The sequence below is a fragment of the Mycolicibacterium rutilum genome (assembly GCF_900108565.1).
Taxonomy (GTDB): Bacteria; Actinomycetota; Actinomycetes; order Mycobacteriales; family Mycobacteriaceae; genus Mycobacterium; species Mycobacterium rutilum.
On the sequence record NZ_LT629971.1, the window covers coordinates 791,105 to 1,020,290 of the forward strand.

The following is a 229,186-nucleotide window of genomic DNA, read 5'->3' on the forward strand; positions in this document are numbered from 1 at the left end:
GTTCGTCGCCAACAGCACGGCATGCGTCGCATGGTTGGCCGCCAGCTCGCCCAGCGTCGGCATCGTCGCCAGGGCGGTCGAGTACGCCGCAGCGGCCGTCTCGTGCTGCACCGCGGCCGCGGCGCTGTTCGCGCTGGCCTGCGCCAGCCACGCCAGATACGGCGCGTGCGCGGCCACGTACTGCTCGGCGCTGGGGCCCTCCCATGCACCGCCCTGTACCGCACCCATGATGGAGGTCAGTTCGGCAGCGGCAGAGGAGTACTCGGTCGCCAGCGACTGCCACGAGGCGGCCGCGGCCAACAGCGAGCCCGGCCCGGGTCCGCTGCTCAGCATGGCCGAGTGCACCTCCGGCGGCAGGGCCATCCAGATGGGAGCGGTCATGGTCAGCTACCGGCCACCAGATACATCGTCGCCGCCGCCGCATCACCGACGGCGTAGCTGGTGCCGGACTCGCCGACGCCGACGCCGGACCGGCCGAGTTCCTCGACGCCCAGGGCGGCAACGGCATTGTGCTGCATCCCGTGTGCGCTCAGGCTCACCGCGGTCTGCAGCGACACCGCGTCGGCGGCGGGTGGCAGAACGGTGGTCACCGCCGGTGCGGCGGCCGCGTGCGCGGCGGCCAGTCGGGCGGTCAGCGCCTCGACGGCGGCGGCCGCCGCGGCCAGTCCTTCGGGAACGACGCGCAGAGTCATCAGTTGTACTCCCTTCCTCTGTTGCCCGGGGCTCCGGGAACAGCGTCGGCGATCGGGTTGACCAGTTGGAGGAACGTCGGGGTGTCGCCGTCGTCGAGCAGCATCGCCCGACCGGCCGGCAACCGGCGGAACCTGTGCCCCCGGATCTTTCCGCTGTCCTGCGGGTTGCCCGACAGCATCAGGATGGTGGCCTGCAGCTCGTTGAGCCGGCGCAACAGCGGCGCCGTCATCAGCGCGTGCGCCGAGCCGGTCGCCCGTGCGGTCACGATGACGCGCAGGCCGAGCTCACTGGCTTGCGAGAGCAGGCCGATGATCCCCGTCCACGGCCGCTGACCGGCGAACGGGCCGCTGACCGCGGGCGCATCCGGGATCTGGTCGACGTCGTCGATGATCAGGTAGTGGGTGTGGCCGCTCTCGGCGGACCGGTAGCTCCAGCCCGTCAGTTCCTGCGGGCTGAGACCGGCTGGTGGACGGCGCTTTTCGAGCAATGCGGTCAACCCCAGCATGGCCGGCGTGATCCGGTCGATGTTCGGCGTGTACTCGTTGTCGTCGAACAGCGGCTCGTCGACCAGGTGCAGGCGCCGGTCGATCACCGTGAACGCCACCTGATCCGGCGTCGAGTGCTCGCGGATCGTGCGGATCAGGTGACGCAGCAGCGTCGTCTTACCGGACTTGGCGTCACCGAACACCATCAGCAGCGGGTTGTCGTCGAACGCCACCGGCACCGCGGCGAGGTCTTCTTCGCGCTGACCGATGATCACCCGCTCCGGCGCCGGGTATAGCGGCGCCACCACCGCGGGCGCCAGGTCGGCGGGCAACAGGCGCACCGGCGGCGCGGTGACACCCGGATGGCGGGCGTTGATCACCGCGATGTCGCTGAGCGCCGGCTCGGCGAACAGGAAGTGTTCGGCGGCCATGGTCAGGCCGCGACCCGACTGGTCGGCGGGCACCGCTTCGGCGGGCCGACGCAGCGCACCGGTGACCCGCACGTTGCTGTCGCGGGCGTCGGGCAGCTTGAGCTCGAGGCGCAGACCGAGGCCGTCGCGCATGGCCAGCGGTACCTCGAGCCAGTTCGGCGTGGTGACCACGACGTGGATGCCGTACGCCAGCCCGGTGTTCACCAGCTCGGTCACCTTGGCCAGCAACGGGTTCCGCGTGTTGAACGTGTCGGTGTTGTCGCGGCTGAACGCGTACAGGTTGTCGATGACGAGGAAGACTTCGCCGTACTCGTCGCGGCGCTCACCGTTGCCGGCGCCGTTACCGTTGTGCCCTCGGGCCTGCCGTGCCCGCAACAGCTGCTCGAGCTCGCCGAAGGTGCGCCGGATGCGTTCGGGCTCCAGCTGGGACGCCACGCTGCCGACGTGCGCCAGGTCGGCCAGCGGAGCCAGCTGCCCGCCGCCGTAATCCAGGCAGTAGAACGTCACGTCGCGCGGCGAGTGCAGCGCCGCCGCCGACATGATGAACGTCTGCAGCGCGGTGGTCTTGCCGGACTTCGGGCCGCCGTGGATCACCAGGTTGGCCGCCGCCGACGTGGCATCGAAGATCAGCGGGTCACGTCGCATCGCGAACGGGCGGTCGATCTCGCCCAGCGGCCAACGCCACTGGCGCTCGGGCACACCGGTGCGGGCGAGCAGCTCGTCGAGCGGGATCGCCTCCTCCAGCGGCGGCAGCCACAGCCGCGGCGCCTTCGGACCGTAGTGGGCCAGCTGTCCGCCGATGGTGGCGATCAGCTTGCGCGGCGGACGGTCCTCGTGCGCGGCCGGATCGGCGACGATCACCGTGTCGGCGGGCGCCTCGACGTGACCGGCGGTGAACGGCTGCGGTACCGGGACCGATTGCACGACAACGGATTTCTCGGCGCGTGGCGGGTCGTAGATGCCGTCGACGTACGTGCTGCGGAACTTCACCGGCATCGCACCGGGGGTGGGCACCAGGTAGCCCTCACCCTTGTGTTCTGGGCCCGCTTCGATGTGGAACGCGTCCTCGACGCCGATGATCTGGCGGCTGACCGCCGGGCTGGCGACCTTGAGTCCGATCCGGTAGGAGGTGTTCTTGTCGATGTCCTTGATCCGTCCGACGTCGAGCGTCTGGGACGCGAACAGGATGTGGATGCGGAACGACCGCCCCTTGCGGGCGACGTAGTCGAACAGGTCGGCGTACTCGGGGTGGTCGGCCAACATCAACGAGAACTCGTCGGCGACCACCAGCAGCGTGGGCAGCGGCGGCAGGTCGTGGCCCTCGGCGATCGCGGCCTCGTACTCGCGCACCGAACTGAACGCGCTGCCCTGCACGCGGCGACCCGCCTCCATCAGCAGTTGCTCGCGACGGGCCACCTCACCGCGCAGAGTGTCGGCGAACCGGTCTGCCAGCGAACGCTTCTCGGCCATGTTCGAGATGACCGCGACCACCTGCGGGAAGTCCCGGAAGATGTCGGCGCCCGCCTCACCCTTGAAGTCGGCGTAGATGACGATCAGCCGGTCGGCGGAGTGGGTGGTCAACAGCGACAGCAGGATCGACATCAGCGTCTGCGACTTGCCCGAGCCGGTCATGCCGATCATCAGCCCGTGCGGACCCATGCCGCCCTCGGCTTCGTCCTTGAGGTCGAAGATCAGCGGTTCGCCGGTGGCGGTCACGCCGATGGGGACTCGGAGTTCGTCGGCCCGCGACCGCGGCGCCCACAGGCTCGCGACGTCGAGTGCGGCGGCGTCGGGGATCCCCAGCAGCGTCGAGAAAGTCGCCACCCCGGCGCTGCTGGTGCGCGCCTGGCTGGGGTTGGAGTCCCAGCGCGACAACCGTCGGGCGATGTGCCGGGCGCTGCCCACGTCGAGGTGATCGGCGGCGTCGACGTACGGCTGCCAGCCGCCGGTCTGCCAACGGGTCAGCTTGCCGTCGCCGATGCGCAGGATCGGTCGCTCGGGGTCGGGGTACTGCTCGCGGTGCGGTTCGGCGGCGCCGCGGTGGATCAACGTCACGCCGGCCAGCCCGCTGCGCGGCAGCAGTGCGGTGGGGTCGACGTCGGGATCGTCGACGACGATGAGCAGGTGTTTGAGTCCGGTCTCGGCGTCGCCGCCGAACGGCGGCCGGTCGTCGAGCGCGGACGCCAGCAGCGAGCGCAGCTCAGCGGGGTCGCTCGACAGGTAGCGCGCCGGGCCCGCGCCGTCGACGGCGCCGGGAACGTCGTTGTGCGGCAACCACTTCAACCAGGACCAGTCGTCGCTCTCGATGTCCGGCGAGAGCAGCGCGACACCGAGCACCGCCGGGTCGTGCCAGGTGACCGCCTGCGCGATCCACGCCCGCAGCGCCCCGCGGACATCGTCGGGCTCACCGAGCACCGTGACGCGCGAGATCTTGGCCAGATCCAGCCCGGCCGGCACGGCGCGCACCGTGCGTTGCACGTCGAGCAGTCCGCGTAACGTGCTGTGCGACACGGGTTCCAGATCCACCTCGTCCGCGCTGTCCTTGACCCGCAGGGTGGCGTTCAGCGGCGCGTCGTGCAATCCGGTGCGGATGACCAGGAAGTCGGCGTCGTGCGGGTCGCGCTCCCATTGCCTGCGGGTGTCGGGCACGTCGATCAGCAGTGTGGGGTCCGGATGCGACCACTCCAGCGCTGCACGCTGTTCGGCGGCGTGGGCGCGGATGTTGTCGCGGACCACCGACAGGTAGCGCAGGTAGTCGGCGCGTTCGGCGTCGACCTCCTCGGTGCGCATCTTGTTGTCGGTGCCGCGGTACAGCGCGGTGGCGGCCAGCAGCAGCACGAACGGGAAGAACAGCGTCGTCGGGGAGATCAGCCGCATGCCGGTGGCCACCAGCGCGACGATCATCCCGACGATCAGGATGACGATCAGATACGGCAGCACCCGGCGCAGCAGCGACGGCGGCACCATCCGCGGCAGTTCCGGCGGCGGTTCGATGGTGATGGTGCCCTTGCGCGTCGTCGGCACCGGGATGCGGCGACGCGCCTGGAAAATCAGCCGGCTCACTACGGGGTCTCCCTAATGACTGCGGGGCGTGGGTCGGCGGCGAGCCCGTCGTGCGCCAGCAACGCGTCGGCGCGCGACAGCGTCGGGCCGGGCGCGAACTGGCTCAGCAGCGACCACGGAATCGGGACCGCGGGCTCGGTGAGGCCGAGCGCGGTGATGGCTTCGGATGTGGGACCGTCGTCGGCGTCCTCGTCGAGGCCGTAGCGCACACCGGTGTCGCTGAGCCAGAAGTAGGCTCCGCCGGCCGGTGCCGTCGCGGCGCCCCCGCCGTCCTGGCCGACGCTCTGCACCAGGTAGCCCTGTCCGGGGGTCAGCACGACGTGGTCGGCGGCGGCGCCGGCTCCGGCGCCGACCAGCGCGACGGTGCGCAGTCCCTCGGCGACCGGCAGGGTGACCCCGGACCGCAGGTCCAGGCTCGCGCCGGTGGCGTCGGCGGGCCGCGTCCACTGCGCGCAGGTCAGCGGCGCGTCGGCGGCGTCGATCACCGAAAAGGGTTCGGCGGGATAGGCATTCGTGTCGATCGCGGTCGCGACCGGCAGCCGTGCGATGTCGTCGGCGCCCAGCCGCGGCGGCTGGTCGAGACCGAACGAGTTCGTGTTGCGCATGATCGTCGCCAGTACCGGCGAAATCGGTTGCAGCCCATCGTTGAGCACGGCGTAGTGGCGCAGCGTGTTGTCCGCGGCGTAGGCGGCGACCACGGAGCCGACCGGCGCGGCCACCGGCAGCGGGTAGCGCGGCGGTTCACCGGCGCCGGGGATCGCGGGTGGGGTCAGCGCGGGCGCCTCGGGTACGGCGTTGAACAGCCCGGGCGCGACGGGGCGCACGTCGGGGTCGGTACCGAGTCCCAGCGCGCTGGTGACCGCCCGGTCGGCGAGGTCGATCCGGCTGCGCCTGCCGTCCCACAGCAGCCAGGTGCCCGCGTTGGGGCCGCTCGGATTGCTGACCAGCACCGCTTCGTTACCGGCGAGCGGGGCGGCGCGTTCGCCACCGTCGGTGAGGGCGCCCGCGATCAGCGTCACCCCGGCCGCCGGGCCCGACACGCCGTCGCACACCGTCCACTCGGCGTCGTGAGTCGTGTTCTGCACCATGCGTTCTGGCGCACCGGGAATGCCGACCAGGTTGCCGCGCGGGAACTGGTCGATCTCGCTGGTCTTGACCTGCGTCGGGTTGTCGGGGCGGCCCGCGATCAGCCGGGCCGACGTCAGGTTCAGCACCGGGTGCACGGCGTCGCCGAGGCGGACGTAGAGCGCGGAGGTGGTGCGGTCGGCCAGGATTGCGTCGTTGCCCGCGACCCCGCCGGGCCGGATCAGGGAGAACACGAAACACCCGGCGAGCCCGGTGATCAGGACCAGCGCGCCGACCAGCACCGAGCGCGTCTGCGTGCGCAGCGGATCGACCAGCATGCGGGTGTCGTGCAGCGCGACGCCGGAGGCGATGCGGCGCATGACGAATCGCCAACCCGACACCTGGTGCCGGGTGACGAACCCGCGGCGGTACACCACGCGTTCGGGGTTGTTGTTGGCCGGCGTGCGCGACGTGAACGCGCGGCGGTCGCCGTCGTCGGGGGTGCTCATTCGGTCACCGTCAGGCCCAGGCCGCGCAGCAGCGGGATGGCGGACTTCGTGACGTCCTCGTCGGTGATGGTCATCAGCTCTTCATCGGTGAAGTCGTGGTCTTGTCCCAGTTGCGGTGAGTGGTCGAGGCGGTACTCGCGCTCCTCCTCGGAACGCTCGACCAGGTTGCGCACGAAGCGGCCGTTGCCGGCGATGTCGAGGTTGCGCCGCTGCACGCCGGCGGCGTCCGCCGTGGTGGCCTCGGCCAGTTGACCGAACAACGCTTCCATGTGTGCCAGCGCGGCGGGTTCGAAGACGCTGTCGCGCTTTTCGGCCATCCGCACCGCGATCTCGACCAGTTCGTGCGGCGTGTAGGAGGGGAAGTCGATGCTGCGGGTGAACCGCGAACGCAGGCCCTCGTTGGTGTCGAGGAACGCGTCGAGGTCCTTGCGGTAGCCGGCGATGATGACGACGAGGCGTTCGCGGTCGTTCTCCATGCGGGCCAGCAGTGTGTCGATGGCGACCAGGCCGAAGTCGTTCTTGGCGCCGGTCGACACCAGCGCGTAGGCCTCGTCGAGGAACAGCACACCGTCGAGCGCGCTGTCGATGATCGCGTTGGTCTTGGCCTCGGTTTCGCCGATGTGCTGGCCGATCAGGTCGGCGCGGTGCACCTCGCGGACCGTCTCCTTCTTGAGAATGCCCAAGCCGCAATAGATTTTGGCGACGACGCGAGCGATCGTCGTCTTACCGGTACCGGGCGGGCCCGCGAACACCAGGTGGTTGGTGCGCTGCGCGACGGTCAGCCCACGCTCCTGGCGGCGCAGCGCCATCGCCACCGAACTCTTCAACCGGGCGACCTGGTACTTGACCTCTTCGAGGCCGATGAACTCGGCGAGTTCGGCCTCCGCCTCGACCAGCAGGTGCGCCTTGCGCTCCTTGGCGCCGGGGTCGACGAAGTCGGCCTCGGTCGGCTCGGTCGCGGGGTCCCACGGGTCGATGCGGCCCTCGATGCGGGCGGCGGTGGTCGGGACGATGCCATACGAGCTGTCCGACAGCGCCAGCTCGACCTCGTGGTTCTCCGGGTTGGCGGCGTACAGCTCGGCCAGCACGTCGGCGGCCTCGAGGTCCTCACCCTGCGCACGCAGCGACAGCGCCTTGACCAGCGTGCCGTCCACGGTCGCGACGTCGATGGGGCCCGCCGGCTCCTCGAGATACGACAGCGCGGGGGCGAACATGCCCAGTCGGGCCAGCGAGGTGCCCAGCGCGACCCGCACGGCGTGCGCGGTGGTCTCGTCGAGCGTGTCGTCGGTGACGACCGGGGTCAGCAGGCGCACCACGTCGGACCAGCGCTCGGTGCGGAAGTACATGGCCGCCCGCACCCAGCGGGCCTGCAACCAGCTCGGCCGACGCGCGATCAGCGGTTCGACCAGTTTGTCGGCGCCCGCGTAATCGCCTGCGTCACATCGGGTCACCGCGTACGCGAGACAGAAGTCGTCGGACGTGGCAGCTGAGAACTGCAGATAGAGGCCGGTGTCGTACGTGAAGGCCAGATCGCCGTCGGTCAGGTCCACGTGCCGCTGCAACACTCCCGCGGTCGCGACCGTCTGCCAGACGGCTTCCAGCACCCGGGGGCTGGTGTCGCCCGCGGCGGCCAGGCCGATCCAGGCGTCGCACTGTTCGCGCGCGATGCGCGTCAACTCGGCGAAGCCGGACCGCGCGGCGGCCGGATCCGGTGGGCGTCTGCGGTCGTGGACGGACAGGCCCAGGGCCCGACAGCACGTGGCGAACCGATTCACCACGTCGTGGTCGACGCGCGAAGTCGCAGCAAATTCAGTTGGTAGCGGCACCCGCCGTGGTCTCCCCGTAGTTATCGCAGGCTAACTTTCCGCCCGAAGTTAGCATTGACTAAGCTAACTTGTACAGACGTACCCCGGGAACCGCGACCGGCGGCGTGCCCTATCCTTTGACGGCGCTGACCAGGCTAATTGTTCCCGTCATCACCGCAGCTTCGGAGCCCTCGGCCGGTACCGGGCGGCCGTTGATTCTTAGCCATTCTTGCAGCGGTGTGGCCTCGGCGCGCCACCCCCGGGCACCGAACCATCGGTCGGCGGGTTCGTGCTGCTCGTTGTAGACCAGGGTGAAGAACGCCTCGCCGCCCTCGGACTGCGCCTCTGCCCGCTTGGCCGCGAAGGCGGCGGCATCCATCGGCGCGGCCTCCTCCACCGCAACCCGACTGCCCGGCGCGGCCAGCGCGTCGATCCCGGCGAACAGCTCGCGCTGGGCGGCCGCGGGCAGATAGATCAGCAGGCCTTCGGCGATCCAGGCCGACGCCCGTGAGGCATCGAACCCGTTGTCGCGCAATGCTTTCGGCCAGTCATTGCGCAGATCGACGGCGATCTCGCGCCGGTCGGCGTTCGGGCGGCGCCCGGCCAGCACCTCCCGCTTGAAGTCGAGCACGCCGGGCTGGTCCAGCTCGAAGAGCACGGTGCCGTCGGGCCAGTCGAGCCGGTATCCGCGGGAGTCGAGACCGGCCGCCAGCAGCACGATCTGACGCACCCCGGCGGCCGCCGCGGCACGGAAGTAGTCGTCGAAATACCGGGTCCGGACGGCCTGGAAGTTCACGAAGTCGGCGCCGAACTGGCTCCTCAGCACGTGTTCGGGCGCCCCGCCGTCCAGCAAATCCGCCCATTCGCCGCCGACGGCGCGGCAGAAGACCTCGGCGAGCGGGTCCACGGCGACCGGGTCGGGCTTGTGCGCCTCCAGGGCGCGCGCCGCCGCGACGAACAGCGCGGTGGACCCGACGCTGGTGGTGATGTCCCAGGTGTCGTCATCGGTACGCATGCCGTCGGTTGTACGCCGCGACCCTGACAGTGCGCTCAGACCAGGGGACGACCTGTGCGCACGCGCCAGTCGAGGTCCTTGAGCAGCACGTTGAACGGGAACTGCCGGACGAACCGCGGCATCCGGTTGTAGACGCGGCCGACCGTCCACATGATCCGGTTGAACCGGCGCTGTTTGGCCGCGTCCCAGGGCAGGCCCATCTCGTCGCGGAACCGCTGCGGCAGGAACCCGGTGGTGATGAACAGGTTCACGGCGTCGGTGCGCTGCTGCAACCAGGCCGGCGGCTTGAGGTTGCCGATGCGGCCCGCCGCGATCGGCCACAGGTATTCGCGCACCGCGTCGTCGATGTGCACCTTGTCCAGCGACTGCTGCCAGTACTCGTCGAACGCCTTACGGTCGGCGGGCCACATCTCGGCGGGCACCTGCAGGGTGGTGCCGAGCGTCGCGCCCTCCCGGTAGTGGCGGTCGGCCGATTCGTCGTCCATCTCGCCGACGAAGATCCGGTAGACGTCGACGAAGCCCTTGTAGAGGCACGCCGCCACCCACAACTGCAGTTCCTTGTCGAACGCGTTGTATTCCACCGGGTCGCCCGGCCGCGAGTGCACCTGCGCATGCGACCAGTTGACCGCCCGCCGGTAGGTCGCCTTCTGCTCGTCGCTGCCGGCCAGCGCGACGGCGAGATACGTGAACGTGGTGCGCGCGCGCTTGATCGGGTGGCGGTCGGCGCGGCCCGACTCGACGCGGCTGTCCTTGACGCCGTACCCGACGCCGGGCCTGGCCAGTTCCATGATCACGTTCGCCGGACCCGACAGCAGGCCGATGCCGAGCATCGCGTCGGCCGCGGGCACGTTGCGCCGCAGCGGCCGGTCGGGCAGCGCCGCGTCGTTGATCGCGCGTCCGACGTGGTCGACCGGTTCGGTCATGGCAGCCCCTTCAAGCGCAAATGTGAGAACACGTGTTTCCTGATTCTGCTCCCGCCCGGTGACGGGTGTCAAGGCGCGGCCCGGGTGCCAAGATGGCGCTATGGCACAGGTCCGGCCCTACCGCGGCGTCGACGCGGCCGAGCGCCTGGCCCAGCGGCGGAACCGGCTGCTCGAGGCGGGCCTGGACCTGCTCGGCGCACGCGCGCAGGACCCCGCCGAGTTGACCGTGCGCGCGATCTGCGCCGAGGCCGGCCTCGGTGTGCGCTACTTCTACGAGAGCTTCACCGACAAGGACGACTTCGTCGGCCAGGTGTACGACTGGGTGATCGCCGACATCGCGACGACGACGCAGGCCGCGGTGGCGGCCGCACCTGCGCGTGAAGGTTCGCGCGCCGCGATGGCCAACATCGTGCGGACCATCGCCGCCGACCGGCGGGTGGGCCGGCTGGTGTTCAGCTCGCACCTGTCGAACTCGGTGGTGCTGCGCAAACGCGCCGAGTCATTCACGCTCATGGTCGGGTTGACGTTTCAGCACGCCGGGGCGCTGGGCGCCGAACGCAACGACGCGACCAGGGCGCTGGCGCACTTCGTGGTGGGCGGCGTCACCCAGACCCTGACCGCATGGCTGTCGGGCGAACTGGCGTTCGACGACGACGAGCTGATCGACCGGCTGGCGACCATGCTCGACGCGCTGGCGGCCTAGGCGGTCACCCGCGGCCTGCGGTCCGCGGTGGTCTTGGGTGCGGTGACGGTGTCGTCATCGGTGAATTCCTTGGTCCAGCATGCGAATTCGAGCGTGATGCCGTCCGGGTCGAGGAAGTAGAACGAGCGGACGTACACGCCGGGGTGCAGGGTCGACGACACCTGCGCGGGGCTCTCGTCATGGTTGAGCACGGGACCGACCCGCACGCCCTTGTCCTTGAGCCGTTGCCGGTACTCGTCGAACTTCTCGGCCGGTACGTGAAATGCCAGGTGGTTCATCGTGCTCACGGCGCTGACGATGTCGCCGATGCCGGGGATGGCCTCCGGCGAGGAGATGCCCGGCACCCGGTCCGGCGCGTCGGCGAACCAGAAGAACGCCACGCAGTCACCATTGCCCGCGTCGAAGAAGAAGTGCTGGCCCATCCCGCCCGGCAGGTCAAGCGATTTGATCAACGGCATACCGAGCACGTTGCTGTAGAAGTCCACGGTCCTCGCCATGTCCGAGCACACCAGTGCGACGTGGTTGATGCCACCGAGTTCGAATTCGGAATTGGGATTGTCGGGCCTGATCATCGGCGCCTCCTCAGGCGATTCTCTGGCCAAGAACGCGTTCTGAATCTAACATCGGGTTCAGTTCTCAAGCAATGAGGAACGGACCGGGCACTGCTATGACAATCGCATCTCGCGCACCGCTGCCGACGGTCCGTGGCGGGCACACCCGGACCGCGAGCGATTCGGTGGCGACATGACCAGGGCCCGCACCAGTTCCCAAACCCCCGGTGTGACACGCGAATTCGTGGGACTGGACTCCCCGACCGCCCGGCGGGCCGGCGCGGGAGGGCATCCGTGCCAGGGCCTCTACCACCGCGGCGTGGGGCGCAAGCCGAAGGTCGCGATGATCGCCACCCACTACCAGATCGACTTCTCCGAGCACTATCTCGCGGACTACATGGCCACCCGCGGCATCGGCTTCCTCGGCTGGAACACGCGCTACCGCGGGTTCGAGAGCAGCTTCCTGCTCGACCACGCGCTGGTCGACATCGGTGTCGGGGTGCGCTGGCTGCGCGAGGTGCAGCACATCGAAACCGTTGTGCTGCTGGGTAACTCCGGCGGCGGCTCGTTGATGGCGGCATACCAGGCGCAGGCCGTCGACCCACACGTCAACCCGCTGCCCGGCATGCGGCCCGCGGCCGGCCTCCACGACCTGCCGCCGGCCGACGGATACGTCGCCACGGCCGCGCATCCGGGCAGGCCCGACGTGCTGACGGCGTGGATGGACGCCGCCGTCGTCGACGAGAACGACGCGCTGGCAACCGATCCCGATCTTGACCTGTTCGCCGGGCACAACAGCCCGCCCTACTCGGCGGACTTCGTCGAGCGCTACCGGGCGGCCCAGGTCGCCCGCAACCACGCGATCACCGACTGGGCCGAAGCCGAACTCGACCGGGTCCGCGCCGCCGGCTTCTCCGACCGCCCGTTCACCGTCCTGCGGACCTGGGCCGACCCGAGGATGGTCGACCCCGCGCTGGAGCCGACCCGGCGGCCGGCGAATCTGTGCTACGCCGGAGTTCCGGTGCAGGCCAACCGGTCCGCGCGCGGAATCGCGGCGGCCACCACACTGCGCAACTGGATCGGGATGTGGAGCCTGCGACATGCGCAGACCCGGGCCGAGCCGCACCTGAACCGCATCACCTGCCCCGCCCTGGTGATCAACGCCGACCAGGACACCGGCGTGTTCCCCTCCGACGCGCAACGCATCTTCGACGCGCTCGCCAGCAGCGAGAAGACCCAGACCTCGATCGACACCGATCACTACTTCACCACGCCCGGCGCGCGCAGCGAGCAGGCCGATACCATCGCGAAGTGGATCGCGAAACGGTGCCGATAAGGGTTCTGGCGCACTATGTCGCCGGGCCGAAAGCGGCTGAAGTCGTTGCACCCGAGACGGATTGGCTCGACATCCGCTACAGCGCCGAGGATGACGACGACACGTTCTACCGCGAGCTCGCCGAGGCCGAGGTGATCTGGCATGTGTTGCGCCCGCTGTCGGCAGCAGACCTGGCCGCGGCCCGGCGCTGCGTGCTGGTGCACAAGATGGGCGCCGGGGTGAACACCATCGACGTCGACGCCGCCACCGAGCTGGGCATCGCGGTGGCGAACATGCCGGGGGCCAACGCCCCGTCGGTCGCCGAGGGCACCGTGCTGCTGATGCTGGCCGCGCTGCGCCGGCTGCTCGACCTCGACCGCGCGACCCGGGCCGGGCGCGGGTGGCCGTCGGACCCGAGCCTCGGCGAGACCGTGCGCGACATCGGCGGCTGCACCGTCGGGCTGGTCGGCTACGGCAACGTCGCCAAGACGGTGGAGCGCTACGTGAGCGCGATGGGCGCCCGGGTGCTGCACACCAGCACCCGCGACGACGGCCAACCGGGCTGGCGTCCGCTGCCCGACCTGCTGGCCGAGTCCGACATCGTGTCGCTGCACCTGCCGCTGACCGACCGGACCGCCGGGCTGATCGACCGCGCGGCGCTGTCGCGGATGCGCGACGACGCCGTGCTGGTCAACACCAGCCGCGGCGCGATCGTCGACGAGGCGGCGCTGACCGAAGCGCTGCGCGAGGGCCGGCTGGCCGCGGCCGGCCTCGACGTGTTCGCCACCGAACCGGTCGAGCCGGACAATCCGCTGCTCACGCTCGACAACGTCGTGGTCACGCCGCACGTCACCTGGCACACCGCCGACACGATGCGGCGCTATCTGCACCACGCACTGGACAACTGTCGCCGGCTGCGGGACGGCCGCGAGCTGGCCAACGTCGTGAACGGTATCGTGTCACCCAACCGACCGGTTAATAGGGACACTCCGTCACAGTGAGGTGCACGTATGCCCATCGCAATCACCCCTGAGCACAACGACCTGGCCGATTCGGTGCGGTCCTTCGTCGCGCGGGTGGCGCCGTCGGAAGTGCTGCACGAGGCACTCGAGACGCCGGTGAGCAACCCGCCGCCCTACTGGAAAGGCGCCGCCGAGCAGGGCCTGCAGGGCGTGCACCTCGCCGAGAGCGTCGGCGGGCAGGGCTTCGGCATTCTCGAGCTCGCGATCGTGTTGGCCGAGTTCGGCTACGGTGCCGTGCCCGGACCGTTCGTTCCGTCCGCCATCGCCAGCGCGCTGATCGCCGCGCACGATCCGGACGCCAAGCTCCTGGAAGATCTGGCGTCGGGCGAGAAGATCGCCGCGTACGCGATCGAGTCCGCGCTGACCGCGACCCGGCACGGCGAAGGCGGCGGCCTGGTCATCCGCGGTGAGGCCCGCGCCGTCCCGGCTGCCGCGCAGGCCGCGGTGCTGGTCCTGCCGGTCGCGATCGAGAGCGGCGAGGAATGGGTGGTCTTCGACGCCGATCAACTCGAGATCGAGCCGGTGACCAGTCTGGACCCCGCCCGCCCGATCGCCGATGTGCGCGCCAACGCCGTCGAGATCGGCGACGACCGCGTGCTGGGCAACCTGAGCCGCACCCTGGCCCGCGCGCTGATCTCGACGCTGCTGTCGGCCGAGTGCATCGGCGTGGCCCGGTGGGCGACCGACACCGCCGCGGCGTACGCCAAGATCCGCGAGCAGTTCGGCAGGCCGATCGGCCAGTTCCAGGCCATCAAGCACAAGTGCGCGGGCATGATCGCCGACACCGAGCGGGCCACCGCCGCGGTGTGGGACGCCGCCCGGGCCATCGACGAGGCGCGCGAGGCGGCGGGCGGCGCGAACGACGGCGCCGACGACAGCGCGTACGAGTTCGCGGCGGCGGTCGCCGCGACGCTGGCACCCGAGGCCGCGCAGCACTGCACCCAGGACTGCATCCAGGTGCACGGCGGCATCGGGTTCACCTGGGAGCACGACACCAACGTCTACTACCGCCGCGCGCTGGTGCTGGCCGCCGGCTTCGGCAGGCACGCCGACTACCCGCAGCAGGTCGTCGACGTCGCCACCAGCACCGGGATGCGCAAGCTCAACATCGACCTCGATCCCGAGACCGAGAAGCTGCGCGATGAGATCCGCGCCGAAGTTGCTGCGCTGAAAGCGATTCCGAGCCAGGAGCGCAACACCGCGATCGCCGAGGGCGGCTGGGTGCAGCCGCACCTGCCCAAGCCGTGGGGCCGCGCGGCCGGGCCCGTCGAGCAGATCATCATCGCCCAGGAGTTCGAGACCGGCCGCGTCAAGCGCCCGCAGATGGGCATCGCGGCGTGGATCATCCCGTCGATCGTCGCGTTCGGCACCGACGAGCAGAAGCAGCGGTTCCTGCCGCCGACGTTCCGCGGCGAAATGATTTGGTGCCAGCTGTTTTCCGAGCCGGGTGCCGGTTCGGACCTGGCCAGCCTGACGACCAAGGCCACCAAGGTCGACGGTGGGTGGCGCATCACCGGGCAGAAGATCTGGACCACCGGCGCGCAGTTCTCGCAGTGGGGCGCACTGCTGGCCAGGACCGATCCCAGCGCGCCGAAGCACAGCGGCATCACCTACTTCCTGCTGGACATGGCCAGCGACGGCGTCGAGGTCAAGCCGCTGCGCGAGCTGACCGGTAACGCGATGTTCAACACCGTGTTCATCGACGACGTGTTCGTGCCCGACGAGTTCGTGCTCGGCGAGGTGAACCGCGGCTGGGAGGTCAGCCGCAACACGCTGACCAACGAGCGGGTGTCGATCGGCAGCAGCGAGCCGCCGTTCCTGGCCAACCTCAACGGGTTCGTCGACTTCATGCGCGACGGTCAGTTCGACCAGATCGAGCAGAACCACGCGGGCCGGCTGATCGCCGAGGGGCACGCCGCCAAGGTGCTCAACATGCGTTCCACCCTGCTGACCCTGGCCGGCGGCGACCCGATGCCTGCCGCGGCGATCAGCAAGCTGCTGTCGATGAAGACCGGGCAGGGGTACGCAGAATTTGCGGTGTCCTCGTTCGGCACCGCCGCCGCGGTCGGCGACGGCGGGCAGCCGCCGGGCCAGTGGTCGGAGTACCTGCTGGGCAGCCGGGCCACCACGATCTACGGCGGCACCTCCGAGGTACAGCTCAACATCATCGCCGAACGGCTGCTGGGCCTGCCGCGCGATCCGTAGCAGCCGGCGGGCCGATTCGCGGATAGCGGTTGCCACCGGGCGTAACCTGGAATTAATCGGTTGCGTCAAGGCGTTTGGTGGTAGGTATGAGCAACCTCAAGAACCGTGTCATCCGCATCGCCGTGGGCTCCGCCGCGGCGGTGGGCTTCCTCACCGCCCCGACGCTTCTCGCCGGCCAGCCCGCGGTGCCGCAGGCCCAGCCCTGCTACAACGGCGTCGTCGTCGGCAACCCGTGGGCCACATCGTGCAACTTCGGTCCCCGGCCGCCGCGCGTGCGCGGCAGCGCCCCGGACCAGACCGCGATCATCGCCTGCCGCAACATCCCCGGCTGCCTGTCCTGGTACGTCAACGGCCCCTGGTGACCGTCCGCCAGGCGTTTAACGTCCTGCCCGACGGCAACCCGGTACGCATGGTTAACGATGTCGAGAAGCGCTGGGACCGGCCCGCGGCGTTCCGGGCCGCCGCCACCTACGCCGGTGTCGTCGTGGGGGTTGCGGCTGTCGTGTTCGTCGCCTACGCGCTGATCTCCAAGACCTCGATCGTGGCGGCGTCCGCCGTCCCCGCGGTGCTGTTCCTCGGCGGCCTCGGGGCGTTCGTGAAGACCTATCAGGTGTGGAAGGCGCAGGGCACCTGGGTGCCGTGGCAGGGCGCCGGTTGGTTCCTGCTCACCCTCATGCTGGTGTGCCTGGCGATCCCCGGCGCCGCCGCGATGGCTGATTAGGGCACGATCGAATCCACGTAGCCACCGTCGGCACGCACCGCGGCACCCGTCGTCGCCGACGCCAGCGGCGACGCGAGATAGGCCACCAGATTAGCGATTTCGGCCGGCTCGATGAGGCGCTGCAGCAGTGACTGCGGCCGGTGGTTGCGCATGAACTCGCGCTGCGCCTGCTCCCACGGCAGCGACCGGTCTACGAGTTGGTAGACGAAATCCTCAACGCCTGCAGTGTGCGTCGGGCCGGCGATCACCGAGTTCACCGTCACGCCGGTGCCTGCGGCGTCCTTGGCGAAACCCCGCGACAGCGCGAGCAGCGCGGTCTTGGAGACGCCGTAGTGGATCATCTCCTCCGGGATCACCAGCGCGGAGTCGCTGGCGATCTGGATGACCCGGCCCCAGCCGCGCTCCGTCATCGCCGGCAGATAGGTGCGGATGAGACGCGCGGCGGCAAGGACGTTGACCTCGAAGTACTTTCGCCACTGCTCGTCGGTGATCTCGCGGGCGGGCACCGCCCCGAAGATGCCGAGGTTGTTGACCAGGATGTCGACATCCGGCAGCTGCTCGACGAGTTCGGCGACCCCGTCGTCGGTCGTCACGTCGACCGCCACCCCGAACGCGTCGCCCGGCAGCGTGGCGACGGCCTCCTCGACCCGTTCGGGTGTGCGGCCGTTGACCGCGACCCTGGCGCCGCCGACTGCCAGCGCCTCGGCGATCGCCAGGCCGATGCCCTGGGTGGATCCTGTGACGAGTGCGGTCTTACCGCTCAGATCGATGTTCACGCCCACCTACTACCACCGGGCGGGCGCGGCTATTCCTTTTTCGACTCGGTGTCGAGCTCCATCTCGCGCAGCTCGCGCTTGAGGATCTTGCCGGTCGGGTTGCGCGGCAGTTCGTCGATGAACACGACCTCGCGCGGGACCTTGTAGCGGGCCAGGTGGTCACGCACGTAGTGCTTGATGTCGTCCTCGCCGATCGAGGCGCCGTCGGCCTTGACCACGAACGCACGCAACCGGTGGCCCCACTCCTTGTCCTCGACGCCCAGCGCGGTGGCCTCGACGACCTCCGGGTGTCCGCTGATCAGATCCTCGACCTCGGCCGGGAACACGTTCTCCCCGCCGGACACGATCATCTCGTCGTCGCGGCCGCTGACGTAGAGCAGGCCGTCCTCGTCGAAGTAGCCGACGTCGCCCGAGGACATCAGGCCGTCGACGATCTGCTTGTGCCCGCCGCCGGTGTAGCCCTCGAACGGGAAGAAGTTGCCGACGAAGATCCGGCCCACCTCGCCCTGCGGTAGCTCGTTGCCGTTGTCGTCGAGGATCTTGACCTTCACGCCCTTGACGACGGGCCCGACCGTGGCGGGGTTCTTCTTCAGATCCTCGGGCCGCGCGATCGTGGCGAACGCGATCTCGGTGGACCCGTAGAGGTTGTAGATCACCGGTCCCAGCGTCTCGAGCGCGCGGGTCGCGAGTTCCGCGCCGAGTTGGGAGCCCGAGACGAACACGATGCGCAGCGAGGACAGGTCCGGTTTGGTGTCCATGGCGTCGTACGCGTCGAGCATGCGCGACAACATCACCGGCACCACCACGATGCCGGTCACCTTGTGTTTCTCGATGTCGGCGAACACGGTGGCGGGCTTGAACTTGCGCCGCAGCACCAGCGTGTTGCCCAGCATCATCGCGATCGTCGCGTGCAGGAAGCCCAGCGCGTGGAACATCGGCGCCGGCAGCGACGTCAGTTCTCCGCCCTTGAACGGGACGTGCGAGAGCACCCCGCCGATCGGCGCGAGGGTCGGTGGTGTACTTCTGTTGGCGCCCTTGGGAGTTCCGGTGGTGCCGCTGGTCAAGATGATCACCGACGAGTGTCGGGTCGCCTTCGGCGCACGCTTGCCCGAACTGCGGGCGACGAAGTCCTCGAGGGTCTCGTCGGTGCTGCCCGACGGCTCGTCCTTCTCCGGGTTCACCCCGAGCGCACGCAGCTTGCCCAGCGGCGGGTCGGCCTTGGCCACCGCCTGGCAGTACTCGTCGTCGTAGATGATCAGCTTGGCGCCCTCGCGCTCGGAGACCTCTTTGATCTGCGGGCCGGAGAACTCGCTGTTGAGCAGGATGATGCGCGCGCCGGTGCGGGCCGCCCCGTAGAACGCGACCAGGAACCAGCGGTGGTTGCGGGCCAGGATCGCGACGCCGTCGCCGCCCTTGATGCCCTTCTCGAGCAGCCCGTTGGCCACCTCGTGCGCGGCCTCGTCGAGTTCGGCGAAGGTCATCTCACCGAAGTCGTCGATGATCGCGGTGCCGTTGGGGGTGCGCCGCGCGTTGAGGGCGGGGATCATCCCGAACTCGCCCCAGCGCCGGATGTCGGCGAGCATCGCGGCGACGTTCTGCGGTGGTTCGAGCTTGAACGCGCCCGCGCCGAACATCTTGGCGGCGTAATGCAGCTCGGCCGACCCCCGTTCGACGAGCTGCTGCGCCTTGGCGACTGCCTGCAACGGAAGATCGGTGAGCTTGGGGGTGCGAGCCATGAAGCCACAATATGTGACCGGCGTCGCACCGCGGCCGGGAAACTAGCATGACGGTATGGCCGCACCCCAGTACTTGGAGGTCGAGGGTCAACAGGTGCCGATCACCAGCCCCGACAAGGTGGTCTTTCCGGCCACCGACACCGCCGGGCCGGTCACCAAGTCCGATCTCATGCAGTACTACCTCAGCGTCGCCGACGGTGCGCTGCGCGGTGTGCGGGACCGCCCGATGATCCTCAAGCGGTTCGTCAAGGGCATCACCGAGGAGGCGGTGTTCCAGAAGAGAGCACCGAAGAACCGACCGGACTTCGTGTCGGTGGCCGAGCTCAAGTACGCGTCGGGAACGTCGGCCGCCGAGGCGGTCCTGCACGACGCGGCCGGGCTGGTGTGGGCGGTCAACAGCGGATGCGTCGACCTCAACCCGCACCCGGTGCGCGCCGACGACCTCGCGCACCCCGACGAGCTGCGCGTGGATCTGGACCCGATGCCCGGGGTGACCTGGCCGCAGATCATCGACGTGGCCTTGTTGTCGCGCGAGATCCTCGAAGAGCACGGGCTGACCGCCTGGCCGAAGACCTCCGGTTCCCGTGGCTTCCACATCTACGCGCGCATCGAGCGGCGCTGGCCGTTCAAGTTCGTCCGGCTCGCCGCGCAGGCGGTGGCCCGGGAGGTGGAACGCCGGGCACCCGAGATCGCGACCGCGCGCTGGTGGAAGGAAGAGCGCGAGGGCGTGTTCGTCGATTTCAACCAGAACGCGTTCGACCGGACCGTGGCCTCGGCGTACTCGGTGCGCGCCACGCCCGACGCCCGGGTGTCGACGCCGCTGCTGTGGAGCGAGGTGCGGGGCTGCCGGCCCGAGGCGTTCACCATCGCGACGGTGCCGGACCGGTTCGCCGAAGTCGGCGACCCCTGGGAGGGGATCGACGACGCGGCGGGTTCGCTCGACGCGCTGCTCGACCTGGCCGACCGGCTCGGTCCCGCCGAGAAGGCCCCGCGGGGATCCAGGCGGACGAAGGACGGTCGCCGCGAATCGACCATGCCGCTCATCGAGATCGCCCGCACCAAAACCAAGGACGAAGCGATGGCCGCGCTCGACGAATGGCGCCGACGTTACCCGTCGGTAGCCGAAATGCTGGCGCCCGCAGATGTTCTCGTCGACGGTATGCGCGGGCCCAGTTCGATCTGGTATCGGATCCGGATCAACCTGCAGCATGTGCCCGAAGACCAGCGGCCACCGCAGGAGGAGTTGCTCGCCGACTACAGCCCGTGGACCGACTATTCCGGGCCGCAGTGGATGCGCGGTGGCTGACGGGTTTGCTGCGTCGGGGTATTTAGGCTTCTTACCAAAGTATTAGCCACTGCTCCCAGTTGCCTTAAGTTGACGCCCTAACTTGGGTTTCACGTTGAGGTGCTTCGAGGGGAGGCAGTGATGTACGGCAATCCGTCATTCGACTGCGCAGGCGCCCAGATTCATGCGGTGTGTCGCCAACTGGCGACGGTCGTGACTGTCGATGGAACCATCGACGACACCAACATTGAACGGGTTTCCGCGCTGGCACGTCGGTTCGTGCTCACCGAGAAGCCCTTTGTTCTCGACCTGAGCGGAGTGACTTCGGCTGCGGGACAGCTCATCTCGATGCTCTACGACGTCGACGAGTCCTGCTTCCACGCCGATGTGGAATGGTCGGTGATCGCCAGCGACGCCGTGGCCCGCGTACTGCGCGCCTCCGGTGTCAGCTTCCCGGTCGCCGAGTCGGTGCCCGAGGCGCTCCATCAGTTCGCTGACAACATCGACCAGCGCCGCCGTCTGCTGCCGCTGTTGACCAAGAAGACCGCATAGCGGAAGGCGAAAGCGTGCTACTCGACATTCGTTGGCTCGGATACCTGCTCGGCCGCCGGCACACGCCGGCCAGGCAGGTCGGCCACTCAGCTCACTGACACTGCCCCGTCGGCCTGCGCCGTGCGGTGGATCGTCGACGGGATGAACGTGATCGGCTCCCGCCCCGACGGATGGTGGCGGGACCGGCACCGGGCCATGACCACCCTGGTCGAACGGCTCGAGCGGTGGCGACCCGACGGTGACGCCGTCACCGTCGTGTTCGAACGTCCACCCGATCCACCGATCGGCTCGTCGGCCATCACGGTGACGCATGCACCGCATGCCGCGCCCGACTCCGCCGACGACGAGATCGTGCGCCTGGTGCGGGCCGACGCCGACTCCGCCGGGATCACCGTCGTCACCTCCGACCGCGCGCTGGCCGAGCGGGTGCGTGCCGCCGGGGCGGCGGTCCACCCCGCCGAGCGGCTCCGTGACCTCATCGATTGAGTGACCTCATCGACTGACCGGCCGCCAGTCCGGCGACCGCCCGAGGTGGCGCAGCAACCGGTCCAGGTCGCCCGCCCCGTCACGCTGCACCAGCGCGTGCGCGAACGGTGAATCGTCCGCATCACGGAACTCCTCATCCGGAACGGCCAGGGCGATCGGCAGCACTGCAGCGAGGACCTCGGTTGGTGGTTCGAACGGCACGCCGAGGCTGCGAGCCACATCCCAGCCGTGCACGACGTAGTCGACGAAGTGGAACCCGATCGCCATGGCGCCGGGAATGGTTGCGCCAGGACCGAATTCGGGCATGGCGAACGTGGCGTCCAGCACCCCGGGTGCGCTGAACGCGTCCAACACGTCGGCGGCGGCCGCGGCGTAGGCACCTGCGGGGTCCGCGCGCACCGCGTCGGCAACCGTCGCCGGATCCCACACGGCCAGATCGTCGCCCCCGCCGCGGGCGGCCGCCGCGAACCCTCGGTGCTGCACCGTCATGTGCGCGAGGAGGTCGGCGAGATCCCAGCCCGCGCACGGGGTGGGGCGGGTGAGGTCTTCGGTCGTCACCGCCGCGACGAGGTCGACGGACGCGGCAACGGCCGCCCGGTGCAGCAGTCTGACATCAGTATTAGTATGCATGCGCTGACGATATGCATCTGCGTATGATCTGTCAACGCCTAACATCGCGATGTGCCACCGCAGCGTCGTCCCGACCTCGCGGCGATGCTTGCGCCGCTGATCCGCCGGCTGATGGCGGCCGAACGCCCGGTACTGCAGGCACACGGGCTGTCGATGTGGGGCTACACCGTGCTGACCGCGCTGGATGATTCGCCGATGCGCACCCAGGCCGCGCTCGCCGAAGCCATCGGCGCCGACAAGACCCGGATCATCGCGACGCTCGACGAACTCCAGGCCGCGGGCCATATCGAACGCCGGCCGGACCCCGACGACCGGCGCGTGCGCCTGTTGGCCATCACCGAGGCGGGCCGAGACCTCAAGGATTCGGTGCAGGCCGAGATCCAACGCGGTGAGGACCGCTGGCTGTCGGTGCTGAGCCCCGGTGACCGCGAGGCGTTCCTGCGCGCGCTACACGAGATGACGCGCGTCGACGGCACCCCATAGGGTCTGAGGAATGAATCGCCTGGACCGCTTCTTCGAGATCTCCGCGCGGGGCACCACGGTCGGAGCCGAGTTGCGCGGCGGCCTCGTCACGTTCATCGCGATGGCCTACATCATCGTGCTGAACCCGATCATCCTGTCGAGTTCCGAGGACGTCACCGGCACGCGACTGGAGTTCGCCCAGGTTTCGGCGGTCACGTCGCTGGCCGCCGGTGTCATGACGATCCTGTTCGGGCTGATCGCGCGGCTGCCGTTTGCGTTCGCCGCCGGGCTGGGCATCAACTCGTTCGTCGCGACGACGCTCGTCGGCGACCTCACCTGGGCCGAGGCGATGGGCCTGGTGGTGATCAACGGGCTGATCATCGTGATCCTGGCCGCGACCGGTCTGCGCCGGCTGGTGTTCGATGCCGTGCCGATGCAGCTCAAACTCGCGATCACCGCGGGCATCGGGCTGTTCATCCTGTTCATCGGCCTGGTCGACGCCGGGTTCATCGGCTCGACGGGCGTCGCCTCCCCACCGGTCGGCCTGGGGAACACCGGCGGCGGTTCGATCAGCACCGTGCCCACCGTCGTGTTCGCGTTCACGCTGCTGCTGACCGGCATCCTGGTGGCGCGCAAGGTGCGCGGCGGCATCCTGATCGGGCTCGTCGCGGGCACCGTCGTCGCCGTGGTCATCGAGGCGGTCTGGCATCTCGGCTCGGCGGTCGACAAACCGGGCGGCTGGAGCCTGTCGGTGCCGACGCTGTCGGGGTCGCCGTTCGCGCTGCCCGACCTGTCGCTCGTCGGCGCCTTCAGCATGGACAGCTTCGGCCGCATCGGGGTGATCGCCGCGGTCATGTTCGTGTTCACGCTGGTGTTCGCGAACTTCTTCGACGCGATGGGCACGTTCACCGGGCTGTCCCGGGAAGCCGGACTGTCCGACGAGCAGGGCACGTTCCCGCGGCTGAAGTCCGCGCTGATCGTCGAGGGTGCCGGCGCCGTGGTCGGTGGCGCGTCGTCGGCGTCGTCGAACACGGTGTTCATCGAATCCGGCGCCGGCATCGGCGAGGGCGCGCGCACCGGCCTGGCGAACATGGTGACCGGCCTGCTGTTCATCGCCGCGATGTTCATCTCGCCGCTGGCGTCGATCGTGCCGACGGAGGTGGCCGCCGCCGCGCTGGTCATCGTCGGCGCGATGATGGTGTCGCACCTGCGCCACATCGACATCACCGAGTTCTCGGTCGCGCTGCCGGTGGTGCTGACCGTCGCGACGATGCCGTTCTCCTACTCGATCGCGAACGGCATCGGCGTCGGGTTCATCGCGTGGGTGGTGCTGCGCTCGGCAGCAGGAAAAGCCCGCGAGATCAGCCCACTGTTGTGGGTGGTCGCCGCGGGCTTCCTGCTCTACTTCTCGCGAGGCTGGATCGAGTCGCTGCTCGGGATGTAGCTACCGGTCGGCCTGCCGCTTCTCCTTCTCGGCGTCGGCCAGGTCCTCGATCCGGTCCGCCTGGGCGCGGGTGACCGCCGCGTCCACGCGCTTGTCCTGCGCGTCCTCGAGTTTCGCGCCGGCCACCTTCGCCACCGTCTGCTCGGCGTCGGCGATCTCGGCTTCCTCGCGGCGCTTGGCGGACTCGACGTTCTTCTTCCGCTGGGCCGCGATGTCGTCGGCGCGCTTCTTGTCCTCGACGATCCGTTTTTCGGTGTCCTCGACCGCTTGGCGCTTGCGCTGCTGGGCTTCGGCCCGCGCCTGCTGGGTCTCGCGGGTCGTCTCCTGGAACGCCTCCTGCTTTTCCTGCGCGGCCTTCTCCTGGGTGGCCTTGAGGTCAGCCTCGGCCTGCTTGGCGTTCTCGGCGGCGGCCTCGTCGAGCCGGGCCGCGCGGCGCAGCGCGTCGCTGCGGTCCACCAGGGTGGCGCCGCGCTTGCGCAGCACCGGGTCGCCCAGGGCGCTACCGACGGCGGTGTCGAGCATCCCGAGGGACCGCTCGAAGAACAGCCGCGCGGGCGCTTCGGAATCCATCCGGGCGACGAACCGGTCATCGATCATCTGCAGTGGGAACCGAGCCACCTGATACTGCAGTTTCAGTACGGCTCTCGGTATCGCGGTCAAGCTCATGTCAAGCTCCTTAGTCGCCGAATCAGGCGTCGTTGTTGAGGTTTTCGGCCTGCCGCCGGATGCGGGCGGCTTCGGCTTGGGCCGCTGCCGACTCCTGGACGGCTTCGCGGTGGTCCTCCACCGCCTCGGCGAGCTGGCTGTCGGCGTCGCGGATCTCGGCACGCTGTTCGGCCTTGGCCTGCTGGGCCTTACGCTCGGCGTCCAGTTCCGCCTGCGCGCGCTCCTGCTCGAGCTTGCGGTGCGCGGCCTGCTCGGCTTCGCGTTTCTGCGCGGCCGCCTGGCTCTCGACCTGGCTCTTCTCGGCTGCGGCCTCGGCGTTGACCTGCGCACGCTCGGCGGCGCCCTCGCGCTTGGCCTCGACGAAGTCGCTGCGCGCCTCCTGAGCCTCGGCATCGGCGACCGCCTCGACGGTGTTCGCCTCCTTGCGCTGCTGGGCCTCGGCCTGCTGAAGCTGCCCCTCGGCGGTCAGCGAATCATTTCCGGTGACTGCGCCAAAAACCTCTTTGGCCTTGCCTTTCACCGTGTCCATCAGGCCTTCGCGTGCCTGACCAGCTTTATCGTGGTCCGTCATTCGGGCCCTCCTCTCGAGGGCTTAGGTTCCACGTCCGGCAGGGTCCGAAACCCCTTGTGCGCAGACGCACAGCAACATCAGCCGCGGCGCGAGTCGGGCGCTTCGCCGGTGCGGCCCAGCAGCAGTCCGAGCGCCAGCATCCCGGCCGCGAGCACCAGGTGCAGCCAGTTGTCGGCGGTGTTGAGCGGAACGAAGTTGGCCTGCGAGTGGTGGTCGATCAGCAGGCCGTAGAGCCACAGCAGCGCGTAGACCACACCGCTGCCGATCAGGTACCACTTCGCGGCCCTGAAGGTGCCCGACAGGGCGAGGCCGAGCACCCCGAACAGCAGGTGCACGATGTTGTGCAGCACCGAGACGTTGAACAATCCCAGCAGCTCGGCCTCGGAGTGATGCCCGGCGAACATCATCGTGTCGTAGTCCGTGGTGACGCCGGGGATGAAGCCGAGCACGCCGACGAGCAAAAACGTCGCACCGACCGCGACGGCGGCCCACTGCACGGGTGCGCGGCCCGCCGTGGGCGCCGCGCTGGGGGAACCTTGAGATCCGGGAACAGCCATCGCGGCGGGGTATCCGGCAGGCGGGGTCTGAAACCGGCGGGGCCGAAACGCTGCGATCATGGGTCGCGTGGTGGCCACGACTTCGAAGATCCCCGTCATCGCGCTCACGGGTTACCTGGGGGCGGGCAAGACCACGCTGCTCAACCATGTGCTGCGGCAGCCCGGCGCGCGGGTCGGCGTGGTGATCAACGACTTCGGCGAGCTCAACGTCGACGCCGCGCTGGTCACCGGTCAGGTCGACGAGCCGGCGTCGATCGCCGGTGGCTGCATCTGCTGTCTGCCCGACGACGGCGGACTCGACGACGCGCTGGCCAAGCTGGCCGATCCGAAACTCGGGCTCGACGCCATCATCGTCGAGGCCAGCGGGCTGGCCGACCCGATCGCAATCTCACGCATCATCCGCTACAGCGGTGTGGACCGGGTGCGCAGCGGCGGCATCGTCGACATCATCGATGCCGCAGCGCATTTCGACACCGTCGACGACGGGCGCACCCCGCCCGCGCGGTACGCCGCGGCCTCGCTGGTGGTGGTCAACAAACTCGACCAGATACCGGAGCCCGACCGCGCCGCCGCGCTCGAGGCGATCGGAAGCCGGGTGCGCGAACGTAATCCGGAGGTCCATGTCGTGGGCGCGGTGGCGGGCCGCGTCGACCCTGCGCTGCTCTACGACGTGACCGATGCGGCCCCCGGCGACGGTCAGCTGTCGCTGCGGGAACTGCTGGTCGACGACGAACACGCCGCCGATGCCGACGGGCACCCGCACGTGCACGCCGATGCGGTGACCGTGACCGGCGACGGCTGTGTCGACCCGGGCGCCGTGCTCGACCTGCTCGAGAAGCCGCCCACCGGCGTGTACCGGCTCAAGGGCACCATCGCGGTGGGCTACCGCGACCGGGTCCGCCGCTACGTGGTCAACGTCGTCGGGCCGTCGGTACACGTCGCCGCCGCACCGCCCGCCGCGCGGGTGAACAGCCTGGTCGCGATCGGCACCCATCTCGACACCGACGACGTGCGCACCCGCCTCACCGAAGCGCTGCGGCCGCACGACGGCCCGGCACCGGCGGCGGCGGTGCGCCGACTGCAGAGGTACCGCAGGCTCAGCGTGTAGCGGCCTATCGTGGGCGCATGAGCTCCGAGGCAGAGCGCGCCGGTGTCGAGCTGACCAACCTCGACCAACCGCTGAGCCCGGACGCCGGCGCCACCAAGCGTGATCTCGTCGACTACCTCGACGCGGTGGCCGACCGCATCCTGCCGGGACTGCGCGACCGGCCGCTGACCGTGCTGCGCGTGCTGCGCGGGCGGGCGCCGTTCATGCAGAAGAACGTCCCGAAGTACACGCCCGACTGGGTGAAGACGGTGACGATGTGGGCCGAGTCGTCGCACCGCGATGTGCGCTACGCACTTTGCGATGACCGGCGCACGCTGCTGTGGCTGGCCAACCAGCGCGCCGTCGAATACCACCCGACGCTCGGGCTGGCCGACGACATCTACCGGCCGACCCATCTGGTGCTCGACCTCGATCCCCCGCCGGACAGCAACTTCTCGGCGGTGGTGGCGGCGGCTGCGCTTGTCCGCCAAGCACTTTCGGATTGCGGCCTGAGCGGTGCGGTGAAGACCAGCGGCGCCAAGGGGGTGCACGTCTTCGTGCCGGTCGACGACAACGCACCGGTGGAGGACGTCGCGGCCGCCACCCGGGCGCTGGCCGCGCGGGCCGAGGCGCTCGACCCGGACTGTGCGACAACGGCTTTCATTGTCGAGGACCGTGCGGGCAAGGTGTTCATCGACTCGACCAGATCCGGCGGCGCGACCGTCGTCGCCGCCTACAGCCCCAGACTGCGGGCGGGCACCCCGGTGTCGTTCCCGGTGGACTGGTCCGACCTCGACCGCATCAGCCCGCGCGACTTCACCGTGCACACCGCACTCGACGCGCTGGCCGGGCGCGACCCGTGGCAGCAGGCGATGCCCGGCCCGCAGCGGCTGCCCGAGGACCTGATCGCACACGGCCGCACGATCCCCGTCGCGCGCGTCGCCGCGATGCACGAGGGCAAACGGCGGGCCAGGGCCCGGCGTGCCGCGGATTGACCCACCCCCGGAACGGGTATCGCCCAGCGCATCGGCGGGGAAGCCGCCCTGAGGGGGTCCGATGGTGGGCTGGCTGGACAGGCTGCAGCGGCGCCACCGGCGGCTGGGGCTCGTCATCGCGGTGATCTACAAATACATCGACGACCAGGGCGGATACCTGGCAGCGCTGATCACCTACTACGCGTTCGTGTCACTGTTTCCGCTGCTGCTGTTGATGACGACGGTGCTCGGCGTGGTGCTCGTCGGACATCCGGAGCTCCAGCAGCAGGTGTTGGCGTCGACGCTTTCGCAGTTTCCGGTGATCGGCGCGCAGTTGGAGCGGCCCGACGAGCTCAGCGGCGGCGTGACCGCGGTGGTGATCGGCATCGCCGGCGCGCTGTACGGCGGGCTCGGCGTCGGCCAGGCGCTGCAGAACGCGATGGACTCGGTGTGGGCGGTGCCCCGGCACAGCCGGCCCGATCCGTTCCGGTCCCGGCTGCGCAGCCTGCTGCTGTTGTTCGTGCTCGGCTCGGCAGCCCTGACCGCGACCGTGCTGTCCGCGGCGGGACACGCCACCGCCGGGCTGGGCTGGCCCGGCAAGGCCGGCATCACGGTGCTGACCATCGCGATCAACGCGGTGATCTGCCTGGTCGCCTTTCGCGTCACCACCGCACGGCACCTGTCCTACCGGGAGGTGCTGCCCGGTGCGCTGCTGGCCGCGGTCGTCTGGCAACTGCTGCAGTGGTTCGGCGCGGGCTACGTCGCGCACACCGTGAAGACGGCCAGCGCCACCAACAGCGTGTTCGCGTTGGTGCTGGGCCTGCTGGCGTTCCTGTACCTGATCTCGGTGACGCTGGTGATGTGCGCGGAGGTCAACGTGGTGCGCGTCGACAATCTGCACCCGCGCGCACTGCTGACCCCGTTCACCGATGACGTCGACCTCACCTCCGCCGACCGCCGCACCTACACCCGCCGCGCGAAGGCCGAGCGGGTCAAAGGGTTTCAGCGGGTCAGCGTGCGGTTCGACACCGACCGGGAAGCGGACTCGCCACACTGACTCCGGCAAATTAGCCGCACGGTAAACTCGGCGCGGGAGGCTGAGCCCACGCCTCACAGCAGTGTGCCGTGTCCGTGGGGGTGTGATGATTCCGAGTGCCGACGTCGTGTTCAACAGCGACGATCTTGGCGAGACCGAGGATTTCCTCAGCGCCGCCTACACCAAGATGTCGATCGGCGGTGACGCCGAGCGCCCGGGAGTCTCGATCACCCGTCGCTGGTTGGGGGACATCAACTTCGACGAGCTGGACTTCGGCTTCGACCTGTCCTTCGAAGCCGAAGCGCTGGGCAGGGTCACGCTGTGCCGCGTGCACCGCGGCCACCTCGAGGGGACGATCTTCGGCGCCACCGACGACGTGTTCAAACCCGGTGACGTCACATTGGCGTCCCCACCGGAGCTGCCCTACACCGGGCGGCTGGCCGCGGCGAACTACGACCTGACGATGTTCGACCCCGAGCTGCTCAACCGCGTCGCCTCGCCGGCACCGGGTGCCGACGGGGACCGGGTCCGGTTGCTCGGGCACCGCCCGGTCAGCGAGCAGGCGGCCCGCCAACTGGACGCCGCCATCGAGTTCGTCCGCGAATCGGTCGGCAACGACACCGGGGAGATCCCGCCGCTGGTCGCGTCGACCACCGCGACGCTGCTGGCGTCGGTGGTGGTCTCGACGCTGCCCACCAACGCGGTGCTGGACCCGGACGCGGCCGATCGGGTAGACGCGCGCCCCGTGCTGCTGCGGCGAGCGGTCGCATTCATCGAGGCCAACGCGCAATGCGATCTCGCGCTCGCCGACATCGCCGCATCCGTGCACGTCACGCCCCGGACCCTGCAGTACATGTTCCGCAAATACCTCGATGCGACGCCGATGGAGTACCTGCGCCGGGTGCGCCTCGACCACGCCCACCGGGACCTCCAGCGCGCCGATCCGGCCCAGACGACGGTCAGCACGGTCGCCGCCCGATGGGGCTTCATTCATGCCGGGCGTTTCTCCGGCCTGTACCGTCAGACATACGGGCGCGCCCGTCGGTCACGCTGCGCGGGTGAATCGAGACGTTCTGGTGCACGTCAGATGCGTCAGCCCGGTTGAGGAGGCCAGTCTTGCGCGATAAGGCTTCCATCGGTGACGGCATCGACGCCGCGTGGCGGTCGGTCCCGCACCCCGTGGTGGTCGCGGACGCGGCCGGCACCATCCGCGCGCTCAGCGCTGCGGCGCAATCCGTTCTTCCCGAAGCGACGCCCGGTGCGCCCCTCGCGGACGTCGCCGACTGGCTCGCCCACGCCCACGAGCAGTTCGTCCGGACCGCCCAGCCGGGCGACGCGGCAGGCACCCTCGACGGCACCCCGGTCGAGGCGCAGCCCACCGCACTGCCCAGCGGCCAGGTGGCCTGGTGGCTGATGGTCGGCGACACCGAACGCTTTCTTCAGCACGCCCACGACGCGCTCGAGCGGGAGCGGGAACGCGCGACGTTCCTCGACGACGCATCCGCGGTGCTGATGGCGTCGCTGAACTACGACCGGTGCATGGAGGCGACGGTCCAGATGGTGGCCCGGCACCTGGCCGACGCCGCCGTCGTCGTCGCCCCGGACACCGGCCGGGAGGTGCACCTGGTCTGCAGCGGATCCGAGGGCACCACCGAACAGCACAGCATCGCGGCCGACCCCGCCGACGTGCCCGGACTAAGCGAAGCGCTGCGCGGCTTCCCGCCGGTGCCGTCGCGCTGGATCGACCCCGCGCTGGTCCCCGGCTGGCTGATTCCGCGCCACTTCGCGGGACCGGTGGGTTCGGTCCTCATCACACCGCTGCCGGGCCACGGTGTGCCGGCGGGTGCGCTGGTCCTGCTGCGGCACACGTCGCACGGCGCCTTCACCGAAGGCGAGGAGCTGTTCGCGCGGTTGTTCGCGGCACGGGCCGGCGCGGCGCTGTCGGCGGCCCGGCTCTACGCCGAGCAGGCCGCGATCACCCGCACCCTGATGCGCGACCTGATGCCTCCCCAGCTGGAGCGGCTCGACGACTTCGAGCTGGCCGGCGGCTACCGAGCGTCGGCGGACCACGAACTGGTCGGCGGCGACTTCTACGACGTCCACCCCGCGGCCACGCCGGACGGCGAGACGCTGGTGGTGTTGGGCGATGTGTGCGGCAAGGGCCTGGAAGCCGCGGTGTTGACCGGCAAGATCCGCAACACCCTGCAGGCTTTGGCCCCGCTGGCCGACCAGCACGAGAGCGTGCTGCGGCTGCTCAACAGCGCGCTGCTGTCGCCGGACAACAGCCGATTCGCCACCGTCGTGCTCGCCTCGATCTCCCGCCGGGACGGTCAGGTCGCGCTGCGGCTGACCTGCGCCGGGCACCCGGCTCCGCTGATCGTGCGCACCGACGGCACCGTCGAGGAGGCCGACACCCGCGGCATGCTGGTCGGCGCGCTGCCGCAGTTCCGGGCGCGGTCGTTCGAGACGACGCTGGCGCCCGGCGAAACCTGCCTGCTCTACACCGACGGGCTCACCGAGGCCCGCGGCGGCCCGCTGGGCGCTGAGGTCTTCGGCGACGAGCGGCTGGAGGCCGCGATGGCGCAGTGCGCGGGCCTACCAGCCGAGGCGGTTGTCGAGCGGATGATGATGCTGGCCTCGGAATGGGTAACCGACCGGGAACATGACGACATGGCCGTCGTCGCCATCACCGCACCGCGGCGGACACATCTGAGCGCGGTCGACGGTCACACAGCAGGCAGGTACATCGCGTGAGCAGGCAGGGCGCCGACCGGCGGGCGGTAACGCCGGACGCCGCCGTCGTCCGGGAGCACCTCTGGGAAGCGGCGCTCGCCGCCGACGAGGACGCCGCTGTGCGCAGCGTCTTCTCCGCCGTCGAAGCGGGTCTGAGTCCCGAGGACGCGCTGCTCGAGGTGATCGCACCGGTGCAGCGCCGGATCGGCACCGAATGGGCGGCCAACAACATCACCGTCGCACAGGAGCACGCCGCCACCGCGATCAACGACCGCGTGATCGCCGCGCTCTCGCGGCACCCGGCAGCGCAGGGCGCCGCCGACGCGGGTCGGGTGACGGTCGCGTGCGTCGACGGCGAATGGCACGCGCTGCCTGCTCGGCTGCTGTCGGAGGTGTTACGGCTGCGCGGCTGGCAGGTGGATTTCCTCGGCGCTCAGGTGCCGACCCCGCACCTGATTGCGCACCTGCATCAACACGCGCCCGACGCCGTCGCACTGTCGTGTTCGATCCCGACCCGGCTGCCCACGGCGCACGCCGCGATCACGGCCTGCCAGGCCGCCGGTGTCGCGGTGCTGGTCGGCGGCGCCGCGTTCGGGGTGGACGGCCGCTACGCCCGGCTGCTCGGCGCGGACGCGTGGGCGCCCGACGCGCGCACCGCGGCCCAGTGCCTGCGGGCCGGTCTGCCGCGGCTCCGCCTCGCGGCCGGCCACCAACCGATCGACGATCTTCCGCACCTGGCCGACCAGGAGTACTCGATGGTCAGCTCCGCCAAGCCGAAGCTGGTCCGCACGACGGTGGCCGAGCTGGAGGAACTCTTCTCGCCGATGGCCGAATACACCGAGCAGCAGCGCCGGCACACGACCGAGGACATCGCGCACATCGTCGACTTCCTCGCGACGGCCCTCTACACCGATGACGACGAGCTGTTCACCAACTTCGTGACCTGGACCGCCAGCGTGCTCGCGGCCCGCGATGTGCCCGCGGGTTCACTGAACCCGACCCTCGACCTGCTCGCGGCTCAGCTGCGAGACTTCCCCCGCACGCAGCGGATGCTTGCCGCCGCGCGCACCGCCCTGACCACCCACGAGACCACCCCAACCGCATGACACTTTCACTGACCCTCGACTCGACCGCCCGATCGGCCTGCGTGCGCATCGCCGGTGACCTCGACTACGGGCACACCGACGAACTGCTCGACGCCGTGTCCGGCGTGCTGGCCGACGACGCCGACGTGGCGGCCGTGCACCTGGACTTCACCGATCTGACGTTCTGCGATTCGGTGGGGTTGTCGGCGCTGCTGCAGGTGCGCCGGTTGACGTCGAACGCGGGAGCACGGCTGCAGCTCGACAACCGGCCCGCGCATCTCGACCGCATCCTGGAACTGACCGGCGTGCTGGACTACCTCACCGCCGACCCGCAGGCCTCACCAGATTCGGAAGAGACCGAAATCGGTTGAGTTCGAGTCCCTTCGGAGACCTCACGTCAGCGCCGTTCGAGCTGCGTCGCGAGCTCCTCGAGGTCGGCGCAGACCACCGTCGGCTCCGGAACGCTGCTGCCGCCCCGCAGCGGAGCGTGGCCCGGCCGGGTGAGTAGTGCGCCGCTCAACCCGGCGCTCTGCGCACCGATGACGTCCCACGCATGTGTCGCCACCATCATGCACCGGGCCGGTTCCACCCCCATCTGCTGCGCGACGTCGCGATACAGTTCGGGCGACGGTTTGAAGACCCGCGACGCATCGACGCTCACCTGCCGCTCGAAGAACCGGGAGAGCCCCGCGTTGTCAAGCGGCGAGGCTCCGGCGCGGATCGGCGAATTCGTCAGTGCAGCAAGGTGATAACCCTGTCCCGACAGGCGCTGCAGTCCCGGGACCACGTCAGGATGAGCAGGCATTGTGCGCATCGCCTCGGCGAGCGACTCCCGGTCGTCGTCGCTGACCTCTCGGCCACGGACCTCGGCGAGCATGGTCAGAACCGACTGCCCCAGCGAGAAGTAGTCGAGGTAAGTACCCGCGACCGTCAGCGTCATCGAGTACAGAACGAGGTTCGTGAACCAGTCCCGCAGCACGGGACCGTCTCCCAGGACCCGTTCGAACAGTGGCGCCAGCACCTCGAGGTCCAGCAGTGTCTCGTTGACGTCGAAGACGAGCACCGTCGGCGGCCAGACGGGCTCAAGATGCGTCACCGCTGTCCCTCTCAGACGGCCGGGTGGGTTGCACGACCCAGAATGGCACAACGCTGCGCCTGTTGGAGGCCCGCCGCGACATGCCACCATCGAGTGGATGACTGAAACTCCTGTCGGCCGCGTGGCCGCGCTGCAGCGCTATCCGGTCAAGTCGATGCTCGGTGAACAGACCGACTCCTTACAGGTCGGGCCGTCGGGCGTCGCCGGTGATCGGCAGTTCGCGTTCATCGACGGCGAGACCGGCCGCGTCGCCACCGCCAAGCATCCGCGGCTGTGGAGCGCGCTGCTGCAGTGCGCGGCCGTCACCGAGGACGCCGGCGTGACCGTGACGCTGCCCGACGGCCGCGCCCTCCCGGTCACCGAAGCGGCCGGCCCGCTGTCGGAGATGCTCGGCCGCACAGTGCATCTGGCGGACGAGCGGGCGGCCGGCGCCGTGCTGGAGCGCTCCGACCCGCTCGAGGTCCTGGCGCACGGCATCGACGCCGAGTTCGATCCCGTGCTGCTCGAACTCGGACAGGGCGCGCCCGGCGGCGCGTTCGTCGACCACTCCCCCGTGCACCTGATCACGACGGCTACGCTCGACGCGATCGGCGTCGGCCTGGCCGAGGCGCTGCGCTACCGGCCGAACATCATCATCGAGACCGACGCTGCACCATTCCTCGAGAACGACTGGGTGGGCGCGAAACTTCGTCTCGGCGACGTCGTGCTGCGCGGCACACTGCCGACCCCGCGCTGCGCGGTGCCGACGCTGAAGCACGGTGACACCGAACGCCTTCCCGACGCGGTCCGGTATCTGCTCGACCACAACCGGGTCGAGGTGCCGGGCTTCGGCGGCAACCTGCCGTGTGCGGGCCTCTACGCCGAAGTCGTCACCGTCGGCGCGGTGACGGTCGGCGACGAGGTCCGGGTCGGAGCACCCTGACGCTCGCGACGGAGCGGGGCGGCCGCTGTCGTGACGGCCTCGGTCACCCGGGCGACGATCGTGCTGTCGAGCTTCCAGCACTGCCAGTACAGCGGGACGTCGAGATGCGCATCGGCGATCCGCACGAACGACCCGTCGGCGAGATGCGGCTCGGCGAGCGAGTCGGGGAACATGCCCCAGCCCCGTCCGGCGAGCACCGCCGCTCCGAAACCCTCCGCGGTCGGCACGAAGTGCTGCGGGCGGGCGATGTCACGGCGAAACACTTTGCGCACCAGCATGTCCTGCAGGGCGTCGTCGCGGTTCCACGCCAGCGACGGTGCCTGCGCGGCGGCCGCGGCGGTGAACCCGTCCGGCAGGTGTCGATCCCGATAAGAGGGGCTGGCCACCGGCACGTACCGCATCACCCCCAAGGGGCGGACCCGACACCCGGACACCGGGGCGCGTTCGGTCGTCACCGCGCCCATCGCCACCCCCTCGCGCAGCAGGCGCGCCGAGTGATCCTGATCCTCGATGCGGATGTCGAACAGCACGTCGTCGAGCGTGCCCAGCACCGCGGTGAACCACGTCGCCATCGAATCGGCGTTGACCGCCAACGCGATTCGCGGCGGCCCTGCCGATCCACCGCCGATCTCGGCCAGCGTCTCGGCCTCCAGCAGCGCGGTCTGCGTGGCCAGCCGCACCAGCGGTATTCCGGCCGTCGTCGGCACACACGGCTTCTCGCGCACCACCAGGACCTGGCCCACGCGCTGCTCGAGCGCCTTGATCCGCTGGCTGATCGCCGACGGCGTGACGTGCAGCTGGGTAGCCGCCGCGTCGAACGACCCCTGCTCGATCACCGCGGCGAAGGCAGCGAGCTGCTGGGCGTCGATCCTCACATTAGCGATGCTAATGCAGATGCAGTTTCTTTAGCTGTACTGATCGCAAGCCGCCCCATAACGTCGGGTTCATGAGTTCGCCCCTGGCCGTCGGTTTCCTGACCTCGTTCGCGCTGATCGCTGCGATCGGCGCGCAGAACGCTTTCGTCCTGCGCCAGGGCATCCGCGGTGAGCATGTGGCCGCGGTGGTCGCGGTGTGCACGGCCTCCGACATCGTGCTGATCGGCGCGGGCATCGCCGGTTTCGGGGTGCTGATCAGCGCACACCCCGGCGCGGTGGCTGTGGCGAAATTCGGCGGCGCGGCGTTCCTGCTCGGATACGGACTGCTCGCCGCCCGCCGCGCCTGGCGGCCGTCGGCGCTCACCCCGTCGGAGAAGGCGCCGGCGCGCCTGCTGGAGGTGCTCGTCACGTGCCTCGCACTGACCTGGCTCAACCCGCACGTCTACCTCGACACCGTGGTCCTGCTGGGCGCGCTGGCCAACGAGCACCGCGACGGCCGCTGGCTGTTCGGCGTCGGTGCCGTCACCGCCAGCGCCGTGTGGTTCCTCAGCCTCGGTTTCGGCGCGCGCCGGCTCGCCGGCCTGTTCGCCACCCCCGCCACCTGGCGGATCCTCGACGCGCTGATCGCGGTGACGATGATCGGACTCGGCGTGTGGATGGCAGTGTCCTGACGATTCATCGGCTTCGACGAAGAGTGTGTTCAGAGATCACCCCTTTTTCCATCCCGAACCTGCGATGCAGGGTGGACGCATGTCCTTCCCCAGCACGCGCTACCGCACCGCCAACATCGACGGCCTCGACGTGTTCTACCGCGAAGCCGGTGATCGTTCGAACCCCACACTGCTACTGCTGCACGGCTTTCCGTCGAGCTCGCACATGTTCCGCAACCTCATCAACTCGCTGTCGGACAGCTTTCACCTGGTGGCCCCGGATCACATCGGCTTCGGGCGCTCGTCGATGCCTTCGGTCAACCAGTTCACCTACAGTTTTGACCGGTTGACCGAGGTCACCGAGAGGCTCATCGCGCACTTGGACCTGGACAGGTTCGCGATCTACATCCACGACTACGGCGCACCCATCGGCCTGCGCATCGCCAGCTCCAGCCCTGAGCGCATCACTGCGATCATCACGCAGAGCGGCAACGCCTACACGGAGGGGTTCACTCCTTTCTGGGACATCCTGTTCGCGCACGCGAAAGATCGTGCCGCCCATGAGGATGCTGTCCGGCAATACCTCACCGCGGACAAGACGCACTGGCAGTACACCCACGGTGTGCCGGCCGATCGCCTGAACCGCATCGCCCCTGAGGCCTGGCTTCTCGACCAGGCCGGCCTGGATCGCAACGGCAACGACGCCATCCAATTGCAACTGTTTTGGGACTATCAGTTCAACCTCGACAGCTACCCCAAGTTCCAGGAGTACTTCCGTACGCATCAGCCGCCCCTGCTGGTGGCCTGGGGGAAAAACGACGAGATCTTCGGTGCCGCAGGCGCGGAGGCCTACCGGCGGGACCTGCCCGGCGGCGAGTTCCACCTGCTCGACACAGGTCATTTCGCGCTCGAGACGCACGGCGAGGAAATCAGCGTCTACATCCGCGAATTCATGAGGCAATTGCCCGGGTCATGAGCAAGCACTACCCGGCGCTCGCGTTCACCGACGACGTCATGTCCGTACAGCGCGCGTACGGTAGCGACACCTTTTACCGACGCAAGGTGCTGGCCGGCAAGGCGTCGGCCGGTCCGGATCCACTGACCGAGGACGAGCACGAGTTCCTCCGGGACCGAGACACCCTCTACGTCGCGACGGTGAGCCAGACCGGCTGGCCATACGTCCAGGTCCGCGGTGGGCCAAAAGGTTTCGTCCACATACTCGACGAGCACACCATCGCGTGGGCCGACTTCCGGGGCAACCTTCAGTACATCAGCACCGGGAATCTGACCGCCGATGACCGCGTCGCGATCATCGCGCTGGACTACGCGCGACGCACCCGCCTGAAAATTTTCGGCCGCGCGAAGATCGTGCCGGTGCAGGAGAACCCCGAACTGGCTCGCACGCTGATCGATCCCACCTACGAGGCGGCCGTCGAGCGCCTTGTGACCGTCTCGGTCGAGGCCTTCGACTGGAACTGCCCGCAACACATCGTTCCGCGCTTCAGCCTCGACGAGATCGAGCCGGCACTGACAAGGCTGCGGGACGAAGTCGAGGCTCTGAAAGCCGAGAACGCGAGGTTGCGGTCCGGCACCGCGCATTGATCGCGTCAGAGGATGAGCAGTTCTCCCGCCCCTATGATCAGCAGGTGGAGTTCCGCCAGCTGGAGGCATTCGTTGCCGTAGGTACCGAGCTTCACTTCGGACGGGCCGCCGAAAAGCTGCACATGGGTCAGCCGACGCTGAGTGAGCTGATCCGTCGGCTGGAGCGCGAACTCGGCACCAGCCTGCTGACCCGCACCACACGCCGGGTCGCGCTGACCCAGGCAGGCACCGAACTTCTGGGTCGCGCGAAGCTCATCATCGATGAGGTCGAAGGCGCCGTGGCTGCGGTGCGCCGGATCGCCGAGGGTGGGGCAGGACGCGTCCGGTTGGGCATCACGCCGCCCGTCGCACCGGTGCTCGCACCCCATCTCGCTGCGGCGCTGAAGGCGGCCGCCCCCGACGTCGAGCTCTCCGTCCGCCGGATGTGGCTACCCGATCTCCAACGGGTGGTTGCCGACATCGACGGTGAACTGGACATCGCGATCACGTGTGGCTTGGTGCCCGATCCGCCCGGCATCATCAGCGAGGTCTTCTGCGCCGAGCCGCTGATGGTGGCGGTGCGCCCCGATCACCGGCTCGCCGGCCAAGGCGCGGTGGATCTGACCGACCTGTCGAGCGAAACCCTCGGAGTGCACAGTGACGCGCTGTTCCCGGCGTGGACGTTGGCACAGCGGCAGGCTCTGGAGGCCGCGAACGTCTCGCCTCCGACGGTGGAGCTCACCGACACCGACCTGTCCGCCGGGCGGTGGGCCGCCCAACCGGATGTCGACTGGATTCTCACCACCAGGTCGGTTGCCGGCAGCCACATGTCGACACCCCTGCTGCCGACCTCGCCCGCGCGAATCGTGCCGTACACGCTGCAGTGGTGTCCGATCCGGGCGGCGACCGCCGCTGTCGGGCGCTTCGTGCACCTGGCCCTGTCGGTCGACGTACCACCAGGTTGGCTCACCCAGCAGGACCACCTGCGGCACGCCACGCACTGATCCCGGCGCGTGGATGGCGGTGTCCTGACACAATCACTGCCCATGGGGTCCTCCGGCGATGCGCGCGGTCTGCGGGACCGCAAGAAGCTGCGCACCCGCGAGACCATCAGGAACGAGGCCATCCGCCTCATCGAGCGCAACGGTTATGCGAGCACCACGGTCGAGCAGATCGCCGAGGCGGCCGACATCTCGCCCAGCACCTTTTTCCGGTACTTCCCGAGCAAGGAAGCGGTGCTGATGGGCGACGAGCTCGACCGTGTGACGATCTCCGCCCTCGAGCAGCAGCCCGCCGACCTCACGACACTGCAGGCGTTCCGGCGTGCGGTCGAGGCCACCATGGTCACGCTCTCGGAGTCCGACTGGTCCTTCGAGCGCAAACGGCTGCGGCTGGTGTTCTCGGTGCCTGAACTCAAGTCCGCACAGCTCGACGAGTACCAGCGCACGATCGTCGGGCTGGCCGACGCCGAATGCCGGCGTACCGGCCGGCCCACCGGCCACCTCAAGACGCTGATCTACTTCGGTGCACTCGCCGGGGGCCTGGTGGCGGTCCTGGACACCGAACCGGCCGCATGGGTGGACCGCATGCTCTATGCGCTGGATTTCATGGAAGCGGGTATGCAGCTGCCGTGACCACACCGAACGCAGACCGCAGGTCGGTCTTCATCACCGGCGCCGCCGCGGGAATCGGCCGCGCCACCGCGCTGACCTTCGCGCGCAAGGGCTATGTCGTCGGCGGCTACGACATCGACGAGGTCGGGCTCAAAACACTGGCCGACGAGATCGACCAGATGGGCGGAAGCTCTCAGACCGGGCATCTCGACGTCACCGATTCCGACGAAATGGCTAGGTGCGTCGGCGAATTCGCCGAAGCGGCCGGCGGCCGGCTCGATGTGATGATCAACAACGCGGGCATCCTGCGCGCCGGCCGGTTCGAGGAGTTGGACGTCGCGGGCCACCTCAAGGAAATCGACATCAACACCAAGGGCGTGGTGAACGGGTTGTACGCGGCCTTCCCGTACCTTCGGGACACGCGGAACTCGGTGGTGGTCAACCTGTCGTCGGCATCGGCGATCTACGGGCAGGCCGAACTCGCCAACTACAGCGCGACGAAGTTCTTCGTCCGCGGCATCACCGAGGCGCTCGACATCGAGTGGAGCCGCCACGGCATTCGCGTCATCGCGATGTGGCCGCTGTACGTGCAGACCGCCATGACCGACAACATCAAGACCGGCACCACCGACTCGCTGGGAATCCGGCTGACCGCCCAGGACATCGCCGACGCGATCGTGGCGGCCACCGAACCCTCGGCCCTGCGCCGCGCCCTGCACCAGGTGCACTTCCCGGTCGGCTCGCAGACCAAGGTGCTGGTCGCGGGTTCGCGGTTCTCGCCGGCCTGGCTGACCCGGCTGGTCAACAAGAAGCTGGCGCACTCCTGATGTTCTCGATGACCGTTGACGAGGTGTTCGCGATCCGCAACCGCGGTGTGGTGGCGACCGGCCGCGTCACGGCAGGCACGCTGCATGTCGGCGACACCGTGCACATCAACGGCGGTCCCGGCGTCACCGTCGCGGCCATCGAGAAGTTCCGCAAGAAGCTCGACGAGGCCGCCGAGGGCGACACCGTCGGCCTGCTACTCAAAGGCCTCGAGCGCACCCAGGTCAACCGCGGCGATGTGATCACCTCCTCGGGCGAGGCTGCGCCGATCGAGTCGGTGAACGTCGTCCTCTGAGGTTCGATTCGCACTGATCTCAACGGGTGACCGTGCGCGCCGTCCGGCATACGGTGCGCGACATGAACGAGGACTGGCTTGCTGTCATCGTCGGGCTGGCGCTGCTCGCGCTCGTCCTGCTCGGCGCGATCCCGGGAAGCGTGATCCCGTGACCGATCAGGACACCCGCCCCGCCGCGCAGACCCGTGGTGTCGGCTACGCCGTCGCCGGTGTGCTCGTGGTCGTCGCACTGGGTGCCGCGACCCGGTTCCTGGAAACCCAGGTGCCGAAGTGGGCCGACGGCACCGCGTTCGAGGGCGTCGCCAAGGCAATCGAATTCCCGGTCTACGCAATCGCTTTGGGGTTGATCGGCAACTTCGTACTGTCGCGGCTGGCCTTGCGCGACGCGCTCTCGGGTGGCTTCCGCACCGAGTTCTTCATCAAGACGGGCCTGGTGCTGCTCGGCGCGTCGATCAACCTCAAGATCCTGGTGACCGCCGCGGGCCCGGCCATCATCCAGGCACTGCTGCTGATCTCCATCGTCTTCGGCTTCACCTGGTGGCTGGGCGGGGTGCTCAAACTCGAGGACAAGCTGCGGGCGCTGCTGGCGTCGGCGGTGTCGATCTGCGGTGTCAGCGCGGCGATCGCGGCCGCCGGTGCGGTGCAGGCCAAACGTGAGCAGCTCGCCTACGCCGCGTCGCTGGTGATCGTGTTCGCGCTGCCGTCGATCTTCCTGTTGCCGTGGCTGGCAGACGTTTTCAACCTGTCCGACGCGGTGGCCGGGGCGTGGATCGGCGGCAACATCGACACCACGGCGGCCGTTGCCGCCGCCGGCGCCATCGCCGGCGAGCAGGCGCTGCAGATCGCGACGATCGTCAAGACCACCCAGAACGCGCTGATCGGCATCGTGGCGATTGCGCTCACCGCGTACTTCGCGCTGAAGGTGGAGCGCAAGTCGGCGGCCGAGGCCAGGCCGGGCTTCGGCCAGTTCTGGGAGCGGTTCCCGAAGTTCGTGCTCGGCTTCATCGCCGCCTCGATCGTCGGCACCCTGTATCTGCAGTGGGGCGGCGACAAATCGGCGATCAGCACGGTCAACGATCTGCGGACCTGGTTCCTGATCTTCGCGTTCGTCGCGATCGGGCTGGAGTTCTCGCTGAAGGGCCTCAAGGAAGCCGGCTGGCGGCCGGTGGCGCTGTTCGCCTCGGCCACCGTCGTCAACATCGTCGTCGCCCTGGGCCTCGCCCTCGTGTTGTTCGGGAACTTCCACGTCGGTTAGTCCCGCGACGACGAGTCGCGTTGAGGAGTTCGACGTCGAAGGCAGGCTACGCTCGGCGAGTGGCCACACGGCTGAGTCGACGCGGCTTCCTGACGATGGCCGCAGGCGCGGCACTGCTACCCGTGGGACTCGCTGCGGGCTGCGGCGAGGACAAACCGGGCACGGTCGCCAAGGACGGTTCGGTCACCGTCCGGCACGCGTTCGGCGAGACGAAGATTCCGGCGCCGCCGACGCGGGTGGTCAGCGCGGGCCTCACCGGGCAGGACGACTTGCTGGCGCTCGGCGTGGTGCCGATCGCGGTGACCGACTGGTTCGGCGCCGAACCGTTCGCCGTATGGCCTTGGGCGCAACCGAAACTCGGCCCCGCCCAACCAGTGGTGCTCAACCTCGCCGACGGTATCCAGGTCGAGCAGATCGCGGGGCTGCGGCCCGATCTGATCATCGCCACCAACGCGGGCCTGGATGCCGACACCTACACGCGGCTGTCGGAGATCGCGCCGACCGTCGCGCAGTCGGGCCGCGACGCCTTCTTCGAGCCGTGGCGCGACCAGGCCACCACGATCGGGCAGGCGGTCTTCAAGCACGACGAGATGCAGGCCCTGATCGCCGGCGTCGACGAGAAGTTCGCCGCCGTCCTCAGCGCCAACCCGTCGTTCGACGGGCGCACGGCCGCGCTGCTGCACGGCCGCCTCGACGCCGGCAAGGCGCGGGTGCTGACCCCGCCCTGGCGCGCCGAGTTCCTCACCGCCATGGGACTGACCGTCACCGACGACCCCGCCGCCGCCGACGTGGCGATCTGGGCCACCGAGAGCGACGAGGAGGCGGCCGCGCTGCTGGCCGATCCCGCGGTCGCGCAACGGGGTCGCGCCAACGTGTTCACCGGCAAGGAGCTCGCCGGAGCGCTGGCCTTCGCCTCGGTGCTGTCGTATCCGGTGGTGGCCGACCGGATGCCGACGCTGATCGCCGGTGCCCTCGGCTGAGAAGATGTCCCGGTGACCGCCACCGGACCGACCGCGCCCCGCGGCTTCGCGACCACCGGATCCGCCTACTACCCGACGCTCGTCGCGGTATTCACGGGCCTGGTGCTGATCTCCAACGTGGCGGCGACGAAGGGCATCGCGTTCGGCCCGATCCTCGGGGACTGGTCGCTGATCACCGATGGTGGCTTCATCGTCTTCCCGCTCACCTACGTGATCGGCGACGTGCTCTCCGAGGTGTACGGCTTCCGCGCGACCCGGCGCGCCATCTACATCGCGTTCGCGATGGAGGCGCTCGCCGCATTCACGTTCTGGCTCACCGCCGTGCTGCCCGCCGCCGACTTCTACACCAACCAGGCGGCGTTCGAGGCGGTCGTCAAACCGTTCACCCAGTTGATCATCGCGGGCCTGGCCGGGTTCATCGTCGGGCAGACGCTCAACGCGTGGGTCGTCGTCAAGATCAAGGAGCGGGTCGGCGAGAAGCAGCTGTGGGCGCGGCTGATCGGGTCGACGGTCGTCGGCGAGTTCGCCGACACCCTGGTGTTCTGCAGCATCGCCGCCGGCGCGATCGGGATCGCGACGTGGCCCGACTTCCTCACCTACGTCGCTCTGGGCTGGATGTACAAGACCGCGGTCGAGATCGTCGTGCTCCCGGTGACCTACCGCGTCATCGCCCACGTCAAGCGCAACGAACCGACATATCAGCCCGCCGATTGAGGCTTCGTTAAGGCTCCTCTGGCAAGGCTCGCAGAGCGCGTGTACCGGTAGCTACTCGCGGGTAAGTTCGGGCCATGAGCGTGACAGCCGATGTGGTGGACCGACGAAAGCTCGGCACCGTGCATGACTATGGCGACCAGGCGCTGCTGCTCGAGTTCGACAGCACCGCCGAAGTGTTGGCGTGGATGGACGCGATCCGGCGGGCCGAGTTGCTCGGCGTGCTCGACATCGTGCCCGCCGCGCGCACCATCCTGGTCAAACTGGCCGGCCCGCGGTATCAGGCGCCGACGCGGCAGCGCCTCGGCACCTTGCGGATCGAGGCCGACCTCGACGCCGAACTGGCCGCGCCGGGTGATCGCACCGCCGACGTCACCATCGACGTCGTCTACGACGGTCCCGACCTCGACGAGGTCGCCCAGCTCACCGGGCTGACCCCCGAGCAGGTCGTCGCCGCACACACCGGCAAGCTGTGGCGCGTCGGATTCGGCGGCTTCGCACCGGGTTTCGCCTACCTGGTCGGTGGTGACGAGCGGTTGGAGGTGCCGCGCCGCGCCGAACCTCGCACCAAGGTGCCCGCGGGCGCCGTCGGTCTGGCCGGCGAGTTCAGCGGCGTCTACCCGCGGGAGTCGCCCGGCGGGTGGCAGCTGATCGGCCGCATCTCGCAGGACCAGGCCCCGCTGTGGGACATCGACCGCGACCCGCCCGCGCTGCTGACGTCGGGGCTGTGGGTGCAGTTCCGGGCGGTTCAGGACGGAGCCGGGTCATGACCGCGACGCTGGAGATCCTGCGGTCGGGCCCGCTGTCGCTGATCGAGGATCTGGGCAGGCCCGGGCTGGCGCACATGGGGGTCGGGCGCTCCGGCGCCGCCGACCGCCGCTCGCACACGCTGGCCAACCGGCTCGTCGCCAACCCCGGTGAGCACGCCACGATCGAGGTGACCTTCGGCGGCCTGGCCGCACGCGTGCGCGGTGCGGGCAAGGAGGGCGTCGCGATCGCGGTGACGGGTGCGGACACCGACCCGGCCGTCAACGGGGTCCCGTTCGGCACCAACAGCATTCACTACGCCCACGACGGCGAGGTGATCACGCTCGGCGCGCCGCACTCCGGGCTGCGCACCTACCTGGCGGTGCGCGGCGGCATCGACGTCGAGCCGGTGCTCGGCTCGCGGTCCTACGACGTGATGTCGGCGATCGGTCCGCTGCCGCTGCAACCCGGCGACGTGCTGCCGATCGGCGCGCACACGGACGAATTCCCCGAACTCGATCAGGCGCCGGTCGCGGCGATCGAGAACGACATCGTCGAGCTGAACGTGGTGCCGGGCCCGCGCGACGACTGGTTCGTCGACCCCGACGTGCTGACCCGGACCAACTGGATGGCCACCAACAAGGGCGACCGGGTCGGCATGCGGCTGGTCGGCATGCCGCTCGAGTACCGCTGGCCGGACCGCCAGCTGCCGAGCGAGGGTGTGATGCGTGGTGCAATCCAGGTGCCGGCCAACGGTTTTCCGGTGATCCTGGGACCGGACCATCCGGTCACCGGCGGTTACCCGGTGATCGGTGTCGTCGCTGACGAGGACATCGACAAGGTGGCCCAGGTCCGGCCCGGACAGACGGTGCGGATGCACTGGACGCGGCCGCGGCGGCCGTTCGACGACGCCTGAGCGTTGGTACAGACAGCGGTGCCGTGCGCTGGTAGAACAACAGTGTGCATGTCGCTGACCCCCATGCTGCCGTCGCTCGGATCCACACCGCGCGGCTGATCCACACCTCCGACCTCGACAACGAGACCCGTGCGGACGCCAAGCGCATGGTGATGGACGCGTTCGAGGGTGAGTTCACCGACGCGGACTGGGAGCACTCGCTGGGCGGGATGCACGCGGTGATCTTCGACCACGGCGCGCTCATCGCACACGCCGCGGTGGTGCAGCGGCGGCTGCTCTACCGCGACACCGCGCTGCGGTGCGGCTACGTCGAGGCGGTCGCGGTGCGGGAAGACTGGCGCGGCCAGAGGCTGGCCCGCGCGGTGATGGACGCCGTCGAACAGGTGCTGCGCGGCGCGTACCAACTCGGCGCGCTGAGCGCCTCGGAAGCCGGTCGCAACATCTACATCGCGCGGGGCTGGCTGCCCTGGCGGGGCCCCACGTCGGTGCTCGCGCCGGCCGGGCTGACCCGCACGCCCGACGACGACAACGCGCTGTTCGTGCTGCCGGTCAGCCTCCCCGAGGGCCTCGAGCTGGACCCGGCCGCCGAGATCACCTGCGACTGGCGCGACGGCGATGTGTGGTGATCTGTGGTTCACAACGGGGTCGCGCGGCCGGTGAGAGGAAGTTCACGGCGGGGTCACGGCCAGGCACGTTGAGGCAATAATGCCTGCTTAACGTGGTTGCCATGAGTGTCCACGACCGGTCGACACGTCGGCGCAATTGCCGGGTAACCGCTCGGAAACATGCGCTGAATACACAGGGCACATGAGTGCGCCCGACTGGGCACCGCTCACCGGATTCCGGGTGGCGGTGACCTCCGCCCGCCGTGCCGACGAACTGAGCGCGCTGCTGCAACGCCGCGGCGCGACCGTCACGAGCGCCGCCGCGATCACGATGGTGCCGCTGCCCGACGACGACGCGCTGCGCTCCCACACCGAAGGCCTGATCGCCGCGCCGCCCGACATCGTCATCGCGACCACGGGCATCGGGTTGCGCGGCTGGATCGCGGCGGCCGACGGCTGGGGGCTGGCCGGTGATCTGATCACCGCGCTCGGCAAGGCCCGCGTCGTCTCCCGCGGCCCGAAGGCGACCGGCGCGCTGCGGGCGGCGGGGTTGCCCGAGGAGTGGTCACCGGATTCGGAGTCCTCGCGCGAACTGCTGCACTATCTCGTCGAGGGCGGCATCGCGGGTCAGCGCATCGCGGTCCAGCTGCACGGCGCGACCGAAGAGTGGGACCCGTTCCCCGAGTTCCTCGACGAGCTGCGCGCCGCCGGTGCCGACGTCGTGCCGATCCGGGTGTACCGGTGGCATCCCGCCCCGCGCAACGGCGACTTCGACCAGCTCGTCGCCGGGATCGCCGACGGCAAGTTCGACGCGGTGAGCTTCACCTCGGCGCCCGCGGTGGCGTCGATGTTGTTGCGCGCCACCGAGATGGGCATCGAAAACCGGGTGCTTGCCGCGTTGCGGGGTGACGTGCACGCGATGTGCGTCGGCCCGGTGACGGCGCGTCCCCTGGTGCGGCTCGGGGTGCCGACCTCGGCGCCCGAGCGGATGCGGTTGGGGGCGTTGGCCCGTCACATCACCGACGAGCTGCCGCTGCTGTGCGCCCGCACCGTGCGGGTCGCCGGTCATGTGCTCGAGATCCGCGGCACCTGCGTGCTGGTCGACGGTGTGGTCAAGGCGGTGTCGCCTGCCGGGATGGCGACGATCCGCGCCCTGGCCCACCGGCCCGGCGCGGTGGTGTCACGCACCGACCTGTTGCGCGCGTTGCCGGGCACCGGCACCGACACCCACGCCGTGGAGACGGCGGTGCTGCGGCTGCGAACGGCGTTGGGCGACAAGAACATCGTGTCGACGGTCGTGAAGCGCGGTTACCGGCTGGCCGTCGAGGACACCCTGGCGCAGGCGCAATGAGCCTGCTGTTGGTGGCGCACGGCACCCGCAAACGTACCGGTGTCACGCTGATCGGGTCGCTGGCCGAGCGGGTGGCCGAGACGCTGGACTCGCCGGTGCACGTGGCGTTCGTCGACGTGCTGGGGCCGACGCCGAGCGAGGTGCTGCAGACGTTGTCGGACCGCACCACCCTGGTGCCGGCGTTCCTGTCGCGCGGTTATCACGTCAGCACCGACATCCCCGCGCATGTCGCGGCCAGCGGGCATCCGGCGGTCACCGTCACCGAGGCGCTGGGGCCGAGCCCGCAGCTGGTCCGTGTGCTGGTCGACCGTTTGCTCGAATGCGGTTGGCGCCCGGGCGATTCGGTGGTCCTGGCAGCGGCGGGTACGTCGGATCTGCGGGCGCTGTCGGATCTGCGGCGCACCTCGACGCTGCTGTCGGCGGTGATCGGCGACCGGGTCGAACTGGCCTACGCCGCGACCGGGGAACCCAAGGTTGCCGACGCCGTGGCCCGGTTACGCCGCCGCGGCGCGCGCCGCGTCGTGGTCGCGTCGTACCTGTTGGCGGAGGGACTGTTCCAGGACCGGTTGCGGCTCAGCGGGGCCGACGCGGTGGCCGATCCGCTGGGCACACACCCGGCGCTGGTCCGGCTGATCGTCAACCGGTTCCGCCGCGCGCGGGTGCCCGTCGCGGCCTGACTTTCTCCGGCGAGCAGACGCAAAAGTGCCCCTTTTCGCCGGTTTTTAGGTAGTTTTGCGTCTGCTCGCGCCGGGAAAGTCAGGCGCCGATCTCCACGTGACCGTCGTCGGTCAGCCGCGTCGGGTACACCGGCAGCGCGACCGTCGGGTCGTCCAGGCACACCCCGTCGTCGAGGGCGAACGCCTGCTTCTTGATCGGCGACTGCACGGTCGGGCGGCCGCCGCGGTCCCCGACGATCCCGCGCGACATCACCGCGGCACCGGAGAACGGGTCGATGTTGCCCACCGCCCGCAGCGATCCGTCGTCGAGGCGGAACAGCGCCGCCTGCGCGCCGTCGGGCAGCAGCACCCCGACCCCGCGGTTGACGATCAGATAGTCGTACCTGCAGGCGGTGGTCCACACCTGGATATCGTTGGCCAGACTCATGATTGGGGCACCTTCGGCATTCCGATGGAAACAGGGACTCGTCGGCCCGCCGGGGCGGCGAACTCGATCGTCGGGTCGGCGACGTCGGGGGCATTGACGAACGACACGAAGCGCGACAGCTTGTCCGGGTCCTCGAGCACGCCCTTCCATTCGCAGGCGTAACCCTCGACGTGCCGCGCGATGGCCTCCTCGAATTCGGCGGCCAGGCCGAGCGAGTCGTTGCACACCACGTCGCGCAGATGGTCCAGGCCGCCCTCGAGGCTCTCCACCCAGGGCGCGGTGCGCTGCAACCGGTCCGCGGTGCGGATGTAAAACATCAGGAACCGGTCGATGTAGCGCACCAGCGTCTCGTCGTCGAGGTCGCCGGCGAGCAGTTGCGCGTGTCGCGGTGTCATGCCGCCGTTGCCGCCGACGTAGAGGTTCCAGCCGGTTTCGGTGGCGATCACGCCGACGTCCTTGCTGCGCGCCTCGGCACATTCGCGGGCGCAGCCGGACACACCCATCTTGATCTTGTGTGGCGCACGCAGGCCGCGGTAGCGCAGCTCCAGGTCGATCGCCATCTGCACGGAATCCTGCTGCCCGTAACGGCACCAGTCGCTGCCCACGCAACTCTTCACGGTCCGCAACGCCTTGCCGTAGGCGTGGCCGGACTCCATTCCGCCGTCGACGAGCCGGCGCCAGATCTCGGGGAGCTGGTCGACCCGCGCGCCGAACAGGTCGATGCGCTGCCCGCCGGTGATCTTGGTGTACAGGTTGAAGTCCCGTGCGATCTCGCCGATCAGGATCAACTGCTCGGGGGTGATGTCACCGCCGGGCACCCGCGGCACCACGGAGTAGCTGCCGTTCTTCTGGATGTTGGCCAGGAAGTGGTCGTTGGAGTCCTGCAGCGACGCCTGCTCACCGTCGAGGATGTGCTCCGAGCTCGTCGACGCGAGGATCGAGGCGACGACGGGTTTGCAGATGTCGCAGCCTTTTCCGCTGCCGAAACGCTCGATCAGTTCCGAGAAGGTGCGGATCGAGGTGGCGGTGACGATCTCGAACAGCTCGGCCCGCGACTGGGTGAAGTGCTCGCACAGCGCCTTGGACTGCGCGACGCCCTCGGCCTCCAGCAGTTGTTTGAGCAGCGGCACGCACGACCCGCACGAGGTGCCGGCCAGCGTGCACTTCTTCAGTTCGGGCACGTCGCAGCAGCCGCCGGCGATCGCCTCGGTCAGATCACCCTTCGTGACGTTGTTGCACGAGCAGATCTGCGCGCCCGCCGGCAGCGAGCCCACCCCGAGACCGCCTGCCCCCGAGTCGCTTCCGCTCGGCGCGATCAGTGCCATCGGGTCACCGGGCAGCGGCTCGCCGACCATCGGGCGGAGGATGCCGTAGGCCGAGGCGTCGCCGACGAGGATCCCGCCGAGCAGGGTCTTGGCGTCGTCGGAGAGCACCAGCTTGGCGTAGGTCTGGTTGACCGCGTCGTTGACGACCACCTCCAGGCAGTCGGGCGTCGTGCCCATCGCGTCCCCGAAGCTGGCCACGTCAACACCGAGCAGCTTGAGCTTGGTGGACAGGTCGGCCTCCCCGAACTCGGCGCCGCCGCCGAGCAGCCGGTCGGCCACCACCTCGGCGGTGGTGTAGCCCGGGCCGACGAGGCCATAGCAACGGCCGTCGATCGCGGCCACCTCACCGATCGCGTAGATGTCGGGATCGCTTGTCACACAACCCCGGTCGGTCAGCACACCGCCGCGCTCAGCGCGCGCCAGCTCCGCCTCGACGGCGAGCTCGTCGCGGGGGCGCACACCGGCGGCGAACACGACGACGCCCGCGTCGATCGTGGTCCCGTCGGTCAGCGTGACGCGCACCGAGTCGTCGTCGGCGGAGCGTCGCAGCGGCCGGTTGCGCTGCGCCGGGCGGATGCTCTCGGTGCCCACTCCGGTGTGCACGGAGATGCCGAGGTCGCCGATCATCCGGCCGAGCAGCGCGCCGCCGGCCTCGTCGAGTTGTTGGGCCATCAGCCGCGGCGCCATCTCCACGACGTGCGCGTGCAGGCCGAACGAGCGCAGCGCGTTGGCCGCCTCCAGTCCGAGCAGCCCGCCGCCGATCACCACACCGGCCGCCGGGCGCCCGCCTTCGAGTGCGGCGGCGGCGCTGACGCGGATGGCGTCGAGGTCGTCGAGGGTGCGGTACACGTGGCAGACCGGCAGGTCGCGGCCCGGCACCGGCGGTACGAAGGCATACGACCCGGTGGCCAGCACCAGCGCGTCATAGGGCACCTGCTGCCCGTCGGCGGTCGCCACGGTCTTCGCGGTCCGGTCGATCGCGGTGACCCGGCTGCTCAACCGCAGGTCGACGAGGCCGTCGCCGCGGTAGTCGTTGCCGGCCAGCGCGAGCAGCGCGCGGTCCCAGTGGTCGGTGTAGCCGGTCAGCCCGACCCGGTCGTAGGCGGCGTCGGCCTCCTCGGCCAGCACGGTCACCCGCCAGTCGCCGTCGGCGTCGCGGGCCCGCAGCGCCTCGACGAACCGGTGCCCGACCATGCCGTGGCCGATGACCACCACGTTCTTTGCTCCCTGCATGCCGCCGACGCTAAGCAGCCGATATTGCCGCAATGTCGCCTCGTGTGAAGCACCGATCACGGTGTGCTCACCAGCACCCGCAACGAGGTGTGAGTGTGCTTCGCCGACAGCGAACGGCGCTCCGGAACATGAGCGGGATCGACTCAAGTTCTATTGGGTAGCCGACCGGCGCGGGGCCGGTCCGTCACGCGAGGAGAAACAATGAGCACTCTGGCATTGCGCACTCGTCCCGCCTGGGACATCGACCGCTGGATACGCGACTTCTTCGGGCCGGCGACCGCCGACGACTGGTTCGCGGGCGCGTTCACCCCCGCCGCGGAGATCGTCCGCGACGGTGAGGACGCGCTGGTCCGCGTCGAGTTGCCCGGGGTCGACGTCGAGAAGGACGTCAACGTCGAACTCGAACGCGGCTACCTGGTGATCCACGGCGAGCGCCGCGACGAGCGCGCTCACGAGGAGGGCGGTCGCAGCCTGCGCGAGGTCCGGTACGGGTCGTTCCGGCGGGCGTTCAAGTTGCCGTCGCACGTCACCGGTGAGGCCATTTCCGGGTCGTACGACGCCGGCGTGCTGACGGTGCGGGTCTCCGGCGCCCACCGCGGCGCCGAGCCGCAGCGCATCGCGATCGAGAGCAAGTAGTCCCAAGGCGCGAGCCGGCGGGACCCTTCGGGGTGCCGCCGGCTCGTCGTATCAGCCGACGGTCGTCTCGGTCGTGGTCTCGTCGAAAGTATTTGTCGTTTCGGTGGTTTCGGGATCCGTCGTGGTGGTCGTCGTCGTGGTGGTCGTGGTGGTGGTCGTCGTTGTCGATGTCGTTGTCGTCGTGGCGGTCGTGGTCGTCGGCGACGTGGTCGTGGTCGTCGTCGTTGTGGTAGTCGTGGTCGTCGACGGGGTGGTGCGGGTCAGCGACGGCACCGGCGGCGGGATCACCTCAGGGGTCCTCGACGAGTCGGCGGTGCGGACGACGGCGTAGATGAGGATGACCATCAGGATCGCCAGCGCCACGCCGCCGGCGATCACCACCGGTTGCTGGTCATGCCAGTTGCGCTCGTCGACGTCGTGCTCGGTGTCATGCTCGTCGTGCTTGTCGGGGGGCACGCCCGCACCTTAGACCCAGCGCTGCAGCAGTTCCTTGGCCTGTGCCGACAGGGCGCGCTGCAGGAAGGGTCCGAAGCTGACCCGCGCGACGCCCAGCGGGCCGAACGACGCGGGGTCGTCCTGGTCCGGCACCCCGATCGCATTCACCGGAAGTGGTAGCTCGGATGTCAAGCGGCGCAACGTATCCGGGTCATGGCGGCCCACCGGGTAGAGCACGTCGGCACCGGCGGACGCGGCCTCGGCGAGCCGGGCGATCGCTCGCTCGACGCGGTCGGCCTCGTCGCCGTCCTGACGCAGGAACAGGTCGGTGCGGGCGTTGACCACCACGTGCACGCCGGCGCTGTCGGCGGCCTGGCGCAGCCCGCCGACGAACTCGGCGTGTTCGGCGACCGACCGCAGCCGGCCGCCCTCACTGTGCACGGTGTCCTCGATGTTCAGCCCGACGGCGCCCGCCTCAAGCAGGCCCTCGATCAGCCGGGCCGGGGTCTCGCCGTAACCGGCCTCGATGTCGACCGACACCGGCACGTCGACCGCCGCGGTGATCTGCTTGACGCGGGTCACCACGTCGTCGAAGACCATGCCCTCGTTGTCGGCCTTGCCGATCGAATCGGCCAGCGGATGACTGCCGACGGTCAAAGCAGCAAAGCCTTCGTCGACGGCCAACTTCGCCGACCATGCGTCCCAGACGGTCGGCAGGATCACCGGGTTTCCGGGTTGGTGGAGTGCCAGGAGCGCCTCGGCGCGCTGTTTGGCGACCTCGTCGGGCATCGGGCCTCCTAATACGTGTTTGACGTGATCTGTCTCACTCTGCACTGCATGATGTAGCTAGCATCGGGTGTCGTACTGTGATTCCCGACACCCTTCAGCCCAAGGAGGTCAATTGTCCAGCACTACCGAACTTGCCGAGCTGCACGAGCTAATCGGGAGCCTGCGGCGGTGCGTGACATCGCTGGCGTCGAGGTACGGAGACACTCCGGCCACGCGTCGCATCGTCAACGACGCCGAACGCATCCTCAACGACATCGATCGACTGGACATCGACGCCGAAGAGCTGGAGCTGGCCCGCGGCGTGGTGCACCACCATGCCGGTGACCGCATCCCGATCCCGGACACCCAGTACGACACCGATTTCTGGCGCGGTGTCGACGACGAAGGGCTCGGCGGAGTCCGCTGAGACATCGTCGCCCGGGACAACTCAACACCGAAAGGCAACAGTGAGCGCACCCACCGCCGACCGCAAGGCGACCGGCGTCTTTTCGCCGAGCCGTGCCCAGATCCCGCAGCGCACCCTGCGCACCGACCGGTGGTGGCAATCGCCGCTGATCGTGAACCTGGGCTTCGCCGCATTCGTGATCTACGCGACCGTGCGGGCGTTCATGCAGAAGTGGTATTACGTCGCCGACTACCACTATCTGACGCCGTTCTACTCGCCGTGCGTGGTCAAGTGGAACGCCGCCGAGCAGTCCGGCTGCCTCCCGGAAGCCAGCCATTTCGGGCAGTTCCTGCCCGACGTGTGGTGGCTGCCCTATGCGGCGGTGTCGCTGCCGTTCCTGCTGCTGTTCCGGCTCACCTGCTACTACTACCGCGGCGCGTACTACCGGTCCGTGTGGCAGGCGCCCACCGCGTGCGCGGTCGCCGAACCGCACGCCACCTACACCGGTGAGACGCGTCTCCCGCTGATCATCCAGAACACCCACCGGTACTTCTTCTACATCGCGGTGCTGATCTCGCTGGTCAACACCTACGACGCGATCGTGGCGTTCCGCTCCCCCGAGGGCTTCGGATTCGGTTTGGGCAACGTCATTCTCGTCGTCAACGTGGTGCTGCTGTGGACCTACACGATCTCGTGCCACTCGTGCCGCCACGTGGTCGGCGGCCGCCTCAAGCACTTCTCCAAGCACCCCGTCCGGTACTGGATGTGGACCCAGGTGAGCCGGCTCAACACCCGGCACAAGACCTATGCGTGGATCACGCTCGGGACGCTGATGCTCACCGACTTCTACGTCATGCTGGTGTCCAGCGGTGCGATTTCCGACCTGAGATTCATTGGCGCCTAGGTCTTTTCCAGAAACGGTAGTGAGGTTTATTTGATGGCGGAAACTGATGCTCTTCGCGCAAGCGGCTCATCGGAAATCGAACGGCACTCCTACGACGTCGTCGTGATCGGGGCCGGTGGCGCCGGGTTGCGCGCGGTGATCGAGGCACGTGAACGCGGCCTGAAGGTCGCGGTCATCACGAAATCGCTTTTCGGCAAGGCACATACGGTGATGGCCGAGGGCGGCTGCGCCGCCGCGATGGGCAATGCCAACCCGAAGGACAACTGGCAGGTCCACTTCAAGGACACCATGCGCGGCGGGAAGTTCCTCAACAACTGGCGGATGGCCGAACTGCACGCCAAAGAAGCCCCGGACCGGGTGTGGGAGCTGGAGACCTACGGCGCGCTGTTCGACCGCACCAAGGACGGCCGGATCAGCCAGCGCAACTTCGGCGGCCACACCTACCCGCGGCTCGCCCACGTCGGCGACCGCACCGGCCTGGAGATCATCCGCACCCTGCAGCAGAAGATCGTGTCGCTGCAGCAGGAGGACAAGGAAGAGTTCGGCGACTACGACGCTCGCATTCGGGTGTTCCACGAGACGACGATCACCGACCTGATCAAGGACGGCGACCGGATCGCCGGTGCGTTCGGCTACTACCGCGAGACCGGCAAGTTCGTGCTGTTCGAGACGCCGGCGGTGGTGCTGGCCACCGGCGGCATCGGCAAGTCCTACAAGGTGACGTCGAACTCCTGGGAGTACACCGGCGACGGGCACGCGCTGGCGCTGCGCGCGGGCGCGACGCTGATCAACATGGAGTTCGTCCAGTTCCACCCGACCGGCATGGTCTGGCCGCCCAGCGTCAAGGGCATCCTGGTCACCGAGGGTGTGCGCGGCGACGGCGGAGTCCTGAAGAACTCCGAGGGCAAGCGCTTCATGTTCGACTACATCCCGGCGGTGTTCAAAGGCCAGTACGCCGAGAGCATCGAGGAAGCCGACCAGTGGCTCAAGGACAACGACTCCGCGCGCCGCACCCCGGACCTGCTGCCCCGCGACGAGGTGGCCCGCGCGATCAACTCCGAGGTCAAGGCCGAGCGCGGCACCCCGCACGGCGGCGTGTACCTCGACATCGCCTCGCGGCTACCCGCCGAGGAGATCAAGCGCCGGCTGCCGTCGATGTATCACCAGTTCATGGAGCTCGCCGAGGTTGACATCACCAAGGAGCCGATGGAAGTCGGGCCGACATGTCACTACGTGATGGGCGGCATCGAGGTGGACCCGGACACCGGTGCGGCCAAGACGCCCGGACTGTTCGCGGCCGGTGAGTGCTCGGGCGGTATGCACGGTTCGAACCGGCTGGGCGGCAACTCGCTGTCCGACCTGTTGGTGTTCGGCAGGCGCGCCGGGATGGGCGCGGCCGACTACGTCCGCGCCCTCGGTGAGCGGCCCCAGGTGACCGACGACGCGGTCGACGCGTCGGTGAAGCTGGCGCTACACCCGTTCGAGGGCCCGTCCAACGGGGACGCCGCCGAGAACCCGTACACCCTGCAACTCGATCTGCAGGACACGATGAACAGCCTGGTCGGCATCATCCGCAAGGCCGACGAGGTGTCCGAGGCCATCGACAAGCTCACGGAACTGCGGGAGCGCTACAAGCGGGTACGGGTGGAGGGCGACCGCCATTTCAACCCGGGCTGGCACCTGGCGATCGACCTGCGCAACATGATCCTGGTCAGCGAGTGCATCGCCAAGGCCGCGCTCGAGCGCACCGAGAGCCGCGGCGGGCACACCCGCGACGACTATCCGTCGATGGAGTCGTCGTGGCGCAAGACGCTGTTGGTGTGCCGGGCAGAAGGCGACACCGTCGTGCCCGACATCGACATCACCCGCCAGGACCAGGTTCCGATGCGCGACGACCTGTTGGAGCTGATCGACATCGAAGAGCTGGAGAAGTACTTCACCTCCGAAGAGCTCGCCAACCACTCGTCTAGGAGAGGCGCATGAGTTACCAGGCAAAGATGCGCGTGTGGCGCGGCGACGACGACGGCGGCGCGTTGCAGGACTTCTCCGTCGAGGTCAACGAGGGCGAGGTGGTGCTCGACATCATCCACCGCCTGCAGCAGACCCAGGCCGGCGATCTGGCCGTGCGGTGGAACTGCAAGGCGGGTAAGTGCGGATCGTGCTCGGCGGAGATCAACGGTCGGCCCCGGCTGCTGTGCATGACGCGGATGTCGACGTTCTCGGAAACCGAGGTCATCACCGTGACGCCGCTGCGCACGTTCCCGGTGATCCGCGACCTCGTCACCGACGTGTCGTTCAACTACCAGAAGGCCAGGGAGATCCCGGCTTTCGCACCGCCGAAGGATCTGCAGCCCGGCGAGTACCGGATGGCGCAGGAAGACGTCAACCGGTCGCAGGAGTTCCGCAAGTGCATCGAGTGCTTCCTGTGCCAGAACGTCTGCCACGTCGTGCGTGATCACGAGGAGAACAAGCAGGCGTTCGCCGGTCCGCGCTTCCTGATGCGTCAGGCCGAACTCGACATGCATCCGCTCGACGTGCACTCCCGGCGCGCCGAGGACGCGCAGGAGGTGCACGGCCTGGGCTTCTGCAACATCACCAAGTGCTGCACCGAGGTCTGCCCCGAACACATCAAGATCACCGACAACGCGCTGATCCCGATGAAAGAGCGCGCCGCCGACCGCAAGTACGACCCGGTGGTGTGGCTCGGCGACAAGCTCTTCAGGCGACGGTAGGACCTCGGCACAACCGTTGACGATTACGCAACCGCAGGTACCCTGCGGGTAGCGGCCAATCAACGACGAAAGGTTGCACCGTGGCACTTCGGCAGCGACATAACGCCAACGACATTCGCACCGCGATCCGTGAACTGAGCGCGCGCGCCCAACTGGCCCGCCGGGAGGGACGCCCCGCCGACGCGGCCGAGCTGGAGCAGCGTATCGCCAACTACCGCGAGGAGCTCGGCGCCTGCCCCTAGGCCGCTCTAGTCTCCTGCGCCCAAGCGGCGAAACGTGCTGCGGTGGAACACGATCGGCGCGACATCGGGATGCACGGTGATGTCGCAGACCCGCAGCAGCACGATCGTGTGATCGCCGGCGGGCACCAGCTGCTCGATGGCGCTCTCCAGCCACACGCTGGTGCCCTCGACTAACACCGCGCCCGACTCCCGCGACACGGTCTGCAGGCCGGCGAAGCGGTCGCCGGTCTTGGCGGCCAGCGTGCGCGCGGCCGCGTCGTGCGCCTCGCCGAGCACGCTGATCCCCAGTGACGGCAGGTCCTTGAGCTTGGGCCAGGTCTCCGAGGTGTTCTGCACGCAGAACGACACCAGCGGCGGGTCCAGCGACACCGGAACGAACGTGCTCGCCGCCAGCCCGACCCGCACACCGTCCACCTCGGCGGCGATCGCGATCACGCCGGTCGGGAAGTGCCCGAACGCCTCACGCAGCGTCGAGGGGCTCAAATCTGTAGCGCTCATCGCTTCCATCTTCACACGATGGCGTGCGCAGCCACCACGGCCCGGTTCCACCTACCGGGCATCGACGGTGCATACGGCACCGGCGGGGGTCGGAATCGCGGTGAGCCCAAACCGGTAACCTGACGCGAACCGACCGCTCGGCCGAGGGACTGACGCATCGCATGTGGATCACGCTCTTGGTGATGGCCGTCGCGGTCAGCCTGGAGCCGTTCCGAGTGGGGATGACGGTTCTGATGATCAACCGCCCCCAACCGGCGCGGCAGTTGCTCGCCTTCCTCGCGGGCGGTTTCGCGATGGGCACCGTCGTCGGAGTCATCGCCCTGTTCCTGCTGCGGCCGGCGCTCGACACCGCCCGCTTCACGCTGCCGGTGGTGCAGATCGTCGTCGGCGTCGTACTGCTGATCAACGCGGGGCTGGTGCTCGCCGGGGTGTGGAGCCGCGGCCGGGACGTCGTCAACGTCGCGGACAGCCGGTTCGGCCCCGTCGCCACCCGGGCCCGGCGCGTGCTCGACGGCCGGTCGCTGTGGACGGCCGGGGTCGCGGGCCTGGGTATCGCGCTGCCCTCGGTCGACTACCTCGCTGCGCTGGCCCTCATCGTCGCCTCGGGCGCCGCGACCACCGTGCAACTGGGCGCGCTGCTGGCGTTCAACGTGGTGGCGTTCGCGCTCGTGGAGATCCCGCTGCTGTGTTACCTGGTCGCCCCACAGCGCACCCGGGCCGCGTTGTCCGCGCTCTACGACTGGCTGCGCGCGCAGGGCCGCCGCGGGGTCGGCGCGCTGCTGGCCGTGGTCGGTGCGGTGCTGCTGGCGGTCGGCGTCGCCGGGCTCTGACTCAGGGCTGCGGCTGATTGTTCAGCACGTACTGCAAACCCGACAGCAGCTGCGACACCGGGTCGGCGCCGCCGCCGAACGCCGCCTGGGTGGCGGGCGCGGTGACCTCCGCGGGGTCGTAACCGTTGACCGGGTCGACGGTGATCGGCGCGGTCAGCGGATTGTCGTGCCGCGAGTAGCCCGCGTCGACATACGGTTTGAGCACCGCGTCGAGCTTGTTGAGCGTGTCCTTCTCCACCCCGAGGTACTTGAACGGCAGCACCAGCGGCAGGTGCTCCTCGGGGATCATGAACGTCGTCGTCTTGGCGCCCCGCGAGTTGACGGCCGTGCGGATGTTCTGCGCCGGCACCATCTCCGGCCGGGTGAACGCGACCGCGGTGTGCCCGGTCGCCAGGCCGACGATCGCGTTGGCCACCGACAGCCAGTTGTCGGGGCGGTCGGGCCAGTCGGCGATGCTGTCGTAGGCCGAGACGAACTGGTAGGTGTCGTACTGGCTCTCGACCGGCGGCGGGATCCGGTAGTCCAGCGACGGCACCACGGCGCCGACCGGGAACATCTGGGTCAGGAAGCTCTCGCCGAAGGCATGCCGGGCCACCGGGTCGCCGTACATCGCGAAGCTCAGCTGATCCGGCGGCGGCGCGGCCGGGTCGTAGGCGAGTTTGGCCTGCACGTCGTTGAGCACCATCGCGCCCTCGGACAGCCCGATCACGGTGCCCTGCCCGCCCGCGCGGACCGCGTTGATCACGTTCGGTGTCCCGACGTCGACCGACTCGCCGACGCTGGGCCCGTCGAGGCCCAGCCCCGGCACGTAACGGTCCCCGAAGGCGCCGATGCCCGGGAACAGCCGCTCCAGGGTGTGCCCCTGCACCTGTCCGGCCGGGTAGTCGACGATCTGCCGGTCCAGGCCGGGGAACCAGTCCGATCCGGTGCGCATGATGTATTCGTCGTACGGGATGCCCAGCACGTGCGCGCCGCCCAGCGCGTACGCCCGGCCCGGCGTGCCCAGCGGCGGCGGCGCGTCGGTCGGGTTGACCGGCGGCGGCGGGGCGGGCGGTTCGTCCGCGGCGGCGATTCCGAGGCCGAAACTTCCTGCGGCGCCGAGGGTTGTCAGCACGGAGCCGAGGGCGAGAAATCGTTTCATGCCTGTGCGCACACCTCCCCGGCCTGTCGGCCGTACTGCCACCAAACCATACCCGGCGTCGTCACGACGAGGCCCCCGCTGCGGCGTCCACCCTGGGGAAGCCGTCGCGCCGGTACTGCTCGACGCAGGCCGCGCGGCGGATCTTGCCGCTCGTCGTCGTCGGGATCGTCCCGGCGGGCACCAGCACGAGATCTTCGACGCTCAGCCCGTGCGCGTTGGAAATCGCCGCGGTGACTTCGCTTTTGATCTCGCCGAGCCTGCGCTGCGCGGCCTCGTCACCGTCGGCGGGCGTCTTGACCTCGATGATCGTGACCAGCCGCTCGGCACCATCGACCGGGACCGCGATCGCCGCGACGCGGCCGCGGCTGACCTCCTGCACGGTGGCCTCGATGTCTTCGGGATAGTGGTTGCGGCCGCGGATGATCAGCAGGTCCTTGATGCGGCCGACGATGAACAGTTCGCCGCGGTGGACGAAGCCTAGGTCGCCGGTGCGCAGCCAGAGCCCGGCCGGCGTGCCCGGCGACGGGTCGACGAGCGTCGCCCCGAAGCAATCCTGTTCCCCTGCGGGCTTACCCCAGTACCCGTCGGCGACGTTGTCACCGTGCACCCAGATCTCGCCGACCACGTCCGGCGGGCACTCGCGCAGCGTCTCGTCGTCGACGATCCGCAGTGAAGGGTCCTGCAAGACACGGTATTTGACGAGTGCCACGCCCTTGCCTGCCGCACTCGGTCGAACCCGCCCGGCGCCCAGCTCGTCGGGGTCGAAGTGGACAGCCTCGCCGGAATCACTCCAGGTGCCGGCTGTGACGAACACCGTCGCCTCCGCAAGGCCGTACGACGGACGCAGCATGTGGCTTCGAAAGTTGAAGTGCGCGAACCGGTCCGCGAACCGGTCCAAGGTCGCCGACTCGACGCGCTCGGCGCCGTTGATGATGCCGCGCACTCCACCGAGGTCGAGCCCGTCCAGATCCCTGTCGGCGGTCTTACGGGCGGCCAGATCGAAGGCGAAGTTGGGCGCCGCAGAGAAGGCGCCGGGGTTTTCGGCGAGCGCCCGTACCCACCTTGCGGGTCTCTCCAGGAACGCGGTGGGGCTCGTCAGCACACCGGGAATGCCACTGAGGATCGGTGCGCAGACGCCCAGCACCAGCCCCATGTCGTGGTAGAAGGGCAACCACGACACGAACGTCGCATCGGTTGAGGCACCTCCGAAGAAGTGACCCATCACCTGCTCGAAGTTCACCTGCAGGTTGCGGTGGGAGATCATCACGCCGGTGGGCAGCCGCGTCGAACCCGAGCTGTATTGCAGGTAGGCGACATTCGGCAGCTCGGTCAACTCGGGGACGGGCCCGCCCTCGGCGTCCAAATGCAGCGAATCGATCTCGACGAGCGCCGGCGCGGTGTCCAGCGGCGCCGTGCCCACGAAGTCGCCGACGTCGGCCGCGGCAGCGGACGTGGTGAGCACCACCGCGGGTTCGGTGTCGGTGAGCACGGAATCGGCGCGCTCGTGCCCCGCTCCGGGATGCGGGAGCGGAAGCGGGACCGCGATGAGCCCGGCCTGCATCGCTCCGAGGAACGCCAGGATGTACTCGACGCCCTGCGGAGCCAGGATCACCGCCCGGTCCCCCACCGACCCGTGCCTGCGAATCTCGCGGGCCACGTTCATCGTTCGTCGCGCCAACTGCGACCAGGTGAGGCTCTCGGATACGCCCGCCTGGTCGCGGGTGTAGTCGGTGAACGTGAACGCAGTGCCGTCGGGCCGCAGGCCGGCACGGCCGTGCAGCATCGACAGGATCGAAGACTGGGCTGTTGTCACGATTTGTCCCGCATCAGCTCGTCGAGTCCGCGGGTACACGTGCGGTGGGGGCGGGCGGGCTCAGCCGCGACGGCCACCAATTGGCCCGGCCGACCAGCGCGGCGATCGCGGGCACCGTGATGGTGCGAACCACGAAGGTGTCCAACAGGATTCCCACCCCGATCACGAAGCCGCCCTGGATCACGATGCCGATGCTGGAGAACAGCAGACCGGCCATCGACGCGGCGAAGATCAGGCCTGCTGCGGTGATCACCCCGCCGGTCGAGCCCAGCGTGCGGATCACGCCGTAGCGCACGCTGTGCGGTGACTCGTCACGCAGTCGGGACACGAACAGCATGTTGTAGTCCGCGCCCACGGCGACCAGCACCACGAACGCCAAAGGTGGCACGCTCCAATGTAATTCCTGGCCGAGGATCATCTGGAAGGCCAGCACCCCGATGCCGATCGCCGCGAAGTACGACACCACCACGGATCCGACGAGGTACAGCGGCGCGATGATCGCACGCAGCAACACCATCAGTGTCAGCAGCACGACGATCAGCGTCGCGGCGATGATGAACCGGATGTCCTGCTGGTAGTAGTCGCGGGTGTCACGCAGCGCGACGGGGAACCCGCCCATCGAGATCGTCGCGTCGGCCAGCATCGTGTTCGGCTGCGCGCCCCTGGCGACGTCGGAGATCTCGTTGACCTGGTCCATCGCCTCGGCGCTGAACGGATTGAGCTTGGTCTGCACCAGATAGCGCACCGATCGCCCGTCGGGCGAAATGTACGCCGCCGCCGCCTTTTTGAAGTCCGGCAGGTCGAGCACCTCGGACGGGATGTTGAAGCCCGCCTGGTTGGGGTCGGCGGCGTTGTTGCGCATGGTCAGCAGGAACGTCGACGCCTCGTTGAGCCCGGCGGCGATCACCTTGACCTGCTCGACGAGTTCGTCCACCCCGCCGGCGACTTCGCGGCTTCCGGTGGCGAGCCGGTTCGCACCGCGCTGCAACTCGGCCAGGCCGCGTTGCGGGCCGCCGGGACGGTCCAGGCCCATCGCGTTGACGGCCTTGGTGACGTTGGCCATCGCGGTGTTGAGCTTGGTCACCGCCTGGTTGAGGCTCTGCCGGTCGTCCACGCTCTGGAGTTCCTGGGCCAGGCCGTTGATCTCGTCGAGGCTGCCGTCCTCGCGGGCGGCCACCAGCCGCTGGAACTGCTGGCGGGTGTCGACGCAGGACGGGTTGGCGTCGCAGACCGCGTTGCCGTTCAGCGCCGCCAGCACCGGGCCGATCCAGGCGAACATGTCGCGGACGGTCCGGAAGTTCACGCCCATCGAGTTGCCGAGCGCGTTGATGCTGGTGACCAGTTTCGCCGCGACCTCGACGTCGCGGACGAGTTTGTCGCCGCCGTACTCGGTGCGCACCGACGAGAAGGTGTTCACCAGGTCCTGGATGCTCGGCGCGATCGTGTTGATCTGGCCGCGCACGTCGGCGAGGCTGTCGGCCAACGTGTTCGCGCCGTCGGTCAACCGATTCAGATCGCCGGTGCGCTGGCCGATCTGGGCGGACCCGTCGGCCAGCCGGTCGCCGACGATGCCGGCCTGGAAGGTGGCCCGGAACTCCTGCGGCACCTCGCCGACCGGGCGGGTGATGCCGCTGACCAGCCCGATGTTCGGCAGCTGCGCGACGCGCGAGGCCAGCTGCTCGAGGTCGGCGAGCGCCCGCGGCGAGCGCAGGTCGTGCGGCGACTGGATCAGGATGTACTCGGGGATCGACTGGCTGATCGGGAAATGGCGTTCGAGCGCGGCGTAGCCGACCGAACTGGGCGCCGACGCGTCGACCACCTTGCGGTCGTCGTAGTTGTAGTCGCCGAACACCGCGATGCCGGCCAGCAGCGCCAGCACCAGCAGGCTGGCCACCAGGTGCGGCACCGGCCGGCGCACGATGCGGATGCCGGAGCGCCGCCAGAACCGGGCGGTCAGCTCGCGCCGCGGTTTGACCCAGCCGCGCGGCCCGGCCAGCACGAGGATCGCCGGGAGCAGCGTGATGCCGGCCAGATACGCGATGCCGATGCCGATCGCCGAGGACACGCCGACGGTCTTGAACACGCCCATCTGCGCGAAGCTCAGCATCAAAAACGTCAGGCCGACCGTCGCCGCCGAGGCGGTGATGACCTTGCCGATCGAGGACATCGCCGCCCTGACCGCGTGCTCGTAGCCGTCGCCCGAGCGCAGGTAGTCGTGGTAGCGGCTGATCAGGAACACCGCGTAGTCGGTGCCCGCGCCGGCCATGATCGCGCTGAGGAAGACGATCGACTGGTTGGACACGCCGGCGCCGGTCAGTTGCGAATAGCCGGCCACCGCGCCCTGCGCGATCAGCAGCGACGAGCCGATGGTGATCAGCGGCAGCAGCATCGTGACCAGGCTTCGGTACACCAGCAGCAGCACGCCGAGCACCAGCACCGCGATCGCGATCTCGATCGGTAGCCGGTCTTGCTCACCGGCCACCGTCAGGTCGGCGACGGTGGCGGCCGGGCCCGTCACGTACGCGTCCACCGAACTGCCCGCGACGCTCTGCCGGATGATGTCGGAGACGCGGTTGAACGAGTCGAACGCCCGCGGGGTGCCCAGTTCGCCTTCGAGGCTGACCGGCAACACCCAGGTCGTCTTGTCCTCGCTGGTGAGGAACGGCCGCAGTTGCGGGGTGGCGATGAAGTCCTGCACCGACACCACGTCGGTGACGTTGTCGCGCAGGTCGTCGACGAGTTTGCGGTAGGCGTCCTCGTCCTGGCGGGTCAGCCCGTTCTCGTTGATCAGCGCGACCAGCAGCAGGTCGTCGTTGCCGGACTCGCCGAACGCCTCGGCCATCTTGGTGGCCGTCACGGTCGAGGGCGCGTCGGCGGGCAGGATCGCCAGCGGATGCTTCTGCGCCATCTCGCCGAGCGACGGGAAGCTCAGCGGGAGCGCGACGAGCAGCGCCACCCACACCCCGATGACCGCCCACGGCCACCGCACCACAAAATCGGCTAACCGCCGCATATCGTCCTTATCCCAAAACCGTACTGATGCTCCACGCTAAGCGACGCGCCCCCAATTGCCGCTGTCGGCGACCAGAGCGCACACCGACCGCATCGTCTTCATGTAGCGGGTGACCGACTTGGCGGCGACCGGATTGTCGGGATGCATGATCGCCATCACCGTGCCCTCGCCGTACCGGAAGATGTAGATCGTCAGCTGGTAGGAGAACCGGCCGTCCGGATAGATCCCGATGTTGTCGGCCAGTCCCATGTCGGCGGCGGCGAGCACCGCGTTCAGAGGCGCGGCGCCGGCATGGAAGAAGTTCGACACCGGGAAGTTCGGCCGCGGCCAGTCCAACTCCGGTGCCAGTTCGAGCACCCGGTAGTACGGCACCTTGGCCATGTTCAGGTTCGAGTCGAACGACGCCTGCGCCGACCACGCCGCGTCGGCGAAGGAGGCGGCGCCGATCGGGACCGTGATCGGGATCAGGCCGGTGAACCAGCCCTGCGTCATGAAGTTGTCCGTCGCCGATCGGGAGTCCCGGGGGGTGAGCCCGTAGTAGGTCAGCGCGCCGGTCAGCTCGTGCTCGACCTGGGCCAGGCAGGCGAACAGGCCCCCGACGAACCGCGCACCGGCCGAAGCGCACGCCGCCTCGAAGCGCTCGGTCTGCGCCGTGTCCATCAGGACCTCGGTCGTCATGTCGCTGCGGGTGGCCTCCAGGTGGTTGCCCAGCGGCAGCGGGAACTCCGGGAAGCTGCCGCCGCTGCTCTCGGCGAAGTCGATCCAGGCCCGGACGTCCGGCGAGTCCACGGTCAGGTCGGCGGTGCGCTCGCGCTCGCGGATGCAGAACTCGTCGAAGCTGCCGGGCTCGGGCAGCACGAGGGCCTCTCCGCCGCTGCTCAGCGCCGAGTACATGCCGTTGGCCTCGAGCATCGTGGTGCCGATCAGGGTGGCGTCGCCGTGCACGTGGTCCATGGCCGCGAAGAACGTGAACCGGCCGTCGTTCTGGATGATCCCGAACGTGAAGCAGCCCCACTCCAGCGGGCTGGGGATGCCCACGACGTGCTCACGGATCTGCTCGACGGTCATGGTGCCGTGGTCGATCGGGACGAACTCGATGTCGGCGGGGTCCTCGAGCGCGTGCCGGATGAACTCGCCGTCGCCGGCGTGCTCGAACCAGCTGCGGAACGTGTCGTGCCGGCGCAGATAGGCGTTGACCGCGTGGTCCATGGCGGCGATGTCGCACTGGCCGGCAACCTCACAGCTGGCGATGATCTGCCGGGAGAAGTTCAGGCCCGCGGCGGTGCGCTCGCAGTAGTTCCGCAGATGCTGGCCCTGCATGTAGCTGACCGGCACCGAGCTCACCGGCGCCTGCCGGGCCTTCTCGACCGCCGCGGCCGTCGGATGCCACGACGTGACAGAACCCGGGCTCAACGACCATTCATCAAGTGCGCCAACCGTGATCTTGCCGATGCGCAAAAGCTTGTGTCCTTCCCAGTGCTGCCCGATCCGCCGGCTGAAGACCCGGCATCGGCAGTCGCCGGATCAACATACTCCCGCCCGACACGCGGTTGCCCGGCCCGTGCTGCGGGCCGCCCGGCGGCGACGCGCATATGGCTTGACGACATGCCATAGTGTGCGTCGGGGGAACGTTATTTTCGGGCGCGACAGGCGGCCCGCGAGGTCATGTTCCGACCAATCAATGCTATGGAGGTCGACACGGGCATGGGATCTGCCGCACAACCGAACGAAGCTGCTCGTTTTGCGATCGTCGGATACGCGGCGCGATTCCCAGGGGCTCAGGACGCCGACGAGTTCTGGGACCTGCTGCGTGAAGGCCGCGACGCGATCTCCGACGTGCCCGCCGACCGCTGGAACGTCGACGACTTCTTCGACCCCGAACCCGGTGCGCCCGGCAAGGTGGTGACCCGCCGCGCGGGGTTCGTCGAGGACTCCACCGGTTTCGATGCGCCGTTCTTCGGGATGTCGACGCGCGAGGCCCGCCTGGTGGACCCGCAGCACCGGCTGCTGCTGGAGACCGCGTGGCGCGCGGTCGAACACGCGGGCATCGCGCCGACCTCGCTGGCGAACTCCAACACCGGTGTGTTCGTGGGTCTGGCCACCCACGACTACCTGGGCATGGTGTCCGATGAGCTGTCGTACCCCGAGATCGAGGCGTACATGGCGATCGGGACGTCGAACGCCGCCGCGGCCGGCCGCATCAGCTACCGGCTCGGGCTGCAGGGTCCCGCGGTCGCCGTCGACACCGCGTGCAGTTCGTCGCTGGTGGCGATCCACCAGGCCTGCCAGGCGCTGCAGCTCGGCGAATGCGACCTGGCGTTGGCCGGTGGCGCGAACGTCCTGCTCACCCCGGCGACCATGATCACGTTCTCCAACGCCCGCATGCTCGCCCCCGACGGCCGCTGCAAGACGTTCGACGCCGCCGCCGACGGCTACGTGCGCGGCGAGGGCTGCGGTGTCATCGTCGTCAAGCGGCTCGAGGACGCGCTGCGCGACGGGGACCGGATCCGCGCCGTGATCCGCGGCAGCGCGGTCAACCAGGACGGCGCCTCCGGCGGTTTGACGGTGCCCAACGGGGTGGCCCAGCAGCGGGTCATCACCGATGCGCTCAACCGGGCGGGCCTGCAGCCCAGCGACGTCGGCTACCTCGAGGCGCACGGCACCGGCACATCGCTGGGCGACCCGATCGAGGCGCAGGCCGCCGGTGCGGCGTTCGGTCCCGGCCGCGCGGCCGACCAGCCGCTGCTCATCGGTTCGGCGAAGACCAACATCGGCCACCTGGAAGCCGCCGCGGGTATCGCCGGCGTCATCAAGGTGATCCTGTCGCTCGAGCACCAGGCGCTGCCCAAGCACCTGAACTTCGAGACCCCGTCGCCGCACATCCCGTGGGATCGGCTGCCCGTCGAGGTGGTCACCGAGACGATTCCCTGGGAGCGCAACGGCCGCCCGCGCATCGCGGGGGTCAGCTCGTTCGGCTTCGCAGGCACCAACGCCCACGTCATCCTCGAGGAGGCGCCCGAGCCTGCGCGGCCCGAGCAATCCGCCGACGAGCCCGACGCGACGTTCAGCCTGCTGCCGCTGTCGGCGCGCACCCCGACCGCGCTGGTGCAGCTCGCGGACAGTTACCGCACCTGGCTGACCGAGCACCCGGAGGCCGCGCTGGCCGACGTGTGCTTCACCGCGGGGACGGCGCGGGCGCATCTGGAGCAGCGCGCCGCGCTGGTGGTGAACTCGCGCGAGTCGGCCGTCGAACTGCTGGGCGCGCTCGCCGACGATCGGCCCGCCCCCGGCCTGGTCCGCGGCGAATCGCAGGACGCACCCAAGACGGCGTGGCTGTTCACCGGGCAGGGCAGCCAGTACCCCGGCATGGCCAGGGAACTGTTCGACACCGAGCCCGTGTTCGCCGAGACGGTCCGGCAGTGCGCGGACGCGATCGCCGGTGTGCTCGAAAAGCCGTTGCTCGACGTGATTTTCGCCGTCGATGATGCGGACGAGACGCTGCGGCAGACCGCGTACGCGCAGCCGGCGCTGTTCGCGGTCGAAATGGGCCTCGCACGGCTGTGGCAGTCGTGGGGCCTCGAGCCCGACGTCGTACTCGGCCACAGCGTCGGCCAGTACGCCGCCGCGTGCGTGGCCGGGGTGCTGAGCCTCGAGGACGGCACCCGGTTGATGGCCGAACGCGGCCGGCTGTTCGGCAGCCTGCCCGCGGGCGGGCGGATGGCGGCGGTGTTCGCGCCCGCCGAGCGGGTGGAGAGCCTGACCGACCGGTACCCGAGCCTGTCGGTGGCCGCCTACAACGGCGCGAACACCGTACTGTCCGGTCCGGCAACCGATCTCGAACAAGCCGTGGCCGCACTGGTCGGTGACGGTGTGCGGTGCGACTGGCTCGAGACCAGCCACGCGTTCCACTCGGCGCTGCTGGACCCGATCCTCGACGAGTTCGAGGCATACGCGCAGCAATTCGACTTCGCTGTGCCGCAACGGATTCTGATCGACAACCGGACCGGCGCGGCGCTCGGCCGCAGCGTCAAGCTGGACGGTGCGTACTGGCGCAGGCACGCCCGGCAACCGGTGGAGTTCGCCAAGAGCGTGCGCACGCTTGCCGAGATGAACTGCAAGGTGCTGCTCGAGATCGGTCCGCGACCGGTGCTCACCGCCGCGGCGCTGGCGGCCTGGCCCGACCCCGCCTCCGCGCCCCGCGCGATCGCGTCGCTGCGCCGCAACGTTGCCGACCACCGGCAGATCACCGAAGCGCTCGCCGACGCGTACGCGCTCGGCCACATGCCGCAGTTCGCGGCGTTCCGCAGGCCCGATGCGCGCAAGCTGGACCTGCCCACCTATCCGTTCGAGCACCGCCAGTACTGGTTCTCCGACAACCGGCCCGACACCGCAGCCGACACCGACGCCGCACAGACCGCCCCGTCCGCGGCGCCCACCGAAGCCGTGCGGCTGCTCGAGGACGGCCGGATCTCCGAACTCGCCACGCTGCTCGGCGACACCACCGACCAGCAGACCCTCGACGTGCTGAGCAAGCTTGCGGCACAACACAATCAGCAGCGTTCGACGCAGTCCGTCGCGGACGCGCGCTACGAGATCCGCTGGGAGCGGGCGGGCGCACCCGGGCCGGCGGCCGCCGAAGCGGGCACGTGGCTGCTCATCGGCGACGATAGCGCCGCGGTCCGGCCCCTGGTCGAGGCGCTCACCGCCCGCGGCCACGCCCACCGCTTCGTCGGACTGCCGACCTCCGACACCGACCAGGAGCAACTCGAGCAGACCCTGCGGGCCGCAGATCCGGCGGTGCGCATCGTGCACGTCGCCGCGCTGGACTCCGCCGCCGCGCCGTCGATGCGGTCGTTGTTGCGGATGCAGCACCAGATCATAGGCGGCACCCGGCGACTGTTCCGCGCGGTGGCCGCCGGTCTGCGCGCACCGGTCTGGCTCGTGACGCGCGGCGCGCAGCGGGTCGTCGACACCGACCGCGTCGCTCCGGACCAGAGCTGCCTGTGGGGCTTCGGCCGCGCCGCATCGCTGGAATTCCCGCAGTTGTGGGGCGGGCTGGCCGATCTGGCCGACTGCTCGGCCGACGAATGGACGCGGTTGCTCGACCGGATGACCGCAACGGGTTCGTCGCCGGTCACCGACGACCAGCTGGCGGTGCGCGGTTCGGACGTCCACGTTCCGCGGCTCATCCGCCGGGCTGGGCAGCCCAGCGGATCGTCGCTCGAACTGCGTTCGGACGCAACGTACCTGGTGACCGGCGGGCTGGGATCGATCGGTCTCGAGATCGCCGGTTACCTCGCCGCGCACGGCGCACGTCATCTGGTCCTCACCAGCCGCCGCGAGCCGGCGGACGCGGTGCGTGAACGCATCGATGTCCTGACGGCGCAGCACGGCACCGAGATCCGGACGGTCGCCGCTGACGTCGCTGATGCCCACGACGTCGCGCGCCTGCTCACCGGCATCGCCGATCTCCCGCCGCTGGCGGGCATCGTGCACGCCGCCGGCGAGATCGGCACCACGCCGCTCAGCGACCTCGACGACGCCGAGGTGGACCGCGTGTTCGCCGGAAAGGTCTGGGGTGCCTGGCATCTGAGCGAGGCTGCGAACGACATGGCCTTGGACTTCTTCATCAGCACCTCCTCGATCGCGTCGGTGTGGGGCGGGTTCGGACAGACCGCATACGGCGCGGCGAACGCGTTCCTCGACGGGCTGGCCGTCAGCCTTCGCGACCGCGGCATCCCCGCGACCAGCGTCAACTTCGGACCGTGGTCGGCCGGTATGGCCGACGCCGAGTCGCGGGCGCGGCTCGAACAGCGCGGCGTGCACACGCTGTCCCCCGCCGATGCGCTGGCCGGGCTGGCCGACGTGGTGGCCCCGGGCCTGGCGCAGGGCGTGGTGGCCCGTATCGACTGGAGCCGCTTCCTGCCGCTGTACCAGCAGGCGGGCCGGCGTGGGTTCCTCGCCGAGGTGGAGCGTGAGGTGCCCAGCGCGGTACCGGCGGTGGCACCGTCGGCAGGCAGTAGGACCGAGCTCGTCGAGCGGCTTACCAACGCGCCTGTGCAACAACGCAAACGATTGCTCACCGACTACCTGCGCGACGCGGTGGCCGAGGTGACCCGCGTCGATGCCGCCGAGATCCGCGAGGACGCCGGATTCTTCGACCTCGGCATGGACTCGCTGATGGCCGTCGAACTGCGCCGCCGCCTCGAACAAGGCCTCGGCACCGAGATCCCGGTCACCCTGGTGATGGACCAGCCGCGGCTGACCGACGCCGCCGACTATCTGCTCGGCGAGGTGCTCGGGCTCGCCGAGCAGCCGGTCAAGGCGGCGCCGGTAGTGTCGGTCGAGCGCACCGACGAGCCGATCGCGATCGTCGCGGTGTCGTGCCGGTTCCCCGGCGCACCGAACCCCGAAGCCTTCTGGGAATTGCTGTCCGGCGGCGTGGACGCCATCCGGGAGATCCCGGAGGACCGCTTCGACATCGACGAGTTCTACGACCCCGACCCGGACGCCGCCGGCAAGACCTACACCCGCTACGGCGGCTTCCTCGACGGCATCGACGGATTCGATCCCGAGTTCTTCGGCATCTCCCCGCGTGAGGCGGTGTGGATCGAGCCGCAGCAGCGGCTGATCCTCGAAACCGTCTGGGAGGGACTGGAACGCGCCGGGTATGCGCCTGCCGACCTGCGGGGCAGCCGGACCGGGATCTTCACCGGGGTGGCCGCCAACGAGTACGCGCATCTGCTGTCCGCCGAGTCGATCGACAAGATCGAGCCCCACTTCATCACCGGCAACGCGCTCAACGCCATCTCGGGCCGCGTCGCGTTCGCGCTCGGCCTCGAGGGCCCGGCCGTCGCCGTGGACACCGCGTGCAGTTCGGCGTTGGTGGCCGTCCACCAGGCCGTGCAGGCGTTGCACGCCGGGGACTGCGACCTGGCGTTGGCGGGCGGGGTGAACGTGCTGCTGAGCCCCGTCACCGTCGTCGCCGCGTCCCGCGCCAGGATGCTGTCGCCGGTCGGGCGCTGCAAGACATTCGACGCATCGGCCGACGGCTACGTCCGCAGCGAGGGCTGCGGCATCCTGGTGCTCAAGCGGTACAGCGACGCGGTCCGCGACGGCGACCGGATCGCCGCGGTGATCCCGGCGAGCGCGGTGAACCAGGACGGCGCCTCCAGCGGTCTGACCGTGCCCAACGGCGGTGCGCAGCAACGGCTCATCGAGTCGACGCTGGCCCGTGCCGGCCTGACGGGCGCCGACATCGACTACCTCGAGGCACACGGAACCGGCACCCCGCTGGGCGATCCGATCGAGGTGCAGGCGGCCGCGGCGGCTTACGGCAATTCGCGTCCGGCAGACCGGCCGCTGCTGATGGGGTCGGTCAAGACCAACATCGGCCACACCGAATCCGCCTCGGGCGCAGCCGGATTGATCAAGGTCGTGCTGTCGCTGCAGAACAACCTGCTCCCCCAGAGCCTGCACTTCGACAACCCCTCACCGCACATCCCGTGGAACACGCTGCCGGTCCAGGTGGTGGACAAGGCCGTGCCGTGGCAGGCCAACGGCAGGCCGCGGCGCGCGGGCGTGAGCTCGTTCGGGTTCACCGGCACCAACGCGCACGTGCTGATCGAGGAGCCGCCGCAGACCCCGCAGCCGGAGGAGCGCGGCGAACAGCCCGCGGTGCATGTGCTGCCGCTGTCCGCACGCTCCCCCGAGGCGCTGGTGGAGTTGGCGCAGCGCTACGACACGTGGCTCGACCAGCATCCGGACGCCGACCTGGCCGACGTGTGCCGCACCGCGGGCACCGGCCGGTCGCACTTCGAGTACCGCGCCGCGATGGTCGTCGACTCGGTGGCCTCCGCCCGTCAGGGCCTGGCCGACGTGGCCGAGAACCGCACCCGCCCCGGTGTTCTGCGTGGCGAGCACACCCATCAGCCCACCACCGCGTGGCTGTTCACCGGGCAGGGCAGCCAGTACCCGGGGATGGCGCGGGAGCTGTTCGAGGCCGAACCCGTGTTCGCCGAGACCGTGACGCGCTGCGCGGACGCCGTGCGCGATTTGTTGCCGGTTCCGCTGCTGGACGTGGTGTTCGCGGCCGACCGCGAGACCGGGGAACGGTTGCGGCACACGTCGTTTGCACAGCCGGCGTTGTTCGCGATCGAGATGGGGCTGGCGCGGCTGTGGCAGTCGTGGGGCATCGAACCCGATGTCGTGCTGGGCCACAGCGTCGGCCAGTACGCCGCCGCCTGTGTGGCCGGGGTGTTCAGCCTCGAGGACGGCGCCCGCCTGATGGCCGAGCGCGGCCGGATGTTCGGCAGCCTGCCCGAGGGCGGGCGCATGGTCGCGATCTTCGCCGACGCCAAGCACGTCGAGCAGGTCGCAGGCGAATTCCCGCGGGTGTCCGTCGGCGCCTACAACGGACCCAACACCGTGTTGTCGGGCCCGGGCGGTGATCTCGAGCAGATCGTCGAGAAGTTCTCCGACGAGGGCATCCGGTGCACCTGGCTGGAGACCAGCCACGCGTTCCACTCCGAACTGCTCGACCCGGTGCTCGACGAATTCGAGGCCTTCGCCGCGCAATTCGAGTTCGCCGCGCCGACGCTGCCGCTGGTGTGCAACCGCACCGGTGCGGTGCTGACCGCGCAGAACCCCCTCGACGCGCAATACTGGCGGCGGCATTCGCGCCAGCCGGTGCAGTTCGCCGAGAGCGTGCGCACCGTCGCGGCGCTGGGCTGCTCGGTGCTGATGGAGATCGGCCCGCAACCGGTGCTGACCGGCGCCGCGGTGCAGGTGTGGCCCGAGCACATGGCCGCCCCGCGGGCGATCGCCTCGCTGCGCAAGGGCGTGGCCGACCGGCGCCAGATCGCCGATGCGTTGGCCGCGGCCTACGTCGGCGGGCACCGGCCCGATTTCGCCGCGCTGTACCGCGAACCGGGCTCGCCGCTGGAACTGCCGACCTACCCGTTCCAGCGCCGCCGGTTCTGGCCGAGGACCACCAGCATCGCCGTCGACGGACCCGCGTCGTCCGGAATCCTGGGCAGCGCCAAGGAACTGGCGTCCGGCGACACCGTCTACACCAGCAGGCTGTCGGTCAAGTCGCAGCCGTGGCTGTCCGACCACGTCATCTACGGCACGGTCGTCGTGCCGGGTGCGACGTATGCCGCCATGGCGCTGACCGCGGTCGGTGCGCCGGCGCGGGTCAAGGACGTGTTCTTCTACGAGCCGATCATCCTGCCGGAGAAGAGCTCTCGCGAGGTGCAGCTGACCTTGCGCCCCGGTGAGGGCGACGGCCAGTGGACGTTCCAGGTGCACAGCCGCCCGTACGGCGAACGCGGCGCCGAGTGGTCGCTGAACGCCGACGGCACTGTCGTCAGCGGGCTCGACGAGGCGCCGGTGGCCGAGGATCCGGTCGACGAGGCGATCGAGCGGTGCAACCGCATGCGCCCGCAGGACCTGTTCGAGACGTTCGCCGACATGGAACTGGCGTGGGGCCCGACCTGGTCGGGGTCGCTGAAGTCGTTGTGGCTCGGCGACGGTGAGGCGATCGGCGACGTGTTCGTCGGTGAGGAACTCGCCGAGCAGCTGGGCGCCGAGCCGATGCACCCGGTGCTGATGGACCTGTGCACCGGCGTCGCGTTCCCGGCGTTCCCCGCGCTGCTGGCCGCCGAGCAGGGGGTCAGCGACCTGTTCCTGCCGCTGCGCTACGGACAGGTGTCGCTGCGGGAGAAGATGCCGCGCCGGTTCTACTGCCGGGCGCGCTGGCACAACAGCGAGCTCGACAGCGAAACCCAGGTCTTCGACCTCGATTTCGTGAGCCGCGACGGGCGTCCGCTCGGCGGCATCCGCGAGTTCACGGTCAAGCGGGCGCCGCGCGAGGCGCTGCTGCGCGGTCTCGGCGGCGACGCCACCCGGCTGCTGTACACGCTCGGCTGGCATGAGGTGCCGCTGCCCGCGTCGGCCTCCCCCGACGGCACCTGGCTGATCTCCGGATTCGACGAGCTGGCCGCGACGGTGCCCGGCTGCATTCCGGCCGATCGGTCCGCGGACAGCGAGTCGCTGGGCGAACTGCTGACCCAGGCACACGAGCGCGGTCTGCCGTTCTCCGGTGTGGTGTGGCGCGCCACGGCGCCGCGCGCGGACGAGTCGACCGCCGACGTCGCCGCACGGATCGAGACCGAGATCGCCGATCTGCTCAGCGCGGTGCACACCGTGCAGCGCGGTGAGATCACACTGCCCGGCGGGCTGTGGATCGCCACGGAGCGGGCGGTGGCCACCGAATCCGGCGAGTTCACCGATCCGGTGCAGGCGGCGCTGTGGGGCTTCGGGCGCACCACGATCAACGAGGAACCGGCGCTGCGCTGCAAGCTGGTCGACTGTGACGGTTCGCCGGAGGCGGTGCGGGCGCTGGCCGACCTGCTCGCCACCCCGGTCGAGGAGCCGGAACTGGCGCTGCGCCAAGGCAAGCTGCTGGCGTCGCGGCTGCTGCCGTGGGCCCGCAGCGGTCACCTGACCGTGCCGCGGTCCACCGATTACGTGCTGGCCCCGACCGAGCGCGGTGCGATCGACAACCTGCGGCTGACCGAGGCGGACGTGCCGTCGCCTGCCGAGGGTTACGTGCAGGTCCGCGTCGAGGCGGCGGGCCTGAACTTCCGCGACGTCCTCAACGTGCTCGGCCTGTACCCAGGTGATCCCGGACCCATCGGCGGCGATTTCGCCGGCGTGGTCACGCAATTGGGTGACGGGGTGACCGGCCTCGAGGTGGGCCAGCGGGTGTACGGCTTCATGCAGGGCGCGTTTGCCAGCCGGTTCAACGTGCCCGCTCAGTTGGTGGCGCCGGTGCCAGAGGGGCTGAATCCCGTCGCGGCGGCGACCATCCCGGCAGCCGCGCTGACGACCCGGCTCGCGTTCGACTGGGCGCAGCTGCAGCCCGGCGACCGGGTGCTGATCCACGCTGCCAGCGGTGGCGTCGGGCTGGCCGCGATCCAGATGGCCCAGCAACACGGGGCCGTCGTGTTCGCGACCGCCAGCACGTTCAAACGCGCGACGCTGCAGAAGATGGGCGTGAAGTACGTCTACGACTCGCGCACCACCGATTTCGCCGATCAGATCCTGGCGGACACCGGCGGTGCGGGCGTCGACGTGGTGCTCAACAGCCTGACCAACGAGGGCTTCATCGAGGCGACGGTGCGGGCCACCGCACAGAACGGTCGGTTCGCCGAGATCGCCAAGCGCGACATCTGGACGCCCGAGCAGATGGCCGCGGTCCGGCCCGACATCGCCTACGAGATCGTCGCGCTGGACACGGTGACCTTCCAGGAGCCCGAACGGATCCGGAAGCTGCTGACCGAGGTGTCCGACGGCCTCGCTGCCGGCGAGTGGGCTCCGCTGCCCGCCGAGATCTACCCGCTGACCGAGGCCAGGACGGCGTTCCGCCGGATGCAGCAGGCCCGGCACATCGGCAAGATCGTGTTGCAGATCCCGAATCCGCTTGCACCGCAGCCTGATCGGAGCTACCTGATCACCGGCGGGCTGGGCGCTATCGGTCTGCACACGGCGGCGTACCTGGCGCAGCTGGGGGCGGGTGACATCGTGCTGACCAGTCGGCGCGCACCCGATGCCGAGGCGCAGCGCACGATCGAGGAGATCACCGAGCGCTTCAAGTGCCGCATCCACACGTACTCGGCCGACGTCGGCGACGAGGCGGAGGTGGCCGCGCTCCTGGACCGGATCCGCACCGAGCTGCCGCCGCTGGCCGGGGTGGTGCACCTCGCGGGCGTGCTCGACGACGCGCTGCTGTCCCAGCAGGACGTCGAGCGTTTCCGGACGACGTTGGCGCCCAAGGCGTTCGGCGCCTACCACCTCGACCGGATGACCGACGGCCTGGACTTCTTCATCGTGTCCTCGTCGGTGTCGAGCGTGTTCGGCTCACCGGGTCAGGCCAACTACGCGACGGCCAACGCGCTGCTCGACGGCCTGGTCGCGCGTCGCCGCGCCCAGGGCCTGCCGGCCACCGGCGTGAACTTCGGTCCGTGGGCCGACGGCGGTATGGCGTCGTCGGAGGCCGCCCGCGCCAACCTCAACGCGCAGGGCCTGGTGCCGCTGGAGCCGTCGGCGGCGCTCAACGGGCTCGCCGAAGTGGTCGCCAACGGCACCGCGCAAGCGACGGTGGTCAAGGCGAACTGGGCACGGGCCGCCAAGCTGCTGGGTGCGACGCGGCCGCCGATCCTCGATCTGGTGCTCCCGCGACCGGAGGGCGAGGTGACCGGGGACAGCGAGCTGCTCAAGCAGCTGATGGAGATCCCGGTGCCGCAGCGCGCCGGCTTCGTCACCGAGTTCCTGCAGCGCGAGGTGCAGAACTTCCTGCGCCTGGCGTCGCCGCCCGCGGCGACGAGCCGGTTCCTGGACCTCGGCACCGACTCGCTGATGGCGATCGAGCTGCGCAACCGGCTGCACAGCCAGTTCGGCGGCAAGTTCACGATCAACGCGACCGCGGTGTTCGACTACCCGACGATCGGCGGGCTGGCCGAATATCTCGTGGGTCAACTGCCCGACGCGGAGGCCGAGCCCGCGCCCGCGGCGGCCGACTGATCGCGCCGGAGCCGGTTCAGGCCCAACGCTGTGCCTGGACCTCCGGCGGCAGCGTCGTCTGCAACGGCACGTCGAGCCCGTCGTAGATACCGGGCTTCTGCTCGGCCAGCCAGGCCAGCGCGCCGAGCAGTCGGTTGGCCGCGGTGGCGTTGCCGCCGTCGGCGCGGGTGCCGCCGGGCACGTCGGCGCGGGTGGTGATGGTCAGCTGCGGATCGCCGTCGATGATCACGCGGTGGTCGCCCACGCCCTCGTCGGGATAGGGCCAGTCCGGCGCGCAGGACGCGTGGATGCGGGTGATGTGGTCGATGACGATGCGGTCGCGGCCTCCGGAGCGGCCGATGACCTTGAGCCAGAACGCCCCCTGGGTGCCCTTCTCGAAGCGCCCCATGACGGTGTCGACCGATTCCTCGAGCGGCCGCCGCTCGACCTCCTCGGCGATCTCGTCGATCTCGATGCCCAGCCCGCGGCCGACCAGTCGAATGTTGCCGCCCCACACCATGGTCGGGATCGACGGCAGCAGCATCATCGGGGTCTCGTCCATCGAGCCGCCGAAACCGCAGGACACCTTGACCGCGAACGGCTGGTTGTAGGTCGAGTAGTCGAAGATCTCCTGGCAGTGGATGGTCTTGATCCGGGTGCACAGCCCGGCGGCGATCACCGCCAGCGCGTCGTTGCCCCATCCGGGGTCGACACCGCTGACCAGCAGCGTGGCCGAGCCCGCCTCGGCGGCCGCGGTGAGCCGGTCGACCCAGTCCTGGGGCGCCGAGCGCGGGTCGTAGAGCGAGTACAGCGACGGCGTCACCACATGCTTGCCGGCGCTCAGGCAGCGTTCGATGTCGGCGACCGCCTCGTCGGGGCGGATGTCGCCCGACGCCATGTAGGCGACGGCGTCACAGGCCGCGAGTGCGGCGTCGATGTCGGTGGTGGCGGTGACGCCTGTTTGCGCCTCGAGGCCGGCGAACGACGCGGCGTCGCGGCCCGCCTTGTCGGGCGTCGAGGTGATGACTCCGGCCAGTTGCAACCCCGGAAAAGCCACCGTCGAGCGGATGGCCGTGGCACCCATGTTTCCGGTTCCCCAGACCGTTACGCGCAGCATCGCCACACCCTAACCGGGGCGGCGTGACGATTCTCACATCACCGGGAAATCCCCGGTCAGACACGTGTCAACTGCACCTTTGGCATCCCCGACCAACCACCTGGTCAGGGCGGCCGCGGGAATTGCCCGCGGGGGGTTTGAGTTGAAGTTACTGATGGGTATAGTCCGACACAGTTACTGGTGGGTAACTTAACCCGAGTACCCAACCGTAAGTGGCTATCTCACCGAGGAGGAACCGTGAGCCACTATAAGAGCAACGTACGTGACCAGGTGTTCAACCTGTTCGAGGTGCTGCGCCTCGACCAGGCGCTGGGTACGGGTGAGTACAGCGACCTCGACGCCGACACGGCCCGCGAGATGCTTTCCGAGATGGCCCGGCTGGCCGAGGGCCCGATCGCCGAGTCGTTCGTCGAGGGCGACCGCAACCCGCCGGTTTTCGATCCCGAGACGCACTCGGTGACGCTGCCGGAGGCGTTCAAGAAGTCGGTGCACGCCTGCATCGAGGGCGGCTGGGACAAGGTCGGCCTCGACGAGGACCTCGGCGGCGTGCCGGCCCCCAAGGCGATGCTGTGGGCGCTCAACGAGCACATCCTCGGCGCCAACCCCGCCGTGTGGATGTACGCCGGTGGCGCCGCGTTCGCGCAGATCTTCGCGCACAACGCGACCGAGGAGCAGAAGAAGTGGGCCGTGCTGGCCGCCGAGCGCGGCTGGGGCTCCACCATGGTGCTCACCGAGCCCGACGCCGGTTCTGACGTCGGCGCCGGCCGCACCAAGGCCGTCCAGCAGGACGACGGCTCCTGGCACATCGAAGGCGTCAAGCGGTTCATCACCTCGGCCGACTCCGACGACCTGTTCGAGAACATCTTCCACCTGGTGCTGGCCCGCCCCGAGGGCGCAGGCCCGGGCACCAAGGGACTGTCGCTGTTCTTCGTGCCGAAGTTCCACTTCGACCCGGAGACCGGTGAGCTCGGCGAGCGCAACGGCGTCTTCGTCACCAACGTCGAGCACAAGATGGGCCTGAAGGTCTCGGCCACCTGTGAGCTGACCTTCGGCCAGCACGGCGTTCCCGCCAAGGGCTGGCTGGTCGGCGAGGTGCACAACGGCATCGCGCAGATGTTCGACGTCATCGAGCAGGCCCGAATGATGGTGGGCACCAAGGCCATCGCCACCCTGTCGACCGGCTACCTCAACGCGCTGGAATACGCCAAGGAGCGCGTCCAGGGCGCCGACATGACCCAGATGACCGACAAGACCGCGCCGCGCGTCACGATTACGCACCACCCCGACGTGCGTCGTTCGCTGATGACCCAGAAGTCCTACGCCGAGGGTCTGCGCGCGCTGTACCTGTACACCGCGACGTTCCAGGACTCGGCGGTCGCCAAGGCGCTGCACGACGTGGACGCCGACCTGGCCGTGCGGGTCAACGACCTGATGCTGCCGATCGTCAAGGGTGTGGGCTCCGAGCAGGCGTACGCCAAGCTCACCGAGAGCCTGCAGACCTTCGGTGGGTCCGGCTTCCTGCAGGACTACCCGATCGAGCAGTACATCCGCGACGCCAAGATCGACTCGCTGTACGAGGGCACCACCGCGATCCAGGCGCAGGACTTCTTCTTCCGCAAGATCGTGCGGGACAAGGGTCAGGCGCTGGCGTACGTGGCCGGCCAGATCGAGCAGTTCGTCAAGAGCGAGTCGGGCAACGGCCGGCTCAAGGCCGAGCGTGCGCTGCTGGCCACCGCTCTGGAGGACGTGCAGGCCATGGCCGCGTCGCTGACCGGCTACCTGATGGCGGCGCAGGAGAACCCGGCCGAGCTGTACAAGGTCGGCCTGGGCTCGGTGCGCTTCCTGATGAGCGTCGGCGACCTGGTGATCGGCTGGCTGCTGCAGCAGCAGGCCGCCGTGGCGATCGGCGCGCTCGACGCCGGAGCCGGCGCGCCGGCGACATCCGGCAGTGGCGCCAGCGGCGACGACCGGTCCTTCTACGAGGGCAAGGTCGCGGTGGCCTCGTTCTTCGCGAAGAACTTCCTGCCGCTGCTGACCAGCACCCGCTCGGTGATCGAGAATCTCGACAACGACGTGATGGAACTCGACGAAGCGGCCTTCTAGTCCCCTCTTAGCCGCTTCCGACCAAACCGCCCCCGGTCTCTTCCCGGGGGCGGTTTGCGTTGCGGTGCTAGGAGTTCAGGTACGTGACCACGGCCAGGACCCGCCGGTGGTGCGCCTGCGAGGGCGGCAGGTCGAGCTTGGTGAAGATCGCCGACACGTGCTTCTCGACCGCCCGCTCGGTGATCGAGAGATGCCGCGCCAGACCGCTGTTCGAGTGGCCTTCGGCCATCAGCGCCAGCACCTCCCGCTCGCGCGGGGTGAGCCGGTCCAGCACCGTGGACGTCTGCCGCCGTCCGATCAATTGGCGGACCACCTCCGGGTCGAGTGCCGTCCCGCCGTCGGCGACCCGCCGCAGCGCGTCGTCGAACTCGCCGATATCGGTCACGCGGTCCTTCAACAGATAGCCGACACCCTCCGGCGCGCCGGCGAGAAGCTCGGCGGCATAACGGGTTTCCACCCACTGGGAGAACACCAGCACACCCACCGACGGATGCGAGCGACGCAGCGACACCGCGGCCACCAGACCCTCGTCGGTGAACGTCGGCGGCATCCGGATGTCGATGACCGCGACGTCGGGCGTGAGTTCGTCGACGGCGTGCAGCAGTTCCTCGGCCGTGCCGACCTTGGCGACGACGTCGTGGCCGCGCTCGGCGAGCAGTTGCGCCAGCCCGTCGCGCAGGATCGCGTTGTCCTCGGCGATGACGATCCGGATCACCGGTCTGACCCCGGCGGCACGGACACGGTGACCACCGTCGGGCCGCCATCCGGACTGTCCACGGTCAGCTGTCCGTCGAGCATCGCCAACCGGTCCCGCAGACCCGTCAGGCCTGATCCGGTGCCGACCTGAACCCCGCCGGAACCGTTGTCCTGCACGACGATCCGCAGTTCGGCGGGATCGCTGCGGATGGTCACCGTCGCGTGGTCGGCCCCGGAGTGCCGCGACACGTTGGCCAGCAGCTCGGCCACGCAGAAGTACGCCATCGTCTCCACGCCCAGCGACGGCCGCACCGCGAGGTCGACCGACACCTCGACCGGTAGCGGGTTGCGCGCCGCCAGCGTCGCGACCGCCGCCTCGAGACCGAGATCCAGTGCGGGCGGCCGGATCCCACGCACGATCTCGCGCAGCTCGGTCAGCGTGTCCTTGGTGTTGGCGAGCGCATCCGAGACCAGGGTGCGGGCGCGGCCGACGTCGGAGGCGGCGAAGTGCTCCTCGGCGCGGGCCAGCGCCATCGCCACGGTGATCAGCCGCGCCTGGGTGCCGTCGTGCAGATCCCGCTCGACCTGCTGCAGCGTGGCGGCCGACGCGTCGATCACGTCGGCGCGGGCCTTCTCGAGTTGGCCGACGCGGCGGTCGCGGTCGCTGGCGCCGAGCAGGCTTCGCGCCATCCACACGTCGAACCGGCTGGCGGCCAGCATCAGCCAACCCGTCGCGTACAGCCCGGCCACGCCGGCGAGGGACAGCAGCAGGTAGATCGGCAACGAGTCGATGGGCTCGCCGATCGTGATGAACGCCTGGCCGGTCACCAGAAACACCAGCGGCGAGGCGACGGCCGACGCGCACACCACGACCGCCAGGATCAGGCCGTACCCGACGGGTGTCATCACGACCGAGTGCAGCGCGACGAACCCGAGGCTGCGCCAGCCGACGCCGTCCGTGAGCGCGGCGGCGACGGTCTGCAACCGGCCCGGTGGTCGCGCGAACGGCGGCGGCGCCTCGATCTCGGCACCGGTCAGTCGGGCCAGCGACCGATAGAGCCGGTTCCACGCCCGGCCGCTCATCACCACCAGGGCCAGCAGCGGGATGCCGATCAGCGTCGCCAGCAGCAGCCCCGACGCCAGTCCCGCCGCGAACAGGAAGGCGACGCCGACCACCGCCAGCGCGCTGGCCAGCAGGAAGTACAGGTAGGTGCGCCAGGCCTCGCGGCGCAGGGGTTGCGAAAGCGTTCGGGTCCAGTCGGATTCGGCCATCAGGGTTGTCGTCACGGCATCCATCGTGGAGTCGGTCGGCGGTTCGATCGATCGTGGTGCCCGGTCAATCGGCGGTGTGGCCAGCCCCACCGTGCGCCGGACAAAAAAGGGCGGGTTCGGGAGGGCAGATAGGTGCGTCTCATCAGTACGCGCGGTCGGCTTTCAACCCTTGCCGACTCTTTGGATAGGCCACTCCCGAACCCGTCGTGCGCTCGATCGTACGCCGGTGATCTAGAACACACCAGCCCGATTTTCGGATCAGGAATCTTTCGATCGCAGCAGCGCACGGGTGCGGGCGCGGGTCTCGGGATCGGCATCGAAAACGCTGGCCACGAACTCGTCGACGCCGGACGCGCTGAGCTCGTCGAGCCGTTGGGCGACGGTGTCCTCGTCGCCGATGATCGCCGCGTCCTCGGGTCCGGCGAACCCCTCCCGGTCGAGCATCGCCCGGTAGGACGGCAGCGTGCCATACACCCCGAAGCTCTCGGCGGCCTGCTTGCGCGCGCCGTCGACGTCGTCGGTCACGCTCACCGGCAGCGACGCCGCCACCCGCACGTCGCCCGCGGAGCGGACCGCTTCGACCGCGGCGTCGCGCAGTGCCGGCACGATGTGGCCGGCCAGCGTCTTGGGTCCGGTCATCCACGTGAGCGTGCCCTTGGTGCGGCGGCCCGCCAGCCGCAGCATTTGCGGCCCGAGCGCCGCGAGGTAGACGTCGGCCGGTGGGGCGGTCACCTGCAGCGCGCCACGGGCGGTCCAGAACTCCCCTGCCGCGTCGGCGGGCTCCCCGGCCAGCAGCGGTTGCAGCGCGTCGAGGTACTCACGCATCTGGCGCACCGGCCGGTCCCACGGAACACCCCACACCCCCTCGGTGACCATGCGGTGGCTCATGCCGATGCCGAGCGTGAACCGCCCACCGCTGATGAGGTTGAGCGTCAGCGCGCGCTGCGCGAGCTGCCACGGGTGCTGGGCCTGGATCGGGATCACGCCCGAGCCGATCTCGAGCCCGTCGACCTCGCGGAACGCGATGCCGAGCATCGTCGGCAGGTCCGCGTCGAACGGCAGTTGGGCCAGCCAGATGCGGCGGAAACCTTCGTCACGCAGGTCCGCGAGGGTGCCGACCAGCGTGTCGACCGGCGACGGCTCGTGAGGATTCAGACCGACGATGCTCAGGCTCGTTTGCATGCTTACATACTGGGCCATGGCCACCGACGCCGCGTCAACGGAACTCGCCCGGCTGCAGCACCTCGGGCCGAACTGGTTCGCGTCGGTGATGGGCACCGGCATCGTCGCGACGGCCGGCGCCACGCTGCCGGTGAATGTGCCTGGACTGCACGTCTTTTCGCGGGTGGTCTGGGTGTTCGCGGCGGTGCTGCTGGTGGTGCTGTCGGTCGCGGTGTCGGTGCAGCGGATCCGGCACCCGGTGGCCGCGCGCAGCCACGCCCGCAATCCGCAGATGACCCACTTCTACGGCGCGGCGCCGATGGCGCTGCTGACCGTCGCGGCGGGCGCGCTGCTGATCGGCAAGGACCTGATCGGCGAGCGGGTGGCCGTCGATCTGGCCTGGGTGCTGTGGACCGCGGGCACGATCGGCGGGCTGTTCACCGCGGCGACCATTCCGTTCCTGATGTTCACCCAACTCAACGTCGAACCCGACGCCGCGTTCGGCGGTTGGCTGATGCCGGTGGTGCCGCCGATGGTGTCGGCCGCCGCCGGCGCGCTGCTGATCCCCCACATGGCGCCGGGCACCGGCCGCGCCACGATGCTTTACGGCTGCTACGCGATGTTCGGGCTCTCGCTGATGGCGGCGCTGATCATCATCACGATGATCTGGAGCAGGCTCGCGCTGTACGGCACGTCGGGCACCGCCCGGGTGCCGACGCTGTGGATCGTGCTGGGCCCGCTCGGCCAGGGCATCACGGCGGCGGGTCTGCTCGGCGCGCACGCCGCGCTGGCCGTGCCGCCCGAACTGGCCGACGCGATGAACGTGTTCGCGGTGCTGTTCGGGGTGCCGGTGTGGGGTTTCGCGGTGCTGTGGATCGTGCTGGCCACCGAGTTGACCGTGCGCACGCTGCGCCGCGGCATGCCGTTCGCGTTGACGTGGTGGAGCCTGACGTTCCCGGTCGGCACGTTCGTCACGGGCACCACCCAGCTGGCCAAGCACACCGGGCTGCCGGCGTTCGAGGTCGCCGCCGCGATCGCCTACGTCGGGCTGCTCGGCACGTGGACGCTGGTGGCGGTGCGCACGGCGCGCGGCAGCCTCGGCGGCGCGCTGTTCGCCCCGCCCGCTGCGGGCCCGGTCAAGGCGAAGAAAGATCCGCCGCCGGGGGCGTGAACGTCAAGAGCCCCGCACTGCCGCCGGGTCGGGGGGTCAGACGGCAGTACGGAGCTATCCCGTTTATCGACGTCGTTTCCGCGAGCGTTACAACCGTCGGCACAAATCTTTTCCGCAGGCGTCAGGCCTCGAGGATTGCTGCCACGCCCTGCCCGCCCGCCGCGCAGATCGAGATCAGCCCGCGCACCGGCTGGCCGCTGTCCTTGCGCTTCTCGGCGAGCTGCTTGGCCAGCTGCGCGACGATGCGCCCGCCGGTGGCGGCGAACGGATGCCCGGCGGCCAGCGAGGAGCCGTTGACGTTGAGCTTGGACCGGTCGATCGAGCCGAGCGCCTGGTCCAGGCCGAGGCGCTCCTTGCAGTACTCCTCGGACTCCCACGCCTGCAGGTGCGCGAGCACCACCGACGCGAACGCCTCGTGGATCTCGTAGAAGTCGAAGTCCTGCAGGCTCAACCCGTTGCGGGCGAGCAGCCGGGGCACCGCGTAGGTGGGCGCCATCAGCAGCCCGTCGCGGCCGTTGACGTAGTCGACCGCGGCGGTCTCGGCGTCGACGAAGTACGCCAGCGGCTCGATGCCGTGCGCCGATGCCCACTCCTCGGTCGCCAGCAGCGACACCGAGGCGCCGTCGGTCAGCGGGGTCGAGTTGCCCGCGGTCATCGTGGCGTCGCCGTTCTTGACGCCGAACACCGGCTTGAGCTTGGCGAGTTTCTCCGCCGACGAGTCCGCGCGCAGGTTGTTGTCGCGGTAGACGCCGAGGAACGGGGTGACCAGGTCGTCGAAGAAGCCGCGGTCGTAGGCGGCGCTCATGTTGCGGTGGCTGGCGGCGGCCAGCTCGTCCTGGTCGACGCGCTTGATGCCCATCTCCTTAGCGGTGACCGCGGCGTGCTCGCCCATCGACATGCCGGTGCGCGGCTCGCTGTTGACCGGGATCTGGATGCCGAGGGAGGCGGGCAGCTTGCCGACCAGTTTGAGCCGGTCGACGTTGGACTTGGACCGGCGCAGCCCGAGCAGCGTGCGGCGCAGGTCGTCGCCGAGCGCGATCGGCGCGTCGGAGGCGGTGTCCACCCCGCCCGCGGCCGCGACCTCGTAACGACCCGCGGCGATGCCGTCGGCCGCGGCGATCGTGGCCTGCAGGCCGGTGCCGCACGCCTGCTGGATGTCGAAGGCCGGGGTGTACGACGACAGCGCGCTGCCGAGCACGCACTCGCGGATCAGGTTGAAGTCGCGGCTGTGCTTGAGCACGGCCCCGCCGATCACCGCGCCCAGCGTCTCGCCCGCCAGGTTGTAGCGGTCGACGAGACCGCCCAGCGCGGCGGTGAACATGTCCTGGTTGGACGCGTTGGCGTAGGCGCCGTCGGAGCGTGCGAACGGAATTCTGTTGCCACCGAGGATCGCGACGCGTCGCTGGGTATCACAAGCCATGACCCCATAGTACCCACTCTTCTTACTCTGGAGTAAGTTCTTCCCATGGCATCCGATCTGTACTCGCAACTCGTTCACTCGGCGCCCGGATCGTTCCTCGCCAAGCAGCTCGGCATCCCGCAGCCCGAGACGCTGCGCCGCTACCGCCCCGGCGACCAGCCGTTGGCGGGCACGCTGCTCATCGGCGGGGAGGGCCGGCTCGTCGAACCGCTGCGCACCGCGCTGGCCGAGGACTACGACGTGGTCTCCGACAACCTCGGCGGCCGCTGGGCCGACTCGTTCGGCGGGCTGGTGTACGACGCCACCGGCATCACCGACCCGGCCGGGCTCAAGGGCCTCTACAAGTTCTTCACCCCGCTGCTGCGCAACCTCGGGCCGTCCGGGCGCATCGTCGTCATCGGCACGATCCCGGAGGAGGCAGGCAGCGAACACGAGCGGATCGCGCAGCGCGCGCTGGAGGGCTTCACCCGCTCGCTGGGCAAGGAGATGCGCCGCGGGGCGACGGTGAACCTGGTGTACCTGTCGGCGGCGGCCAAACCCGCCGCGACGGGCCTGGAGTCCACGATGCGGTTCCTGCTGTCGGGCAAGTCGGCCTACGTCGACGGGCAGGTGTTCCGGATCGGCGCGGACGACTCGGCGCCGCCCGCGGACTGGGACCGGCCGCTGGAGGGCAAGGTTGCGATCGTGACCGGCGCCGCCCGTGGGATCGGCGCGACGATCGCCGAGGTGTTCAGCCGCGACGGGGCGAAGGTGGTGTGCATCGACGTCGAGGGTGCCGCCGACGCGCTGGGCCAGACGGCTTCCAAGGTCGGCGGGACCGCACTGACGCTCGACGTCACCGCCGACGACGCCGTCGACAAGATCACCGCGCACCTGCGTGAGGTGCATGACGGCAAGGCCGACATCCTCGTCAACAACGCGGGCATCACCCGCGACAAGTTGCTCGCCAACATGGACGAGGGCCGCTGGGACTCGGTCGTCGCGGTGAATCTCGTTGCGCCGCTTGCCCTTGCCGAGGGGCTGGTGAGCAGCGGCGTGCTCGGCGAGGGCGGCCGCGTGGTCGGGCTGTCGTCGATGGCCGGCATCGCGGGCAACCGCGGGCAGACCAACTACGCCGCCACCAAGGCCGGCATGATCGGGCTGACCGACACGCTGGCCGAGGTCTACGCCGACAAGGGCATCACGGTCAACGCGGTGGCGCCCGGTTTCATCGAGACCAAGATGACCGAAGCGATCCCGCTGGCCACCCGCGAGGTGGGCCGCCGGCTGAACTCGCTGTACCAGGGCGGCCAACCGGTCGACGTCGCCGAGACCATCGCGTACTTCGCCAGTCCCGCGTCCAACGCCGTCACCGGCAACACGGTGCGGGTGTGCGGCCAGGCGTGGCTGGGGGCGTGACACATGGCTGAGGCGCAACCGTCGGGCTTGATGAACCTGGTGCGCGCGGCCGCGGGTGCATTGCCCTTCGTGCCGCGCGGTGAGACGCTGCCGGAGCGCACGCTCACCGTCGACGAGTTGAGCATCGACCCGGCCAACGTGGCGGCCTACGCGGCGGTGACCGGGCTGCAGTTCGGCGACACCGTGCCGCTGACGTATCCGTTCGCGCTGACGTTCCCGACGCTGATGTCGTTGGTCACCGGGTTCGACTTCCCGTTCGCCGCAATGGGTTCGGTGCACATCGAGAACCACATCACCCAGTACCGGCCGATCGCGGTGACCGACACCGTCTCGGTGAAGGTGCACGCCGAGAACCTGCGTGAGCACCGGAAAGGTCTACTGGTCGACATCCTCACCGATGTCAGCGTCGGTAACGAGCTGGCGTGGCACCAAGTGACGACGTTTCTGCATCAGCAGCGCACCAGCCTGTCCGACGAGCCCAAGCCGCCGCCGCAGAAACAGCCCAAACTCGGTCCGCCGAATGCGGTGCTGCGCATCACGCCCGGTCAGATCAAGCACTACGCGTCGGTCGGCGGGGACCACAACCCGATCCACACCAATTCGGTGGCGGCCAAGCTGTTCGGCTTCCCGACCGTGATCGCGCACGGAATGTTCAGTGCGGCAGCGGTTCTGGCCAACATCGAAGGGCAGCTGCCCGGCGCGGTGAAGTACTCGGTGAAGTTCGCCAAACCCGTGGTGCTGCCGGCGTCGGCCGGCCTCTACGTCGACCGCGTCGCCGACGGCTGGGACCTGACGCTGCGGCACCTCAAGAAGGGTGACCCGCACCTGTTCGGCACCGTCCGCGCGCTGTAGGTAATCCCGTCGAGTCTGCGTTCAGGGCGTCGGCTACTCGGACAAGTGCGCCGTCGCCGCAGAGTGAACGGACCCGTCGGCGTGCTCGGCCGGGGTGCCCTTGAGGCCGCGCCAGAACAAGTTGATCATCAGCTCGGCGGCCTCGTTGACGTCGGCGTCGCCGGTGGACACCCGGCTGGCCACCGCCTCGCCGGCGCCCACCAGCGCGACGGCCATCATGTCGAAGTCGGTGTCGGGCTCGGGATTACGCGTTCCCGACCGCAGCAGCCTGCCGACCAGGTCGATGATCCGCTCACGACCTTCGCGCACCGTGTGCGCGAACGCCTGCGAACTGGTGGCCTGGCTGTAGAGCACCATCCACGACGCCCGATTCGCGTCGATGTAGTTCAGAAACGCCAGAACGGCGTTGCGCAGCAGGTCCTTCGGGCTCTGCTTGAAGTCGATCCGGCTGCGCACGTCGTCGACGAAGCGGCCGAGCTCACGGTCCAGGCACGCCGCGAACAACTCCTCCTTGGAGCCGTAGTACAGATACAGCATCGGTTTGGAGATCTGCGCCTGCGCGGCGATCGCGTCCATCGACGTCTCGTGGTAGCCGTTGACAGAGAAGATCTGCACCGCGGCGTCCAGCATCTGCTGCTCACGCACGGCGCGCGGCAACCGCTTGGTACCTCCGGCCATCCCACCAGGGTAAGCAATACCCGACCTCGCAGTCGTCAGCAGCGGGCGGCGGGTGGGAATCAGCAGCGCGGGTTGGGGCCCTTCATGCCGGCCAGCCGCAGCACCGACGCATCGACGCTCGACATCGACAGCTCACCGGCGTCGAGCGCCTGCTCCAAGCGGTCGAGCACCGCGGGCACCTCAGCCGTCGTCACCCATAAGGCGGTGTCGGCACCGGCCTGCAGACCGCGCAACGCCGCCTCCGCCACGCCGAACCGGTCCGAGATCGCCTGCATCGAGGAGATGTCGTCGGTGAAGATCGGGCCGTTGAACGGCGGGCCGCCGTAGTTGCCGGAGCGCAGCAGCGCATACGCCGCCGGGCTCAGGCTGGCCGGATCGCTGCCGGTCAGCCCGGGCACCTGCATGTGCCCGACCATCACCCCGACCGGCGCCTGGCTGGTCAGGGCCCGGTACGGCACCAGATCGGTCTGCTCCAACTCGGCCAGCGGCGGCGACGTCACGGCACCGGTGTGCGAGTCACCCGATCCGCGGCCGTGGCCGGGGAAGTGCTTGAGCACCGGCAGCACGCCGGCGGCGCGCAGGCCGCGCGCGTACGCGCCGGCGAAGTCGGTGACGACGGCCGGGTCCGAGCCGAAGGAGCGGTCGCCGATCACGGTGTCGTCGGGCGCGTCGGTGACGTCGACGACCGGCGCGAAATCGATCGTGATGCCCAGGTTGCGCATCGCCTGGCCGCGCCGCAGCGCGATGTCGTAGACCTGCTCGGGCGTGTTCGACTCGGCGAGCACCCGCGGGGCGGGCTGCGTGCCGATCACCGACGACAACCGCGAGACCCGGCCGCCCTCCTCGTCGACGCTGACCGCCAGCGGCAGTGGATTCGCCGAAGCGGCGATCTCGCCCAGCGGACCGCCGAGCATCGACAGGTCGGTCCAGCTGCCGATCATGATGCCGCCGACGTGATGGGTGTCGACGACGGCGCGGGCGTCGGCCGCATCGGCGACGCCGACCATCAGCAGCTGCGCGAGCTTGTCGCGCGTCGACATCGACGCCAGCAGCGCCTCACCGGTCCCGCACGCGGGCGCCGCCGGAACCGGCGCGGGAGCGTTCGGCGCCTCGGTGGCGGCCTTGGTCAGCGGCGCCGACGACGCGTCCGCCGCCGCGGTGTCCTGGTCGGCCGGCGCACAGGCCAGCAGGAGTCCGGCCGTGGTCACCAGTGCGCAGAGCGCTCGGGTTTTCGCCATGGGCCTCGACACTAATAGGAGCGGAAGCCTCGTTCTATCCCGCGGTCGTGGAGCCAGGTCCGCTCGCCGCGCGCCATGATCTCCTCGGCGTGCCGGCAGACCAGGTCGACGACGTCGGCGGCCGGGTCGGCGCCCAGCGCGCGGCGCAGCTCGTCGAACTGATCGGCGCCGACGGTCACCTCGTATTCGTAGCCGTCGAGGTGACCGCTGTCCTCGCCGGTGAACACCAGCGCGCCGTCGTCGTCGTAGCCGACCCACACCGAGCACGTATCCGTCCGCCAGAACCGGCGTTCATCTGCGGACATGGCCCGCATGCTACTTTTGCCGCATGGATCGGTTCCTCGTGCCTGCCGCGGCCAGCATCGTGGTCGGACTGCTGCTGGGCGCGGCGGCGATCTTCGGTGTGACGCTGATGGTGCAGCAGGACAACAGGCCTCCGCTGCAAGCGGGCGATCCGGCGTCATCGGTGCTCAACAGGGTCGAGTACGGCGACCGAAGCTGACTCCCCGGCCACCGGTTTCTCGCACGTGGGCCCGTCGCCCCTGCCCTCTGACGTCGAGACCGCTCCGCTGTCACGGCGCTGGCTGTGGGTCGCGGCGGCCGCGGCGCTGCTGCTGACGTTCGCCCAGTCGCCGGGGCAGATTTCACCGGACACCAAGCTCGACCTGACCGCGAACCCGCTGAACTTCCTCGCGCGCGCGTTCAACCTGTGGAACAGCGAACTGCCGTTCGGCCAGGCGCAGAACCAGGCTTACGGCTACCTGTTCCCGCACGGCGCCTTCTTCCTGCTCGGTGACGTCGTCGGATTGCCCGGCTGGGTGACGCAGCGGCTGTGGTGGGCGCTGCTGCTGGTCGTCGGCTTCTGGGGTGTGCTGCGGGTCGCCGAGGCGCTCGGCATCGGCAGCAGGCCCTCGCGCGTCATCGCCGCGGCGGCCTACGCGCTGTCCCCGCGGGTGCTGACCACGATCGGCGCGATCTCCTCGGAGACGCTGCCGATGATGCTGGCGCCGTGGGTGCTGCTGCCGGTGATCCTCGTGCTGCGGGGCGACCCCCGGGTGCGGCTGCTGGCCGCGCGCTCGGCGGTGGCGATCGCGCTGATGGGCGCTGTCAACGCGGTCGCGACGCTGACCGGCTGCCTGGCCGCGGCGATCTGGCTGGCGTGTCACCGGCCGACGAGGACCTGGTGGCGCTTCACCGCGTGGTGGGCGCTGTGCATCGCGCTGGCGGTGACGTGGTGGGTGATCGCGCTGGTGCTGCTGGGCCGCATCAGCCCGCCGTTCCTCGACTTCATCGAGTCCTCCGGCGTCACCACGCAGTGGATGTCGCTGACCGAGATGCTGCGCGGCACTCACGCCTGGACGCCGTTCGTCGCGCCGAACGCGACCGCGGGGGCGTCGCTGGTGACGACGTCGGTGGCCGTGCTGGCCACCACGCTGGTCGCGGCCGCCGGGCTGGCCGGGCTCGCGATGCGCAACATGCCGTACCGGGGCCGGCTGATCACGATCCTGCTGATCGGTGTCGCGCTACTGGCCGCCGGCTACTCGGGCGGCCTGGGCTCCCCGATCGCCCAGCAGGTCCAGACGTTCCTCGACGCGGCGGGGACACCGCTGCGCAACCTGCACAAGCTCGACCCGCTGCTGCGCCTTCCGCTGGCGCTCGGGTTGGCCCACCTGCTCGGTCGCCTCCCGCTGCCGGGCGGCGCGCCGCGCGAGCAGTGGGTGAGTGCGCTGGCGCATCCGGAGCGCGACAAGCGCATCGCCGTCGGGGTCGTCGTGCTCGTCGCGCTGACCGCCGCCAGTTCCTTGGCGTGGACCGGACGCCTCACTCCGCCAGGCGCTTTCGACGCGATCCCGCAGTACTGGCACGACGCCGCGGCCTGGCTCGACGAGCACAACACCGAGGGCCGGGTGCTCGTCGCGCCCGGAGCGCCGTTCGCCACCCAGGTGTGGGGCAACAGCCACGACGAACCGCTCCAGGTGCTCGGCAGCAGTCCCTGGGGTGTGCGCGACTCGATTCCGCTGACCCCGCCGCAGACCATCCGGGCACTGGACTCGGTGCAGCGCCTGTTCGCCGCCGGGCGCCCCTCCGACGGGCTGGCCGAAACCCTTGCCCGTCAAGGTATTTCGTATGTCGTGGTGCGCAACGACCTGGACCCGGATGCGTCGCGGTCGGCGCGGCCGCTGCTGGTGCACCGCACGGTCGACAACTCGCCGGGTCTGGAGGAGGTCGCCGAGTTCGGTGATCCCGTCGGGCCCGGCACGCTGGCCGGTTTCATCGCCGACAGCGGGTTGCGGCCGCGGTATCCGGCCGTCGAGATCTACCGGGTGACCGCGACGACGCCGGTGGGGCCGTACCTCGTCGACACCGACCGGATGGCGCGCGTCGACGGTGCCCCCGAGGCGCTGCTGCGGCTCGACGAACGCCGTCGGCTGCTGGGCCAACCGCCGCTGGGCCCGATGCTGCTGACCGGCGACGCCGAACGCGCCGGCGTGCCGGCCCCGCTGGTCACCGTCACCGACACCCCGTTGGCACGCGAGACCGACTACGGCCGCGTCGACGACCACTCCTCGGCGATCCGCACCCCCGACGACCCACGGCACACCCACAACCGCGTCCTCGACTATCCCGCTCCCGGAACCGATCTGGTGTACGGCCAGTGGAACGGCGGACGCATCTCGGTGTCCAGTTCGGCCGCGGACTCCACCGCGCTGCCCAACGTGGCACCGGCGACCGGGCCCGCCGCCGCGATCGACGCCGACCCGTCGACGAGCTGGGTGTCCAACGCGCTGCAGGCGGCGATCGGCCAGTGGCTGCAGGTCGACTTCGACCATCCGGTCACCAACGCGACGATCACGGTCACGCCCAGCGCCACCGCGGTCGGCGCGCAGATCCGCCGGCTGGAGATCTCCACCGTCAACGGCACCAGCACGTTGCGTTTCGACGAGGCCGGTAAACCGCTGACCGCAGCTCTGCCGTACGGCGAGTCGCCGTGGGTGCGGGTCACCGCGGTCGCGACCAGCGACGGCTCCCCCGGTGTGCAGTTCGGGCTCACCGATATTGCCGTCACCCAGTACGACGCGAACGGGTTCGCCCACCCGGTCAATCTCCGGCACACCGTCTCGGTCCCCGGCCCACCACCGAATTCGGCAGTGGCGCAATGGGATCTGGGTTCCGAACTGCAGGGCCGGACCGGCTGCGCGGAAAGCCCCACCGGAACCCGGTGCGCGGCGACGATGGCGCTGTCGCCCGAGGAGCCGGTCAACCTGAGCCGGACACTGACCGTGCCGGCACCGATCGCGGTGACGCCGACCGTGTGGGTGCGCGCTCGCCAGGGTCCCCGGCTCGCCGACCTGATCGCCGCCCCGGGTGCGGCCCGCGCGTTCGGCGACGCCGACCCGATCGACGTGCTCGGTTCGGCCTACGCCGCCGCGGACGGCGACCCCGGCACGGCGTGGACCGCGCCGCAGCGCGTCGTGCAGCACCGCATCCCGCCGACGCTGACCCTCAAGCTGCCGCGCCCGACCGAGGTGTCCGGGCTGCGGGTGACGCCGAGTTCAAGTGCGCTGCCGGCACATCCGACGATGGTGACCGTCGACTTGGGCGACGGCCCGCAGACCCGTCGGGTGGCCCGCGACGCCGGGGCGCAGACCCTCGAACTCAAGCCGCGGGTCACCGACACGGTGACGGTGTCACTCCTGGGTTGGGACGACGTCATCGACCGCACGTCGCTCGGGTTCGATCAGCTCAAGCCGCCGGGCCTGGCCGAGGTGACCGCGATCGACGGCAGCGGCACCCCGATCGCGGCGGCCGACGCGGACCGCAACCGCGACCGGCGCATCGAATTGCCCTGCGGCCGCGGGCCGGTCATCGGCATCGCGGGGCAGTTCGTGCAGACCTCGCTGAGCGCCACCGTCGGCGACCTGCTCGACGGTGTGCCGGTGGCCGCCCGCCCGTGCCGGACGGAGCCGATCGTGCTGCCCGCCGGTCAGCAGGAGCTGGTGATCAGCCCCGGTGACACGTTCTTCGTCGACGGCGCGCAGCTGGCCGGCCCACAGGCACGTCAGATCACCCCGGCGCCAACGGTTCCCGCGCAGACCGGTGCCTGGGGCTCCGACCGGCGGGAGGTGACCGTCGAGCGGTCCGATGCGTCGCGGGTGCTGGTCGTGCCCGAGAGCATCAACCCCGGCTGGGTTGCGCGCGACGCCGACGGCACGGCCCTGACCGCGATCACCGTCAACGGCTGGCAGCAGGGCTGGCTGCTGCCGCCGGGAACCGAGGGCCCGGTCACGCTGACCTTCCCGTCGAACACTCCCTACCGGGCCGGGTTGATCGGCGGGTTGGCGTTGCTGCCGGTGCTGTTCGCGTTGGCGTTCGTCCCGGCGCGCCGACGGCAGGCGCCCGTCGTGCCGACGCCGGCGTGGCGTCCGCATCCGGTCGCTGCCGCCGCCGCGGTGCTGGGCGTGGGAGCGATCGTGTCCGGGGTGGCCGGCGTCGTGGTGACCGCTGCGGTGCTGGGGCTGCGCCACCTGTTGCGTCGTCGCGAGAAACGGTGCGAGGCGGTCACTGTCGGGTTGGCCGCGGGCGGGTTGATCCTCGCCGGGGCGGTCCTGAGCCAGAGTCCGTGGCGGTCGGTCGACGGATACGTCGGCCACTCCTGGGGCGTGCAGCTGCTGGCGCTCATCTCGCTGGCCGCCGTCGCGGCGTCGGCGGTGCCGGGGCGCGACCGGCTCAGTTGACCGCGATCAGGTGCTGCAGCGTCGGCTCGCCGGTGACGAACTTGTCGACGGCCTGCTCGGCGAGGAGGTCCTGGCCGGTCTGACGGATGACGTGCTGGCGTAGGTGCTCGCCCCACGACCGCACGATGAACGCCTCGACGAACGTGTTGGGCTGCTCGCCGCTGCGGAACAGCCGCCACTGCGCCGCGCCGGTGCGCTGCCGCGAACGCCCGACCCGCGCCATCGCCGCGATGAAGCCCGCCTCGTCCTCGGGCTCGACGCGGTAGGACTTGAGCACCACGACGGGCCCGTCGGGCGGTTCGGGCTCGAACACCAGCGCCGGTTCACCCCAGTGCGCCGACACCTCCACGTCGAGATCGCCGGTGCCCGGGTGCAGCGGCCACCACAGCAGCGACACCGCGCAGCCCGCCAACAGCGCCGCGCTGATCAGCAGCGCCGCCACGCTGCCCGCGCCCTCGGCGATCAGACCCCACACCAGCGACCCGACCGCCTGCCCGCCCATGAACACCAGCTGATAGACCGACAGGCCGCGGGCCCGCACCCACGCGGGCAGGCTCAGCTGCAGCGACGCGTTCAACGTCGACAGGGTCAACAGCCATGACAACCCGCCGATCACCAGCGCGGCCAGCACCACCCCGAAGATCGGCACCACCGCGAGCACGACGGTCGCGACGGCGAATCCGCCCGCGCCCACCAACAGCAGCACGTTGCGCCCGAACGTGGACTGCAACCGCGACAGCACCGTCGCCCCGCACACCGCACCCACCCCCAGCGCACCGAGCAGCATGCCGTAACCGGCCGACGACAGGTGCAGCTGCCGGTCGGCGATCACCGCCAGCAACCCCCACAGCGCGCTGCCCGGCGCGATGAACAGCAACGCGCGCAACAGGATCCGTCGCACCACCGGCGAGCTGCGGATGTAGCGCTGGCCCGCGCTGAGCGCCGCCAGCGGCCGCTCGGTCGGCAGCACGCGTTCCTCCGCCGGGCGCCGCCAGCCGACCAGCACCACGACGATGCCCACGAACGACACCGCGTTCAGCGCGAACACCAGCGTCGGCCCCGACAACGACACCAGCACACCCGCGACCGCCGGGCCGATCGCCCGTGCACCGTTCATGCTCATGCTGGTCAGCGCCGCCGCGGCCGGAATCTGGTCGCGGGGAACGAGTTCCGGCTGAATCGCCTGCCACGCCGGAGCTGTCAGCGCCTGACCGCACCCGATCAGGAACAACAACGTGAGCAGCAGCGCCGGCGTCGCCACCCCGACACCGGTCAGCACCGCCAGCAGCGACACACCGGCCGCCATCGCGGCCTGGGTGGCGATCAGTAACCGGCGGCGGTCGACGAGATCGGCCAACACCCCGGACGGCAGCGCCAGCAACATGACCGGCAACGCGGTCGCGGTCTGCACCAGCGGCACCAGCACCGCGGCACCAGGATCGCCGACGAGCATCCACTGCGCGCCGACGGTCTGCATCCAGGTGCCCAGGTTGGACACGAACTGCGCGATCCACAGGGCGCGGTACACCGGCGACGCGAACGGCGCCCAGGCGGACGGCACCGCGCGATCACGGGTGGGTGCTGCCATGTGTGCTCCTGTACCCGAATTACACAGACAATCGGCCGGCTCCGGTCCTAGCATCGGCCGGGTGCCGACGATCAACACCGCCCGCGGGGCGATCGACACCGCAGACCTCGGTGTCACGCTCATGCATGAGCACGTCTTCATCATGTCGACCGAGGTCATCGAGAACCACCCGCAGGGGTGGGGTGACGAGGAGCGGCGGATCGCCGACGCCATCGACCGGCTCAACGAGCTCAAGTCGCGCGGCGTCGACACGATCGTCGACCTGACGGTCATCGGCCTGGGCCGTTATCTGCCCCGCATCGCCAGAATCGCGGCGGCCACCGAACTGAACATCGTGGTGGCCACCGGCCTGTACACCTACAACGATGTGCCGATGCACTTCCACTTCCGCGGGCCCGGCACCGCGCTCGGCGGCCCGGAGTTCATGACCGAGATGTTCGTCCGCGACATCGAGGAAGGTTTCGCTGACACCGATATCCGGGCGGCGATCCTCAAGTGCGCCACCGACGAGCCCGGCGTCACGCCCGGTGTCGAACGGGTGCTGCGCGCGGTCGCGGCCGCGCACCGGCAGACCGGCGTGCCGATCTCCACCCACACCCACGCCGCCAGCCGCCGCGGCCTCGAACAACAGCGCATCTTCGCCGACGAGGGCGTCGACCTGACCCGCGTCGTCATCGGGCACTCCGGCGACACCACCGACATCGGGTACCTCGAGGAGCTCATCGCCGGCGGCTCCTACCTCGGGATGGACCGGTTCGGGGTGGACGCCTACCTGGGTTTCGAGGACCGGGTGAACACGGTCGCGACGATGTGCGAACGCGGCCACGCCGACAAGATGGTGCTATCCCATGACGCCTCATGCTATTTCGATGCGCTGCCGGAGGAGACGCTGCACGTGGCGATGCCGAACTGGCACTACCTGCACATCCACAACGACGTCATCCCCGCTCTCAAGGCGCGCGGCGTCACCGACGAACAGTTGACCACGATGCTGGTCGACAACCCACGCCGGATCTTCGAGGCACGGGGCGGGTACTGACATGACCGAACCGACCCCGCCGATCAGCACCCAGATCTCGCGACTCGCCGCGGCCGCCCCCGACGCGCCGGCGGCCACCTGCGAGGGGGTGACCATCACCCGCGGCGAACTCGACGCGTCGACCAACCGGCTGGCCCGCGCCTACGCCGAACTCGGTGTGCGACAGGGCGATTACGTGACGGTCGTGCTGCCCAACTCGATCGAGTGGGTGCAGGCGGTGGTGGCCACCTGGAAACTGGGTGCGGTACCGCAACCGCTGTCACCGCGGCTGCCCGACGCCGAACTGGCCGCGCTGCTCGACCTGCGGCCCCGCGCGCTGGTGGTCGGCCGCGACGACCCGACCGGCCGGACTCCCAGTGTGCCAGCGGGTTTCGCGCCCGACCCGGCACTGCCTGATGCGGGCCTGCCGGAGAAGGTGTCGCCGGTGTTCAAGGCGATGGCCTCCGGTGGCAGCACCGGACGGCCGAAGCTCATCGAGGCGGGCGGCGACAGCCGTTTCCCCGCGCTGGCGGGGTATCCGCTGGGCGCGCAGGAGGGCGACGTGAACCTGCTCTCGGTGCCGTTGAGCCACAACACCGGCTTCACCACGTTCGCGATCGGCCTGGTGCAGGGCCATCACCTGGTGCTGATGCCGCGCTTCGAACCGCACGAGTTCCTGCGGCTGGTCACCGAACACCGCGTCACGTTCCTCGCCACGGTGCCGACGATCATGCAGCGCCTGCTGCCGGTGTACCGCGCCGACCCGGACGCCTACGACCTGTCGTCGATCCGCCGGTTCTGGCACCTGGCCGCGCCGTGCCCGCCGGCGATCAAACGGGCGTGGATCGACCTGCTGGCGCCGGAAGCGGTGTGGGAACTGTACGGCGGCACCGAATTACAGGCGTTGACGTTCATCTCCGGTGAACAGTGGCTGGCGCACCCGGGATCGGTCGGCGTGGTGGTGGCCGGTGAGATGAAGGTGCTCGACGACGACGGCAACGAATGCCCGCCGGGTGTGGTCGGCGAGATCTACATGCGGCCCTCGCCGGGCAGCGCGCCCACCTACCGCTACGTCGGCGCCACCGCGAAGTCGCGCGACGGCTGGGACTCGCTGGGCGATCTCGGCTACTTCGACGAGGACGGCTTCCTGTACCTCAACGACCGCCGCGTCGACATGTTCACCGTCGGCGGCCGCAACGTCTATCCCGCCGAGATCGAGTCCGCGCTCAGCGAGCACCCGCGGGTGCTGTCGTGTCTGGTGGTCGGCGTGCCCGACGAGGATCTCGGCCAGGTGCCGCACGCGCTGGTGCAGGCCGACGGTCTCGACGAGGCCGACGTCGTGGCGTTCCTGGCCGAGCGGCTCGAACGCTACAAGGTGCCGCGCACCGTCGAGTTCAGCGAGACGCCGCTGCGCGACGACGCGGGCAAGGCGCGCCGCTCGGCGGTGCGCGACGACGTCATCTCGAGATTGGCTCAGGCGCGTCGGTGACCGAGGAGTCCAGCGGCGGGACGGGCCGCTGGTGCCGGTACTCCCAGCGCCGCAGCGCCTGCCGGCACGGCTCCTCCACCAACGCGTAGCTGACCGCCGCGATCGCGAACCCGAACACCAGCGTCAGCGCCAGCACCACCGGCATGTTCCCGTTGAACGCGAACTGCCCGATCATCGGGAACACCATCGCCAACGCGGCCAGGTGCCAGATGAACAGCCCGTAGGACCAGCGGCCCAGCGTCACCATCGCGGTGCTGCCGAGGATGCGGTGCGGGGTGCCCGGGCGGTCGAGCACCAGCGGCGCGAGCAGCGCCCCCGCCACCACCGCGCCCATCGCGGTCTTGACGGTGACCTGGGTGATGCTGCCGAACTGCAGGCCCTCGTTGCCGGCCAGCGGGGAGGCGGCGACGCCAAACGCCGCCGCAGCGACCAGCCCCATCAGGATCGGCTGGCGGCCCAGCCGGTGCGCCCAGCCGACCCGCGTCACGGTCAGCTCGGCCAAGATCATGCCCGCGGCGAACCAGGAGAAGAACGCCGGCGGCCAGTTCCACAGGTTGTGCCCGGAGTCCGGGTCGAACGGGATGCGCACCCAGAACAGGCTGGCCACCGCGGCGGCCAGCAGGACCGGGATCCGCGCGCGCACCGGCACGCGGCGCACCAGCAGCGCCAGGAAGGGCAGCGCGATATAGAAGGCCACCTCGACCGACAGGCTCCACATCTGGGTCAGCCCGGCGGTCAGGGTGAGCGGCACATAGATCTGCGTCAGGGTCAGGTTGGCCAGCCAGACCGTCGCGTCGGCGCGGGCGTCGACCGCACCGGGCAGCAGCAGCAGGATCACGACGACCGCCACCAGGTAGCCGGGCAGGATGCGAACCAGGCGGGACCGCAGGTAGTGCCCAGTCGGCGGGATCGGGCGCAGCCCCCGCGCGGCCGCGGCGTGCCCGCGCCACAGCAGGAACCCCGACAGCGCGAAGAACACCGCGACGGCCAGGTCGAACCGCCCGAAGATACGGCCGGTGATGCCGCTGGAGTGCCCGGTCTGGAAGGCGACGTGGGTGACGACGACGCCGATGGCTGCGCACGCGCGCATGCCCTCGACGGCAGGCAGGAAGCTGCGGGTGCCTCCTACTGCGTCGTTGTCCACGTCCTTACCCGGCACGCCGACCAGTGTGCCGCGTTGGTGCAAAGCCGGTGATTAGCGGGTAGTCAGCGCGGGCGGCCCTGCAACTAAACGACTGCCTTAACTTGGGCTGTTAGGGTCAAACGGGTTTTTGGGTCCTGCAGGCTGAAGGAGGCACGGTTTGAACCGCGCAGTCGCGCTGCGTATCGCAGCGTGCGGGATCTTGGGGCTGGGCGCTGCCCTGTTGATCGCCGCGCTGTTGCTGTCCACCTACACCGAAGGCAAGATCGCCAAGATCCCGCTGGACCTCGACGCCACCCTCGTCAGCGACGGCACCGGCACCGCGTTCAACCCGGCGTCGCTCAACGAAGAGAAGTTCGTGGTGGACCGCGACGTGCCGATGGCGCTACAGGAGCAGGTCTCGGTGGAGTCCCCGTCGAACGCCGACGTGGTGACGCTTCAGGTCGGCAGTTCGCTGCGCCGCACCGACCAGCAGCAGGACAACGGCCTGCTGCTCGCGATGGTGGACACCGTGACCGTCAACCGCAGCACCGCCGAAGCGGTCTCCAGCGAGAGCAATCCCGGCGGCGCGGTGCAGAAGCCGCGGGCCATCGACGATGACAAGCCGCCGACCAACATCGCGCTGCCGCACGAGGGGCTGGCCTACCGGTTCCCGTTCCAGACCGAGAAGAAGACGTACTCGGTGTTCGATCCGATCGCGCAGAAGCCGTTCGACGCCAACTACGACGGTGAGGAAGACGTCAACGGGCTGACCACCTACAAGTTCAGCCAGGACGTCGGCTACGACTCCGACGGCAAGCTCGTCGAGCCGGTCAAGTACGCCTCGCTGTACGAGGACGACGCCGACGCCGAGGTGACCGCCCGCGCCGCGATGTGGGGTGTGCCCGGCGAACCCGACGAGTCGATCACCATGTCGCGCTACTACGCTGCGCAGCGCACCTTCTGGGTGGACCCGGTCTCGGGCACCATCGTCAAGAAGGAAGAGCACGGCTACCACTACTACGCACGCGAACCGCTCAAGCCCGAAGTGACGTTCGTCGACTACACGGTCACGTCCAACGAGGAGACCGTGGAGTCGCAGGTGGCCAGCGCCAGCGACGAGCGGGACCGGGTGGCGCTGTGGGGCCGCATCCTGCCGATCACGTTCACCGCGACGGGCCTGGTGCTGCTGGTCGGCGGCGCCCTGCTCGGATCGTTCAGCTTGCGCGCGGAGTCCGCGTTGATCGATCCCGGGCTCGACGAGGCCGATCACGGGTTCTTCGACACGCAGGGCATCAAGGTGCCCGGCGCCGAGGCCAAGACCGAGAAGCTGCCCACGCAGCGGCCGACCGACCTACCGCCGGACAGACCGGTCTGACCCGGCGGTTCCTCACGCGCGCGCCGGTGATCCCGGCGTATGCGCTCCTGCTCGCGTTGGCGGTGACCGCACCGCTGCTGCAACCGGGCTATCTGTTGTTGCGCGACGCGGTCTCCACACCGCGCTCCTATCTGTCCGATGCGGCGCTGGGCCTGTCGGAGGCGGCGCCGCGCGCGCTGCCGCAGGACTTCTTAGTGGCCCTGGCGTCGTCGGCGTTCGACGGCGGCGTGGTGGTCAAGGTGCTGCTGATCGTCGGGCTGTGGCTGGCGGGGTGGGGCGCGGCCCGGTTGGCGGCGGCGGTGCTGCCGGAGGCGGGGCTGGGCGGGCAATTCGTGGCGGCGACGCTGGCGGTGTGGAATCCCTATGTCGCCGAACGACTTCTGCAGGGGCATTGGAGCCTGCTGGTGGGATTCGGCTGCCTGCCGTGGGTGGCGGTCGCGATGTTGCGGTTGCGGGCGGCGGCGTCGTGGAGCGCGCTCGGCGCGCTGGTGTTCTGGATCGGGCTGGCCGGGTTGACCCCGACGGGGCTGATGCTGGCGGCGACGGTGGCGTCGGCGTGTGTTTGCGTTGCCGGCGAAGGGCTTTCGCGGTGGCGGTGCCTCGCGGTCGGACTGGGCGCGGCGGTGGTCGCGGCGCTGCCGTGGCTGACCGCGGCGGCGGTCGCGCAGTCGCTGTCGTCGTCTCAGGCCCAGGGGGTGGGCGCGTTCGCGGCGCGGGCGGAGCCGGGCCTCGGCACCCTGATCAGCCTGGCCGGTCTCGGCGGCATCTGGAACAGCGACGCGGTACCCGCCTCGCGCGCAACGCTTTTCGCGGTGGTCGCGACGGCGGTGCTGCTGGGTGTGGTGGCGCTGGGCCTGCCGGCCGCGGCGCGACGGCCGGCGGCGGTGCCGCTGCTGGTGCTGGCCGCGGTCGCGGTCGTGGTGCCCGCGGCGATGGCGACCGGGCCGGGTGTCGCGACGGTCGAGGCGCTGATCCGGTCGCTGCCCGGGTTGGGCATCGTGCGCGACGGCCAGAAGTGGGTGGCGCTGGCCATGCCGGGCTATGTGGTCGCGGGCGCCGGCGCCGTGCTGGCCCTGCGCCGGGTGCCGGTGGCGGCGACAGCCGCGGTGTGCTGCGCCGCGCTGATCGCGGTGCTGCCCGACCTGGCCTGGGGTGTCGGCGGCAAGGTGTCAGCGGTGCAGTACCCGCCGGGCTGGGCGCGGGTGGCCGCGCTGATCAACGACGAGCCGCTACCGGTGGCGGTGCTGCCGGTCGACAGCATGCGCCGGTTCGAGTGGGCCGGGGACGCGCCGGTGCTCGACCCGCTGCCGCGCTGGGTCCGCGCCGACGTGCTCAGCACCGGTGACCTGCAGATCGGCGGGCGGACGGTGCCGGGCGAGGGGCAGCGGGCGCGCGTCGTGCAGGACCTGCTGCTGAGCGGCGCGGACCGGGACTCGCTGGCGGCCGCCGGTGTCGGCTGGGTCGTTGTCGAATCCGGCAACGCCAGTTTGGAATTACCGGTCGCCTACACCGACGACGACATCACGCTGTACCGGGTCGGCGGCTCGGCACCTGCCGCCGAGGGTCGCGGGGTCGTGCTGGCCGCGCACTGGGCGTGGCTGGCGATGCTCCTGATCCCGCCGAGCGCACGGTTGTTGACGCTTCTACTCGGGTTTCGGGTACGAAAGCGTGCGCTCGGCGAAGAAGGGGTCAGCCCTGGACGACGCCGCTGACGTGAACGCCGGCGTGCACGGACTCCAACACCGTGCGCATGGCCGCGGCGCTCTGCTGCCAGGAGAACTCGCCGCAGCGGGTGTGGGCCTTGGTGCCGAGCTGTTCGCGCAGCACGCCGTCGGTCAACAGCCGGCCGAGGCTCTCGACCAGGCCGTCGAAGTCGTCGACCAGCAGGCCGGTCACCCCGTCGACGATCGAGTCGGTCAGCCCGCCGGAGGACCGGTACCCGATCGTCGGCACCGAGTGCTGGCCCGCCTCGATGACGGCCAGCGCCCAGCCCTCCTTCCGCGACGGCAGCACGTGCACCCAAGCCTGTTGCAGGACATGATGTTTCGCTTCGTCGTCGACGTGCCCGTGGAACGTGACGGCGTCGGAGATGCCCAGCAGCTCGGCGTGCTCGACCAGCCGCTGCTCCCACCAGCCGCCGCCGACGACGTCGAGTTGCAGTCCCGGGATCCGCGGCCGCAGCGCCGCGACGGCCTCAAGCGCATCCTCGATCTGTTTGTGCGGCACCAGCCGCGACAGCACCACGACCCGCGGGGCAGCCGCCCGCGGCGCGCTCAGCGTGGACGGCGGCGCCTCGTCGAGCCCGTTGCGCACCACCGCGATCTGGCTGGGCCGCACGCCCAGCGCGGTGAGGTCGCGCGCCGACGGCAGCGACACCGTCACGTACTGGTTGCGGCGATGCGCCCGCGGCGACAGCTTCGACTCGACGAACCAGCCGAGCCTGCCGACGGCCGCACCCGCGACCGGCCACTGCTCGCGGTGGCAGTGGTGCACCAGCACGGCGACGCGGCGCCCGTAGGCCAGCCGGGCCATGAACGGGATGCCGTTCTGCGTGTCGAGCACCACGTCGGGCTTGGCGTGCCGCAGCGGCCCCAGCCCGATCCGGGCCAGCACCATCGCCAGGCCGGCCCAGATGTAGACGGTGTAGCGGCCGCCGCCGCGGCTGACCCGCACACCGTCGACCACCTCGCGGCGCGGGGCACCCGGATAACCCGCGGTGCGCATCGTCACCTCGACGCCGGACGCGACCAGTTGCGCGCCGATGCGCTGCAGGTAGGCCTCGCTGCCGCCGCCCTGCGGGTGTCCGGTGTCGCGCCAGCACAGCAGCAACACCGATTTGAGAGGGCGGACAGACATCACCGGTAAGGGTAGTCGCTGCGTAGGGTGCGCAGACATGCACCGGTTCGCGCACAGGGCGACGCTGTCGCGCTCGCTGCGGCTGCTCGGCGCGTTCCGGTTCGAGCAGAGCCACCCGGCCCGGTTCTACGGCGCGCTCGCCGACGACACCGCCGCGATGGTCGGCGACCTGTGGCGCGACGCGGTCGGATCGTCGACGGACGGCACGACCGTGCTCGACGTCGGCGGCGGACCCGGTTATTTCTCGGAGGCGTTCGCCGCCAACGGTTTTCACTACATCGGCGTCGAACCCGATCCGGCCGAGATGCACGCCGGGCCCGGGGTGGCCGCCGACGCGACCTACGTGCGCGCGTCCGGGCTGGCGCTGCCGTTCGCCGACGCCAGCGTCGACATCTGCCTGTCGTCGAACGTCGCCGAACACGTCGCGCAGCCGTGGCGGCTGGGCGCCGAGATGCTGCGGGTCACCCGACCCGGCGGTCTGGTGGTGCTGTCCTACACGGTGTGGCTGGGCCCGTTCGGCGGGCACGAGACCGGGCTGTGGCACTACCTCGGCGGGGCCAGGGCGGCGCGCCGATACACCCGCAGGCACGGCCATTTGCCGAAGAACAACTACGGCTCGTCACTGTTCGCGGTGTCCGCCGCCGACGGGCTCGAGTGGGCGGCCAGCACCGGCGCGCTGATCGCCGCATTTCCCCGCTACCACCCGCGATGGGCCTGGTCGCTGACCAAGGTGCCGGTGCTGCGGGAGTTCCTGGTGAGCAACCTGGTGCTGGTCCTGCGGCCGTCGCTGGAACAGGTTCTACTTCCGCCGGATCCTAGGTAGTGTGACGGGCATGACGCAGACCGTGGCTGACAAGACACCTGCCGGCGGGCCGGCACATCAGACCCAGTGGGACAAGCTGTTCATCGGCGGTAAGTGGGTCGAGCCCGCGACCTCGGACGTGATCGAGGTGCGCTCGCCCGCGACTGGCGAGGTGGTGGGCCAGGTGCCGCTGGCCGCGGCCGCCGACGTCGAGGCCGCCTGCGCGGCCGCCCGCAAGGCGTTCGACGAGGGCCCCTGGCCGCACAAGTCGCCGCAGGAGCGCGCCGCCGTGCTGGCCGAGGCCGTCAAGCTGATGGAGGAGCGCGCCGACGAGCTGAAGTATCTGCTGGCCGCCGAGACTGGCCAGCCGCAGACGATCGTCGACATGATGCAGTACGGCGCGGCGATGTCGTCGTTCCAGTACTTCGCGGGGGCGGCCGACAAGTTCGCCTGGAAAGAGATCCGCGACGGCATCTACGGCCAGACCTTGGTCGTGCGCGAGCCGATCGGCGTCGTCGGCGCCGTCACCGCCTGGAACGTGCCGTTCTTCCTGGCCGCCAACAAGCTCGGCCCCGCGCTGCTGGCGGGCTGCACCGTCGTGCTCAAGCCGGCCGCCGAAACCCCGCTGTCGGTGTTCGCGATGGCCGAGATCTTCGCCCAGGCCGGCCTCCCCGAGGGCGTGCTGTCGATCGTGCCCGGCGGCCCGGAGACCGGCCGCGCGCTGACCGCGAACGACCAGATCGACAAGTACACGTTCACCGGCAGCTCCGCGGTCGGCAAGGAGATCGCCAAGATCGCCGCCGAGAAGCTCAAGCCGTGCACCCTTGAGCTCGGCGGCAAGTCGGCCGCGATCATCCTCGAGGACGCCGACCTGGACTCGACCCTGCCGATGCTGGGCTTCTCGGGCGTGATGAACAGCGGACAGGCCTGCGTCGCGCAGACCCGCATCCTCGCCCCGCGCTCGCGTTACGACGAGGTCGTCGAGAAGGTCGCCAACTTCGTCTCCGCGATGCCGGTCGGTCTGCCCGACGACCCGAACGCCGCGATCGGCCCGCTGATCTCGGAGAAGCAGCGCGACCGGGTGGAGTCCTACATCAAGAAGGGTGTCGAGGAAGGCGCCCGGCTGGTCACCGGCGGCGGCCGGCCCGAGGGGCTCGACAGCGGCTGGTTCGTGCAGCCGACCGTGTTCGCCGACGTCGACAACTCGATGACGATCGCCCAGGAGGAGATCTTCGGGCCCGTGCTGGCGGTGATCCCCTACGAGACCGAAGAGGACGCGATCCGCATCGCCAACGACTCGGTGTACGGGCTGGCCGGATCGGTGTGGACGACCGACAACAAGAAGGCGCTCGAGGTCGCCTCGAAGATCCGCACCGGCACCTATGCGGTCAACATGTACGCGTTCGATCCGGGTGCGCCGTTCGGCGGGTACAAGAACTCGGGCATCGGACGCGAGAACGGACCCGAGGGCATCGAGGCCTACGTGGAGCACAAGAGCGTGCTGCTGCCGTTCGGCTACACCCCCGAGGACTGACGCTTTCTTGCGCGAGCAGTCGCATAGTGACCCGAAATCCCGCGGAATTAGGGCACTTTGCGACTGCTCGCCCTGTCTAGAACGCGGCCTCGGGCAGGTCCATGACCGCCAGGTCGACGTTCTCGACGATCCGGCGCTCGGCCGTCAACCGCGGTAACACGTTGCGGGCGAAGAAGTTCGCGGCGCTGACCTTGCCGGTGTAGAACGCGCGGTCGGCTTCGGCGGGTGAACCGTCGAGGGCGGCCAGCGCGACCTCGGCCTGCACCAGCAGCAGCCAGCCGATCACCAGGTCGCCGACTGCCAGTAGGAACGGCACCGACTCGAGGCCGAGGCGGTACAGCTGGCGCGCGTCCTCCTGCGCCGAGAGCAGATAACCCGTCAGCGTCGCCGCCATCGCCTGCACGTCCTGCAGCGCGGTCGCGAGAAGCGCGCGGCCCTCGGCGAGGTCGGCGTGTCCGGAGTCGGCGCCGACGAACTGCTGGATCTGTCCGGCCAGGTGCGCCAGCGCGGCCCCCTGGTCGCGGGCGATCTTGCGGAAGAAGAAGTCCTGCGCCTGGATCGCGGTGGTGCCCTCGTAGAGCGAGTCGATCTTGGCGTCGCGGATGTACTGCTCGACCGGATAGTCCTGCAGGAAGCCCGATCCCCCGAAGGTCTGCAGCGATTCGGTCAGGCACTGGTAGGCGCGTTCGGAACCGACGCCCTTGACGATGGGCAGCAGCAGGTCGTTGATCCGGTTCGCCATGTCGGCGTCGGCTCCCGAAACCAGTTGTGCCGCAACCGAATCCTGGTGTGCGGCGGTGTAGAGGTACAGCGCCCGCAGCCCCTCGGCGTAGGACTTCTGCGTCATCATCGCCCGGCGCACGTCGGGGTGGTGCATGATCGTCACGCGCGGCGCGTTCTTGTCGGTCATCTGCGTCATGTCCGCGCCCTGGATCCGCGTCTTGGCGTACTCGAGCGCGTTCAGATAACCCGTTGACAGCGTCGCGATCGCCTTGGTGCCCACCATCATCCGCGCGTACTCGATGACGCGGAACATCTGCGCGATCCCGTTGTGGCTGTCGTTGACCAGCCACCCGACCGCGGGCACGCCGTGCTGACCGAAGGTCAACTCGCACGTCGCCGACACCTTCAGCCCCATCTTGTGCTCGAGCCCGGTGACGAACACGCCGTTGCGCTCGCCGATCTCCCCCGTCTCGGGGTCGAAGTGGAACTTGGGCACCAGGAACAGGCTCAACCCCTTGGTCCCGGGTCCCGCTCCTTCCGGGCGCGCGAGCACCACGTGCATGATGTTCTCGAACAGGTCGTCGGTGTCGCCGTTGGTGATGAACCGCTTGACGCCGTCGAGATGCCAAGTGCCGTCTGGTTGTTCGACAGCCTTCGTGCGCCCGGCGCCGACGTCGGATCCCGCGTCGGGCTCGGTGAGCACCATCGTCGCGCCCCAGTTGCGCTCCATCATCAGATCGGCCCAGTGCCGCTGGCGCTCGTTGCCGATGCCGTAGAGGATCTCGGCCATCTTCGAGCCGGCCTGGTACATGAACGCGGCGGGCTGCGCGCCGAGAGCGAGTTCGTTGATCGCCCACTCGACGGTGGCAGGCGCGGACACCCCGCCGATCGCCTCCGGCACGCCAACCCGGAACCACTCGCCCTGATGCCACGCGCGGAACGACTTCTTGAACGCCTCGGGCAGCGTCACGGTGTGCGTCGCCGGGTCGAACGTCGGCGGATGACGGTCCCCCTCGGCGAACGACTCGGCCAGCGGCCCCTCGGCCTGGCGTGCCGCTTCGTCGAGCATCTGCCGTACCGAGTCCACATCGAGGTCGGCGAACTCTCCGGTCGCCAGCACCTTCTCCAGCTGGAGCACTTCGAACAGGTTGAACTCGAGATCGCGGACATTGCTCTTGTAATGGCCCATGACGAGCGTCCTTCCCTGGCGCGGTAGGGCCGAGCGTAGCCGTCTGACCGGGCGCCGGACCGCAGATCCCCCCGGCGTCGCCGATTATGGTCCTCAGCATAATCGGCAGGACACCAAGCGCATTTCTGTGACGCGGAATACAACGCTTGGTGCCCGGCGTTGAGCGTTTTATGCTGATGGTCATACCCAGGGAGGCGCCGATGTGGATCGTTGAGGTCAACTTCGCCGGCCATCAGTTCACACATCGTGTGCACGACAGCCATCGGTCGTTGTTCCGGTTCGCCCCGCGGACCCTCAACTGGCGCGCGGCCCAGCTGCGCCGCACCCGGGCCGCCTGACCGTCCCGCTGGAGGCCACCCTGTCTTCCACCATGGCCAAGACCCCGCAGAAGCGGGGGTCGACGCGCACCAAGATGCTGATCAGCGCCGCCGAGGTGATGCGCGAGCGCGGCGCCGCCGGTGTCACGATCGACGAGGTGCTGGCGCGCAGCGGCGCGCCGCGCGGATCGGTCTACTACCACTTCCCCGCGGGCCGCAACCAGATCCTCACCGAGGCCCTGAAGTACGCGGGCGAGGAGATCACCGGCGTCATCGACGAAGCCGCCGCCAATGGCGGCATGTACCTGGTCCACAAGTTCGTCGCGTTCTGGGAGGAACTGCTCGTCGAGAGCGACTTCGCCGCGGGGTGCCCGGTGGTCGCGGCGGCCATCGGCGCGGTCGATCAGCAGCCGCAGCTGACGACCGTCGCAGGCAACATCTTCCGGCACTGGCGCGACGCGTTGACCCGCGCGTTCACCTCGGACGGATTCGGTGAAACCGATGCGGCGTCGCTGGCGATCACGTGCATCGCCGCGTTGGAAGGCGCCGTGGTGCTGTGCCGGTCCACCCGCACCGTCGAACCGTTGCGCGACGTCGCCGAACAGGTCGAATTCCTGATCAGGTCGCGGGAGTTCATCCGTCGCTACGGTTTTCCCGGGAAGCGGTGACCCAGCGGGCGCACACGAAGTCGCGGTTCACCGCCGACTCCGCCAGTGCCCATTCCGAGCGCACCGGCAGCACCGGCGACCCGGAACCCAATGAGCACGGCGCGTAGCTGACGATCATCTCGTCGATCAGGCCCGCCGAGGTGAACTGCGCGGCCACGTCACCGCCACCGACCACCCAGACGTCCTTGCCGGCCGCCGCGGCCACGAGTTTGGGATGCAGTTCGGCCACGTCACCGGCGAAAGTGTCCACCGGATGCGACTTTTCGATGATCTGCGGGCGGTGGGTGATGACCCAGGACGGCTGTTCGTACATCCAGTCGCCCGGATGGTTGCGCACGATCCACTCGTAGGTCACCGAACCCATCACCACCGCGCCGATCGTGGCGATGAACTCGTCGTAGTTGAACGGTCCAGCCCGGTTGATGTCGCGCGACGTCAGCCAGTCGAGGCTGTCGTCGGTGTCGACGATGTAGCCGTCGAGGCTGGATGCGGTGTAGTAGACGGTCGCCAATTCAGTTGCCTCTCATCCATTCCAGGGGATCACCGCGATGGGTTTCGACACCGTGCCCGGCCAGCATCGCCCGGGCCAGGCCGCGCCGCAGGGCCGCGTAGTTCAGCACGTGCGCGATGATCCCGTACAGCTGAAACGACTCGGGCGGATCGCACAGCGCATCGATCACGGTGTCACCCAGCCGGCCGTCGGCCGAGTATTCGGAAACCATTGCCGCCCAACGGCCACCGATGACCTCGTGGTGTGCCGCCAACGTGGCCGCGGTCGTCGTCGCGGCGCGGGTCGCGGACCGATCCGGGAAGTCGCGGCCGTCGATGGTGGCCAGCCAGACCTCCTTGGTCCACACGATCGCGCCGAGCACGTCGCCGACGCTGGGTTCGGGACCGTCCCAGTCGAGGACCACCTGGCCCGGCGCGACCGGTTGCGCCCATTGCGTTTCGGTCAGTTCGCCGGCCCGATCCAAGAGGTATCCGGTGTCGGCGATGTCGTGCGCCACCATCAGTTGCGAGATGTCGGGCTCCTTCGCGTCGCCGGCGCTGTCGAGCCACAGCGAACCGGGTGGATGAAAGTGCAGCCCGTTGGGTGCGGTCACACGGAACGGCACATCGGCCGCGCGCGACGGCGGCACCCCGAACGTGCGGCGGAACGCCCGGGAGAACACCTCCGCCGACGACCAGCCCTCCTCGGTGGCGACCGCGGTCACCTTCTCCCCGCGCTGCAACCGCCACGCCGCGCGCTCGAGCATGATCCGGCGGCGCATCGCCGCCGGCGACTCGCCGGTCAGCCTGCGGACCTCGCGCGAGAAGTGGAACTCCGAGGCGTGGCTGCTGCGCGCCATCTCCTCGACGCCGCTGTTGTCGGCGTCGACGACCGCGTCGAGCAGTTCCCGGAGGCGGTCACGGCGTGGTCCTGGGCTCACGGTCACCGAGTATGGACCCGAATCGCCGGTCAGAACATGACTTTTCCTGCTGCGTTCAGGCGTCCAACACGTCGGCGACGCGGGCCTCGAGCGCGCTGCGATCACCCAGGTCGTCGAGGTTGATCCCGAAGCAGTCGGTGAGCGCGGCGAGGACGTCGGCGGCCGTGTCGAAGCGCACGCGTTCGGTGGTGCCGTCGCGGTGAACCGCGAGATGACGACCGCGCAGGTTGTAGCGGGCGTCGTCGGTCACCCGCGCCGCCGACAGCCCGGTGACAAAGCCCGAACTCGGATGCGTTGAGACGTACCAGCTTCCGACCTCGAGATCGATCTGCGGCTGTGGCCGGGTGTCGAACGTGTACAGCGGCTGCCACTGTCCGCGGACCTCGGCTTCCAGGACGAAGCCATCGCCGTTCGCGCGCAGCCGGTACGGTTCGTGGCGGGTCTGCTGGACGGGCCCGGCCACCAGCCGGATCGGCGACGACAGGGTCTGACCGCCGAACCCGACGTCGACCAGCCAGCGCCCGTCCTCACCGGGCGCCTGCACCGAAAGGGTCTCGTGGGTCTGCGCGGGCAACTCGGCCGACGGGTTCATCCACACCACCCGCCCGGCCAACCGGTGCACGTCGTACCCGAGCTCCGAGAGCACGTAGCCCATCAGGCCGTTCTGTTCGTAGCAGTAGCCGCCGCGACGCCGGTGCACGAGCTTGTCGACGAGTGCCGGCGCGCTCAGATCGGCGACAGGGATGCCCATCAGCGGGTCCAGGTTCTCGAACGGGATCGCCCGGTTGTGTCCCGCCACGAGTTCGCGAAGCGTGGCGAGCGTCGGCTCGGTGGGCCCGGTGTATCCGATGCGGGTCAGATACGCGGCAACATCCGTCGTCATGACCACATCCTGCGACCTCAACCGCGGTTGGGGTCAACCTTGGGTGCACACTGATCAAATGGCGGTACATCTGACCGAGCAGCTTCGCGGGGACCTACTGGCGCGGTGGTCGGAGCCGCACCGCAGGCATCACACGCTCAAGCACCTGGACGAGGTCCTCGATGCGGTCGGGGTGCTTGCCCGCGCCGGGATCGAGTTCGACCGTGAAGCGGTCGAGCTGGCCGCCTGGTTCCACGATGCGGTTTACGAGATCGGCGCCGACGACAACGAGGACCGCTCCGCGGAGTTGGCCCGCCGCCTGCTGCCCTCCCCTGTTCGCGACGAGGTGGCCCGGCTGGTGCTGGTCACCAAGAGCCACAAGGCCGATGACGGAGACGTCGACGCGGCGGTGCTCAGCGACGCCGACCTGTCGGTGCTGGGCAGCCCGGCCGACCGGTACCGCGCGTACGCGCACGCCGTGCGCGAAGAGTATGCGGCGATCCCCGATGACGTGTTCAAACCCGCTCGCGCGCAAGTGCTCTCAGCACTACTGGATGGAACGATCTTTCACACCGACGCCGGTCGGGCCCGCTGGGAGCAGCAGGCCCGGCGCAACCTGGGCGACGAGGTCGCCGCACTGACTCAGGGCTTGCCGCGGGCCGGCGTCTGATACGCGACGCCGTGCCGGAGCGGCGTGTTGGCCTGCGCCGCAGTCGATTCCTGCACCGGTGACCCGCCCGCCGTACCTGTCACGCCGGGCGCGTTGCTCTGGTCACCGGGCGACGGCTCGGCGCCGTGGGTGAGTTCCTTGAGCCGCGCGTTGAGCAGCTCGAGCACCGGGATGCGGTTGCCGTGCTCGGTCTCGTGCTCGAAGACCGCGCGCAGTGTCGGTTCGTCCAACGACCGGATGCGATGCCGCAGCTCGGTCAGCGGCAGCTGGTCGTAGTCGGGGATGGGCAGATCGCTCTGCGGCATGCGCTGTCTCCTCACAGGTGCGGTAGGCCGTCGACGGGCGTCACTGACCCGTCGGCGCGATTGCGGTACCGGACGATGACCGCGGCCAGTGCACCGACACCGGTGAGCACCACCGTCGGCCACGCGGCAGCCTGAAGCAACCACAGACGTCGCTGTGCCTTGAAGATTCGCTTCTGCGCGCGCCGCGCCCGGGCCAACGTTTCCATGTCTAACGGTTGCCCCGGGCGGCGGCATCGAAACCCCTCAGGGCAGCGTCAGGTGCCCGTCCACTTCGGCGCACGCTTCTCGGCGAACGCGATCGCGCCTTCCTTGGCGTCGTTCGACATGAAGACCGGGCTGAAGATCTCGAACTGCTTCTTCCACATCTCCTGGGAGTTCCAGTCGCGCGACTCGACGATGATCCGCTTGGTGGCGGTTACCGCCAGCGGGCCGTTGGCGGTGATCTTCTCGGCGAACGCAATCGCCGCCTCCAGTGCCTGACCGGGTTCGGCGAGCACGTTGACCAATCCGAGGTCATGGGCGCGCTGGGCGGACAGGCTCTCACCGGTCAGCGCGAGCTCCATCGCCAGGCCGTACGGGATTCGCTGCGGCAACCGCAGCAGGCCGCCACCGCCGGCCACCAGACCGCGCTTGACTTCGGGGATGCCGAACGCCGACTCCTTCGACGCCACGATCAGGTCGGTCGCCAGCGCCAGCTCGCAACCCCCCGCCAGGCAATATCCCTCGACGGCCGCGATCAACGGCTTGGCCGGCGGCTTCTCGGTGAAGCCCAGACCGCGGCCCTCGATGGCGACGTTCTCGCCGCGGGCGAACGCCTTGAGGTCCATCCCGGCGCTGAACGAGCCGCCGGCGCCGGTCAGGATGCCGACCGACAGTCCGGCGTCCCCGTCGAGCCGGTCCATCGCGTCGGCCAGTCCGCGGCTCACCTCGCCGTTGACCGCGTTCCTGGCCTGCGGACGGTTGATGGTGATGACCAGGATCCGGTCGCGCTGCTCGACCAGAACTGCTTGTTCGTTGTTGTCACTCACGTGGCTGATCGTAACGATCTAGGCGAGCGCCGAAGCGGCCGCCACCGCTGCGACTTCTACACCAGGGCTGCCGATCGCCCGACATCACGACCCTCACGCAGAACTCGCGGCGCGCCAATGGGGTCAGTCGCGCTTCTTGCCGTTTCCGTGGCCCTTCCCATTGCCGGGGCCGCCCTTCTTGGGCGGCTTGGGCGCCTCGACAACCGGCGCTGCGGACGTGGGCGGCGCGGACGTCGTCGGCGGCGGCGGTGGGGGCTGCACGGGTGTGCTCGTGCTGATGGGCTGGGGCGTCTGCGTGGTCGACGACGGGTCGAGGGCCAGCGCCAGCGTCCCGACGACGAGACCCACGAACGCGGCCGCGGCGATCAGCAGTTTGCGTTCCCTGCTCATCGGTTTGCGCTTCGGCCCCGCCGGCACGAAGTAAGCCGCCGACGGTGCGACGACAGGTTGGGCCATCACCTTGGTCGCCGGCCGCGGCGGCGGGGCGGCGCCTGACAGGGCGGCCCGCATCTCGTCGGCGCTGCCGAACCGCAGGCCGGGATCCCGGGCCATCGCGCGGTCGATCGCGGCGGCCAGCGCCGGGTCGGCGTTGGGTCGCACCGCGCCGATCGGCGGCAGCGGCTGATCGAGGATGGCCCGCATCACCGCCGCCGGGTGCTCCTGGGGAAACGGCGGACGCCCGGTGAGCGCTTCGTAACCCATCAGCCCGACCGCGTAGAGGTCGTCGGCCACCGACGCCGGGGCCCCGGCCACCCGCTCGGGGCTCATGTAGGCCATGGTGCCGATGAGCTGGCCGGTCGCGGTGTGGGCGGCGCCCGCGGTCTTGGCGATGCCGAAGTCGGCGACCTTCATCGTGCCGGCGGGCGCGATCAGCACGTTCGCGGGTTTGATGTCGCGGTGCAGCACACCCGCCGCGTGCGCGGTGGCCAGCGCGGCGAGCACATCGTCGAGCATCGCGCGCACCTGCGGCAGTGGCATCGGGCCCGAGGCGATCTGGTCGTGCAGGGTCCGGCCGGGTAGCCGCTCCATCACGATGAACGGGCTGCCGTCGTGGTCACCGAAGTCGTGCACGGCGACGATGTTGGGGTGGTTGAGCGCGGCGGCGGCGCGGGCCTCGTCCTCGAACCGGCGGCGCATGCCGGGGTCGGCGGCCATCGCGGGGTAGAGCAGTTTGATCGCGACCGCCCTGGACAGCCGGGTGTCCCAGCCGTCGTGCACCTCGGCCATTCCGCCCCGGCCCAGAACGCCTCGGAGTTCGTAGCGGCCCGCAAGCAGATCGCGGCCGTCCATAGGGACAAGGTAGCCGTCGCCGCGCAGAGCCAAACAGCGCCTGTTTGTCCTGCACAGCGCCGATCGCTAAACTAGAACACGTTCCAATTTTTCCGTCGAGGGGGAACCCGTGGCCGATACCGAACGCTCGGAGCTCACCAAGTGGGATCCGTCGCTGACCGAACGGGTCATGAGCGTCACCAGGCCGTTCCTCAAGCGCTACTTCCGCACGGAGGTCCGCGGTCTGGACAACGTGCCGCACGGCGGGGCGCTGCTGGTGTCGAACCACTCCGGTGGCCTAATGCCGATGGACGTGCCGATCCTGGCGGCGGAGTTCTACGCCGAGCACGGCTACGACCGGCCGCTCTACACGCTCAGCCACGACATGTTGATGACCGGTCCGACCGGCGATTTCTTCCGCAAGATCGGCTACATCAGCGCCAACCACGAGAACGCCGACCGGGCGCTGCGCTCGGGCGGACTGGTCGTGGTGTTCCCCGGCGGTGACTACGACGTGTACCGGCCGACGTTCTCCGAGAACGTGATCGATTTCGGCGGCCGCACCGGCTATGTGAAGGCCGCGCTGAACGCCGGCGTGCCGATTGTGCCGACCGTCGGCATCGGCGGTCAGGAGACGCAGATCTTCCTGTCGCGTGGTACCTGGCTGGCCAAGCGGCTCGGCCCGATCGCCCGGCTGGCCCGCACCAAGATCGTGCCGATCTCGTTCGGGTTCCCGTTCGGGCTGTCGCTGGTGGTGCCGCCGAACATCCCGCTGCCCTCGAAGATCGTGATGCAGGTGCTGCCGCCGATCGACATCGTCGCCGAGTTCGGTGAGGACCCTGACATCGACGAGGTCGACGCGCACGTGCGCCGCGTCATGCAGCGCGCGCTCGACGAGCTGGCCACCGAGCGCCGGTTGCCGGTACTCGGGTAGGGGTTTCGCAGTGGTCCCGCGCGGCTATGACGGTCCTCGATGACCAGACGCCGTTATCCGCTGCTGCGCGCGGCGGCCGAACTCCTCAATGCCGCCAATGGTGTGCAACCGCTGGGCCGCGAGGGCTACATCACGCTGCCCGTGTTCGCCTTCGGCTGGCCGACCACCGAGGCCGCACCGCTGTATCTGGCGGGTTCGGTGCTCGACGCGGCGCGACGCGGTCTGCGCGGCGACTTCCGTGGCGCCCGCGGGCGAATCGCGTTGGTGCTGACCGCGATCGCGTGGGCGCTGCTCGGCCTGATCGCGTACCGCAACTCGAACGCCCGGCCGTACTTCGAGGAGCCGCTGCGCGAGGCGCTCGGCGACGACTACGAGCAGGTCGCCGCGGCGTCGCAGCCCGGACGGCGACGCCGGCTGATCGGCATCCCGCCCAACGAGCTGATGCGGCGGCGTTACGTCGAGAAGGCCAACACCGTGCAGTACGGCCCGCACGGCCGGGTCAACCGCGCCGACATCTGGCGCCGGGCCGACCTGCCGCGCGACGGCAAGGCTCCGGTGCTGCTGCAGGTGCCCGGCGGCGCGTGGGCCATCGGGATGCGCCGGCCGCAGGCCTATCCGTTGTTGAGCCACATGGCCGATCGCGGCTGGGTGTGCGTATCGATCGATTACCGGGTCAGCCCGCGCAACACCTGGCCCGCTCACATTGTCGACGTCAAGCGGGCGCTGGCGTGGATCAAGGAGAACATCGCCGACTACGGCGGTGACCCCGATTTCGTCGCGATCACCGGGGGTTCGGCCGGCGGGCATCTGTCGTCGCTGGCCGCGCTGACTTACGACGATCCGCAGTGGCAGCCGGGTTTCGAGGACGCCGACACGTCGGTGGTGGCCGCGGTGCCGATCTACGGCCGTTACGACTGGGTGTCGGCGCGGGGTTCGGGCCGCAAGGAGTTCATCGCGTTCTTGCAGAAGTTCGTCGTCAAACGACGTATCACCGACCACCATCAGACCTACGTCGACGCGTCCTCGATCATGCGGTTACGTCCCGATGCGCCACCGTTTTTCGTTCTGCACGGCGCGGACGACTCGATCATCCCGGTACAGGAGGGCCGCGAGTTCGTCGAGAAGCTGCGGGAGGTGTCCGCCTCGACCGTCGCCTACGCCGAGATCCCGCACGCGCAGCACGCGTTCGACTTCTACGGGTCACCGCGGGCGCACTACACCGCGCAGTCGGTCGAGAAGTTCCTGTCCTGGGTACACGCGAAATACCAGGCGGGCATCAAGCCACCGTCGGCGGAGCCGACAATCAAGCCATAGCGGATTCGACGACTGTCAGTTCCTCGGAAAGTCCTGCGGTGCGGCGGATTTCGATGAACGCGCGGACCATCGCATCGGTCAGTTCGTGTGGGTCGTTCAGCGTGGCGCCGTCGGAGAGCACCGAGATGTTGAGCTGGTCGACGTAGCTCCACACCGTGATGTTGAGCCCGCTGCCCGTCGTCAGCGGGCCGACGGAGTAGATCTCGGTGACCAGCGCGCCGCCCACCCGGCCGGGCTCCCGCGGCCCGGGCACATTGGAGATCGGCAGATTCAGGACCTTGTTCTGGCCGTCTTTTTCGGCCAGCCAGTGGAACAACCGTTCGGCGGGCCGCGGAGGGAAGTAGGACGACCACCGGCTCACCAGTTCGGGTCCCATCAGGTGATGGGTTTCCTTGGCCTCGACCGCGGCGTCGTGCACCGCCTGCACCCGCTCGAGCGGGTCGTCGAGTTGAATCGGCACCGTCATCATCACGCCGGTGAAGTAGTTGCCCGAGATCCGGTCTGGTGAGAAGTCGAAACTGACTGGCACAGAAGCCAACAGCGGGTGGTCGGCGTGGCCGTCGTACTTCAGCGAGAGCTCCCGCAGCGCACCCGCGGCGATCGCCAGCACCATGTCGTTGATCGTCACACCGAGGTGCTTGGCGGTCTGCTTGACATCGGCCAGCGCCAGCGTCGCGGTGGCGAACTTGCGCTGCGCGTCGACCCGGTGGTTCATGAACGACGGCGGCGGGGTGAACGGCCGGGTCAGCTCCGGTGAGAGCTTCTTGGCGCTCTTGCGCACCCGCTGTATGCCCTGGGCGGTGTAGCGCATGACGCCGGGCAACCGCCCGATTTGGCGCATGTGGTCGGCGAACGCGGTCCGCACCAGTTCGGCGCGGCCGGGGGGCGGATCGGTGGCGTACGAGTCGCGCTCCCCCTGCGGTCCGGTCTGCAGATCCATCCCGCGCGCAAGCAGATTCGCCGACGCGACCCCGTCGGCGAGGGCGTGGTGGATCTTGCCGAGGACCGCGATGCGACCGTTGGCGAGGCCCTCGATGAAGTACATCTCCCACAGCGGCCTGCTGCGATCAAGCGGGGTGCTGGCGATGCGGCCGACCGCCTCGTCGAGTTCGCGACGGCCACCCGGCGGGTCCACCCGCCACGGCCGGACGTGGTACTCGAGGTCGACCTCGCAGTTCTCCCGCCACATCGGATGGTGGAACTTGAACGGGATGTCGACCAGTTCGTAGCGGAACGGCTCGAGCTTGTAGAGCCTGCCGTGGATGACACGGCGGAAGTCGTCGATGCCGAACGCCCGATCCCCCAGCTCGGAGAGATCGATGACCGCCAGCTTCAGCGTGTGCATGTGCACGGTCGGCGTCTCGGTGTACAGCAGGACCGCGTCCCACCCGCTGAGCCTCTTCACCACGCACCCCTCTTCCGGAGTGCCTATATAACCTCTTTGGCGCCCACCAGCGTTCGATTTCGGTGGATCTGGTTGAGGAACAGCCCGATCCCCTTCGCCGTCGACCCGGTCCTGGCGCCGTCGGTCATGTCGAACGCGTGTCCGGCGCCCGGCAGTTCGATGTAGCTGACCACCGACCGCGACACCGCGCGCAGCCGCTCGACGAACGAACGGGCCTGCGCCACCGGGATCACACTGTCCCCGGTGCCGTGGATGACGAGGAACGGGGGCGCGTCGCGGTGCACCCGGGCGATCGGGGACGCGGCGCGGAACACTTCGGGGTGCGTGTCCTGCTTGCGGCCCACGACGATGCGCTCGAGGAAGTCCATGAAGCGCGCCCGCTCGACGGTGGAGCGGTCCTCCCAGTCGTAGCGGCCGTAGATGCCCACGACGGCGTCCACCGAGGTGTCCGAACCCTCCGGCAGCTCGGACTGCAGCTCGGGGTCGTTGATGGTCAGACCGGCCAGCGCCGCCAGGTGCCCGCCCGCCGAGGTGCCAGCGACGGTCACGAAGCCGCGGTCGCCGCCGAACTTGTCGACGTTGGCGCGGGCCCACGCGATCGCGGTCTTGACGTCGGTGAGGTGGGCCGGCCACCGGTGATGCGGCGCCACCCGGTAGTCGATCGACAGGCACACCCAGCCCATCTCGGCCAGGTGCGACATCAGTGCGTAGCCCTGCAGAATCCGGCTGCCGTGCACCCACGCCCCGCCCGGCACGAAGATCATCACCGGCGCGGGCTCGGCGGGCAGTTCCCTGGGCCGCCACACGTCGAGCAGCTGCGACGACCGCGGTCCGTACTGCACCGACGTGCGGTACACGTTGCGGCGGTGTTCGCGCAGCTTCCACAGCGGCGGCACCGACTCCGGCTCCGGCCAGTCGCCCGTGAGGTCGTTCGCGTTGACGACGCCCCGCAGCGCGGCCTCGGTGATCGCGCTGGTGCTGTTGCGCTCGCACTCTTTGAGTTCGGCGTCTTCGGGATTGAGCAGGGACTTCGCTGTCGCGGCCAGGAAGTCGGGCAGATGGCGGTACCCCCAAACCCCCATCGCGGTCACGACGCCCAGCGGTTCGAGGTGCTTGCCGACCACCGGTAGCGAAGCCGACGCCACGCTCATCGCCAGCATGTAGTCGGATGGCCCTGCGTTCAGCAACCATCGCGCGCGGGTCAGCCACGTCGGGCCGGGATACCGGACATCCGGTCGCACCGTCATGGCGCGACTGTACCCCCAAGGTTCGCGCGCAGAAGACAACATTCGCCGAAGTGTCTACCCTCGACTTTTGCGCCGCGGTTAGGCTGCCGTCGTGAGTAAGTCAGCGCTTGCCATCACCGAAGAGCACATCGACCTCGCCGACGCCGTGTTCGGCCAGCTCAACCGCGTCGACAGCCGGGCGGCGGCGCGCGCCACGCTGGAGGACGGGTCCTCGCATCCCGAGAAGATCTGGGCGGCCGCGGCCGACCTGGGCTGGACGGGTCTGGCGCTCGCCGAGGAGCACGGCGGTTCGGGCTTCGGCCTGGCCGAGCTCGCGGTGGTGCTCGAGGCGCAGGGGCATGAGCTGTGCCCGGGTCCCTTCCTGCCGAGCGTCGCCGCGGCCGTCGTCATCGACCGGTGTGGGTCGGATTCGCTTCGCGCCGAACTGCTTCCGGGCCTGGCGGACGGTTCGACGGTCGGCGCGCTGGCGGTGTCGGGCAGCATCACGATCGGTTCGGACCTGACCGTGACCGGCGAGAGTCCAGCCGTGCTGGGCGCCCCGGATGCCGGCCTGCTGGTCGTCGCGGCCGGGGAGGACGTCGCGGTGATCGACGCGGCGGCGGACGGGGTGACGGTCACGGCCCTCGAGTCGATGGACACCACCCGCAGCCTCGGGTCGGTCGCGCTGCGCGGCGTCGCGGTACCCGAGGGTCGAGTGCTGCGCGGGGCAGCGCGCAAGGCGCGCACGGTGTTTCGCATCCTGGCGGCCGCCGAGGCGGTCGGCGTCAGCTGGGCGACGTTGGAGATGGCCGTCGACTACGCGAAGGTCCGCGAGCAGTTCGGCCGCACGATCGGCACCTTCCAGGCGGTCAAGCACCACGCCGCCAACATGCTCGTCAACGCCGAGGAGACCACCGCGGCGGCCTGGGACGCCGCCCGCGCCGACGACCTCGACAGCGCGTGGTTCGCCGCGGCCGTGGCCGCGTCCCACGCAATCCGGACGCAGATCTTCAACGCGCAGAACAACATTCAGCTGCACGGCGGCATCGGCTTCACCTGGGAGCACGACGCGCACCTCTACCTGCGCCGGGCCCGCACCCTGGCTGCGCTGATGGCCGAGGCCGGTGACCCGCTGCTCGACGTGGTGGAGGGCCAGCGCAGCGGGCAGGCGCACGGTGCGTCGTTCACGCTGCCGCCGGAGGCCGAGCAGTTCCGCGAGCAGGCGCGCGAGGCCGTCACCACGCTGCGGTCACTGCCGGCCGACCAGCAGCGCGACTTCCTCGTGGACTCCGGCTATCTGGTGCCGCACTGGCCGAAGCCGTGGGGCCGCGCGGCGGAGGTGCTCGAACAACTGGTGATCGAGGAGGAATTCGCCGACATCGAGCGCCCGGACATGGGCATCACGGGGTGGGTGACGCTGACCATCGCGCAGGCCGGCACCGACGATCAGCGCGAGCGCTGGGTCGAACCGGTGCTGCGCGGTGAGGTGATGTGGTGCCAGTTGTTCTCCGAACCGGGCGCGGGTTCGGACGCCGCCGCGGTGCGGACGTCGGCGAAGAAGGTCGACGGCGGCTGGCGGGTGACCGGCCAGAAGGTGTGGACCAGCCTGGCGCACATGTGCCAGTGGGGCCTGGCGACGGTGCGCACCGATCCCGACGCACCCAAGCACGCCGGTGTGACGATGATGGCGATCGACATGAACGCCCCTGGCGTGACGGTGAATCCGCTGCGCGGGTTGACCGGCCACGCGCACTTCAACGAGGTGTTCTTCGACGATGTCTTCGTGCCCGACGCCGATGTCGTCGGCGATGTGAACAAGGGCTGGCTGGTCGCCCGCGCGACGCTCGGCAACGAGCGCATCTCGATCGGCGGCGGTTCGGGTGGCACGTCGGGTTTCACCGGGGGCGATCTGGTCAAGCTGCTCGACGGCGCGCCTGCCGAAACCCGGGCATACTACGTGCGCCGCGCCGGCGAGGTGCTCGCCGAGGCGCACACGTTGCGGCTGCTGAACCTGCGGCGCGTCACCCGCGCGATCGCCGGGTCCGAACCGGGACCCGAGGGCAACGTCACCAAGCTGCTGGTCGCCGAGGCCGGCCAGCGGATGACCGAGCTGGCAATGGAATTGGCCGGTTCGGCGGCCGTCGTGGGGCAGACCCCGACGCTGACGCAGGCCTATCTCGGCAACCGGGCGATGACCATCGCGGGCGGCACCTCGGAGATCACCCGCAACACCATCGCCGAGCGGATCCTGGGACTGCCGCGTGATCCGCTGCTCAAGTAGTCACGCCAGCAGCGCGATGCCGCCGACGAGCAGGGCGGGCACCTTCACCAGCTCAAGCGCGACGTAACCGTAGTGCGCCCGCGACCGGCCGCCCGGATCGGTGCCGTCCGGAGCCGCCAGCACCGCGTCCGAGCGCCGGTTGAGCGCGGGCCGGATCGCCAGCTGCCCGGCGAGCATGACGACGGCCACCCCGACCGCCACCATCGCGGTCGTTCGCGGCGGGTCGAATGCGAAGGCGGCCAGCAGGATTGCCGCCAGCACCACCTCGACGGTGTTGAGCGCGCGGAACACCAGGCGACCGATGCCCAGACCGACCTGCAGCGTCACCCCGGGCGCCCGGAACTTCAGCGGCGCCTCGAGGAACGAGATGGCCAGCACCATGCCCAGCCAGACGAAGACGACCGCGACGGCGGTCGCGTGTGCCGTGCCCATCATGACTCCTCCTTCGGTGCCAGCGTCGCGACGCACATACCGGGTTCGGCGAACGGAATCAGCGTGTCCACGGTGAGCGGCGCCTCCCAGACAGCCAACGCGCCCTGCATGATCCCGAGATGAACGGGACAGACGACATCGCGGTGGCTGACAGCGAGCTCGAGAAACGGACAGTTCTTCAGCGCGATGTCGCCGAGTGTTCCTGTCCGCGGGCGATATTCAGGATCAAATCCGAGTTCGTCGAGGAACTCGGTGAGCCGGTCGACGGCGCGGCCGGGTCCGGACAGGCGCATCCCCTCGGCGACTGCCCACGCGCGACCGGCGGCGACGGCTCGTCCGCGGGGGTCACGCTGCCGGCTCAGGGCGTCGGCAAGGACACCGGCCAAAACGCGATAGTCGCGCGGCCCGTCGGGGTCCATCGTCGCGGTCGCCCGGAACATCATCGGCGGCCGGCCCGGCTTCGCGCGCTCAGGGGGGACGGTCTCCGCCCGGCCGCGCTTCACCAGCGCGTCCAGATGAAAGCGCGCGGTGTTCGGGTGGATCGACAACCGCTCGGCGATGTCGCCGATGCTCAGCGGCGCACCCGCGGTGCGCAGCGCCGCCAGCACGTCATCGCGTCGCCCCATCTCCGGATGGCCTAATCGGCTCGGGACAGCGCCGCGCGTGGGCACTCGGCGACGGCCTTCTCGCTGCGCTCCTCCTCGCCGGGTGGGATGGGGTCGGACGTCACCACCGCATAGTCGTCCTCATCGAGTTCGAATACCGCCGGTGCGTACTTCACGCATATCGCATTGCCTTCGCACCGATCGCGGTCGACGATGACTCGCATGGCCTCACTCCCCGAGTTTCTACAAGCGTCGCTTGTATAAACAATAGGGGGAAAATCCGCCGCCGGCTAGCCCCGCGGGCCCATCCGCCTGCCCAGTTCGGCGCGCGACCGGATTCCCAGCTTGCGGTAGATCTGAGTCATGTTGGCCTCGACCGTCTTTGCACTGATGAACAGCGAGGCGGCGATGTCCCGGTTGGTCATCCCCGAGGCGGCCAACTCGGCGACGCGCTGTTCGGAGGGCGTGAGTTCGGCCGACCGCCCGGCTGCGACGTTGGTGCGCTTCAGTTCGGCACGCGCGCGGTCCGCCCACAGCGGGCTGCCGAGTCGCTCGAAGGTCCGCTGCGCATCGGTCAGTGTGTCGGTGGCGCTCTGCTTCTGTCGCTTCCGGCGCTGCAGTTGGCCGAGCACGAGTTGGGTGCGGGCCCGCTCGAACGGCATCGCGAGCCGGTCGTGTTCGACCATCGCCTGCGCGGCGGCCTCCTCGGCGGCGGCGACGTCGCCCGCGGCGGCGAACATCAGCGCCCGGCACCGCGCGGCCATCGCCAGCATCCAGGACCGGTCGAGCCGGCGGCCGTTGCGCTCCAATGCGGCGACCATCGGTTCGGCCTCGCCGGAGCGGCCCAGCGCGACCATCGCCTCGACCGCGTCGGGCACGAACCCGGCCTTGATGATCTCGGTGCAGCTGATCTGGTCGAACCCCGCCAGCAACGGCTCCAGATCGCGCAGTGCCTGCTCGTAGTCACCGACCGAGACGCTCGCGAAACCCAGTGTCATGATGGGCCATTCGGCCAGCAGCGGGGCGCCGAACCGTTCCGCGGCCTCGATCGCCGCGGTCGCGTCGGCGCGCGCCGCCTCGATGCGTCCCGTGTAGGCCGCCGCCAGACCGCGCACAGTCAACGCGATCACCAGCGGGTGGTCGCCCCCGATCTGCTCGGCGTGTTCGATCGCGTCGTCGGCGACCCGCGTCGCCGCGGAGTAGTCGCCACGCCACACGTGGATCAGCGTGCTCCACACCGAGACGAACAGCATGTCCCCGTCGGCACCGCGGTCGACGCAGCGCTTGTGCAGCACCTCCATGTGTTCGCGCGCCTCGTCGAGGCGGCCCGCCCACGCGAGCACCTGCGCCGCGGTCGAGTGCGCGCGGAACGGGATCGGCACGTCGACGTCGGGGTTCTCCAGCGCGATCGCACGGTTGAGGCTGCCTTCGTCGAAACCGAAGCCGCACAACGCCTTCAGCACTTCCAGGTCGGCGATCGCCTGGCTGGTGAGCACGTCGATCCCCAGCACCTCGGCGTGCTTGACGGCCTCCCGCGCGTTGGCCAGCGCGTCGTCGTAGTCGCCCTGGTTCGCCTGGGCGAACGACAGCATCAGCAGGGTCTGCGCGAGCACCGGCGGATTGTCGTCGCAGTGCTGCAACGCCTCGGTCAGCACCGTGGCGGCCTCGGCGAAGCTGCGCCGGTAGATGCAGATCCCGGCGAGCAGGTTCAGTGCGATCGCGCGCAGCATCCCGGGCCGCACCACCTCGAGCGCCGGGGCCAGCACATCGTGCGCCTTGTCGTGGTCGCCCGCGCGGAAATGGTGGCTCGCCGAACGGATTCGGCGCGACGGCGTGTCCCCGCCGAGCCGGATGGCCAGGTCCAGCAGTTCGGCGGCGGCGCTCGGCGCGCCGCGGGCGCGGGCCCCCTCGGCGGCGTCGTCGAGCGAGCGCAGGATCTCCGGATCGGAGCGCGACGACGCCAGCGCCAGGTGACGGGCCTTGAGTTCGGGTTGCACCACCGCGTCGGCCAGCGCGCGGTGCATGCGTCGGCGGCGCGGCGCCGACGCACCCACGTAGACACCGCGGGCCAGCAGCTGGTGAGTGAAATGCACCCGGTTGCCGGTGATCTCGATGATGCCGCGGCTCTCGACTTCCTCGAGCAGCTCGGTCATCCGGTCGGCGTCGTTCCCGGTGGCGCGGGCCAGCAGCTCGACCGTCGGGTCCGCGACCGCGGCCGCGGCGAGCAGGGCGTCGCTGGCGTCGTCGTCGAGATCTGCGACCCGGCGCTGCACCAGCTCGGCCAACGTGTGCGGGAGTTCGGGTTCGGTGTCGATCGCGCGCGCCATCTCCAGCGCGTAGAACGGATTGCCGCCGGAGACGTCGGCGATTCGCACGATCGTCGGCCGCGGGAGCGACCGGCCGAGCCGGCTGCTGATCAGCTCGTGCAGGCCGCCGAGGCTCAACGGGCTCACCCGGACCCGGGTGAGCGCATCGGGTCGCGCCAGGTGCAGCCAGGACGCGGTGCCGCCCCGGTCCGGTTCGGTGCGTTCGGTGACGACGACGCCGACGCGTCCGCGCAGCCGCCGGGCCACGAACGCCAGCACGTCGCGGCTACAGGCGTCGAGCCACTGCAGGTCGTCGACACCGAGCACGACGGGGTTGTCGGTGGCCATCGCCTCGATGACCGACAGCATGGCGGCCGCCACGACGTGCTGATCGGTCTCGGGACCGCCGGCGTCGTCGCGCAGCAGCACCCGGTTCACGGCGACGCGCTGCACATTCGGCAACGTGGCCAACGCGTCGGGGTCGATGTCGGCGAGCAGATCGGCGACGGTGCCGTAGGCGAGTTTGGACTCCGCTTCCCACGCCCGCGCGGACAGCACGGTGAACCCGTTGTCGCGGGCCTGCTGCAGCGCGGCCAGCCACAACGTGGTCTTGCCGATGCCCGCCTCACCCTCGAGCAGCAGACCCGCCGGCCGCTGCGCGGCCACCGCGACGATCTCGGAGATCGACTGCATCTCGTGCGCTCTGCTAACGACCCCCACCGCCACATCATGACAGTGAGCAAACTTTCCCGGCGAGGGTTACCCAGACTTTGTCTCCTTCGCGTCACCACTGGACGCAATACTGAGCGGGTGCCTTCTCCTGAATTTCATCCCGATCTGCGCCGCAGCGCCCGCCTCGTCCCCAAACAGATCATCACGCCGGTGACCCTGCCCGTGATCCGCATGGTCACCCGCCGGATGTGGCGCAAGGTGCCGCGCGACGTCGAGGGCCTGACGCTGCCGTCCGGCGTCGGGATTCGGCTGTTCCGCCCCGAAGGGGTGACCGGCCCGAGTCCGGCGCTGCTGTGGATCCACGGCGGCGGGTACGTGATCGGCCACGCCGGTCAGGACGACGAACTGTGCCGCCGCTACGCGCGTCGTCTCGGGGCCACCGTCGCGTCGGTGGACTACCGACTGGCGCCCGAACACTCCTATCCGACGCCGCTGGACGACTGCTACGCGGCGCTGCGGTGGCTGGCTGCGCTGCCGTCGGTGGACCCGGCGCGGGTCGCGATCGGCGGCGCGAGCGCCGGCGGCGGGCTGGCCGCGGCATTGGCACTGCTGGCGCGCGACCGCGGCGAGGTCCCACTGGCCGCGCAGCTTCTCGTCTATCCGATGCTCGACGACCGCACGGTCGACCGCGCCGAACTCGACAAACCCGGTCTGCGACTGTGGAACAAGACCAGCAACAAGTTCGGCTGGTCGGCCTACCTCGGCGACGCCGACCCCGAGATCGCGGTGCCCGCCCGGCGCCAGGACCTGGCCGGGCTGCCGCCCGCGTGGGTCGGCGTCGGCACGTTCGACCTCTTCCACGACGAGGACCTCGCCTACGCCGAACGGCTGAAGGCCGCCGGTGTGCCGTGTGACGTCGAGGTAGTCGAGGGGGCGTTCCACGGGTTCGACGGCGTGGCGCCGAAAGCGTCGGTGTCCCGGCAGTTCTTCGAAAGCCAGTGCACGATGCTGCAGCGGGCGCTGACGCCGACCGCCACCTAGGTCACTCGCGCTGGTAGACCATGCGGCCGGCCACGATCGTGGTGTCGACCATGCTCGAGTCCAGGACGTCGAGGACCTCGGCGGGCGGGCCCGCGAGCACGACGAGGTCGCCCGGTTCACCGGACCGGACGCGACGGGCCTGAGCCGGATGGTCGGCGCTGCCGAAAAACATCTCGAGTGCTGCGAGGGGTGCGACGCGTTCGTCGGCGCCGAGCAGATGACCGTTTGCGCTGGTGCGGTGCACGGCCGCCCGCATCGCCCGCCACGGGTCACCGTCGCCGAACGGGCTGTCCGTCGACAACGCGACCGGCACGCCCGCCCGGACCAGCGAGGCCACCCGCCACAGCTCGTGGTGTTCGGCGGCGGGCACGTCGTCGAAATACTGGTCGCCGCGCTCGGCGACGAAGTTGGGCTGGGTCACCACCGTCACGCGGCTGTCCGCGAGCGCGGCGACGCTGTCGTCGGGCACGACGGCGGCGTGCTCGATCCGGTCCCCCGGGTGCCGCCCGGTGTTCTGCAGGGCGGACAGCGTGACGACGAGTTGGGCGGCGGTCACGCAGTGCAGGGCGACCGGCACACCTTGGGCGTGGCGGGCCGCGATCCATGCCGTCAGCGCGTCGAGGTCGAGGTCGGTGTCGTGCAGGATCCGCTTCCCGGGTGCCAGGACGTGCACGCGCTGGCGCAGATCGTGTGCCTCGCGCAGGCCGGTGGTTCCTGCGGCGTCCAGGTCGGGTGTGGCGTCGGTGACGCCGGTGACACCGAATGCGCACAGTCGCGCGCTGATCTCGGACAGCCCGGAGTCGTTGCGCGACAGGGTGTTCGACCAGTCGTCGTCGGCGCTGCGGAGGCGACCGTCGGGGTGGTCGGCCAGCCCGACGCGCTCGAGGCCCGCGGTGTTGAGCGTCCACAGCACACCGCTGCGGTGCTGCACCCGCACCGGCGCCGACGGGGACACCTCGTCGAGCACGTGGCGGTCGAGCGCGCCGGCGGCCGCCTCGTGGTAGCCGACCGCGCGGACCCAGCCGTCGTCGTCGGTCGGCGCCTCGGCGAGTATCCGCTTGAGGTCGGCCCGGCCGTGAACCTGGTCCGGGCCGACGTGGACCGACCGCAGCGCTGCGGCCGCCGAGCGCAGGTGGACGTGGTGGTCGTGCAGGCCGGGCAGCACGGTCCGGCCCGCGGCATCCAGCACGTCCTCGCCGGGCAGCGGGTCCAACTGCGTTGCGACGGCAATGATCTGGTCCTCGACGCGGATGTCGACACCGGCGCCGTCGAGCAGCGTCGCCCGCTGGATCAGCACGCGGCGAACCGTCGGCGGATCAGTTCGTCGACGTCGGGATTGTCGGCGCCCAGTGCGGGCGCATCACCGGTGATCCGAGGCGTTGTCGCGCAGTCGATCTCGCCGTCCTGCGGGAGCGCGGCGTAGGTGGCGGCCACGGCGGCCATGGACATCTCGATCAGCTCGCCGCCGCCGCTGCGCAGCGACTGCGCGACCGCCAGCGCAGCTTCCAGGCCGGTCAACGGGTCGGCGATCGCGTCACCGCGGAACACCGGGCCGTGCTCGTCGGCGCCGACCAGTCCGCCGGACACCGCCGCGTCGTCACCGAATGCGACCCAGTTGCCGCGCTCGTCGTCGGTGCCGTGGCCGGTGATCCGCAGCCAGACCCGGCCGTCGCGCGGCGACACGTCCGTGGGCGACAGGCTGCGTCGTGCCAGCGCGGCGGGGCGCGACGACTCGATCACCACATCGGCGACGTCGAGTAGTGCGCGCAGGCCGTCGGGCTCGTCGAAATCGACTCGGTAGGAGAGCTTTTTGGCGTTCATCCACGCGAAGAACGGTGCCGGGCCGCTGCGGGCGCCGTCGGGCCGGGCGGCGCTTTCGACCTTGACGACGGTGGCGCCGGCCCGCGCCAGCAGCTGCCCGCACAGCGGTCCGGCCCACATCGCCGACAGGTCGGCGACCAGCAGACCCGACGGACCGCGTGTCGTGGTGGCGGCGCCGAAGGGGTAGACCCGCGGCGCCTCGGCAGGCGTCTCGGCCAGCGCGGCCACCGGCAGTCCGAGCAACCGGGCCTGTTCGGTGACGTCGGCGGCGTCGCTGCCTGCGACCCACCGGTGCACGGCGTCCCACGGATCGTCGACGGCGTCGGCACCGACCAGTGCCGGTACCGCCGCGACGTCGTCGGGCCTGGACAACGTGAGCGCGCACCAGCCGTCCCGGCATCGCATCAGGCGGCTCGCCCCACCGGCAGACACCCGGCCCCGCGGCGCGATGTCCAGCAGCGCGGCCCGACCGCCGATCAGCTCGGCGGCGTCGACGGGCACGCCGGTGAAGGTCTCGTACGAACCGGCCACCCGCCGCGCCCGGTCGAGCACGGCGGCGGGGACGGCCAACGACGTCACACCCCCATTGTGCTTTCCGGATCGAGCAAAGGGCGTGTGGGGTCTCAGAACTGCAGTGCGGTGAATCGCCAGTCGAGCACTTCGCGGTCGGGCTCCCCGACCGCGTACACCACCGACCGCAGCGTCAGCACGCCGCCGCGACCGTCCGGCAGCGGGACCGCCCGCTCGACGTGCAACTCGCTGTGCAGCGTGTCGCCCTCGTGGACCGGCCCGGTGTGGTCGCAGGACTGCCAGCCCAGCACCGTCACCAGGTTCGGCAGCAGCCGGCTGGCCTGGGCCAGCGCCAGCCCGATGGTGTGCCCGCCGTACACCAGGCGCTGCCCGCTGACCCGTCGATCATGGTGTGTCGCAGCGATGTTCAACGACAGCCGGGCCAACTCGGGCGCGCTGCTGACGACGTCGCCGGTGCTGTGCAGCACCGTGCCCGCCAGGCCCGCATCGAAATGGTCACCCGCGACGCGCGTGCGGTAGGCCTCGGCGTCCCAGTCCGCGGTCGGGACGGGGGCGGGCAGGTCCTCGGTGCCGATGACCGACAGGTCGTCGGCGTGGCCGGTCTCGCCCGCGCCCTCGCTCAACGGCAGCATCGCGCAGCGGTAGAAGTCGAGCACCATGCGCCCGACCTGGTCGACCGTGGTCATCCGCAGCGCAGCCAGGCCGGTCGGCGCCCGGCCGGGCTTGGTCGAATTCTGTTTCAGGCCAACGACTTCGGTGCGGGTGAACATGGTGTCGCCGATGACGGGGAACCGGTGAAACGTCAGGCCGCGGTAGAACAGGTTGGCCTTGACCCGCTGGGTCACCAGCGTGGTCTGGCCGATCGCCACGTCGCACACCAGCGCCGGATGGGCGAGCGGCCCGGGCGCGCCGGTGACCGCCATCGCGAGTTCGGCGTCCAGGGCCAGGCGCAGCCGGTCGCCAAGAATCGACTGGTGCACGGCGGCGGCACCGTCGGTCAGCGTCATCGAGGGTGCGGTGTCGAAGACCTGCCCGACCTCGAGGTCGTCGAAATAGGGGCCGCTCACGGGTGCCCACTCTGGCATTCGGCCGGACAAAGTGTCAATATGGCCGTACATATGAGCACACTCAGCGAAGAAGAGATCCTGCTGGTCGCGACCGTGCGCGCCTTCATCGACCGCGAGGTCAAGCCCCGGGTGCGCGACGTCGAGCACGCCAACGAGTACCCCGAGGCGTGGATCGAGCAGATGAAGCAGATCGGCATCTACGGGCTGGCGATCCCCGAGGAGTACGGCGGTTCGCCGGTGTCGATGCCGTGCTACGTCGAGGTCACCCAGGAGTTGTCGCGCGGGTGGATGAGCCTGGCCGGCGCGATGGGCGGGCACACCGTCGTCGCCAAACTGCTCACGCTGTTCGGCACCGAGGACCAGAAGCGCCGGTACCTGCCGGACATGGCGACCGGCGAGGTGCGCGCGACGATGGCGCTCACCGAGCCGGGTGGGGGTTCGGACCTGCAGAACATGTCGACGGTCGCGCTGCCGTCCGAGGGCGACGGGCTGACCATCAACGGGTCGAAGACGTGGATCTCCAACGCGCGTCGGTCCGGGCTGATCGCGCTGCTGTGCAAGACCGACCCGGCGGCGACCCCGCGGCACAAAGGCATCTCGGTGGTACTCGTCGAGCAGGGCACGACCGGGCTGTCGGTGTCGCGGGACCTGCCCAAGCTCGGTTACAAGGGCGTCGAGTCCTGCGAGCTGGTCTTCGAGGACTGCCGGGTGCCCGCGTCGGCGATCCTCGGCGGCGAACCGGGCAAGGGCTTCGGGCAGATGATGAAAGGCCTTGAGACCGGGCGCATCCAGGTGGCGTCGCGGGCGTTGGGCGTCGCGACCGCCGCGCTGGAGGACGCGCTGCGGTATGCCCAGGAGCGGGAGAGCTTCGGGCAGCCGATCTGGAAGCACCAGTCCGTCGGCAACTACCTGGCCGACATGGCGACCAAGCTGACCGCGGCGCGACAGCTGACCCGCTACGCCGCCGAGCGGTACGACAGCGGCGAACGCTGCGACATGGAGGCCGGGATGGCGAAGCTGTTCGCCTCCGAGGTCGCGATGGAGATCGCGCTCAACGCCGTCCGGATCCACGGCGGTTACGGCTATTCCACCGAGTACGACGTCGAGCGGTACTTCCGCGACGCGCCGCTGATGATCGTCGGCGAGGGCACCAACGAGATTCAGCGCAATGTGATCGCCTCGCAACTGATGGCGCGGGGCGGCATCTGACGATGAAGCCCGCGCCCGCGTACCAGACGCTGCGGGACCAGCTCCGCGACGAGATCGCCGAGGGCCGCTACCGCGACGGGACGCGGCTGCCGACGGAATCTGAACTCGTTGCGGCGCACGGCTTGTCGCGGCAGACGGTGCGCCGGGCGTTTCAGGACCTGGTGGCCGAGGGCGTGGTGTACCGGGTGCCGGGGCGCGGCACGTACGCCAGCGACGCCGGCGGGCGGTACCTGCGTCAACTCGGGTCGATCGAGGACTTGATGAGCCTGTCCGACGACACGTCGATGGAGGTGCTCAGCGGGCTGCGCAGGCGTGTCGATGTCGATGTCGCGAGTCGATTGCGTCTCGACGACGACGTGGTGTTCACGGTGGCGTTCCGGCGCCTGCACGCCGGGGTGCCGTTCGTGGCGACGACGGTGCATCTGCCGCCGGCGGTGGCCGCTTCGGTAGCGGGTTCGGCGGAGTTGGCGACCGGTGCAGTCGGCACGCAGACCGTGATCGGCCTGCTCGAACCGCATCTCGGCGTTCCGATAGTGCAAGCGGCGCAATCGATCACGGTGGCCGCGGCCGACGCGGCGGTGGCGGATGCGGTGCGCTGCGAGGCGGGGCATCCGATGCTTCGGGTGGACCGGTTGTACTCGGACGCCGACGGCCGACCGGTCGAGTTGTCGGTGAGCCATTTCCTGCCCGAGCAGTACACGTACCGGGTCACGCTGCGCCGCTCGGGCTAGCCGACCGCGGGCGATTTGGGTGTAGTTGGTGGCGGTGAGCGCAACCCACTACACCGAAATCACGCGATGGCGTCGATCAATCCCCAGCGCAGCGCGGTCGGCGGGTCGATCGTCCGGCCCGACAGCACGAGATAAGCGGTGCGCCAGCGGCCGATCCGCCGGGTGATGCTGACGGTCCCGCCCGCCCCCGGGATCAGCCCGAGGCTCAGTTCGGGCAGCCCGAACACCGCGTCGGCGGTGGACTCGACCCGACCGCAGAACGCCGCCATCTCCAGACCGCTGCCCAACACCTGACCGTGCACCTGCGCACGGCATCGATTGCCCAGTCGCGCAGTCAGTTCCGCCAACACCAGCGCCGGGCTGTACCGCGTCCTGGCGAAGTGAGCGGTGGCCGGGTCGGTGAAACTGCCGAATTCCGCGAGGTCACCGCCGCTGCAGAACGACGGTCCGTTGCCTGACAGCACGACCGCGGTGACCGACGGGTCGACCCGCGCCACCTCAAGCGCCTCGAGCAGCGCGGCGCGCGCATCGGTGGAGAACGCATTGTGCCGCTGCGGCCGGTTGAACTTGACGAACAGGGTGTCGTCGACGCGTTCGGCCACAACGGGATCCGGCGATGCGGGCGCCTGCGCGGGGCCGCGTTCGGAGAGCCAGCGGGCGAACTCCTGGCCGGACTGCAGTGTCGAGTACGCCAGCGACTCGGTGATCACCCCGGTGAACGCCGGCGCATCGGGGTCGAAGGCGCGCAGCACGTCGTCACAGATTCCCGCGGCCTGCGGCCAGCGGTCGCAGCGCTCACGCAGCTCGTCGATCGCCGCGGAGACCGACGCGACAGTGACCGCTCGACGGTCGTCGGTGTCGTGCTCGGTCAGCGTGAAGGTGGCGTCGTCGGAGGGTGTTTCGATCGCGACGACGACCCCGCCGGGCAACTCGATCGCGGTCACGAGTACTTCTTGATCAGCTCCTGCTTGTACAGCTTGCCGGTGAAGGTGCGCGGCAGCTGCGCCTCGAACGTGATCGACCGCGGACACTTGTAGTGCGCCAGCCGATCCCGCAGCCAGCCGATCAACTCGTCGGCGAATTCAGGGGCGGCGTCGGCGGGGTCGACGGTCTGGACGACACCGTGAACCCGCTGGCCCATCTCGTCGTCGGGCACCCCGAACACCGCCGCATCCAACACCTTCGGATGGGTCACCAGCATGTTCTCGGCTTCCTGCGGATAGATGTTCACACCGCCGGAAATAATCATGTGGTGCCTGCGGTCGGTCAGGTAGAGGTAGCCCTCCTCGTCGACGTAGCCGATGTCGCCGACGGTCATCCAGCCGTGCTTGTTCTGCGCCTTGGCCGTCTTCTCCGGGTCGTTGAGGTACTCGAACGCGTGGCCGCCTTCGAAGTAGATCTCACCCGGTTCGCCCGGCGGCAGTTCGTTGCCCTCTTCGTCGCAGATGTGCAGGCTGCCGGTCATCGGCCTGCCGACTGAACCCGGATGGGCGAGCCACTCCTCGGCGCTGATCAGCGTCGAACCATGCGCCTCCGAGGAGGCGTAGTACTCGTCGATGATCGGGCCCCACCAGTCGATCATCTGCTTCTTGATCTCGACCGGACACGGCGCGGCGGCGTGGATCACCCGCTTCAGGCTCGACACGTCGTACGAACTACGCACGGACTCCGGCAGTTTCAACATGCGGGTGAACATCACCGGCACGAACTGCCCGTGCGTGACGCCGTAGCGCTGGATGGCGTCCAGCGCGCCTTCGGCGTCGAACTTCTCCAACACGACCGTCGTGTAGCCCGCGGCCTGCACCGTCATCGACCAGACCGACGGCGCCGTGTGGTACAGCGGAGCCGGGCTCAGATACACCGAGTCGGGCTGCATCCACACCGCGACGAGCATGGTCATCAGCCCCGGGGCCTCAGCCGGGGACAGGTGCGGCAGTTCGCGTTTGATGCCCTTGGGCCGGCCCGTGGTGCCCGACGAGTACTGCAGCAGATCGCCCTCGATCTCGTCGTCGATCGGGGTGTCGGGGTGTCCGGCAACGCATTCGGGGTAGCGCTGCCAGCCGTCCAATTCGTCATCGGCGATGACGAGCAACTCGGGCAGGCCGTTGGGCAGCTCGGCGCCCAGGCCCTCGAGCGTCTTGCGCAGCGCCGCCGATCCGATGATGCCCTTGGCGTTGCTGTTGTCGATGATGTAGGCCGCTTCGGCGGACGTCAGGTGCGTATTGATCGGCACGTAGTACAGACCGCTGCGCCGCGCCGCCCACATCACGGCGTGAATGTGCTCGTTGTTCTCCATCAGGATCGCAACGGTGTCGCCCTCGACCAGTCCGTGCTGGCGGAAGTGGTGGGCCAGTCGGTTTGCCCGCGCCTCGAGATCGGCGAACGTCACCACGGTGCCGCTCGGATGCATGATGATGGCGGGCTTGTCGGGCGTGGCCACGGCATGTTCGCGGATCTGCATGGACCGACTTTACGACGTCCGGAATTGACAGGTGTCAAGAGGGGCCCGCCAGCCCCGACCACCAGACGCAAAATGCCCCAATTCCGCGTGGGAATGGGGCACTTTGCGTCTGCTCGCGCAGAGAACGACTTACTCCGCTTCGAGGCGGTGCTTCAGGGCGTCGAACTCGTCCTTGATGCCGGTCGGCAACTTCTCGCCGACGAACTCGAACCACTCCTCGATCTGCGGCAGCTCTTGGCGCCACTCGTCGACGTTGACCGCCAGCGCGGCGTCCACGTCAGAGGGGTCGACGTCGAGGCCGGTGAGGTCGAGATCCTCGGCGGTCGGGACGGTGCCGATCGGGGTGCTCTTGCCGTTGGCCCGGTGCTCGATGCGGTCGATGACCCACTTCATCACGCGGCTGTTCTCACCGAAGCCCGGCCACAGGAAGCGGCCGTCGTCGCCACGGCGGAACCAGTTGACGAAGAAGATCTTCGGCATCTTGGATTCGTCGTTGTCCTTGCCCAACTTGATCCAGTGGGCGAAGTAGTCGCCGACGTTGTAACCGAGGAACGGCAGCATGGCCATCGGGTCGCGGCGCACGGTGCCGACCTTGCCCTCGGCGGCGGCCGTCTGCTCGGAACCCATGGTGGCGCCGAGGAAGACGCCGTGCTGCCAGTCGCGGGCCTCGGTCACCAGCGGAACCGTGGTCTTGCGGCGGGCGCCGAACAGGATCGCCGAGATCGGCACGCCCTGCGGGTCGTCCCACTCGGGGGCCAGCGTCGGGCACTGCGACATCGGGGTGCAGTAGCGCGAGTTCGGGTGCGCGGCCTTCTCACCGGACTCGGGGGTCCAGTCGCGGCCCTTCCAGTCGACCAGGTGCTGCGGGTCGCCCTCGAGGTCTTCCCACCACACGTCGTTGTCGTCGGTGAGCGCCACGTTGGTGAACACGGTGTTGCCCGCCGCGATGGTCTTCATCGCGTTCGGGTTCGACTTCCAGTTGGTGCCCGGCGCGACGCCGAAGAAGCCGAACTCGGGGTTCACCGCGTACAGCCGGCCGTCCTTGCCGAACCGCATCCAGGCGATGTCGTCGCCGACGGTCTCGGCGCGCCAGCCCGGGATCGTGGGCTGCAGCATCGCGAGGTTGGTCTTACCGCACGCCGACGGGAACGCCGCCGCCACGAAGTACGACTTGTTCTCCGGGCTGATCAGCTTGAGGATCAGCATGTGCTCGGCGAGCCAGCCCTCGTCGTGGGCCATCGCCGAGGCGATGCGCAGCGAGTAGCACTTCTTGCCCAGCAGCGCGTTGCCGCCGTAGCCCGAGCCGTAGCTCCAGATCTCCCGGGTCTCGGGGAAGTGGCTGATGTACTTGGTGTCGTTGCAGGGCCACGGCACGTCCTTCTGGCCCGGCTCCAGCGGCGCGCCGATCGAGTGCAGCGCCTTGACGAAGAAACCGTCGGTGCCCATCTTGTCCAGCGCGGCCTTGCCCATGCGGGTCATGGTGCGCATCGAGACGACGACATACTCCGAGTCGGTGATCTCGACGCCCAGCTTGGGGTCCTCGGCGCCGAGCGGGCCCATGCAGAACGGCACCACGTACATGGTGCGTCCGCGCATCGAGCCGCGGTACAGCTCGGTCATGGTCTCGCGCATCTCGGCGGGGGCCATCCAGTTGTTGGTGGGGCCGGCGTCGATCTCGTTCTCGGTGCAGATGTAGGTGCGTGACTCGACTCGGGCCACGTCGGAGGGGTCGGAGAGCGCCAGGTAGGAATTCGGCTTCTTCTCGTCGTCGAGGCGCTTGAACGTGCCGGCGGCGACGAGCTGCTCGCAAAGCCGGGCGTTCTCTTCGTCAGAGCCGTCGGCAAACACCACGCGGTCGGGCTGCGTCAGCTCGGCGACCTCTTGAACCCAGGCGAGCAGACCCTTGTGTTTCGTCGGTGCGGTGTCCAAACCGGGGATGGTCGCTGCGGTCATGAAAATCTCCTGTGTCTGTTGCTGCCAGGACCCAAGGCTCCGTATGCGCCACCCAGACAGGAATCGGCGGCGCTGCGTTCCTTATCAAGAGGTTAACGCGGGTGAGATACCCGCGGTGAATCGGGAGTATGTCCGATCACTCACAGGAACGATTCAGAAAGGGCTTTTCGGCGGTTTTATCGATCAAGCCGACGCCGAGATCTCGGTGCGCACCGCTTCGAGTACCCGTTTCAGCGACGGCAACCGGCGGTCCCGTTCGGTCGCGGCGCGGGCGGTCTCCAGCGCATGCTGGCGCAGTTCGGCGTCGACCTCGGCGATGCGCTCCTGCGCGGCCTGCGCGTCGCGTTCGTCGCGGGCGGCCGATTCGGCGCTGAACGCGCTCTCGGCGGCCAGCACCCGGGTGGCGACCCGCTCCTCGACCGTCGACCTCAGCGCGGTGAAGACGTCGGAAACCCAGCGGTCGAGCACCCCGCGGTCGTACAGCAACCCGCGGATGCCCACCACCCACACCGTCAGCGTCAACCCCAGGACCGCGCCGACGGCCAGGCCCGCGACGGTCAGCCCCGGTGCCAGACCGGCGAACAGCCGCGTCACCATCAGCGCCACGCCAAGCCCGAAGCCGGCGCCGAGGACCGTCATCAGTTGAGTCTCCAACCGCCGCGACTTCAACGGCGGCGGGTCGATCACCGGGGCGTCCGGCGGGGTCGGCGGCCGCGGCGCGGGCAGCTGAAGCTGGGCCGCCACGTCGGCCACCTGCGCGGTGATGCCTTCCTCTACTTCTGTGACGACGTCGGCCGCCCGGCGTCGCACCTGCGCCTCGAAGTCGCCGAGCTGGCGTCGGCCCAGTTTCGAGGCGTCGTCGGCCAGCTCGGCGCGCACCGATGTGCACCGGTTGCGCGCGAAGTAGCCCAGCTGCAGCCGGGCCTGTTGGACCTGGGTGCGCAGCGCGATGGTCCGCTCGGATTTCGCCAGCCGCCGCCCGCGGGTGATGTCGTCGCGGTTCTGCTGCAGCGTCGCCACCCGCGCCCGCCTGCCTGTTCCGTCACCGTCGGCGGTGTACCGGTCGATCAGCTCTTGGATACGGGTTTCCCACGCCCGCAACCGGTTTCGGCGGACCAGCTCGGGATCGGCCAGCCGCTGACGCAGCAGACCGACGAGTTCGTCGACGCGCGGCTCACCCAGATCCGGTGCGGCCGCGGCGCCCACCCACGGCACGTGCGCATACCGCTCCGACCACCCGCTCAACGCCTCCCGGTCGGCGGTCAGCACCTCGCGCCAGCCGCGGTAAGTGTCGATCTTCGACACCACCCCGACCACCAGGTCGGTGTGGCGGCTCACCAGATCGACCAGCTCGCAGTCGGATTCGGTCAACGGTGTCGCCGCCGACACGACGAACACCACGGCCAGCGGCGCGTCGCCGGTGGCGAGGTCGTCGGCCTCGACGACGGTGGTCTCGGACATCCGGTCGCGCAGTGCGGCGGCCAGGCTGGTGCTGCCCGCCAGCCACGGCCCTGTCACCAGCACCACGTCGCGGGCCCGCACCGCGGGCGGGGTCAGTCCCGGTTCGACCGCGGCGACGACGGCGTCGGCGGCCGCGACCTGGTCGGCGACCGTGTTCATCGCGTGCGGCCCAGCAGCCGCAGGGAGCCGCGGCTGATGTCGGCTGCGCACGCCCGGTGCAGCGCGGTGACCGGTCCCCGCCCGTAGCGCCGCCAGTGGGTGGCGCGCCGCAGGTGGGCGCTCGGAGAGTCACCGCGGTCGACGTGGGCCCCGGCGGCCTCCACCACGTCGACCGCCGCGCCCATCACCGCCAGCACGGTGTCGTCGGTGGTGAGCAGGTCGGCGAGTCGCCGGTCGCGGGATTGCGCCGCGATGGCGTGCACGTCGGCGATCGCGGTCCGCAGCCGTTCGTAGCGCTGCGGCGCGGCCGCCGCGTGCAGATTGTCGACGACCCGGTCGAGGTTGCTCAGCTGCCGCAGGTGCGGCACCAGGTCCGCGGCCGTCGCGCCCCTGGAGAGCGTCAGCACCGCGTGGGCGATGCCGAACCGGTCCAGCGCGTCGAGCAGCCGGGCGCGCACGTCGCTCGGCACCGGGTGCGGGCACCGGACGAACCCGTCGGTCGACGACAGGTCCGCCGGCTCGGTGACCAGCGTGTGCAGCGCGGCGAGCAGGTCGTCGGCCAGCGCGACGTCGGCCAGCAGCGCCGCCATCGGCACCGTCGGCAGCCCGGTCACCGCCCGGTGGTGCGCGGCGCGGTGGTGGGCCGCCGCGAGCGGACCGCCCGGGCCGTATCCGGACAGGTCGGCCTTGTTGAGCACGACGACGGCGGGCCGGCGCGACGCGTCGACCATCGCCAGGTCCTCACGCTTGGGAGCCTCGGCGATCACCAGCACATCCACGTCCGCGCCGGCGGACACCACCGTCACACCCGCGCCGCCGAGCGCCTTGGCGACCGTGCGCACGCCCACGCCGGGCCTGCCGTGCACCGCGACCCGCGTCGGCGCCGCCAGCCGCCGCACGATCGGCATCAGCCGCGGATCGCGGTCCTGCGCGATCTGCCTCAACGCGTCGACGAAAATCGGGTGACCCTCCCTGTCGGTGGGCCTACGTGTATCGAGCCCGCCACGACGATGGTGGCATCCCGCCGCACCCACGGCGAGCACGCCGTTTCCCGGCCTGGGGACAACTTCCGGGCCGAAGGCAACTGTTGGGTATCAATCTGTACCACGATGCGGGTACTCGACCCCTGATGAGCGACCATGGACGGATGCATCAACCCGGACCCGATGTCGCCGACGCGTCGGCTTCGGGTCCCGAAACCCCTGCTGACCGGTACCGCTTCCCGCGCGTCACCAGCTTCCGCACCCGGCGCAGCACTCTGTCGGCTGCCCAGCAGGCGACCTGGGAGCGGCTGTGGCCGGAGCTGGGGATGCATGCGCGCGACGGCGACGTTCCGGCCCCCCGGCTGGACACCGACGCCTGGTTCGGCCGGTCCGCGCCCATCGTCCTGGAGATCGGCTGCGGCACCGGCACCTCGACGCTGGCGATGGCGCAGGCCGAACCGCATCTCGACGTGGTCGCGGTGGAGGTCTACCGGCGCGGGCTGGCGCAGCTGCTGTCGGCCATCGACCGCGCGCACGTCACGAACATCCGGCTGGTCCGCGGCGACGGCGTCGACGTGCTGCAGCACATGTTCGGCCCGGACTCGCTGACCGGCGTGCGGGTGTTCTTCCCGGACCCGTGGCCCAAGGCCCGCCACCACAAACGCCGCCTGCTGCAGCCGGGCACCGTAGCGCTGATCGCCGACCGGCTGCGTCCCGGTGGCGTGCTGCACGCAGCCACCGACCACGCGGACTACGCCGAGCACATCGCCGAGGTCGGCGACGCCGAGCCCCGGCTGCGCCGGATCAGCCCGTCGGACGCGTTGCCGATCTCCGTGCAGCGACCGGTCACCAAGTACGAGGGCAAGGCGCAGCACGTCGGCAGCGCCGTCACCGAACTGCTGTGGGAGAAGACGTCATGAGCGTCACCGAAGACCTCGGACACAGAGAAGAACACAGAGAAGAAGTAGCCCCGCCGCCCGAGCCGCCGACCGACGGGACGGCCCGGGTGCTGCTGGTGTGGGACGCACCGAACCTCGACATGGGGCTGGGCTCCATCTTGGGGGGACGGCCGACCGCCGCGCACCGCCCGCGCTTCGACGCGCTGGGCCGCTGGCTGCTGGCGCACACCGCGGAGCTGTCGGCGACGCGCCCGAACGTGTCCCTGGAGCCCGAGGCCACGGTGTTCACCAACATCGCCCCCGGCAGCGCCGACGTCGTCCGGCCGTGGGTCGAAGCGTTGCGTAACGTGGGGTTCGCGGTCTTCGCGAAACCGAAGATCGACGAAGACAGCGACGTCGACTCCGACATGCTCGACCACATCGCGCTGCGCCGCAGCGAGGGTCTGGCCAGCGTGTTGGTGGCCTCCGCCGACGGGCAGGCCTTCAAACTTCCCTTGGAGGACATCGCCCGCGACGGCATTCCGGTTCAGGTGCTCGGATTTCGCGAACATGCGAGCTGGGCGCTAGCGTCGGATACCTTGGAGTTCGTCGACCTGGAGGACATTCCTGGTGTTTTCCGGGAACCGCTACCGCGAATCGGCCTCGATTCGCTGCCCGAGCAGGGGGCATGGTTGCAGCCGTTCCGGCCGCTGTCCTCGCTACTGACCTCGCGCGTGAACAACTGAAGTGCGCAGGGCCGGTGTTGACTTGAGAAAACCCGAGTAAGGAGCTTACGTGTTCGCCTGGTGGGGTCGAACGGTGTACCGGTATCGATACATCGTCATCGGCGTCATGGTTGCGCTCTGCCTCGGTGGCGGTATCTACGGGATCTCCCTCGGTAACCACGTCACGCAGAGCGGCTTCTACGACGAGGGCAGCCAGTCGGTGCACGCCTCGGTCATCGGTGACGAGGTCTACGGGCGCGACCGCACCAGCCACGTCGTCGCGATCCTGACCCCGCCCGACGGCGAGAAGGTCGACAATCCCGAGTGGCAGCGCGACGTCGTCGGCGAGCTCGACACGTTCGTCAAGGACCATCCGGACCAGGTGGTGAGCTGGGTCGGGTGGCTGCGAGCGCCCGACGCGGCCAGCGAAACCGTCCAGCAGATGAAGACCAGCGATCTGTCGAAGACGTTCGTCAGCATCCCGCTCAAGGGCGACACCGACGACGAGATCCTGAAGAACTACCAGGCCGTCGAACCGGACCTGCAGAGCATCAACGGCGGCGACATCAAGCTCGCCGGGCTCAACCCGCTGGCCAGCGAGTTGACCGGCAGCATCGGCGAGGATCAGCGCCGCGCTGAGGTCGCGGCGATCCCGCTGGTGTGCGTGGTGCTGTTCTTCGTGTTCGGCGGCGTCGTCGCCGCGGCGCTGCCCGGCATCATCGGCGGCCTGACCATCGCCGGCGCGCTGGGCATCATGCGCCTGCTCGCCGAGTTCATGCCCGTGCACTTCTTCGCCCAGCCGGTGGTGACGCTGATGGGCCTGGGCATCGCGGTGGACTACGGCTTGTTCATGGTGAGCCGGTTCCGGGAGGAGATCGCCGAGGGCTACGACACCGAGGCCGCCGTGCGTCGCACGGTGATGACCTCGGGCCGCACCATCATGTTCTCGGCGGTGATCCTGGTCGCGTCGTCGGTGCCGCTGCTGTTGTTCCCGCAGGGCTTCCTGAAATCGATCACCTACGCGATCATCGCGTCGGTCATGCTGGCGGCGATCCTGTCGATCACCGTGTTGGCCGCGGCGCTGGGCATCCTGGGCGCCAACGTCGACGCGCTCGGCGTGCGCACCCTGCTGCGGGTGCCGTTCTTCCGCAACTGGAAGCCGATGCGGGTCTACCTCGAGTGGCTCTCGGAGAAGACGCAGAAGACCAAGACGCGTGCCGAAGTCGAGAAGGGTTTCTGGGGCAAGCTCGTCAACCGGGTGATGAAACGGCCGGTCGCGTTCGCGGCGCCGATCGTCATCGTGATGATCCTGCTGATCATCCCGCTCGGCCAACTGGCGCTGGGCGGCATCAGCGAGAAGTACCTGCCGCCGGACAACCCGGTCCGCTCGGCGCAGGAGGAGTTCGACCGGGTGTTCCCCGGGTTCCGCACCGAACCGCTGACCATCGTGATGGAACGCGACGACGGCGAGCCGATCACCGATCAGCAGATCGCCGACATGCGCAACAAGGCGATGACGGTGTCCGGGTTCATCGACCCCGAGGACGACCCGTCGAAGATGTGGCAGGAACGGTCCGTCCAGGAGGGCGGATCCAAGGACCCGTCGGTGCGGGTGATCCAGAACGGTCTGGAGAACCGCAACGACGCGGCCAAGAAGATCAACGAGCTACGTGAGCTGACGCCACCGCGCGGGGTCAACGTAAGTGTCGGCGGCACACCGGCTTTGGAGCAGGACAGTATCCACAGCCTGTTCGACAAGCTGCCGTTGATGGTGACACTGCTGATCGTCACGACGACGATCCTGATGTTCCTGGCGTTCGGGTCGGTGGTGTTGCCGATCAAGGCCGCGGTGATGAGCGCGCTGACGCTCGGTTCGACGATGGGCGTGCTCACCTGGATGTTCGTCGAGGGCCACGGTTCAGGCTTGATGAACTACACGCCACAGCCGCTGATGGCGCCGATGATCGGGTTGATCATCGCGGTGATCTGGGGCCTGTCGACCGACTACGAGGTGTTCCTGGTCTCGCGCATGGTGGAAGCCCGTGAGCGTGGCATGTCGACCGCCGAGGCGATCCGCATCGGTACCGCGACCACCGGCCGGCTGATCACCGGCGCCGCGCTGGTGCTGGCGGTCGTCGCGGGCGCGTTCGTGTTCAGCGACCTGGTGATGATGAAGTACCTCGCGTTCGGTCTGCTGCTCGCGTTGCTGCTCGACGCCACCGTCATCCGAATGTTCCTGGTGCCGGCGGTGATGAAGCTGCTCGGCGACGACTGCTGGTGGGCGCCGAAGTGGATGAAGCGCATCCAGGAGCGGCTCGGCCTCGGCGAGACCGAACTGCCCGACGAGCGCAGGCGTCCGGCGGTGCGCGACGGTGTCGAGAGCCCCGAGGCGTTGGTCGGTGCGGGTGCGCCTGTGCCGCCGCGTCCGCTCGATCGGCCGCGCCCACCGCACGATCCGACGCATCCGGCCGCCGAGGGTTCGACGCGTCCGGGAGCGACGCGGGCCGCACCGCGGGCGACCGCACCGTCGGTCGCCGGCACGACCCGGATCCCAAGCGCGGCCCCGCCCGCCGACGAGCCGCAGACCACCAAGCTGTCGATCGCGAAGAACGCCGTCCGCAACGCGGTGACCAACGCCGCCGCCGCGACGCGTCAGGCCGCCAGGCCGCCGGCACCGCCCGCCCCGCCGGTCCCGCCGGAAGGCCGCGGCCGCCCGGCGCGTGAGGAACGTGAGATCGAGTCGTGGCTCGGCGAACTGCGCGGCACGTCCGCTCCCCCGCCTCCGGCACCGCCCGGACCGCGACCGCCCCGCCCGCCGCGTCCCGCACCCGACGCCGGCAACGAGCCGACGACCGCGATCCCGACCGCGCGGCCGACGCCCCCGCGGCAGGACCCCGATGCGACGACGGCGATCCCGACGCCGCAAGCGGGGAAGGATGTCGAGGCCGCGACCGAGAAGCTCAACACGCGCGAGGACGAAGAACGTCAGCGCCGTGGCGGCGGGGTCAGCGCACAGGACCTGCTGCGCCGCGAAGGCCGGCTGTAGGGCTCAGCTTTCGGGAACGTCGTCGGATTCGGCCTTGACGAGCGGGCCGTCGTCGGCGTCGAGCGCCTCCTGCTCGGCTTCGGGGTCGCGGGCTACCAGCACGCGCACCGCGCTGTTGAGGAACGCCAGGGCGGGCACGGCCAGCAGCGCGCCGACGATTCCGGCGAGCACACCGCCGCCGGCGATCACCAGCACGATCGCCAACGGGTGGATCGACACCGCGCGGCCCATCACCAGCGGCTGCAGCACGTGGCCCTCCAACTGCTGCACCGCGATGATCAACCCGAGCGTGATCAGCCCGTAGATCGCGCCCTTGGCGATCAGCGCGACGATCACCGCCAGGAAGCCGGTGACGACCGCGCCGACCAGCGGGATGAACGCGCCGAGGAACACCAGCGAGGCCAACGGCAGCGCCAGCGGTACCCCCATGATCGCCAGGCCGGTGCCGATGCCGATCGCGTCGACCAGCGCGACGAGGAACGTCGCGCGGATGTAGCCGATCAGCGAGTGGAACCCGGCGCGGCCCGCGTCGCGCACCCGCCCGCGCACGTCGGTCGGGAAGATCCGGGTGACGAACTCGTAGATGTTGCGCCCGCCCTGCAGCAGGAAGATCAGCGTGAACAGCACCAGCAGCGCGCCGGTGACGATCTCGGTGACGGTGCCCGCCGTCGACAGCGCGCCGCTGGTCAGCCGCTCCTGGTTGTCGCGCAGCGCCTCGATCGCCGCGTCGCCGGAGCGTTCGATCTGTTCGCGGCTCAGCCCCAGCGGCCCGTCGACCAGCCAGGCGCGCAGGCCGTCGATGCTGCGGCTGACCTGCTCGGTCAGCTCGGGAGCGCCCTCGATGAACTGGCTGACGACGAACGCGAGGATCCCGCCGACCACCGCGAAACCGCTGAGCAGCATCAGCGCCACCGCGCCACCGCGCGGCGCCCCGCGGCGGTCGAGGAAGTCGACGGCGGGCATCAGCAGCGCGGCCAGCATCGTCGCCAGCGCCACCGGCACGACGATGATCTCCAGCCGCTTGACCGTCCACAGCAGCACGACGACGGCGGCAAAGATGAGCAGCAGTCGCCACGACCAGGCTGCGGCTTTGCGGACCAGGGGCGTCACCGCCGCGTCACCGATCGGATCGAGGGAGGAGCCGGCGGGCATCCCGATAGCGTAACGGCCTGCTCCCATGATCATCGGATCTCCGGAATCGGCGGCGACACGCTCTACTCTTACGTCGTGGCCCACGATGCGCCTGCGAGGGCAGCCCGCACCCAGGGGACCGCCCGCAGCAAGTACTGGTGGTTGCGGTGGGCGATCCTCGGTGTCGCGGTCGTCGTGTTGACCGTCGAGCTGGGCCTGGTCTGGGATCAGTTGGCCAAGGCGTGGCACAGCCTCTACACCGCACAGTGGTGGTGGGTGCTGGCCGGGATCGGCACGGCGCTGGCGTCCATGCACTTCTTCGGCGACATCCAGCGCAAGCTGCTGCGTTCGGCCGGTGTGCCGGTGCGGCAGTGGCGTTCGCAGGCCGCGTTTTATGCGGGCAATTCGTTGAGCACGACGCTGCCCGGCGGGCCGGTGCTGTCGGCGACGTTCATCTACCGCCAGCAGCGGATGTGGGGCGCGACGCCGGTGATCGCGTCGTGGCAGCTGGTGATGTCGGGTGCGCTGCAGGTCATCAGCCTGGCGCTGCTGGGGTTGGGCAGCGCGTTCTTCCTCGGCGCCAAGCACAATCCGTTCTCGTTGATCTTCACGCTGGCCGGGTTCGTGATGCTGATCGTGTTGGCGCAGGCGGTCGCGTCGCGGCCGGATCTGCTCGACGGCATCGGTGTGCGGGTGCTGTCGTGGGTGAACTATCTGCGCGCCAAGCCGTCCGACAACGGGCTGGCCAAGTGGCGCGAGACGCTGGCGCAGCTCGAGTCGGTCAAGCTGAGCCGCGGCCAGCTCGGCGTGGCTTTCACCTGGTCGATGTTCACGCTGGTGACCGGGGTGGGCACACTGCTGTTCGCCTGCTACGCCGCCGGCGGGAAGCCGTCGCTGCTCGGGGTGATCGTGGCGTACGTCGCCGCCCGCGCGGTCGCGTCGATCCCGCTGATGCCGGGCGGCCTGCTGGTGGTCGAGGCCGTGCTGGTGCCCGGCCTGGTGTCCAGCGGGATGACGTTGGCGTCGGCGATCTCGGCGATGCTGATCTACCGGCTGATCAGCTGGATCTTCATCGCCGCGATCGGGTGGGTGGTGTTCTTCTTCATGTTCCGCACCGAGACCGACGTGGACCCCGACGCCTGTGAGGACGCCTGATGCCCGTCGCGAGCCCGGAGACCACGCGCGCGGCGCTGTCCGCGTTGGCGACCGATCTGGCGTGTGTCGTGGTGTTCGCGGCCATCGGCAGGCGCAGCCATGCCGAGGGCCTCGACCTGACCGGAATAGCTTCGACCGCTTGGCCTTTCGTGACCGGGGCGGCGGCCGGCTGGGTGCTGTCGCTGGGCTGGCGGCGGCCCTACGCGCTGTTGCCCACCGGTGTCGCGGTGTGGGTGTGCACGATCGTCATCGGCATGCTGCTGCGCAAGCTCACCGACGCCGGTACCGCACCGGCTTTCATTGTGGTGGCGTCGATTTCGACTGCGGTGCTACTTCTCGGCTGGCGCGCCGGCGTCCATTTCATGACCCGTCGCTGACACCGTCAGCGTCGCGCGCAACCCGCCCAGCGGGCCGTCGGACAACTCGATGTGCCCGCCGTGCAGCTGCGCCTGCTGCGCGACGAGCGCCAGGCCGAGTCCCGACCCGCCGGGAGCCGCGGTGCTGCCGCGGGAGAACCGGCCCAGCACCGCGGTGTGCTCCTCGACCGGCAGTCCGCAGCCGTTGTCGTCGACGGTGATGGTGATCATCGAGCCGTGCCGGTGCGCGGCGAGCACGATGCGGCTGGAGCGGCCGTGGGTGACCGCGTTGCGCACCAGGTTGTCCACCGCCAGGCGTAAACCGCCCGGCCAGCCCCAGATGGTGCCGAGGTCGTCGTCGGCCTCGACGACGATCTCGACCGCGCCGCCGACGCGGGCGTTCTCCCGGGCCACCCGGTCGAGAAGTTCTGTGACGACGATGATTTCGCGGTCCTCGGCCTGCGCGAGCTGACCCGAAGCCAGCTGCCCCAGCGCGGTGATGATGGCTTCGACCCTGCGTTGCGCGCGGGACAGGTCGGCCACCACTTCGTCGCGCTCCTCGGCGGGCAGGTCGTGGATGCGCAGGGTGTCGAGGTCGGCGCGCATCGCGGTCAGCGGGGTGCGCAACTCGTGGGCGGCGTTGGCCGCGAAGTCCTGGGCGGCCTGCAGCGAGTTCGTGGTGGCCTGCTGGGCGGCGGCCAGGCGGCTGAGCATCGCCGACATCGCCTCGGACAGGTCCTCGGCCTCCCGAACGCCACGCACCTCGGGCATGTCGTCGCTGCCCTCGCCGAGCGTCTTGGTGTGTTCGGTGAGCCTGCGCAGCGGCCGGATCGCCGGGCCCGCGAGCAGCCAGCCCAGCCCGGCGGCGATCAGCACTGTCACCACGCCGACACCCGAGTAGAGCGGAATTCGCCTGGGGCTCAACAGGATACTGTCGGCGCGGATGCCGATCGACACCAGCATCCCACCGTCCTCGTTGACCGTGACGGTGCGCACCCGGTACTCGACGCCGTTGACCTCGACGGTCTCGGTGCCCGGCGGCAGCGGCGGCAACTGGAAGCCGCGCTGGAACACCACCTGACCGGAGGACCGGGACCGCCCGGTGGTCAGCACACCGCGGCGCGGATCTCCCCTGCCTTGCGGCGGGGTCCCCAGCAACTGATCGGGGGACATGCTGGCGTCGACGATCGAGTCGAGCCGCCGATCCAGTTGCACCTCATCGTTGTTCGCCAACACCACCGAGGTCAGGATGAGGAAGGCGGCGACGACGGCCGACGCCGCGGCCGCCGAGGCGACCGCCACCCGCGTGCGCAGCGACGCCGAGCGCAGGATCCGCGGCGCCCTCACGACTCCTCGCGCAGCACGTATCCGATCCCGCGCACCGTGTGGATCACCCGCGGCAGGCCGTCGCGTTCGAGCTTGCGCCGCAGATACGAGATGAAGACGTCGGCGACGTTGGTGTCGACGTCGAAGTCGTAGCCCCACACGAGTTCGAGCAGACGCTGCCTGCTGAGCACCACACCGGCGTTCTCCACCAGCACCGCGAGCAGATCGAACTCCCGCTTGGTCAGGTCCACGCGTTCGCCTTCGACGAAGACCAGTCGGCGGGCGGTGTCGATGGTCAGCGGGCCGACCGTCATGGTGTCGGACTGCTGCTCGGAGTGGCTGGACCGGCGCAGCAGCGCGTGCAGCCGGGCGACCAGCTCGCCGAGGTCGAACGGCTTGGTCAGGTAGTCGTCGGCGCCGGCTTCCAGCCCCGCGATGCGGTCGTTGACGGTGTCGCGGGCCGACAGCACGCAGATCGGGATGTCGTTGCCCAGCGCCCGCAGCGCGGTCACGACGGCGACCCCGTCGAGCTCCGGCATCTGCACATCGAGCACCAACGCGTCGTGAGACTCGTTGGAGAGCAGTCGCAGTGCTTCCTTGCCGGACGCAGCGACCCGAACGTCGAACCCCGAGTGGCGCAGTCCGCGCGCAACGGAGGTCCGTACGTCCGGGTCGTCGTCGACCATCAGCACGGTGCGGCCCGCACCTTCGGGGTGCGCGGCCGACTCAGGTGCCAACCGGACGCTGGCCTAGCTGTCGGCCAGGCCGTCGCCGTTGGTGTCGCCGCAGCGGTTCTTGATGTCGACAAGAGGCTGGCGGATACCGGTCAGGTCGGCCTTGGTCTGAGGATTGGCGTTCAGGTAGTCCTGCACCTTGGTCCGGACCTCTTCGCGCGGCAGGCCCTCGAGGCTGGTGAAGAACCAGTTCACGTCCGGATGGGTGAACAGGTAAGCCGAGGTCGACGCCGAGACGCCGGACGCCACGCCGGCGAGGTCGGCGGCCGTGCAGTTCGGCGGCTCAGCGCCGGCCGTGGGCATCGCACCGAAGAACATCGCACCGGCAATTGCGCCGGTGCCGACCGCGCCAGCTACCGCACGTCGCGCAATACGGGCCGAGAGCAACATGGACAGGCTCCTTCATCAAGAGTGGTGTGGCCGTAACCAGGCCGGTTACCGATTGGGACCAACGCTGAAAAGCTAAGCAGAATGTCGGCCGACTTTCTTGCCTTGCGCTCAACCAATCGTGAGAAACTCCGAAACCCCAGGTCAGCGAGGGCCGGAGAAGTAGCTGCGCGTCGCGGTCGTCAGGGCAGACCGGCGATGGCCGACCCTGGCAGCGGCCCACCGCCCTGCGAAATTGTCGTCGCCGCAGGTGTTTGCGAGGCGGCACCCGCAGCGGGCAGCCCCGCCGTCTGTGCGGTCGGCGCCTGCGCCGGCAAACTCGCGGGCAGCCCGCCGTTCTGCTGCGCAGCCTGCATGAGCCCGAGCAACTGCGGCATGGTCAGCGGCAGGTTGCACTTGCCCGACAGGCTGGTCAACGGTTGCTGCAGCTGTTGCATGTCCTTGGCGACGGAGGGGTTGGCGTCGAAGTAGTTCTTGAGCATCGCCAGCGACTGCGGTCCGGCCTGCTGCTTGGCGATCGTCGTCAGCACCTGGTTGGTCTGCGGATGCTGGTCGAGGTAGTTGCCGGTCGACGTCGCCACCGAACCGATCGTCCTGGCGACCTCGCTGGCCGCGCACGGGTCCTGAGCGGCCGTCGCCGATGGGGCCGACGGCATTGCCAGGGCCGCGACCGCGGCCCCGCCCGCGGCGCTGGCAGCGAACACGGCGAACAAACCTCGACGCATCGCACGCGCGGTCGTTTTCATGGACAACTCCTAACGGTTTGCGAACGGACGACGGACGTCGCAAACGCACTCGCAACGGACAGCAACGATGTCCCCGACGGCGCTACGGCCAGCGCTCATCCTGCCATCCGCGCGGTTGGAGCCGCCAATCCAGCGAGCAAACCCACAGCTGAGAGGCAGTGCGACCACAGCCGCGGGTAACGGTTCGGCGGCGATTCGCGAGAACTCCATTAGAGCGGCGTGAGGCGATGCTGGCATCTTCTTGGGGCCGCTTGAAGGGCGCGGCAGCCTACCTCACGCTGTTGTACGCTTCGGGCACGCAACGCCGGGCAGAAAGCGGGGACATCCGATACAGCAGTTCATGATGCGCTTGAGCAGCAACCTGCGCAGATATCGCTGGGCGGTGTTCGCCGTATGGCTGCTTCTCTTGGCACCTTCGATCTACCTGGCGTTGAACCAGTCCGGCCATCTCACCGGTGGCGGCTTCGAGGTCGAAGGCTCCCAGTCGTTGCGTGTGCAGCGCGAACTCGAAGAGCACTTCCCCGATCAGGGGGCGTCTCCGCTGGCGCTGGTCGCTGCCCCGCGCGCGGACGCGTCGTTCGACGACATGAACCGCGCGGTCGCCGAACTCGAACGGCTCGCCGCCGAGGTGCCCAGCGTGACGGTGGTGCCGAACCCGCCCGGCGCGGCCGGCCAACCACCGCCGCAGCCCGACCGCCCCTACGTCATCACGCTGCAACTGGACTTCGACAACACCGGTGCCGTCGACGTCGCCAAGCAGCTGCGGCAGAAGGTCGGCATCCAGGGCGAGGACCCCGGCGAGCTCGAGGACGGCCGGGTGAAGGCCTATGTGATCGGGCAGGGCGCGCTCGGCGCCGCCGCGACGCAGGCCACCAAACACGACATCGCGCAGGCCGAGAAGTGGAACCTGCCGATCGTCCTGATCATTCTGCTCGCGGTGTTCGGCTCGCTGGCCGCCGCGGCGATGCCGCTGCTGCTCGGCATCTGCACCGTCGTGGTGACGATGGGGCTGGTCTACCTGCTGTCGAAGTACACCGCGATGTCGGTGTTCGTCACGCCGACGGTGTCGATGTTCGGCATCGCGGTGGCCATCGACTACTCGCTGTTCATCCTGATGCGGTTCCGCGAGGAGCTGCGCGCGGGCCGAGAACCCGAGCAGGCCGCCGACGCCGCGATGGCCACGTCCGGGCTGGCGGTGGTGCTGTCCGGGGTGACCGTCATCGCGTCGGTGACCGGGATCTACCTGATCCAGACGCCGGTGCTGGTGTCGATGGCGACCGGCGCCATCCTGGCGGTCGCGGTGGCGGTGCTGACCGCCACCACGCTGACCCCGGCGGTGTTGGCGACGTTCGGCCGGGCCGCGGCCAAACGGTCGTCGTACCTGCACTGGTCCCGGCGCCCGGAGTCGACGCAGTCGCGGTTCTGGACCCGCTGGACCGGGTGGGTGATGCGGCGGCCGTGGGTGTCGGCGCTGGCGGCCTCCGCGCTGCTGCTGGCGCTGGCCGCGCCGGCGTTCTCGATGGTGCTGGGCAACAGCATGCAACGCCAGTTCGAGCCGACCCACGAGATCCGCGGCGGCGTCAACGCCGCCGCGGAGGCCCTCGGCCCCGGCGCGCTCGGCCCCGTGCGGGTGCTGATGTCGTTCCCCGAGGGCAACGCCGCGTCAGCCCCGGCCAAGGAGCCTCTGCTCGACGCGGTGCGCCAGCGGATGGCCCAGGCGCCCAACGTGGTGTCGGTCAGCCCCGCGGCGTTCGGCGAGGACTACCGGCACGCGCTGCTGTCGGCGGTGCTGTCGGTCGACCCCGAGGACATGGGCGCCCGCGAGACCGTCGACTGGCTGCGCGCCGAGCTGCCGGGAACGCCCGGGCTCGGTGACGCCAAGGTCGACGTCGGCGGCCCGACCGCGCTGATCAAGGACTTCGACGACCGGGTGTCGGCCACCCAGCCGTTCGTGTTCGTGTTCGTCGCGCTGATCGCGTTCCTGATGCTGCTGGTGTCGATCCGGTCGGTGGTGCTGGCGTTCAAGGGTGTGCTGATGACCGTGCTGTCGGTCGCCGCGGCCTACGGCAGCCTCGTCGTGGTGTTCCAGTGGGGCTGGCTGGAACGGTTGGGCTTCGAGCCGATCACGTCGCTGGACAGCACGATCCCGCCGCTGGTGCTGGCGTTGACGTTCGGCCTGTCGATGGACTACGAGATCTTCCTGCTCACGCGGATCCGGGAGCGCTTCCTGCAGACCGGCAACACCCGCGACGCGGTGGCCTACGGCGTGAGCACCAGCGCCAGGACGATCACCAGCGCGGCGCTGATCATGATCGCGGTGTTCATCGGGTTCGCGTTCGCGGGCATGCCGCTGGTCGCGCAGCTCGGGGTGGCGTGCGCGGTGGCGATCGCGGTGGACGCCACCGTCGTGCGGCTGGTGCTCGTGCCCGCGCTGATGGCGATGTTCGACGAGTGGAACTGGTGGCTGCCGCGCTGGCTGAACCGCATCCTGCCGTCGGTGGACTTCGAGAAGCCGCTGCCCAAGGTCGAGAACACCGACCTCATCATCATTCCCGACGACCTGTCGTCGCTGTCGCCGAGCGGATCGGAACTGCGGCTGGCGGTCAGGTCGGCGGCGAAGCTCAAAAACCTTGCCCCGCAGGCAGTTACGGTTGCCGACCCGCTGGCGTTCAGCGGCTGCCGCCCCGTCACCAAGCTGCGCAGCGCCGAACGGCTCAACGGCACGCACCGCAACGGTGCCGGCAGCACCGCGGTGACCACCGCGACCCGGCTGCCGGTGCATCCGGTGACCATGTGGAACGGCCGGCTGTCGGTGGCGCTCGACGCACTGGCCACCGAAACCGACTACGCGCGGGCCCCGGTGGAACGGCGCAGCCCGATGGAAACCACCAACGTCCAACTCCCGACCGGTGATCGGCTGCAGATCCCGACCGGCGCCGAGACACTGCGACTGAAGAGCTACCTGATCATGTGCCGCAACACCACCCGCGATTTCGCGGAGTTTGCCGATCTGGTCGAGTCGATGGAGACTCGTACCGCCGCAGAGGTACTGACCGCCATGGACCGGTACTACTGTGGACAACAGTCAAGGAAGCAGTGGGTGGCTACCCAGTTGGTCCGCCGTTTGGCCGACCCGCAGCCTTCCGACGAGCACGACACGCGGATGTCGGGCCCTGAGGCGGAGGCGGAGTGGGCCAAGGTCAAAGAGCGGTGCCTTTCGGTGGCGGTCGCGATGCTGGAGGAGGCGAGGTGACGGTGACGTCCGACATTCGCCGTCGCGAGCCTGCCCCCGGCGACCGTCCGCTGCCGCAGAACGGCCGGCCGCCGGCCGACGAGCGGCCCGTCGAGTTCTGGCCGACCTCAGCGATCCGGGCGGCACTGGAGACCGACGACCTGGCGGTGTGGCAGCGCATCGTCGCCGCGATCAAACGGGACCCGTTCGGCCGGACCGCGCGTCAGGTCGAAGAGGTGCTCGAAACCGCTCGGCCGTACGGCGTCTCCAAGGCGCTGTCGGAGGTGCTGAGCCGCACCCGCGAACACCTCGAGGCCAACGAGCGCGAAGAGGTGGCGCGCCACATCCGCGTGCTGCTCGAACATTCCGGGCTGGGCCAGCAGGAGTTCGCGTCCCGCATCGGCGTACCCGCCGACGACTTCGCGAAATACCTGCACGGGCAGACCAGCCCGTCGGCGGCGCTCATGGTGCGGATGAAGCGGCTGTCGGAGCGCTTCGGCCGGATGCGCGCGGGCAGGCAGGCCGGCGAGGGCTGATGGATCTCGCACAGATCCTGCGTGACACCCGCTCCATCGCGATCGTCGGCGCGTCGAACAACCCCGCCCGCGCCAGCCACGACATCTGGACCTACCTGAAGGCCGCCGGCGGCTACGACCTGTATCTGGTCAACCCGACGATCAGCGATGTCGACGGCACCCCGGTCTACCCGTCGCTGGCCGACCTGCCGGTGGTGCCCGACCTGGTCGACGTGTTCCGCCGCCGCGACCACCTACCCGAGGTACTCGCCGACACCATCGCCGTCGGCGCCAAGGTGCTGTGGCTGCAACTGGGGCTGTGGGACCCGCAGATCGCCCGCGACGGTGAGGCCGCGGGACTGCAGGTGGTGATGGACCGCTGCATCAAGGTCGACCACGCCCGCCTGCTCGGCTCGGCAGGCTTCTAGTTTCTCTGAGCCTCTGGGCCGAGCGTCAGCGGGAGTGGATCGGCGACACGTCGTCGACCAGCCAGCGTCCGTCGGTTTTCGTCAACGTCACCCGCAGCGCGAGCACCGCGGTGTCCGACGGCTTACCCGGTGCACTCTGCGTGCCGTGCAGGATCACCGCGACGCTGGCCGCCGACGGGCCGATCGCCTCGATACCCGCCGACACCGTGCTCGCCTGCGCCGACACCTTGCGACTCGTCAAATCCCTTGCCACCGCTGTGAACTCGTTCTTGAACGCGTCGGCACGGTCGGGTGCCATCAGCGCTGCGGCGCGGTCGATCGACGCGGTGGGGTTCTGCGGGGTGAACGTCGCCGAGGCCTCGGCCACACTGCTGGCGATGCCCACCACCTCCGCGCTGTCGTTGCGCAGAGTGCGGTCGGGCACCGTCCACTTCAGGTAGCCGACGAGCACCGCGGCCACCACCGCCAGCGTCGCGACCGCCGCCACGCCGAGCCGCAACGCGGGCCCGTCGTCGTCGGTGCCGACGGTCACCGCGTCGCGGCGCGCGAGCACCACGTTGACGACCGCGCCCTCGACGATCAGCAGGCACAGCACCGAACACACCGAGACCCACCACAGCGGCCAGCCCAGCGCCATCCCGATGTAGACCAGCGCCGCGATCGCTGACAGGGGTGCCGCGACGTCGAACGCCGCGACCCGCCACGCATTCCTCATCGGATCGGCTCCAGCCGCGAGATCATCAGGTTGCCGTCCACATCGGAGACGTCGAGGCGCAGCGTCCAGCGCACCGTCTTCGGTTTGTCGTCGCCGACGTTCTCGCTGACCGACGTCGCGACCACCGTCACCGTGTCGGTACGCGACGCGAACTCGTCCAGCTCGGGCTGGGGCCGCGGCGGGCGGGCACCGTCGGGACCGGGGGGCGGATGGTAGATCGACTCCACCGCCACCGAGTCGATCTGTCCCGAGGTGCGCGACTGCAGGGTCTGCACCAGGCGGCGGTACGGCTCGACGGCGGCGTCGAAGTCGGCGTTGAGCTGGCCGACGGTGCCCTCGTGCAGCTTGACCATGTCGGCCTGCACGGTGTCCTTGTTCATGTTGATCAGCACGCCGGTCCACTCGGCGGCGGCCTGCATCACGCGGGTGCGGTAGTGCAGCTCGTCGGCGTCGCTGCGGTGCTGGGTATAGACCAGCGCGGCCAGCGCCACGGCGGCCACCGCGATGACCCCCAGCACCGTCGACGCGATGCCGTACCGGGTGAAGACGGGACCGTCGTCGGCTTCGGTGGGCTCGTCCTCGGGCATGCGCGTGAGGGTACCGGGACGTTCTGGCACCCTGGTGGGGTGACGGTAGAAGCGATCAAATCCGGCATCGACCTGAGCTACGTCGACGCCGACGCCCGCCCGCAGGACGACCTCTTCGGCCACGTGAACGGCCGCTGGCTCGCCGAGTACGAGATGCCCGGCGACCGCGCCACCGACGGCGCCTTCCGGTCGCTGTATGACCGGGCCGAGGAGCATGTCCGCGACATCATCACCGAGGCCGCCGAGTCGGGCGCGGCTCCCGGCACCGACGAGCAGCGCATCGGTGACCTCTATACGAGCTTCATGGACGAGGAAGCGGTCGCCGGCCGCGGTGTGCAGCCGCTGCTCGACGAGCTCGCCGCGATCGACGCCGCGGCGACGCCCCAGCAGCTGGCCCAGGTGCTCGGGAAGTTGCAGCGCACCGGCGTCGGCGGCGGCGCCGGGGTCTACGTCGACACCGACTCGAAGGACTCGACGCGATATCTGCTGCACCTGAGCCAGTCCGGGCTCGGCCTGCCCGACGAGTCCTACTACCGCGACGAGCAGCACGCCGAGATCCTGGCCGCCTACCCGCAGCACATCGCCGCGATGTTCAGGCTGGTGTTCGGGTTCGGTGACCACGACGAGACGGCGGCGCGCATCGTCGCGCTGGAGACCAAACTGGCCGCCGCGCACTGGGACGTCGTCAAGCGTCGTGACGCGGACCTGACCTACAACCTGCGCGCGTTCGCCGACCTGACCGACGAGGCGCCCGGCTTCGACTGGGCCGGCTGGGTCACCGCGCTGGGCACCACACCGGACAAGGCCGCCGAAGTGGTTGTCCGCCAACCTGATTACCTGACCTCATTCGCGGAGGCCTGGTCGGGCGCGGATTTCGATGACTGGAAGAACTGGCTGCGGTGGCGGCTCATCCATGCGCGCGCGTTCCTGCTCACCGACGACCTGGTCGCCGAGGACTTCGCGTTCTACGGCCGCAGGCTCTCGGGCACCGAGCAGATCCGGGACCGGTGGAAGCGCGCGGTGTCGGTGGTGGAGAGCCTGATGGGCGACGCGGTCGGAAAGCTGTACGTGCAGCGGCATTTCCCGCCGAAGGCCAAGGACCGGATGGACGAGCTGGTGGCCAACATCCGCGAGGCCTACCGGGTCAGCATCAACTCGCTGGACTGGATGACGCCCCAGACGCGGGAGAAGGCGCTGGCCAAGCTCGACAAGTTCACGCCGAAGATCGGCTATCCCGCGAAGTGGCGCGACTACTCGGCGCTGGTGATCGAGCGCGACGACCTGTACGGCAACTACCGCCGGGGCTACGCGGTCGAATACGACCGCGAGATGGCCAAGCTCGGCGCACCCGTCGACAACGACGAGTGGTTCATGACGCCGCAGACCGTCAACGCGTACTACAACCCGGGGATGAACGAGATTGTCTTCCCCGCAGCGATTCTGCAGCCGCCGTTCTTCGACGCCGACGCCGACGACGCCGCCAACTACGGTGGTATCGGTGCGGTGATCGGTCATGAGATCGGCCACGGCTTCGACGACCAGGGCGCCAAGTACGACGGTGACGGCAACCTCGTCGACTGGTGGACCGACGAGGACCGCACCGAGTTCGGTTCGCGCACCAAGAAACTCATCGAGCAGTACGAGGAGTACGTGCCGCGGCAGCTGAGCAACGGGCATCACGTGAACGGCGCGTTCACTGTCGGCGAGAACATCGGCGACCTCGGCGGCCTGTCGATCGCGCTGCTGGCCTACCGGCTGTCGCTGAAGGGCGAAGAGGCGCCGGTGCTCGACGGGCTCACCGGCGAACAGCGGGTGTTCTTCGGCTGGGCGCAGGTGTGGCGCACGAAATCCCGTGACGCCGAGGCGATCCGTCGACTCGCGATCGACCCCCACTCACCGCCGGAGTTCCGCTGCAACGGCGTGATCCGCAACATGGACGCGTTCTACGAGGCGTTCGAGATCAGCGAGGACGACGCGCTGTACCTGGACCCGCAGCGCCGGGTGCGTATCTGGAACTAGCGGTTTCGGTGCGCTAGCAGTCGCGTGGCGATTGCTAGCGCACCGAACCCGTCAGAAAATCTGCCAGTCCGACGCGCCGTCGGGTTGGTTGTAGAGCCCGCCGTCGGTGTTCTTGATGACGACCGCGTCGCCGGAACCGAAGTTGTCGTAGAACCACTGGGCGTTGGCCGGGCTGAGGTTGATGCAGCCGTGGCTGACGTTCTCCTCACCCTGCGATCCGACCGACCACGGCGCGCTGTGCACGAAGATGCCCTGGTTGTCGATGCGCACGGCGTTCTTCACCTTGAGCTTGTAGCCGTCCGGCGAGTCGACCGGCACGCCGTAGGTCGACGAATCCATCACGATGTCGGGGAACTTCTCCAGCACGTAGTAGGTGCCGTTACGAGTTTCGTTGCCCGCCTTGCCCATCGAGATCGGGAACGTCTTCTCGAGCTTGCCGTTGCGGTGGATCTCCATCTGCTTGGTGGCGTCGTCGATGGTGGCCACCAACTGCTCGGGCACGCTGAAGCTGGACTTGGTGCCCGAGGCGTCGATGTTGACGACGGTGCCCGCGGGCCAGAAGTCCTGCGGACGCCAGCGCACCTGGGTGTCGCTGGTCCAGTAGAACCGGCCGGGGACCGGCGGGTTCGACGAGATGTGGATCGCGTCCTCGGCCATCTTGCGGTCGGCGATCGGCCGCTGGAAGTTGATGTAGATCGGCTTGGCGGCGCCCACGATCGAGCCGTTGGTCGGGTTGAACGACGGCGGCGCGAAGACCGGCGCCCCGACGTACGGCGTCGGGTTCTGCCCGGCGGGCGTGCCCTCGGGGATCGGCTGCTGCTGCGCCAGCGGATTGGCCGGCGGGAAGAACGGGTTGGCCGGGGCCGGCGCGGCGGGCGGCGCCTCGGCGGGAGGCGGCGGCGCCGGTGCCGCGAACGGGTCGGCGGGCGGCGGAGGCGCGAACGGGTTCACCGGTGGCGGTGGCGGCGGGGGCGGAACCGGCGGCTGGGCCAGCGCGGACGGGGCGCTCAGGACCATCCCGCCGACCAGCCCGGCCGCCATGATGGCGGTGAGCAGCCGGCTACGCATCGGCCTTCGCATACAGAACCTCCCGATCGAGAAACTTCGTCCAGTGTGGCATAGCGCCCGATCATGATGAGCCCGCGCGCGGCCCCGAACGCCTTGGTCGTCCGCCCAAATCTCGTCGTTGACCTGCAGGGTTCATCGCCGCTGCGGGGTGGTTGTTACATCGCGCGCGAGACGGGATGCTCGGGGGAGCTAGATCCGGTTGTCACCGGGTAACCCGTCGTCGCCCCCTACCAGGAAGGATCTTTCATGGTCGCCGTTCCCGACGGATACGAGCATCTCCTCGACCTCCCGCTGTACGGACACCTGGCGACGGTCAGGCCTGACGGCACCCCGCAGGTCAACCCGATGTGGTTCGCCTGGGACGGCGAGGTGCTGCGGTTCACCCACACCACCAAGCGGCAGAAGTACCGCAACATCGAGGGGCAGCCGGCCATCGCGATGTCGGTGAGCGACCCGGACAACCCGTACCGCTATCTCGAGGTGCGCGGTGTCGTCGAGGCGATCGAACCCGATCCGACCGGCGCGTTCTATCTGCAGTTGAACGACCGCTACAACGGGCCGCTGACCGAACCGCCCGCCGACAAGGCCGACCGGGTGATCCTCGTCGTCCGCCCGACCGGCTACAGCAAGCAGTGATCGTTGCCTTCAGCGTCAGCCCGACCGGCGGCGACGACAGCGTCGGTGACGCCGTCGCCGAGGCGGTGCGGGTGGTGCGCGCGTCGGGTCTGCCCAACGAGACGAATGCGATGTTCACCAACATCGAGGGCGAGTGGGACGAGGTGATGGACGTCGTGAAGCGGGCCGTCGACGCGGTGGCGGCGGTGTCGCCGCGGGTGAGCCTGGTGCTCAAGGCCGACATCCGGCCCGGGCACACCGGTCAGCTGACCGCGAAGGTGCAGCGCATCGACGACGCGCTGAGTTAGGAGCGCACCAGCCGCGCGATCGCGGCCGAGGCCTCGGCGAGTTTGGCCTCGGCCTGGTCGCCGCCCTCGGAGACGGCCTGGGACACGCAGTGGCCGAGGTGCTCGTCGAGCAGACCGAGGGCGACGGACTGCAGCGCGCTGTTGACCGCGCTGATCTGGGTCAGCACGTCGATGCAGTACTTGTCGTCCTCGATCATCTTGGCGATGCCGCGGACCTGCCCCTCGATGCGGCGCAGCCGTTTGGCGTAGTTGTCCTTCTGCTGCGAATAGCCATGCGCCCCAGTCATTCAGCCTCCCAGCATCTGGTTCATCTGGTTGATCTCGGCCTGCTGCGTGTCGACGATCGTCTGCGCGAGCCGCTTGGCGTCGACGTTCTCACCGTTGGCCAGTTCGGCCTTGGCCATCTCGATGGCCCCCTGGTGGTGGCTGATCATCGACTGGAGCCACAGCGTGTCGAACTCGGCGCCGGTGAGTGACTTCAACCGGGTCATTGTCGCCTCGTCGACCATGCCCTGCATGTCGGCGCCGTGGCCCTCGTGCCCGCTACCGGCGTCGGGATTTTCCTTCCACTGCACCAGCAGCACCTTCATGGTCTGGATCTCGGGCCCCTGCGCGCCGGAGATCTGCTCCGCGAGGGCCTTGACCTCGGGATTGGTGGAGCGTTCGGGAACCAGCGCCGACAGTTCGACCGCCTGCTCGTGGTGCGGGATCATGTTTGTGGCGAACGACACGTCGTCGGCGTTGTAGCCGGCGGGTTCACCGGTGATCACCGGCTCGTCGGGATGTTCGTGGTCGGTGTGGCCGTCGGAAGCCGGGCTGCTGCACGACGACAACAGCAGCGCGGTGGCGAGGGCGAGCAGAACAGCAGCGAGGCGGGCGGTCAACGACGACATGGACCCAGCCTACCGAATACCCCTGCGGGGTATGTAAACGGTTTGGTCCGGGAGAAACGCCGAAGGCATAATCGTTTGATGCCCTCAGAAACTCCGGATATCAAACCCCGCAGCCGCGACGTTACCGACGGCCTGGAGAAGACCGCGGCACGCGGGATGTTGCGCGCGGTCGGCATGGGCGACGACGACTGGGCCAAGCCGCAGATCGGCGTCGGTTCGTCGTGGAACGAGATCACCCCGTGCAACATGTCGCTGCAGCGGCTGGCGCAGTCGGTCAAGGGCGGCGTGCACGAGGCCGGCGGGTATCCGCTCGAGTTCGGCACCATCTCGGTGTCCGACGGCATCTCGATGGGCCATGAGGGCATGCACTTCTCGCTGGTGTCGCGCGAGGTGATCGCCGACAGCGTCGAGACCGTCGTGCAGGCCGAGCGGTTGGACGGCACGGTGCTGCTGGCCGGTTGCGACAAGTCGATCCCCGGCATGCTGATGGCGGCCGCCCGCCTGGACCTGGCGAGCGTGTTCTTCTACAACGGCTCGATCATGCCGGGTGTCGCCAAGCTCACCGACGGCACCGAGAAGGAAGTCACGATCATCGACGCCTTCGAGGCGGTCGGCGCGTGCGTGCGCGGCCTGATGTCGCGCGAGGACGTCGACATCATCGAACGCGCGATCTGTCCGGGCGAGGGCGCCTGCGGCGGTATGTACACCGCCAACACGATGGCCAGCGCGGCCGAGGCCCTCGGCCTGTCGCTGCCGGGCAGTGCGTCGCCGGTCGCGATCGACAAGCGGCGCGAGGACTTTGCGCGCAAGTCCGGGGAGGCCGTCGTGGAGATGCTGCGCCGCGGCATCACCGCGCGCGACATCCTCACCAAGGAGGCGTTCGAGAACGCCATCGCGGTGGTGATGGCGTTCGGCGGGTCGACCAACGCGGTGCTGCACCTGCTGGCGATCGCGCACGAGGCCAACGTGAAGCTGACGCTCGAGGACTTCACCCGGGTCGGGCAGAAGGTGCCGCACCTGGCCGACGTCAAGCCGTTCGGTCGCCACGTGATGAAGGACGTCGACGAGATCGGCGGCGTGCCCGTGGTGATGCGCGCGCTGCTGGATGCCGGTCTGCTGCACGGCGATTGCCTGACCGTGACGGGTAAGACGATGGCCGAGAACCTGGCGCACATCGCTCCCCCGGATCCCGACGGCAAGGTGCTGCGCGCGATGGGCGATCCGATCCACCCGACCGGCGGCATCACGATCCTGCACGGCTCGCTCGCCCCGGAGGGCGCGGTGGTGAAGTCGGCAGGCTTCGATTCGGACGTCTTCGAGGGCACGGCAAGGGTTTTCGAGCGTGAGCGGGCGGCGCTGGATGCGCTGGAGGACGGCACGATCACGCACGGCGACGTCGTCGTCATCCGCTACGAGGGCCCCAAGGGCGGCCCCGGGATGCGCGAGATGCTGGCCATCACCGGCGCGATCAAGGGCGCGGGGTTGGGCAAGGACGTGCTGCTGATGACCGACGGCCGGTTCTCCGGCGGGACGACGGGCCTGTGCGTCGGGCACATCGCCCCGGAAGCCGTCGACGGCGGGCCGATCGCGTTCGTGCGTGACGGTGACCGGATCCGGCTCGACGTCGCCAACGGCACGCTCGACCTCCTGGTCGACGAGGCCGAGTTCGAGTCGCGCAAGACCGGTTTCGAGCCGCTGCCGCCGCGCTACACGACGGGCGTGCTGGCGAAGTACACCAAGCTGGTCGGATCGGCGGCGATCGGCGCGGTCTGCGGCTAGCGGCGGTTCATCGCGAGCTTGGCGATGCGCGGCAATGCGATGGCGCACACCGGCAGGTAGGCCGTCGCCCACCACGGGACGCCGAACACGATCCGGGAGCCGTCGTCCTCCGCAAGCACTTCGTGGCGGGTGGCGCCGACGCCGACGACCTGCCACGCCCAGCAGTGCCGGGGGCGGAACTCGGTGATGGTGAACGGCAGCTTCAGGCCCACCGGCGTCACGACGTTGCCTTCGGACCCGAGCCGCAGCGGGCCGGGCTCCTTGAGTTCGGCGCCCGAGACGGTGGGACCCCACTGCGGCCAGGTGTCGAGGTCGGTAATGACGTCCCACACCGCCTGCGGTGGGGCGGCGCAGTGCAGTTCGACGGTGGGCATACCGTGCCGGAATCCGAGGTCCACTCCTGGCAGATGCCCGGCGGTGATGGGCGTTAAACGATGGCTTGAGGCTGCCGATTCAGCAGACGCGGGCGACGGCGAAGCCGTCCCAGCCTTTGGTGCCGACGGTTTGGATGGCGGCGGCTTCGAGTTTCGGATGTCGGCCCATCATTTCGAGCATGTCGCGGACAGCTTGAGCTTGGCGGTCGTCGGGAGCGGGTTCGAGGACGCGGCCGAAGCGGGCGATGTTGTCCACCACGATGATCGAGCCGGGCGTGCCGAGTTTGATGGCCCATTCGACGTAGGCGACGTTGTTCTCTTTGTCGGCGTCGATGAAGGTCAGGTCGAAGGTGTCGCCGCGGTCGGCGAGGGTGGGCAGGGTGTCGAGGGCGGCGCCGACGAGAATTTCGACGCGATCGGCGACACCGGCGCGGTCGAGGTTCGCGCGGGCGACGTCGGCGTGGCGGGGTTCGTATTCCAAGGTGACGACGCGACCGTCGGGGCCGACGCCGCGGGCGAGGTTGATGGTGCTGTAGCCGGCGAGGGTGCCGATCTCGAGGACCCGGGTCGCGCGCGAGAGGGTCGTGAGGAGGTAGAGCAGCTTGCCGTGCTGGGCGGAGACTTCGATGGGCGGCATGCCGGCGTCGTTCGCGGACGCGCGGGCCGCGCGCAGCGCATCGTCTTCGGTGTCGAGAAGTTGGGTGAATAGGCTGTCGAGGGCTTTCGGATCAGGCTCGGCCACGTGACAACGGTAGCCGAATGCGGCGGGCGTCGAGCAGGCCTAGCGGAGTTTGCTCGATCTTAGTTCTGGCCCTGCGAACTGGCTTCTTCTTGGTCTTATGAGTAGCTCATCACGCTTCATGTCTTTCGCCTGCGATAAAGGCAGTAGTGCGATATGGCTAATACGAGCGGCATTAATTGGCGACATGGAGGCTATTGCTGCTCAGGTAGCATTTGGCTCGTGACGCCTGAGGGGTTGCGTATTTCTGGGCGGACTTGATCGCTGTGCGGAGAGACGATGACTGAGACTTTGCGAGTCGACACCGAACTCGTACAACAGGCCGGTGGCCGACTTCAGTCTCTCGCGAGCGAAATTCCTAAGCCGCCGTCGTCCTACATCCCGCCGGGTGGTGATGCGCTGTCTTCGGCCATCGCCCAGAAGGTGACCGAAGTGGTTGACCCGGTGATCGCGCAAATGCCGATAACCAAAGAGGCGTTGACGAAGTATGCGCAAAACGTAGTCAACGCGGCGAACACTTACGACGCGGTGGACCGCCAGATCGCTGAGGAAATCCTCAAGCGGTTGGAGGCGCTCGACGGTCCGGGGCAGGGTGGTGGCGCCTCGAGTGGTGGCGCTCCCGGAACCGGCGGAGGCGGCACCGGAGGAGGTGCCGCCGGCGCCACTTCAGCGGCAGCGGGCGGCGCAGCGCTCGGATCGGGCGCTTCGGGTGCTCAGCAGGCGGCGGGTGGCGCGCAGCAGGCGGGGCAAATGATGCAGATGCCAATGCAATTGGCGCAGCAGGCCGCGCAAGCACCAATGCAGATGGGCGGCATGCTCGGGGCTATCCCGCAAGCGGTCCAGCAGGCCGCGCAACAAGCGATGCAGCAGGTCGGTCAGCCGTCAGAAATGACGGGCGAAGACGAAGAGAAGGCTGCGGCAGAACAAGTGGCCCCCGGGCAGGAGTTACAGGTTCGACCGGAAGAGGATCAGGCGGCGGCCCCGGGTAGCGCTGCAGGCGAGCGGACGCCCGAGACGTTGACCGAACCTAAGTCGGAGCCAAGACGAGAAGACGCGGGACCGGAGATCGCACTGTGACCTATCCGCCGCAGGGGCCGCCTCCGCAAGGCCCACCTCCTGGGAATTACGGTCCGCCGCAAGGACATCCGGGCCAATGGGGGCCGCCTCCGCAGCAACCGCCGTGGCCACAGCAGCAGTGGTCGCCAGGCCCACCACCCAAGAAGCGCAACGGTTGGAAATGGGCGCTCGGCGCGGTCGCTGTATTGGCAGTCATCGGAGTGACTGCTGCGGTGACGATTTCGGTGACGTCAGGCGACGGAGGTGGCGACGATCCGGTCCCGCCTCAGGAGACGTACGGCCTTGCGAGTGCAGACGACACCGGACCGGTCAACATCATCACGGAGGATCCGACTTGTGCAGCTTGGACCCCGATCAACGACAACCTCGCTGCGGTCATCAAGCGAGGCTGGAACAAGCGGGATCCCAATGTTTCGGAGGCAGACTGGACTGCGGAACTCCGATCACAGTATGAAGAGGTCGGGGAAGCTCTCACGCGTGCTGCTGACCAGACCGTTCGTCTGGCGGAGCAAACACCCCACCGCGCCATGCGCGAATTGTTTGAACAGTTCATCGCGTATGGTCGCGCGTTCACCGACACCATTCCTCGATACACAAAAGACGACAATCACCTTGCGCTGGCGGCGATAACCACGGCTAACGTCATCGTCTACGTGTGTTCAGCGATTCACTATGGGTCCGCGGCGTCACGCGCTCCATTAGTTGACCCGCTCTCGGCGTCCCCCGAACCAGCCGTGCTGCGCGACCCGAACGATGCACGTCGAATGCTCGAAACTGACGACCCTACGTGTCCGGAATGGGATCGCATACTTCACCGATTCGACGATGACACACGAGCGTGGCAAGGCATTGATCCCAATCTACCCGCAGCACAATGGAATTCTGAGCAGCGGGCTGTCATTGACGGCGTGATTCCTCTGATGAAGGAATTCGCCGACGAATTCGAGCGGTTGGGTATGCAGACGTCTAATCCAGTTCTGCGTGATTTCGCCATGTTCGCGGCCCAGTACCGACGTGCGCACGCAGAAGCCCTTCCCACCTACACTCCGGCTGACAATTACCTCGACCTGACCGCTTGGCGTACAACGTCAGTAATTTACGAGGCGTGCAAAGCAGCGGGAGTCTGAAGGTGGGCAAGTCGCGACCGGATGACCCGTACAACCTAACGACGCGTCCGGCATGGCCTGAGGTCGACGAGGATGTTCTTCGCGAAAGCGCTTCAGCGTTCGACTCGGTGGCGAACACAGTCGGTGAGAAGATTAGCTCTGCCAAAGGAGAACGTTCAGAATTATTTGGCGGGGTGAAACTTTGGTCAGGGGCGGCGAGCGACGCGGCCAATAGCGTGCTGGGCAAGCGAATTGCAGATCTCGAGTCAGTCAAGCAGCGACTTGACGCCTCGGCGCAACTATTCAGGAACAGCGCGTCGGCCACCTCATCGGCTAAGGAAGAAATAACGAACCGAACAGAACTTGCCACCGACATCCTCAACTGGGTACGCGACCACGACGACATTCCTCAGGACGCAAAGGACCGCGCGATTGAGGAGGGGTCCGCCGCCATCCGTGCTGAAAATGAGACAACGGTAGTAGACGCAGCAGCCGGGCTGTCTACGCCGCCTGCAGAGAAGCCAGGCGGCGATGCTGAATCGGAAGACTCTGACGAAAAGCCAGGCGCGGCTGACACTATCCGCGGCGAGGACCCCGATGCGCCGTCCATCGTCACGGTAAGCAATAGGAGGGGACCCGAGGGCACCGGCGATTTGGATGCCGTTAGCCCAGAACCGCCGGTGTCAAGTGTCGACCCGGCGACCAACCCGCGTGGACCCGAGGGATCATCCGAAAATGACACTGGCCCACCAGCGACATCCGAGCCTGGACCGTCGCAGCCGGTTGCCCACAACCCTGGTGGCACGACTGACCTTCCAGAGGGGCCCCCCACGTCTGGCCCGAGCTCTCCACCTTTCACCGGAGTCCCAGCTGCACCCGGAGCGCCGGCCCCGGCTCGGCCGAGTGCGCCGCCAAGTCCGCTAACAACGACGTCCGGATCGTCCGCGCCGTCGGCTCCGTCAGCGCCCGCGGCATCGGCGGCGCCGTCCGCGCCCTCCACTCCGTCCACCACCGCACCTACAGCGCCGACCACCAGCCAAGCCCAGATGGCTGAGTTCCAGCGGTCGATGGCAGACGCAGCGGCGAAAGCTGCTGCACAGCAACCAATTCCGCAACCGCAGCCGTCCGCGCCCCTGACCTCTGCGCCGGTCGCGCAGCCGCCGGCGCCTCCCCCGGTCCCCGACACCCCGGCCGCACCGTCACCGAACCAGACGCCCTCTGCCGCAGGACCGACAACCGGTACCGGCCAGGCTCCGATCGCCCCGCCACCCGCCACCGGCGGCGCCCCCGCACCACCCGTCCAACTCGGCCCGCCTGCCACTCCCCCGCCGGCCGCACCCGTCGCGCCGGCAGCCACCGCGGGTCCCGCCATCCCGCCCGCCGCCGCAGCAGGCTCTAGTACCGTCGGAGCCCCTGCGCCCGTTCCGGTTTCAGCTGCCCGTGCTCAGCGTGAAGCGGTTGCCGCCACGCTGCGTCGCGGCTCGAGCACCGATCCGGTCCAACTCGCTCAACGCGTCGCCGCGGCGCTCAACGTCGGCGTCACGGACATCGGATTCTTCTGGCTCACCGGCCTAGCCAAGGACGGCTCGATCATTGTCGCCAACAACTATGGACTCGGGTATATCCCTGACGGCGTCAACCTTCCCGACCAGGTCCGCATGGTCACCGCCGACGAATCGATCCCGGCCAACGTGCGTGGCACCTGGACGACGTATCCGATTCTCGCGCTCCATGGTTGGGCCCAGCACCACAATCTGGACTTGCGCGCCGTCATTGCCACCGAAGACCAGTTCAAGGGATTCGATCCCGGCGCACCCAAGATCATTTTGCATCCTGACGACATCCCTGAACGTGGCCAGATGGAAGGTCGTCACCGCCTCCAGGTGATAGCGCCCGGTGCAGCAACACAATTGGCAGCGATTACCCCATCCGGTCTCACCGAACTCCTGCCGCCACCGCCCACAGACGCCAAGCCTCCCGAGGACAAGCGCGCCGATCTCTGGTTCGAGGTCTTCCGCCCACTGCTCAGCAACGCACCCGATCGCGCCCAAGTCCAACTCGGAGCCTTCGTCGCCTACGCCGAGCACGCACAGGAGATCGCGCTGCACCGCGCCCACACCGCGGCCGAGGCCGCCGACCAACGTGCCGCAATCGCCGACTGGATCTACTGGCAGCACCTGAGCGTGCTCATGTCGGACGCGATGGCCTCCAACGCTGCGGTCTAGTCGCGCGACGAAGATTTGATGCTCCTATTCGTGTCAAGCGGCGTTGAGCCAATTTCTGTAGGTGTCTGCGAAGGTGTCGTCGCGTTGGAGTCCGCGTTCGATGCGGGAGATCACGGTGGGCCAGACACCGAAGTGATTGGCAGCGGCGGTGACGGTGATGTTCTTGGCTTGCCGCGCCGGGCGTAGGTCTGCGTACTCGGGCACCGCGACGTGGCGGGTCAGGAGCTTGAAGATCTCCCGGGCGATGGCCCGTTGGAGCTTGCGCAGGATCTCCATGCGGGTGTGGCCGAGCGCAATTTGTCGCTGCACGTAGTGCTTCGTCGGCTTGTGGCGCGACATTCGCACCAAGGCGATACGAAACAGGGCGTTGTTGGCGGCGCGATCCCCGCCGCGCGAGAGGCGGTGCCGGTTGGTTCTGCCCGAGGACGCCGGCACCGGGGCTACTCCACACAGCGCGGCGAATGCGGCTTCACTGCGTAGGCGATGCGGATTGGCCCCGGCGGTAATCAACAGTTGGGCAGCGGTGTCGGCGCCGACGCCATAGGCCGCCCGCAGCCCAGGATTGGCGTCGGTGACCAAGGCGTCGATTCGTTCTTGGAGCGCCTCGGCTTGGGTCTCGAGGAACTGCACCCGTTGAGCGAGCATGTTTGCCGCCACCAGCACCGACTGTGAACACGGATCGGCCTGTGCATCAGGGCGGCAGTGGGCGATCGCCTCGATCAACCTCAATGTGGTTAATGCACGGTACTTTTCCCGCACGACATCGGGCGCGGACACCAGCATGGCCTTGATCTGATTGATCGCTGCGGTGCGGTGCTTGATCGCCGAGCGTCGAGCGATATGCAGAGCTCGCAGACCTGTTGTCGCATGGTCCTTTGGAGTGGCAAGCCGATCACCGGCTAAGGCTGTGCGGGCAGCGCTGTAGGCATCGAGCGGATCTGATTTGCCTTTGAGCCGGCGAGCGGACTTGATCGCCCGGCTCACCTCAACGACCTCGATATCGGCGGCGATGGCCGCTCGGCTGAACCCGGCACCATAGCTGGCGGTGCCCTCGACCCCGATCCGCTCCACGTGACCCAACGACGTGAGGTACTTGATGGCTGCTGTGTAGCCGGCGGGGGTCGTCGGGAACTCTCTGTCACCCAGAGCTGTACCGGTCATAGTGACAGCGGCGACGTGGATGGTGTCGGCGTGGGTATCTGCACCGGCGACGATGAGCGTGGATTCTGACAAGATGACAGTGTCCCTTCTGACCTCATGTGGATAGGGCACACACCGGCCAGGACGGGCAGACAAGACATTGATGAGGCAGCGGCCAGGCTCCTGATTAAGTCATGTCCGTCCTGACCGGCGTGCTCAAGGCACGCACCACACAGGCCGGACAGATCAAATGATGGACAACCCAGCAGGGCGTCAGTCAGACCCAGAGTCACAGCCTGCGCGGTAACGCTCTTACATCATCAATGTCAGACCCCGTTGGCATGATGGGTTTATGTCTTCGGCGACCGCTTCTGATGACGCTCCGGCGGTGAGCCGTGATGAGCGGTTGTTGGAGTTGTATGAGCGGTTGGCGGAATTGTCGGGGCAGCGCAACGCTATCGACGGTCAGATCGTGGAGATTGTGGCCGAGATCGATCGCGACGGTTTGTGGGCCGGCACGGGGCTCAAGTCGGTCAAGGCGTTGGTGGCGTGGAGACTGGGGATGTCGGATACCACCGCGGGCAATGTGGCCGCGATCGCCGATCGGTATGAGGAGTTTCCGCGGTGCACCGCCGAGATGCGCGAAGGGCGGTTGTCGTTGGATCAGGTCGGGGTGATCGCCCAGCAGGCCGGTGACGGCTCTGATGACCATTACGCCGATTTCGCGGCGGTGGCCACGGTGCGCCAACTACGCAAGGCGCTGAGCTTGGAGGTGCGCCCCGAGCCCGATCCCGAACCCGAACCCGAGTTCAAACGGTCATTCTCCCGAAGCGTCGGCGACCATTACACGACGTATCGGATCGCCGTGCCCAATTTGGAGGCGGCCAAGGTCGATGCGGCGTTGGCCTCGCATCGGGATGCGTTGATCAACGAGTATCGCCGCGATCACGGCCCTGACACCGCCGGTGACCCTGACGCGCCGAGTTTTGCGGCCAGCGGCCAATTCGAACGCGAGAAAGCCCAGGGCACCAAGCCGCCGTTTCCGACGTTGACCGATGCGTTCATGCGGATGGTCGAAACCGCCTGGGATGCCGAGGTGGCGCGGCGCCCGCACAGCGCGCATACCACGGTGATGGTGCATTTGGATGTCGACAAACGGGCCAGCTGGATCCACGCCGGCCCCGCGTTGTCTGATGCGGATCGCCAGTATTTGTTGTGTGACGCCGATTGTGAGGTGTGGCTCGAACAACGTGGGCAGGTCATCGGCGCCGGCCGCAGCACCCGGGTGATCAGCCGGCGGTTGCGCCGGGCGCTGGAATACCGCAGCAACACCTGCGCGGTCCCGGGCTGCGGGGCGACCCGCGGGCTGCACGCCCATCACATCGTGCACTGGGAAGACGGTGGACAGACCGAACTGCACAATCTGGTGCTGGTGTGCCCGCATCACCATCGGATGCATCACCGCGGCGAGATCACCATCCGCGGCCCCGCCGACCAACTCGTGATCACTGACCGCGACGGCGATCCCCTCACCAGCGCCTCGCTGGCCCGACCACCCACCGAACCACCCCCGGCCGTGGCGCCCTGGCACGGGCCCCTTGGTGAGCGCGCCGAATGGTGGTGGTACGAGCCCTACAAACCCTCACCGAACTAGCCCCTCGAAATACCCTGCAGCATCGACACATTCGATGCCACCCACCCCTGCACGCCGACCCCTCGCGAAACTACATCCAGTCGTAGTTCAGCGACATCGTCGCTACAAGGCTGGCAATCCATGCGTCCACCTGTGAACCGGCGCGTTTGAGTCCTGCCTCAGCGGGCACGCCTGCACTAACACAACAGGAGGTGCTCATGCGGGCAGTGACGTGGCAAGGCCGTCGAAAGATATCCGTCGACAACGTGCCGGATCCGGCGATCAAGGAACCCAACGACGCGATCATTCGTGTCACGAGCACCAACATCTGCGGCTCGGACCTCCACCTCTACGAGGTGCTCGGCGCCTTCATGAATCCTGGCGACATCCTCGGCCACGAAGCGATGGGCGTCGTCGAAGAAGTGGGCCGCGAGGTCGACGCCCTCAAGCCCGGTGACCGCGTCGTCATCCCGTTCAACATCTCGTGCGGACACTGCTTCATGTGCGACCACGGCCTGCAGAGCCAGTGCGAGACCACCCAGAACCGCGACCAGGGCACCGGCGCCTCACTGTTCGGCTATTCCAAGCTCTACGGCGAGGTCGCCGGCGGCCAAGCCGAATACCTGCGCGTCCCGCAAGCCCAGTACACCCACATCAAGGTGCCCGACGACGCACCCGACGACCGCTATGTCTACCTGTCCGACGTGCTGCCCACCGCATGGCAGGCCGTTGAGTACGCCGAAATCCCCGACGGCGGCACCCTCGTCGTCCTCGGCCTCGGCCCCATCGGCGCGATGGCCTGCCGTATCGCCGCGCACCAGAAGGGTTGCAAGGTGATCGGCGTCGACCTGGTCGACGAACGCCTCAACCGCGCCCGCTCCTACTGCGAGGAAGTCATCGACCTCCGCAGCGACGACGCCGACGAGATCGTCAAGAGCCACACCCAGGGCCGCGGCGCCGACTCCGTCATCGACGCCGTCGGCATGGAAGCGCACGGATCGCCGGTCGCCGAGACCATGCAGACCATGAGCGGCTTCCTGCCCTCACCCGTCGGCCGTGTGGTGATGAAGAACGCCGGCGTCGACCGCCTCGCCGCGTTCAACTCCGCCATCGCGCTCGTCCGCCGCGGCGGCACCATTTCGCTTTCCGGTGTCTACGGCGGCGCCGCCGATCCGATCAACATGATGACGTTGTTCGACAAGCAGATTCGGCTGCGCATGGGTCAGGCCAACGTCAAGAAGTGGGTCCCCGACATCCTGCCGCTGCTCACCGCCGAAGATCCGCTCGGTGTCGAGCAGTTCGCCACCCACCGGCTCCCCCTCGAAGCCGCGCCCGGCGCGTACGAAACCTTCCAGAAGAAGGAAGACGGCATGTTCAAGGTCGTCCTCAAACCCTGACCCGGGAAACTTCCGATTGGCCGCGCGCGGTCCCGGGTATGCGTCGCCCATGGAGCAATCGGAGGCGCCTCTCTTAAGCGCGCTCGCCGACTACCGCGAACAGAACCGCTACGGCTTCACCCCGCCCGGCCACCGTCAAGGCCACGGCACTGACCCCCGCGTGCTGTCCGTGCTCGGACACGAAGCCTTCGCCGACGACGTGCTGGCCAGCGGCGGGCTCGACGACCGTCGCACCAGCAACGAGTACCTCAAGCACGCCGAGGACCTGATGGCCGACGCCGTCGGCGCCGACATCGCCTGGTTCTCCACTTGCGGTAGCTCACTGTCGGTCAAGGCCGCGATGATGGCCGTCGCCGGCGGGGACGGTGGCCTGCTCGTCCCCCGCGACTCCCACAAGTCCATCGTCGCCGGGCTCATCTTCTCCGGCGTGCAGCCCCGCTGGGTCACGCCCCGCTGGGACGCCGACCGGCACTTCAGCCACCCGCCCTCCCCGCAGGACTACCGCGACGTCTTCGACAAGTACCCCGACGCCGCAGGCGCGCTCGTCGTCAGCCCCAGCCCGTACGGCACGTGCACCGACCTCGCCGCCATCGCCGAGGTCTGCCACGAACGCGGCAAGCCGCTGATCGTCGACGAGGCGTGGGGTGCGCACCTGCCGTTCCACGAGGACCTGCCGACCTGGGCGATGGACGCCGGCGCCGACGTCTGCGTGGTCAGCGTGCACAAGATGGGCGCCGGTTTCGAGCAGGGCTCGGTCTTTCACCTGCAGGGCGACCTCGTCGACCAGGACCGCCTCTCAGCGTGCGCCGACCTGCTGATGACCACCAGCCCCAGCGTGCTCATGTACGCCGCGATGGACGGCTGGCGCCGCCAGATGGTCGAGCACGGTCACCAATTAATCGGCGACGCACTCGATCTGGCCAATCATGTGCGCGACGCCATCGAACTCATTCCCGACGTCGAGGTGATGGACGACGAGCTGCTCGGCGCCGAGGCCTCCCACGACCTCGACCGCTTGCAGGTCCTGATCGACGTGTCCGCCACCGGCACGTCGGGCTACCAGGCGCACGACTGGCTGCGCGCGCACAAGAAGATCGACCTGGGCATGAGCGACCACCGCCGCATCCTGGCCACCATGTCGTTCGCCGACGACAAGGACACCGCCGAGCGTCTCCTCGACGCGCTGTGGGCGTGGCGCAAGGCCGCCGAGGACCTCGAGCCCGCGCCGCCGATGCGGCTGCCGTCGCCGACCGAGATCCAGCTGGAGACCCGGCAGCTGCCCCGCGACGCCTTCTTCGGGCGGGTCGAGCAGGTGCCGACGACCGAGGCCAGCGGGCGGGTCTGCGCCGAGCAGATCACCCCCTACCCGCCGGGCATCCCCGCGGTCGTCCCGGGCGAAGTCCTCGACGACGCGGTGCTGGAGTACCTCCGCAGCGGCATCAAGGCAGGTATGAACGTTCCCGACGCAGCAGATACAACGATGGAGACAATCCGTGTTGTCGGTACCTGATACCCCTGGTTTCGCATTGCGGTGTTCTGGCAACATTACCGACGAGTAAGAAGTTTCCTCCGACATTGAGGTGGGGCAGATGACGGGTTCGCCGGAAATTTCATACCTGGCGCAGGACGAGGGTGGCGGCACCGCCATCCACGAGGTGATCGGGTTGTCCGTGGCCGCGGTGATCGTCACCGCGATCCTGCTGTGGATCGGCTGGATGCACCGCAGTCACAAGATCACCTGGCTGACCAGCCTGGCCGATCGATTCGCCAAGCGCTTCAAACGGCCGTCGTGGGTCGCGCTGCCGATCGCGATGTTCATCGCGTCGATCATCTGCGCCCTGTTCGGCTTCATCTGGGACGTCAGCCTGCACATCGGCAACGGCCGCGACGACGGCGCGCTGGCCAACCCCGCGCACTACTTCATCCTCATCGGCCTGTTCGGCATCTTCGTCGCCGGGTGCACCGCGATGGTGCTGCCGTTCGACAAGCCCGGCCCGGCCGCCCTGCGCCTCACCGACAACTGGTCGGCGCCCGTCGGCGGCATCGTCATGGCCGGCTGCGGCCTCTACGCGCTGATGGGCTTCCCCCTCGACGACATCTGGCACCGCATCTTCGGTCAGGACGTCACGCTGTGGGGGCCGACGCACCTGATGATGATCGGCGGCGCCGGCTTCTCCACCCTGGCCGCGGCCTACCTCGAGATCGAAGGCAAGCGCGCGGCCGGGCCCGACGCACCCCGGGACGGGATCGGGCTGAAGTTCGTCCAGTACCTGGCGTTCGCCGGCGTACTGATCGGCATGTCGGTGTATCAGATCGAGTTCGACTTCGGCGTTCCGCAGTTCCGGCAGGTGTTCCAGCCGATGCTGATCGCCGCCGCGGCCGCGCTCGCTCTGGTCGCTGCGCGGGTGTTCCTCGGCCGCGGCGCCGCGCTGCTCGCCGCGATCATCGCGATCGGCCTGCGTGGCATCGTCGCGTTCCTGGTCGCCCCGGTGCTCGACGCGCCGGCCAACTGGTTCCCGCTGTACCTCGGCGCGGCGGTCGTCGTCGAATTGCTCGCGCTCACACCGCTGTTCAAACGGCCGGTGCTGTTCGGCGCCGTCGCGGGTCTGGGCATCGGCACCGTCGGGCTATGGCTGGAGTCACTGTGGATCGGTGCGGTCTACCCGTATCCGTGGCCGACCAGCATCTGGCCCGAGGCGCTCGCGATGGCCGTGCCGGTCGCCATCCTCACCGGCGCGTGCGGCGCGATGATCGGCATGGTGCTGACGGGCTGGCGGCTTCCGCGCCGCGCGATCGGTGTCGGCCTGGTCGTGTTGACCGTGCTGGCGATCGGCGGTGCCACCGCCAACGGGCTGCGCTACGACGTGCCCGAAAGCGCCTCGGCAGCAATCACTCTCACCGAGGTGCCCGGTGCCGACGGGCAGCGTGAGGTGACGGCGGACGTGCAGCTCACCCCGGCGAACCTGGTCAGCAGCGACCCCAACTGGGTGTCGGTGCTCGGCTGGCAGGGCGGGCTGCAAAACGAGCGCGGCATCTACATCGACCGCCTCGAGCGGGTGGGCCCCGGCCACTTCCGGTCCACCGAACCGATGCCGGTGTCGGGCACCTGGAAGACGTTGCTGCGCCTGCACGACGGGCGCACCCTGGCCGCCGTGCCGATCTACCTCGCCGGCGATCCGGGGATCGGCGCCGAAGAGGTGCCCGCCGAAGCGAACATGACGCGGCCGTTCGTCTCCGAGATCACCATCCTGCAGCGTGAGCGCAGCCCGGACATCCCGCAGTCGCTGTGGCTGATCGGCTGCCTGGTGGTGCTCTTCTGCACCCTCGCGATGGTCGCCGGAATCACCTGGGGCGCAGGACGTATCGACAGCAGCGAGCCCAGTGGGAGCGAGGCTGAGCTACAACCGAGCGCCCAGGCATGACGGCCGGCCAGGACGTCGTCATCCTCGCGGATCACCCCGTGTGGATTGCCGTGCCCGCCTTCGCCCCGGCTATCGTCGTCGCGGGCGTGGTGGTGTACATCGCCGTCAAGAACCGACGCAAAGGCCCAGCCAGTCCGACCGACGAAGGGACACCGTGACATTGACCGCACGCCGATCCGGAATCGCGATCCTGGCCGCAGCCGCGCTGCTGACCGCCGGATGCGGGGGCTCGAAGTCTGAGGACTCCCCGTCCCCCGGCGCGAGCAGCCAATCGACGGTCAACCCGTCGGACATGTCCGACGTGCAGCGCCCGCCCGACCGGCTCACCATCGACATCTCGATCGAGGGCGGTAACGTCACCCCGACCAACGAGCAGGTGCAGGGCAAGGTGAACGAGCCGATCGTGTTGCGGGTCAACAGCGATGCCGCCGACGAACTGCATGTGCACTCGGTGCCGGAGCACACGTTCAGGGTGGAACCCAACGACGGTCAGCAGTTCCAGTTCACCGTCGATGTGCCCGGCAACGTCGAGATCGAACTGCACGAGCTGAACCGCGTCGTCGCGACGGTCCAAGTCCAGCAGTGATGCCGGCGTCGTCGGTATCCGTACTGGCGCACGGTCTCGGCGGCTCGACTGATCTGCCGATCCCGTACACCTACGCGCTGATCGGCGCGGCCTGGGCGCTGACGTTCACGTTCGCGGTCGTCGCGCTGGCTTGGAAGAAGCCCCGCTTCGACCCCGCGAAACCCGCACGTGCACTTCCATCGTGGGTGACGATAGTGGTCGACGCGCCGGTCACCCGGTGGGTCGTCGCCCTGGCCGGACTGGCGCTCGCCGTGTGGGTCGGCGTCGCCTCGGTCATCGGGCCGCAGGACGCGAACAACCCGCTGCCGGGTGTGTTCTACGTGCTGATGTGGGTGGGGCTGGTCGCGGTCTCGCTACTCATCGGGCCCGTGTGGCGGGCGATCTCACCGGTGCGCACGGTCCTGCGGCTGCTGGGCGGCCGCTCGTTCGGCCTGACGTATCCGGCGGCGCTCGGATACTGGCCCGCAGCGTTCGGCCTGTTCGCGTTCGTCTGGCTGGAGCTGGCCAGCCCCGACCCGGGATCGCTTGGCGCCATTCGTATCTGGCTGTTGGCGTACCTGGTCATCACACTGGTCGGCGCGCTGAGCTGTGGTGAGCGCTGGTGCACCCGCGCTGATCCGTTCGAGATGTACAGCGTGGTGGCGTCGCGACTGTCCCCGTTCCGCCGCAACTCCGACGGCCGGATCGGGATCGGCAACCCGTTCGACCACCTGCCGTCCCTGCCGGTGCGGCCGGGACTCGTCGCGGTGATGGCCGTGCTCCTGGGATCGACGGCGTTCGACAGCTTCTCGGCGATGCCGGTGTGGCGCAACTTCGTCGACGACACCGCGTCGTCGGCCGCGACGGCGACGTTGATCAAGACCGCCGGCCTCCTCTTCTTCGCCGGCGTCGTCGCTGCCACGTTCTGGTCGGCGTCGATCGCCACCGGCGGAGTGGACCGCGCGCGCCGCCGCGAGCTACCCGGACTGATGGCGCACTCGTTGATCCCGATCGTCATCGGTTACGTGTTCGCCCACTACCTGACCTACCTGATCGAGCGCGGACAGCAGACCATCATCCTGTTGTTCAACCTGGACCTCGAGGTCAGCTACGTCCTGTCCCAGCACCCGGCGGTGCTGTCCACCCTCAAGGTCTGCTTCGTCGTCGCCGGGCACGTCGGCGGCGTCATCGCCGCCCACGACCGCGCACTGCGCGTGCTGCCCAGCGGGCATCAGCTGACCGGGCAGCTGGCGATGATGCTGGTGATGGTCGGCTACACCTTCACCGGGCTGTACCTGCTGTTCGGCGGGTAACGTCGACGCCCATGAAGGCGCTCATCATCGTCGACGTACAGAACGACTTCTGCGAGGGCGGATCGCTGGCCGTGACCGGCGGCGCCGGCGTCGCACGCGGGATCAGTGACCTGCTCGACGGTGACCACGGCTACGCACACGTGGTGGCCACCAAGGACTTTCACATCGACCCGGGTGACCACTTCTCCGACAACCCGGACTACGCGGCGTCCTGGCCGCGGCACTGCGAGGTCGGCACGCCCGGCGCCGACTTCCACCCGCAGTTCCGGCCCGACGCCGTCGAGGCGGTGTTCACCAAGGGTGAGTACTCCGCCGCCTACAGCGGGTTCGAGGGCAGCAACGACGACGGCACACCGCTGGCCGACTGGTTGCGCGGCCATGGCGTCGACGAGGTCGACATCGTCGGCATCGCCACCGATTACTGCGTGAAGGCGACCGCCGCCGACGCGGTCGCCAACGGGTTCGCGACGCGGGTGCTGCTGGACCTCACCGCGGGTGTCGCGCTTGAGTCGACTGACCGCGCCGTCGACGACCTGCGCGCGGCCGGCGTGCAGATCGCCTAATCGGGTCGGCCGGTCCATTTCGGCGGCCGGCCCTGCAGGAACGCCCGTACCCCCTCGCGGGCGTCGTCGTGACCCATCAGCCGCAGGTGGATCTCGGTCTCCCGCGCACCGACGGCCTCGCGGTCGAGGTCGAACGACTCCCACAGCAGCCGCTTACTGGCCGCCACCGACATCGGTGCGGTGTTGACGGCGATGTCGCGCGCCACCTCCAGCGCGGCGGGCAGCACCTGCTCGGCAGGCAGCACCCGGCTGCCCAGGCCGAGTTCGACCGCGCGGTGACCGTCGAAAGTTGCTCCGGTGAGCAGGATTTCGGCGGCGTTGGCGATACCGACCAGCCGCGGCAGGATCCAGTGCGAGTAGGCGTCGCCGACCACGCCCCGACGGACCTGCACCACACCGTAGGAGGCGTCGGCGGCGAAGAACCGCAGATCGCACTGCAACGCCAGGGTCAGCCCGAGCCCGATCGCGTGCCCGTTGACCGCCGCGATCACCGGCTTCGGCACCGTCCACGCCGGCACCTCGAGACCGGCCGCGCTGAACCCGGGACCGGGCGCACCGAAGGTGTCCTCCCCGGCGGCTAGGTCCGCGCCCGCGCAGAACGCGGGCGGGCTGCCGGTCAGCACGACGGCACGCACGCGGTCGTCGGCGCCGAGCCTGCGGTAGGCGTCGGCCAGCTCCTCGCGCATGCCGTCGCCCACGGCGTTGCGCTGCCGCGGCCGGTTCAGCGTGACGGTGGCCACGCCGCCGTCGAGGGCGGTCAGCAACGTCCGGTAATCGGGCAGGTCAGGGCCGTCGGACACGCCGTCTCCGTGAGGTTGTGTGATTTCTGTGAGGAGTTGGTTGCGATGGTGCCGCATCGGGCACACCCCTATCGTCTTATCTACCCGTCGTCTGGAGTTACGTTGACCCAAGCCCCCGCCCCGCACGCCGCCACGTTGGAGATCTGGCCCGGCAAGGCGTATCCGCTGGGGGCCACCTACGACGGCTTCGGCACGAACTTCGCGCTGTTCAGCGAGGCCGCCGACAAGGTCGAACTGTGCCTGTTCGACGCGGACGGCACCGAGACGCGGATCCCGCTGCCCGAGGTCGACGCCTTCGTCTGGCACGGGTTCATCCCCAACATCGAGCCCGGGCAGCGCTACGGGTATCGGGTGCACGGCGCGTACGACCCGGCCAACGGCCAGCGGTGCAATCCGAACAAGCTGCTGATCGACCCGTACGCCAAAGCCATCGACGGCAGCTTCGACTGGGACCAGGCGCTGTTCAGCTACAACTTCGGCGACCCGGACAGCCGCAACGACCAGGATTCGGCGCCGCACATGCCCAAGTGCGTCGTCATCAACCCCTACTTCGACTGGGGCAACGACCGGCCGCCGGGCTACGAGTACGCCGACTCGGTCATCTACGAGGCGCACGTCAAGGGCCTGACGCAGACGCATCCCGACATCCCCGAGCAGATCCGCGGCACCTACGCCGCCGTCGGGCACCCGGTGATCATCGAGCACCTCAAGTCGCTGGGCGTGACCGCGATCGAGTTGATGCCGGTGCACCACTTCGCCAACGACTCGACGCTCGTCGACAAGGGACTGTCGAACTACTGGGGTTACAACACCATCGGCTTCCTCGCGCCGGACTCCAAGTACAGCTCGAACCCGAACCCGGGCGGGCAGGTGCAGGAGTTCAAGGCGATGGTGCGCGCGCTGCACGAGGCGGGCATCGAGGTCATCCTCGACGTCGTCTACAACCACACCGCCGAGGGCAACCACATGGGCCCGACGCTCTCCATGCGCGGCATCGACAACGCCGCGTACTACCGCCTCGTCGACGACGACAAGCGGTACTACATGGACTACACCGGCACCGGTAACAGCCTCAACGTCGGGCATCCGCATTCGCTGCAACTGATCATGGACTCGCTGCGCTACTGGGTCACCGAGATGCACGTCGACGGGTTCCGGTTCGACCTGGCCTCGACGCTGGCCCGGGAGTTCTACGACGTGGACCGGCTGGCGACGTTCTTCGAACTCGTGCAACAGGATCCGACGGTCAGCCAGGCCAAGCTGATCGCCGAACCGTGGGACGTCGGGCCCGGTGGCTATCAGGTCGGTGGCTTCCCGCCGCAGTGGACCGAGTGGAACGGCAAGTACCGCGACACCGTGCGTGACTACTGGCGCGGCGAGTCGGCGACCATCGACGAGTTCGCCTCTCGACTCACCGGGTCGTCGGACCTCTACGAGCACACCGGCCGGCGCCCGGTCGCGTCGATCAACTTCGTCATCGCCCACGACGGCTTCACGTTGCGAGACCTGGTGTCCTACAACGAGAAACACAACGAGGCCAACGGCGAGGACAACAACGACGGCGAGAGCCACAACCGGTCGTGGAACTGCGGTGTCGAAGGCCCGACCGACGACCCGGAGGTCAACGCGCTGCGGGCCCGTCAGCAGCGCAACTTCCTGACCACCCTGTTGCTGTCGCAGGGTGTGCCGATGATCGCCCACGGCGACGAGCTCGGCCGCACCCAGCAGGGCAACAACAACGTCTACTGCCAGGACAACGAACTGTCGTGGATCGACTGGGCCAGCGCGGACACCGAGCTGATGGAGTTCACCCGCCAGGTCTCCGAGCTCCGCGCCGCGCATCCGGTGTTCCGCAGGCGCCGGTTCTTCTCCGGCCGGCCCGTGCGCCAGCGCGGCGGTGACGGGCTGCCCGACATCGCGTGGTTCGCGCCGGACGGCTCGGAGATGAGCGACGACGACTGGGACAGCGGGTTCGCGAAGTCGATCGCCGTCTACCTCAACGGCAACGGCATCCCCGACCTCGACGTGCGCGGGCAGCGCGTCACCGACGACTCATTCGTGCTGTGCTTCAACGCCCACTACGAGCCGATCGACTTCGTGGTGCCGGAGCGCAAGTTCGGCGAGTCCTGGCGGCCGGTCATCGACACCGCGGCCGACGGCGACGCGGAGACGCAGCCGGTGGCGGCCGGGGAGAAGGTGACGGTCGCGGCGCGGGCGGTCGTGGTGCTGCAGGCCGAGCCGACGGAGTAAGCGCGAACCCCGCTACTCGACGACCGGGTAGAACCCGTCGCCGTCCTCCGGCGTGCCGTCGACCTGGCCCTCGGACTGGCCGTGCACGTCGGGGTCCACGCGGTCGATCTCGTCATCGGCACGGGACTCGGTGTCACCGCTGGGGTCGGCGAGCGGCTCGGCGAGCTCGGGTTGCTCGGGCTGTTCTGCGGCGAGCTTGTCGTCGAGGGACTCGTCGACCTCGCCGTCGGCATTGATCTTGTCGGCCTCACGCCACCGGTCCGGCGGATCGACGGTCGCGTCGCCGTCGTCGTTGCGCAGGTCGTCAGGGTCGGTCGCCTCCATGGGACGAAGCGTGTCGCCGACGCCGCCGCCGTCGTTGGGTGAATAGCCTGGGTCCGGGTTCGTGCTCACGCCTGTTCGGGTGCCCACCTGGGTGTCCGCTAAACGCCGCTGCGCCGATCGAGACCGCCGTCACCGGCTCGCCGCCGAAATGCGCTGTGCGACACCGAGCTTGACCTCCCCAAATGGCCGATCTTGGTGGTCGCCGTGTGCTACGGTCGCCGCTACAGCAACCGTGGCCGCCGCGTCGACATCCTCATGTCACCGGCCAGGCGGGCCTTGGCGGGGCCGATGAGCGGCGGACCCCGCCCCGGCGGCCACGGTTGCCGAAATCTGCCGGGTCGTTCGCCTGTCGAATAATTTTCGCGAGTGTCAGTAAAAGCGTCCGATCCCCCGTATGCTGCCCATCATGACGGCCGCGACCAGTACCGGCCGCCGGGTGACGGCGGACGACTGGATCCAGGCTGGCTTCGATGTGCTGGCCGAGGGTGGCCCGAACGCGCTGCGGATCGGCCGGCTGTGTGAACGCCTCGACGTCACCAAGGGCAGCTTCTACTGGCATTTCGCCGATATGCGGGCCTATCGCGCCGCGCTGGCCAGGGCCTGGGGCAACCTGCACGACGAACGTCGCCGCCGGTTCGAGAACATGCGCGATGCGGACCCCCGCAAGCGGTTGGCCGTGATGATGCAGACCCTGGTGTGCCCGGACCACTGGGCCCTGGAGCGCGCCATGCGGGTGTGGGCGCTGACCGACGAGTCGGCGCTGGCCAGCGTCCAGCGCAGCGACGGCCGGGTGCTCGGCGCGGTGCGCGAGGCGCTGGTCGACTACGGGTTCGAACAGGACGAGGCCGACCTGCGCTCGGCGGTGCTGTTCGCCACCGGCGTCGGCCTGCTGCACGAGGCCAGCTCGACCGTGCAGGAAGCCACCCCGCTCAGCGAGCGGGTGCTCGACCTCGTGCTGCGCCGATAGCTCGCTCCCCGACCGGCTAGGGTTACCGCGGCGGGAGTTTTGTTAACTTTTCGCTGGGCAATTCCGATACACCACGTGTTCCGGTACCGAGATGGGGGAATTGTGCGGAAACTCTTCAAGGCGTTCGGTGCGCTGGCGGTCGTCGCGGTCCTGGCGACGACGCTGACCCAGATCCTCGGCGACGAGGGCACCGCGCCGCGGACCCGCAGCGTCCCGGTCACCGAGACCGCGGCCGTGAGCAACCTCGGCTTCTCCGATTCGTGGCTGTGGTTCCTGTCGCCCGACGACGTGAACCGGCAGCTGGACCTGATGGTCAGCACCGGTGTGCGCAGCGCCCGCATCATGCTGCCGTGGGCCGGGATCCAGCCCGCACCCGACGCGTGGGACTGGGGCCAGGCCGACCTGATCGTCAACGCCGCCAACGCGCGCGGCATCGGCGTCGTCGCGTTGCTGAACTCCACCCCCGGCTGGGCGACCGGCGGCGGCCCGGCCATCACCGGCCCGCCCGCGACCGCGGAGTCCTACGCCGCTTTCGCCGGCGCGTTCGCCGCCCACTTCGCCGGTCGCGTCGCGGCCTACGAGATCTGGAACGAGCAGAACGCCGTGCAGTTCTGGGCCATCCCGGAGGGCCCGCAGCCGGAGCGGTTCGCCGCGATGCTCAAGGCCGCCTACCCCGCGATCAAGGGCGCCGACCCGAACGCGACGGTCATCGCCGGCGGGCTGGCGCCGACCATCAACTTCTTCTCGTTGACCATGAACCCGGTGACGTTCGTCGAGCGGATGTACGCCGCGGGCGCCGCGGGCTCCTTCGATGCGCTGGCGTTCCACCCGTACCTGTTCACCCCGGACGCCAAGGCGCGGTTCTCCGGCGGCCGCGCCAACGGTCCGCTCGGGCTCTACGACCAGCTGCGCGGGCAGATGAACCGCAACGGCGACGGCGGCAAGCAGATCTGGGCCACCGAGTTCGGCGAGTCGACCACCGATGTCGACGAAACCACCCAGGCCGAACGCATCCGCGACTTCATCGTCACCTGGCGCTCGCTGCCCGGCGCCGGTCCGGCGTTCATCTACACCACTCGCGACCGCGCCACCGGCAGCCCCAACGCGCAGGACAACTTCGGCGTGTACCGCACCGACTGGACCCCGAAGCCGGCCGCCGACGTCATCCGCGGGCTGGCCTGAGCGCGGGTCAGCTGACCAGCCGCGCGATCGACTTCAGCGGAATCGGCAACCAGCTCGGTCGGAAGCGGGCCTCGTAGGCCGCCTCGTAGACGGCCTTGTCCAGTTCGTAGGCGGCCAGCAGGTGCCCGGTGTCGCGCGGGTCGACGCCGGCGATCTCGGCGTAGCCGTCGCAGAAGGACCCGGCGTTGCGGTCGACCCACTCGCGGGCCCGCGCCGCCAGCTGACGGTCACGGTCGCCGTCGCCGGCCTGTTCCATCAGCCGCTGGTAGGCGGCGTACTCGTAGGAGCGCAGCAAGCCGGCCACGTCACGCAGCGGGGAGTCGGGTCGGCGCCGCTCGTCGAGCGGCTGGCCGGGCTCGCCCTCGAAGTCGATCAGCAGCCACCCTTCGGGGGTGCGCAGCACCTGACCCAGATGCAGATCGCCGTGGATGCGCTGAACGGTGATCGTCTCCTCGGCGAGCTTGCGGTAGCGCTCCTCGATCAGCGGCGCGTACTCCTCGAGGTCGGGCACCGCCTTGGCCGCCGACGCCAACCGCTCCAGCGCGGTCTCGGTCGGGAACGCGACGGCCTCGGTGCCGAGCTCGTCGGCCAGGGTGGCGTGCACCGAGGCGACCGCCTCGCCGAGCCGGTAGGACTCGCCCGCGAAGTCGCCGCCGACCTCGTCGGCGTAGAGGTCGCCCTCGGCGAACAGGTCGCGGGTGCTCGCGGTCGCCATGTCCCAGCCCTCGGCGGAGTTCGCGGCGAACTCGGTGACCATGCCCAGCGCGCACGGCTCGCCGTCGCCGTCGGACTCCCACGTCGTCTCGAAGGAGCCGAGCAGCCGCGCGACGTGCGGGTTACCCGCGCGGGCCAGCACCCGGTTGAGCTCGATGTCGGGGTTGGTGCCGGGGGTGATCCGGCGGAACACCTTGAGGATCGCCTTCTCCTCGAACACCACGCTGGTGTTGCTCTGCTCGGCGCTCGACACCCGCGGCGCGGCGTCCAGCGGGAGGTCGATGCCAGGCTCCTTGACGAACCGCACGTCCCCGACGGTCGCCGACGAGTCGATGAGCGACAGCAGGAACTGTGCGGCCGCCGGATCGTAGAGCGCGTCGTAGGCGGTGGGCTCACCGTCGGAGTCGGCGGCGACGCCGATGGTGGCGACTTCCGCGTATTCGTCGATGGGCCCGGCATTCCAGCGGATCAGCACCTGGTAGCGCTCGCTGGAGCCGTCGGTGTAGGACACGTCGAGCAGGACGAGGTCGAGATCGTCGCGCAGGGTCGTGCTCGCCGCCTCGCGCACGGCGGCCAGTTCCCTGCTGCGGCCGGCGTACCACCGCTGCTGCGGTAGCCACGCGTCGAACTGCAGGGTCATGGGTGCTCTCCAGGCTCGAATTCGGGGGCTTTCAACGAGAACCAGTAGAAGCCGTGTCCGGGCAGGGTCAGCAGGTAGGGCAGCTGGCCGATGGGCGGGAACTCAACGTACCCGGTCATCTCCACCGGTGTGTAGCCGTTGTAGGCCTGCAGGTTCATCTCGATGGGCTGCGGGAAGCGCGACAGGTTGTTGACGCACAGCACGGTGTCCTTCGTCCCGTCGTCCTTCTCGACCTCACGCACGTAGGTCAGCACCGACGGATTCGACCCGCCCAGCTCGTGGAAGGTGCCGATCGCGAACGCGTCGTGGCGGCGGCGCACCGCCAGCATGGTGCGCGTCCAGTTCAGCAGCGAGTTCGAGATGTCGCGCTGCGCTTCGACATTCACCGCCTGATAGCCGTAGATGGCGTCCTGGTTCGGCGGCAGATACAGCCGGCCCGGCGTCGCGGTGGAGAACCCGGCGTTGCGGTCCGGCGTCCACTGCATCGGGGTGCGCACCGCGTCGCGGTCGCCGAGCCAGATGATGTCGCCCATCCCGATCTCGTCACCGTAGTAGAGCACCGGCGAGCCAGGCAGCGACAGCAGCATCGCGGTGAACAACTCCATCTGGTTGCGATCGTTGTCCAGCAGCGGCGCCAGCCGCCGGCGGATGCCGACGTTGGCCTTCATCCGCGGGTCCTTGGCGTACTCGGCGTACATGTAGTCGCGCTCTTCGTCGGTGACCATCTCCAACGTCAACTCGTCGTGGTTGCGAAGGAAGATGCCCCACTGCGCCATCTCCGGGATGTCGGGCGTCTGCGCGAGGATCTCGCTGATCGGGAAGCGGGATTCGCGGCGGACCGCCATGAAGATGCGCGGCATCAGCGGGAAGTGGAACGCCATGTGGCATTCGTCGCCGCCGGTCTTCGGGTCGCCGAAGTACTCGACCACGTCGGCGGGCCACTGGTTGGCCTCGGCCAGCAGCACCCGGCCCGGGTACTCGTCGTCGATGACCTTGCGGCAGTGCTTGAGGAACGCGTGCGTCTCCGGCAGGTTCTCGCAGTTGGTGCCCTCACGCTCGAACAGGTAGGGCACCGCGTCGAGGCGGAACCCGTCGATGCCGATGTCGAGCCAGAAGCGCAGGACGTCGAGCATCGCCTCCTGCACGGCGGGGTTGTCGTAGTTGAGGTCGGGCTGGTGGCTGAAGAACCGGTGCCAGTAGAACTGGCGTCGCACCGGGTCGAACGTCCAGTTCGACTCCTCGGTGTCGACGAAGATGATGCGGGCGTCGGAGTACTTGTCGCTGGTGTCGCTCCAGACGAAGAAGTCTCCGTACGGTCCGTCGGGGTCCCGTCGGGACTCCTGAAACCAGGCGTGCTGATCGGAGGTGTGGTTCATGACCAGGTCGGTGATGACCCGGATGCCGCGGCGGTGCGCGGCGTCGAGGAGTTCGACGAAGTCGTCGACGGTGCCGAACTCCGGCAGCACCCGGTAGAAGTCGCGGATGTCGTAGCCGCCGTCGCGCAGCGGTGAATCGTAGAACGGCGGGAGCCAAAGGCAGTCCACGCCAAGCCATTTGATGTAGTCGAGCTGTTCGGTCAGCCCGCGCAGGTCGCCGACGCCGTCGGAATTGGAGTCGTAGAACGCGCGCACCAGCACCTCGTAGAAGACGGCGCGCTTGAACCACGTGCGGTCCTCGGGCAGCACTCGCGCGTGACCGAAGTCCTCGGCGGTGGGGTGTTCGACGACCCCGTCCTCGACATGGCTGCCCTCCGCCGGGTCGTGGTCGGCGGACGCGTCGGATGCTTTGACACCGCTGAGTTGGTCCATACGGTTTCAAAGCTACCCACGTCGCCGCGAATTGAATCGCCCGCGGACCGGATCACACCGGTTGAATCCGCGATCTTGAAGGGTTACGGTTTCGACGTCTCGCTCACCCCCTACGAATCGAGTGGCTGTGGCTGATTCGACGCCCAACGATGGTGAAGCTCAAGTCATTGTCGGCATGGCCGACGCGGCGATGCACATGTACGGCGCCGCCATCGACGCGCTGCCCGATCACAGCGACCCCGATTTCCCCGACCGGGTGGGGGTGATCCTGGCGGGCATGCGCAAGCTGCAGGGTTCGCTGACCGAGGCCGCCGGCCGCAGCCGGTCGACGCCGTCGGTGATCGTCGCGCTCAGCGGTGTGCGCAAACGCTACGACGAGTTGATGGAGAACGCGGCGACCGGACCGAACGCGACGCTGGGTCAGCGGCTGTACGTGGCGCGTGGCCGGGCGAAGCTCTCGACCAAGGAAGCCGCCAACGGTGTCGGGTTGCGGAAGGACCTGATCGAAGCGGTGGAGGCCGAGGAACCGGCCAACGAGGAAGAGACCTCGCGCATCAAGGATCTGATCGCCGCACTCGGCGGCTGATCGGCGCGCGGCGCTTCGGTATCGTTCCGGCGTGGCAACTCGCGATCATGGCGACCCCGGCGACGCGCCGAGCGTGCCGCCCCCGCTGACGGAGATCGTCAATCCCGTTCGCCCGTCGGCGGCCGAGGAAGCCAGAACCATCGCCGCGTCCACCAACGTCGGCACGCTGGCGACGCTGACCGGCGACGGCGACCCGTGGGCGTCGTTCGTGACCTACGGACTGCTCGACGGCGCTCCCGTGCTGTGCGTGTCCAACCTCGCCGAGCACGGCCGCAACCTCGCGGGCGACCCGCGAGCCAGCATCGCGATCGTCGCGCCGAGCGCGCAGTCCGATCCGCTGGCGAGCGCCCGGATCACGCTGGCCGGGGTGGCCTCGCGCCCGGAGGGCGACGAGTTGGCCGCCGCGCGCGAGGCGCACCTGGCAGCCGTCGCGGCCGCGAAGTACTACATCGACTACAGCGACTTCACGCTGTGGCTGCTGCGGGTGAACCGGGTGCGCTGGGTCGGCGGGTACGGGCGGATGGCCTCGACGTCCGGCGAGGACTACACCGCCGCGCAGCCCGACCCGGTGGCGCCGCGGGCGGCCGGGGCGGTCGAGCACCTCAACGCCGACCACGCCGACTCGCTGGTGGCGATGGCCAAGGTGCTCGGCGGCTATCCGGACACCACCGCGGCGACCTGCACCGGCGCCGACCGGTACGGCCTCGATCTGCGCCTTCAGACCGCGCGCGGCATGGCCTACACCCGCATCGGCTACGCCACCCCGATCGACTCGATCGGCGAATTGCGTTCGGCCACCGTGGAGCTGGCGCGCCGCGCCCGACAGGCCTGAAATACGATCGCGGTATGTCTGCAGCCCCCGGACGACCGGCCACCTGGCAAGCCGCGTTCGACCTCATCGCCACCCGCGGCCATGAGCGTCGCGAGGAGCCGTTCAAGCTGGCCAGCGGTCAGCTCAGCCACGACTACATCGACGGCAAGTTCGCGATCGACACCGGCGAGCGGCTGACCGTCGTCAGCCGCGCGGTCGCCGAGCTGGCCGAGTTGCACGGCATCGACTTCGACGCCGTCGGCGGGCTCACCATGGGCGCCGACCCGCTGGCGCACGGCGTCGCGATGGTCACCGGCAAGGCGTGGTTCTCGGTGCGCAAGGAGCAGAAGCAGCGCGGCCGCGAGCAGTGGATCGAGGGCACCCGGCTCCAACCGGGCACCCGGGTGCTGCTGGTCGACGACGTGATCAGCACCGGCGGGTCGACCGAGATCGCGTTCGACCGGGTGACCGCGGTGGGCGCGGTGGTGGCCGGCGTGATCCCTATGGTGGACCGCGGCGACATCGCGGCCAAGCGGTTCGCGGCGCGCGACGTGCCGTTCGTCGCACTGGTCACCTACCGCGATCTGGGCATCGAGCCGGTCCAGGACGTCTAGTTTTTCTCGGCGAACGTGGGTTACCCGCACATTTTTTCGCGCGCAGGTGTGCGGGTAACCCACGTTCGGCGGGTCTAGGGGGCGGGCACGACCAGGACGCCGTCGGACTCCACACCGACGCGCACCGAGTCGCCGGGCGCGAACGCCCGCGCCGCCGAACTGCCCAGCTGCGCGCCGACCACGGTGCCGTCGGGCAGCGTCGTGTACACCCGCGACACCGGGCCGAGGAACGCCACCGAGCTGACCGTCGCGCCGCCGGCCGGGTCCGCCGTCACCGTCACCGACTCCGGGCGCACCATCGCCAGCCCGGCGCCGGACGCGATCGATCCGGGCAGCGTCGGCACCGATGTGTCGAGCAGCCGCACCCGGCCGTCCGAAACCTGGCCCGGCACTTTGTTGTTCAGCCCGACGAACTCCGCGACGAACGGGGTGGCCGGGTTGGCGTAGAGGTCGGCGGGCGCGGCCAGTTGCTCGAGCTTGCCCTGGCTCATCACGCCCACCCGGTCGGCGACGGCGAGCGCCTCCTCCTGGTCGTGGGTGACGAACAGCGTGGTGGTGCCGACCTCGAGTTGCACCCGGCGGATCTCGTCGCGCAGCTGGGTGCGCACCTTGGCGTCCAGCGCCGACAGCGGCTCGTCGAGCAGCAGCACCCGCGGCTGGATCGCCAGCGCGCGGGCCAGCGCCACGCGCTGCTGCTGCCCGCCGGACAGCTCGCTGGCGTACTTGTGCGTGTGCGCCGACAACCCGACCAGCTCCAGCATCTCGGCGGCCCGAGACGTCCTCTCCGCCTTAACTTTTCCGCGCATCTTCAATCCGAATGCGACGTTGTCGAGCACGGTCAGGTGCGGGAACAGGCTGTAGGCCTGAAACACCATGCCCATGTCGCGCTTGTTGGCGGGCACCCGGCTGATGTCGCGGCCGCCGACCGACACCGCGCCCGAGGTGGCCTGGTCGAGACCCGCCAATATCCGCAGCGCGGTGGTCTTGCCGCAGCCCGACGGGCCCAGCAGCGCAACGAGTTCGCCCGGTTCGATGTGCAGCGTCAGCCCGTCGAGGGCCTTGACCGTACCGTACGACCGGGTCAGGTCGTTGAGTTCGACGGCCACTCCGTCGGTCATGCGGTGACTCCTTGAACCCTTCGGCGCCCGCGGGTGACGAGCGACAACACCAGAAGCAGGACGAACGCCAACAGCAGCACCGCCAGCGACGCCGCCACCGACGTCGGGCCGTCGGACTTGCCGATCGCCACGATCTGCACCTGCAGCGTCTGGTATCCGCTCAGCGAGGCGATCGTGTACTCGCCGAGCACCACGGCGATCGAGATGAACGACGCGGACAGGATGCCCGACCAGATGTTGGGCACCACCACCCGCAGGATCGTCGTCGCCCACCCGGCGCCCAGCGACCGGGCGGCCTCGGTCAGCGTCTGCAGGTCGATCGCGGACAGCGCCGCGTCCAGCGCCCGGTACGCGAACGGCAGCACCAGCACGATGTAGACGAACGTCAGCGTCAGCGCGGACTCCCCGAGGAAGTACGTCACCCACAGGTAGACGTTGCGCAGCCCGACCACGATCACCAGCGCGGGAATCGTCAACGGCAGCAGGCACAGAAACTCCACCAGCCCCCGCGCCCACGGCGCCCGCAGCCGCACCCAGATCATCGTCGGCAGCAGCAGCACCAGCATCGCCAGCACGGTGAGCACGGCCAGCAGCAGCGACACCACGATGGCCTGATACAGCGCGTCGTCAGCGACCAGGTTGGCCCACGCGCGCAGCGTCCGGCCGCCCGCGATCAGGTTGCGTGTCGAGAAGTCGGCCATCGCGTAGAGCGGGAACAGGAAGAACAGCGCGAAGGCCACCCACAGCACACCGCGAATCACCCTGCCGCCGTTCATCGCAACCACCTCGCGGTGCGTCGCACCAACGCGTTGTAGGCGACCATCACGACGGCGACGACGACGATCATCTCCAGCGCCAGCGCGTAGGCGAACCCGGACTGCCCGAGCACCACCTCACTGGTCAACGCGGCGCGGATGAGCAGCGGCACGATCGGGGCACCCTGGCTGACCAGCGCCGCTGCCGTCGCATATGCCGCGAAAGCGTTGGCGAACAACAACAGTGCCGACCCCAGGAACGCCGGCGTCAGCAACGGCACGGCCACCTCGCGGAAGTACTGCCACCGCGACGCACCGAGGCTGACCGCCGCCTCGCGCCACTGCTCGCGCAGGCCCTCGAGCGCAGGCACGAACACGATCACCATCAGCGGGATCTGGAAGTACGTGTAGACGACGATCAGCCCGGTCAATCCGTACAACCAGCCCGATCCGGCGAGGTTGAAACCGAACAACTGCTGGACCCACAGCGTCAGCACGCCGTTCAGCCCGATCGTCGCCAGGAACGCGAATGCCAGTGCGACACCGCCGAACTGGGCCAGCACGCTGCACAGCGACAGCACCGTGCGGCGCAGCATCGAGGCCGACGGGCTGGACACGATCAGCCACGACAGCACCGCGCCGAGCGCCGCCCCGATCAGCGCCGTGCTGCCGGAGAGCACGACGCTCTTCGCCAGCGCCGACAACGCCGCACCGGAGAACAGCGCCTCGATGCGGCTCAGCGAGAACACGCCGTCGACGATGAACGCGTTGACGATGACCGTCACCGTCGGGATGACCAGGAAGACGACCACCACGGCCAGAAACGGCAGCAGCGGCAGTGCGGAGGCGGACGCCTCCCGCAGCTTCTTCATCAACCGATCGCGGCGGCCCAGTGTTCGGACAGGTACTTGGTGGCGGCCTCGGTCTGCTCCGGGGTCGGCACCGTCACGGGTCCGTCGATCACCGGCACCGACGCGGTGGCCGCCTTGTCCAGCGTGCCGTCGGCGGCCATCGTGTCGGCGCGCACCGGCCGAACACCGCCGAGCGCGAACAGGTTCTGGCCCTCGTCGCTGTAGAGGAACTCCTGCCACAACCGGGCGGCCGCGGGATGCGGCGCGTCCTTGTTGATCGCCTGGTAGTAGTAACCCGCGACCGCGTGGTCCGGCGGCACCAGCACCTGCCACGACGGCAGCTTCTTGGTCTCGGAGGCGTTGGTGTAGTTCCAGTCGATGACGACGGGGGTCTGGCCGGACTCGATGGTGGCCGGCGTCGGGTCGACGGGCAGGAAGTTGCCCGCATCGGCGAGCTTGCGGAAGAACTCGACGCCGGGCCCGATGTCGTCGGCCGAACCGCCCTGCGACAGCGCAACCATCAGCACCCCGGAGAACGCCGCGCCGGCCTGCGTCGGATCGCCATTGAGCGCGACCTTGCCGCGGTACTCCGGCTTGAGCAGATCGTTGACGCTGGTGACCGCCGGCACCTTGGCCGCGTCGAACCCGATCGACATGTAGCCGCCGTAGTCGTTGACCCAGGCGCCGTCGGCATCCTTGAACGCGGCCGGGATGTCGTCGAAGTTGGCCACCTTGTACGGCGCGAACATCGCCGTGTTCGCCAGCGCGACCGACTGCCCGAGGTCGAACACGTCGGGCGCGGAGCTCTTGCCCTTCTGCTGGTTGGCGGCGTTGATCTCGTCCTGGCTGGACGCGTCGGGCTGCGCGGAGTTCACCTTGATGCCGTACGTGTCAGAGAAAGCCTTGATGATCGCGCCGTAGTTTGCCCAATCCGGCGGCAGCGCAATCACATTGAGCTCGCCCTCCTTCTTGGCGGCCTCGACGAGGCCCTCGATGCCGCCGAAGTCCTCGGCCGACGTCGCCTCGGCGGCCTTGACGCCCGACTGGGTGTCCTCGCCGCCGCTGCTCTTCTCCGGCGGCGCGCAGGCCACCGAACCGCCGAGCAGCAGGAGGGCGGCGGCGCCGGCAGCGGCGAGCCTTCGGGTACGCGGGGAGTGCATCTTCATGGCCGAAACCTTCCGATGGTCAGGAGGCGGCGCGATGGCGCCGTGGTGACGGCAGCCGGTCGCCGCGGTGAATGAATCCATACGAGGCGCTCGAAACCTTATCGCGGCGGCGGTCCGCACGCGCGACTTCGCCTGACTTTCCCCGCCCGCGCGTTTGCGCAGGTACCGGCGTTAACATTCCTGTGTGGCAGAACGCGAAGCCTCGGGGGACTTCGACTACCTGTTCGACGACATCGCCGACCAGACGGCTGATGTCGACGAGTCGAGTGGCGACGCGCTGCCCGCGGCCGGTCCCGGCGAGGTCGAGGAGATCGGCGCCGAGTACCGGGACCTCGAACATCCGGGTTTCGACGCATTCGATTCCACCACCTGGTATTTCGAACCGGCCCCGCCGCCGTGGTACCGCACCGGCAAGACGCTGGGCCTGCTGATCGCCGCGTCGCTGGCGGCGGTGGCGCTCGTCGTCTCCGGGGTGCTGTTGGTGTTCGGCGGATCCGGCGACTCGGTGCGGGAGGCCACCACGGTGTCCCCGACCGCGCAGACCACCGCGCCGCCGCGCAGTCAGCCGCTGCGCAGTGAGCCGCCCCCGCCACCGCCTCCCCCGCCGCCGGCCGAGACGTCGGCCGCGCCCGCGCCTGCGCCGGTGCAGACCTACCGGCCGCGCAGCCCGTCGACGCGGCCCAGCCGCGAACCCGAGATCGGGGTGACGCGCACCCCGGTCACGCGCTCGCCGATCAGCGTCGCACCGCAGCGGCCGAATCAGCGCTGAGCCGGGCCGCGGCTAGCGGTGCCTGCCGATCTCGTGGTGCAGGATGACCCCGAACGGCTCGCCGTAGAACGGGGTCTGCAGCTGGGCGGCGTCGCTGGCCGCCGTCCCGGGTTGCGCATTGACCTGCGCGTTGCCCGGGGTCACGCACTCGGTGGCACCGCCGGTGTAGGAGCATCCGGTCGGCGCCGCGGCCGCGGTGGGGGCGAAGCCGACGGCAGCGGCAGTCGCTGCCATGGCCAGGGATGCGATCAAACGTGTTCTCATGCCGGTTCCTTCGATCACGCGGGGCGGGGTCCGCAGCGGACGGCGTCTCCGCAATTACTGAACTATCCGTTCAGTTTTGATGGTACGCGCGCTCGGCGGCCAGCCCGCCGAGCGCGGAACCGATGATCGCGTCGATCGCCGGGGCGTCGAGCGGTGCGTGACCGAGCAGCAGCCGGTACAGCAGGGGCCCGAGCAGCAGGTCGACGGCGACGTCGGGATCGACATCGTCGCGTAGCTCACCGCGTGCCACCCCGCGGTCCCACACCGTGCGCATCAGTGCGCGCCGCGGGGCCACCAGGTGCGCCTGCAGCTCGGCGGCGACCGTCGTGTCGGACTGCCCCTCGCCGACCAGCTGGGCGAACACCCGGCCGCTGGCACCCGAGTAGAAGTGCGCCAGTCCCCGGATCACGCCGAGGATGTCCTCGCGTGCCGAGCCGGTGTCGGGATCCGGGGCCTCGGCCATCAACTCCCCGAGAAACGCCTCGATGGCCACCGCGTACTTGTTGGGCCACCACTTGTAGATCGTCGCCTTGCTCACGCCGCTGCGGTTGGCGATCTCCTCGGTCGTCATCGCGCGTAAACCGGCCTCGCGCAACAACTCCGACGCCGCCCGCAGCACCGACTGGCGGGACTGCTCACTGCGCGGCCGGCCGGGCCGCGGGGGCGCTGACATGACACCACTATCGGGGACCGCCCCGGGCTACGGGCGGCAAACGGGTCAGGCGGCGTTCTCGTCGGCCGACCAGAGCCCGTCGATCTCGGCCAGCGCACGACGCAGACTCTCGGCGGCCAGCGGCCTGAGGTCGGCCATGGCGGGGTTCACGTCGGCCATCGTCAGCTCCGCGGTGATGAAGCGCGGTCGCAGCCCGGTCAACGACACCGCGTGCGGCAGCCAGGCGATCGCGTGGTCCCATCCCTCGCGCGGGGTGCCCGGCCCGTAGCCGCCGCCGCGGCTGGTGAGCACGACGAAATCGACGTCGCCCAGCAGACCCTGACCGGTCTCGTGGTCGATCGAGAGCCCCGGCGCGATCAGGTGGTCGACCCAGGAGTGCACGGAACTCGGCGCGCCGAAGTTGTACAGCGGCAACCCGAGCAGCACGGTGTCGGCGCGCTTGATCTCGTCGATGAGCTGCACGCTGAGCTCGAAGGACGCCTGCTGTGCTGCGGTGCGCGCCTCGGCCGCCACCATGCGCGCGGTGCCGGACTCGGCGTCGAGGTGCGGCAGCGGCTCGGCGCCCAGGTCGCGGTGGGTGACGGTGCCGCCGGGATGCGTCGCACGCCAGCGGTCGGCGGCGTGCGCGGTGAGCCGGCGACTGACCGAGCGCTCTCCCTGGATGGACGAGTCGATGTGGAGCAGATGTGCCATCGGTGACCCTTCATAGATCGTTAGTGTTGTACTAACGATCTATACCACATGGGTGATTGGTGTATTGCCGTAGGCTTGATCCGTGCCCTATCTGTCCGCGCCCCTGCTCGTGCATCTCGCGCGGCGCGTGCAGAACGAGGCGGACGCCGCTTTGGGGCGTTCGGGGCTGCGCGCCCGGCACGTGATCGCGATGACGCTGCTGCGCGACCTCGGCGAGCAGAACCAGTCCGACATGTCCGCCACGCTCGGCGTCGACGCGACGAACGTGGTCGTGCTCCTCAACGAGCTCGAGGCCGACGGGCTCGTCGAACGTCGCCGCTCGGCGCAGGACCGGCGTCGCCACACCGTCTCACTCACCGATGCGGGGGCCCGTCAACTCGCCGAGATCGAGACGATGCTCTCCGGTGTCGAACGCCGGGTGCTGGGCGGCCTCAGCGCCGACGAGCAGGCCCAGCTCTACGCGTTGTTGGCGCGCGCGACCTCCAACGTCACGTGCACCGAAGCCGCGCACATCTCGACCGCATGCCTGGCCGAGCCGGAATAGGCTAGGCGCATGGCCGGATTCGACGCGCAAGCCGAGTTCGCCGGGGCGCCGGTGGCGCGGCTGTCCACGGTCGGACCGCAGGGCGCACCGCATTTGGTCCCGGTGGTATTCGCGGTGCACGACGGCGTCGTCTACACCGCCGTCGACGCGAAGCGCAAGACCACCCAGCGGCTGCAACGGTTGGCCAACATCGAAGCCAACCCGCAGGTGAGTCTGCTCGTCGACCACTACGACGACGACTGGTCGCAACTGTGGTGGGTGCGCGCCGACGGGCACGCCGAAATCCACACCAGCGGTGACGAATTGGCGATCGGCTACACGCTGCTGCGGCGCAAGTACCCGCAGTACGAGCGGCTCGCGCTGGACGGCCCGGTGGTCACCGTCGCGGTCAGCCGGTGGGCGTCCTGGCAGGCCTGACGGTCCGATTTCGCCAATCCCTTGTGCGGACCGCCACCGAGGAGAATGGTGGTGGCACACACACCACACTGCGGCGGCTGGGCGGCCGCCGTGGGGAGGGAACGTCATGGCCGACAAGACGACACATGCCCAGGGCGCAGGAGCCGCCCCCACCGCGGACAGTCCGGCCGCCATCCGCAACGTGGCGCTGGTGGGCCCATCGGGTGGCGGCAAAACCACACTGATCGAGGCGCTACTCGTCGCCGCGGGCGTGCTCACCCGGCCCGGTTCGGTCGTCGACGGCACCACGGTGTGTGACTGTGACGAGGCCGAGATTGCCCAGCAGCGATCGGTGGGCCTCGCGCTCGCGTCGCTGCCGCACGGGGCCACCAAGGTCAACCTGATCGACACCCCCGGCTATGCGGACTTCGTCGGGGAACTGCGCGCCGGGTTGCGGGCCGCCGACTGCGCGCTGTTCGTCGTCGCCGCGAACGAGGTCATCGACGAGCCCACCAAGTCGCTGTGGCAGGAGTGCGCACAGGTCGGCATGCCGCGCGCTGTGGTGATCACCAAACTCGACCACGCCCGGGCGAACTACGACAACGCGCTGACCGAGGCCCAGCAGGCGTTCGGCGACAAGGTGCTTCCGTTGTACCTGCCCGCGAATTCACCGTGCACGGGCCTGATCGGGTTGCTGTCGCAGACGCACTACGAATACCGCGACGGCAAGCGCGTCGCCGCCCACGAACCCGATGCGTCCTACGCCGACGCGATCGCCGAGCACCGGGGCGGTTTGATCGAGGGCATCATCGAGGAGTCCGAGGACGAGACGCTGATGGAGCGCTACCTCGGCGGCGAGCAGATCGACGAGACCGTGCTGATCGACGACCTGGAGAAGGCGGTCGCTCGCGCATCGTTCTTCCCGGTCATCCCCGCCTGCAGCAGCACCGGCGTCGGCACGCTGGAACTGCTGGAGATCATCACCGCCGGCTTCCCGTCGCCGCCGGAACATCGACTGCCCGAGGTGTTCACCCCGCAGGGCAAGGCCCGCGAGACCTTGCCGTGCGATCCGGCCGCCCCGCTGCTGGCCGAGGTGGTCAAGACGACGTCGGATCCCTACGTCGGGCGCCTGAGCCTGGTACGGGTGTTCTCCGGCACCATCACCTCCGATGCGACTTTGCATGTGTCCGGGCACTTTTCGTCGTTCTTCGGGGCGAACGGGTCGGGTGCGGGCCACGAGGACCACGACGAGGACGAACGCGTCGGCACGCTGAGCTTCCCGTTGGGCAAGCAGCAGCGGCCGGCAGCGTCGGTGATCGCCGGTGACATTGCGGCGATCGGGCGGCTCAGCCGCGCCGAGACCGGTGACACGTTGTCCGACAAGGCCGATCCGCTGGTCCTCAAACCGTGGACCATGCCGGAACCGCTGCTGCCCATCGCGGTGCAGCCGCGCGCCAAGACCGACGAGGACAAGCTCTCGGTCGGGCTGGGCCGGCTGGCTGCCGAGGACCCGACGCTGCGCATCGAACAGAATCCCGAGACGCATCAGATCGTGCTGTGGACGATGGGCGAAGCGCACGCGGGGGTGGTGCTCGACGCGCTGGCGCGCCGCTTCGGTGTCGCCGTCGACACCGTCGAGCTGCGGGTGCCGCTGCGAGAGACGTTCGCGGGCACGGCCAAAGGCCACGGCCGCCACGTCAAGCAGTCCGGCGGCCATGGCCAGTACGCGGTGTGCGACATCGAGGTCGAACCGTTGCCGCAGGGCTCGGGGTTCGAGTTCGTCGACAAGGTCGTCGGCGGCGCGGTGCCCCGGCCGTTCATCCCCAGCGTCGAAAAGGGCGTTCGGGCCCAGATGGAAAAGGGCTTGTCCGGGGCGAGCGGCACCGGCTATCCCGTCGTCGACATCCGCGTGACGTTGTTCGACGGCAAGGCGCACAGCGTCGACTCCTCGGACTTCGCGTTCCAGATGGCCGGCGCCCTGGCCCTGCGCGAGGCGGCCGCGGCGACTCGGATCAACCTGCTCGAACCGGTCGACGAGGTGACGGTTCTCGTTCCCGACGACTTCGTCGGCGCGGTGATGGGCGACCTCGCCGGCCGCCGCGGCCGGGTCCTGGGCACCGACAAGGTCGGCGACGACCGCACGCTCGTCAGGGCCGAGATCCCCCAGGTAGAGCTCACCCGCTACGCCATCGACCTGCGCTCACTGGCCCACGGCGCGGGGTCCTTCACCAGATCGTTCGCGCGCTACGACCCGATGCCCGAGCACGCCGCGGCCAAGGTGCTCGCGACGGTCTGATCAGCGACCTGCCCGGACCCGCACAGGCCGTTCCCAGCCCGGCTGCCTACCGTCGGCGCGCATGAACGACCCGGACACATCTGCTCGCTCATCTCGTCACGACCGGAGCGCTGGCGGTCACGATGCTGGTGGCCGTCTGGCTCTGGCTGTTCAACGGCGTGCTCTGAGTCAGCGCGGTGTGTCGCCGCGCCAGGCGAAGCTGTTGACGTATTTGCCCATGTCCAGAGCGATCTGGAGGTTGGCGCCGGACGGCTTGCCGAACCCGAAGTCGGGTCCGAACTGGTGATAGGGCCCGACGGCGGCGGCGACCAGAGCCAGGTCATCCTTGACCGCGACCATCACGATCACCCGCATCCGCAGATAGCTGCTGTTGGCGCCCTGCGGCCAGCAGTCGGCGACCTCGCCGTAGCCGGACTGGTAGCCCACCATCGCGTTGGGTATCTCGTAGGCGGTGCGGGTGTCAGGAAAAGTGCTGTCCACCAACGACTTCGCGATGTCGCGCGGGGAGCGGCCCGCGGCGGGCTCACTGAACAGCTGCAGGGTGCCGCCGTCGCCGGCGAGGAACTCCGCGGTCACGCCGTTGGGTTTGGTGGTGATCCGGTACGCCGAACTCGGGGCCGGGTGCGCCACCGAGAACGCGCCGTCGGCCGCGGTGAAGCGCGGGTTGATCTCGACCGGTGTGCCGGTGGGCGGGCGCCCGCAGTCCGGCGGGCAGATGTAGCGCGCGGGCGGTTTGGCGATCATCGACGACATCCAGACGAGCGCACCCGCGACCAGGCCGATGGCCAGCACCCAGGTCAACACCAACCGCGTGCGCGACGTGCGAGGCGGCGGCGGGGCGGCGTAGTCGCCGGCCGGGACCACGTAGCCGGGAAAGAAATCCGTCGTCGGGGCGCTCATCAGCTGTCCGGTCTCGGGCCGCGCACCGGGCGCGCCTCACGCCGCGACCGGCGCGACGACCGCGATGACGCGCGCGTCGCCACCCCGCACGCCGGGCAGAACGCCATATCGGGCACGACGTGGCCGCAGTGCGGGCACAGCAGCGGTTCGTCGGAGCGGATCTCGTCGTGGGCCTCGTGCAGCAGCGCCAGGTGCAGCCCGAGCCGCAACAGGAACAACGCGATTACCGCCAGCAGCAGATACAGCATCAGCATCAGCACCTGCGGGAAGTGCGACACGTCGATCAGGCCGAGACCCAGGTAGACCACCAGCACAGCGACCGCAAAGCCGACGAGCACCGCGCGGACCACGCCGGGGTGCTGGTCGCGTTTACTCGGCGGGCGCGTGAACCACAGTGCGGCGCCGATCAATCCGCCGGCCGCCGCAGCGGTCAGGGGCACCGCCACACCGCGGATGCCCGCCTCCACCAGCAGGCTCTCCATCGGCCGCCTGCTGACCACCCCGGTGCCGAACTGCGGCCACAACCGGGTCAGCGTCGCCGCGGCGGTGAACGTCAGCGCCCCCAGCGCGCCGACCATGAACCCGTCCAGCGCTTCCCGCGACGGCGGTCGCCACACCCGCACGATCACGGCGGGCAGCAGCATGAGCACGACTCCGCCGAGCGGGATACCGATGCCGTCGCGCAGCATCCGCGCACCGACGATCCCCGTGCCGAGCCCGACACCGTACGAACGCGCGACCATCGCGCCGGTCAGCAGCACCCAGCCGACACCGAGTCCGATGCCCAGTCCCATCGTCAGCGCGATCGTGCGAATCGGGAAGTCGCGGAACGCGTCTGACTCGCGCAGGTAGATCAGGTACAGCAACGGCAACCCCAACGCGGCCACCGTCACCAGCGCGGCGGGCAGCCGCAGCAGGGTGAACGCGACCAGCGCGGCGAGCAGCACCACCAGCCCGATCCGGAACGCCGTGCGGGACCGCTGCGGCAGATGCGGGAACAGTGAGCTGGCCACCGAGAGCTGCAGCAGGTGTTCGTTGGGCGCGGCCCCGAAGTCGCGGGCCCGCAACCAGTCCGGGCCTTCCCGCTTGCGCGGCGTCAGGTGACACCCGCACAAACCGCAGTACTCGCCGGCGGGGACGTCGGTCTTGCAGATCCGGCATTCGGTGGTCGGTACGCCGTCGTTGTCTTCGATGCTCATGTCGATGCCCTCTGCAGTGTCAGCAGGTTGCGGACGAGGTTGTCGACGTCCGGGGTGCCCAGTCCGGTGACCAGGTCGTAGCCCGGCGCGGCGTCGGCGACGACGTTGCCGCCCAACGTGACGTCGCGGAACGCGGGCAGCGCTGCGCCCTGCGCCATGCGGTAGAGCAGCGGGTTGAGCGCACCGATCAGGCGGCCGCCGTTGGCGAGCAGGTACTGGTTCATCACCGCTGCGATGCCGGCCCAGATCGGCGCCGACTGCGACGTGCCGCCGCCGACCAGCGGGGTCTGCTGGAACACGATCCGCACCCCGGTGAACGGGTCGGCGACCGCGGCGACGTCCGGGGTCAGCCGCCGGTCGGTGTCGCGGTCACGCAGCACCGCGCGCTGCCACGGCGGCCGCTCGAACAAGGAGGACACCCCGCCTCCGGTCCCGACCGTCAGCGGCACGTCGAACCAGGCCTGCTCGGACAGCCAGCGGCCCTGGTTGTCGGTGGACAGCGTGGTGCCGCCGACGTCGGTCATCTCCGGCAGCGATGCGATCGAGTCCAGCCCGATGTCGTTGTCGCCGGGCGGCGATGACCAGTCGTCACCGCCCTTGCACTCCAGCCCGGCGAGGTCGCCGCTGGCGTTGAACGCGGTCGTACCCCGCGCCTGCGCCGCCGCGAGCGCGGCCCGCACCGGCGCGAGGTCGGCGGCGGTGATCAGCTTGTCGCAGCCCCAGCCGATCGAAAAGCTCCACACCGCACCGGGAAACCGCCGGTCGGTCTCCTCGAACATCTGGCCGATCTTCTCGAAGGCGCCGTCGCCGGTCACCGTCGGCTGGGCGCTCACCACGACCTTGCGCGCGTCGGGGGCGACGGCGTGCGCGACCTGCAGATCCATGGTGGTCTCGCCGCGTGGTTCGTCGAGTTCACCGCCGACGATCTCGGGTGCGAACCGCGGCAGCCCGTAGGTGTCGGCGAAGGTGTCGAGGTCGGCCTGGGCGAAGCCGTCGAACGCGAAGAACACGATCGTCGTGCCCTTGCCCGTGTACCCGGCGGCTGTCAGCGGCGCGATGTTGTAGGTGTTGAGGAGGTTGCCGGGGGTCAGGCCCTTGTCCGGCACGTCCAGCGGCAGCGTCCAGATGTGCGACGTGTGATGCGGCAGATAGCCCAGGATGCGGCCGAGTTCGCGGACCTCGTCGCTCAGTCCGGCGGGGATCTGCGGTTGCTGCGGGGATGCGTAGAAAACCTGGCCGCGCCGGCCGCGGTAGTCGTGCACCTCGACGTCGAACGCGTCGGCGACCTGCTGCGCCGCGCCCTCGACGACCGCCCAGTCCTGACCCGCGCGCCACCGCACCTCAAGGTGCCGGCCGCCGGCCCAGTCGTAGAGGGTGACCGGGCGGCGGCGGTCCCGCAGGGCCATCGTCACCTGGACGTCGGCGTTGCGCGAGGGCCCGAGGTCCGTCGAGTCCGCCAGCAGGTAGGAGTACGGCCCCGCGATCAGGCCGCCCCCGTCGCGCGGGGGAACGGGACGCAGATCTGAGACGAGCACCCATACGCCCGCGGCGATCAGCGCCAGCACGCCCACATGCCGCGCACTCACGGACGCCAGCGTACGTCCGATTCGGATGGGGTCAGTTGTCGCCGGGGATGGCCGTCGGCGCGGGCGGCGCGATGACGGTCGGCGAGAACGGGTTCGGATCGTTGGGGTTGATGCGCGGCGCTTTCTCCGTCGGCTCCACCGGCGCCGTCGTGGTGGTGGTCGTCGTCGTGGTGGTTGTGGTCGTCTCCTCCGGCGCCGACTCCTCGCTGGAGCACGACGCTGTGAACATCACCATCGCCACTGCGGCCGTCCCGCCGGCGAGCACTCCGATGCGGCGGCCCAACTGAGCTGACCTCATATGCAGTCCTATCTGTCCCGACCTGTGCCAGGTCCGTCAAGATCAGCCCGGCGTCGAAACTCTAACCGAACGCGCAGGCCAGCGCTCGGTTAAGCGCAAAGGGGCACCGGGACGTCAGGACCCGCCCTGCAGCGCGGCGAGGGCCTCGGCCAGCGTCGGGAACAGCGAGAAGACCTGATCGAGCCCGGTCAGCTGGATCGGCCTGCTGGTCGCGGGACCGTCGGCCACGACCGCGAAACGGGCGGACTTGCTGACGCTCTCGTGGGTGGCCACCAGCGCCTGCAGTCCCGCGGAGGCCAGGAAGTCCACCGCCGTCAGGTCGACGACGAGTGCCGTCGGTTCCTGCGTCAACGCCTCGGTGATACCCGCTTGGAACGCCGGCACGGTGGCGAGGTCGACATCGCCACCGACCGTCAGCACGGCGATGCTCCCCTCTTGGGACACCGAGGTCGTGATCGGATCATTACGAGACAACGTGGTCCTCCGGTCAACGCCGCCCTCACGGCGGCAATGCGCCGAGCTTAATACGTGGCGCTCGACGACGAATCAACGCTTCACAGGATCATGCCGGAGTCGCAGGCTAAGGTCGTGAGGACACTTGTGCGCATGCTGATTCGAGCGTGACTACCGGCGGATGACCCGAGGATGACCGAGCCCGCAGACCTGTACCACCAATACGAACGGGAGCGGGCGCGAGCCGAGCGGCTGGCCGACCGCGACGAGTTCCGTGGGGCATTGGTCAATTCACTGCAGGAGGGGTTCTTCGTCGTCGACGGCAGCGGCGCCGTGATCGAGATCAACGATGCGTTCGCCGAGATCACCGGCTACGGCCAGGCCGATCTGCCGTACCCGATGCCGCACCCGTGGGTGGGCGACGAGGCGGCCGCCGAAGGCCGCAGGGACGCGCTGCTGCGCGACGGTCGGCTGACCGGCGAAATCGAGATCCGGCACCGTGACGGACGGCGGCGGTGGGTGGCGGTCAGCATCAACGCCGTCACCGGTCAGCAGACGGGCGGGGACCATTCGGGGGGCCTCTACGTGGGCACCATCCGCGACGTCACCTCCGCGCGCGCGACCACCGCACGCGACCGCGCGGTCGCACGGCTCGCGACCGCGGTCAGTGTCGCCAAGAGCGTCGACGAGGTGCTGAACATCACGCTCGAGCAGTGCCGCGAGTCCCTGGACGCGCAGCGGCTGATGGCGGTGATCTGGCCCAAGACCCCCGGTGAGGGGCCCGCCGTGCATGTGGCGGGTGAGCCCGCCGTCGCGAGTTGGGACGAGCTCGACGACGACTGGCGCCGCACCCTCGACGACGCCCGGTCCTGGATTCCGCTGACCGTGACGCCGGTCGGCGCGGCGCCGAGCGCAGGCACCACCCGCGGGTTCGTGACCGTGCTGTCCGGCGCGCGCGACGTCGTGGTGTGCCTCGAGCACCGCGTTCCGCGCGTCGTCAGCGACGAGGACCGGCACCTGATCACCGCGCTGGTCGGCCACCTCGGCAGCGCGATGCAACATGTCCGGCAGTTCGAGAACGCCCGCGACACGTCGCTGACGCTGCAGCGCTCGCTGCTCGCGCCGATCGACCTGCCCGCCGGTTTCGCCGTGCGCTACGAACCCGCGGTGCATCCGCTCGAGATCGGCGGCGACTTCTACGACGTGCTGCCGGTCGCCGAGCACCGCATCGGCGTCGTCGTGGGCGACTGCGTCGGACGCGGTCTGGCGGCCGCGGCGGTGATGGGGCAGCTGCGGGCATCGACCCGCGCCCTGCTGTTGACCGGCGCCGGGCCGGCGGCCCTGCTCGAACACCTCGACTCGGTCGCCGAGCTCATCCCCGACGCGTTCTGCACGACGGTGTTCGTCGCGATCGTGGACACCGAGAAGGGCACCGTCGAGTACAGCAGCGCGGGCCACGTGCCGCCGATCCTGCTGGGCGACGACGGTGTGCGTGCGCTGTTGGACGAGGCGTGCTCGGTGCCGCTGGGCGTGGGGCGCAGTGAACCGCGTCCGCAGGCGTCGCATCCCCTGGCGCCCGGGGTGACGCTGATGCTCTATACCGACGGCCTGGTCGAGCGGCGCGACGAGCCGATCGACACACAGATCGACCGGGTGGCCGCGGTGGTGGCCGAGTCGAGGGCGCTACCGGTCGAGGAGGTGGCCGACACGGTGCTCGGCAAGCTCGCCCCCGACCACGGCTACGACGACGACGTCGCGCTCGTGCTGTACCGGTTCGATCACGCGCCGCTGATCATCGACGCCGCCGCGACCGCCCCGGAGCTGACCGAGATCCGCCACCGCCTGACCGACTGGCTCTTGGACAACGGTGTCGTCGATCCGGCCGCGTCCGACCTGGTGCTCGTGGTCAACGAGGCCTGCTCCAACAGCGTCGAACACGCCTACCGCGGACGCGACCCCGGCCGGATGCACGTGCTCGCCGAGCGGCAGGGTGACTCGATCCGGGTGCGGGTCACCGACTTCGGGTCGTGGAAGATCCCGCCCGCCGACCCCGGGACCCGCGGGCGGGGGCTGCTGTTGATGCGGGCGGTCAGCGATCAGGTCGACCTGGACGGCACCCCGGCGGGCACGACGGTCGATATGACGTTTCAATTACCGGAGAACGTGAATTGACGGCGCCCTGCTCCTCTCGACACCTTGCGCGTGATATGACAATCACCAGCAAGGACCGTCTGTCGAGGAGAGGCAGCGATGCGGGTTGTTTGGCATGCACTGAGGCGGTGGCGCCTCTAGTTCATCGGGGAGGCGCTGTGACCGACTCTGCGCGTCACGAGCCGTTGACGGTGGGGGTCTGAAAGTCATGAGCGGCAACCAGTTCCGGTTCAGTGCCGGAGGCGCTGAGTCATCCCCGACCGTGACCGCGTCCGGTGAGATCGACCTGGCGAACGTCGATCAGTTCGCCGCGGTGCTGTCACAGGCGGCCGAGGCGCACGAGGTGATCACCGTCGACCTCACCGCGGTGACCTATTGCGACAGCGCGGCATTGCGGGAGTTGTTCTCCGCGGCGGCGAACGCGAAGCTCGAACTCGTCGTGCCCGCCCGCGGCTCGATCACCACGCTGCTGCGGATCTCCGGCCTCGACAAGGTCGCGTCGGTCAGAGTCGTGGACTGAACGGATCGTCGTGCCGGCTCCGGACTTTCAGCCCCGCCAACACCCCGAACTCATCACGCTGCTGCATCGCGTGCTGGAACGGTTGCGCGCCGAATTGCCGAACGCGCTCGGCGTCGCGGTCACGGTGCAGGACAAGCGCGCCGAGACACCGGCAGCGCTGGCGGCGCTGGGCATCGAGGCCGACATGGTGGCGATGCAGCTGTCGGGCCTCGGCGGGCCGGTGTCGGATGCGTTGACCTATCAGGTGCCGGTGCTCAGCGTCGACCTGTGGACTGATGAACGGTGGCCCGACCTGAGCGCCGACGCGGCGGCCGCACAAGCGCCCAGGATCGTCGCGGAGCTGCCCCGGGTCTGCGGGGTGGCGGCGGTGTCGGGCTTCTGGCGCACCGACGCCGCGCTCATGCTGTCGTGCACGCTGAGCGAACCGGGCACGGCGGCCACCGTCGCCTCGCTGATCGCCTACGAGCAACTGGTGTCGGCCGCGCTGGTGACCACCGCCGCGCAGAACGAGGCCGCGTTCGAGGACCTGCTGACCGCGCTGCAGTCGCGCGGCGCCATCGAGCAGGCCAAGGGCGTGTTGATGGGGTTGATCGGGTGCGACGCCGAACAGGCGTGGAGCGTGCTGCGCCGCGCCAGCCAGGAGTTCAACGTCAAGCTGCGCGAGCTGGCGGTGGCGTTGATCGAACACGTCAGCGGCGTGCCCGCCGAGCAGCCCGGGGTGGCCGAACCGATCGCCCCGAACGAGCCGGCGCGTAACGCCGCCCGGCTGCTGTGGTCGGCGATGTCCAAGGACCGGCCCGCCTGACGGTCAAGACGGCTGCTTTGCGGCCGCCTCCAGTTGCTCTTCGAGCGCGCCCTCGTCGCGGCCGAGCGCGATGGTGGCCGAGGTCATGGCGGCCACCGCGACTGCGATCGCCGCGGCCTTGATCCCGTTGACGGTGAGGTGTTCGCCCAGCACCACGGCGCCGAGCACGACCGCGATCACCGGTTCGAGCACCAGCATCGTCGGCACCGAGGTCTGCAACGACCCCGCGTGGAACGCCGACTGCTGCAGGAACACCGCGACCACGCCGAGCACCACCAGCAGGTACAGCACCGGCGCGGTCACCACCGCGCCCAGCCCGTCGTTGGTCAGCATGTGCATCACGATCTTGGTGAGCACCGCGACGACGCCGAACAGCAGTCCCACCGCGACCGCGAGGATCACCGCACGTTTCCACCCGTTACTGCGCACCGCGATCACCACGCACGCCAGCACCGCCGCCGCGCAGACGACGGCGACCGCGGCGGACGTCGGCGCGGAGGCCTCGTAGTCACCAGGCCGCGTCTTGGCGAGGACCACGAACACCGCGAGCGCCGCGGTGAGGACCAGCGCCCACAACCACTCGCCGCGGGTGACCCGGCGGTTGGCCAGCCGCGCGCTCAACGGCAGCGCGAACAGCAGCGCCGACACCAGGATCGGCTGCACCAGCAGCAGCGACCCCTCGGCCAGTGCGAGCGCCTGGAAGACGTAGCCGGCCACGGCCGCACCGGTGCCCGCCCACCACAGCGGCGTGCGCAGCAGCGTCATCACCATCACACCGCTGACACCGTGCTCGGGCGGAACGTGCATCGTGGCGCGCTGCCGGACGACGATGCCGATGGCCAGGAAGAGGGCGGCCAGCAAGGCGAGAAAAACAACCAGGCCCTGGGTTACCACTGTGCGCCCACCGACGCCTCCCGTTCCTGTCCGACTGGGCCCAGCATCACCGCACAAGCAGAACACATCCGCCGCGTCGCCGCGAAAGCGGCCGCGTCGGCACCGCAGGTTTGACGGTCCGCCCGACCGGGCATCAACCCGATCATGAATTTGCGACGGTTGGTGTTGCTGGCGGGTGCGATCGTGTTGCTCGTCGGCGTGATTGGTCTGCTGATGCCCGTGTCGATCCCCGGGCCCGACAATCAGAAGATCGGGTGCGGCAACGCGGTCGCGGCCGATGACTCCGCCGCGAGCCAGGCCGACAGCAGCAACCCGGTGAACCTGCCGATCCTCAACGAGGTCGTTCCGCACACCGACTACGTCGCGCAGTGCCAGGCCGCGGTCTCCGACCGTCGCACCTGGACGATTCCCGTGGCGATCGTCGGGGTGGTGCTGCTCGCGGGCTCGTTCCTGGTCGGCGGCCGCACCGCCCGTACCGGCTAGCCCTAGCTGGCCTCGCGTCCGTTGACCACCCGCAGGCGCGGCGGTGCCGGTTCGTCCGGAGCGATCCGGTCGTTGACGGTGGCCACCACGGTGTCGACGCGGTTGACCGCCCGGTCGCACAGCCCGCGGACCTTACCGCTGGCGGCGTCCACATCGTCGGCGGCGCTCAGCAGGTAGGCGCGGACGTTGAGGCCCAGCCGCTCGCCGGCGGCGCGGACCCGCCGGCGCAGGCGATCGTCGATCTCGACCGTGACGTAGGGCGTCACGCGAAGCTTCATAGCGTCACACTAGCTTTGTTTCTTCTTCGCGTTCGCTTCCTTGATCGCCTGCCTGCCCTGCGGGCTGGCGGCCGAGTTACCGGGGTCTTTCGCGGTGGCCACGGTGGCGTTGCAGTTGATGTCGAGCAGCACGGTGTCGGTCACCGGGGTGAAGGCGTCGCCCTTGAGCCACGGCGCCGACTCGGAGTGGGTGACGACGCACTTGTCCCGCGGCAGGGTGTCGCCGGCCCGCGACGAGACGACGGCCTTCTTGCCCGCCTCACTCAGCTTGCCCGCCGCGTCGCCGTAGGTTTCCCCCGCGTATGCGTCGGCGTTGGCGATCCCCGCACCGGCCAGCACCGCGATCGACAGCGCCGTCATACCGGCCGCGGCGAACTTTGCGCACCTCGTCATGAGCACCAGACGTTAAGCCGCCGAGCTGTCAGGCACCTGACGACTCGGTCGGAGTTCGCCGCCATCCCGAACTGCTTTGGACTATCTCGTCCAGTTATTCCCGATATCCAGCGCTTTACGTCGTTGACGTGCGTTGATCTTGGACGATATAGTTCAGTCCAACTACAGTTAGGACACATGATGAAGTCACTGCACTCGGGTCGCCGGATCGCGGCCCTGGCCGGCGGCACTGCCGCTCTCGCGATGGTGCTGTTCACCGCGTCGTGCTCCACCGAGGAGCAGGCGCCGGAGGAGACCACCACGACGACCACCACCACCACGACCACGAGCGCCGCGGTGGAGCCGACGGACAAGGCGCCGCGGATCAATCCCAACGATCCGAACCCGTTCTCGCCGACGGTCATCGCGCCGCCCGCGCCGACCGCCGTTCCCGGCGACAACTGACGGGTCTTTTCCCGTTCGATCCAGCGCCGTCGGCGCGTCAGTGCACTGGCGCGCCGACGGCCGCGAATGATGCCACGTGGCCGATCGCCATGTTCAGCGCCGACTGCATGAGCCGCGGGTCACGCCCGGTCTGCGACAGCAGGTAACCACCTTCCACCGCCGCGAGTAATCCCGTTGCCAGGGCTTTGATTTCAGCGTCCGGGCGGAGCACCCCGTTGTCCCGCATCCGCGCGAGGGCACCGGCCAACAACCCGTGCCACTCGGTGAAGTGCTCGGAGAGCGATGCGCGCGCACGGTCGTCGGTGTCGGACAATTCCGCAGCGAGAGAACCGAGTTCGCAACCCCACAGGCCCCGCCGCAGTGTGCAGCGCTGCACCATCGCGTCGCGCCACTGATAGAGCCCCTTGAACGAGTCCACCTTCTCCAGCCGCAGCCGCTGCCACGACAGCACCTCGTCGGCACGCTGCGTGATGACCTCGTAGACCAGCTCCGCCTTGTCCTGAAAGTGTTGGTAGAACTGGGATTTGCTGGCCGCACTGGCCGCGAGGACATCGTCGATCGTGGTGGTCGCGACACCCTGGGCATGCATCAGTTCGGCTGCGGCCAGCACGATGCGGTTGCGCGTGGCGGCTCCGCGGGAGGTCAGTCGGGGCCGCGGCGGATGATCCGGTTGCGGCGGCATCTGTTCACTGTATCGCTGCCGCCGATTCGCGGCGCTGAGTCTGCGCGAGCGGCCGGCGCGCGGACTCGGTGAGCGTCAGGATCGTCACCATCGAGATCACCGCGGCGGCGATGAGATACCAGGCGGGCGCGAGGTTGTCGCCGGTCGTGGCGGTCAGCCAGGTGACGACGTAGGGCGTGGTCCCGCCGAAGCCGGCGACGCAGATGTTGTAGCCGACGGAGAAGCCGCTGTAGCGCACACGGGTGGCGAACAGTTCGACACCGGCGGACACCGCCGTCGAGACGTAGATCGACTCGATGGCCGCCAGCGCGCAGTGCGCCGCGATCGCGGCCACCACCGAACCCGAGTTCAGCAGCAGGAACAGCGGATAGCCGAACACGATGAACGCCACCGACCCGGCGATCAGCATCGGCTTGCGGCCCACCCGATCCGACAGCGCGGCCAGCGGCAGGATCAGGATCAGCGCGACCAGGCTGGCCAGCGTGATCGACACGAACGCGTCGGTCTTGGAGAACTGCAGCGTCTTGATGAAGTAGCTCGGCAGGAACGTGAACACCACGTAGTAGCCGATGTTGAACACGATGAACACGCCGATGACCTGCAGGATGGGTCGCCACGACGTCGTCACCGCCTCACGCAGCGGTGACTCGGCGACCTGCTCGGTCTTGCTCAACTCGGCGAACTGCGGAGTGTCGTCGAGGCGCAACCGGATGTAGAGCCCGACCAACCCCAGCGGCCCGGCGATCAGGAACGGGATCCGCCAGCCGTAGCTGTCCATCGCCGCCGCAGGCAGCAGCGCCTGCAGCAGCGTCACGGTGACCGAGCCGAGCAGGAAGCCCACGACGCCGGACCATGCCATGAACGTGATGGTCAGACCGCGCCGCCGTTCGTCGGCGAACTCGGCGAGATAGACTGCGCCGCCGCCGTATTCGCCGCCTGCCGAGAATCCCTGCAGGCAGCGCAGCAACAGCAGCAGCAGCGGGGCCGCGACGCCGATCGTGGCGTACGTCGGCAGCAGACCGATGAGCACCGTGGCCGCGGACATCAGCAGGATCACCAGCGCCAGCACCCGCTGCCTGCCGAGCCGGTCGCCGAGCGGGCCGAAGACGAACCCGCCGAGGGGACGCATGAAGAACGCGGCGGCGAAGATCGCGAACGTGTTGAGCAGCGCCGCGGTGTCGTTGCCCGCGGGGAAGAACTTCGCCGCGATGAACGTCGCCAGGAACCCGTAGATCGCGAAGTCGAACCACTCGACCGCGTTTCCGATCGACGCGCCGGTGACCGCCTTGCGCACCTCGCTCGACATGTCGACCTCCTGAAAGTAAGCGTCCCGCTGAGCAATTCGCTTACCCGGTGGCAAGCGACACTGAGAAGATATCGGTCCCCGGGCGGCCGGATCCATCAGTTCCGCCTGCCGTGCAGCCGATCCGCCCACAGCGGCCTGGTGGCCAGCACCACCACCGCGAGCACCACCAGCGGCGCGGCCAGCGGCGCCCACGGCAACCGCAGCGGTATCGCCACCGCCGCGAGCGCGGCGAGCGCGAACCCGGCCATCGCCATCGCGGTCGGTGCGGTGATCTCCGCGGTGTGGCGCAGCACCAGGTAGCCCGCGGCGGTCAGCCCGCACACGGCGGCCGGTGCCGCAGCAGCGCCGGCGAGCACCAGGGCAACAGCCACCAGGAGCACCGCGGCCGTCGACATCGCCCGCACGACGGTGCCCGCCACCACCGCGGCCGCCGCGCCCGCGCACACCCACAGCGCCGCCGTGTCGGCCGACAGCGCCGCGGCCGCCACCATCACCAGCCCGGCGGCGGTCGACAGCAGGCGGTTCACCGTTGCCTCCGGTGGTCGGGCACCAGCTGCAGGGACTGATCGAGGGTGTCCTCTTCCCGCCAGGCCACCACGTCCACCCCGATCGTGCCCATGTCGCGGTACATGAACGAGCGTTGCATCGCCCACATCCGGGCCACCAGGTCATCGCATCCACCGGGAAACGGCGCGCCCTGCAGGACGTCGACGGCCACCACCGTGTGGCCGCGTTTCCTCAGGTCGATCAGCGCCAGCGCGAACTCGGTGTCCAGCAGCGTCGAGAACGCGATCACGATCGCGCCCGGCGGCACCGCCGCCCGCGGCGCCAGCGTGCCGGAGGTCGTCTCGAAGCTGCCGCTGACGCCGAGCAGCACGTCGAGCACCCGGTAGAACTGCCGCCGCCCGATGTCGGCGCTGAGCCACCGCGGATGGCGGTCACCCAGCGCCACGACGCCGGCCCGGTCGCCGCCGCGCAACGCGCTCTGCACCACCTGCACCGCGCCGCGCGCAGTCCGTTCGGTGGCCTCCGTCGCCGGGCCGGGGGGCTGATGGTAGTTGTCGACCAGCACCACGACGTCGGCCGCGCGGTCGGTCAACCGCTCGGTGACGTGCAGGCTGCCGCGCCGCGCGCTCACCGGCCAGTTGATCGTCCGCAGCTGATCACCCGGCACGTAGCGGCGCACGTCGGCGTATTCGACGCCGGGCCCCACGTAGCGGGTCAGGTGTGTGCCGAGCCGGTCCAGCAGGTCGGTGCGCGGCAGGACCGTGGACTGCGGCGGGGCCAGCGGGAAGACATAGACGTCGGCGGCGTCGGCGACACCGGTGCCCTCGACAAGACCACCGCGGGCCGGCACCGTGACGCGAGCCCGCACGGGGTACCGACCCCACCGGTCCGCCGACACCGTCACGGTGTGCCTGCCGTCGGCGTCGCGTTGCCTCTGCTGAACCGCCATGCCGTCGACGAATTCGAGTTCGACAGCCGCGTTCTCGGTGTCGGTCCAGACCGTCACCCGGGCCGGCTCGCCCTCGAAGCACCGGTGCGTACCGGGTTCGCCTCGCACCCGGAGCGCAGGCGCGGGCGGCTGCCAGCCGACCGAGCAGAGCACGCCGATCAGCGGAGCGGCGAACACCACGAGTTCCCAACGCAACCCGATCACCGCGACCGCCAGCGCAACCCCGACGCAGGTCAGCAGGGCGCGAGCGAGAGCTGATGCCCGCCAATGTAATTGGACATCGGTGGCGCGCGCTTCGATCACGACGACGTTCTCGGCACCGGTAGCCGGCGCAACAGTTCGTCCACCACGTCGCTGCCCTGCACCCGGCGCACCCACATCTCGGGCCGCAGGCTGATCCGGTGCGCGATGGCCGGTATCGCAAGGGTTTTCACGTCCTCGGGCACCACGTAGTCCCGCCCGACCAAAAGGGCGCGGGCGCGCGCGAGTTGGACGAGGTCGAGTTCTGCGCGGGGGCTGGCGCCGACCGCGACCTGCGGATGCTGCCGGGTGGCCGCGGCCAGGGACACCACGTAGCGCAGCACGTCGTCGTGCACGGTGACCTGCTCGACGGCTTCGCGCATCGCGAGCAGATCGTGCGCGTCGACGACCTGGGCGACCTCGGGCCGCGCCGATCCGCGGTCGATGCGCCTGCGCAGCATGTCCGCCTCTTCGTGTTCGGATAGATAGCGCAGTTCCAGCCGGATGGTGAAGCGGTCGAGTTGGGCCTCGGGCAGCGGATAGGTGCCCTCGTACTCGATCGGGTTGTCGGTGGCCAGCACGATGAACGGCGCCGGTAGCCGGTGAGTGGCGCCGTCGATGCTGACCTGGCTCTCGGCCATCGCCTCCAGCAGTGCCGCCTGCGTCTTCGGTGGCGTGCGGTTGATCTCGTCGGCCAGCAGCAGATTGGTGAAGATCGGCCCTGCCCGGAATTCGAAACGGCCGGACTGCATGTCGTACACCGTGGAGCCGAGCAGATCAGCCGGCAGCAGATCCGGCGTGAACTGCACCCGCGTGAACTCCAGCCCGAGCGCGGCCGCGAACGAGCGGGCGATCAGCGTCTTGCCCAGTCCCGGCAGGTCCTCGATCAGCACGTGCCCGCCGGCCAGCACGGTGGTGAGGATCAACGCCAGCGCGCCGCGCTTGCCGACCACCACCCGGCCGATCTCGTCGAGCACCGCGTCGCAGTTCGCGGTCGCGGCCGCCGCGGGCAGCCCTTTGCTTGACGTCATACCCGCTCCAATCGCCGCAGAATGTCATCGAGCACCGCCCGGCCCGGACCGGGTTGGTCCACACCGCTTCTCGCGACGTTCTCCGGATTGACCCACTCCCACAACCGGTCACCGAACAGCATGCAGCCCGTTGCGTGGTACGCGTGCCGATCCTTGGTCCGGCGCTGTCCGGTCGACAACTCGAACTGGCGCGCGAGCATCGGCCGCAGGTGCCGGTCCCAGTCCCGGCGCGTCGACTCCGCCCGGCTGATCAACGTCTCGGTGCGGGCCAACCAGCGCTCCAGCGACTCGGCCGCATCATCGGAATACGTTGCCGCATCGGAGGGTTCGGTCTCGCGGGTCAGATACCACCGCAGCCCGAGCAGAGTCACCGCCAGCGCCGCGCCCGTGACGATCAGCACCACTTGCCGGTCACGAGCGGCCAGTGCCATCAGCTCGACGCCGAGCACGAGCAGGAAGCCGGCGGCGACGGTCCTCTTCATGTGACCGCTCCGGCTTCGCGCTGCGGAAGTTCGGCCAGCACCCGATTGAGCACCTGCACGGCGGCGTCGCGATGGGATTCGGTCATCACATGCGGGGAGAACCGCGCCTCTTCGAACAGATGGACCAGTTCGGTGGCGCTGTCGGCGCGCAACGCGCCGCTGTCGACGGCGCGGGCCAGTACCTCGGTCGGTGTGTCACAGGCCTGCGGTGCGGCGCCCGGCACCCGGGTCAGTTCGCGCTCCATCGCCGCGTAGCACGCGATGATCGCCTCGCGGGGCTCGCGGGTCACGTCGCCGATCTCGGCGAGACCGATCTCGGCCGCCCTGGCCAGCGACGGGGCGCGCGGAGTCGGTGGGGCGCCGGTCCGGTCGACGGCCACATCCGGCGTCGGACTGGGCGGTCGGCGCCGCGATGCCACCGCGGAGCCGACGACGATCAGCGCCATCAGCACCAGCATCGGCGGGATCAGATAGTTCACGACGTTGCCGGGCGGTTCGTCGTCGGCGGCCGGATCAGCACGCCTTTCCTCGGCGGGGTCCTCGGCCGCCGGTTCGTCGACCGTCGTGGCCTCCGGCGGAGCCGGCGGTTCGGCCGGGTCGATCAGCCGGCTGAGCAGCGACACCGCGAGCAGCCACCCGATCACCGTGAGCAGCGCGACGACGACGAGCCGCCACGACGGCCGCCGCCCGGGCGCGGACTCCCGCGCCACGCTGCCCGCGGGCGCACGAACCGGTCGCGGGCTTCGCAGCCGCGCGATGACCGCCAACCCGATGATCGCCACCGCCGCGCACAGCAGTGCCAGCACCGCGGCGAGCGCCAACGGATTGCTGCGGTGCGGTTCGCGCGGGCCGGGCGGCTCGACGTCGGGGAGGTAACCCCGCAGCGAAACTGCGGCAAGGGCCATGAGCGTGATCACCGCAATCACGCGCCGTGTCGACGTCTCGGATGCGCCCATGGCCCTGACGCCATCCTGACACGGTTAGGTTCGATGGCGTGAGTACTACTCTGCAGAACCCCCGGGTCGCCGCGGCGCTCGACCGGATGTACGCCGAAGCCGAGGCCCAGATGGCCGCGCTGCGTGAGCGCGGCGCGGACTTCGCGCGCCTGTCGTCGGCCACCGCGCAGGAACGGGCCGACGCGCTCAGCGAGTTCTACCTCCCGGTGACACCCGACGCGGGGCGGCTGCTCTACTCATTGGTCCGGGCCGCCAGGCCGGCGACCGTCGTCGAGTTCGGGATGTCGCTCGGCATCTCCGCGATCCACCTCGCCGCCGCGGTGCGCGACAACGGCGCCGGGCGCGTGGTGACCACCGAGTTGAGCGCCGCCAAGGTCGCCGCCGCCAGCCGTACCTTCGCCGAGATCGGGCTCGACACGGTGATCACCGTGCTCGAGGGTGACGCGTTGGCGACATTGCAATCCCTCGACGGCCCAGTGGATTTCGTGCTGCTCGACGGCTGGAAGGAGCTGTACCTGCCGGTGCTGGAGCTGCTGCAGCCGCGGCTGTCGCCGGGGGCGCTCGTCGTTGCGGACAACACCTCGATGGCCGAACTCGCGCCGTACCTCGACTATGTCCGCGACGCGGCCAACGGTTACGTCAGCGTGGCGTTCCCGGCCCGCGACACCGACAGCATGGAGATCAGCTGCCGCGCCGTCACGTGATCCGCCGCACCCGCGCCTTGGCCTCCTTCACCGCCGCGGCCGCGTCCCGGCTCGCCTGCTTGGCCTGGTCGTAGGCGTCTTCGGCGGCAGCGAGCCCGCGTTCGGCCTCCTGCAGTCGCCGCTGCGCATCCTGGTGTCGCAGCCGCGCCGCGGCCAGATCGGACTGCAGCTCGGCGAGCGCGTCGTCGGCCTGCGCCCTGGCGTGCTCGGCGGCCGCCAGGTCCGCCTTCGCCTGCTGACGCTCCTTGTGCGCCGCGGCCTCCCGGTCGTCGCGCGGCGCGGGTTCGGCCTTCTTCTCGGGTTTCGGTGGCGGCTTCCGACGCGTGGTCGGGCTGAACACGATCGCGGTGTCACCGAACTCGCCGAAACCCGACCACGTCTCGGCCTTCGTCAGCCTGCCGAGACGGTCGGCGACGTCGGGGTCGGCCACCGCGGCCTGCAACGTGCCGGTGACGTCGTCGCGCAGCCCGCCGGTGGGCTTGAGCCCGGCCTCCTCGAACGCCGCACGGGTGAAATCGTCGACCAGGCGCCGCTGTTCGGTGGACAGTTCGCGGATCCGGTCACCGTCCATTGCCGCGTGCGCGTCGCGCAGCCGCACCCCGAGATCCTTCAGCCGTTGTACGACACTGTCGTCGCCGATCGCGAGCTGGTTGACCACCCACGCCGCCGTCGTCGGCTTGCGTGCGCCCGAGATACGTTTGGCCACATCGGCATCGCCGTTCTTGCGGGCGTCGCCGGCCAGCTGCTTGCGCAGCGCGGTGAACGCGTCGGGCTTCGCGGCATAAAGGTCGTCGAGCGGATCGTCGGCCATATCCTTCTCTACCACCGCGAGGGCCCGGGAATAGTCGCATCGTCACCGGTGTTGCGCCGCCCGTGAGTGAGAACGCCGAACTGAGCCCCACCGAGTGGGTACGCGAGCAGACCGAACGCATTCTGGAGCAGGGCACCACTGACGGGGTCCAAGTACTGGACCGGCCGATCGTCCTGTTCACCACCACAGGCGCGAAGTCGGGCAAGAAGCGCTATGTCCCGTTGATGCGCGTCGAGGAGAACGGCCGGTACGCCATGGTCGCCTCCAAGGGCGGCGACCCGCAGCACCCGTCGTGGTACTGGAACGTCAAGGCAAATCCCACCGTCACCGTGCAGGACGGCGACACGGCGACCACCGGCACCGCACGCGAGATCGAGGGCGCCGAGCGGGAGCACTGGTGGAAGCTGGCGGTCGAGGCCTACCCGCCGTACGCCGAATACCAGACCAAGACCGATCGACAGATCCCGGTCTTCGTCGTCGAATGAGCCGAGGCGCTCACGGCGCCTGACCGTGCGCGCGCAGCCAGCGGTCGGTCAACTGCCGGTACGCCTGTTTGCCGATGCTGCCGGGCCTGGCGTCGAACACGTGGTCGGCGAACGGCACCGTCACCAGTTGCGTCTGCACCCCGACGGCGTGCGCCTGGTCGACGAACGTAACGGTTTCGGCGGGCGGCACGAGGTGGTCGGACTCGGGCAGCACGATCAGCGTCGGCGGTGCGGCGGCGCTGATGTGGGTCGCCGAGGCGATGCTGCGGTAGCGCTGCGGATACTGATCGGGTGAGCCGCCGGTGTAGGCGGCGGCCATCGCCCGCGCCCGCGGACCCGTGACCGGATAGTCGTTGTCATACAGCGCCGCCGGGTCGACCGCCGGATACAGCGCCGAGACGGCGGCCACGGCGGGGACCGCTCCCCCGCACGACGACCGCAACCGGTCGGCGGCGCGCAGGTACGCGACGTTGATCGCGAGGTTGCCGCCCGCCGAGTCGCCGGTGAGCGACAACCGCTGCGCGTCACCGCCGTAGCGCGCGGCGTTGTCCCCGACCCACGTCAGCGCGCAGGCGATCTGGCCGTGCAGAACATCCCACAGGTGCCGTGACGGCGACGACAGCGAGTAGCCGACGCTGATCGTCAACCAGCCGCGGTCGGCGAACCAGCGCAGGTCGTCGCTGTGCGCGCCGCGGTCGCCCGCCACCCAGCCGCCGCCGTGCACGAAGACCAGGACCGGCGCGGGACGGTCGCCACCGGGTGGGCGATGAATGTTGAGCGACAGGGGTTTCCCGTCGAACGACGAGTAGACCTCCTCGGCGTCCGGTGCGACGGGCCGCACCGACCCGAGAGTCAGCAGCGCGGGCAGGTCGAGCCGCGCCCCGGCCGCCTCCACCGCCGCCGTCATCCGCGCGGCGATGACCGAGGCCCCCGCGACCGCCAGCACCGCCGTCACCGCGACCAGCGCCGACCACCGGGCACGCCGCCGCCACCACAGCGCCGCGGCCAGCAGCCCGCCGGCGGCCGCCGCCACGATCAGCCAGCCGAGGTACCACGGCGCGAAGGCCGTCGCCAGGCCCAGGTACGGCACCGACGGCAGGTACATCCCGAGGACGGCGACGGCGGGCACCGCGACGAGCGGCACCGCCAGCACGGGACCGACCATCGAGGCGATGCGCACACCCCATCATCGCCGAGTGCCGGGATGCACCGCGAAGACGCCCGTGCTCGGCGATGATCGTCGGATGCAGACCGGAACCGGATCGCTGCGCGCGGCGGTGGTCGTCGCCGCGCTCGGCGTCGTGTTCGGCGACATCGGCACCAGCCCGATCTACACGATCCAGACGGTGTTCAACCCCGGCGACCCGCATCCGGTGCCCGTCTCCGACGCGCACGTGTACGGCGTGGTCTCGCTGATCTTCTGGTCGGTCATGCTCATCGTCACGCTGACCTACGTGACGCTGGTGATGCGGGCCGACAACCACGGCGAAGGCGGGATCATGGCGCTGATCACGTTGTTGCGCCGATGGTCCGACGGGCGCGGCCGGCGCACGGCCGCGCTGCTCGCCGGCGCCGGACTGTTCGGCGCCGCACTGTTCTTCGGCGACAGCATGATCACGCCCGCGATCTCCGTGCTGTCCGCCGTCGAGGGGCTCAAGGTGATCGATCCCGGGCTGGGTGAATTGGTCGTGCCGATCACCGCGGTGATCATCGTCGGGCTGTTCTCGGTGCAGCGCCGGGGCACCGCCGCCATCGGCCGCTTCTTCGGGCCGGTGATGATCCTGTGGTTCACCGCGATCGGTGCGTGCGGGGTGGGCGGCATCGTCCGGAACCCCGAGATCCTGCGCGCCCTGTCCCCCGCCTACGCCGTCGCGTTCCTGACCGACCACTTCCACATCGCGTTCTTCGCGCTGGCGGCTGTCGTGCTCGCGGTGACCGGCGCGGAGGCCCTCTACGCCGACATGGGTCATTTCGGCAGGCGCGCAATCACTTTCGGGTGGGTCGGGCTGGTGCTGCCCGCCTGCACGCTGAGTTACTTCGGGCAGGGCGCGCTGGTGCTGGCCGACCAGTCGACCGTGGCCGCGCCGTTCTTCCTGCTGACCCCCGAGTGGGCCCGCATCCCGATGATCCTGTTGGCCACCGCCGCGACCGTGATCGCCTCGCAGGCCGTGATCACCGGCGCGTTCTCGGTCGCCTCGCAGGCGGCCCGGCTCGGCTACCTGCCGCGGTTGCGGATCGAGCACACCTCGGCGGCGACGATCGGTCAGATCTACGTCCCGTGGATCAACGGCGCACTGCTGATCGGCGTGCTCATCCTGGTGTTCGCGTTCCGCAGTTCGGCGTCGCTGGCCTATGCCTTCGGGATGGCGGTGACCGGCACCATCACGATCACCACGACGCTGTTCTTCTACTACGCCCGCACCCGCTGGGGGTGGCCGCTGTGGGCGGTGCTGCCCGGCGCCGGTGTGCTGTTGACCGTCGACCTGATGTTCTTCGGCGCCAACCTCACCAAGCTCGTGCACGGCGCGTGGCTCCCGCTGACCATCGCCGTCGCCACGTTCACGGTGATGACCACCTGGCAGCGCGGCTACGAGATCGTCACCGGCCGGCGTCAGCAGTCCGAGGGGCCGCTGCGCGAGTTCATCGACGGGTTGGTGCACCGCGATCCGCCGCTGATCCGGATCCCGGGCACGGCGGTGTTCCTCGACCGCGGTCGCCACACCGTGCCGCTGGCCATGCGCGCCAACGTCGAACACAACCACGTGCTGGCCGAACACGTGATCATCGTGTCGGTCGAAACCGAGACGGTGCCGCGGGTGCCCGATTCCGAGCGGATGACCCATGACGACCTCGGCTACGCGCGCGACGGGATCGTCCATGTGGCAGCGCGTTTCGGCTACCTGGAGCGGCCGAACGTGCCGCGGGCGCTGGCGCTGCTGGCGCCCGAGGACACCGAGGGCCCGATCGACCTGGCGAGCGCGTCGTACTTTCTGTCGAAACTCGACCTGCGGCCCGGCGACGCGCCGACCATGGCGCCGTGGCGCAAGCGCTTGTTCGTCGCGACGTCACACATCACCGCCGACGCCGCCGCGCAGTTCGACCTGCCGCTGGACCGGACCGTGATCGTCGGCGCCCGCATCGAGTTCTGAGGATCAGCGGCGGAACACGACCCAGCGCATCATCGTGTACATGAACACCGCCTCGCAGGCGCCGGCCGCCAGCCGCGCGACGCGCACGTCGACGCCGTTGGCCGCCAACAGGTTCGACACCCCCAGGATGAACGCCAGGTAGTTCACCACGACGACGACCACGTACACGCCCACCTGCGGGCCGACCCGCGCGTGGGACCGGAAGTTGGCGACCCGGTTCAGCACGTAGCTCAACGCGAATGCGCACGCATACGCCACCGTCACCGCGAGCGCCAGCGGCATCCGGCCGTACAGCACGCTCAGCAGGACGAGGTCGACGCCGAAGGTGAAGCCGTTGATCAGACAGAACCCGAGAAAGGTCGGCGCGACGACCGCGCTCAGCCCGAACGGCAACCGCGCGACGGCCCCCTCGCACAGCGCGTGGAAACGGGCGACGACGTTGGTCGCCGACGCCGCTCGCACCCCACCACGCTGGCACACCCGGGTGACCGGTCCGTGAGCGTGAGGCGAACGACACGCGGCGGGTTCAGGCCAGGCCGACCGCCGCCCACAGCGCGGCCGTGCGCCACCAGATCAGCGCCGCGCACAGCACCACCACCGCGACCGTCGCCCCGAGCTGCACCGCGGTGCGGGAGGTGCGCGGCGCGTGGGTGTAGGCCGCGGCGACGACGGCGCCGGTGACGAGCCCGCCGATGTGGCCCTGCCAGCTGATGTTCTGCGAACTGATCAGCGGGATGACGAACGTGAAGGCGAGGTTGAGCGCGATGATCGCAACCACCCAGCGCACGTCCATGTTCAGCCGCTTGCCGACCACGAACGTCGCACCGAACAACCCGAACACCGCGCCCGAGGCGCCCGCGGTCGCCGCCATCGGCGAGGACAGCAGGTACACCAGCACCGACCCGCCGAGCGCGCTCAACGCGTACAGCCCGAAGAACCGCAGCCGGCCCAGCGCCATCTCCAGCGGCGGGCCGACCACGTAGAGCGCCCACATGTTGAACAGCAGATGCGGCACGCCGTAGTGCAGGAACGCCGACGTCAGCAGCCGGTACCACTCGCCGTCGGCCACCGCGTACGGCCGCAGGACGAGCTCGGACTGCAGGCCCGGCACCGCCATCTGCAGCACGAACATCACCACGTTGACGGCGATCAGCGCGTAGGTGACCGTCGGTTTCGCCGACGGCACCCCGCCGAACTGGGTACGCGGCTGCCGGACCGTCCTGGCGCCCTCGTTCACGCACTCCACGCACTGGTGCCCGACCGCCGCGTCGCGCATGCATTCGGGGCAGATGTAGCGGTTGCAGCGCGAGCACCGGACGTAGGTGACGCGGTCGGGATGGCGGTAGCAGGTCGGGGTGACCGCCGGGCCGGGCATGTTCACAGCGTCACGCTCACAGCGTCCCGAACAGTTCGATCCAGTTGCCGTCCGGGTCGGCGACGAACATCCAGCCCATGCCCGGAACCGGCGCGAACTCGGTCAACGGCTCGACCACCTGGTAGTCCGACGCCGCGAACGCGTCGGCCATACCACGCAGATTGCTCACGCCGATCGTGAAGTACCGGATGCCCGCCTGGGCCCGGCCCCCGCCCGGCGCCGCGGGTGCCGGCGGCGCCGGCTCGTAGGTCACCAGCTTGAGCACGCTGCCGCCCAGCGAGTACCGCCGCTGCGACCCGCCGGGGAAGTCGATGACGCCCTGCGGTTCGAGTTCGAGGAAACCCTCGTAGAACGCGACCATCGCGTCGAGATTCGTCGTGACGAGGCCCACCTCGATACCGGGGCTCAACAGGTCCAGCTGCACGCCACCACCTTAGATTCCGCCGCGCCGGGCGCCCCGCTGCGCCGCCGCGGATAACAATTCGGTCACCGCGCAGATCACGATCATTTAAGAGGCTGCGGGCAATATTGAGAGAATTCAAGATCTCTTGTCGCGCGCTTATCGAATTCGGCACAAATTGCGGCACAGATCACGGCCATATGCTGTAACGCCAGCGTGCCGGCGGTTTCCGAATTTCGCGACCGGGTTTGTCCGCTTTTGCCTTGGGTACCTTGGTTTTCGGGGACGGGGGAATCAGCGAACATCGCAATTGAAGGAAGAAACGACATGAAATTCCGTGGTATCGCCATGCGTCGGCAGGTCGCCGGCGCCTGCGCCGCCAGCCTGCTCGGCGGCCTCGCCGCAGCAACCATCGCAGCGCCGTCGGCCATGGCCGCGCCGGACTGCAGCGCCAGCGCCGTGTCCGGCACCGTCAGCTCGGTGACCGGTGAGGCCCGTGCCTACCTGGACAACCATCCGGGTGCCAACCAGGCCGTGACGGCTGCGTTCAGCCAGCCGCGGCCGCAGGCGTCGGCCACGCTGCGCGGGTACTTCAACACCAACCCGCAGGAGTACTACGACCTGCGCGGCATCCTGTCGCCGATCGGTGACGTGCAGCGCACCTGCAACATCCAGGCGCTGCCGCCGGAGCTGGCGTCGGCCTACGACGAGTTCATGGCCGGCTGACCCGCCTGCGCGTGAACCGCGGACCGCACGTCCGCACCGACCCGTCGCCACAGCGCTGTGGCGACGGGTTTTCTCATGGTTTCTCCCCGCGCCGGGAAGCGCTTAGACTGGCTTCCTATGAAACTCACGCGACCCGTCGCCGTCGCCGCGGCGGTGCTCCTCGCCGCCGGCGGGGCGGGCATCGCGCACGCCCAACCGGCCCCGCCCGCACCCCCGGCGCCCGCGCCGCCCGCGCCGAAGACCTCGATCGACGCCGACGGCACCTACAAGGTCGGTATCGACATCGCGCCCGGCACCTACGCCTCGGCGGGCCCGACCGAAGACGCCGCCTGCTACTGGAAGCGCTCCGGGCCGGACAAGATGCTCGACAACGCGCTGACCAAAAAGCCGCAGGTGGTCCGCATCGAACCGGGCGACACGACGTTCACCACCAACGACTGCCAACCGTGGGCGCTGACCAACCAAGCCCCGCCGCCGCAGGCCGCCCCCGGCGACCTGCTCGGCCAGCTCGGTGCGTTCATCGGTCAGGGCATCCTCGCCGGGCCCCGTTAACCTGGCCGGGTGGCCGACCTGCACCCGAACCTCACCGCGCTCGCCCCGCTGCTGGGTGCCTGGCGCGGCCGGGGCGCAGGCGAGTATCCGACGATCACGTCCTTCGGCTACACCGAGGAGATCGAGTTCGGCCACGTCGGCAAGCCGTTCCTGACCTACCGCCAGCGGACGTCGGCCATCGACGACGGCCGGCCCCTGCACGCCGAAGTGGGGTACCTGCGTGTCCCGTCGCCGGGCCGCCTCGAATGGGTCCTGGCCCATCCGACCGGCATCGCCGAAATTCAGGAGGGCACGCTGACCGTCACCGACACCACGATCGAGATCGAACTCGCCGCCACCACCGTCGGTCGCACCACATCGGCGAAAGACGTTGAGGCGCTGTCGCGTTCGATCACCGTCACCGGCGACTCGCTGACCTACCGGGTGCGGATGGCCGCGGTGGGCCAGCCGCTGCAACACCACCTCGGCGCGACTCTGCACAGGATGGCGCCGTGACGGCCGACGGACGGATCCGGGTGCCCGCCGACCTCGACGCGGTCACCGCGGTCGGCGCCGAGGACCACTCGGAGGTCGACCCCGCCGCCGTCGAGCGCATCTGGCAGGCCGCCCGGCACTGGTATGGCGCCGGGATGCACCCCGCGATCCAGGTGTGCCTGCGGCACAACGGCAAGGTGGTGCTGAACCGCGCGATCGGGCACGCCTGGGGTAACGGTCCCGACGACCCCGCCGATGCCGAAAAGGTCGCGGTCACAACGGAAACACCGTTCTGCGCGTACTCCGCGGCCAAGGCGATCACCTCGACGGTCGTGCACATGCTCGTCGAGCGCGGCTGTTTCTCGCTCGACGACAAGGTGTGCGAGTACCTGCCCGAGTACACCAGTCACGGCAAGCACCGCACCACCATCCGGCACGTGATGACCCACAGCGCGGGCATCCCGATCCACACCGGCCCGCGCCCGGATCTGCGGCGCATGGACGACAGCGCATACACCCGGGAGAAACTCGGTGAGCTCAAACCGCTGTACCGGCCGGGCCTGGTGCACATCTACCACGGGCTGACCTGGGGTCCGCTGATCCGCGAGATCGTCGGCGCCGCCGCGGGCCGCAACATCCGCGACATCCTGGCCACCGAGATCCTCGAACCGCTGGGCTTCCGGTGGACCAATTACGGTGTTGCGCCGCAGGATGTTCCGCTGGTCGCACCCAGCCACGCCACCGGCAAGGAGCTGCCGCAGCCCGCGGCGACGGTGTTCCGCTTGGCGGTCGGCGGGTCGCTGTACAAGATCATCCCGTTCTCCAACAGCCCGCAGTACCTGACCAGCGTGCTGCCGTCGTCGAACACGGTGTCCACCGCCGACGAGCTGTCGCGGTTCGCCGAATTGCTGCGCCGCGGTGGCGAACTCGACGGTGTGCGGGTGCTGTCGGCCGAGACACTGGCGGGCGCTACGGCCGAGTCCCGACGGTTGCGCCCCGATGTCGCGGTCGGGCTGGCGCCGCTGCGCTGGGGCACCGGGTACATGCTCGGCTCGAAGCGGTTCGGGCCGTTCGGCCGCGGCGCGCCCGCGGCGTTCGGGCACACCGGGCTGACCAACATCGCGGTGTGGGCCGACCCGCAGCGCCGGCTGGCCGCCGGGGTGATCAGCAGCGGTAAGCCCGGACCGCACCGGGAGGCCGACCACTACACCGCGCTGCTGGACCGCATCGCCGCCGAGATCCCGCGAAACTGAGCTTATGCGCGACTTTCCGCCAAAATTTCGCGCATTTCTTCAGTTTCGGCGCTGATCCAGCGGCGGGTTCTCCCGCACCCCGCGGTAGATGCCGCGCCGCACGATCCACGGCTGCAGGATCCGCTCGATCGACCAGGCCGGAAACCGGACCGCCTGCCCGCCGGGCGTGAACACCTCGAGCCCCTCGGGCTGGGCGCCCAGCACCGAGCCCCACCGCCGGGTCGCGGGCCGGTAGGCCTTCAGCGGCCGGCCCGCGAGTTCGGCGCGGATGTTGCGGGCCAGCAGCCCGTCGGCGCGGTTGCGGGCCGAGGACCGCAGCGGGTCGGTGGCCGCGACATCGCCGATCGCGAACACCCCGCGGTGGCCGGGCACCCGCAACTCCGGGGTGACCCGCACGAAGCCGTCGTCGTCGAGCAGCTCCGCGGGCAGCCAATCCGTGTTGGGTGCGACGCGGCCGATCGCCCACAGCACCGCATCGGCCGACGCCGGCGGCTGCCCGGTGCTCCACTGCACGGGGGCGTCGGTGATGTCGTCGCAACTGTCGGGCAGCACCGCGCGGTGCGCCGGATGCAGCCGGACCCCGGCGTCGGTCAGCAGTCGGCTGATGCGCTGCCACACCCGCGGGTGGTGTCCGGTCAGCGCGCGCTCACCGGGGAAGTACAGCGAGATCGACTTGTCCGGCCAGGTGCGCGCCAGGTTCGCGGCGCTGCTGACCGCGGCCGCGCCGCCACCGATCACCAGCACCGATCCGGCTGCGGCCAGGCGCCGATGTCGGTCCATCAGGTCGGCGCGCACCTCGTCGGCGGACTGCAGGTCGGGCCGGCGCCAGAAACCGTTGCGCACCCCGGTGGCGATGACGAGCACATCGTAGGGCTCGGACGTGGTCACGTCGTCGCCGTTGCGGGCGAACACTTTTCGCGCATCGAGGTCGACGCCGGTCAGGGTGCCGTGCACGGTGCGCACACCGTCGAGGCCGCGGAACCGATCGAACGGCACCCAGTAGTCGCGGGCCCAGTCCTGCGGCCTGCTGAGCCGGATGCCGAGCTCCTGCCCGCTGACCAGTCCCGGTTTGGCGGAGATCCCGACGACGTCGGCGGGCCGGGCCAGGCGCAGCGCCGTCAGTACCCCGCTGTCGCCGAGCCCGGCGACGACGACCCTCGGCCGGGTCCCGCTGTGTCGCATCCGGTCACCCTAGCCACCGGGGCGGCTGCCGACCTCCAGACCCGCGATCTCGGATTCGCCGTCGAAGACCACCCGGCCGAAGTCCGTGACCCGGCAACGCAACCGGCCGGCGAGGTGCTCGTAGTCGCTGTCGATGTTGCGCCGCTCGGCCGGCAGCGGCACCGGCAGCGTGTGCGGGTCGAGATGCGTTCCGTCGCCGAACAATTCGACGTGGTACCGCAGCGACGTCGCCTGCACCCGCCATGTGTGCCGGCCGAGGTCGGAGCGCACCCACGCTGTCGGCGGCGTCATCCGCAGCACCTTGCGGCCCATCCGCACGACGACACCGCCCACGTCGCTCTTGAGCGGCCCGAGCGCGAGCAGACCACCCGAGAAAGCCACCGAGACGTCGGCGTCGCCGAAATCGTGCGCCTGTCCCCACCACCACCGCTCCGGAAAACCCGCGCCCCAGTTGCGTTCGGTGTAGAGCTTGGCGCCGTCGAAGGTCCAGCGTTCCCCGTCGGAATCGACTGTGCCGCTGACGGATCCACCCAACCGGTAAGGGTGCCAGTACTGGTTGAGGAACGGCACCGCCGACGCTATCCCGCCGCCGCCGAGCGCCTTGGGCCACCGCACCGGCGCGTCGAAGCGCATGTCGACGCACACGCCGGGCAGGTCGACGCGCAGCCGGTCATAGCTCGCGGAGAACTGCCCGTCGCCGGCATCGAGCCGAAACGGGTCCGCGGTGGCGCCGGCCGACGGCAGCGCCGCGCTGTAGACCCGGCCGCCCGGATGCAGCGCGACCGCGGTGGTCGCCCAGTCACCGTCGGGATGCTTGTTGACGCTGAACAACGCGATCACGGCGCGCCCCGACGCCGCGTCGGTGAACCGCCAGAACCAGCCTTCCATCTCGGTGCCGTGCGAGGTCAGCGGATCGCTGAACGGCAGGTCGGCGCCGCTGCGGCGGTACAGGTGGGCGAACGGGCCCGCGACGAGGCGGGTGGCGTCCCTGGTGGCGTCGAGTACGGTCATGCCCGCTGCGTTGACGGTTCTCGCCGCAGGCAAACCCGGCTAGGCGGGCGGGTCCAGCCGCACGCGGTACATCGACGGCCAGTACTTGCCGGTCAGCAGGTACTCGTCGCCGTCGATGTGGGCGATGCCGTTGAGCACCCGTTCGCGGCTGCCGTCCTGGCCGGGCCACAGCCCGGTCGCGTCGACGACCGTGTTGACGACGCCGTTCTGCGGGTCGATCCGCACGATGGTGTCGGTCTGCCAGATGTTCGCCCACACCTGCCCGTCGACGCATTCGAGTTCGTTGAGCTGGGTCACCGGTTGCCCGTCGCGGGTGACGGCGACGGACCCGGTCTCGGTGAACGTCGCCGGGTCGTGAAAGCGCAGCCGGTCGGTCCCGTCGCTGCGGATCAGCCGGTCGCCGTCGCGGCACAGGCCCCAACCTTCGCCGTCGACCGGCACCTCGCGCACGGGTGTGAGGGTGTTCTTGTCCCATTCCACGGCGACGCCGTTGCGCCAGGTCAGCTCCCAGAGGTGGTCGTCGACGACGGTGATGCCCTCGCCGTAGTAGTTGTGCGGCGCAGGCGCGGACCGGCGGACCGCCCCGGTGGCCGGGTCGAGTTCGCGGACCTGCGACTTGCCCGCGATGCCGGTGCCCTCATAGAGCGTCGGCCCGTCGAACTCCAGGCCCTGGGTCCACGCGGTCGGGTCGTGCGGCATCTCCGCGAGCACGACGGGTTTGATCACCGGGGCCGGGCCGTCGGGAGTGCCGGTCTGACTGTGCGAGGCCGGTGGTGATCCGCCGCAGGCCACGGCGGCGACCACGACGAGTGCGCCGAGCCAGACGACGGCGCGTCGTGATGCGTGCATAGCGCTATGCCTACCGGATGCGGTGGCTGTCGCGCGTGATTGCCGCGGAAGTGGCTAGCCGTCCAGCCCGGCCCGCAGCTGAGCGAGGGTCCTGGCCAGCAGCCGCGACACGTGCATCTGCGAGATGCCGAGCTGCTGGGCGATCTGCGTCTGGGTCTGCGACCCGAAGAACCGCATGGTGAGGATCTCGCGTTCGCGGGCGGGCAGCCCGGCGACCAGCGGGCGCAGCGCCTCGCGGAACTCGACCGCTTCGAGGTCGGTGTCGTGATCACCGATGAGGTCGACGACGGCGGTCGCGTCGTCCGACGAGTTCGACACCGGCGCGTCCAACGACCGCGTCTGGTAGCACTGCGCGGCGATCAGCGACTCGACGATCTCCTCGCGCGCGACGCCGAGTTCGTCGGCCAGCTCGGTCGCGGTCGGCGCGCGCCCCAGCCGCTGGCTGAGTTCGGCCGTCGCCGCCGTCACCTGCGCGCGCGACTCCTTGAGCCGGCGGGGCACGTGCACCGCCCACCCGTTGTCGCGGAAGTAGCGCTTCACCTCGCCCATGATCGTCGGCACAGCAAAGGCCAGAAAGTCGTTGCCCGACGCCGGGTCGAACCGTTCGACCGCGTTGAGCAGCCCGAGCCGCGCGGTCTGCACCAGATCGTCGCGCGGTTCCCCCCGCCCGTCGTAGCGCCGGGCGACGTGCTCGGCCAGCGGCAGGCACCGGCGGATGATCTGCTCGCGCAGTCTGTCTCGCTCGCGGCCCGTCGGCAGGCCCGCCAGCGTCTGTAGCAGTTCGGGCACGTCGGCGTAATCACGGTGGCCGCGTGCCGCACCCACCCCGCCGTTCGCCGTACGATCCAGCGTCGCCGTCATGCGCACGGCGTACCCGGAACACCACCGACGCTAATGCCGGTATCGGCAAAGTCTTCGCGGATCGGACCATTCGGCGCGGACCTTTTCGCGATATGGCCGTCCCGGTACTCAGGGGGTGACCGCGTCGATCGCGCGGTAGATCCGTTGTTCGCTGACCGGGCGCGGAGTGCCGAGCTGTTGCGCCCACAGGCTGACCCGCAGCTCCTCGATCTGGCGCGCGATGTCGCGGACGTCGGGGGCCGCGGCCCGGGCCGGGGTGAGGGCGCGCACCAGGTCGGCGTAGGCGTCCTCGACCGCGTGCACCCGATCCATGCGCTCGCGGTCGGCGCCCAGCCCCTGCGGCAGCCGCTGGAGCCGCCTGCCGATGGCGATCAGGTAGCGGGTGAGATCGGCGAGGTGCGCGACGCCGGTGGCGGTGACGAAGCCGGCGGGCAACAGCCGGCCGAGCTGCGCGCGGATGTCGGCGACCGCGTCGGCCTGCGCGGCCGACGGCTGGGCAGGCAGGGCGACCTGCGCGTCGGTCGCCGCGGCGAGCACCTTCTCCACCCGTGCCAGTACGCCGGAAGTGGTCTGCGTCAGTTCGGCGGCGACGCGGTCGCGCAGCGCGGTGAACTCGTCGCGGGTCCACACCGGCTTCGGTGCCAGCATGTCGGTCGCGGCGTCCGCGCAGTCCTCGATCAGCGCCTGCAGCGATCCGTCCGGGTTGTTGGCCAGCACCAGGCGCGCGCGTGTCTGCAGTTGCCGCTCAACGACTTTCACCGGCGACGGTGCCGACAGCCGCAGCAGCCGGCGCGTGCCGCGGGCCGTCGCGGCGGCCTGTTCGGCGGCCGTCGGGAACACGTGCACGTCGACCGCGGAGCCGGCGTCGACCAGCGCCGGATATCCGCGCACGGTGTGCCCGCCGACCGCGCGCTCCACGGTGCGCGGCAGGGTGAAGAGGTCGTCGGGCCACCCGCGCAACCCGGTCCGGTCCAGTTCTCCGGCGACGGCGTCGGCGACGGCGCGGCGCACGGGCGCCGCGAGGTCGTGCTGCAGGGTCTCGAGGTC

Annotated in this window: 215 protein-coding genes (2 of these 215 cut by a window edge); 108 read left to right on the top strand and 107 right to left on the bottom strand. The window is 69.5% G+C overall.

The genetic code is table 11. The annotated features are described in order from the left end of the window. From BLW81_RS03855 to BLW81_RS03885, 7 genes are all read right to left on the bottom strand, one after another. A protein-coding gene (locus BLW81_RS03855; protein WP_083406062.1) for a PPE family protein crosses the window boundary here: on the bottom strand, positions 1–381 show its start. Its footprint begins 1,197 nt before the window's first position; the window shows 381 of its 1,578 coding nt (coding positions 1–381); its start codon is at positions 379–381; its stop codon lies off the left edge, out of view. 2 nt (positions 382–383) lie between these two features. Then, positions 384–692 (bottom strand): PE family protein, encoded by a 309-nt coding sequence (locus BLW81_RS03860; RefSeq protein ID WP_083406063.1) that lies wholly within the window; start codon positions 690–692, stop codon positions 384–386. Beyond that, the gene (eccCa, locus tag BLW81_RS03865; RefSeq protein WP_083406064.1) at positions 692–4,672 is read right to left on the bottom strand and encodes a type VII secretion protein EccCa; all 3,981 of its coding nucleotides are present in this window, start codon (positions 4,670–4,672) and stop codon (positions 692–694) included. The genes BLW81_RS03860 and eccCa overlap by 1 nt, the downstream gene beginning before the upstream one ends. Continuing rightward, a complete protein-coding gene (gene eccB, locus BLW81_RS03870; RefSeq protein ID WP_083406065.1) occupies positions 4,672–6,246 on the bottom strand; it encodes a type VII secretion protein EccB in 1,575 nt (524 codons plus the stop codon). Before eccB ends, eccCa begins: the two co-directional genes overlap by 1 nt. Further along, the gene (eccA, locus tag BLW81_RS03875; RefSeq protein WP_322788817.1) at positions 6,243–8,072 is read right to left on the bottom strand and encodes a type VII secretion AAA-ATPase EccA; all 1,830 of its coding nucleotides are present in this window, start codon (positions 8,070–8,072) and stop codon (positions 6,243–6,245) included. The genes eccB and eccA overlap by 4 nt, the downstream gene beginning before the upstream one ends. A 109-nt stretch (positions 8,073–8,181) precedes the next feature. Next, the gene (locus BLW81_RS03880) at positions 8,182–9,066 is read right to left on the bottom strand and encodes an SAM-dependent methyltransferase (protein WP_083406067.1); all 885 of its coding nucleotides are present in this window, start codon (positions 9,064–9,066) and stop codon (positions 8,182–8,184) included. Between the two features lie 35 nt (positions 9,067–9,101). Continuing rightward, positions 9,102–9,989 carry an oxygenase MpaB family protein gene (locus BLW81_RS03885; protein ID WP_083406068.1) on the bottom strand — a complete coding sequence of 296 codons (888 nt, stop codon included), beginning with the start codon at positions 9,987–9,989 and terminating at the stop codon, positions 9,102–9,104. A gap of 100 nt (positions 9,990–10,089) precedes the next feature. Between BLW81_RS03885 and BLW81_RS03890 the strand changes: the two genes are divergently transcribed. Beyond that, complete coding sequence (locus BLW81_RS03890; protein ID WP_083406069.1) at positions 10,090–10,692, top strand: TetR/AcrR family transcriptional regulator; 603 nt, start codon at positions 10,090–10,092, stop codon at positions 10,690–10,692. On the opposite strand, the gene BLW81_RS03895 is transcribed toward BLW81_RS03890, so the two are convergent. Next, positions 10,689–11,264 carry a VOC family protein gene (locus BLW81_RS03895; RefSeq protein ID WP_083406070.1) on the bottom strand — a complete coding sequence of 192 codons (576 nt, stop codon included), beginning with the start codon at positions 11,262–11,264 and terminating at the stop codon, positions 10,689–10,691. The genes BLW81_RS03890 and BLW81_RS03895 overlap by 4 nt on opposite strands. Positions 11,265–11,436: 172 nt before the next feature. Between BLW81_RS03895 and BLW81_RS03900 the strand changes: the two genes are divergently transcribed. From BLW81_RS03900 to BLW81_RS03920, 5 genes are all read left to right on the top strand, one after another. Beyond that, positions 11,437–12,579: an alpha/beta hydrolase gene (locus BLW81_RS03900; protein ID WP_083406071.1), complete on the top strand. Its 1,143-nt coding sequence runs from the start codon at positions 11,437–11,439 to the stop codon at positions 12,577–12,579. Next, positions 12,555–13,559: a 2-hydroxyacid dehydrogenase gene (locus BLW81_RS03905; RefSeq protein WP_407662310.1), complete on the top strand. Its 1,005-nt coding sequence runs from the start codon at positions 12,555–12,557 to the stop codon at positions 13,557–13,559. The genes BLW81_RS03900 and BLW81_RS03905 overlap by 25 nt, the downstream gene beginning before the upstream one ends. 9 nt (positions 13,560–13,568) lie before the next feature. Further along, positions 13,569–15,785 (top strand): acyl-CoA dehydrogenase family protein, encoded by a 2,217-nt coding sequence (locus tag BLW81_RS03910; RefSeq protein WP_083406072.1) that lies wholly within the window; start codon positions 13,569–13,571, stop codon positions 15,783–15,785. Between the two features lie 86 nt (positions 15,786–15,871). Continuing rightward, the gene (locus tag BLW81_RS03915) at positions 15,872–16,147 is read left to right on the top strand and encodes a hypothetical protein (RefSeq protein WP_083406073.1); all 276 of its coding nucleotides are present in this window, start codon (positions 15,872–15,874) and stop codon (positions 16,145–16,147) included. A 47-nt stretch (positions 16,148–16,194) separates the two neighbouring features. Continuing rightward, the gene (locus BLW81_RS03920; protein ID WP_083410307.1) at positions 16,195–16,506 is read left to right on the top strand and encodes a hypothetical protein; all 312 of its coding nucleotides are present in this window, start codon (positions 16,195–16,197) and stop codon (positions 16,504–16,506) included. Here BLW81_RS03920 and BLW81_RS03925 read toward each other — a convergent pair. Further along, positions 16,503–17,282, bottom strand: a complete 780-nt coding sequence (locus tag BLW81_RS03925; protein WP_083410308.1) for an SDR family NAD(P)-dependent oxidoreductase — start codon at positions 17,280–17,282, stop codon at positions 16,503–16,505. The two genes, BLW81_RS03920 and BLW81_RS03925, sit on opposite strands and share 4 nt — an antisense overlap. A 29-nt stretch (positions 17,283–17,311) precedes the next feature. Further along, a complete protein-coding gene (fadD2, locus tag BLW81_RS03930) occupies positions 17,312–19,018 on the bottom strand; it encodes a long-chain-fatty-acid--CoA ligase FadD2 (protein ID WP_083406074.1) in 1,707 nt (568 codons plus the stop codon). Positions 19,019–19,073: 55 nt separating this feature from the next. Between fadD2 and BLW81_RS03935 the strand changes: the two genes are divergently transcribed. The 3 genes from BLW81_RS03935 to BLW81_RS03945 all read left to right on the top strand — a co-directional run bounded on the left by BLW81_RS03935 (position 19,074) and on the right by BLW81_RS03945 (position 21,341). Continuing rightward, positions 19,074–20,324, top strand: coding sequence for a DNA polymerase domain-containing protein (locus BLW81_RS03935; RefSeq protein ID WP_083406075.1), 1,251 nt, complete (start codon positions 19,074–19,076; stop codon positions 20,322–20,324). Between the two features lie 120 nt (positions 20,325–20,444). Continuing rightward, positions 20,445–20,855: an STAS domain-containing protein gene (locus BLW81_RS03940; protein WP_083406076.1), complete on the top strand. Its 411-nt coding sequence runs from the start codon at positions 20,445–20,447 to the stop codon at positions 20,853–20,855. Positions 20,856–20,975: 120 nt separating this feature from the next. After that, positions 20,976–21,341 carry an NYN domain-containing protein gene (locus BLW81_RS03945; RefSeq protein WP_083406077.1) on the top strand — a complete coding sequence of 122 codons (366 nt, stop codon included), beginning with the start codon at positions 20,976–20,978 and terminating at the stop codon, positions 21,339–21,341. Between the two features lie 6 nt (positions 21,342–21,347). On the opposite strand, the gene BLW81_RS03950 is transcribed toward BLW81_RS03945, so the two are convergent. Then, positions 21,348–21,971 (bottom strand): TIGR03086 family metal-binding protein, encoded by a 624-nt coding sequence (locus BLW81_RS03950; RefSeq protein WP_083406078.1) that lies wholly within the window; start codon positions 21,969–21,971, stop codon positions 21,348–21,350. 84 nt (positions 21,972–22,055) lie between these two features. Between BLW81_RS03950 and BLW81_RS03955 the strand changes: the two genes are divergently transcribed. Further along, the gene (locus BLW81_RS03955) at positions 22,056–22,454 is read left to right on the top strand and encodes a MarR family winged helix-turn-helix transcriptional regulator (RefSeq protein WP_083406079.1); all 399 of its coding nucleotides are present in this window, start codon (positions 22,056–22,058) and stop codon (positions 22,452–22,454) included. 10 nt (positions 22,455–22,464) lie between these two features. Then, entirely contained in the window at positions 22,465–23,877 is a 1,413-nt protein-coding gene (locus BLW81_RS03960) for an NCS2 family permease (protein WP_083406080.1), read from the top strand. Here the strand turns inward: BLW81_RS03960 and BLW81_RS03965 are convergent, their stop codons facing one another. From BLW81_RS03965 to BLW81_RS03975, 3 genes are all read right to left on the bottom strand, one after another. Further along, positions 23,878–24,543: an IF2 family translation initiation factor gene (locus tag BLW81_RS03965; RefSeq protein ID WP_083406081.1), complete on the bottom strand. Its 666-nt coding sequence runs from the start codon at positions 24,541–24,543 to the stop codon at positions 23,878–23,880. It lies immediately after the preceding gene. Positions 24,544–24,565: 22 nt separating this feature from the next. After that, a complete protein-coding gene (locus tag BLW81_RS03970) occupies positions 24,566–25,114 on the bottom strand; it encodes a CsbD family protein (RefSeq protein WP_083406082.1) in 549 nt (182 codons plus the stop codon). Positions 25,115–25,191: 77 nt separating this feature from the next. After that, entirely contained in the window at positions 25,192–25,671 is a 480-nt protein-coding gene (locus BLW81_RS03975; protein ID WP_083410309.1) for a DUF4383 domain-containing protein, read from the bottom strand. Positions 25,672–25,738: 67 nt separating this feature from the next. On the opposite strand from BLW81_RS03975, the gene BLW81_RS03980 reads away from it, so the two are divergent. The 7 genes from BLW81_RS03980 to BLW81_RS04010 all read left to right on the top strand — a co-directional run bounded on the left by BLW81_RS03980 (position 25,739) and on the right by BLW81_RS04010 (position 32,957). Beyond that, complete coding sequence (locus BLW81_RS03980) at positions 25,739–26,779, top strand: CobW family GTP-binding protein (RefSeq protein ID WP_235632164.1); 1,041 nt, start codon at positions 25,739–25,741, stop codon at positions 26,777–26,779. A gap of 17 nt (positions 26,780–26,796) precedes the next feature. Next, the gene (gene ligD / locus BLW81_RS03985) at positions 26,797–27,753 is read left to right on the top strand and encodes a non-homologous end-joining DNA ligase (protein ID WP_083406084.1); all 957 of its coding nucleotides are present in this window, start codon (positions 26,797–26,799) and stop codon (positions 27,751–27,753) included. Positions 27,754–27,814: 61 nt separating this feature from the next. Next, positions 27,815–28,789: a YihY/virulence factor BrkB family protein gene (locus tag BLW81_RS03990; protein ID WP_083406085.1), complete on the top strand. Its 975-nt coding sequence runs from the start codon at positions 27,815–27,817 to the stop codon at positions 28,787–28,789. A gap of 85 nt (positions 28,790–28,874) precedes the next feature. Continuing rightward, positions 28,875–29,873, top strand: a complete 999-nt coding sequence (locus BLW81_RS03995) for a helix-turn-helix transcriptional regulator (protein WP_083406086.1) — start codon at positions 28,875–28,877, stop codon at positions 29,871–29,873. 11 nt (positions 29,874–29,884) lie between these two features. Continuing rightward, entirely contained in the window at positions 29,885–31,522 is a 1,638-nt protein-coding gene (locus BLW81_RS04000; RefSeq protein ID WP_083406087.1) for a PP2C family protein-serine/threonine phosphatase, read from the top strand. Continuing rightward, the gene (locus BLW81_RS04005; RefSeq protein WP_083406088.1) at positions 31,519–32,607 is read left to right on the top strand and encodes a cobalamin B12-binding domain-containing protein; all 1,089 of its coding nucleotides are present in this window, start codon (positions 31,519–31,521) and stop codon (positions 32,605–32,607) included. The genes BLW81_RS04000 and BLW81_RS04005 overlap by 4 nt, the downstream gene beginning before the upstream one ends. Then, entirely contained in the window at positions 32,604–32,957 is a 354-nt protein-coding gene (locus BLW81_RS04010) for an STAS domain-containing protein (protein ID WP_083406089.1), read from the top strand. Before BLW81_RS04005 ends, BLW81_RS04010 begins: the two co-directional genes overlap by 4 nt. Before the next feature lie 26 nt (positions 32,958–32,983). Here BLW81_RS04010 and BLW81_RS04015 read toward each other — a convergent pair whose 3' ends face one another. Continuing rightward, entirely contained in the window at positions 32,984–33,682 is a 699-nt protein-coding gene (locus BLW81_RS04015) for a haloacid dehalogenase type II (RefSeq protein ID WP_235632165.1), read from the bottom strand. A gap of 97 nt (positions 33,683–33,779) precedes the next feature. On the opposite strand from BLW81_RS04015, the gene BLW81_RS04020 reads away from it, so the two are divergent. Next, on the top strand, positions 33,780–34,604 hold the full coding sequence (locus BLW81_RS04020) for an MOSC domain-containing protein (RefSeq protein WP_083406091.1): 825 nt from the start codon (positions 33,780–33,782) through the stop codon (positions 34,602–34,604). Here the strand turns inward: BLW81_RS04020 and BLW81_RS04025 are convergent. After that, positions 34,538–35,488, bottom strand: a complete 951-nt coding sequence (locus tag BLW81_RS04025) for a LysR family transcriptional regulator ArgP (RefSeq protein ID WP_235632280.1) — start codon at positions 35,486–35,488, stop codon at positions 34,538–34,540. The two genes, BLW81_RS04020 and BLW81_RS04025, sit on opposite strands and share 67 nt — an antisense overlap. A 62-nt stretch (positions 35,489–35,550) precedes the next feature. Between BLW81_RS04025 and lysE the strand changes: the two genes are divergently transcribed. From lysE to BLW81_RS04100, 15 genes are all read left to right on the top strand, one after another. Next, positions 35,551–36,150 carry an L-lysine exporter gene (gene lysE / locus BLW81_RS04030; protein ID WP_083406093.1) on the top strand — a complete coding sequence of 200 codons (600 nt, stop codon included), beginning with the start codon at positions 35,551–35,553 and terminating at the stop codon, positions 36,148–36,150. Positions 36,151–36,229: 79 nt separating this feature from the next. Further along, positions 36,230–37,105: an alpha/beta fold hydrolase gene (locus BLW81_RS04035; protein WP_083406094.1), complete on the top strand. Its 876-nt coding sequence runs from the start codon at positions 36,230–36,232 to the stop codon at positions 37,103–37,105. After that, complete coding sequence (locus tag BLW81_RS04040) at positions 37,102–37,731, top strand: pyridoxamine 5'-phosphate oxidase family protein (RefSeq protein WP_083406095.1); 630 nt, start codon at positions 37,102–37,104, stop codon at positions 37,729–37,731. Before BLW81_RS04035 ends, BLW81_RS04040 begins: the two co-directional genes overlap by 4 nt. Before the next feature lie 44 nt (positions 37,732–37,775). Further along, entirely contained in the window at positions 37,776–38,714 is a 939-nt protein-coding gene (locus BLW81_RS04045) for a LysR family transcriptional regulator (protein ID WP_162277399.1), read from the top strand. 42 nt (positions 38,715–38,756) lie between these two features. Beyond that, complete coding sequence (locus BLW81_RS04050) at positions 38,757–39,344, top strand: TetR family transcriptional regulator (RefSeq protein ID WP_083406097.1); 588 nt, start codon at positions 38,757–38,759, stop codon at positions 39,342–39,344. Further along, positions 39,341–40,150, top strand: a complete 810-nt coding sequence (locus BLW81_RS04055; protein WP_235632166.1) for an SDR family oxidoreductase — start codon at positions 39,341–39,343, stop codon at positions 40,148–40,150. Before BLW81_RS04050 ends, BLW81_RS04055 begins: the two co-directional genes overlap by 4 nt. A gap of 8 nt (positions 40,151–40,158) precedes the next feature. Beyond that, positions 40,159–40,443: an EF-Tu/IF-2/RF-3 family GTPase gene (locus tag BLW81_RS04060; protein WP_407662311.1), complete on the top strand. Its 285-nt coding sequence runs from the start codon at positions 40,159–40,161 to the stop codon at positions 40,441–40,443. A gap of 148 nt (positions 40,444–40,591) precedes the next feature. Further along, complete coding sequence (locus tag BLW81_RS04065) at positions 40,592–41,698, top strand: YeiH family protein (RefSeq protein ID WP_083406100.1); 1,107 nt, start codon at positions 40,592–40,594, stop codon at positions 41,696–41,698. Between the two features lie 59 nt (positions 41,699–41,757). Further along, positions 41,758–42,678 (top strand): ABC transporter substrate-binding protein, encoded by a 921-nt coding sequence (locus tag BLW81_RS04070; protein WP_235632167.1) that lies wholly within the window; start codon positions 41,758–41,760, stop codon positions 42,676–42,678. 12 nt (positions 42,679–42,690) lie between these two features. Beyond that, positions 42,691–43,392, top strand: coding sequence for a queuosine precursor transporter (locus tag BLW81_RS04075; RefSeq protein WP_083406102.1), 702 nt, complete (start codon positions 42,691–42,693; stop codon positions 43,390–43,392). Between the two features lie 74 nt (positions 43,393–43,466). Continuing rightward, positions 43,467–44,159, top strand: coding sequence for a 5-oxoprolinase subunit B family protein (locus tag BLW81_RS04080; protein WP_083406103.1), 693 nt, complete (start codon positions 43,467–43,469; stop codon positions 44,157–44,159). Beyond that, on the top strand, positions 44,156–45,052 hold the full coding sequence (locus tag BLW81_RS04085) for a 5-oxoprolinase/urea amidolyase family protein (protein WP_083406104.1): 897 nt from the start codon (positions 44,156–44,158) through the stop codon (positions 45,050–45,052). The genes BLW81_RS04080 and BLW81_RS04085 overlap by 4 nt, the downstream gene beginning before the upstream one ends. A gap of 44 nt (positions 45,053–45,096) precedes the next feature. After that, complete coding sequence (locus tag BLW81_RS04090) at positions 45,097–45,678, top strand: GNAT family N-acetyltransferase (RefSeq protein ID WP_083406105.1); 582 nt, start codon at positions 45,097–45,099, stop codon at positions 45,676–45,678. Between the two features lie 181 nt (positions 45,679–45,859). After that, the gene (locus BLW81_RS04095) at positions 45,860–47,008 is read left to right on the top strand and encodes a uroporphyrinogen-III synthase (RefSeq protein ID WP_083406106.1); all 1,149 of its coding nucleotides are present in this window, start codon (positions 45,860–45,862) and stop codon (positions 47,006–47,008) included. Continuing rightward, on the top strand, positions 47,005–47,685 hold the full coding sequence (locus BLW81_RS04100; protein WP_083406107.1) for a sirohydrochlorin chelatase: 681 nt from the start codon (positions 47,005–47,007) through the stop codon (positions 47,683–47,685). The genes BLW81_RS04095 and BLW81_RS04100 overlap by 4 nt, the downstream gene beginning before the upstream one ends. A 79-nt stretch (positions 47,686–47,764) precedes the next feature. Here the strand turns inward: BLW81_RS04100 and nirD are convergent, their stop codons facing one another. Next, positions 47,765–48,112 carry a nitrite reductase small subunit NirD gene (gene nirD / locus BLW81_RS04105; protein ID WP_083406108.1) on the bottom strand — a complete coding sequence of 116 codons (348 nt, stop codon included), beginning with the start codon at positions 48,110–48,112 and terminating at the stop codon, positions 47,765–47,767. Beyond that, on the bottom strand, positions 48,109–50,670 hold the full coding sequence (gene nirB / locus BLW81_RS04110; RefSeq protein WP_083406109.1) for a nitrite reductase large subunit NirB: 2,562 nt from the start codon (positions 50,668–50,670) through the stop codon (positions 48,109–48,111). Before nirB ends, nirD begins: the two co-directional genes overlap by 4 nt. Positions 50,671–50,871: 201 nt before the next feature. Between nirB and BLW81_RS04115 the strand changes: the two genes are divergently transcribed. Further along, a complete protein-coding gene (locus BLW81_RS04115; RefSeq protein WP_083406110.1) occupies positions 50,872–51,306 on the top strand; it encodes an Hsp20/alpha crystallin family protein in 435 nt (144 codons plus the stop codon). A 51-nt stretch (positions 51,307–51,357) separates the two neighbouring features. Here BLW81_RS04115 and BLW81_RS29230 read toward each other — a convergent pair whose 3' ends face one another. After that, positions 51,358–51,762 carry a hypothetical protein gene (locus tag BLW81_RS29230; protein ID WP_157897577.1) on the bottom strand — a complete coding sequence of 135 codons (405 nt, stop codon included), beginning with the start codon at positions 51,760–51,762 and terminating at the stop codon, positions 51,358–51,360. Positions 51,763–51,771: 9 nt separating this feature from the next. After that, the gene (locus tag BLW81_RS04125) at positions 51,772–52,530 is read right to left on the bottom strand and encodes an isocitrate lyase/PEP mutase family protein (RefSeq protein ID WP_083406111.1); all 759 of its coding nucleotides are present in this window, start codon (positions 52,528–52,530) and stop codon (positions 51,772–51,774) included. Between the two features lie 112 nt (positions 52,531–52,642). Between BLW81_RS04125 and BLW81_RS04130 the strand changes: the two genes are divergently transcribed. From BLW81_RS04130 to BLW81_RS29235, 5 genes are all read left to right on the top strand, one after another. After that, positions 52,643–52,936: an Rv0250c family protein gene (locus tag BLW81_RS04130; RefSeq protein ID WP_064349304.1), complete on the top strand. Its 294-nt coding sequence runs from the start codon at positions 52,643–52,645 to the stop codon at positions 52,934–52,936. Positions 52,937–52,976: 40 nt separating this feature from the next. Beyond that, positions 52,977–53,819 carry a succinate dehydrogenase subunit SdhC gene (locus tag BLW81_RS04135; protein ID WP_083406112.1) on the top strand — a complete coding sequence of 281 codons (843 nt, stop codon included), beginning with the start codon at positions 52,977–52,979 and terminating at the stop codon, positions 53,817–53,819. A gap of 33 nt (positions 53,820–53,852) precedes the next feature. Continuing rightward, positions 53,853–55,802 carry a fumarate reductase/succinate dehydrogenase flavoprotein subunit gene (locus BLW81_RS04140; protein ID WP_083406113.1) on the top strand — a complete coding sequence of 650 codons (1,950 nt, stop codon included), beginning with the start codon at positions 53,853–53,855 and terminating at the stop codon, positions 55,800–55,802. Continuing rightward, a complete protein-coding gene (locus tag BLW81_RS04145) occupies positions 55,799–56,551 on the top strand; it encodes a succinate dehydrogenase/fumarate reductase iron-sulfur subunit (RefSeq protein ID WP_083406114.1) in 753 nt (250 codons plus the stop codon). Before BLW81_RS04140 ends, BLW81_RS04145 begins: the two co-directional genes overlap by 4 nt. A gap of 80 nt (positions 56,552–56,631) precedes the next feature. Beyond that, positions 56,632–56,793 carry a hypothetical protein gene (locus tag BLW81_RS29235; protein ID WP_157897578.1) on the top strand — a complete coding sequence of 54 codons (162 nt, stop codon included), beginning with the start codon at positions 56,632–56,634 and terminating at the stop codon, positions 56,791–56,793. Positions 56,794–56,799: 6 nt separating this feature from the next. Here BLW81_RS29235 and BLW81_RS04150 read toward each other — a convergent pair whose 3' ends face one another. Further along, entirely contained in the window at positions 56,800–57,291 is a 492-nt protein-coding gene (locus BLW81_RS04150; protein WP_083410310.1) for a flavin reductase family protein, read from the bottom strand. A gap of 161 nt (positions 57,292–57,452) precedes the next feature. Between BLW81_RS04150 and BLW81_RS04155 the strand changes: the two genes are divergently transcribed. Further along, positions 57,453–58,121, top strand: a complete 669-nt coding sequence (locus BLW81_RS04155; RefSeq protein ID WP_083406115.1) for a GAP family protein — start codon at positions 57,453–57,455, stop codon at positions 58,119–58,121. Position 58,122: 1 nt separating this feature from the next. Here BLW81_RS04155 and pe read toward each other — a convergent pair whose 3' ends face one another. The 4 genes from pe to BLW81_RS04175 form a co-directional block, all read right to left on the bottom strand. Beyond that, a complete protein-coding gene (pe, locus tag BLW81_RS04160; protein WP_083406116.1) occupies positions 58,123–59,262 on the bottom strand; it encodes an acyltransferase PE in 1,140 nt (379 codons plus the stop codon). 61 nt (positions 59,263–59,323) lie between these two features. Further along, the gene (locus tag BLW81_RS04165; protein WP_157897881.1) at positions 59,324–61,078 is read right to left on the bottom strand and encodes an AMP-binding protein; all 1,755 of its coding nucleotides are present in this window, start codon (positions 61,076–61,078) and stop codon (positions 59,324–59,326) included. 10 nt (positions 61,079–61,088) lie between these two features. Continuing rightward, positions 61,089–64,088 carry an MMPL/RND family transporter gene (locus BLW81_RS04170; protein WP_083406118.1) on the bottom strand — a complete coding sequence of 1,000 codons (3,000 nt, stop codon included), beginning with the start codon at positions 64,086–64,088 and terminating at the stop codon, positions 61,089–61,091. 36 nt (positions 64,089–64,124) lie between these two features. Continuing rightward, positions 64,125–65,546 carry a condensation domain-containing protein gene (locus tag BLW81_RS04175; protein WP_083406119.1) on the bottom strand — a complete coding sequence of 474 codons (1,422 nt, stop codon included), beginning with the start codon at positions 65,544–65,546 and terminating at the stop codon, positions 64,125–64,127. Between the two features lie 246 nt (positions 65,547–65,792). On the opposite strand from BLW81_RS04175, the gene BLW81_RS04180 reads away from it, so the two are divergent. Continuing rightward, entirely contained in the window at positions 65,793–76,673 is a 10,881-nt protein-coding gene (locus BLW81_RS04180) for a type I polyketide synthase (RefSeq protein ID WP_157897579.1), read from the top strand. Positions 76,674–76,689: 16 nt separating this feature from the next. On the opposite strand, the gene BLW81_RS04185 is transcribed toward BLW81_RS04180, so the two are convergent. Further along, positions 76,690–77,769, bottom strand: a complete 1,080-nt coding sequence (locus BLW81_RS04185) for an NAD(P)H-dependent amine dehydrogenase family protein (RefSeq protein WP_083410311.1) — start codon at positions 77,767–77,769, stop codon at positions 76,690–76,692. A 237-nt stretch (positions 77,770–78,006) separates the two neighbouring features. Between BLW81_RS04185 and BLW81_RS04190 the strand changes: the two genes are divergently transcribed. After that, positions 78,007–79,872, top strand: coding sequence for an acyl-CoA dehydrogenase (locus BLW81_RS04190; protein ID WP_083406121.1), 1,866 nt, complete (start codon positions 78,007–78,009; stop codon positions 79,870–79,872). A 67-nt stretch (positions 79,873–79,939) separates the two neighbouring features. Here the strand turns inward: BLW81_RS04190 and BLW81_RS04195 are convergent, their stop codons facing one another. The 3 genes from BLW81_RS04195 to BLW81_RS04205 all read right to left on the bottom strand — a co-directional run bounded on the left by BLW81_RS04195 (position 79,940) and on the right by BLW81_RS04205 (position 83,022). Then, the gene (locus BLW81_RS04195) at positions 79,940–80,587 is read right to left on the bottom strand and encodes a response regulator transcription factor (RefSeq protein ID WP_083406122.1); all 648 of its coding nucleotides are present in this window, start codon (positions 80,585–80,587) and stop codon (positions 79,940–79,942) included. Continuing rightward, positions 80,584–81,864, bottom strand: a complete 1,281-nt coding sequence (locus BLW81_RS04200) for a sensor histidine kinase (RefSeq protein WP_083410312.1) — start codon at positions 81,862–81,864, stop codon at positions 80,584–80,586. The genes BLW81_RS04195 and BLW81_RS04200 overlap by 4 nt, the downstream gene beginning before the upstream one ends. A gap of 234 nt (positions 81,865–82,098) precedes the next feature. Next, complete coding sequence (locus BLW81_RS04205; RefSeq protein ID WP_157897580.1) at positions 82,099–83,022, bottom strand: TIGR03564 family F420-dependent LLM class oxidoreductase; 924 nt, start codon at positions 83,020–83,022, stop codon at positions 82,099–82,101. Between BLW81_RS04205 and BLW81_RS04210 the strand changes: the two genes are divergently transcribed. Next, the gene (locus BLW81_RS04210; protein WP_235632168.1) at positions 83,021–84,172 is read left to right on the top strand and encodes a TDT family transporter; all 1,152 of its coding nucleotides are present in this window, start codon (positions 83,021–83,023) and stop codon (positions 84,170–84,172) included. The genes BLW81_RS04205 and BLW81_RS04210 overlap by 2 nt on opposite strands. Positions 84,173–84,293: 121 nt before the next feature. Here the strand turns inward: BLW81_RS04210 and BLW81_RS04215 are convergent, their stop codons facing one another. Continuing rightward, positions 84,294–85,592 carry an acetyl-CoA C-acetyltransferase gene (locus BLW81_RS04215; protein ID WP_083406125.1) on the bottom strand — a complete coding sequence of 433 codons (1,299 nt, stop codon included), beginning with the start codon at positions 85,590–85,592 and terminating at the stop codon, positions 84,294–84,296. A 45-nt stretch (positions 85,593–85,637) separates the two neighbouring features. On the opposite strand from BLW81_RS04215, the gene BLW81_RS04220 reads away from it, so the two are divergent. Continuing rightward, positions 85,638–86,990: a 3-oxoacyl-ACP reductase gene (locus BLW81_RS04220; protein ID WP_083406126.1), complete on the top strand. Its 1,353-nt coding sequence runs from the start codon at positions 85,638–85,640 to the stop codon at positions 86,988–86,990. Positions 86,991–86,993: 3 nt separating this feature from the next. Beyond that, on the top strand, positions 86,994–87,842 hold the full coding sequence (locus tag BLW81_RS04225) for a MaoC/PaaZ C-terminal domain-containing protein (protein ID WP_083406127.1): 849 nt from the start codon (positions 86,994–86,996) through the stop codon (positions 87,840–87,842). Positions 87,843–87,875: 33 nt separating this feature from the next. Here BLW81_RS04225 and BLW81_RS04230 read toward each other — a convergent pair whose 3' ends face one another. The 3 genes from BLW81_RS04230 to BLW81_RS04240 are packed head-to-tail and all read right to left on the bottom strand — an operon-like array spanning position 87,876 to position 90,063. Next, positions 87,876–88,520: a TetR/AcrR family transcriptional regulator gene (locus BLW81_RS04230; protein WP_083406128.1), complete on the bottom strand. Its 645-nt coding sequence runs from the start codon at positions 88,518–88,520 to the stop codon at positions 87,876–87,878. Between the two features lie 59 nt (positions 88,521–88,579). Further along, positions 88,580–89,758: a glycoside hydrolase family 3 N-terminal domain-containing protein gene (locus BLW81_RS04235; protein ID WP_235632169.1), complete on the bottom strand. Its 1,179-nt coding sequence runs from the start codon at positions 89,756–89,758 to the stop codon at positions 88,580–88,582. Positions 89,759–89,769: 11 nt separating this feature from the next. Continuing rightward, entirely contained in the window at positions 89,770–90,063 is a 294-nt protein-coding gene (locus BLW81_RS04240; RefSeq protein WP_157897581.1) for a hypothetical protein, read from the bottom strand. A gap of 23 nt (positions 90,064–90,086) precedes the next feature. On the opposite strand from BLW81_RS04240, the gene BLW81_RS04245 reads away from it, so the two are divergent. Beyond that, positions 90,087–90,260, top strand: a complete 174-nt coding sequence (locus BLW81_RS04245) for a DUF2613 domain-containing protein (RefSeq protein ID WP_069412649.1) — start codon at positions 90,087–90,089, stop codon at positions 90,258–90,260. Between the two features lie 25 nt (positions 90,261–90,285). After that, a complete protein-coding gene (locus BLW81_RS04250) occupies positions 90,286–94,494 on the top strand; it encodes an alpha-(1->3)-arabinofuranosyltransferase (RefSeq protein WP_235632170.1) in 4,209 nt (1,402 codons plus the stop codon). Here the strand turns inward: BLW81_RS04250 and BLW81_RS04255 are convergent. Next, complete coding sequence (locus BLW81_RS04255) at positions 94,487–96,082, bottom strand: MFS transporter (protein ID WP_083406131.1); 1,596 nt, start codon at positions 96,080–96,082, stop codon at positions 94,487–94,489. The genes BLW81_RS04250 and BLW81_RS04255 overlap by 8 nt on opposite strands. Before the next feature lie 61 nt (positions 96,083–96,143). Between BLW81_RS04255 and BLW81_RS04260 the strand changes: the two genes are divergently transcribed. Beyond that, a complete protein-coding gene (locus BLW81_RS04260; protein ID WP_083406132.1) occupies positions 96,144–97,121 on the top strand; it encodes a phosphotriesterase family protein in 978 nt (325 codons plus the stop codon). Between the two features lies 1 nt (position 97,122). Next, the gene (locus BLW81_RS04265) at positions 97,123–98,589 is read left to right on the top strand and encodes an AMP-binding protein (RefSeq protein WP_083406133.1); all 1,467 of its coding nucleotides are present in this window, start codon (positions 97,123–97,125) and stop codon (positions 98,587–98,589) included. Here BLW81_RS04265 and BLW81_RS04270 read toward each other — a convergent pair. Continuing rightward, the gene (locus BLW81_RS04270) at positions 98,558–99,679 is read right to left on the bottom strand and encodes an acyltransferase family protein (RefSeq protein ID WP_083410314.1); all 1,122 of its coding nucleotides are present in this window, start codon (positions 99,677–99,679) and stop codon (positions 98,558–98,560) included. The two genes, BLW81_RS04265 and BLW81_RS04270, sit on opposite strands and share 32 nt — an antisense overlap. Before the next feature lie 211 nt (positions 99,680–99,890). Here BLW81_RS04270 and BLW81_RS04275 point away from each other — a divergent pair, with 211 nt between their 5' ends. After that, positions 99,891–101,087, top strand: a complete 1,197-nt coding sequence (locus BLW81_RS04275) for a cell envelope lipid trafficking protein PgfA (RefSeq protein WP_083406134.1) — start codon at positions 99,891–99,893, stop codon at positions 101,085–101,087. 26 nt (positions 101,088–101,113) lie between these two features. Then, on the top strand, positions 101,114–102,799 hold the full coding sequence (locus BLW81_RS04280; RefSeq protein ID WP_157897582.1) for an MmpA family trehalose lipid delivery protein: 1,686 nt from the start codon (positions 101,114–101,116) through the stop codon (positions 102,797–102,799). Here the strand turns inward: BLW81_RS04280 and BLW81_RS04285 are convergent. Next, entirely contained in the window at positions 102,777–103,943 is a 1,167-nt protein-coding gene (locus BLW81_RS04285) for a glycosyltransferase family 4 protein (RefSeq protein WP_083406135.1), read from the bottom strand. The two genes, BLW81_RS04280 and BLW81_RS04285, sit on opposite strands and share 23 nt — an antisense overlap. A gap of 37 nt (positions 103,944–103,980) precedes the next feature. On the opposite strand from BLW81_RS04285, the gene BLW81_RS04290 reads away from it, so the two are divergent. Together BLW81_RS04290 and BLW81_RS04295 are read left to right on the top strand one after the other, a co-directional pair. Continuing rightward, entirely contained in the window at positions 103,981–104,766 is a 786-nt protein-coding gene (locus tag BLW81_RS04290) for a class I SAM-dependent methyltransferase (protein ID WP_083406136.1), read from the top strand. 10 nt (positions 104,767–104,776) lie between these two features. Continuing rightward, positions 104,777–106,279, top strand: a complete 1,503-nt coding sequence (locus tag BLW81_RS04295) for an aldehyde dehydrogenase (protein ID WP_083406137.1) — start codon at positions 104,777–104,779, stop codon at positions 106,277–106,279. 76 nt (positions 106,280–106,355) lie between these two features. On the opposite strand, the gene BLW81_RS04300 is transcribed toward BLW81_RS04295, so the two are convergent. After that, positions 106,356–108,191, bottom strand: a complete 1,836-nt coding sequence (locus BLW81_RS04300; protein ID WP_083406138.1) for an acyl-CoA dehydrogenase — start codon at positions 108,189–108,191, stop codon at positions 106,356–106,358. A gap of 200 nt (positions 108,192–108,391) precedes the next feature. On the opposite strand from BLW81_RS04300, the gene BLW81_RS29580 reads away from it, so the two are divergent. Together BLW81_RS29580 and BLW81_RS04305 are read left to right on the top strand one after the other, a co-directional pair. Next, positions 108,392–108,529 carry a hypothetical protein gene (locus tag BLW81_RS29580; RefSeq protein ID WP_173839573.1) on the top strand — a complete coding sequence of 46 codons (138 nt, stop codon included), beginning with the start codon at positions 108,392–108,394 and terminating at the stop codon, positions 108,527–108,529. A gap of 32 nt (positions 108,530–108,561) precedes the next feature. Beyond that, a complete protein-coding gene (locus BLW81_RS04305) occupies positions 108,562–109,176 on the top strand; it encodes a TetR/AcrR family transcriptional regulator (RefSeq protein ID WP_235632171.1) in 615 nt (204 codons plus the stop codon). On the opposite strand, the gene BLW81_RS04310 is transcribed toward BLW81_RS04305, so the two are convergent. Genes BLW81_RS04310 through BLW81_RS04320 form a run of 3 tightly spaced genes read right to left on the bottom strand, consistent with a single transcriptional unit; the run spans position 109,142 to position 111,489 of the window. Continuing rightward, positions 109,142–109,687 (bottom strand): dihydrofolate reductase family protein, encoded by a 546-nt coding sequence (locus BLW81_RS04310; RefSeq protein ID WP_083406139.1) that lies wholly within the window; start codon positions 109,685–109,687, stop codon positions 109,142–109,144. The two genes, BLW81_RS04305 and BLW81_RS04310, sit on opposite strands and share 35 nt — an antisense overlap. Position 109,688: 1 nt before the next feature. Beyond that, positions 109,689–110,612 carry a helix-turn-helix transcriptional regulator gene (locus BLW81_RS04315; protein ID WP_407662312.1) on the bottom strand — a complete coding sequence of 308 codons (924 nt, stop codon included), beginning with the start codon at positions 110,610–110,612 and terminating at the stop codon, positions 109,689–109,691. A gap of 49 nt (positions 110,613–110,661) precedes the next feature. Continuing rightward, positions 110,662–111,489, bottom strand: coding sequence for an arylamine N-acetyltransferase family protein (locus BLW81_RS04320; protein ID WP_083410318.1), 828 nt, complete (start codon positions 111,487–111,489; stop codon positions 110,662–110,664). A 58-nt stretch (positions 111,490–111,547) separates the two neighbouring features. On the opposite strand from BLW81_RS04320, the gene BLW81_RS04325 reads away from it, so the two are divergent. Beyond that, positions 111,548–112,138 carry an HD domain-containing protein gene (locus BLW81_RS04325; protein WP_083406140.1) on the top strand — a complete coding sequence of 197 codons (591 nt, stop codon included), beginning with the start codon at positions 111,548–111,550 and terminating at the stop codon, positions 112,136–112,138. On the opposite strand, the gene BLW81_RS04330 is transcribed toward BLW81_RS04325, so the two are convergent. The 4 genes from BLW81_RS04330 to BLW81_RS04345 form a co-directional block, all read right to left on the bottom strand. Then, positions 112,111–112,443, bottom strand: a complete 333-nt coding sequence (locus tag BLW81_RS04330) for a DUF8129 domain-containing protein (protein WP_083406141.1) — start codon at positions 112,441–112,443, stop codon at positions 112,111–112,113. The genes BLW81_RS04325 and BLW81_RS04330 overlap by 28 nt on opposite strands. Positions 112,444–112,454: 11 nt before the next feature. Then, a complete protein-coding gene (locus tag BLW81_RS04335; protein ID WP_083406142.1) occupies positions 112,455–112,649 on the bottom strand; it encodes a hypothetical protein in 195 nt (64 codons plus the stop codon). 48 nt (positions 112,650–112,697) lie between these two features. Then, complete coding sequence (locus tag BLW81_RS04340) at positions 112,698–113,480, bottom strand: crotonase/enoyl-CoA hydratase family protein (protein ID WP_083406143.1); 783 nt, start codon at positions 113,478–113,480, stop codon at positions 112,698–112,700. Between the two features lie 114 nt (positions 113,481–113,594). Continuing rightward, entirely contained in the window at positions 113,595–114,761 is a 1,167-nt protein-coding gene (locus tag BLW81_RS04345; RefSeq protein ID WP_083406144.1) for a serine/threonine-protein kinase, read from the bottom strand. A 169-nt stretch (positions 114,762–114,930) separates the two neighbouring features. Here BLW81_RS04345 and BLW81_RS04350 point away from each other — a divergent pair, with 169 nt between their 5' ends. Continuing rightward, positions 114,931–115,674, top strand: coding sequence for a lysophospholipid acyltransferase family protein (locus tag BLW81_RS04350; RefSeq protein WP_235632282.1), 744 nt, complete (start codon positions 114,931–114,933; stop codon positions 115,672–115,674). A gap of 39 nt (positions 115,675–115,713) precedes the next feature. Continuing rightward, positions 115,714–116,988 carry an alpha/beta hydrolase gene (locus BLW81_RS04355; RefSeq protein WP_083406146.1) on the top strand — a complete coding sequence of 425 codons (1,275 nt, stop codon included), beginning with the start codon at positions 115,714–115,716 and terminating at the stop codon, positions 116,986–116,988. Here the strand turns inward: BLW81_RS04355 and BLW81_RS04360 are convergent. Then, positions 116,978–118,393: a WS/DGAT/MGAT family O-acyltransferase gene (locus tag BLW81_RS04360; RefSeq protein ID WP_083410319.1), complete on the bottom strand. Its 1,416-nt coding sequence runs from the start codon at positions 118,391–118,393 to the stop codon at positions 116,978–116,980. The genes BLW81_RS04355 and BLW81_RS04360 overlap by 11 nt on opposite strands. A gap of 23 nt (positions 118,394–118,416) precedes the next feature. Then, positions 118,417–119,640, bottom strand: coding sequence for an alpha/beta hydrolase (locus BLW81_RS04365; protein WP_083406147.1), 1,224 nt, complete (start codon positions 119,638–119,640; stop codon positions 118,417–118,419). 91 nt (positions 119,641–119,731) lie between these two features. Between BLW81_RS04365 and BLW81_RS04370 the strand changes: the two genes are divergently transcribed. Next, positions 119,732–121,900 carry an acyl-CoA dehydrogenase family protein gene (locus tag BLW81_RS04370; RefSeq protein WP_083406148.1) on the top strand — a complete coding sequence of 723 codons (2,169 nt, stop codon included), beginning with the start codon at positions 119,732–119,734 and terminating at the stop codon, positions 121,898–121,900. On the opposite strand, the gene BLW81_RS04375 is transcribed toward BLW81_RS04370, so the two are convergent. From BLW81_RS04375 to BLW81_RS04390, 4 genes are all read right to left on the bottom strand, one after another. Continuing rightward, positions 121,901–122,332, bottom strand: a complete 432-nt coding sequence (locus tag BLW81_RS04375) for a hypothetical protein (RefSeq protein ID WP_083406149.1) — start codon at positions 122,330–122,332, stop codon at positions 121,901–121,903. It abuts the gene before it with no gap. Then, positions 122,332–122,958 (bottom strand): helix-turn-helix transcriptional regulator, encoded by a 627-nt coding sequence (locus BLW81_RS04380; RefSeq protein WP_083406150.1) that lies wholly within the window; start codon positions 122,956–122,958, stop codon positions 122,332–122,334. The genes BLW81_RS04375 and BLW81_RS04380 overlap by 1 nt, the downstream gene beginning before the upstream one ends. A gap of 11 nt (positions 122,959–122,969) precedes the next feature. Further along, the gene (locus tag BLW81_RS04385) at positions 122,970–123,161 is read right to left on the bottom strand and encodes a ferredoxin (protein ID WP_083406151.1); all 192 of its coding nucleotides are present in this window, start codon (positions 123,159–123,161) and stop codon (positions 122,970–122,972) included. Between the two features lie 66 nt (positions 123,162–123,227). Next, on the bottom strand, positions 123,228–125,963 hold the full coding sequence (locus BLW81_RS04390) for an AAA family ATPase (RefSeq protein WP_268875583.1): 2,736 nt from the start codon (positions 125,961–125,963) through the stop codon (positions 123,228–123,230). A 90-nt stretch (positions 125,964–126,053) separates the two neighbouring features. On the opposite strand from BLW81_RS04390, the gene BLW81_RS04395 reads away from it, so the two are divergent. Continuing rightward, a complete protein-coding gene (locus BLW81_RS04395) occupies positions 126,054–126,956 on the top strand; it encodes an alpha/beta hydrolase (RefSeq protein WP_157897583.1) in 903 nt (300 codons plus the stop codon). A 1-nt stretch (position 126,957) separates the two neighbouring features. Here BLW81_RS04395 and BLW81_RS04400 read toward each other — a convergent pair whose 3' ends face one another. From BLW81_RS04400 to BLW81_RS04410, 3 genes are read right to left on the bottom strand one after another with little or no spacing between them, the layout of a single operon-like run. Next, positions 126,958–128,253, bottom strand: a complete 1,296-nt coding sequence (locus BLW81_RS04400) for an amidohydrolase family protein (RefSeq protein WP_083406154.1) — start codon at positions 128,251–128,253, stop codon at positions 126,958–126,960. After that, positions 128,247–129,356, bottom strand: coding sequence for a CoA transferase (locus BLW81_RS04405; RefSeq protein ID WP_083406155.1), 1,110 nt, complete (start codon positions 129,354–129,356; stop codon positions 128,247–128,249). Before BLW81_RS04405 ends, BLW81_RS04400 begins: the two co-directional genes overlap by 7 nt. Positions 129,357–129,400: 44 nt before the next feature. Beyond that, on the bottom strand, positions 129,401–130,393 hold the full coding sequence (locus BLW81_RS04410) for a MaoC family dehydratase (protein WP_173839574.1): 993 nt from the start codon (positions 130,391–130,393) through the stop codon (positions 129,401–129,403). Between the two features lie 33 nt (positions 130,394–130,426). Here BLW81_RS04410 and BLW81_RS04415 point away from each other — a divergent pair, with 33 nt between their 5' ends. Together BLW81_RS04415 and BLW81_RS04420 are read left to right on the top strand one after the other, a co-directional pair. After that, the gene (locus tag BLW81_RS04415; protein WP_083406157.1) at positions 130,427–131,584 is read left to right on the top strand and encodes an acyl-CoA dehydrogenase family protein; all 1,158 of its coding nucleotides are present in this window, start codon (positions 130,427–130,429) and stop codon (positions 131,582–131,584) included. A gap of 2 nt (positions 131,585–131,586) precedes the next feature. Next, positions 131,587–132,315, top strand: a complete 729-nt coding sequence (locus BLW81_RS04420) for a GntR family transcriptional regulator (protein WP_083406158.1) — start codon at positions 131,587–131,589, stop codon at positions 132,313–132,315. Positions 132,316–132,374: 59 nt separating this feature from the next. On the opposite strand, the gene BLW81_RS04425 is transcribed toward BLW81_RS04420, so the two are convergent. The 5 genes from BLW81_RS04425 to BLW81_RS04445 form a co-directional block, all read right to left on the bottom strand. Beyond that, on the bottom strand, positions 132,375–133,250 hold the full coding sequence (locus BLW81_RS04425) for an enoyl-CoA hydratase/isomerase family protein (protein WP_157897882.1): 876 nt from the start codon (positions 133,248–133,250) through the stop codon (positions 132,375–132,377). Positions 133,251–133,255: 5 nt separating this feature from the next. Next, the gene (gene fadD4 / locus BLW81_RS04430) at positions 133,256–134,776 is read right to left on the bottom strand and encodes a fatty-acid--CoA ligase FadD4 (RefSeq protein ID WP_083406160.1); all 1,521 of its coding nucleotides are present in this window, start codon (positions 134,774–134,776) and stop codon (positions 133,256–133,258) included. A gap of 129 nt (positions 134,777–134,905) precedes the next feature. Continuing rightward, positions 134,906–136,729: a phosphoenolpyruvate carboxykinase (GTP) gene (locus BLW81_RS04435; protein ID WP_083406161.1), complete on the bottom strand. Its 1,824-nt coding sequence runs from the start codon at positions 136,727–136,729 to the stop codon at positions 134,906–134,908. A gap of 183 nt (positions 136,730–136,912) precedes the next feature. Beyond that, a complete protein-coding gene (locus BLW81_RS04440) occupies positions 136,913–138,349 on the bottom strand; it encodes a hypothetical protein (protein ID WP_083406162.1) in 1,437 nt (478 codons plus the stop codon). Beyond that, a complete protein-coding gene (locus BLW81_RS04445) occupies positions 138,346–139,293 on the bottom strand; it encodes a hypothetical protein (RefSeq protein WP_407662313.1) in 948 nt (315 codons plus the stop codon). Before BLW81_RS04445 ends, BLW81_RS04440 begins: the two co-directional genes overlap by 4 nt. 185 nt (positions 139,294–139,478) lie before the next feature. Here BLW81_RS04445 and trmB point away from each other — a divergent pair, with 185 nt between their 5' ends. From trmB to BLW81_RS04460, 3 genes are read left to right on the top strand one after another with little or no spacing between them, the layout of a single operon-like run. Further along, positions 139,479–140,252: a tRNA (guanosine(46)-N7)-methyltransferase TrmB gene (trmB, locus tag BLW81_RS04450; RefSeq protein ID WP_083406163.1), complete on the top strand. Its 774-nt coding sequence runs from the start codon at positions 139,479–139,481 to the stop codon at positions 140,250–140,252. Then, positions 140,249–140,956, top strand: coding sequence for an NYN domain-containing protein (locus tag BLW81_RS04455; protein WP_083406164.1), 708 nt, complete (start codon positions 140,249–140,251; stop codon positions 140,954–140,956). The genes trmB and BLW81_RS04455 overlap by 4 nt, the downstream gene beginning before the upstream one ends. 49 nt (positions 140,957–141,005) lie before the next feature. Next, positions 141,006–143,981: a trehalose monomycolate exporter MmpL3 gene (locus tag BLW81_RS04460; protein ID WP_083406165.1), complete on the top strand. Its 2,976-nt coding sequence runs from the start codon at positions 141,006–141,008 to the stop codon at positions 143,979–143,981. Between the two features lie 3 nt (positions 143,982–143,984). On the opposite strand, the gene BLW81_RS04465 is transcribed toward BLW81_RS04460, so the two are convergent. Further along, positions 143,985–145,133 (bottom strand): AI-2E family transporter, encoded by a 1,149-nt coding sequence (locus BLW81_RS04465; protein WP_083406166.1) that lies wholly within the window; start codon positions 145,131–145,133, stop codon positions 143,985–143,987. Positions 145,134–145,208: 75 nt separating this feature from the next. Between BLW81_RS04465 and BLW81_RS04470 the strand changes: the two genes are divergently transcribed. Next, the gene (locus tag BLW81_RS04470) at positions 145,209–146,267 is read left to right on the top strand and encodes a lysylphosphatidylglycerol synthase transmembrane domain-containing protein (protein ID WP_083406167.1); all 1,059 of its coding nucleotides are present in this window, start codon (positions 145,209–145,211) and stop codon (positions 146,265–146,267) included. Beyond that, positions 146,267–146,644, top strand: a complete 378-nt coding sequence (locus tag BLW81_RS04475) for a DUF3054 domain-containing protein (RefSeq protein WP_083406168.1) — start codon at positions 146,267–146,269, stop codon at positions 146,642–146,644. The genes BLW81_RS04470 and BLW81_RS04475 overlap by 1 nt, the downstream gene beginning before the upstream one ends. Here BLW81_RS04475 and BLW81_RS04480 read toward each other — a convergent pair. The 4 genes from BLW81_RS04480 to BLW81_RS04495 form a co-directional block, all read right to left on the bottom strand. Further along, on the bottom strand, positions 146,597–147,970 hold the full coding sequence (locus BLW81_RS04480) for a sensor histidine kinase (RefSeq protein ID WP_083406169.1): 1,374 nt from the start codon (positions 147,968–147,970) through the stop codon (positions 146,597–146,599). The genes BLW81_RS04475 and BLW81_RS04480 overlap by 48 nt on opposite strands. Further along, entirely contained in the window at positions 147,967–148,635 is a 669-nt protein-coding gene (locus tag BLW81_RS04485; protein ID WP_173839698.1) for a response regulator transcription factor, read from the bottom strand. The genes BLW81_RS04480 and BLW81_RS04485 overlap by 4 nt, the downstream gene beginning before the upstream one ends. A 63-nt stretch (positions 148,636–148,698) precedes the next feature. Next, positions 148,699–149,073, bottom strand: coding sequence for a heme-binding protein (locus tag BLW81_RS04490; protein ID WP_083406171.1), 375 nt, complete (start codon positions 149,071–149,073; stop codon positions 148,699–148,701). Positions 149,074–149,252: 179 nt separating this feature from the next. Then, positions 149,253–149,816, bottom strand: coding sequence for a hemophore (locus BLW81_RS04495; protein WP_083406172.1), 564 nt, complete (start codon positions 149,814–149,816; stop codon positions 149,253–149,255). A gap of 340 nt (positions 149,817–150,156) precedes the next feature. Here BLW81_RS04495 and BLW81_RS04500 point away from each other — a divergent pair, with 340 nt between their 5' ends. From BLW81_RS04500 to BLW81_RS04510, 3 genes are read left to right on the top strand one after another with little or no spacing between them, the layout of a single operon-like run. Continuing rightward, a complete protein-coding gene (locus BLW81_RS04500; protein WP_083406173.1) occupies positions 150,157–153,069 on the top strand; it encodes an MMPL family transporter in 2,913 nt (970 codons plus the stop codon). Continuing rightward, entirely contained in the window at positions 153,066–153,584 is a 519-nt protein-coding gene (locus BLW81_RS04505; protein WP_157897584.1) for a helix-turn-helix domain-containing protein, read from the top strand. The genes BLW81_RS04500 and BLW81_RS04505 overlap by 4 nt, the downstream gene beginning before the upstream one ends. Next, on the top strand, positions 153,584–153,991 hold the full coding sequence (locus tag BLW81_RS04510; RefSeq protein WP_083406174.1) for a CoA-binding protein: 408 nt from the start codon (positions 153,584–153,586) through the stop codon (positions 153,989–153,991). Before BLW81_RS04505 ends, BLW81_RS04510 begins: the two co-directional genes overlap by 1 nt. Before the next feature lie 25 nt (positions 153,992–154,016). On the opposite strand, the gene BLW81_RS04515 is transcribed toward BLW81_RS04510, so the two are convergent. Both BLW81_RS04515 and BLW81_RS04520 read right to left on the bottom strand, forming a co-directional pair. After that, positions 154,017–154,706, bottom strand: a complete 690-nt coding sequence (locus BLW81_RS04515; RefSeq protein WP_083406175.1) for a hypothetical protein — start codon at positions 154,704–154,706, stop codon at positions 154,017–154,019. Continuing rightward, a complete protein-coding gene (locus tag BLW81_RS04520; RefSeq protein ID WP_083406176.1) occupies positions 154,703–155,293 on the bottom strand; it encodes a hypothetical protein in 591 nt (196 codons plus the stop codon). Before BLW81_RS04520 ends, BLW81_RS04515 begins: the two co-directional genes overlap by 4 nt. Before the next feature lie 39 nt (positions 155,294–155,332). On the opposite strand from BLW81_RS04520, the gene BLW81_RS04525 reads away from it, so the two are divergent. Further along, complete coding sequence (locus BLW81_RS04525) at positions 155,333–157,312, top strand: M13 family metallopeptidase (protein ID WP_083406177.1); 1,980 nt, start codon at positions 155,333–155,335, stop codon at positions 157,310–157,312. Positions 157,313–157,363: 51 nt separating this feature from the next. Here BLW81_RS04525 and BLW81_RS04530 read toward each other — a convergent pair whose 3' ends face one another. Then, the gene (locus BLW81_RS04530) at positions 157,364–158,392 is read right to left on the bottom strand and encodes a L,D-transpeptidase (RefSeq protein ID WP_083406178.1); all 1,029 of its coding nucleotides are present in this window, start codon (positions 158,390–158,392) and stop codon (positions 157,364–157,366) included. A 234-nt stretch (positions 158,393–158,626) separates the two neighbouring features. Here BLW81_RS04530 and BLW81_RS04535 point away from each other — a divergent pair, with 234 nt between their 5' ends. Next, positions 158,627–159,016, top strand: a complete 390-nt coding sequence (locus BLW81_RS04535) for a PPOX class F420-dependent oxidoreductase (protein ID WP_083406179.1) — start codon at positions 158,627–158,629, stop codon at positions 159,014–159,016. Next, positions 159,013–159,303 carry a thiamine-binding protein gene (locus BLW81_RS04540; protein WP_083406180.1) on the top strand — a complete coding sequence of 97 codons (291 nt, stop codon included), beginning with the start codon at positions 159,013–159,015 and terminating at the stop codon, positions 159,301–159,303. Before BLW81_RS04535 ends, BLW81_RS04540 begins: the two co-directional genes overlap by 4 nt. Here BLW81_RS04540 and ricR read toward each other — a convergent pair. Further along, positions 159,300–159,590 carry a copper-sensing transcriptional repressor RicR gene (gene ricR / locus BLW81_RS29240; protein WP_157897585.1) on the bottom strand — a complete coding sequence of 97 codons (291 nt, stop codon included), beginning with the start codon at positions 159,588–159,590 and terminating at the stop codon, positions 159,300–159,302. The two genes, BLW81_RS04540 and ricR, sit on opposite strands and share 4 nt — an antisense overlap. Then, positions 159,591–160,196 (bottom strand): DUF305 domain-containing protein, encoded by a 606-nt coding sequence (locus tag BLW81_RS29245; protein WP_157897586.1) that lies wholly within the window; start codon positions 160,194–160,196, stop codon positions 159,591–159,593. A gap of 78 nt (positions 160,197–160,274) precedes the next feature. On the opposite strand from BLW81_RS29245, the gene ilvD reads away from it, so the two are divergent. Next, complete coding sequence (gene ilvD / locus BLW81_RS04550; RefSeq protein ID WP_083406181.1) at positions 160,275–161,975, top strand: dihydroxy-acid dehydratase; 1,701 nt, start codon at positions 160,275–160,277, stop codon at positions 161,973–161,975. On the opposite strand, the gene BLW81_RS04555 is transcribed toward ilvD, so the two are convergent. Together BLW81_RS04555 and BLW81_RS04560 are read right to left on the bottom strand one after the other, a co-directional pair. After that, positions 161,972–162,349, bottom strand: coding sequence for an SRPBCC family protein (locus tag BLW81_RS04555; protein WP_235632173.1), 378 nt, complete (start codon positions 162,347–162,349; stop codon positions 161,972–161,974). The two genes, ilvD and BLW81_RS04555, sit on opposite strands and share 4 nt — an antisense overlap. A gap of 79 nt (positions 162,350–162,428) precedes the next feature. After that, a complete protein-coding gene (locus tag BLW81_RS04560) occupies positions 162,429–163,091 on the bottom strand; it encodes an O-methyltransferase (RefSeq protein WP_083406183.1) in 663 nt (220 codons plus the stop codon). A 276-nt stretch (positions 163,092–163,367) separates the two neighbouring features. On the opposite strand from BLW81_RS04560, the gene BLW81_RS04565 reads away from it, so the two are divergent. From BLW81_RS04565 to BLW81_RS30120, 3 genes are all read left to right on the top strand, one after another. Then, complete coding sequence (locus tag BLW81_RS04565; protein WP_083406184.1) at positions 163,368–164,165, top strand: type VII secretion target; 798 nt, start codon at positions 163,368–163,370, stop codon at positions 164,163–164,165. 200 nt (positions 164,166–164,365) lie between these two features. Continuing rightward, positions 164,366–165,292: an ESX-1 system-associated protein gene (locus tag BLW81_RS04570; RefSeq protein ID WP_235632174.1), complete on the top strand. Its 927-nt coding sequence runs from the start codon at positions 164,366–164,368 to the stop codon at positions 165,290–165,292. 1,025 nt (positions 165,293–166,317) lie between these two features. Further along, complete coding sequence (locus BLW81_RS30120) at positions 166,318–167,496, top strand: EspK C-terminal domain-containing protein (RefSeq protein WP_268875584.1); 1,179 nt, start codon at positions 166,318–166,320, stop codon at positions 167,494–167,496. Positions 167,497–167,529: 33 nt separating this feature from the next. Here the strand turns inward: BLW81_RS30120 and BLW81_RS04580 are convergent, their stop codons facing one another. Further along, entirely contained in the window at positions 167,530–168,729 is a 1,200-nt protein-coding gene (locus BLW81_RS04580) for an IS110 family RNA-guided transposase (RefSeq protein WP_083410323.1), read from the bottom strand. A gap of 259 nt (positions 168,730–168,988) precedes the next feature. Between BLW81_RS04580 and BLW81_RS04585 the strand changes: the two genes are divergently transcribed. The 8 genes from BLW81_RS04585 to BLW81_RS04615 all read left to right on the top strand — a co-directional run bounded on the left by BLW81_RS04585 (position 168,989) and on the right by BLW81_RS04615 (position 177,529). After that, on the top strand, positions 168,989–170,290 hold the full coding sequence (locus BLW81_RS04585; RefSeq protein ID WP_083406186.1) for an HNH endonuclease signature motif containing protein: 1,302 nt from the start codon (positions 168,989–168,991) through the stop codon (positions 170,288–170,290). 197 nt (positions 170,291–170,487) lie between these two features. After that, positions 170,488–171,666: a zinc-dependent alcohol dehydrogenase gene (locus tag BLW81_RS04590; protein ID WP_083406187.1), complete on the top strand. Its 1,179-nt coding sequence runs from the start codon at positions 170,488–170,490 to the stop codon at positions 171,664–171,666. Positions 171,667–171,715: 49 nt separating this feature from the next. Further along, entirely contained in the window at positions 171,716–173,176 is a 1,461-nt protein-coding gene (locus BLW81_RS04595; protein WP_083406188.1) for an aminotransferase class I/II-fold pyridoxal phosphate-dependent enzyme, read from the top strand. Positions 173,177–173,255: 79 nt separating this feature from the next. Next, positions 173,256–175,088, top strand: coding sequence for a hypothetical protein (locus BLW81_RS04600; protein WP_157897587.1), 1,833 nt, complete (start codon positions 173,256–173,258; stop codon positions 175,086–175,088). Next, positions 175,085–175,246: a hypothetical protein gene (locus BLW81_RS29585; RefSeq protein ID WP_173839575.1), complete on the top strand. Its 162-nt coding sequence runs from the start codon at positions 175,085–175,087 to the stop codon at positions 175,244–175,246. Before BLW81_RS04600 ends, BLW81_RS29585 begins: the two co-directional genes overlap by 4 nt. After that, positions 175,243–175,674: a hypothetical protein gene (locus tag BLW81_RS04605; RefSeq protein WP_083406190.1), complete on the top strand. Its 432-nt coding sequence runs from the start codon at positions 175,243–175,245 to the stop codon at positions 175,672–175,674. The genes BLW81_RS29585 and BLW81_RS04605 overlap by 4 nt, the downstream gene beginning before the upstream one ends. Further along, positions 175,674–176,966, top strand: coding sequence for a hypothetical protein (locus tag BLW81_RS04610; RefSeq protein WP_083406191.1), 1,293 nt, complete (start codon positions 175,674–175,676; stop codon positions 176,964–176,966). Before BLW81_RS04605 ends, BLW81_RS04610 begins: the two co-directional genes overlap by 1 nt. 11 nt (positions 176,967–176,977) lie before the next feature. Continuing rightward, positions 176,978–177,529, top strand: a complete 552-nt coding sequence (locus BLW81_RS04615; protein ID WP_083406192.1) for a nicotinamidase — start codon at positions 176,978–176,980, stop codon at positions 177,527–177,529. Here the strand turns inward: BLW81_RS04615 and BLW81_RS04620 are convergent. Continuing rightward, entirely contained in the window at positions 177,526–178,329 is an 804-nt protein-coding gene (locus BLW81_RS04620; protein ID WP_235632175.1) for an enoyl-CoA hydratase/isomerase family protein, read from the bottom strand. The two genes, BLW81_RS04615 and BLW81_RS04620, sit on opposite strands and share 4 nt — an antisense overlap. Before the next feature lie 102 nt (positions 178,330–178,431). Between BLW81_RS04620 and glgX the strand changes: the two genes are divergently transcribed. Then, on the top strand, positions 178,432–180,579 hold the full coding sequence (gene glgX, locus BLW81_RS04625) for a glycogen debranching protein GlgX (RefSeq protein ID WP_162277400.1): 2,148 nt from the start codon (positions 178,432–178,434) through the stop codon (positions 180,577–180,579). Positions 180,580–180,591: 12 nt separating this feature from the next. On the opposite strand, the gene BLW81_RS04630 is transcribed toward glgX, so the two are convergent. Further along, positions 180,592–180,972, bottom strand: coding sequence for a hypothetical protein (locus BLW81_RS04630; RefSeq protein ID WP_083410325.1), 381 nt, complete (start codon positions 180,970–180,972; stop codon positions 180,592–180,594). Positions 180,973–181,309: 337 nt separating this feature from the next. Between BLW81_RS04630 and BLW81_RS04635 the strand changes: the two genes are divergently transcribed. Further along, a complete protein-coding gene (locus BLW81_RS04635; RefSeq protein ID WP_083410326.1) occupies positions 181,310–181,870 on the top strand; it encodes a TetR/AcrR family transcriptional regulator in 561 nt (186 codons plus the stop codon). Between the two features lie 102 nt (positions 181,871–181,972). Continuing rightward, positions 181,973–183,052 (top strand): cellulase family glycosylhydrolase, encoded by a 1,080-nt coding sequence (locus tag BLW81_RS04640; RefSeq protein ID WP_083406194.1) that lies wholly within the window; start codon positions 181,973–181,975, stop codon positions 183,050–183,052. Positions 183,053–183,059: 7 nt separating this feature from the next. Here the strand turns inward: BLW81_RS04640 and BLW81_RS04645 are convergent, their stop codons facing one another. Both BLW81_RS04645 and treS read right to left on the bottom strand, forming a co-directional pair. Further along, positions 183,060–184,406 carry a maltokinase N-terminal cap-like domain-containing protein gene (locus tag BLW81_RS04645; RefSeq protein WP_083406195.1) on the bottom strand — a complete coding sequence of 449 codons (1,347 nt, stop codon included), beginning with the start codon at positions 184,404–184,406 and terminating at the stop codon, positions 183,060–183,062. Continuing rightward, complete coding sequence (gene treS / locus BLW81_RS04650) at positions 184,403–186,214, bottom strand: maltose alpha-D-glucosyltransferase (protein ID WP_083406196.1); 1,812 nt, start codon at positions 186,212–186,214, stop codon at positions 184,403–184,405. The genes BLW81_RS04645 and treS overlap by 4 nt, the downstream gene beginning before the upstream one ends. 196 nt (positions 186,215–186,410) lie before the next feature. Between treS and BLW81_RS04655 the strand changes: the two genes are divergently transcribed. The 3 genes from BLW81_RS04655 to pyrE are packed head-to-tail and all read left to right on the top strand — an operon-like array spanning position 186,411 to position 188,225. Then, complete coding sequence (locus BLW81_RS04655) at positions 186,411–186,800, top strand: hypothetical protein (RefSeq protein ID WP_083410327.1); 390 nt, start codon at positions 186,411–186,413, stop codon at positions 186,798–186,800. Between the two features lie 31 nt (positions 186,801–186,831). Further along, positions 186,832–187,632, top strand: coding sequence for a HugZ family pyridoxamine 5'-phosphate oxidase (locus BLW81_RS04660; RefSeq protein WP_083406197.1), 801 nt, complete (start codon positions 186,832–186,834; stop codon positions 187,630–187,632). 14 nt (positions 187,633–187,646) lie between these two features. After that, on the top strand, positions 187,647–188,225 hold the full coding sequence (gene pyrE / locus BLW81_RS04665) for an orotate phosphoribosyltransferase (protein WP_083406198.1): 579 nt from the start codon (positions 187,647–187,649) through the stop codon (positions 188,223–188,225). A 74-nt stretch (positions 188,226–188,299) separates the two neighbouring features. Here pyrE and BLW81_RS04670 read toward each other — a convergent pair whose 3' ends face one another. From BLW81_RS04670 to BLW81_RS04685, 4 genes are read right to left on the bottom strand one after another with little or no spacing between them, the layout of a single operon-like run. After that, entirely contained in the window at positions 188,300–189,343 is a 1,044-nt protein-coding gene (locus BLW81_RS04670) for an ABC transporter ATP-binding protein (RefSeq protein ID WP_083406199.1), read from the bottom strand. Then, positions 189,340–190,119, bottom strand: coding sequence for an ABC transporter permease (locus tag BLW81_RS04675; RefSeq protein WP_083406200.1), 780 nt, complete (start codon positions 190,117–190,119; stop codon positions 189,340–189,342). The genes BLW81_RS04670 and BLW81_RS04675 overlap by 4 nt, the downstream gene beginning before the upstream one ends. Then, on the bottom strand, positions 190,116–190,970 hold the full coding sequence (locus tag BLW81_RS04680) for an ABC transporter permease (protein WP_083406201.1): 855 nt from the start codon (positions 190,968–190,970) through the stop codon (positions 190,116–190,118). The genes BLW81_RS04675 and BLW81_RS04680 overlap by 4 nt, the downstream gene beginning before the upstream one ends. Then, complete coding sequence (locus BLW81_RS04685) at positions 190,970–192,109, bottom strand: ABC transporter substrate-binding protein (protein ID WP_083410328.1); 1,140 nt, start codon at positions 192,107–192,109, stop codon at positions 190,970–190,972. The genes BLW81_RS04680 and BLW81_RS04685 overlap by 1 nt, the downstream gene beginning before the upstream one ends. Before the next feature lie 190 nt (positions 192,110–192,299). Here BLW81_RS04685 and BLW81_RS04690 point away from each other — a divergent pair, with 190 nt between their 5' ends. Next, positions 192,300–192,884 carry a hypothetical protein gene (locus BLW81_RS04690; protein WP_083406202.1) on the top strand — a complete coding sequence of 195 codons (585 nt, stop codon included), beginning with the start codon at positions 192,300–192,302 and terminating at the stop codon, positions 192,882–192,884. Between the two features lie 12 nt (positions 192,885–192,896). On the opposite strand, the gene BLW81_RS04695 is transcribed toward BLW81_RS04690, so the two are convergent. The 3 genes from BLW81_RS04695 to BLW81_RS04705 form a co-directional block, all read right to left on the bottom strand. Beyond that, complete coding sequence (locus tag BLW81_RS04695) at positions 192,897–193,148, bottom strand: hypothetical protein (RefSeq protein ID WP_083406203.1); 252 nt, start codon at positions 193,146–193,148, stop codon at positions 192,897–192,899. Between the two features lie 70 nt (positions 193,149–193,218). Beyond that, positions 193,219–193,821: a TetR/AcrR family transcriptional regulator gene (locus BLW81_RS04700; RefSeq protein WP_083406204.1), complete on the bottom strand. Its 603-nt coding sequence runs from the start codon at positions 193,819–193,821 to the stop codon at positions 193,219–193,221. A gap of 45 nt (positions 193,822–193,866) precedes the next feature. Then, on the bottom strand, positions 193,867–194,514 hold the full coding sequence (locus tag BLW81_RS04705; RefSeq protein WP_083406205.1) for an FMN-dependent NADH-azoreductase: 648 nt from the start codon (positions 194,512–194,514) through the stop codon (positions 193,867–193,869). Positions 194,515–194,596: 82 nt separating this feature from the next. Here BLW81_RS04705 and BLW81_RS04710 point away from each other — a divergent pair, with 82 nt between their 5' ends. The 3 genes from BLW81_RS04710 (at position 194,597) to BLW81_RS04720 (ending at position 197,750) form a co-directional block, all read left to right on the top strand. Beyond that, entirely contained in the window at positions 194,597–195,058 is a 462-nt protein-coding gene (locus BLW81_RS04710) for a MarR family winged helix-turn-helix transcriptional regulator (RefSeq protein ID WP_083406206.1), read from the top strand. Between the two features lie 9 nt (positions 195,059–195,067). Next, a complete protein-coding gene (locus tag BLW81_RS04715) occupies positions 195,068–195,475 on the top strand; it encodes a TIGR03668 family PPOX class F420-dependent oxidoreductase (RefSeq protein WP_083406207.1) in 408 nt (135 codons plus the stop codon). A gap of 106 nt (positions 195,476–195,581) precedes the next feature. After that, positions 195,582–197,750: an elongation factor G-like protein EF-G2 gene (locus BLW81_RS04720; protein ID WP_083406208.1), complete on the top strand. Its 2,169-nt coding sequence runs from the start codon at positions 195,582–195,584 to the stop codon at positions 197,748–197,750. Between the two features lie 168 nt (positions 197,751–197,918). Here BLW81_RS04720 and BLW81_RS04725 read toward each other — a convergent pair whose 3' ends face one another. From BLW81_RS04725 to BLW81_RS04745, 5 genes are all read right to left on the bottom strand, one after another. Beyond that, complete coding sequence (locus tag BLW81_RS04725) at positions 197,919–198,650, bottom strand: hypothetical protein (protein WP_083406209.1); 732 nt, start codon at positions 198,648–198,650, stop codon at positions 197,919–197,921. Continuing rightward, positions 198,650–199,849, bottom strand: coding sequence for a hypothetical protein (locus tag BLW81_RS04730; protein WP_083406210.1), 1,200 nt, complete (start codon positions 199,847–199,849; stop codon positions 198,650–198,652). Before BLW81_RS04730 ends, BLW81_RS04725 begins: the two co-directional genes overlap by 1 nt. Continuing rightward, positions 199,846–201,435 carry a S53 family peptidase gene (locus BLW81_RS04735; protein ID WP_157897589.1) on the bottom strand — a complete coding sequence of 530 codons (1,590 nt, stop codon included), beginning with the start codon at positions 201,433–201,435 and terminating at the stop codon, positions 199,846–199,848. Before BLW81_RS04735 ends, BLW81_RS04730 begins: the two co-directional genes overlap by 4 nt. A 31-nt stretch (positions 201,436–201,466) precedes the next feature. Then, a complete protein-coding gene (locus tag BLW81_RS04740) occupies positions 201,467–201,733 on the bottom strand; it encodes a hypothetical protein (protein WP_083406212.1) in 267 nt (88 codons plus the stop codon). A 114-nt stretch (positions 201,734–201,847) separates the two neighbouring features. After that, entirely contained in the window at positions 201,848–202,177 is a 330-nt protein-coding gene (locus BLW81_RS04745) for an STAS domain-containing protein (protein ID WP_235632176.1), read from the bottom strand. Positions 202,178–202,378: 201 nt separating this feature from the next. Here BLW81_RS04745 and BLW81_RS04750 point away from each other — a divergent pair, with 201 nt between their 5' ends. From BLW81_RS04750 to BLW81_RS04760, 3 genes are all read left to right on the top strand, one after another. Further along, positions 202,379–204,358 carry a SpoIIE family protein phosphatase gene (locus tag BLW81_RS04750; RefSeq protein WP_083406213.1) on the top strand — a complete coding sequence of 660 codons (1,980 nt, stop codon included), beginning with the start codon at positions 202,379–202,381 and terminating at the stop codon, positions 204,356–204,358. 187 nt (positions 204,359–204,545) lie between these two features. Continuing rightward, complete coding sequence (locus BLW81_RS04755; protein ID WP_083406214.1) at positions 204,546–204,857, top strand: STAS domain-containing protein; 312 nt, start codon at positions 204,546–204,548, stop codon at positions 204,855–204,857. Positions 204,858–204,867: 10 nt separating this feature from the next. Beyond that, the gene (locus tag BLW81_RS04760; RefSeq protein WP_083406215.1) at positions 204,868–205,662 is read left to right on the top strand and encodes an ANTAR domain-containing protein; all 795 of its coding nucleotides are present in this window, start codon (positions 204,868–204,870) and stop codon (positions 205,660–205,662) included. 3 nt (positions 205,663–205,665) lie between these two features. Here the strand turns inward: BLW81_RS04760 and BLW81_RS04765 are convergent, their stop codons facing one another. Beyond that, on the bottom strand, positions 205,666–206,556 hold the full coding sequence (locus BLW81_RS04765; protein WP_197680353.1) for a DMT family transporter: 891 nt from the start codon (positions 206,554–206,556) through the stop codon (positions 205,666–205,668). A 144-nt stretch (positions 206,557–206,700) separates the two neighbouring features. Here BLW81_RS04765 and BLW81_RS04770 point away from each other — a divergent pair, with 144 nt between their 5' ends. Next, the gene (locus BLW81_RS04770) at positions 206,701–207,039 is read left to right on the top strand and encodes an aminopeptidase (RefSeq protein ID WP_083406216.1); all 339 of its coding nucleotides are present in this window, start codon (positions 206,701–206,703) and stop codon (positions 207,037–207,039) included. A 2-nt stretch (positions 207,040–207,041) separates the two neighbouring features. On the opposite strand, the gene BLW81_RS04775 is transcribed toward BLW81_RS04770, so the two are convergent. Beyond that, on the bottom strand, positions 207,042–207,317 hold the full coding sequence (locus tag BLW81_RS04775; RefSeq protein ID WP_083406217.1) for a hypothetical protein: 276 nt from the start codon (positions 207,315–207,317) through the stop codon (positions 207,042–207,044). A gap of 9 nt (positions 207,318–207,326) precedes the next feature. Next, on the bottom strand, positions 207,327–207,710 hold the full coding sequence (locus BLW81_RS04780; RefSeq protein WP_083410331.1) for a hypothetical protein: 384 nt from the start codon (positions 207,708–207,710) through the stop codon (positions 207,327–207,329). Between the two features lie 180 nt (positions 207,711–207,890). On the opposite strand from BLW81_RS04780, the gene BLW81_RS04785 reads away from it, so the two are divergent. Continuing rightward, positions 207,891–208,154 carry a hypothetical protein gene (locus BLW81_RS04785; RefSeq protein ID WP_083410332.1) on the top strand — a complete coding sequence of 88 codons (264 nt, stop codon included), beginning with the start codon at positions 207,891–207,893 and terminating at the stop codon, positions 208,152–208,154. A gap of 37 nt (positions 208,155–208,191) precedes the next feature. Here BLW81_RS04785 and BLW81_RS04790 read toward each other — a convergent pair whose 3' ends face one another. The 7 genes from BLW81_RS04790 to BLW81_RS04820 all read right to left on the bottom strand — a co-directional run bounded on the left by BLW81_RS04790 (position 208,192) and on the right by BLW81_RS04820 (position 214,307). Beyond that, positions 208,192–208,836, bottom strand: coding sequence for a TetR/AcrR family transcriptional regulator (locus BLW81_RS04790; protein ID WP_083406218.1), 645 nt, complete (start codon positions 208,834–208,836; stop codon positions 208,192–208,194). A gap of 4 nt (positions 208,837–208,840) precedes the next feature. Continuing rightward, positions 208,841–210,142 carry an MFS transporter gene (locus BLW81_RS04795; RefSeq protein ID WP_083406219.1) on the bottom strand — a complete coding sequence of 434 codons (1,302 nt, stop codon included), beginning with the start codon at positions 210,140–210,142 and terminating at the stop codon, positions 208,841–208,843. Between the two features lie 95 nt (positions 210,143–210,237). Beyond that, complete coding sequence (locus BLW81_RS04800) at positions 210,238–210,669, bottom strand: hypothetical protein (protein ID WP_235632177.1); 432 nt, start codon at positions 210,667–210,669, stop codon at positions 210,238–210,240. Further along, the gene (locus BLW81_RS04805; protein WP_083406220.1) at positions 210,666–211,901 is read right to left on the bottom strand and encodes a DUF58 domain-containing protein; all 1,236 of its coding nucleotides are present in this window, start codon (positions 211,899–211,901) and stop codon (positions 210,666–210,668) included. Before BLW81_RS04805 ends, BLW81_RS04800 begins: the two co-directional genes overlap by 4 nt. After that, complete coding sequence (locus BLW81_RS04810) at positions 211,898–212,869, bottom strand: AAA family ATPase (protein ID WP_083406221.1); 972 nt, start codon at positions 212,867–212,869, stop codon at positions 211,898–211,900. Before BLW81_RS04810 ends, BLW81_RS04805 begins: the two co-directional genes overlap by 4 nt. Then, positions 212,866–213,351 carry a hypothetical protein gene (locus BLW81_RS04815; RefSeq protein WP_083406222.1) on the bottom strand — a complete coding sequence of 162 codons (486 nt, stop codon included), beginning with the start codon at positions 213,349–213,351 and terminating at the stop codon, positions 212,866–212,868. Before BLW81_RS04815 ends, BLW81_RS04810 begins: the two co-directional genes overlap by 4 nt. Beyond that, positions 213,348–214,307 carry a DUF4129 domain-containing protein gene (locus BLW81_RS04820; protein ID WP_083406223.1) on the bottom strand — a complete coding sequence of 320 codons (960 nt, stop codon included), beginning with the start codon at positions 214,305–214,307 and terminating at the stop codon, positions 213,348–213,350. Before BLW81_RS04820 ends, BLW81_RS04815 begins: the two co-directional genes overlap by 4 nt. A gap of 38 nt (positions 214,308–214,345) precedes the next feature. Here BLW81_RS04820 and BLW81_RS04825 point away from each other — a divergent pair, with 38 nt between their 5' ends. Then, complete coding sequence (locus BLW81_RS04825) at positions 214,346–215,011, top strand: O-methyltransferase (RefSeq protein ID WP_083406224.1); 666 nt, start codon at positions 214,346–214,348, stop codon at positions 215,009–215,011. On the opposite strand, the gene BLW81_RS04830 is transcribed toward BLW81_RS04825, so the two are convergent. Further along, a complete protein-coding gene (locus BLW81_RS04830) occupies positions 215,004–215,822 on the bottom strand; it encodes a hypothetical protein (RefSeq protein WP_083406225.1) in 819 nt (272 codons plus the stop codon). The genes BLW81_RS04825 and BLW81_RS04830 overlap by 8 nt on opposite strands. A gap of 62 nt (positions 215,823–215,884) precedes the next feature. On the opposite strand from BLW81_RS04830, the gene BLW81_RS04835 reads away from it, so the two are divergent. Beyond that, positions 215,885–216,307 carry a nitroreductase family deazaflavin-dependent oxidoreductase gene (locus tag BLW81_RS04835; protein WP_083406226.1) on the top strand — a complete coding sequence of 141 codons (423 nt, stop codon included), beginning with the start codon at positions 215,885–215,887 and terminating at the stop codon, positions 216,305–216,307. 10 nt (positions 216,308–216,317) lie between these two features. On the opposite strand, the gene BLW81_RS04840 is transcribed toward BLW81_RS04835, so the two are convergent. Then, positions 216,318–217,487 (bottom strand): alpha/beta hydrolase, encoded by a 1,170-nt coding sequence (locus tag BLW81_RS04840; RefSeq protein ID WP_083406227.1) that lies wholly within the window; start codon positions 217,485–217,487, stop codon positions 216,318–216,320. Positions 217,488–217,551: 64 nt separating this feature from the next. Between BLW81_RS04840 and BLW81_RS04845 the strand changes: the two genes are divergently transcribed. Continuing rightward, a complete protein-coding gene (locus BLW81_RS04845; protein ID WP_083410334.1) occupies positions 217,552–219,456 on the top strand; it encodes a potassium transporter Kup in 1,905 nt (634 codons plus the stop codon). 3 nt (positions 219,457–219,459) lie between these two features. Here BLW81_RS04845 and BLW81_RS04850 read toward each other — a convergent pair whose 3' ends face one another. The 3 genes from BLW81_RS04850 to BLW81_RS04860 all read right to left on the bottom strand — a co-directional run bounded on the left by BLW81_RS04850 (position 219,460) and on the right by BLW81_RS04860 (position 221,255). Continuing rightward, positions 219,460–219,918: a GtrA family protein gene (locus BLW81_RS04850; RefSeq protein ID WP_083406228.1), complete on the bottom strand. Its 459-nt coding sequence runs from the start codon at positions 219,916–219,918 to the stop codon at positions 219,460–219,462. A 64-nt stretch (positions 219,919–219,982) separates the two neighbouring features. Further along, positions 219,983–220,831 (bottom strand): rhomboid family intramembrane serine protease, encoded by an 849-nt coding sequence (locus BLW81_RS04855; RefSeq protein WP_083410335.1) that lies wholly within the window; start codon positions 220,829–220,831, stop codon positions 219,983–219,985. Between the two features lie 16 nt (positions 220,832–220,847). Continuing rightward, entirely contained in the window at positions 220,848–221,255 is a 408-nt protein-coding gene (locus BLW81_RS04860) for a VOC family protein (RefSeq protein WP_083406229.1), read from the bottom strand. A gap of 303 nt (positions 221,256–221,558) precedes the next feature. Between BLW81_RS04860 and BLW81_RS04865 the strand changes: the two genes are divergently transcribed. The 4 genes from BLW81_RS04865 (at position 221,559) to lipE (ending at position 224,236) form a co-directional block, all read left to right on the top strand. Then, a complete protein-coding gene (locus BLW81_RS04865; RefSeq protein ID WP_083406230.1) occupies positions 221,559–221,957 on the top strand; it encodes a heme-binding protein in 399 nt (132 codons plus the stop codon). Between the two features lie 117 nt (positions 221,958–222,074). Then, positions 222,075–222,509, top strand: a complete 435-nt coding sequence (locus BLW81_RS04870) for an Rv1352/Rv1906c domain-containing protein (protein ID WP_083406231.1) — start codon at positions 222,075–222,077, stop codon at positions 222,507–222,509. A gap of 9 nt (positions 222,510–222,518) precedes the next feature. Beyond that, the gene (locus tag BLW81_RS04875; RefSeq protein ID WP_083406232.1) at positions 222,519–223,004 is read left to right on the top strand and encodes a peroxynitrite isomerase; all 486 of its coding nucleotides are present in this window, start codon (positions 222,519–222,521) and stop codon (positions 223,002–223,004) included. After that, the gene (gene lipE, locus BLW81_RS04880) at positions 223,001–224,236 is read left to right on the top strand and encodes a lipase LipE (protein WP_083406233.1); all 1,236 of its coding nucleotides are present in this window, start codon (positions 223,001–223,003) and stop codon (positions 224,234–224,236) included. Before BLW81_RS04875 ends, lipE begins: the two co-directional genes overlap by 4 nt. Before the next feature lie 39 nt (positions 224,237–224,275). On the opposite strand, the gene BLW81_RS04885 is transcribed toward lipE, so the two are convergent. The 5 genes from BLW81_RS04885 to hrpA all read right to left on the bottom strand — a co-directional run. Beyond that, positions 224,276–225,418, bottom strand: coding sequence for an FAD-dependent oxidoreductase (locus BLW81_RS04885; RefSeq protein WP_083406234.1), 1,143 nt, complete (start codon positions 225,416–225,418; stop codon positions 224,276–224,278). A gap of 9 nt (positions 225,419–225,427) precedes the next feature. Beyond that, positions 225,428–226,429 (bottom strand): tocopherol cyclase family protein, encoded by a 1,002-nt coding sequence (locus tag BLW81_RS04890; protein ID WP_083406235.1) that lies wholly within the window; start codon positions 226,427–226,429, stop codon positions 225,428–225,430. 39 nt (positions 226,430–226,468) lie between these two features. Continuing rightward, positions 226,469–227,278 (bottom strand): glutaminyl-peptide cyclotransferase, encoded by an 810-nt coding sequence (locus BLW81_RS04895; protein WP_083406236.1) that lies wholly within the window; start codon positions 227,276–227,278, stop codon positions 226,469–226,471. A gap of 54 nt (positions 227,279–227,332) precedes the next feature. After that, positions 227,333–228,139 carry a SigB/SigF/SigG family RNA polymerase sigma factor gene (locus BLW81_RS04900; RefSeq protein WP_083406237.1) on the bottom strand — a complete coding sequence of 269 codons (807 nt, stop codon included), beginning with the start codon at positions 228,137–228,139 and terminating at the stop codon, positions 227,333–227,335. A 108-nt stretch (positions 228,140–228,247) separates the two neighbouring features. Further along, positions 228,248–229,186: the end of an ATP-dependent RNA helicase HrpA gene (hrpA, locus tag BLW81_RS04905; protein ID WP_083406238.1), read on the bottom strand. It continues 2,970 nt past the right edge of the window; 939 of the gene's 3,909 nt are visible here — the last part of the coding sequence; its start codon lies beyond the right edge, outside the window; it ends in the stop codon at positions 228,248–228,250.

Excerpts from the sequence above, each read along its gene's own strand:
- BLW81_RS03920 (WP_083410307.1), top strand. The coding sequence starts at position 16,195 with ATGGTTAACGATGTCGAGAAGCGCTGGGACCGGCCCGCGGCGTTCCGG.
- BLW81_RS03990 (WP_083406085.1), top strand. The coding sequence starts at position 27,815 with ATGGTGGGCTGGCTGGACAGGCTGCAGCGGCGCCACCGGCGGCTGGGG.
- BLW81_RS04040 (WP_083406095.1), top strand. The coding sequence starts at position 37,102 with ATGAGCAAGCACTACCCGGCGCTCGCGTTCACCGACGACGTCATGTCC.
- BLW81_RS04415 (WP_083406157.1), top strand. The coding sequence starts at position 130,427 with ATGAGCACACTCAGCGAAGAAGAGATCCTGCTGGTCGCGACCGTGCGC.
- BLW81_RS03995 (WP_083406086.1), top strand. The coding sequence starts at position 28,875 with ATGATTCCGAGTGCCGACGTCGTGTTCAACAGCGACGATCTTGGCGAG.
- BLW81_RS04855 (WP_083410335.1), bottom strand. The coding sequence starts at position 220,831 with ATGCCCGGCCCGGCGGTCACCCCGACCTGCTACCGCCATCCCGACCGC.
- BLW81_RS04170 (WP_083406118.1), bottom strand. The coding sequence starts at position 64,088 with ATGCGGCGGTTAGCCGATTTTGTGGTGCGGTGGCCGTGGGCGGTCATC.
- BLW81_RS04635 (WP_083410326.1), top strand. The coding sequence starts at position 181,310 with ATGACGGCCGCGACCAGTACCGGCCGCCGGGTGACGGCGGACGACTGG.
- BLW81_RS04210 (WP_235632168.1), top strand. The coding sequence starts at position 83,021 with ATGCTTACATACTGGGCCATGGCCACCGACGCCGCGTCAACGGAACTC.
- BLW81_RS04240 (WP_157897581.1), bottom strand. The coding sequence starts at position 90,063 with ATGTCCGCAGATGAACGCCGGTTCTGGCGGACGGATACGTGCTCGGTG.
- BLW81_RS04265 (WP_083406133.1), top strand. The coding sequence starts at position 97,123 with ATGACCGAACCGACCCCGCCGATCAGCACCCAGATCTCGCGACTCGCC.
- pe (WP_083406116.1), bottom strand. The coding sequence starts at position 59,262 with ATGAAACGATTTCTCGCCCTCGGCTCCGTGCTGACAACCCTCGGCGCC.
- BLW81_RS04595 (WP_083406188.1), top strand. The coding sequence starts at position 171,716 with ATGGAGCAATCGGAGGCGCCTCTCTTAAGCGCGCTCGCCGACTACCGC.
- BLW81_RS04590 (WP_083406187.1), top strand. The coding sequence starts at position 170,488 with ATGCGGGCAGTGACGTGGCAAGGCCGTCGAAAGATATCCGTCGACAAC.
- BLW81_RS04185 (WP_083410311.1), bottom strand. The coding sequence starts at position 77,769 with ATGCTGCGCGTAACGGTCTGGGGAACCGGAAACATGGGTGCCACGGCC.
- BLW81_RS04245 (WP_069412649.1), top strand. The coding sequence starts at position 90,087 with ATGGATCGGTTCCTCGTGCCTGCCGCGGCCAGCATCGTGGTCGGACTG.
- BLW81_RS04085 (WP_083406104.1), top strand. The coding sequence starts at position 44,156 with ATGACCGCGACGCTGGAGATCCTGCGGTCGGGCCCGCTGTCGCTGATC.
- BLW81_RS04785 (WP_083410332.1), top strand. The coding sequence starts at position 207,891 with ATGAAGTCACTGCACTCGGGTCGCCGGATCGCGGCCCTGGCCGGCGGC.
- BLW81_RS04140 (WP_083406113.1), top strand. The coding sequence starts at position 53,853 with ATGGCGGAAACTGATGCTCTTCGCGCAAGCGGCTCATCGGAAATCGAA.
- BLW81_RS29580 (WP_173839573.1), top strand. The coding sequence starts at position 108,392 with ATGTGGATCGTTGAGGTCAACTTCGCCGGCCATCAGTTCACACATCGT.
- BLW81_RS04435 (WP_083406161.1), bottom strand. The coding sequence starts at position 136,729 with ATGACCGCAGCGACCATCCCCGGTTTGGACACCGCACCGACGAAACAC.
- BLW81_RS04335 (WP_083406142.1), bottom strand. The coding sequence starts at position 112,649 with ATGGAAACGTTGGCCCGGGCGCGGCGCGCGCAGAAGCGAATCTTCAAG.
- BLW81_RS04180 (WP_157897579.1), top strand. The coding sequence starts at position 65,793 with ATGGGATCTGCCGCACAACCGAACGAAGCTGCTCGTTTTGCGATCGTC.
- BLW81_RS04205 (WP_157897580.1), bottom strand. The coding sequence starts at position 83,022 with ATGCAAACGAGCCTGAGCATCGTCGGTCTGAATCCTCACGAGCCGTCG.
- BLW81_RS03950 (WP_083406078.1), bottom strand. The coding sequence starts at position 21,971 with ATGCATACTAATACTGATGTCAGACTGCTGCACCGGGCGGCCGTTGCC.
- BLW81_RS03940 (WP_083406076.1), top strand. The coding sequence starts at position 20,445 with ATGTACGGCAATCCGTCATTCGACTGCGCAGGCGCCCAGATTCATGCG.
- BLW81_RS04870 (WP_083406231.1), top strand. The coding sequence starts at position 222,075 with ATGAAACTCACGCGACCCGTCGCCGTCGCCGCGGCGGTGCTCCTCGCC.
- eccB (WP_083406065.1), bottom strand. The coding sequence starts at position 6,246 with ATGAGCACCCCCGACGACGGCGACCGCCGCGCGTTCACGTCGCGCACG.
- BLW81_RS04695 (WP_083406203.1), bottom strand. The coding sequence starts at position 193,148 with ATGAGAACACGTTTGATCGCATCCCTGGCCATGGCAGCGACTGCCGCT.
- BLW81_RS03910 (WP_083406072.1), top strand. The coding sequence starts at position 13,569 with ATGCCCATCGCAATCACCCCTGAGCACAACGACCTGGCCGATTCGGTG.
- ligD (WP_083406084.1), top strand. The coding sequence starts at position 26,797 with ATGAGCTCCGAGGCAGAGCGCGCCGGTGTCGAGCTGACCAACCTCGAC.
- BLW81_RS04375 (WP_083406149.1), bottom strand. The coding sequence starts at position 122,332 with ATGGGCACGGCACACGCGACCGCCGTCGCGGTCGTCTTCGTCTGGCTG.
- BLW81_RS04775 (WP_083406217.1), bottom strand. The coding sequence starts at position 207,317 with ATGAAGCTTCGCGTGACGCCCTACGTCACGGTCGAGATCGACGATCGC.
- BLW81_RS04145 (WP_083406114.1), top strand. The coding sequence starts at position 55,799 with ATGAGTTACCAGGCAAAGATGCGCGTGTGGCGCGGCGACGACGACGGC.
- BLW81_RS04080 (WP_083406103.1), top strand. The coding sequence starts at position 43,467 with ATGAGCGTGACAGCCGATGTGGTGGACCGACGAAAGCTCGGCACCGTG.
- BLW81_RS04465 (WP_083406166.1), bottom strand. The coding sequence starts at position 145,133 with ATGCCCGCCGGCTCCTCCCTCGATCCGATCGGTGACGCGGCGGTGACG.
- BLW81_RS04125 (WP_083406111.1), bottom strand. The coding sequence starts at position 52,530 with ATGCCCGACGAGGTCGCCAAACAGCGCGCCGAGGCGCTCCTGGCACTC.
- BLW81_RS29245 (WP_157897586.1), bottom strand. The coding sequence starts at position 160,196 with ATGTCGTCGTTGACCGCCCGCCTCGCTGCTGTTCTGCTCGCCCTCGCC.
- BLW81_RS04115 (WP_083406110.1), top strand. The coding sequence starts at position 50,872 with ATGAGCACTCTGGCATTGCGCACTCGTCCCGCCTGGGACATCGACCGC.
- BLW81_RS04095 (WP_083406106.1), top strand. The coding sequence starts at position 45,860 with ATGAGTGCGCCCGACTGGGCACCGCTCACCGGATTCCGGGTGGCGGTG.
- BLW81_RS04300 (WP_083406138.1), bottom strand. The coding sequence starts at position 108,191 with ATGGGCCATTACAAGAGCAATGTCCGCGATCTCGAGTTCAACCTGTTC.
- BLW81_RS04815 (WP_083406222.1), bottom strand. The coding sequence starts at position 213,351 with ATGAAGAGGACCGTCGCCGCCGGCTTCCTGCTCGTGCTCGGCGTCGAG.
- lysE (WP_083406093.1), top strand. The coding sequence starts at position 35,551 with ATGAGTTCGCCCCTGGCCGTCGGTTTCCTGACCTCGTTCGCGCTGATC.
- BLW81_RS04720 (WP_083406208.1), top strand. The coding sequence starts at position 195,582 with ATGGCCGACAAGACGACACATGCCCAGGGCGCAGGAGCCGCCCCCACC.
- BLW81_RS04515 (WP_083406175.1), bottom strand. The coding sequence starts at position 154,706 with ATGAGGAATGCGTGGCGGGTCGCGGCGTTCGACGTCGCGGCACCCCTG.
- BLW81_RS03900 (WP_083406071.1), top strand. The coding sequence starts at position 11,437 with ATGACCAGGGCCCGCACCAGTTCCCAAACCCCCGGTGTGACACGCGAA.
- BLW81_RS04615 (WP_083406192.1), top strand. The coding sequence starts at position 176,978 with ATGAAGGCGCTCATCATCGTCGACGTACAGAACGACTTCTGCGAGGGC.
- BLW81_RS04455 (WP_083406164.1), top strand. The coding sequence starts at position 140,249 with ATGAGCGTCACCGAAGACCTCGGACACAGAGAAGAACACAGAGAAGAA.
- BLW81_RS04355 (WP_083406146.1), top strand. The coding sequence starts at position 115,714 with ATGACCAGACGCCGTTATCCGCTGCTGCGCGCGGCGGCCGAACTCCTC.
- BLW81_RS04715 (WP_083406207.1), top strand. The coding sequence starts at position 195,068 with ATGGCCGGATTCGACGCGCAAGCCGAGTTCGCCGGGGCGCCGGTGGCG.
- BLW81_RS04645 (WP_083406195.1), bottom strand. The coding sequence starts at position 184,406 with ATGACCCTGCAGTTCGACGCGTGGCTACCGCAGCAGCGGTGGTACGCC.
- BLW81_RS03965 (WP_083406081.1), bottom strand. The coding sequence starts at position 24,543 with ATGAGCTTGACCGCGATACCGAGAGCCGTACTGAAACTGCAGTATCAG.
- BLW81_RS04100 (WP_083406107.1), top strand. The coding sequence starts at position 47,005 with ATGAGCCTGCTGTTGGTGGCGCACGGCACCCGCAAACGTACCGGTGTC.
- BLW81_RS04380 (WP_083406150.1), bottom strand. The coding sequence starts at position 122,958 with ATGGGGCGACGCGATGACGTGCTGGCGGCGCTGCGCACCGCGGGTGCG.
- BLW81_RS04865 (WP_083406230.1), top strand. The coding sequence starts at position 221,559 with ATGAAATTCCGTGGTATCGCCATGCGTCGGCAGGTCGCCGGCGCCTGC.
- nirB (WP_083406109.1), bottom strand. The coding sequence starts at position 50,670 with ATGCAGGGAGCAAAGAACGTGGTGGTCATCGGCCACGGCATGGTCGGG.
- BLW81_RS04385 (WP_083406151.1), bottom strand. The coding sequence starts at position 123,161 with ATGCGAGTCATCGTCGACCGCGATCGGTGCGAAGGCAATGCGATATGC.
- BLW81_RS04780 (WP_083410331.1), bottom strand. The coding sequence starts at position 207,710 with ATGACGAGGTGCGCAAAGTTCGCCGCGGCCGGTATGACGGCGCTGTCG.
- BLW81_RS04530 (WP_083406178.1), bottom strand. The coding sequence starts at position 158,392 with ATGCGAAGGCCGATGCGTAGCCGGCTGCTCACCGCCATCATGGCGGCC.
- BLW81_RS04200 (WP_083410312.1), bottom strand. The coding sequence starts at position 81,864 with ATGGATGCCGTGACGACAACCCTGATGGCCGAATCCGACTGGACCCGA.
- BLW81_RS04790 (WP_083406218.1), bottom strand. The coding sequence starts at position 208,836 with ATGCCGCCGCAACCGGATCATCCGCCGCGGCCCCGACTGACCTCCCGC.
- BLW81_RS04035 (WP_083406094.1), top strand. The coding sequence starts at position 36,230 with ATGTCCTTCCCCAGCACGCGCTACCGCACCGCCAACATCGACGGCCTC.
- BLW81_RS04060 (WP_407662311.1), top strand. The coding sequence starts at position 40,159 with ATGACCGTTGACGAGGTGTTCGCGATCCGCAACCGCGGTGTGGTGGCG.
- BLW81_RS03935 (WP_083406075.1), top strand. The coding sequence starts at position 19,074 with ATGGCCGCACCCCAGTACTTGGAGGTCGAGGGTCAACAGGTGCCGATC.
- BLW81_RS03955 (WP_083406079.1), top strand. The coding sequence starts at position 22,056 with ATGCTTGCGCCGCTGATCCGCCGGCTGATGGCGGCCGAACGCCCGGTA.
- BLW81_RS04020 (WP_083406091.1), top strand. The coding sequence starts at position 33,780 with ATGACTGAAACTCCTGTCGGCCGCGTGGCCGCGCTGCAGCGCTATCCG.
- BLW81_RS04520 (WP_083406176.1), bottom strand. The coding sequence starts at position 155,293 with ATGCCCGAGGACGAGCCCACCGAAGCCGACGACGGTCCCGTCTTCACC.
- BLW81_RS04155 (WP_083406115.1), top strand. The coding sequence starts at position 57,453 with ATGTGGATCACGCTCTTGGTGATGGCCGTCGCGGTCAGCCTGGAGCCG.
- BLW81_RS04795 (WP_083406219.1), bottom strand. The coding sequence starts at position 210,142 with ATGTCGAGCGAGGTGCGCAAGGCGGTCACCGGCGCGTCGATCGGAAAC.
- BLW81_RS04845 (WP_083410334.1), top strand. The coding sequence starts at position 217,552 with ATGCAGACCGGAACCGGATCGCTGCGCGCGGCGGTGGTCGTCGCCGCG.
- BLW81_RS04270 (WP_083410314.1), bottom strand. The coding sequence starts at position 99,679 with ATGCGCGCGTGCGCAGCCATCGGCGTCGTCGTCACCCACGTCGCCTTC.
- trmB (WP_083406163.1), top strand. The coding sequence starts at position 139,479 with ATGAGCGACCATGGACGGATGCATCAACCCGGACCCGATGTCGCCGAC.
- BLW81_RS04495 (WP_083406172.1), bottom strand. The coding sequence starts at position 149,816 with ATGAAAACGACCGCGCGTGCGATGCGTCGAGGTTTGTTCGCCGTGTTC.
- BLW81_RS04535 (WP_083406179.1), top strand. The coding sequence starts at position 158,627 with ATGGTCGCCGTTCCCGACGGATACGAGCATCTCCTCGACCTCCCGCTG.
- BLW81_RS04670 (WP_083406199.1), bottom strand. The coding sequence starts at position 189,343 with ATGACCGACGGAGTGGCCGTCGAACTCAACGACCTGACCCGGTCGTAC.
- BLW81_RS04655 (WP_083410327.1), top strand. The coding sequence starts at position 186,411 with ATGTACGGCGCCGCCATCGACGCGCTGCCCGATCACAGCGACCCCGAT.
- ilvD (WP_083406181.1), top strand. The coding sequence starts at position 160,275 with ATGCCCTCAGAAACTCCGGATATCAAACCCCGCAGCCGCGACGTTACC.
- BLW81_RS04770 (WP_083406216.1), top strand. The coding sequence starts at position 206,701 with ATGAATTTGCGACGGTTGGTGTTGCTGGCGGGTGCGATCGTGTTGCTC.
- BLW81_RS03970 (WP_083406082.1), bottom strand. The coding sequence starts at position 25,114 with ATGACGGACCACGATAAAGCTGGTCAGGCACGCGAAGGCCTGATGGAC.
- BLW81_RS04230 (WP_083406128.1), bottom strand. The coding sequence starts at position 88,520 with ATGGCCGGAGGTACCAAGCGGTTGCCGCGCGCCGTGCGTGAGCAGCAG.
- BLW81_RS04830 (WP_083406225.1), bottom strand. The coding sequence starts at position 215,822 with ATGGCCGACGATCCGCTCGACGACCTTTATGCCGCGAAGCCCGACGCG.
- BLW81_RS04215 (WP_083406125.1), bottom strand. The coding sequence starts at position 85,592 with ATGGCTTGTGATACCCAGCGACGCGTCGCGATCCTCGGTGGCAACAGA.
- BLW81_RS04490 (WP_083406171.1), bottom strand. The coding sequence starts at position 149,073 with ATGTTGCTCTCGGCCCGTATTGCGCGACGTGCGGTAGCTGGCGCGGTC.
- BLW81_RS04705 (WP_083406205.1), bottom strand. The coding sequence starts at position 194,514 with ATGGCACATCTGCTCCACATCGACTCGTCCATCCAGGGAGAGCGCTCG.
- BLW81_RS03895 (WP_083406070.1), bottom strand. The coding sequence starts at position 11,264 with ATGATCAGGCCCGACAATCCCAATTCCGAATTCGAACTCGGTGGCATC.
- BLW81_RS03960 (WP_083406080.1), top strand. The coding sequence starts at position 22,465 with ATGAATCGCCTGGACCGCTTCTTCGAGATCTCCGCGCGGGGCACCACG.
- BLW81_RS04410 (WP_173839574.1), bottom strand. The coding sequence starts at position 130,393 with ATGCCAGAGTGGGCACCCGTGAGCGGCCCCTATTTCGACGACCTCGAG.
- fadD4 (WP_083406160.1), bottom strand. The coding sequence starts at position 134,776 with ATGCAGATCCGCGAACATGCCGTGGCCACGCCCGACAAGCCCGCCATC.
- BLW81_RS03860 (WP_083406063.1), bottom strand. The coding sequence starts at position 692 with ATGACTCTGCGCGTCGTTCCCGAAGGACTGGCCGCGGCGGCCGCCGCC.
- BLW81_RS04900 (WP_083406237.1), bottom strand. The coding sequence starts at position 228,139 with ATGACGGCGACGCTGGATCGTACGGCGAACGGCGGGGTGGGTGCGGCA.
- BLW81_RS04050 (WP_083406097.1), top strand. The coding sequence starts at position 38,757 with ATGGGGTCCTCCGGCGATGCGCGCGGTCTGCGGGACCGCAAGAAGCTG.
- fadD2 (WP_083406074.1), bottom strand. The coding sequence starts at position 19,018 with ATGGCTCGCACCCCCAAGCTCACCGATCTTCCGTTGCAGGCAGTCGCC.
- BLW81_RS04565 (WP_083406184.1), top strand. The coding sequence starts at position 163,368 with ATGACTGAGACTTTGCGAGTCGACACCGAACTCGTACAACAGGCCGGT.
- BLW81_RS04675 (WP_083406200.1), bottom strand. The coding sequence starts at position 190,119 with ATGAACGGCGGCAGGGTGATTCGCGGTGTGCTGTGGGTGGCCTTCGCG.
- BLW81_RS03880 (WP_083406067.1), bottom strand. The coding sequence starts at position 9,066 with ATGCGTACCGATGACGACACCTGGGACATCACCACCAGCGTCGGGTCC.
- BLW81_RS04680 (WP_083406201.1), bottom strand. The coding sequence starts at position 190,970 with ATGAAGAAGCTGCGGGAGGCGTCCGCCTCCGCACTGCCGCTGCTGCCG.
- BLW81_RS04420 (WP_083406158.1), top strand. The coding sequence starts at position 131,587 with ATGAAGCCCGCGCCCGCGTACCAGACGCTGCGGGACCAGCTCCGCGAC.
- BLW81_RS04345 (WP_083406144.1), bottom strand. The coding sequence starts at position 114,761 with ATGGACGGCCGCGATCTGCTTGCGGGCCGCTACGAACTCCGAGGCGTT.
- treS (WP_083406196.1), bottom strand. The coding sequence starts at position 186,214 with ATGGACCAACTCAGCGGTGTCAAAGCATCCGACGCGTCCGCCGACCAC.
- BLW81_RS03885 (WP_083406068.1), bottom strand. The coding sequence starts at position 9,989 with ATGACCGAACCGGTCGACCACGTCGGACGCGCGATCAACGACGCGGCG.
- BLW81_RS04755 (WP_083406214.1), top strand. The coding sequence starts at position 204,546 with ATGAGCGGCAACCAGTTCCGGTTCAGTGCCGGAGGCGCTGAGTCATCC.
- BLW81_RS04700 (WP_083406204.1), bottom strand. The coding sequence starts at position 193,821 with ATGTCAGCGCCCCCGCGGCCCGGCCGGCCGCGCAGTGAGCAGTCCCGC.
- BLW81_RS04350 (WP_235632282.1), top strand. The coding sequence starts at position 114,931 with ATGAGCGTCACCAGGCCGTTCCTCAAGCGCTACTTCCGCACGGAGGTC.
- BLW81_RS04610 (WP_083406191.1), top strand. The coding sequence starts at position 175,674 with ATGCCGGCGTCGTCGGTATCCGTACTGGCGCACGGTCTCGGCGGCTCG.
- BLW81_RS04890 (WP_083406235.1), bottom strand. The coding sequence starts at position 226,429 with ATGACCGTACTCGACGCCACCAGGGACGCCACCCGCCTCGTCGCGGGC.
- BLW81_RS04485 (WP_173839698.1), bottom strand. The coding sequence starts at position 148,635 with ATGGTCGACGACGACCCGGACGTACGGACCTCCGTTGCGCGCGGACTG.
- BLW81_RS03975 (WP_083410309.1), bottom strand. The coding sequence starts at position 25,671 with ATGGCTGTTCCCGGATCTCAAGGTTCCCCCAGCGCGGCGCCCACGGCG.
- BLW81_RS04305 (WP_235632171.1), top strand. The coding sequence starts at position 108,562 with ATGGCCAAGACCCCGCAGAAGCGGGGGTCGACGCGCACCAAGATGCTG.
- ricR (WP_157897585.1), bottom strand. The coding sequence starts at position 159,590 with ATGACTGGGGCGCATGGCTATTCGCAGCAGAAGGACAACTACGCCAAA.
- BLW81_RS04290 (WP_083406136.1), top strand. The coding sequence starts at position 103,981 with ATGCACCGGTTCGCGCACAGGGCGACGCTGTCGCGCTCGCTGCGGCTG.
- BLW81_RS04750 (WP_083406213.1), top strand. The coding sequence starts at position 202,379 with ATGACCGAGCCCGCAGACCTGTACCACCAATACGAACGGGAGCGGGCG.
- BLW81_RS04730 (WP_083406210.1), bottom strand. The coding sequence starts at position 199,849 with ATGAGCATCGAAGACAACGACGGCGTACCGACCACCGAATGCCGGATC.
- BLW81_RS29585 (WP_173839575.1), top strand. The coding sequence starts at position 175,085 with ATGACGGCCGGCCAGGACGTCGTCATCCTCGCGGATCACCCCGTGTGG.
- BLW81_RS04885 (WP_083406234.1), bottom strand. The coding sequence starts at position 225,418 with ATGCGACACAGCGGGACCCGGCCGAGGGTCGTCGTCGCCGGGCTCGGC.
- BLW81_RS04725 (WP_083406209.1), bottom strand. The coding sequence starts at position 198,650 with ATGAGCGCCCCGACGACGGATTTCTTTCCCGGCTACGTGGTCCCGGCC.
- BLW81_RS04440 (WP_083406162.1), bottom strand. The coding sequence starts at position 138,349 with ATGAACACGGTCGCCGACCAGGTCGCGGCCGCCGACGCCGTCGTCGCC.
- BLW81_RS04255 (WP_083406131.1), bottom strand. The coding sequence starts at position 96,082 with ATGGCAGCACCCACCCGTGATCGCGCGGTGCCGTCCGCCTGGGCGCCG.
- BLW81_RS04285 (WP_083406135.1), bottom strand. The coding sequence starts at position 103,943 with ATGTCTGTCCGCCCTCTCAAATCGGTGTTGCTGCTGTGCTGGCGCGAC.
- BLW81_RS04220 (WP_083406126.1), top strand. The coding sequence starts at position 85,638 with ATGGCATCCGATCTGTACTCGCAACTCGTTCACTCGGCGCCCGGATCG.
- BLW81_RS04150 (WP_083410310.1), bottom strand. The coding sequence starts at position 57,291 with ATGAGCGCTACAGATTTGAGCCCCTCGACGCTGCGTGAGGCGTTCGGG.
- BLW81_RS03915 (WP_083406073.1), top strand. The coding sequence starts at position 15,872 with ATGAGCAACCTCAAGAACCGTGTCATCCGCATCGCCGTGGGCTCCGCC.
- BLW81_RS04475 (WP_083406168.1), top strand. The coding sequence starts at position 146,267 with ATGCCCGTCGCGAGCCCGGAGACCACGCGCGCGGCGCTGTCCGCGTTG.
- BLW81_RS04010 (WP_083406089.1), top strand. The coding sequence starts at position 32,604 with ATGACACTTTCACTGACCCTCGACTCGACCGCCCGATCGGCCTGCGTG.
- BLW81_RS04295 (WP_083406137.1), top strand. The coding sequence starts at position 104,777 with ATGACGCAGACCGTGGCTGACAAGACACCTGCCGGCGGGCCGGCACAT.
- BLW81_RS04685 (WP_083410328.1), bottom strand. The coding sequence starts at position 192,109 with ATGCACTCCCCGCGTACCCGAAGGCTCGCCGCTGCCGGCGCCGCCGCC.
- BLW81_RS04365 (WP_083406147.1), bottom strand. The coding sequence starts at position 119,640 with ATGACGGTGCGACCGGATGTCCGGTATCCCGGCCCGACGTGGCTGACC.
- BLW81_RS04820 (WP_083406223.1), bottom strand. The coding sequence starts at position 214,307 with ATGGGCGCATCCGAGACGTCGACACGGCGCGTGATTGCGGTGATCACG.
- BLW81_RS04510 (WP_083406174.1), top strand. The coding sequence starts at position 153,584 with ATGGATCTCGCACAGATCCTGCGTGACACCCGCTCCATCGCGATCGTC.
- BLW81_RS04325 (WP_083406140.1), top strand. The coding sequence starts at position 111,548 with ATGGCGGTACATCTGACCGAGCAGCTTCGCGGGGACCTACTGGCGCGG.
- BLW81_RS04320 (WP_083410318.1), bottom strand. The coding sequence starts at position 111,489 with ATGACGACGGATGTTGCCGCGTATCTGACCCGCATCGGATACACCGGG.
- BLW81_RS04555 (WP_235632173.1), bottom strand. The coding sequence starts at position 162,349 with ATGCCCACCGTCGAACTGCACTGCGCCGCCCCACCGCAGGCGGTGTGG.
- nirD (WP_083406108.1), bottom strand. The coding sequence starts at position 48,112 with ATGAGTCTGGCCAACGATATCCAGGTGTGGACCACCGCCTGCAGGTAC.
- BLW81_RS04235 (WP_235632169.1), bottom strand. The coding sequence starts at position 89,758 with ATGGCGAAAACCCGAGCGCTCTGCGCACTGGTGACCACGGCCGGACTC.
- BLW81_RS04740 (WP_083406212.1), bottom strand. The coding sequence starts at position 201,733 with ATGAGGTCAGCTCAGTTGGGCCGCCGCATCGGAGTGCTCGCCGGCGGG.
- BLW81_RS04585 (WP_083406186.1), top strand. The coding sequence starts at position 168,989 with ATGTCTTCGGCGACCGCTTCTGATGACGCTCCGGCGGTGAGCCGTGAT.
- BLW81_RS04600 (WP_157897587.1), top strand. The coding sequence starts at position 173,256 with ATGACGGGTTCGCCGGAAATTTCATACCTGGCGCAGGACGAGGGTGGC.
- pyrE (WP_083406198.1), top strand. The coding sequence starts at position 187,647 with ATGTCTGCAGCCCCCGGACGACCGGCCACCTGGCAAGCCGCGTTCGAC.
- BLW81_RS04810 (WP_083406221.1), bottom strand. The coding sequence starts at position 212,869 with ATGACGTCAAGCAAAGGGCTGCCCGCGGCGGCCGCGACCGCGAACTGC.
- BLW81_RS04225 (WP_083406127.1), top strand. The coding sequence starts at position 86,994 with ATGGCTGAGGCGCAACCGTCGGGCTTGATGAACCTGGTGCGCGCGGCC.
- BLW81_RS30120 (WP_268875584.1), top strand. The coding sequence starts at position 166,318 with ATGGCTGAGTTCCAGCGGTCGATGGCAGACGCAGCGGCGAAAGCTGCT.
- BLW81_RS04895 (WP_083406236.1), bottom strand. The coding sequence starts at position 227,278 with ATGCACGCATCACGACGCGCCGTCGTCTGGCTCGGCGCACTCGTCGTG.
- BLW81_RS03890 (WP_083406069.1), top strand. The coding sequence starts at position 10,090 with ATGGCACAGGTCCGGCCCTACCGCGGCGTCGACGCGGCCGAGCGCCTG.
- BLW81_RS04330 (WP_083406141.1), bottom strand. The coding sequence starts at position 112,443 with ATGCCGCAGAGCGATCTGCCCATCCCCGACTACGACCAGCTGCCGCTG.
- BLW81_RS04500 (WP_083406173.1), top strand. The coding sequence starts at position 150,157 with ATGATGCGCTTGAGCAGCAACCTGCGCAGATATCGCTGGGCGGTGTTC.